Source organism: Marinomonas primoryensis (assembly GCF_013372285.1).
Classification (GTDB): domain Bacteria; phylum Pseudomonadota; class Gammaproteobacteria; order Pseudomonadales; family Marinomonadaceae; genus Marinomonas; species Marinomonas primoryensis.
This window is the reverse complement of the sequence record NZ_CP054301.1, coordinates 3,247,672-3,478,357: the sequence shown is the minus strand read 5'-3', so window position 1 is coordinate 3,478,357 and position 230,686 is coordinate 3,247,672. Positions and strand designations below refer to the sequence as shown.

At 41.9% G+C, this 230,686-nt stretch carries 208 protein-coding genes, 10 tRNA genes and 6 pseudogenes (2 of these 224 running past the window's edge); 143 read left to right on the top strand and 81 right to left on the bottom strand.

Annotation, left to right across the window (positions count from 1 at the left end):
* Both chrA and MP3633_RS16180 read left to right on the top strand, forming a co-directional pair.
* Positions 1-1,179, top strand: the 3' portion of a protein-coding gene (chrA, locus tag MP3633_RS16185) for a chromate efflux transporter (protein ID WP_176336308.1). It extends 3 nt beyond the left edge of the window; only the last 1,179 of its 1,182 coding nucleotides appear in the window; its start codon lies off the left edge, out of view; it ends in the stop codon at positions 1,177-1,179.
* 260 nt (positions 1,180-1,439) lie between these two features.
* A complete protein-coding gene (locus MP3633_RS16180) occupies positions 1,440-1,724 on the top strand; it encodes an oxidative damage protection protein (RefSeq protein WP_176336307.1) in 285 nt (94 codons plus the stop codon).
* Positions 1,725-1,834: 110 nt separating this feature from the next.
* Here the strand turns inward: MP3633_RS16180 and MP3633_RS16175 are convergent, their stop codons facing one another.
* Entirely contained in the window at positions 1,835-2,191 is a 357-nt protein-coding gene (locus MP3633_RS16175) for a flagellar basal body-associated FliL family protein (RefSeq protein WP_244959704.1), read from the bottom strand.
* Positions 2,192-2,410: 219 nt separating this feature from the next.
* Here MP3633_RS16175 and MP3633_RS16170 point away from each other — a divergent pair, with 219 nt between their 5' ends.
* The 5 genes from MP3633_RS16170 (at position 2,411) to trmB (ending at position 5,785) form a co-directional block, all read left to right on the top strand.
* Positions 2,411-2,917, top strand: coding sequence for a disulfide bond formation protein B (locus MP3633_RS16170; RefSeq protein ID WP_176336305.1), 507 nt, complete (start codon positions 2,411-2,413; stop codon positions 2,915-2,917).
* 103 nt (positions 2,918-3,020) lie between these two features.
* Positions 3,021-3,491 (top strand): sigma D regulator, encoded by a 471-nt coding sequence (rsd, locus tag MP3633_RS16165; protein ID WP_112141225.1) that lies wholly within the window; start codon positions 3,021-3,023, stop codon positions 3,489-3,491.
* Positions 3,463-4,446 carry a WD40 repeat domain-containing protein gene (locus tag MP3633_RS16160; RefSeq protein WP_176336304.1) on the top strand — a complete coding sequence of 328 codons (984 nt, stop codon included), beginning with the start codon at positions 3,463-3,465 and terminating at the stop codon, positions 4,444-4,446. The genes rsd and MP3633_RS16160 overlap by 29 nt, the downstream gene beginning before the upstream one ends.
* On the top strand, positions 4,447-4,911 hold the full coding sequence (locus MP3633_RS16155; RefSeq protein WP_176336303.1) for a DUF423 domain-containing protein: 465 nt from the start codon (positions 4,447-4,449) through the stop codon (positions 4,909-4,911).
* A 160-nt stretch (positions 4,912-5,071) separates the two neighbouring features.
* Positions 5,072-5,785 (top strand): tRNA (guanosine(46)-N7)-methyltransferase TrmB, encoded by a 714-nt coding sequence (gene trmB, locus MP3633_RS16150; protein ID WP_176336849.1) that lies wholly within the window; start codon positions 5,072-5,074, stop codon positions 5,783-5,785.
* Positions 5,786-5,874: 89 nt separating this feature from the next.
* Here trmB and MP3633_RS16145 read toward each other — a convergent pair whose 3' ends face one another.
* The gene (locus MP3633_RS16145) at positions 5,875-6,273 is read right to left on the bottom strand and encodes an H-NS histone family protein (protein WP_112141214.1); all 399 of its coding nucleotides are present in this window, start codon (positions 6,271-6,273) and stop codon (positions 5,875-5,877) included.
* A 370-nt stretch (positions 6,274-6,643) separates the two neighbouring features.
* Between MP3633_RS16145 and MP3633_RS16140 the strand changes: the two genes are divergently transcribed.
* Both MP3633_RS16140 and MP3633_RS16135 read left to right on the top strand, forming a co-directional pair.
* Positions 6,644-8,806: a Tex family protein gene (locus MP3633_RS16140; protein WP_176336302.1), complete on the top strand. Its 2,163-nt coding sequence runs from the start codon at positions 6,644-6,646 to the stop codon at positions 8,804-8,806.
* 424 nt (positions 8,807-9,230) lie between these two features.
* On the top strand, positions 9,231-9,719 hold the full coding sequence (locus tag MP3633_RS16135) for an REP-associated tyrosine transposase (protein WP_176336301.1): 489 nt from the start codon (positions 9,231-9,233) through the stop codon (positions 9,717-9,719).
* A 353-nt stretch (positions 9,720-10,072) separates the two neighbouring features.
* Here the strand turns inward: MP3633_RS16135 and MP3633_RS16130 are convergent, their stop codons facing one another.
* Positions 10,073-10,666, bottom strand: coding sequence for an FMN-dependent NADH-azoreductase (locus MP3633_RS16130; protein WP_176336300.1), 594 nt, complete (start codon positions 10,664-10,666; stop codon positions 10,073-10,075).
* A 169-nt stretch (positions 10,667-10,835) separates the two neighbouring features.
* On the opposite strand from MP3633_RS16130, the gene MP3633_RS16125 reads away from it, so the two are divergent.
* Positions 10,836-11,765 carry a LysR family transcriptional regulator gene (locus MP3633_RS16125; RefSeq protein WP_176336299.1) on the top strand — a complete coding sequence of 310 codons (930 nt, stop codon included), beginning with the start codon at positions 10,836-10,838 and terminating at the stop codon, positions 11,763-11,765.
* A gap of 109 nt (positions 11,766-11,874) precedes the next feature.
* Here MP3633_RS16125 and MP3633_RS16120 read toward each other — a convergent pair whose 3' ends face one another.
* A complete protein-coding gene (locus tag MP3633_RS16120; RefSeq protein ID WP_176336298.1) occupies positions 11,875-12,429 on the bottom strand; it encodes an MSMEG_1061 family FMN-dependent PPOX-type flavoprotein in 555 nt (184 codons plus the stop codon).
* 320 nt (positions 12,430-12,749) lie between these two features.
* On the opposite strand from MP3633_RS16120, the gene glmU reads away from it, so the two are divergent.
* Positions 12,750-14,117 (top strand): bifunctional UDP-N-acetylglucosamine diphosphorylase/glucosamine-1-phosphate N-acetyltransferase GlmU, encoded by a 1,368-nt coding sequence (gene glmU, locus MP3633_RS16115; protein ID WP_176336297.1) that lies wholly within the window; start codon positions 12,750-12,752, stop codon positions 14,115-14,117.
* Positions 14,118-14,240: 123 nt separating this feature from the next.
* On the top strand, positions 14,241-16,067 hold the full coding sequence (gene glmS / locus MP3633_RS16110) for a glutamine--fructose-6-phosphate transaminase (isomerizing) (protein WP_176336296.1): 1,827 nt from the start codon (positions 14,241-14,243) through the stop codon (positions 16,065-16,067).
* A 490-nt stretch (positions 16,068-16,557) separates the two neighbouring features.
* Here the strand turns inward: glmS and MP3633_RS16105 are convergent, their stop codons facing one another.
* Together MP3633_RS16105 and MP3633_RS16100 are read right to left on the bottom strand one after the other, a co-directional pair.
* On the bottom strand, positions 16,558-17,037 hold the full coding sequence (locus MP3633_RS16105; protein WP_176336295.1) for an REP-associated tyrosine transposase: 480 nt from the start codon (positions 17,035-17,037) through the stop codon (positions 16,558-16,560).
* A gap of 224 nt (positions 17,038-17,261) precedes the next feature.
* Positions 17,262-18,641 (bottom strand): MBL fold metallo-hydrolase RNA specificity domain-containing protein, encoded by a 1,380-nt coding sequence (locus tag MP3633_RS16100; protein WP_425324757.1) that lies wholly within the window; start codon positions 18,639-18,641, stop codon positions 17,262-17,264.
* Between the two features lie 345 nt (positions 18,642-18,986).
* Between MP3633_RS16100 and MP3633_RS16095 the strand changes: the two genes are divergently transcribed.
* The 26 genes from MP3633_RS16095 to MP3633_RS15970 all read left to right on the top strand — a co-directional run bounded on the left by MP3633_RS16095 (position 18,987) and on the right by MP3633_RS15970 (position 47,817).
* Positions 18,987-19,334 (top strand): MarR family EPS-associated transcriptional regulator, encoded by a 348-nt coding sequence (locus tag MP3633_RS16095; RefSeq protein ID WP_176336293.1) that lies wholly within the window; start codon positions 18,987-18,989, stop codon positions 19,332-19,334.
* 14 nt (positions 19,335-19,348) lie between these two features.
* Complete coding sequence (gene tviB, locus MP3633_RS16090) at positions 19,349-20,611, top strand: Vi polysaccharide biosynthesis UDP-N-acetylglucosamine C-6 dehydrogenase TviB (protein ID WP_176336292.1); 1,263 nt, start codon at positions 19,349-19,351, stop codon at positions 20,609-20,611.
* Positions 20,612-20,663: 52 nt separating this feature from the next.
* Positions 20,664-21,611, top strand: a complete 948-nt coding sequence (locus MP3633_RS16085) for a Gfo/Idh/MocA family protein (protein ID WP_176336291.1) — start codon at positions 20,664-20,666, stop codon at positions 21,609-21,611.
* A gap of 1 nt (position 21,612) precedes the next feature.
* Positions 21,613-22,191 carry a UDP-2-acetamido-3-amino-2,3-dideoxy-D-glucuronate N-acetyltransferase gene (wbpD, locus tag MP3633_RS16080; protein ID WP_176336290.1) on the top strand — a complete coding sequence of 193 codons (579 nt, stop codon included), beginning with the start codon at positions 21,613-21,615 and terminating at the stop codon, positions 22,189-22,191.
* On the top strand, positions 22,188-23,267 hold the full coding sequence (locus MP3633_RS16075; RefSeq protein ID WP_244959703.1) for a DegT/DnrJ/EryC1/StrS family aminotransferase: 1,080 nt from the start codon (positions 22,188-22,190) through the stop codon (positions 23,265-23,267). The genes wbpD and MP3633_RS16075 overlap by 4 nt, the downstream gene beginning before the upstream one ends.
* Positions 23,264-24,673 carry a glycosyltransferase gene (locus MP3633_RS16070; RefSeq protein ID WP_244959701.1) on the top strand — a complete coding sequence of 470 codons (1,410 nt, stop codon included), beginning with the start codon at positions 23,264-23,266 and terminating at the stop codon, positions 24,671-24,673. The genes MP3633_RS16075 and MP3633_RS16070 overlap by 4 nt, the downstream gene beginning before the upstream one ends.
* Positions 24,663-25,769, top strand: coding sequence for a glycosyltransferase (locus MP3633_RS16065; protein ID WP_176336847.1), 1,107 nt, complete (start codon positions 24,663-24,665; stop codon positions 25,767-25,769). Before MP3633_RS16070 ends, MP3633_RS16065 begins: the two co-directional genes overlap by 11 nt.
* Positions 25,762-26,901: a glycosyltransferase gene (locus tag MP3633_RS16060; RefSeq protein ID WP_176336289.1), complete on the top strand. Its 1,140-nt coding sequence runs from the start codon at positions 25,762-25,764 to the stop codon at positions 26,899-26,901. The genes MP3633_RS16065 and MP3633_RS16060 overlap by 8 nt, the downstream gene beginning before the upstream one ends.
* 1 nt (position 26,902) lies before the next feature.
* The gene (locus MP3633_RS16055; protein ID WP_176336288.1) at positions 26,903-27,739 is read left to right on the top strand and encodes an LbetaH domain-containing protein; all 837 of its coding nucleotides are present in this window, start codon (positions 26,903-26,905) and stop codon (positions 27,737-27,739) included.
* Positions 27,739-28,386 carry a PIG-L deacetylase family protein gene (locus MP3633_RS16050; RefSeq protein ID WP_176336287.1) on the top strand — a complete coding sequence of 216 codons (648 nt, stop codon included), beginning with the start codon at positions 27,739-27,741 and terminating at the stop codon, positions 28,384-28,386. The genes MP3633_RS16055 and MP3633_RS16050 overlap by 1 nt, the downstream gene beginning before the upstream one ends.
* Positions 28,376-29,449, top strand: a complete 1,074-nt coding sequence (locus tag MP3633_RS16045) for a UDP-N-acetyl glucosamine 2-epimerase (RefSeq protein WP_176336286.1) — start codon at positions 28,376-28,378, stop codon at positions 29,447-29,449. The genes MP3633_RS16050 and MP3633_RS16045 overlap by 11 nt, the downstream gene beginning before the upstream one ends.
* A 10-nt stretch (positions 29,450-29,459) precedes the next feature.
* A complete protein-coding gene (locus MP3633_RS16040; protein WP_176336285.1) occupies positions 29,460-30,149 on the top strand; it encodes a hypothetical protein in 690 nt (229 codons plus the stop codon).
* A 5-nt stretch (positions 30,150-30,154) separates the two neighbouring features.
* Positions 30,155-31,384: a hypothetical protein gene (locus tag MP3633_RS16035; protein WP_176336284.1), complete on the top strand. Its 1,230-nt coding sequence runs from the start codon at positions 30,155-30,157 to the stop codon at positions 31,382-31,384.
* A 4-nt stretch (positions 31,385-31,388) separates the two neighbouring features.
* Complete coding sequence (locus MP3633_RS16030) at positions 31,389-32,501, top strand: glycosyltransferase (protein WP_176336283.1); 1,113 nt, start codon at positions 31,389-31,391, stop codon at positions 32,499-32,501.
* Positions 32,498-33,589: a glycosyltransferase gene (locus MP3633_RS16025; RefSeq protein ID WP_217909019.1), complete on the top strand. Its 1,092-nt coding sequence runs from the start codon at positions 32,498-32,500 to the stop codon at positions 33,587-33,589. Before MP3633_RS16030 ends, MP3633_RS16025 begins: the two co-directional genes overlap by 4 nt.
* A complete protein-coding gene (locus tag MP3633_RS16020) occupies positions 33,576-34,802 on the top strand; it encodes a glycosyltransferase family 4 protein (protein ID WP_176336282.1) in 1,227 nt (408 codons plus the stop codon). Before MP3633_RS16025 ends, MP3633_RS16020 begins: the two co-directional genes overlap by 14 nt.
* A gap of 366 nt (positions 34,803-35,168) precedes the next feature.
* On the top strand, positions 35,169-37,295 hold the full coding sequence (locus tag MP3633_RS16015) for a hypothetical protein (protein ID WP_176336281.1): 2,127 nt from the start codon (positions 35,169-35,171) through the stop codon (positions 37,293-37,295).
* Between the two features lie 16 nt (positions 37,296-37,311).
* Positions 37,312-38,190, top strand: coding sequence for a class I SAM-dependent methyltransferase (locus MP3633_RS16010; protein ID WP_176336280.1), 879 nt, complete (start codon positions 37,312-37,314; stop codon positions 38,188-38,190).
* Entirely contained in the window at positions 38,183-39,124 is a 942-nt protein-coding gene (locus MP3633_RS16005) for a glycosyltransferase (RefSeq protein ID WP_176336279.1), read from the top strand. Before MP3633_RS16010 ends, MP3633_RS16005 begins: the two co-directional genes overlap by 8 nt.
* 3 nt (positions 39,125-39,127) lie before the next feature.
* Positions 39,128-39,484, top strand: a complete 357-nt coding sequence (locus MP3633_RS16000) for a GtrA family protein (RefSeq protein WP_176336278.1) — start codon at positions 39,128-39,130, stop codon at positions 39,482-39,484.
* A gap of 44 nt (positions 39,485-39,528) precedes the next feature.
* Complete coding sequence (locus tag MP3633_RS15995) at positions 39,529-40,128, top strand: sugar transferase (RefSeq protein WP_176336277.1); 600 nt, start codon at positions 39,529-39,531, stop codon at positions 40,126-40,128.
* Positions 40,121-40,768 carry an acetyltransferase gene (locus tag MP3633_RS15990; protein WP_176336276.1) on the top strand — a complete coding sequence of 216 codons (648 nt, stop codon included), beginning with the start codon at positions 40,121-40,123 and terminating at the stop codon, positions 40,766-40,768. The genes MP3633_RS15995 and MP3633_RS15990 overlap by 8 nt, the downstream gene beginning before the upstream one ends.
* 26 nt (positions 40,769-40,794) lie before the next feature.
* Positions 40,795-41,970: a DegT/DnrJ/EryC1/StrS family aminotransferase gene (locus MP3633_RS15985; protein ID WP_176336275.1), complete on the top strand. Its 1,176-nt coding sequence runs from the start codon at positions 40,795-40,797 to the stop codon at positions 41,968-41,970.
* Between the two features lie 1,136 nt (positions 41,971-43,106).
* Positions 43,107-45,056 carry a polysaccharide biosynthesis protein gene (locus MP3633_RS15980; RefSeq protein WP_244959698.1) on the top strand — a complete coding sequence of 650 codons (1,950 nt, stop codon included), beginning with the start codon at positions 43,107-43,109 and terminating at the stop codon, positions 45,054-45,056.
* A 142-nt stretch (positions 45,057-45,198) separates the two neighbouring features.
* Positions 45,199-46,209, top strand: coding sequence for a UDP-glucose 4-epimerase GalE (galE, locus tag MP3633_RS15975; RefSeq protein WP_176336274.1), 1,011 nt, complete (start codon positions 45,199-45,201; stop codon positions 46,207-46,209).
* A 204-nt stretch (positions 46,210-46,413) separates the two neighbouring features.
* Entirely contained in the window at positions 46,414-47,817 is a 1,404-nt protein-coding gene (locus MP3633_RS15970) for a mannose-1-phosphate guanylyltransferase/mannose-6-phosphate isomerase (RefSeq protein ID WP_176336273.1), read from the top strand.
* A gap of 30 nt (positions 47,818-47,847) precedes the next feature.
* Here MP3633_RS15970 and MP3633_RS15965 read toward each other — a convergent pair whose 3' ends face one another.
* The 4 genes from MP3633_RS15965 to MP3633_RS15950 form a co-directional block, all read right to left on the bottom strand.
* Complete coding sequence (locus MP3633_RS15965; RefSeq protein WP_176336272.1) at positions 47,848-49,170, bottom strand: O-antigen ligase family protein; 1,323 nt, start codon at positions 49,168-49,170, stop codon at positions 47,848-47,850.
* A 192-nt stretch (positions 49,171-49,362) separates the two neighbouring features.
* Positions 49,363-50,094, bottom strand: a complete 732-nt coding sequence (gene bamJ / locus MP3633_RS15960) for a BamJ family beta-barrel-assembly machinery protein (protein WP_244959697.1) — start codon at positions 50,092-50,094, stop codon at positions 49,363-49,365.
* Between the two features lie 504 nt (positions 50,095-50,598).
* Positions 50,599-51,741, bottom strand: coding sequence for a glycosyltransferase (locus tag MP3633_RS15955; protein WP_176336271.1), 1,143 nt, complete (start codon positions 51,739-51,741; stop codon positions 50,599-50,601).
* A 74-nt stretch (positions 51,742-51,815) separates the two neighbouring features.
* Entirely contained in the window at positions 51,816-52,730 is a 915-nt protein-coding gene (locus tag MP3633_RS15950; protein ID WP_176336270.1) for a LysO family transporter, read from the bottom strand.
* Positions 52,731-53,031: 301 nt separating this feature from the next.
* On the opposite strand from MP3633_RS15950, the gene MP3633_RS15945 reads away from it, so the two are divergent.
* The 3 genes from MP3633_RS15945 to galE (MP3633_RS15935) are packed head-to-tail and all read left to right on the top strand — an operon-like array spanning position 53,032 to position 56,536.
* Positions 53,032-54,402 (top strand): MATE family efflux transporter, encoded by a 1,371-nt coding sequence (locus MP3633_RS15945; protein WP_244959695.1) that lies wholly within the window; start codon positions 53,032-53,034, stop codon positions 54,400-54,402.
* 58 nt (positions 54,403-54,460) lie between these two features.
* The gene (locus MP3633_RS15940) at positions 54,461-55,462 is read left to right on the top strand and encodes a capsular polysaccharide synthesis protein (RefSeq protein WP_176336269.1); all 1,002 of its coding nucleotides are present in this window, start codon (positions 54,461-54,463) and stop codon (positions 55,460-55,462) included.
* A 51-nt stretch (positions 55,463-55,513) separates the two neighbouring features.
* Positions 55,514-56,536 carry a UDP-glucose 4-epimerase GalE gene (galE, locus tag MP3633_RS15935; protein ID WP_176336268.1) on the top strand — a complete coding sequence of 341 codons (1,023 nt, stop codon included), beginning with the start codon at positions 55,514-55,516 and terminating at the stop codon, positions 56,534-56,536.
* A gap of 266 nt (positions 56,537-56,802) precedes the next feature.
* On the opposite strand, the gene MP3633_RS15930 is transcribed toward galE (MP3633_RS15935), so the two are convergent.
* Positions 56,803-58,290, bottom strand: coding sequence for a cobyric acid synthase (locus MP3633_RS15930; protein ID WP_176336267.1), 1,488 nt, complete (start codon positions 58,288-58,290; stop codon positions 56,803-56,805).
* Positions 58,291-58,376: 86 nt separating this feature from the next.
* On the opposite strand from MP3633_RS15930, the gene cbiB reads away from it, so the two are divergent.
* From cbiB to MP3633_RS15895, 7 genes are all read left to right on the top strand, one after another.
* Positions 58,377-59,387, top strand: a complete 1,011-nt coding sequence (gene cbiB, locus MP3633_RS15925) for an adenosylcobinamide-phosphate synthase CbiB (protein ID WP_176336266.1) — start codon at positions 58,377-58,379, stop codon at positions 59,385-59,387.
* Positions 59,372-60,472, top strand: coding sequence for an aminotransferase class I/II-fold pyridoxal phosphate-dependent enzyme (locus tag MP3633_RS15920; RefSeq protein ID WP_244959693.1), 1,101 nt, complete (start codon positions 59,372-59,374; stop codon positions 60,470-60,472). The genes cbiB and MP3633_RS15920 overlap by 16 nt, the downstream gene beginning before the upstream one ends.
* Entirely contained in the window at positions 60,469-60,990 is a 522-nt protein-coding gene (gene cobU, locus MP3633_RS15915) for a bifunctional adenosylcobinamide kinase/adenosylcobinamide-phosphate guanylyltransferase (RefSeq protein ID WP_176336265.1), read from the top strand. Before MP3633_RS15920 ends, cobU begins: the two co-directional genes overlap by 4 nt.
* Positions 60,991-61,084: 94 nt before the next feature.
* Positions 61,085-61,582: a xanthine phosphoribosyltransferase gene (gene gpt, locus MP3633_RS15910; RefSeq protein WP_176336264.1), complete on the top strand. Its 498-nt coding sequence runs from the start codon at positions 61,085-61,087 to the stop codon at positions 61,580-61,582.
* Positions 61,583-61,775: 193 nt separating this feature from the next.
* Positions 61,776-62,183, top strand: a complete 408-nt coding sequence (locus MP3633_RS15905; RefSeq protein ID WP_176336263.1) for a DUF2914 domain-containing protein — start codon at positions 61,776-61,778, stop codon at positions 62,181-62,183.
* A 53-nt stretch (positions 62,184-62,236) separates the two neighbouring features.
* Positions 62,237-62,569 carry a DUF1904 family protein gene (locus MP3633_RS15900; RefSeq protein ID WP_176336262.1) on the top strand — a complete coding sequence of 111 codons (333 nt, stop codon included), beginning with the start codon at positions 62,237-62,239 and terminating at the stop codon, positions 62,567-62,569.
* A 267-nt stretch (positions 62,570-62,836) separates the two neighbouring features.
* Complete coding sequence (locus MP3633_RS15895; RefSeq protein WP_176336261.1) at positions 62,837-63,193, top strand: endonuclease domain-containing protein; 357 nt, start codon at positions 62,837-62,839, stop codon at positions 63,191-63,193.
* Positions 63,194-63,528: 335 nt separating this feature from the next.
* On the opposite strand, the gene astB is transcribed toward MP3633_RS15895, so the two are convergent.
* The 4 genes from astB to MP3633_RS15875 form a co-directional block, all read right to left on the bottom strand.
* The gene (astB, locus tag MP3633_RS15890; RefSeq protein ID WP_176336260.1) at positions 63,529-64,875 is read right to left on the bottom strand and encodes an N-succinylarginine dihydrolase; all 1,347 of its coding nucleotides are present in this window, start codon (positions 64,873-64,875) and stop codon (positions 63,529-63,531) included.
* Positions 64,876-64,925: 50 nt separating this feature from the next.
* A complete protein-coding gene (gene astD, locus MP3633_RS15885) occupies positions 64,926-66,398 on the bottom strand; it encodes a succinylglutamate-semialdehyde dehydrogenase (RefSeq protein ID WP_176336840.1) in 1,473 nt (490 codons plus the stop codon).
* A 92-nt stretch (positions 66,399-66,490) separates the two neighbouring features.
* Positions 66,491-67,534, bottom strand: a complete 1,044-nt coding sequence (gene astA, locus MP3633_RS15880; RefSeq protein WP_176336259.1) for an arginine N-succinyltransferase — start codon at positions 67,532-67,534, stop codon at positions 66,491-66,493.
* A 108-nt stretch (positions 67,535-67,642) separates the two neighbouring features.
* Positions 67,643-68,656 (bottom strand): arginine N-succinyltransferase, encoded by a 1,014-nt coding sequence (locus MP3633_RS15875; RefSeq protein WP_176336258.1) that lies wholly within the window; start codon positions 68,654-68,656, stop codon positions 67,643-67,645.
* A gap of 157 nt (positions 68,657-68,813) precedes the next feature.
* Here MP3633_RS15875 and MP3633_RS15870 point away from each other — a divergent pair, with 157 nt between their 5' ends.
* Positions 68,814-69,035 carry a DUF1653 domain-containing protein gene (locus tag MP3633_RS15870; RefSeq protein ID WP_176336257.1) on the top strand — a complete coding sequence of 74 codons (222 nt, stop codon included), beginning with the start codon at positions 68,814-68,816 and terminating at the stop codon, positions 69,033-69,035.
* Between the two features lie 79 nt (positions 69,036-69,114).
* On the opposite strand, the gene MP3633_RS15865 is transcribed toward MP3633_RS15870, so the two are convergent.
* The 4 genes from MP3633_RS15865 to MP3633_RS15850 form a co-directional block, all read right to left on the bottom strand.
* Entirely contained in the window at positions 69,115-70,095 is a 981-nt protein-coding gene (locus MP3633_RS15865) for a LysR family transcriptional regulator (RefSeq protein WP_176336256.1), read from the bottom strand.
* A gap of 84 nt (positions 70,096-70,179) precedes the next feature.
* Positions 70,180-73,269 carry an efflux RND transporter permease subunit gene (locus MP3633_RS15860; RefSeq protein ID WP_176336255.1) on the bottom strand — a complete coding sequence of 1,030 codons (3,090 nt, stop codon included), beginning with the start codon at positions 73,267-73,269 and terminating at the stop codon, positions 70,180-70,182.
* Positions 73,269-74,381: an efflux RND transporter periplasmic adaptor subunit gene (locus tag MP3633_RS15855; RefSeq protein WP_112141153.1), complete on the bottom strand. Its 1,113-nt coding sequence runs from the start codon at positions 74,379-74,381 to the stop codon at positions 73,269-73,271. The genes MP3633_RS15860 and MP3633_RS15855 overlap by 1 nt, the downstream gene beginning before the upstream one ends.
* A gap of 170 nt (positions 74,382-74,551) precedes the next feature.
* The gene (locus MP3633_RS15850; protein ID WP_176336254.1) at positions 74,552-75,460 is read right to left on the bottom strand and encodes a LysR family transcriptional regulator; all 909 of its coding nucleotides are present in this window, start codon (positions 75,458-75,460) and stop codon (positions 74,552-74,554) included.
* Positions 75,461-75,671: 211 nt separating this feature from the next.
* Between MP3633_RS15850 and MP3633_RS15845 the strand changes: the two genes are divergently transcribed.
* The 3 genes from MP3633_RS15845 (at position 75,672) to MP3633_RS15835 (ending at position 78,301) form a co-directional block, all read left to right on the top strand.
* Positions 75,672-77,162, top strand: a complete 1,491-nt coding sequence (locus MP3633_RS15845; RefSeq protein WP_176336253.1) for a CoA-acylating methylmalonate-semialdehyde dehydrogenase — start codon at positions 75,672-75,674, stop codon at positions 77,160-77,162.
* A 208-nt stretch (positions 77,163-77,370) separates the two neighbouring features.
* The gene (locus tag MP3633_RS15840) at positions 77,371-77,979 is read left to right on the top strand and encodes a COG3904 family protein (protein WP_176336252.1); all 609 of its coding nucleotides are present in this window, start codon (positions 77,371-77,373) and stop codon (positions 77,977-77,979) included.
* A gap of 49 nt (positions 77,980-78,028) precedes the next feature.
* Complete coding sequence (locus MP3633_RS15835; RefSeq protein WP_112141139.1) at positions 78,029-78,301, top strand: DUF1289 domain-containing protein; 273 nt, start codon at positions 78,029-78,031, stop codon at positions 78,299-78,301.
* A gap of 129 nt (positions 78,302-78,430) precedes the next feature.
* Here the strand turns inward: MP3633_RS15835 and radA are convergent, their stop codons facing one another.
* The 4 genes from radA to glnK form a co-directional block, all read right to left on the bottom strand.
* Positions 78,431-79,819 (bottom strand): DNA repair protein RadA, encoded by a 1,389-nt coding sequence (radA, locus tag MP3633_RS15830; RefSeq protein ID WP_112141137.1) that lies wholly within the window; start codon positions 79,817-79,819, stop codon positions 78,431-78,433.
* An 88-nt stretch (positions 79,820-79,907) separates the two neighbouring features.
* Positions 79,908-81,434 (bottom strand): bifunctional GNAT family N-acetyltransferase/carbon-nitrogen hydrolase family protein, encoded by a 1,527-nt coding sequence (locus tag MP3633_RS15825; protein ID WP_176336251.1) that lies wholly within the window; start codon positions 81,432-81,434, stop codon positions 79,908-79,910.
* A gap of 214 nt (positions 81,435-81,648) precedes the next feature.
* On the bottom strand, positions 81,649-82,914 hold the full coding sequence (locus MP3633_RS15820) for an ammonium transporter (protein WP_176336250.1): 1,266 nt from the start codon (positions 82,912-82,914) through the stop codon (positions 81,649-81,651).
* Positions 82,915-82,953: 39 nt separating this feature from the next.
* Positions 82,954-83,292, bottom strand: coding sequence for a P-II family nitrogen regulator (glnK, locus tag MP3633_RS15815; protein WP_024023270.1), 339 nt, complete (start codon positions 83,290-83,292; stop codon positions 82,954-82,956).
* 505 nt (positions 83,293-83,797) lie between these two features.
* On the opposite strand from glnK, the gene MP3633_RS15810 reads away from it, so the two are divergent.
* Positions 83,798-84,031 (top strand): accessory factor UbiK family protein, encoded by a 234-nt coding sequence (locus tag MP3633_RS15810; protein WP_112141131.1) that lies wholly within the window; start codon positions 83,798-83,800, stop codon positions 84,029-84,031.
* Between the two features lie 65 nt (positions 84,032-84,096).
* Here the strand turns inward: MP3633_RS15810 and MP3633_RS15805 are convergent, their stop codons facing one another.
* The gene (locus MP3633_RS15805) at positions 84,097-84,384 is read right to left on the bottom strand and encodes a TIGR02450 family Trp-rich protein (protein ID WP_342356103.1); all 288 of its coding nucleotides are present in this window, start codon (positions 84,382-84,384) and stop codon (positions 84,097-84,099) included.
* A gap of 39 nt (positions 84,385-84,423) precedes the next feature.
* Here MP3633_RS15805 and MP3633_RS15800 point away from each other — a divergent pair, with 39 nt between their 5' ends.
* The 3 genes from MP3633_RS15800 to rep all read left to right on the top strand — a co-directional run bounded on the left by MP3633_RS15800 (position 84,424) and on the right by rep (position 89,319).
* Positions 84,424-85,935 carry a YifB family Mg chelatase-like AAA ATPase gene (locus tag MP3633_RS15800; RefSeq protein ID WP_176336249.1) on the top strand — a complete coding sequence of 504 codons (1,512 nt, stop codon included), beginning with the start codon at positions 84,424-84,426 and terminating at the stop codon, positions 85,933-85,935.
* A 260-nt stretch (positions 85,936-86,195) separates the two neighbouring features.
* Entirely contained in the window at positions 86,196-87,125 is a 930-nt protein-coding gene (locus MP3633_RS15795; protein WP_176336248.1) for a bile acid:sodium symporter family protein, read from the top strand.
* A gap of 145 nt (positions 87,126-87,270) precedes the next feature.
* Positions 87,271-89,319, top strand: coding sequence for a DNA helicase Rep (gene rep / locus MP3633_RS15790; RefSeq protein ID WP_176336247.1), 2,049 nt, complete (start codon positions 87,271-87,273; stop codon positions 89,317-89,319).
* Between the two features lie 19 nt (positions 89,320-89,338).
* Here the strand turns inward: rep and MP3633_RS15785 are convergent, their stop codons facing one another.
* Positions 89,339-89,674, bottom strand: a complete 336-nt coding sequence (locus MP3633_RS15785; protein WP_239495607.1) for a c-type cytochrome — start codon at positions 89,672-89,674, stop codon at positions 89,339-89,341.
* 144 nt (positions 89,675-89,818) lie between these two features.
* On the opposite strand from MP3633_RS15785, the gene MP3633_RS15780 reads away from it, so the two are divergent.
* Both MP3633_RS15780 and MP3633_RS15775 read left to right on the top strand, forming a co-directional pair.
* Positions 89,819-90,112 carry a putative quinol monooxygenase gene (locus MP3633_RS15780; protein WP_176336246.1) on the top strand — a complete coding sequence of 98 codons (294 nt, stop codon included), beginning with the start codon at positions 89,819-89,821 and terminating at the stop codon, positions 90,110-90,112.
* Between the two features lie 305 nt (positions 90,113-90,417).
* Positions 90,418-90,494: transfer RNA gene (locus tag MP3633_RS15775), tRNA-Arg, on the top strand.
* Positions 90,495-90,730: 236 nt separating this feature from the next.
* Here MP3633_RS15775 and MP3633_RS15770 read toward each other — a convergent pair.
* Positions 90,731-90,940 carry a helix-turn-helix domain-containing protein gene (locus MP3633_RS15770; protein ID WP_176336245.1) on the bottom strand — a complete coding sequence of 70 codons (210 nt, stop codon included), beginning with the start codon at positions 90,938-90,940 and terminating at the stop codon, positions 90,731-90,733.
* Positions 90,941-91,069: 129 nt separating this feature from the next.
* On the opposite strand from MP3633_RS15770, the gene MP3633_RS15765 reads away from it, so the two are divergent.
* From MP3633_RS15765 to MP3633_RS15750, 4 genes are all read left to right on the top strand, one after another.
* Complete coding sequence (locus tag MP3633_RS15765; RefSeq protein ID WP_176336244.1) at positions 91,070-91,285, top strand: hypothetical protein; 216 nt, start codon at positions 91,070-91,072, stop codon at positions 91,283-91,285.
* 8 nt (positions 91,286-91,293) lie between these two features.
* A complete protein-coding gene (locus tag MP3633_RS15760) occupies positions 91,294-92,496 on the top strand; it encodes an Arm DNA-binding domain-containing protein (protein ID WP_176336243.1) in 1,203 nt (400 codons plus the stop codon).
* A 3-nt stretch (positions 92,497-92,499) separates the two neighbouring features.
* Positions 92,500-92,757, top strand: coding sequence for a hypothetical protein (locus MP3633_RS15755; RefSeq protein ID WP_176336242.1), 258 nt, complete (start codon positions 92,500-92,502; stop codon positions 92,755-92,757).
* Positions 92,758-92,826: 69 nt separating this feature from the next.
* Complete coding sequence (locus MP3633_RS15750) at positions 92,827-93,231, top strand: hypothetical protein (RefSeq protein ID WP_176336241.1); 405 nt, start codon at positions 92,827-92,829, stop codon at positions 93,229-93,231.
* Positions 93,232-93,283: 52 nt separating this feature from the next.
* Here MP3633_RS15750 and MP3633_RS19000 read toward each other — a convergent pair.
* From MP3633_RS19000 to MP3633_RS15700, 10 genes and pseudogenes are all read right to left on the bottom strand, one after another.
* A pseudogene (locus MP3633_RS19000) lies at positions 93,284-94,006 on the bottom strand (M48 family metallopeptidase).
* Between the two features lie 125 nt (positions 94,007-94,131).
* A complete protein-coding gene (locus MP3633_RS15740) occupies positions 94,132-97,452 on the bottom strand; it encodes a type I restriction endonuclease subunit R (protein ID WP_176336240.1) in 3,321 nt (1,106 codons plus the stop codon).
* 1 nt (position 97,453) lies between these two features.
* Entirely contained in the window at positions 97,454-97,624 is a 171-nt protein-coding gene (locus MP3633_RS15735) for a hypothetical protein (RefSeq protein WP_176336239.1), read from the bottom strand.
* Between the two features lies 1 nt (position 97,625).
* Entirely contained in the window at positions 97,626-98,624 is a 999-nt protein-coding gene (rhuM, locus tag MP3633_RS15730) for a RhuM family protein (protein ID WP_176336238.1), read from the bottom strand.
* Between the two features lie 24 nt (positions 98,625-98,648).
* The gene (locus MP3633_RS15725) at positions 98,649-99,536 is read right to left on the bottom strand and encodes a GIY-YIG nuclease family protein (protein ID WP_176336237.1); all 888 of its coding nucleotides are present in this window, start codon (positions 99,534-99,536) and stop codon (positions 98,649-98,651) included.
* Positions 99,536-101,515: an ATP-binding protein gene (locus tag MP3633_RS15720; RefSeq protein WP_176336236.1), complete on the bottom strand. Its 1,980-nt coding sequence runs from the start codon at positions 101,513-101,515 to the stop codon at positions 99,536-99,538. The genes MP3633_RS15725 and MP3633_RS15720 overlap by 1 nt, the downstream gene beginning before the upstream one ends.
* A complete protein-coding gene (locus MP3633_RS15715; RefSeq protein ID WP_176336235.1) occupies positions 101,512-102,786 on the bottom strand; it encodes an SIR2 family protein in 1,275 nt (424 codons plus the stop codon). Before MP3633_RS15715 ends, MP3633_RS15720 begins: the two co-directional genes overlap by 4 nt.
* A gap of 58 nt (positions 102,787-102,844) precedes the next feature.
* Positions 102,845-103,291 (bottom strand): restriction endonuclease subunit S domain-containing protein, encoded by a 447-nt coding sequence (locus tag MP3633_RS15710; RefSeq protein WP_176336234.1) that lies wholly within the window; start codon positions 103,289-103,291, stop codon positions 102,845-102,847.
* Positions 103,281-104,798, bottom strand: coding sequence for a type I restriction-modification system subunit M (locus MP3633_RS15705; protein WP_176336233.1), 1,518 nt, complete (start codon positions 104,796-104,798; stop codon positions 103,281-103,283). The genes MP3633_RS15710 and MP3633_RS15705 overlap by 11 nt, the downstream gene beginning before the upstream one ends.
* Positions 104,799-104,811: 13 nt before the next feature.
* Positions 104,812-105,408 (bottom strand): restriction endonuclease subunit S, encoded by a 597-nt coding sequence (locus MP3633_RS15700; RefSeq protein WP_176336232.1) that lies wholly within the window; start codon positions 105,406-105,408, stop codon positions 104,812-104,814.
* Between the two features lie 469 nt (positions 105,409-105,877).
* Here MP3633_RS15700 and MP3633_RS15695 point away from each other — a divergent pair, with 469 nt between their 5' ends.
* The 3 genes from MP3633_RS15695 (at position 105,878) to MP3633_RS15685 (ending at position 112,648) form a co-directional block, all read left to right on the top strand.
* A complete protein-coding gene (locus tag MP3633_RS15695) occupies positions 105,878-106,873 on the top strand; it encodes a hypothetical protein (protein WP_176336231.1) in 996 nt (331 codons plus the stop codon).
* A 62-nt stretch (positions 106,874-106,935) separates the two neighbouring features.
* Complete coding sequence (locus MP3633_RS15690; protein WP_176336230.1) at positions 106,936-109,449, top strand: site-specific integrase; 2,514 nt, start codon at positions 106,936-106,938, stop codon at positions 109,447-109,449.
* Positions 109,442-112,648, top strand: a complete 3,207-nt coding sequence (locus MP3633_RS15685; protein ID WP_176336229.1) for a tyrosine-type recombinase/integrase — start codon at positions 109,442-109,444, stop codon at positions 112,646-112,648. The genes MP3633_RS15690 and MP3633_RS15685 overlap by 8 nt, the downstream gene beginning before the upstream one ends.
* A gap of 66 nt (positions 112,649-112,714) precedes the next feature.
* Here MP3633_RS15685 and MP3633_RS15680 read toward each other — a convergent pair whose 3' ends face one another.
* The gene (locus MP3633_RS15680) at positions 112,715-113,662 is read right to left on the bottom strand and encodes a helix-turn-helix transcriptional regulator (RefSeq protein WP_176336228.1); all 948 of its coding nucleotides are present in this window, start codon (positions 113,660-113,662) and stop codon (positions 112,715-112,717) included.
* Positions 113,663-114,001: 339 nt separating this feature from the next.
* Between MP3633_RS15680 and MP3633_RS15675 the strand changes: the two genes are divergently transcribed.
* From MP3633_RS15675 to MP3633_RS15600, 16 genes are all read left to right on the top strand, one after another.
* Entirely contained in the window at positions 114,002-114,817 is an 816-nt protein-coding gene (locus MP3633_RS15675; RefSeq protein WP_176336227.1) for an alpha/beta fold hydrolase, read from the top strand.
* A gap of 28 nt (positions 114,818-114,845) precedes the next feature.
* Positions 114,846-115,130, top strand: coding sequence for an extradiol ring-cleavage dioxygenase (locus tag MP3633_RS15670; protein WP_176336226.1), 285 nt, complete (start codon positions 114,846-114,848; stop codon positions 115,128-115,130).
* Positions 115,131-115,134: 4 nt separating this feature from the next.
* Complete coding sequence (locus MP3633_RS15665; RefSeq protein WP_176336225.1) at positions 115,135-115,989, top strand: DODA-type extradiol aromatic ring-opening family dioxygenase; 855 nt, start codon at positions 115,135-115,137, stop codon at positions 115,987-115,989.
* A 4-nt stretch (positions 115,990-115,993) separates the two neighbouring features.
* Positions 115,994-116,341, top strand: a complete 348-nt coding sequence (locus MP3633_RS15660) for a non-heme iron oxygenase ferredoxin subunit (RefSeq protein ID WP_176336224.1) — start codon at positions 115,994-115,996, stop codon at positions 116,339-116,341.
* Positions 116,342-116,351: 10 nt separating this feature from the next.
* Complete coding sequence (locus MP3633_RS15655; RefSeq protein WP_176336223.1) at positions 116,352-117,731, top strand: aromatic ring-hydroxylating oxygenase subunit alpha; 1,380 nt, start codon at positions 116,352-116,354, stop codon at positions 117,729-117,731.
* A 2-nt stretch (positions 117,732-117,733) separates the two neighbouring features.
* Complete coding sequence (locus MP3633_RS15650; RefSeq protein WP_176336222.1) at positions 117,734-118,273, top strand: 3-phenylpropionate/cinnamic acid dioxygenase subunit beta; 540 nt, start codon at positions 117,734-117,736, stop codon at positions 118,271-118,273.
* Positions 118,274-118,283: 10 nt separating this feature from the next.
* A complete protein-coding gene (locus MP3633_RS15645) occupies positions 118,284-119,066 on the top strand; it encodes an SDR family NAD(P)-dependent oxidoreductase (RefSeq protein WP_176336221.1) in 783 nt (260 codons plus the stop codon).
* 19 nt (positions 119,067-119,085) lie between these two features.
* A complete protein-coding gene (locus MP3633_RS15640) occupies positions 119,086-120,042 on the top strand; it encodes an NAD(P)H-dependent flavin oxidoreductase (RefSeq protein ID WP_176336220.1) in 957 nt (318 codons plus the stop codon).
* 11 nt (positions 120,043-120,053) lie between these two features.
* Positions 120,054-120,830: a 2-keto-4-pentenoate hydratase gene (locus MP3633_RS15635; protein WP_176336219.1), complete on the top strand. Its 777-nt coding sequence runs from the start codon at positions 120,054-120,056 to the stop codon at positions 120,828-120,830.
* A 96-nt stretch (positions 120,831-120,926) separates the two neighbouring features.
* Entirely contained in the window at positions 120,927-122,771 is a 1,845-nt protein-coding gene (locus MP3633_RS15630) for an AMP-binding protein (RefSeq protein ID WP_176336218.1), read from the top strand.
* A gap of 21 nt (positions 122,772-122,792) precedes the next feature.
* Entirely contained in the window at positions 122,793-123,719 is a 927-nt protein-coding gene (locus MP3633_RS15625) for an acetaldehyde dehydrogenase (acetylating) (protein ID WP_176336217.1), read from the top strand.
* A 15-nt stretch (positions 123,720-123,734) separates the two neighbouring features.
* Complete coding sequence (dmpG, locus tag MP3633_RS15620; protein WP_176336216.1) at positions 123,735-124,757, top strand: 4-hydroxy-2-oxovalerate aldolase; 1,023 nt, start codon at positions 123,735-123,737, stop codon at positions 124,755-124,757.
* A gap of 63 nt (positions 124,758-124,820) precedes the next feature.
* The gene (locus MP3633_RS15615) at positions 124,821-125,834 is read left to right on the top strand and encodes an FAD-binding oxidoreductase (RefSeq protein ID WP_176336215.1); all 1,014 of its coding nucleotides are present in this window, start codon (positions 124,821-124,823) and stop codon (positions 125,832-125,834) included.
* Between the two features lie 93 nt (positions 125,835-125,927).
* Positions 125,928-126,965, top strand: coding sequence for a TRAP transporter substrate-binding protein (locus MP3633_RS15610; RefSeq protein ID WP_176336214.1), 1,038 nt, complete (start codon positions 125,928-125,930; stop codon positions 126,963-126,965).
* Between the two features lie 69 nt (positions 126,966-127,034).
* The gene (locus tag MP3633_RS15605) at positions 127,035-127,511 is read left to right on the top strand and encodes a TRAP transporter small permease (protein ID WP_176336213.1); all 477 of its coding nucleotides are present in this window, start codon (positions 127,035-127,037) and stop codon (positions 127,509-127,511) included.
* Positions 127,512-127,515: 4 nt separating this feature from the next.
* The gene (locus MP3633_RS15600; RefSeq protein WP_244959690.1) at positions 127,516-128,802 is read left to right on the top strand and encodes a TRAP transporter large permease; all 1,287 of its coding nucleotides are present in this window, start codon (positions 127,516-127,518) and stop codon (positions 128,800-128,802) included.
* 40 nt (positions 128,803-128,842) lie between these two features.
* On the opposite strand, the gene MP3633_RS15595 is transcribed toward MP3633_RS15600, so the two are convergent.
* A complete protein-coding gene (locus MP3633_RS15595; protein WP_176336212.1) occupies positions 128,843-129,436 on the bottom strand; it encodes a TetR/AcrR family transcriptional regulator in 594 nt (197 codons plus the stop codon).
* 205 nt (positions 129,437-129,641) lie between these two features.
* Here MP3633_RS15595 and MP3633_RS15590 point away from each other — a divergent pair.
* A pseudogene (locus MP3633_RS15590) lies at positions 129,642-130,632 on the top strand (IS5 family transposase).
* Positions 130,633-130,800: 168 nt separating this feature from the next.
* Here MP3633_RS15590 and pcaF read toward each other — a convergent pair.
* From pcaF to MP3633_RS15575, 3 genes are read right to left on the bottom strand one after another with little or no spacing between them, the layout of a single operon-like run.
* Positions 130,801-132,015 carry a 3-oxoadipyl-CoA thiolase gene (pcaF, locus tag MP3633_RS15585; RefSeq protein WP_176336211.1) on the bottom strand — a complete coding sequence of 405 codons (1,215 nt, stop codon included), beginning with the start codon at positions 132,013-132,015 and terminating at the stop codon, positions 130,801-130,803.
* Positions 132,012-132,845 (bottom strand): CoA-transferase subunit beta, encoded by an 834-nt coding sequence (locus MP3633_RS15580; protein ID WP_176336210.1) that lies wholly within the window; start codon positions 132,843-132,845, stop codon positions 132,012-132,014. The genes pcaF and MP3633_RS15580 overlap by 4 nt, the downstream gene beginning before the upstream one ends.
* 1 nt (position 132,846) lies before the next feature.
* Positions 132,847-133,662: a CoA transferase subunit A gene (locus MP3633_RS15575; RefSeq protein WP_176336209.1), complete on the bottom strand. Its 816-nt coding sequence runs from the start codon at positions 133,660-133,662 to the stop codon at positions 132,847-132,849.
* Between the two features lie 167 nt (positions 133,663-133,829).
* On the opposite strand from MP3633_RS15575, the gene MP3633_RS15570 reads away from it, so the two are divergent.
* The 9 genes and pseudogenes from MP3633_RS15570 to can all read left to right on the top strand — a co-directional run bounded on the left by MP3633_RS15570 (position 133,830) and on the right by can (position 142,432).
* Positions 133,830-134,609: an IclR family transcriptional regulator domain-containing protein gene (locus MP3633_RS15570; protein ID WP_176336208.1), complete on the top strand. Its 780-nt coding sequence runs from the start codon at positions 133,830-133,832 to the stop codon at positions 134,607-134,609.
* Positions 134,610-134,738: 129 nt separating this feature from the next.
* Positions 134,739-135,080, top strand: a pseudogene (locus MP3633_RS15565) (transposase); the annotation flags it as partial.
* A gap of 310 nt (positions 135,081-135,390) precedes the next feature.
* Entirely contained in the window at positions 135,391-136,908 is a 1,518-nt protein-coding gene (locus tag MP3633_RS15560) for a pyruvate carboxylase subunit B (protein WP_176336207.1), read from the top strand.
* Positions 136,909-136,931: 23 nt separating this feature from the next.
* Positions 136,932-137,450 (top strand): acetyl-CoA carboxylase biotin carboxyl carrier protein, encoded by a 519-nt coding sequence (gene accB / locus MP3633_RS15555; RefSeq protein ID WP_176336206.1) that lies wholly within the window; start codon positions 136,932-136,934, stop codon positions 137,448-137,450.
* Positions 137,451-137,503: 53 nt separating this feature from the next.
* Positions 137,504-138,856 (top strand): acetyl-CoA carboxylase biotin carboxylase subunit, encoded by a 1,353-nt coding sequence (accC, locus tag MP3633_RS15550; RefSeq protein ID WP_176336205.1) that lies wholly within the window; start codon positions 137,504-137,506, stop codon positions 138,854-138,856.
* Positions 138,795-139,877, top strand: a complete 1,083-nt coding sequence (gene dctP / locus MP3633_RS15545) for a TRAP transporter substrate-binding protein DctP (RefSeq protein WP_244959688.1) — start codon at positions 138,795-138,797, stop codon at positions 139,875-139,877. Before accC ends, dctP begins: the two co-directional genes overlap by 62 nt.
* Positions 139,878-139,934: 57 nt before the next feature.
* The gene (locus MP3633_RS15540) at positions 139,935-140,441 is read left to right on the top strand and encodes a TRAP transporter small permease (RefSeq protein WP_176336203.1); all 507 of its coding nucleotides are present in this window, start codon (positions 139,935-139,937) and stop codon (positions 140,439-140,441) included.
* Between the two features lies 1 nt (position 140,442).
* Complete coding sequence (locus tag MP3633_RS15535; RefSeq protein WP_176336202.1) at positions 140,443-141,753, top strand: TRAP transporter large permease; 1,311 nt, start codon at positions 140,443-140,445, stop codon at positions 141,751-141,753.
* 52 nt (positions 141,754-141,805) lie between these two features.
* Complete coding sequence (gene can, locus MP3633_RS15530; RefSeq protein ID WP_176336201.1) at positions 141,806-142,432, top strand: carbonate dehydratase; 627 nt, start codon at positions 141,806-141,808, stop codon at positions 142,430-142,432.
* 161 nt (positions 142,433-142,593) lie between these two features.
* On the opposite strand, the pseudogene MP3633_RS15525 reads toward can, so the two are convergent.
* Together MP3633_RS15525 and MP3633_RS15520 are read right to left on the bottom strand one after the other, a co-directional pair.
* Positions 142,594-143,757, bottom strand: a pseudogene (locus tag MP3633_RS15525) (IS3 family transposase).
* Between the two features lie 151 nt (positions 143,758-143,908).
* Complete coding sequence (locus MP3633_RS15520) at positions 143,909-144,874, bottom strand: alpha/beta hydrolase (protein ID WP_176336200.1); 966 nt, start codon at positions 144,872-144,874, stop codon at positions 143,909-143,911.
* Positions 144,875-145,418: 544 nt separating this feature from the next.
* On the opposite strand from MP3633_RS15520, the gene MP3633_RS15515 reads away from it, so the two are divergent.
* From MP3633_RS15515 to MP3633_RS15485, 7 genes are all read left to right on the top strand, one after another.
* Positions 145,419-146,366 (top strand): IS30 family transposase, encoded by a 948-nt coding sequence (locus tag MP3633_RS15515; protein WP_176336199.1) that lies wholly within the window; start codon positions 145,419-145,421, stop codon positions 146,364-146,366.
* Between the two features lie 428 nt (positions 146,367-146,794).
* Entirely contained in the window at positions 146,795-147,967 is a 1,173-nt protein-coding gene (locus tag MP3633_RS15510; RefSeq protein WP_176336198.1) for a hypothetical protein, read from the top strand.
* Positions 147,968-148,263: 296 nt separating this feature from the next.
* Complete coding sequence (locus MP3633_RS15505; protein ID WP_244959686.1) at positions 148,264-149,202, top strand: ABC transporter substrate-binding protein; 939 nt, start codon at positions 148,264-148,266, stop codon at positions 149,200-149,202.
* Positions 149,203-149,272: 70 nt separating this feature from the next.
* Positions 149,273-150,220 (top strand): FecCD family ABC transporter permease, encoded by a 948-nt coding sequence (locus tag MP3633_RS15500; protein ID WP_342356102.1) that lies wholly within the window; start codon positions 149,273-149,275, stop codon positions 150,218-150,220.
* Positions 150,213-151,244 (top strand): FecCD family ABC transporter permease, encoded by a 1,032-nt coding sequence (locus tag MP3633_RS15495; RefSeq protein ID WP_176336196.1) that lies wholly within the window; start codon positions 150,213-150,215, stop codon positions 151,242-151,244. Before MP3633_RS15500 ends, MP3633_RS15495 begins: the two co-directional genes overlap by 8 nt.
* A 30-nt stretch (positions 151,245-151,274) precedes the next feature.
* Positions 151,275-152,105, top strand: coding sequence for an ABC transporter ATP-binding protein (locus MP3633_RS15490; protein WP_176336195.1), 831 nt, complete (start codon positions 151,275-151,277; stop codon positions 152,103-152,105).
* Entirely contained in the window at positions 152,098-152,892 is a 795-nt protein-coding gene (locus MP3633_RS15485) for an IucA/IucC family C-terminal-domain containing protein (protein ID WP_176336194.1), read from the top strand. The genes MP3633_RS15490 and MP3633_RS15485 overlap by 8 nt, the downstream gene beginning before the upstream one ends.
* Positions 152,893-152,918: 26 nt before the next feature.
* On the opposite strand, the gene MP3633_RS15480 is transcribed toward MP3633_RS15485, so the two are convergent.
* From MP3633_RS15480 to MP3633_RS15470, 3 genes are all read right to left on the bottom strand, one after another.
* Positions 152,919-155,039, bottom strand: a complete 2,121-nt coding sequence (locus tag MP3633_RS15480; RefSeq protein ID WP_176336193.1) for a TonB-dependent receptor — start codon at positions 155,037-155,039, stop codon at positions 152,919-152,921.
* 97 nt (positions 155,040-155,136) lie between these two features.
* Positions 155,137-155,733: an RraA family protein gene (locus MP3633_RS15475; protein WP_176336192.1), complete on the bottom strand. Its 597-nt coding sequence runs from the start codon at positions 155,731-155,733 to the stop codon at positions 155,137-155,139.
* A gap of 73 nt (positions 155,734-155,806) precedes the next feature.
* Positions 155,807-156,574, bottom strand: a complete 768-nt coding sequence (locus MP3633_RS15470; RefSeq protein ID WP_342356101.1) for an IucA/IucC family C-terminal-domain containing protein — start codon at positions 156,572-156,574, stop codon at positions 155,807-155,809.
* Between the two features lie 338 nt (positions 156,575-156,912).
* Between MP3633_RS15470 and MP3633_RS15465 the strand changes: the two genes are divergently transcribed.
* The 5 genes and pseudogenes from MP3633_RS15465 to MP3633_RS15450 all read left to right on the top strand — a co-directional run bounded on the left by MP3633_RS15465 (position 156,913) and on the right by MP3633_RS15450 (position 162,571).
* Positions 156,913-157,170: a helix-turn-helix domain-containing protein gene (locus MP3633_RS15465; RefSeq protein ID WP_176336191.1), complete on the top strand. Its 258-nt coding sequence runs from the start codon at positions 156,913-156,915 to the stop codon at positions 157,168-157,170.
* Positions 157,170-158,405 (top strand): type II toxin-antitoxin system HipA family toxin, encoded by a 1,236-nt coding sequence (locus tag MP3633_RS15460; protein ID WP_176336190.1) that lies wholly within the window; start codon positions 157,170-157,172, stop codon positions 158,403-158,405. The genes MP3633_RS15465 and MP3633_RS15460 overlap by 1 nt, the downstream gene beginning before the upstream one ends.
* Positions 158,406-158,415: 10 nt before the next feature.
* Positions 158,416-158,712, top strand: a pseudogene (locus MP3633_RS19080) (hypothetical protein); the annotation flags it as partial.
* 67 nt (positions 158,713-158,779) lie between these two features.
* Positions 158,780-161,743: a type I restriction endonuclease subunit R gene (locus tag MP3633_RS15455; protein WP_217909017.1), complete on the top strand. Its 2,964-nt coding sequence runs from the start codon at positions 158,780-158,782 to the stop codon at positions 161,741-161,743.
* A gap of 27 nt (positions 161,744-161,770) precedes the next feature.
* Entirely contained in the window at positions 161,771-162,571 is an 801-nt protein-coding gene (locus MP3633_RS15450; protein ID WP_176336189.1) for a M48 family metallopeptidase, read from the top strand.
* A 36-nt stretch (positions 162,572-162,607) separates the two neighbouring features.
* Here MP3633_RS15450 and MP3633_RS15445 read toward each other — a convergent pair.
* The 7 genes and pseudogenes from MP3633_RS15445 to MP3633_RS15415 form a co-directional block, all read right to left on the bottom strand.
* Positions 162,608-163,514, bottom strand: a pseudogene (locus MP3633_RS15445) (transposase); the annotation flags it as partial.
* Between the two features lie 43 nt (positions 163,515-163,557).
* Positions 163,558-165,609: a TonB-dependent siderophore receptor gene (locus tag MP3633_RS15440; protein ID WP_176336188.1), complete on the bottom strand. Its 2,052-nt coding sequence runs from the start codon at positions 165,607-165,609 to the stop codon at positions 163,558-163,560.
* 126 nt (positions 165,610-165,735) lie between these two features.
* Positions 165,736-166,545, bottom strand: coding sequence for an ABC transporter ATP-binding protein (locus MP3633_RS15435; RefSeq protein ID WP_176336187.1), 810 nt, complete (start codon positions 166,543-166,545; stop codon positions 165,736-165,738).
* Positions 166,542-167,582, bottom strand: coding sequence for a FecCD family ABC transporter permease (locus tag MP3633_RS15430; protein ID WP_176336836.1), 1,041 nt, complete (start codon positions 167,580-167,582; stop codon positions 166,542-166,544). Before MP3633_RS15430 ends, MP3633_RS15435 begins: the two co-directional genes overlap by 4 nt.
* The gene (locus MP3633_RS15425; RefSeq protein WP_176336186.1) at positions 167,582-168,601 is read right to left on the bottom strand and encodes a FecCD family ABC transporter permease; all 1,020 of its coding nucleotides are present in this window, start codon (positions 168,599-168,601) and stop codon (positions 167,582-167,584) included. Before MP3633_RS15425 ends, MP3633_RS15430 begins: the two co-directional genes overlap by 1 nt.
* Positions 168,598-169,584, bottom strand: a complete 987-nt coding sequence (locus MP3633_RS15420; protein WP_176336185.1) for an iron-siderophore ABC transporter substrate-binding protein — start codon at positions 169,582-169,584, stop codon at positions 168,598-168,600. The genes MP3633_RS15425 and MP3633_RS15420 overlap by 4 nt, the downstream gene beginning before the upstream one ends.
* A 123-nt stretch (positions 169,585-169,707) precedes the next feature.
* Positions 169,708-170,457: a DUF6597 domain-containing transcriptional factor gene (locus MP3633_RS15415; protein WP_176336184.1), complete on the bottom strand. Its 750-nt coding sequence runs from the start codon at positions 170,455-170,457 to the stop codon at positions 169,708-169,710.
* 347 nt (positions 170,458-170,804) lie between these two features.
* Between MP3633_RS15415 and MP3633_RS15410 the strand changes: the two genes are divergently transcribed.
* The 8 genes from MP3633_RS15410 to ppnN all read left to right on the top strand — a co-directional run bounded on the left by MP3633_RS15410 (position 170,805) and on the right by ppnN (position 183,041).
* Positions 170,805-171,470, top strand: a complete 666-nt coding sequence (locus MP3633_RS15410; protein ID WP_176336183.1) for a glutathione S-transferase family protein — start codon at positions 170,805-170,807, stop codon at positions 171,468-171,470.
* A gap of 101 nt (positions 171,471-171,571) precedes the next feature.
* Entirely contained in the window at positions 171,572-172,102 is a 531-nt protein-coding gene (locus MP3633_RS15405) for a sigma-70 family RNA polymerase sigma factor (protein ID WP_244959684.1), read from the top strand.
* Between the two features lie 12 nt (positions 172,103-172,114).
* The gene (locus MP3633_RS15400) at positions 172,115-173,107 is read left to right on the top strand and encodes a FecR domain-containing protein (RefSeq protein WP_176336182.1); all 993 of its coding nucleotides are present in this window, start codon (positions 172,115-172,117) and stop codon (positions 173,105-173,107) included.
* Positions 173,108-173,207: 100 nt separating this feature from the next.
* Positions 173,208-175,952 carry a TonB-dependent receptor gene (locus tag MP3633_RS15395; protein WP_176336181.1) on the top strand — a complete coding sequence of 915 codons (2,745 nt, stop codon included), beginning with the start codon at positions 173,208-173,210 and terminating at the stop codon, positions 175,950-175,952.
* A gap of 94 nt (positions 175,953-176,046) precedes the next feature.
* Positions 176,047-178,893: a M16 family metallopeptidase gene (locus MP3633_RS15390; protein ID WP_176336180.1), complete on the top strand. Its 2,847-nt coding sequence runs from the start codon at positions 176,047-176,049 to the stop codon at positions 178,891-178,893.
* Positions 178,894-179,113: 220 nt separating this feature from the next.
* On the top strand, positions 179,114-180,328 hold the full coding sequence (locus MP3633_RS15385) for an MFS transporter (protein ID WP_176336179.1): 1,215 nt from the start codon (positions 179,114-179,116) through the stop codon (positions 180,326-180,328).
* Positions 180,329-180,404: 76 nt separating this feature from the next.
* Complete coding sequence (gene zapE, locus MP3633_RS15380) at positions 180,405-181,553, top strand: cell division protein ZapE (RefSeq protein WP_176336178.1); 1,149 nt, start codon at positions 180,405-180,407, stop codon at positions 181,551-181,553.
* 114 nt (positions 181,554-181,667) lie between these two features.
* A complete protein-coding gene (gene ppnN, locus MP3633_RS15375) occupies positions 181,668-183,041 on the top strand; it encodes a nucleotide 5'-monophosphate nucleosidase PpnN (RefSeq protein ID WP_280526382.1) in 1,374 nt (457 codons plus the stop codon).
* Between the two features lie 72 nt (positions 183,042-183,113).
* Here the strand turns inward: ppnN and glsB are convergent, their stop codons facing one another.
* From glsB to MP3633_RS15350, 5 genes are all read right to left on the bottom strand, one after another.
* Entirely contained in the window at positions 183,114-184,025 is a 912-nt protein-coding gene (glsB, locus tag MP3633_RS15370; protein ID WP_176336177.1) for a glutaminase B, read from the bottom strand.
* A 162-nt stretch (positions 184,026-184,187) separates the two neighbouring features.
* Positions 184,188-185,870, bottom strand: coding sequence for a choice-of-anchor I family protein (locus MP3633_RS15365; protein WP_176336176.1), 1,683 nt, complete (start codon positions 185,868-185,870; stop codon positions 184,188-184,190).
* 108 nt (positions 185,871-185,978) lie between these two features.
* A complete protein-coding gene (nudC, locus tag MP3633_RS15360) occupies positions 185,979-186,782 on the bottom strand; it encodes an NAD(+) diphosphatase (RefSeq protein WP_176336175.1) in 804 nt (267 codons plus the stop codon).
* A 72-nt stretch (positions 186,783-186,854) separates the two neighbouring features.
* Positions 186,855-187,880 (bottom strand): L-threonine 3-dehydrogenase, encoded by a 1,026-nt coding sequence (gene tdh / locus MP3633_RS15355; RefSeq protein WP_176336174.1) that lies wholly within the window; start codon positions 187,878-187,880, stop codon positions 186,855-186,857.
* Complete coding sequence (locus tag MP3633_RS15350; protein ID WP_176336173.1) at positions 187,880-189,088, bottom strand: glycine C-acetyltransferase; 1,209 nt, start codon at positions 189,086-189,088, stop codon at positions 187,880-187,882. The genes tdh and MP3633_RS15350 overlap by 1 nt, the downstream gene beginning before the upstream one ends.
* Before the next feature lie 206 nt (positions 189,089-189,294).
* Here MP3633_RS15350 and MP3633_RS15345 point away from each other — a divergent pair, with 206 nt between their 5' ends.
* The 9 genes from MP3633_RS15345 to MP3633_RS15305 all read left to right on the top strand — a co-directional run bounded on the left by MP3633_RS15345 (position 189,295) and on the right by MP3633_RS15305 (position 191,197).
* A complete protein-coding gene (locus MP3633_RS15345; RefSeq protein WP_176336172.1) occupies positions 189,295-190,359 on the top strand; it encodes a polysaccharide deacetylase family protein in 1,065 nt (354 codons plus the stop codon).
* 62 nt (positions 190,360-190,421) lie between these two features.
* A tRNA-Ser gene (locus tag MP3633_RS15340) sits at positions 190,422-190,512 on the top strand.
* Positions 190,513-190,553: 41 nt separating this feature from the next.
* Positions 190,554-190,629, top strand: a tRNA-Asn gene (locus tag MP3633_RS15335).
* Between the two features lies 1 nt (position 190,630).
* A tRNA-Pro gene (locus MP3633_RS15330) sits at positions 190,631-190,707 on the top strand.
* Positions 190,708-190,732: 25 nt separating this feature from the next.
* A tRNA-His gene (locus MP3633_RS15325) sits at positions 190,733-190,808 on the top strand.
* A 14-nt stretch (positions 190,809-190,822) separates the two neighbouring features.
* A tRNA-Lys gene (locus MP3633_RS15320) sits at positions 190,823-190,898 on the top strand.
* Between the two features lie 36 nt (positions 190,899-190,934).
* Positions 190,935-191,010, top strand: a tRNA-Asn gene (locus MP3633_RS15315).
* A 3-nt stretch (positions 191,011-191,013) separates the two neighbouring features.
* Positions 191,014-191,090 (top strand) — tRNA-Pro (locus MP3633_RS15310).
* Positions 191,091-191,121: 31 nt separating this feature from the next.
* A tRNA-Lys gene (locus MP3633_RS15305) sits at positions 191,122-191,197 on the top strand.
* A 686-nt stretch (positions 191,198-191,883) separates the two neighbouring features.
* Here MP3633_RS15305 and MP3633_RS15300 read toward each other — a convergent pair.
* The 7 genes from MP3633_RS15300 to MP3633_RS15270 form a co-directional block, all read right to left on the bottom strand.
* Positions 191,884-191,967: transfer RNA gene (locus tag MP3633_RS15300), tRNA-Tyr, on the bottom strand.
* Between the two features lie 51 nt (positions 191,968-192,018).
* Entirely contained in the window at positions 192,019-192,996 is a 978-nt protein-coding gene (locus MP3633_RS15295; RefSeq protein ID WP_112141021.1) for a ProQ/FINO family protein, read from the bottom strand.
* A 12-nt stretch (positions 192,997-193,008) separates the two neighbouring features.
* Entirely contained in the window at positions 193,009-193,176 is a 168-nt protein-coding gene (locus tag MP3633_RS15290; RefSeq protein ID WP_162690197.1) for a hypothetical protein, read from the bottom strand.
* Positions 193,177-193,181: 5 nt separating this feature from the next.
* The gene (locus tag MP3633_RS15285; RefSeq protein WP_112141019.1) at positions 193,182-193,655 is read right to left on the bottom strand and encodes a hypothetical protein; all 474 of its coding nucleotides are present in this window, start codon (positions 193,653-193,655) and stop codon (positions 193,182-193,184) included.
* Positions 193,652-193,882 (bottom strand): cell division protein ZapB, encoded by a 231-nt coding sequence (locus tag MP3633_RS15280; RefSeq protein WP_112141017.1) that lies wholly within the window; start codon positions 193,880-193,882, stop codon positions 193,652-193,654. The genes MP3633_RS15285 and MP3633_RS15280 overlap by 4 nt, the downstream gene beginning before the upstream one ends.
* A 61-nt stretch (positions 193,883-193,943) precedes the next feature.
* Positions 193,944-195,128 carry a flagellar assembly protein FlgT gene (locus MP3633_RS15275; RefSeq protein WP_244959681.1) on the bottom strand — a complete coding sequence of 395 codons (1,185 nt, stop codon included), beginning with the start codon at positions 195,126-195,128 and terminating at the stop codon, positions 193,944-193,946.
* An 11-nt stretch (positions 195,129-195,139) separates the two neighbouring features.
* Complete coding sequence (locus MP3633_RS15270; protein ID WP_112141013.1) at positions 195,140-195,778, bottom strand: LPP20 family lipoprotein; 639 nt, start codon at positions 195,776-195,778, stop codon at positions 195,140-195,142.
* A 391-nt stretch (positions 195,779-196,169) separates the two neighbouring features.
* Here MP3633_RS15270 and dinB point away from each other — a divergent pair, with 391 nt between their 5' ends.
* From dinB to greB, 8 genes are all read left to right on the top strand, one after another.
* Complete coding sequence (dinB, locus tag MP3633_RS15265; protein WP_217909016.1) at positions 196,170-197,231, top strand: DNA polymerase IV; 1,062 nt, start codon at positions 196,170-196,172, stop codon at positions 197,229-197,231.
* Between the two features lie 73 nt (positions 197,232-197,304).
* Entirely contained in the window at positions 197,305-198,285 is a 981-nt protein-coding gene (locus MP3633_RS15260) for a hypothetical protein (RefSeq protein WP_176336170.1), read from the top strand.
* Positions 198,286-198,376: 91 nt separating this feature from the next.
* Complete coding sequence (locus MP3633_RS15255; protein ID WP_176336169.1) at positions 198,377-199,045, top strand: alpha/beta hydrolase; 669 nt, start codon at positions 198,377-198,379, stop codon at positions 199,043-199,045.
* Between the two features lie 31 nt (positions 199,046-199,076).
* Complete coding sequence (locus tag MP3633_RS15250) at positions 199,077-199,895, top strand: inositol monophosphatase family protein (protein ID WP_176336168.1); 819 nt, start codon at positions 199,077-199,079, stop codon at positions 199,893-199,895.
* 111 nt (positions 199,896-200,006) lie between these two features.
* Positions 200,007-200,462, top strand: a complete 456-nt coding sequence (locus tag MP3633_RS15245; protein WP_176336167.1) for a DUF2489 domain-containing protein — start codon at positions 200,007-200,009, stop codon at positions 200,460-200,462.
* Positions 200,463-200,521: 59 nt separating this feature from the next.
* Positions 200,522-200,836 (top strand): hypothetical protein, encoded by a 315-nt coding sequence (locus MP3633_RS15240; protein WP_244959679.1) that lies wholly within the window; start codon positions 200,522-200,524, stop codon positions 200,834-200,836.
* 36 nt (positions 200,837-200,872) lie between these two features.
* Positions 200,873-201,703, top strand: coding sequence for a mechanosensitive ion channel family protein (locus tag MP3633_RS15235; RefSeq protein WP_176336832.1), 831 nt, complete (start codon positions 200,873-200,875; stop codon positions 201,701-201,703).
* A gap of 83 nt (positions 201,704-201,786) precedes the next feature.
* Positions 201,787-202,296 carry a transcription elongation factor GreB gene (greB, locus tag MP3633_RS15230; RefSeq protein WP_176336165.1) on the top strand — a complete coding sequence of 170 codons (510 nt, stop codon included), beginning with the start codon at positions 201,787-201,789 and terminating at the stop codon, positions 202,294-202,296.
* 215 nt (positions 202,297-202,511) lie between these two features.
* On the opposite strand, the gene MP3633_RS15225 is transcribed toward greB, so the two are convergent.
* The 5 genes from MP3633_RS15225 to MP3633_RS15205 all read right to left on the bottom strand — a co-directional run bounded on the left by MP3633_RS15225 (position 202,512) and on the right by MP3633_RS15205 (position 206,120).
* Positions 202,512-203,291: an amino acid ABC transporter ATP-binding protein gene (locus MP3633_RS15225; protein ID WP_425324749.1), complete on the bottom strand. Its 780-nt coding sequence runs from the start codon at positions 203,289-203,291 to the stop codon at positions 202,512-202,514.
* Positions 203,292-203,327: 36 nt separating this feature from the next.
* The gene (locus tag MP3633_RS15220) at positions 203,328-203,981 is read right to left on the bottom strand and encodes an amino acid ABC transporter permease (RefSeq protein WP_112140997.1); all 654 of its coding nucleotides are present in this window, start codon (positions 203,979-203,981) and stop codon (positions 203,328-203,330) included.
* 12 nt (positions 203,982-203,993) lie between these two features.
* Positions 203,994-204,650, bottom strand: coding sequence for an amino acid ABC transporter permease (locus tag MP3633_RS15215; RefSeq protein ID WP_176336164.1), 657 nt, complete (start codon positions 204,648-204,650; stop codon positions 203,994-203,996).
* Between the two features lie 176 nt (positions 204,651-204,826).
* Positions 204,827-205,630, bottom strand: a complete 804-nt coding sequence (locus MP3633_RS15210) for a transporter substrate-binding domain-containing protein (protein ID WP_176336163.1) — start codon at positions 205,628-205,630, stop codon at positions 204,827-204,829.
* 322 nt (positions 205,631-205,952) lie between these two features.
* Entirely contained in the window at positions 205,953-206,120 is a 168-nt protein-coding gene (locus MP3633_RS15205) for a hypothetical protein (RefSeq protein ID WP_176336162.1), read from the bottom strand.
* A 345-nt stretch (positions 206,121-206,465) separates the two neighbouring features.
* Here MP3633_RS15205 and MP3633_RS15200 point away from each other — a divergent pair, with 345 nt between their 5' ends.
* The 5 genes from MP3633_RS15200 to MP3633_RS15180 all read left to right on the top strand — a co-directional run bounded on the left by MP3633_RS15200 (position 206,466) and on the right by MP3633_RS15180 (position 211,468).
* Positions 206,466-207,506: a histone deacetylase family protein gene (locus MP3633_RS15200; protein WP_176336161.1), complete on the top strand. Its 1,041-nt coding sequence runs from the start codon at positions 206,466-206,468 to the stop codon at positions 207,504-207,506.
* A gap of 262 nt (positions 207,507-207,768) precedes the next feature.
* Positions 207,769-209,019: an NAD(P)/FAD-dependent oxidoreductase gene (locus MP3633_RS15195; protein ID WP_176336160.1), complete on the top strand. Its 1,251-nt coding sequence runs from the start codon at positions 207,769-207,771 to the stop codon at positions 209,017-209,019.
* A 31-nt stretch (positions 209,020-209,050) separates the two neighbouring features.
* Entirely contained in the window at positions 209,051-209,389 is a 339-nt protein-coding gene (locus MP3633_RS15190) for a RidA family protein (protein ID WP_176336159.1), read from the top strand.
* Positions 209,390-209,666: 277 nt separating this feature from the next.
* On the top strand, positions 209,667-210,611 hold the full coding sequence (locus MP3633_RS15185; RefSeq protein ID WP_176336158.1) for a LysR family transcriptional regulator: 945 nt from the start codon (positions 209,667-209,669) through the stop codon (positions 210,609-210,611).
* An 11-nt stretch (positions 210,612-210,622) separates the two neighbouring features.
* Positions 210,623-211,468, top strand: coding sequence for a DUF72 domain-containing protein (locus MP3633_RS15180; RefSeq protein WP_244959677.1), 846 nt, complete (start codon positions 210,623-210,625; stop codon positions 211,466-211,468).
* Between the two features lie 25 nt (positions 211,469-211,493).
* On the opposite strand, the gene hpaR is transcribed toward MP3633_RS15180, so the two are convergent.
* The 3 genes from hpaR to MP3633_RS15165 all read right to left on the bottom strand — a co-directional run bounded on the left by hpaR (position 211,494) and on the right by MP3633_RS15165 (position 214,514).
* The gene (gene hpaR / locus MP3633_RS15175; protein ID WP_244959675.1) at positions 211,494-211,979 is read right to left on the bottom strand and encodes a homoprotocatechuate degradation operon regulator HpaR; all 486 of its coding nucleotides are present in this window, start codon (positions 211,977-211,979) and stop codon (positions 211,494-211,496) included.
* Between the two features lie 383 nt (positions 211,980-212,362).
* The gene (locus MP3633_RS15170; RefSeq protein ID WP_176336156.1) at positions 212,363-213,277 is read right to left on the bottom strand and encodes a p-hydroxyphenylacetate 3-hydroxylase reductase component; all 915 of its coding nucleotides are present in this window, start codon (positions 213,275-213,277) and stop codon (positions 212,363-212,365) included.
* 67 nt (positions 213,278-213,344) lie between these two features.
* A complete protein-coding gene (locus MP3633_RS15165; protein WP_176336155.1) occupies positions 213,345-214,514 on the bottom strand; it encodes a p-hydroxyphenylacetate 3-hydroxylase oxygenase component in 1,170 nt (389 codons plus the stop codon).
* Between the two features lie 398 nt (positions 214,515-214,912).
* Here MP3633_RS15165 and MP3633_RS15160 point away from each other — a divergent pair, with 398 nt between their 5' ends.
* From MP3633_RS15160 to MP3633_RS15150, 3 genes are all read left to right on the top strand, one after another.
* Complete coding sequence (locus MP3633_RS15160; RefSeq protein ID WP_342356115.1) at positions 214,913-215,437, top strand: GNAT family N-acetyltransferase; 525 nt, start codon at positions 214,913-214,915, stop codon at positions 215,435-215,437.
* A 348-nt stretch (positions 215,438-215,785) separates the two neighbouring features.
* Positions 215,786-216,163: a MerR family transcriptional regulator gene (locus MP3633_RS15155; RefSeq protein ID WP_176336154.1), complete on the top strand. Its 378-nt coding sequence runs from the start codon at positions 215,786-215,788 to the stop codon at positions 216,161-216,163.
* 37 nt (positions 216,164-216,200) lie between these two features.
* Positions 216,201-216,776: an NAD(P)H-dependent oxidoreductase gene (locus MP3633_RS15150; RefSeq protein WP_176336153.1), complete on the top strand. Its 576-nt coding sequence runs from the start codon at positions 216,201-216,203 to the stop codon at positions 216,774-216,776.
* A gap of 167 nt (positions 216,777-216,943) precedes the next feature.
* On the opposite strand, the gene MP3633_RS15145 is transcribed toward MP3633_RS15150, so the two are convergent.
* The 8 genes from MP3633_RS15145 to MP3633_RS15110 form a co-directional block, all read right to left on the bottom strand.
* Positions 216,944-218,131, bottom strand: coding sequence for a multidrug effflux MFS transporter (locus MP3633_RS15145; RefSeq protein ID WP_176336152.1), 1,188 nt, complete (start codon positions 218,129-218,131; stop codon positions 216,944-216,946).
* Between the two features lie 82 nt (positions 218,132-218,213).
* On the bottom strand, positions 218,214-219,644 hold the full coding sequence (locus MP3633_RS15140; RefSeq protein WP_176336151.1) for an aldehyde dehydrogenase family protein: 1,431 nt from the start codon (positions 219,642-219,644) through the stop codon (positions 218,214-218,216).
* A gap of 16 nt (positions 219,645-219,660) precedes the next feature.
* Complete coding sequence (locus MP3633_RS15135; protein WP_176336150.1) at positions 219,661-220,104, bottom strand: GlcG/HbpS family heme-binding protein; 444 nt, start codon at positions 220,102-220,104, stop codon at positions 219,661-219,663.
* Between the two features lie 4 nt (positions 220,105-220,108).
* Positions 220,109-221,011, bottom strand: a complete 903-nt coding sequence (gene hpaA / locus MP3633_RS15130; protein WP_176336149.1) for a 4-hydroxyphenylacetate catabolism regulatory protein HpaA — start codon at positions 221,009-221,011, stop codon at positions 220,109-220,111.
* Positions 221,012-221,037: 26 nt separating this feature from the next.
* Complete coding sequence (hpaI, locus tag MP3633_RS15125; protein ID WP_176336148.1) at positions 221,038-221,847, bottom strand: 4-hydroxy-2-oxoheptanedioate aldolase; 810 nt, start codon at positions 221,845-221,847, stop codon at positions 221,038-221,040.
* A 77-nt stretch (positions 221,848-221,924) separates the two neighbouring features.
* A complete protein-coding gene (gene hpaH / locus MP3633_RS15120; RefSeq protein WP_176336147.1) occupies positions 221,925-222,728 on the bottom strand; it encodes a 2-oxo-hept-4-ene-1,7-dioate hydratase in 804 nt (267 codons plus the stop codon).
* Positions 222,729-222,751: 23 nt separating this feature from the next.
* A complete protein-coding gene (locus tag MP3633_RS15115) occupies positions 222,752-223,513 on the bottom strand; it encodes a fumarylacetoacetate hydrolase family protein (RefSeq protein ID WP_176336146.1) in 762 nt (253 codons plus the stop codon).
* 11 nt (positions 223,514-223,524) lie between these two features.
* Positions 223,525-224,262: a fumarylacetoacetate hydrolase family protein gene (locus MP3633_RS15110; RefSeq protein WP_176336145.1), complete on the bottom strand. Its 738-nt coding sequence runs from the start codon at positions 224,260-224,262 to the stop codon at positions 223,525-223,527.
* 293 nt (positions 224,263-224,555) lie between these two features.
* Here MP3633_RS15110 and hpaE point away from each other — a divergent pair, with 293 nt between their 5' ends.
* The 7 genes from hpaE to MP3633_RS15075 all read left to right on the top strand — a co-directional run.
* Positions 224,556-226,019 (top strand): 5-carboxymethyl-2-hydroxymuconate semialdehyde dehydrogenase, encoded by a 1,464-nt coding sequence (hpaE, locus tag MP3633_RS15105; protein ID WP_176336144.1) that lies wholly within the window; start codon positions 224,556-224,558, stop codon positions 226,017-226,019.
* Between the two features lie 91 nt (positions 226,020-226,110).
* Positions 226,111-226,491 (top strand): 5-carboxymethyl-2-hydroxymuconate Delta-isomerase, encoded by a 381-nt coding sequence (locus MP3633_RS15100; protein WP_176336143.1) that lies wholly within the window; start codon positions 226,111-226,113, stop codon positions 226,489-226,491.
* Positions 226,492-226,518: 27 nt separating this feature from the next.
* Entirely contained in the window at positions 226,519-227,448 is a 930-nt protein-coding gene (hpaD, locus tag MP3633_RS15095; RefSeq protein WP_176336142.1) for a 3,4-dihydroxyphenylacetate 2,3-dioxygenase, read from the top strand.
* A 69-nt stretch (positions 227,449-227,517) separates the two neighbouring features.
* Positions 227,518-227,991, top strand: a complete 474-nt coding sequence (locus tag MP3633_RS15090) for a DUF3237 domain-containing protein (protein ID WP_176336141.1) — start codon at positions 227,518-227,520, stop codon at positions 227,989-227,991.
* 114 nt (positions 227,992-228,105) lie between these two features.
* The gene (locus tag MP3633_RS15085; RefSeq protein ID WP_176336140.1) at positions 228,106-228,642 is read left to right on the top strand and encodes a TRAP transporter small permease; all 537 of its coding nucleotides are present in this window, start codon (positions 228,106-228,108) and stop codon (positions 228,640-228,642) included.
* 1 nt (position 228,643) lies between these two features.
* Entirely contained in the window at positions 228,644-229,972 is a 1,329-nt protein-coding gene (locus tag MP3633_RS15080) for a TRAP transporter large permease (protein ID WP_176336139.1), read from the top strand.
* Positions 229,973-230,052: 80 nt separating this feature from the next.
* Positions 230,053-230,686, top strand: the 5' portion of a protein-coding gene (locus MP3633_RS15075) for a TRAP transporter substrate-binding protein (protein WP_176336138.1). It continues 395 nt past the right edge of the window; 634 of the gene's 1,029 nt are visible here — the first part of the coding sequence; it begins with the start codon at positions 230,053-230,055; its stop codon lies beyond the right edge, outside the window.

Here is a 230,686-nt window from a genome sequence, read left to right as displayed (position 1 = left end):
CCCCATCAAAATCCCCGCTATTTTCAACGTGTATCAGAGGTCTTCCTTTCGTTTTTACTGCTTGGCTTCACCAGTTTTGGTGGGCCGGCGGCGCATTTAGGGTATTTTAATCAAACGTTTATCCAGCGAAAAAAGTGGGCGAGCGATGTCCAATATGCGCAATGGGTAGCATTAAGCCAGATTGTTCCAGGCCCTGGTTCTAGTCAAGTTGGCTTTGCTCTAGGTTATCATCGAGCAGGTTATCTGGGTGGCTTGGCTGCGTTCATCGGTTTCACTTTGCCTTCTTTTATTGTCATGGTGTTATTGGCTCAGTTTGGTAGTCATTGGCAAGGCAATACCGTGTTTGATGGCGTCGTTCATGCCTTAAAGCTGTTGGCGGTTGTCGTGGTAGCGGATGCTTGTGTCAGCATGTGGCGTTCATTTTGTCAGTCTAAAACAATGGCGACTATCGCTTTGTTTAGTGCGGCGTTTATTGTGTTTTATCCATTTGGCTTTGCGAGTCTGATTGTTTTATTCATGACGGCTTGCGTTGGACTGCTTACGCCTTCTGTTATTTCAGCCACCGATGAACCTTTGCCTAAAATTAGAGGGGCAGGGTTAGTGTTTGTCTTGGCGATATCGCTGTTTCTTGTCAGTTTTGTGTTGGATACGGGGCTGAGTGGTTTGTTTGCTGACTTTTATCAGGCGGGTGCGCTGGTTTTTGGCGGTGGCCACGTTGTTCTCCCAATGCTGTCAGCCTTTGTCGCAGATACCGTGTCTGATGCTAACTTATTATTAGGCTATGCGGCGGCTCAAGCGGTTCCGGGACCTATGTTTACCATGGCCAGCTTTCTGGGGGCCTCGGCTGTGCCTGGAGGTGCTAATCCTTGGGTATGGGCGATGGTTGCGACAGTAGCGGTATTTTTATCGGGCTTGTTACTTATGTTGAGTGCTCAAAGTGTATGGCAGGGGTTGTCTCGCCATGCGCGCTTTCGTTCTGCAGTGGGCAGCCTGAACGCAGCGGTAGTAGGCATATTAATAGCGGCATTGTATCACCCCATCGGCACATCAAGCCTGGTGAGTTGGTGGGATGTTGTTGTGGTGGGCCTAGGGTTTATTTGGTTGAAGTACAAACGCCCACCCATCCTGCTTTTGATTAGTGTATTTATCCTGCTTGGACTCGCTCGAAGTTATTTGTAGTGGTTTTTTAAAAACTGACCCCCTCCCAACCTCCCCCTTAACAGGGGGAGGAGCTTAAAGTTCCCTCCCCATATCTGCAAGGGGAGGAGCTTAAAGTTCTATTCCTCTTAGTAGAGGGAGGTGTGTAATATTCCCTCCCCTTTCTTCAAGGGGAGGGTTAGGGAGGGGTTACTATCTTGGCTTATTCACATGAAGCCTTGAATTTTGCTGTGTTATCGCCATTATTCATTTCATACCCTATATGATGGCGAGTGATCCTTATGGCGAATACTGTTTTTTGTAAAAAGTTTCAGAAAGAAATGGAAGCGCTAGATCGCGCACCATTACCAGGTGCTAAAGGTCAGGAAATTCTACAAAACATTTCTAAGCAAGCGTGGCAAGAATGGCAGTTGCTGCAAACCATGATGATCAATGAAAAGCAGTTAAATTTGATGCAGCCTGAGTCACGTAAATACGTAATGGAGCAGATGGAGAAGTTTTTTAATAACGAAGCGACCGAGAAGCTGTCTGGTTACGTTAGTCCGGATGACATTAAAGAGTTGTAATCTGCTTTAGTACGAATTTGCTTTTGCTAGTTGAAATAAAGCGTCGCTTGTTGGTGTTATTTTACACAACAACAAGCGGCGCTTTTTTATTGCTTAATCTATTGTTTATTTTATTGAGTGACGAAGCTCGCAAATAAAATATCTTGGACCGGCGTTGTTCCTGTTTCTTCTTCCAGCGCTGTGTTAACTGCAATAGCAGCATCTGCGCGCGTTTTCTCACGTGCGATGGCACCGGTGACTTGTTCTGTGGTCCGAGAGCTAAGAAACATGACTATGGCATCTCTGACCAGTGGCATGTTTGCTTCAATTAACTCTTTCTTGGTTTCATCTGTGCGAATGCTTATGCTGGTTTTAATGTATTTAAGTTGAGATTCATTGCCTATGTGATTGACGACAAAATTAGGTTTTAACTCTACATAAGCCGGTATCGGTTTTTCGTCTTCTTCTGCATAGCTTATGCTGCTCATAACGCTGCAAAGTAGTAGTAGCGCGAATGTGCGTGGCTTGTTAGATAGGGACATCATCAATGACATGTTAGGCTCTCGTATTCATTCCAATTGACAGTATACTAACTGGCATTAAAGCGTTGTGTCAGTAGGTATTTTGCACTTTTCTATTTTGCTGCTGTCTTAAGTTTTGTTATTTAATTAAAAATGTCCATTTAGTCAGTTTAGGGATCTTCGTATATGTTTGCGTTTTTATCTGCTCGTCGTTTTCATGGTTTGGTTGCATTGACGGCTTTTGCCCTTTTGGCGGTGGCTTTTTACATGGAATATCAAATGGCGCTTGAGCCTTGTCCTCTTTGTATGTTGCAGCGCATTTTCTTTTTCTCTATAGGGATTGTGTCTTTGGCATCTGCCTTAACGTCCAGTCAAAAAGCGCGACAAGTATGTTCTTGGGTTGTGGTGGTATTGTCTTTGTTTGGCGCGGCCTTGGCTGTGCGTCATTTGTATTTGCAAAGCCTTCCAGCGGATGAGTTACCAGCGTGTTTACCAGGGCTGAGTTATATGTTCGACGTGTTTCCGTGGCAAGAAATTATGCAAGCCATGGTGATGGGAACGGGTGAGTGTGGTGACGTCGTTTGGACCTTTCTGGGTATTAGTATTCCCGGTTGGACCTTGGTGGCTTTTGTCGGCATGGCCTTCATAAATATTCTTATTGCGTTACGTGTTAACAAAAAAACATTTATCTAATAAAAGGTTACAAAACCCCTCAGGCGATTGTCTTGCAGGAGATTACGTATCGGAATATGCTTGAGATAAGCTAAGAATAATGAACACCTGATGGAGTTATCATATGTTAGAAAGTTGTAAAACAGCCCAAGAGCGATGGGGCGGAGTTCATGTGATTATCGATCGTTGGTTAGAGCAGCGTCGTCAGTTAATAGAAATGTGGGTGTATTTACGTGATCGTGGTGAATTTACGCCGACGGACACGCCTAAGATTCTAAGCGTGTGTGAAATGCTGGTGGATTATGTTTCAGCGGGTCATTTTACTGTTTATGAGCAGCTCGCATTGGAGGCGAAGGAATTTGACGATGATGGGGCTTCTGAGCTGTTGCGCAATTTATTGCCTCTTATAGACAGCTCAACAGAAGTGGCTATTGAGTTTAACGACAAATATGACACGAAAGAGCATTGTAATGCTCAACTTGAGGCTTTGCCTTTTTCATTACAAGCGTTGACGCTGGTAATGGTTGATCGGTTTCAATATGAGGATCAGTTAATTAAGGAATTACATGAAGCGCACAGTGAAAAAAGCGCTTAAGCTTAGTTTAATTGTTTTTTGTTCTGCGGTGCTATTGTCTTGTTCCGCAGAGGCCCCAGTTCGAACGGCAAAATACGCTGTGCAGGGTTTATATTCTGCAGTGCTGAGTGATGATGGCTCGTCTGCCTTAGTTGGTTCTATTCAGCATGGTGGTAGTTATTGGGTAAACGCCGTCAATGAACGTCGCTTTAATTGGAATCATGCTCAAGGTGAATACTCCTCGATCATTGGTGTCGATATCGACCCGAGTGGCCAATATGCCGCTACTGGCGGCTCTCGTACGTTAGTGTTATGGAATACGACGACGGGTAAGTCAGAAGGGTTTTGGACTACACCAGGTGATGTTCAATCGGTCAAACTGACTCAAAACGGCGATTACGCCTTAATTGGGTTAAACGATCAAACTGCGCGTTTCTTTGATGTTAAACGAGGTGGTATTAAACAAACATTGCGCACGGGGTCTACGGTGCGTGCGGTTGATATTACACCGGATGGAGCGCTGGGTATCACAGGTGACGATTCCTCGAATGTGATTCTCTGGGATATGCAATCCGGTGAAAAAAAATACGAATGGCCCCTCAGTAATCGTATTGGCAGTGTGGCATTGTCGGCCGATGGTAAATACGCGTTCGGTGCGGCCAAGTTAGGTAATGCAAAAATTTGGTCGACTAGAACGGGGCAAGAATTAACCGTTCTCGATACCGGTGCATTGAAATACCGTAATATCACGATTAGCCAAGCTGTTTTCTCTCAAGACGATAGATCCATTCTTATTGGTGAAGTGAACAGTAATGTGTCTCTCGTTCAAGTAAGTACCGGTATTATTCAAAAAGAGTGGACTCTTTATACTCCAAAAGGGCGCCCTTCCGGTGCCAGTGTGATTGCATTGGCGTTTGGTGCGGACAGTCGCTATTACGCCATTGGTAGTAATGGTTATCTAAACGTGCTGGAATAAATGATGTCTAATGAAAAACCTGAGGCAGTTGTTTCTTCTTCAGTCAAAGAACCTATAAATAATAAACCTTCAACGAAAGCGCTTTCTAAGTGGGCGGCTTTTTTCGCCATTCAAGCGGCTATATCAGTTGCCGCTGGTGCGTTTGGCGCTCATGCCCTAAATGACATGCTTAATGTTAAAGCACTTGGCTGGTGGCATACCGGTAGCCAATATCTTATGTACCATTCGCTCGCGGGCCTTATTGTCGTTGCCTTGTCCTCTTATGTACCTTCTTGTAAAAGCATATTAGTTCTATTTTTTATAGGTAATACGGTATTTTCAGGCAGCTTGTATATCATGGCATTAACGGGTTACACGTTTTTAGGTGCGGTGACACCCATAGGTGGTCTGTGCTATTTGGTTGCCTGGGTTTGCTTGGCTTGGCGTTTGTGGCGATCAACTGCACCTAAAGTGGCATTAGACTAGACCGCATAGAAAACAAAGCACAGGACAGAATGTTGTTTTTCGGGTAATATACCTGCCCGCCAGATCACCATAAAATCATGGTCGATAAATAACCGAATTGAGTCTAATGAGCATAACCGTTAGGTTCTTTACTATAGAACACATTAAGCGATTCGAAACCATGCAAGAGCAAAATACAGACATTCAAGAACCCATTAAAAAACGCACCATTCGTAGCTTTGTTGTACGTGGTGGGCGAATGACGGAAGGTCAACAGAAACACTACGATGCGAACTGGGCGATATATGGATTGAATCTTGCTGATGGTCGAATTGACTATGCTACTGTGTTTGGTCGCGAATCGGATGTGGTGCTTGAAGTAGGCTTTGGTATGGGCGCGTCGCTGGTTGAAATGGCGAAAAATGCGCCAGAGAAAGATTTTATCGGTATCGAAGTGCATCCGCCAGGTGTCGCCAAACTGATGATGCTGGCAAAAGAAGAGGGTATTACTAACCTACGGGTGTATTGCGATGACGCCATAGAAATCATGGCAAATTGTTTACCTCAGAACACCGCGAGCGCTTTCCAATTATTTTTCCCTGATCCTTGGCATAAAAAGAAACACAACAAGCGCCGTATCGTTCAGCCTTTATTTGCTCAACAAGTAGCGAATGTATTAAAAAATGGCGGCCACTTTCATATGGCAACGGATTGGCAACCTTATGCAGAATACATGATGGAAGTGATGGAGGTTCAAGAGGGTTATCAAAATGCGGCAGGAAAAGGTTTGTATCATCCTCGTCCGGAATGGCGGCCACTAACTAAATTTGAACAACGTGGTGAGCGTTTAGGCCACGGTGTTTGGGATTTGATTTATACTAAAATCAGAGATTAAAGCTTATAAGTAAGCACTTAAGTTACAGAAAATAAAAAAGCGACTTAATTAGTCGCTTTTTTATTTTTCATGATGCTAGAAATAAAAAGTTATTTAATTTCTACGCTATCACGGCTATTACCCGCATCAAAATACGCTTGGAATACTTTCGGTGTACGGCCACGGCCAGTCCACTCATGTGTTTCGCCTTCAACGGTTAGGCGATATTTTGGCTCAACCGTTTTGCCTTTTGCTGCGCCAGCTTTAGGAGTGGTTAGCAAGGCTACTTCTTCCATGGTTAGGCCGCTTTTAGCGATTAGGTTTGCAATTTCTTCTGCACGAGCAGATTTAAGTGCAAGCTCTGCATCGTACGCTGCTGCTTCTTCTTTGGCTTTTTCAAGCGCGTTGTTGAAGCCAGCAATTAGGTTTTCAAGTTGTGCTACGCTCAACTCTTTTGCGGCTGCGCGTGCTTTTGCTTTATTGCCTGCTAATTCTAGTAATAAACTCATTGGTGTCCCCTTTATCTGTTAAGAACTGGTTGTCTCTTAAAAACTGGTTGGTCCTGCACTGAAAAAGAGATCCATCCTTTACACTCAGTGGTGTGTTAAAATTAATACATTCGAATTTCCAGAAGTGTAAAAATAAAACGCTTTCATGACTGACTGTGAATCTTAACCAGAGAAAAAAGTAGTGTTTTATCGTGTATTACACATTGAGTATTAATTCATATCTTTAAAAACATTGAATTACTATCAATACATTGTGGCTTGATTTTATACTATTTCAAGTTTGTGTGGGGATTCTAATAAAAAACAACCTAATATGCTAATCAAATAACGTGTCTAAATGGTTAGAAAAGTGTAAATAATAGGGTAATGAATGAATTCTATATCTGATAACTTAAGCCTAGAGTTTTCTATATTAAAAAAGTACGGCGATAATATTATCCAATTATTTGAAGAAGGGGCGACAGTGCCCTTCATCGCTCGATACAGAAAAGAAAACACAGGGGGGATGAGTGATATTGATTTACGCTCTTTTTATGATAGATGGCAGTATTTAACTGAATTAAAAAAACGTAAAGAAAGTATTCTTTCTTTGCTGGCAGAAGATTCTAGTGTCTCGGATGTAATAAGAAAAAAAATACAAAACGCCATTTCTAAAAATGAACTAGAAGATTTGTATTCACCCTTTAAAAAAGCGCGTAAGACAAAAGCGGATGAAGCAAAAGAGCAAGGGCTTCAGCCCTTGGCAGCGCAGATATGGGCAGGGCAGTGGTCTGATAGCGTGTCTGCTATTGAGGCATGGTGTAGGCAGAATAAGGTCATAGTTTCTGCTGAGTTAGCGTTAGCCGGGGCAACTGAAATACTAAACGAAGCCATTTCGAACGACAGCGATGTTTTAAAGCAAGGGCGTATTGAGTTACTCAAAAATGGCGTGTTAACCAGCCGTGTTTTACGGGGTAAAAAAGAACAAGGTGAAAAGTTTAGAGATTACTTTGATTATCAAGAGGGTATAAGTAAGGTGCCTCCTCATCGTTTACTCGCTCTATTTAGAGGAAAAAAAGAATCAATATTAAAACTAAGCGTTTCCTTGAAAGGCGAAAAAAATTACCCTGACGCATTAGTATTCCCTCATCTCAATCAAATGTTTGATACGACGGAACTAGGCTCTCAGCGAATATCTTCTTTACAGCGTCGATATTTAAACATTGCTTGGGAAAATAAGCTGCTTCCTAAATTAGAAACGGATGTTCTTTCTCAACTTAAAGAGCGGGCGGAAGGTGGCGCTATTCAAGTATTTTCCGATAACCTTCAAGACTTATTAATGGCGGCGCCTGCAGGTGCCTATCGTGTATTGGGTGTCGACCCTGGCTTTCGTAATGGGGTTAAATTGGCGGTGATCGATGAGCAGGGTGGTTTGCTAGATCATGATGTTATATATCCTCATGGGCCTCAGAACCGTGTTCAAGAAGCGAATGGGGTACTTTCCCAGTTGATTCATAAACACAATATTGGCTGGGTCGCGATTGGCAATGGTACGGCCTCACGGGAGACTGAAGCGCTAATCAGAACGCTCATTACTGAGTCAAACCTAGATTGTCGTACCGTGGTGGTCAGCGAAGCAGGCGCTTCTGTGTATTCGGCGTCTCCTATTGCGATTCAGGAGTTTCCGGACTTAGACGTCACCATTCGCGGCGCCGTTTCTATTGCTCGACGTTTTCAAGACCCGCTTGCAGAGTTGGTGAAGATCGATCCTCAGGCTATTGGGGTGGGCCAGTATCAGCACGATGTCAAAGTCTCTCAGTTGTCCAAATCCTTAGCCAATGTCGTAGAAGATTGCGTAAATAAGGTGGGTGTGGACATTAATCTCGCGTCAGTGTCTTTATTATCCTACGTGTCTGGTTTAACCCATCGCTTGGCGCAAAATATCGTGGATTATCGTCAGCAAAAAGGGCGTATAGAGTCTCGTACTGAGCTGTTAAAAATCAAAGGTATTGGCGATAAGTGTTTTGAGCAATGCGCTGGCTTTTTAAGAATACTGAACGGTAAAGAGGCATTGGATCAATCTGGTGTTCATCCTGAGTCTTATGAGCTTGTTAAACATATGGCCGCGCATTTATCTTTAAAAGCGCATGATTTACTAAACAATAATGGCGCGTTACAGCAACTAAGGCAATTGGCGCCAAGCTTTGCTCAAGCCGGTGATTTTACCTATTCCGATATTTTGACCGAGTTAGCAAAGCCGGGACGAGATCCTCGACCAGAATTCCAATATGCTTCTTTCGACCAAAGCGTGCAGAAGCTTGAGGATGTACAAGAAGGGATGACGCTAGAAGGTGTTGTGACGAATGTGGCGGCGTTTGGCGCTTTTGTTGACCTCGGTGTGCATCAAGATGGATTGATTCATATTTCACAGTTAGCAAACCGATTTGTGAAAGATCCACGAGATTTTGTGCGTGTTGGTCAAGTGGTAAACGTGACGGTTTTAGAGGTAGATGTACAGCGTAAGCGTATTGCACTGAAAGCCAACGGGCTTTAATAGATATACTTTTGTTCGTTCTTCGCCTTATAAGATCTAAGGGTTGGGTAATGTTGTTGGTGATTTCGTGGTGGGTGGTTTTCGTAGGGCATCATGAACGAAGTGGCTCTTGTTCGAAGGTAATGCTGTTGACGGCTTAGCCGTCAGATCACGCCTCGTTCCTCGGCTAATCTGACCTACGAGGTGGGTTGGTGTTGGATGAGGTGGGTGGGTGGTTTTTGTAGGGCATGATGAACGAAGGGCTCTTGTTCGAAGGTAATGCCGTTGACGACTTAGCCGTCAGATCACGCCCGTTCCTCGGCTAATCTGACCTACGAGGTGGGTTGGTGCTGGATGAGGTGGTGAGTTTTTGTAGGGCATCATTAGCGCAGCGTGATGTGCCGTTTTAGGTTTGTTGGTTTGTGATTTTTTGAAGGAGGCATGGATGCCTAGGTACATTAGAAGTAAGCGTTTTGGTGGTACGTTTTTCTTTACGGTGACGTTGAGGGATCGCCACTCTTCTGTGCTGGTTGATCATGTTGATCTTTTGCGTGAGTGTGTCCGTCATGTTAAATCGAAGCGGCCATTTGATATTATTGCGTGGGTGGTTTTGCCAGATCATATTCATGCAATTTGGCGGTTGCCGGAGGGAGATAATGCTTTTTCCCTACGGTGGCAGTTGATTAAGATGTTGTTCACCAAAAAATTAAAAGAAAGAATGCATGACAAGGAAAGTGTTTGGCAAGGTCGTTTTTGGGAGCATGAGATCAAGTCAGGTGACGATTTGAGAGCCCATATCCATTATTGTTATTTAAATCCCGTCAAACATGGTTACGTTTTATCAACACGTGATTGGCCGTATTCAAGTTTTCATCGCGATGTTAAGTTAGGATTGTTTGATATTCATTGGAATGGTTTGTTAGAGCTACCATGAGCGCATAAACATCGTCAGATCACGTCTCGTGCCTCGGCTAATCTGACCTACAAGACCTACGGGGCGGTGGTTTGATTCTAGGGTTTCATAGGGCATCATTAGCGCAGCGTGATGTGGCGTTCTTGCAGGTCATCGTTAACCGTCAGATCACGCCTCGTGCCTCGTCTTATCTGACCTACGGAGTGTCGAATTTATGATGTTCTTGTAGGTTGGATGAGAGAGGTACGACCGTGATCCAACAAGGACTTATAAGTATCTACGGGTGTTGGCGTCATGATGTAAATCTATGCAAAAAAACCGATTAGAAGGTTCTAATCGGTTTCGGTCAACCTGTAAAGGTAATCAGGTCGGAATTAAACAGCAACCGCGATTTGCGCTTTTGCATTGTTGAAAGATTCTTCACCTGGTTCGCCCAATGCTTGGCCGCCAGCAATAAAGGTTTCTTTTACGGTGATGCCAATAAAACCTAAGAATGTATTTAGGTAGGGCACTTGGTGATCCATTGGTGTTTCGGCCAAAAAACTACCGCTTGCTACAAACACGTAGGCGTCTTTATTCAATAAGCCAACAGGTCCGGTTTCTGTGTATTTAAAGGTACGTCCAGCGCGAGCAATATAGTCAAAATAAGACTTCAGCGTAGAAGGGATACCAAAGTTGTACATAGGCGCTGAAACGGTGACAACATCCGCGGCTTCGAGTTCATTAATCAGCTCATCTCCAATCGCAACAATTGCTTTTTGTTCTGCGGAACGGTTTTCTTCCGGTGTAAATAAGGCGCCCAATGTTTCGCTAGTGAAATGTGGTAGTGGGTTGGCATCAACATCACGCACAACCACGTTTCCGTCAGGATTTTTTGCTAACCATTTTTCAATGAATTCGTTCGCTAGTTGGCGTGATTTTGAGTTTTCGCCGGAAGCGCTAGAGTCAATACGTAATAAAGTCGTCATTGTAATAAATTCCCAATAATAATGTATTAAGCCTATGTGGCTTGGTTACTTGATAGTGAAATCATCATATATCCAATTTTTTAGATAAAAAAGTGACTTTTCTTGAGGATATTGATCGAAAAATACGATACTTTGTTCTTCCTGTATTCCCAATTTAAAGAGAGCGGCCATGAAAGCCCCAAGAGTCACCCTAGAGCAATGGCGTGTATTGCAATGTGTTGTCGATAAAGGGGGGTTCGCTCAAGCGGCAGAAGCGCTCCATAAAAGTCAGTCTTCGGTCAGTTATACCGTGGCAAAACTGCAAGAGCAGCTAGGTTATCCTTTATTAATCATTGAAGGGCGAAAAGCGAAGCTGACAGAGCGCGGTGAAGTGTTATTGCGCCGTTCACGCCATTTAATAAAGGAAGCGGTAGATTTAGAAGCGCTTGCTCATACGTTGGGACAGGGTTGGGAGCCAGAGTTGGAGCTAGTGGTTGATCAGGCATTTCCGACTCCCGCTCTATTGCGTGCTTTAAAAGCCTTTGAGCCACAAAGCCAAGGGACACAGGTGCAGTTGAAAGAAGCCGTGCTTAGTGGCGGTGAAGAAGCACTCCGAAAAGGAAGTCCAGATTTGGTACTCAGTTCAATCGTACCTAAAGGTTACCTTGCCGATCCGATTGTGGAAGTTGAAATGATCGCTGTGGCGGCCACGAGTCATCTATTGCATAAAGAAGCTGACCCGATTAACAACGAACGCTTAAGTCGAGAGTTACAAATTGTCATACGAGACTCGGCATCCGAGAGTTCAATTGACGCTGGGTGGCTGGGTACTGATCGTCGTTGGACCGTATCTAGCGTGCAGTCTGCTTTAGAAATAGTCACCAGTGGCATTGGCTTTGCGTGGCTACCAAAGGCCGATTTGGAATACGCACTGCAAAGTGGAAAACTCAAAAAATTGAGATTAATCTCTGGTAGCGAGCGTAGCTTTCACATGTATGCCATCTTCGGTAAAGGGGAGCGAACCGGTCCAGCGACGCGTCTTTTGGTAGAACTTCTTCAGGCGGAATGCAATGCTTGCCCTAGACGTTCTGCTCTTTCTCCATCGCCGCTTACGCCTTAATCAAAAGCAAAAGAACCCCAAAAAAGAGAAAGCCGCATATCGCGGCTTTTTTATTTTAAAGAAAAATGGTTTTGACAAAATAGAGGGGTTTGAGCAGAAAATGGAAATGCTACTTCTGAACTTGGTCTTCAATAATACGCAATAGTGACGGAAGGAATGAACGATCCACTTTATTGTCTTCACTCCAAAGCTTGGCAATAGCGATGGCTTTTGGGCAATGAAACAGGAGTTTATGTATGCTTATTTTAACGACCAGTTTAGGTGGCTTCTTATTGTTAGCAAACAAATTCAGTAGTTCGTCATCTGTATGTAAACTGGCTGTTCCTTTAATGCGTACGACTTCTCCAATGCCAGGAATCATGAAAAGCATACCGATGTCTGGTCTTTCTACTATGTTACGCAAACTGTCCAAACGGTTGTTGCCTGCAGAATCTGCAAAGGCGATGGTTTTTGCATCCAAAACCTTTATAAACCCAGCGTCTCCGCCACGAGGCGAGACATCAGCGAATCCATTTTTGTCCGCTGTCGAAAGAATAACAAACGGACAGTTCTGAATAAATGTCGCCGCGTGCTGTTCGACCACATCAATTTCTTTGATTAATGCTAAAGGATGCACTTCGCTATAGCGTTCAGTGAGTTGCGTTAGGTTGGTGATTTTACTCATGCCAATAAAGCTCTTTTTAATAATGTAATTAATTCTCATTATAGTTTGTTTGTGCATGTGAATGGCAAGTTATTTAGGTGTTCAATGTCTAGCGGCAAGATACGATTAGATCGATTCGTTAATCGATATAGCAGACTATTTCCTGACAATCCTTATTACTCAGCCTCTTTGAAATATTATGAATCAGAGTTCTATTGCTCCTTTTTAAAAATTGTCATTTTATTTTTGACAATTTGGGTTGTGGCGATTTTGGCAAAAAGGTCTAATAAGCGCCATTCTCTATTTATTCATAATTTCAAAACACCATACAAGGACGCTTCATGACTCAGGATATCGTAATTCTTGCTGCTGGCAAGGGTAGCCGAATGAAATCGGCCTTCTCTAAGGTGCTACACAATATTGGCGGGATCGCCATGGTTAGGCGAGTTCTTACAACAGCAAGTGCTTTACCTGAATCCAAATTACATCTAGTCGTAGGTCATCAAGGCGAGCAAGTTGAAGCCAATTGTCAGGATTTTTCAGCCAATATCGTTTGGCAAAATAATCCTCAAGGAACCGGCGATGCTTTACGCCGTGTCGCCCCCTTTCTTCGAGCTGGTGGTGCAACACTGACACTTTATGGCGATGTACCGCTCATTCGCGCCAGCACATTAGAAAAAATGACCATGTTGTCGACTTCTAATACTTTGGTCTTGTTAACCATTTCTCTAGATAACCCAACGGGTTACGGACGTATTGTACGTGATGAACAAGGCCGAGTGACGGCCATTGTTGAGCAGAAAGATGCGTCTAAAAGCCAGCTTGCTATTAAAGAAGTGAACACTGGTATTTTACTGGCGCCAAATAATCATCTTCAAACTTGGCTTGCTGCCCTAACAAACAATAACGCACAGGGTGAATACTATTTGACCGATGTGATTGCCATGGCCGCGCGTGATGGCGTTAATATTGTTACTGTCAATCCAGAAAACGAAGCCGAAGTAGCGGGTGTAAACGACCGTGTTCAGCTGGCGGCACTAGAGCGAGAATTACAACACCAACAAGCCATTGCCTTGATGCAAAACGGTGCGACTTTATTAGACCCATCGCGTATCGATGTCCGCGGTGAATTGATTACGGGTAACGACGTGATCATTGATGTGAATTGTGTGTTTGAAGGTAATGTCGTTTTAGGTGATGGTGTTGAAATCGGCCCAAACTGCCACCTTAAAAATTGCAGTGTTGGCAACAATACGATCATTAAAAGCAATACGTTAATTGAAGAAAGTCAGATCGGTGAAGCCTGTGATATAGGGCCGTTTGCACGTTTACGTCCAGGTACACAACTGGCTAATAAAGCGAAGATTGGTAATTTTGTTGAAACTAAGAAAGCCATCATTGGTGAAGGCAGCAAGGTGAATCATTTAAGCTACATTGGTGACACTGAAATGGGTGCCAATGTAAACGTCGGCGCAGGTACCATTACCTGTAACTACGATGGTGTGAATAAATATCTTACTCAAGTCGCCGATAACGTATTTATCGGTTCCAACACGTCATTGGTTGCACCAGTGCAAGTGGCGGAAGGCGCGACGATTGCGGCAGGTTCAACCATTACCAAGCACGTTGGCGAGAAGCAGCTAGCGTTTGCCCGGGCGCGACAAACCAACAAAGATAACTGGCCTAGGCCGGTACTTGTAAAAAAATAGTTTTTTATCTCTAACGTATGTTTTAAACAGGGTTAAAGGTGAGAGCGGAAGCCGCCTTTAACTTCATCATATTTATAATGGTACTGAACGAAGATTTAGTACCAACGCAAGAAGGATTCTCCCATGTGCGGAATAGTTGGCGCCATTGCGCGTCGTAACGTATCAAAAATTTTAATTGAAGGGCTTAGCCGCCTTGAATACCGTGGCTATGACTCTTCTGGTATTGCAATTAATAACGAAGATGGTGTGTTTTCGCATCGAGCAGTAGGCAAGGTACAAGCGCTAAAAGACAAGTTTGACGCTCAGCCGTTGGACGGGAAAATGGGAATTGCTCACACACGTTGGGCCACACATGGTAAGCCGACCGAAGCCAATGCCCATCCGCATTTTTCGGGTGAGGATCTCGCCTTGGTGCATAACGGTATTATTGAAAATCATGAGCCGTTACGCCGTGAATTGAAAGCCAAAGGTTATGAGTTTAAATCCGAAACCGACACCGAAGTGATTGTTCACCTGATTCACGATGCATTAAAAACGCAGCCCGACTTGCTTAAAGCAGTACAAGCGACTTTAACGAAATTGCATGGTGCGTTTGCTATTGGCGTCGTACAAAAAGACGATAATGATCGTTTTATTGCGGCGCGTAAAGGCAGCCCACTGGTTGTGGGTGTGGGGATTGAAGAGAACTTCGTGGCGTCAGATCAGCTTGCGCTATTACACGTGACCGACCAATTTATCTTCTTAGAAGAAGGGGATGTGGTTGAACTAACCCGTGATCAAGTGACTATCTATGACGCGAAAGGCGAGCCGCAAGATCGTCCAATCAGTGTGTTCAATCACAATGTCGATGCCACGGATAAAGGTGAATTTCGCCACTATATGATGAAAGAGATCTATGAACAGCCTAAAGTGATTAGCGCTTGTTTGGAAGGTCGCATTAGCGAAACGAAAGTATTAACCAGTTGTTTCGGTGCGGATTCAGGCTTCTTAAAAGAAGTAGAAAACGTCCACATCGTTGCTTGTGGTACCAGCTACCATGCTGGCATGGTGGCAAAATATTGGATTGAAGATTTAGCGGGCCTACCGTGCAGTGTGGAAGTGGCCAGCGAATACCGTTATCGAAAAGTGGCCGTACCGAAGAAAACCTTGTTTTTAACCTTATCGCAATCAGGTGAAACCGCCGATACGTTAGCCGCGTTGCGTATGGCAAAAGAATTGGGCTATCTGACAACCTTGGCCATTTGTAACGTACCATCCAGTACGCTGGTCCGTGAATCAGCACTCACTTTACTGACGAATGCAGGAACAGAAATTGGCGTAGCATCAACCAAAGCCTTTACTACTCAACTTACTGCGCTACTGATCACCAGTGTCGCCATTGCGGTGGAAAATGGCTTGTCAGCAGAGAAGGAAAAAGAGCTAGTTCAAGCCATGCGTTCTTTACCAGCTCATGTGAACGATGCGTTGTTACAAGATGCGCATATTAAGAAAGTGGCTGACCGCTTTGCTAATAAGACCAATGCTCTATTTTTGGGGCGCGGCACTATGTTCCCAATCGCCCTAGAAGGCTCTTTGAAACTGAAAGAAATTTCGTATATTCACGCAGAAGCGTACCCAGCCGGTGAGTTGAAACATGGGCCGCTAGCCTTGGTGGATGAAGATATGCCGATCATCGCACTAGTGCCGCACAACGACATGTTAGACAAACTCAAATCTAACTTACAGGAAGTGGCGGCTCGTGGTGGCGAGCTCTATGTTTTTGCCGACAAAGATACTGATTTGCACAACGAAGAAAACATCATTTTTACAGAAGTGCCAAAAGTGGACAGTATTCTAGAACCTATCGTTCATACTATTCCTTTGCAGCTTTTGTCATACCATGTTGCGGTAGTGAAAGGTACAGACGTAGACCAACCACGCAATTTGGCAAAAAGTGTTACGGTCGAATAAAGAGCCCATATCCAGTAGGCCGGATTGTGGTTATTCAATAGTTAAGTATCCTAAAAAAACCATAAAACAGAACTATAAAAGATAATTGTGACTCAATAAGACCAGGTTCACACCAGCTCTTGCAATGACACCACAACATTGTTTTTGCGGCACTTTGTATTCGGATACTTAACTTTGTTTTAATATACTTAACTATTGAACACCCACAGAACCCACATCCCGTAGGCCGGATAAGACGAGGAACGAGGCGTAATCCGGCACGGAAATGATGCTACTGATACCGCTCAAAACACATCCAAAACCTAACGCCGGATCATGGTCGTGCCTCCCTCATCCGGCCTACAAAAACCGTCATACCAACTTAAAACCACGAACACCAATCACTCGTAGGCCGGATGAGACGAGGAACGAGGCGTAATCCGGCAATGGAAGTTGAGGCAAAAAATGAAACGTAATTCGACTCTGACCATTGGTGGTGTTTTTTCATTAACTACAACAAACCATTCCAATGAATATCAAACAACCCCAATGCCGCGTCACGATGAAAACTTGAATATGGCCAATCAGCAGTTGATAACACATAACCATGTTTAACGGGGTTTAAATAACAATAATTAATATGGGCTCTCAAATCTTCATAGTTTCGGATCTCATGTTCCCAAAAGCGGTCCTGCCAAACACTCGTTTTACGATGTGTTCTCTCTTTTAACTTTTTGGTAAACAGCATCTTGATCAATTGCCATCGTCGGGAAAAATCATTATCGCCTTCCGGCAGCCGCCAAACAGCATGGATATGATCTGGTAGGATAACCCAAGCCACAATAACAAACGGTCGACGAGACTTTACATAACGGACACTCTCACGCAAAAGGTCAACATGATCAACCAGCAAAGAGGATTGTCGATCCTTCAGTGTTACGGTAAAGAAAAATGTACCGCCAAAACGCTTACTTCTAATATAATCGGACATCCATATCCTCCTATAATCAATAAATTGATATAATTCTACGTCAACGCCGGATCACAGTCGTGCCTCCTTCATTCGGCCTACAAAAACTGTCATATATATCAATTCAACACAACGAACACAAATCACTCGTAGGCCGGATGAGACGAGGAACGAGGCGTAATCCGGCAATGAGGTTGAGGCAAAAGATGAAACGTAATCCGGCAATGGCCGTCAATTTATTCAAACTACGGAATCACCACCTCACATTCCGGGTGCGCCAATTCAATCAACCTTTTCAATGTTTGCTTTGCGCCATCATCACCATGTACCAAATGTATTTTCCCTGGTTTCACGCGCATACGTTTAATAAAATTCAACAAATCCCGCTGTCCTGCATGAGCAGAATAGCCGCTTATTTGCTTTACCTTGGCTTTAATAGGATAACGCTCGCCATCGAACATAACATAGCCATTGGGCTTATCATGAAACCGCAAAATATCCCGCCCTGGTGTTCCGGAAGCTTGGTAGCCAACAAACAATACGTCGTTACGTTCATCACCCAACAAAGCCTTTAAGTAATTTACAATACGTCCGCCTGCACACATACCAGAAGCCGCAATGACAATGGCGGGTCGTGTTTGTCGTTGTAAATACGACACTGTCTGAAGGTGAGTGGCATGATCGTCGATGGTAGTAACTTGCTCGAAATCCAATGGATGTCGTCCCGCACTCACGCGCCGTTTTGCCTCGGCATCCCAATAGTCCGCTAAGGACTGATACACCTTAGTGAAGCGACTTGCCAATGGTGAATCAATAATGATGTCTATGTCTTCCCAGTTTAACGAAGTACCAGAGCGTGTCTTGCTGACGGGCTTTTGCTTATTCTGATGAATAATGTGTTCCAGTTCATACAATAATTCCTGGGTACGGCCAATACTAAAGGCAGGAATTAATACTGTGCCGGAATTACTCAACGCATGTTCTAGGCTGTGCTGGAGGTTTTTGCGTCGAGTAGATCGGTTTTCATGATTCCTATCGCCATAAGTGCTTTCGATGACTAATTGATCCGCCCGATAAGGCGATTTCGGTGCGGGTAATAAAGGCGAATGAGGTGCGCCTAAATCGCCAGAAAACACTACATCATGATATTTTTTGTGGGTCGCGCCTTTAGGCCGACAAATATCAGCATTTACCACCCGTAGCGTCACATAGGCCGAGCCTAAAATATGCCCTGCACGTGATAAGCGTACTTGAACTTTGGATTCGCTGTTCTTTACGTCATCAGAAAGTGGAATATCTATCCATTGCAAATACTCCAGAGGTACTAATTGTCCTGCCAATCTATGCAAGCAAGCGTTAATAATACTGGCATTGCGAGTAACACCTACCTTTAGTGCATCTTCGATAACCAGAGGAAGCAATTCCGCGCTTGGCTTGGAGCAATAAATCGGCCCTTTAAATCCTGCGGCTAATAAATAAGGTAAACGCCCAACGTGATCGATATGAACATGGGTAATAACCAAAGCTTGAACAGCAGACAAGTCAAATTCGATTTCTAATCGATTGGAAACCGCTCCAGAGCCTGATGTCTCAGCACCTTGGAATAAACCGCAATCTATCAGCACAGACTGATGAGCATCGATGAAAAGTTCATGGCAAGAACCGGTAACGCCTTGGACAGCGCCGTGATGTTTTATTGGTAACATACAAATCCTTATGTATTTTTTAAAGAAGAATCAAGATTAAACCACAAAACTCTTTAGGCCAAGCTAAAGACTTAATGCATCCCACATGATTAAAAAACACTCACTTTAAGGGTATATTTAAACCACATTAATTGCATAGTTGTATGCTTTAAATTATGATTGTTCACCAGATGAACTGTACTCACTAACGACTGAAATCGGAGTATGGAAACACATATGTATTTCTTTTTTCTCATTACTACGCATCAAGTGTAGGGTGCTTTAATGCTAACTGATGAATATCGTTACAAAATTTTAAAAGAATTACAGCAAGACCCAGACATTAGTCAGCGAGAGTTGGCGAAGCGTCTAGATATTAGTCTAGGAAAAGCCAATTTCTGTCTAAAGGCGCTAATAGAAAAAGGTTTGGTGAAAGCTGAAAACTTTAAAAGCAGCACCAATAAAGTTGGCTACTTATATTTGCTTACTCCAAGAGGGATTGAAGAAAAAGTGTCTATTACTCAGAGCTTTCTTCAAAGAAAATTGAACGAGCACGAAGCGCTTGAAAAAGAGATTAAGTCTCTTAGAGTGGAAATAAAAAATAACAAGCAGCAAAAACAGAATTTAGTTTAATTATTGGGTGGACAATGAAAAAAATTGCAGTGATTGGTTTGGGTTATGTGGGGTTGCCTCTCGCAGTAGAGTTTGGTCGGAAACAACAGGTGGTTGGCTTTGATATTAATCAGTCGCGTGTGAGTGAGCTTTTATTAGGTAAAGATTCGACCTTAGAGGTCACTTCTGAAGAGCTTGAAAAGTCATCGTTACTAAAGTTTTCGTCGAACATTGAAGATATAAAAGATTGTAATATTTATATCGTAACGGTTCCGACACCTATCGATGAAAGTAATGCTCCTGATTTAACACCGCTTCGTAAAGCTTCCTCTATGTTGGCGGCTATTATCAAACCAAATGATATTGTGATCTATGAGTCAACGGTTTACCCAGGGGCAACTGAAGAAGTCTGCATTCCTATTATTGAAAAAGCATCAGGTCTAAAGTTTAACGTTGATTTTTTTGCTGGCTACAGCCCAGAGCGTATTAATCCAGGGGATAAAATTAATACTTTAACAAAAATAAAAAAAATCACTTCTGGCTCTACGCCTGAGATTGCCAAATTTGTTGATGACCTATATAAATCAATTATTATTGCCGGAACTCACTCTGCAAGTTCTATCAAGGTTGCAGAAGCGGCGAAGGTTATAGAAAATACGCAGCGTGATTTGAATATCGCAATTATTAATGAGTTCGCTAAGATCTTTAATATTCTGAAAATAGATACACAAGAAGTGCTTGATGCCGCTGGAACTAAATGGAACTTTCTTCCTTTCAAACCCGGTCTAGTTGGCGGCCATTGTATTAGCGTTGATCCTTATTATTTGACTCATAAAGCTAAAGAAGTCGGTTATCAACCAGAGGTGATTTTAGCCGGTCGACGCATTAACGATGGCATGGGGCAATACACGGCAACTCAGCTCGTGAAGGCTGTATCTAAGCAAAAAATACACGTAGATGAAGCAAAAGTATTAGTACTGGGTTTTACCTTTAAAGGGGATTGTCCAGATGTACGTAATACAAAAATTGTCGATATGGTTAAAGAGTTACAAAGTTTCAATATGAATGTTGATGTTTATGATCATTGGGCGAACCCTGAAGAAGTTAAGCATGAGTATGGTATTGAGCTGATAGATGAACTTAAGAACGGCTACTACGATGCTATTGTTCTAGCTGTTGATCATTCAGATTATAAGAACTGGGGTGAAGAAAAAATTCGTGGTTTTGGCAAAGAAAAACATGTTCTTTATGATGTGAAATATGTTTTGCCTTATGGTCAGTCTGACTTACGTTTGTAGCTCATATTTGTAACTTTTAGTGATTTATAATGATTTGTTTGGTGGAATGAAAATGAAACGATTTGCTCTTATTGGTGCGGCTGGTTATATCGCACCACGACACCTTAAAGCGATTAAAGAAACAGGTAATGACCTCATAGTTGCTATGGATGTTAATGACTCTGTCGGTATCATGGATAGCCATTTTCCTGATGCAGAATTTTTTACTGAATTTGAAGCATTTTCTGCTTTTGTTGATGACCTGAAATTAAGTGGTGAAAAATTAGATTACATAGCAGTAGCATCACCTAATTACTTGCATCTACCGCATATGAAGTTTGCTTTGCAGAATGGTATTGATGTGATTTGTGAAAAGCCGTTAGTGTTGAATACTGCGGACCTGGATACGTTAAATCGCTATCAAGAAGAATATGGCGCAAAAGTGAACTCTATTCTTCAGTTGCGCTTGCACCCATCGATTATTGCATTGCGTGAAAAAGTGCAAGCGGCATCAGCGGATAAAGTGTTTGAGGTAGATTTAACTTACTTAACCTCACGTGGTAAATGGTACTTGAAGTCATGGAAAGGGTTTGATGAAAAGTCGGGTGGGGTTGCCACGAATATTGGTGTGCATTTTTACGATATGCTGCACTTTATTTTTGGTGATATTAAGCATAATGAAGTGCATTACCGTGATGAAAAAACGTCGTCTGGCTTTTTGCAGTATGAACGCGCTAATGTTCGTTGGTTTCTATCGATTGATGCGAATCATTTGCCTGATAATGCCGTTCATGGTGAAAAGTCCACTTATCGTAGTATCGATATTGAAGGTGAAGAGCTTGAGTTTTCAGGCGGTTTCACTGATCTGCATACGCAAAGTTATCAGCGTATTTTAGCAGGCCAAGGTTATGGCGTAGAAGACAACCGCGCGGCGATAGAGACGGTAGATGTGATGCGGAAATCTGCAATAATCGAAAACCCAATCAATCCTCACCCGTTGTTATCAAAGGTTAAGAAATAGTATGGCTTTTTATCAGCATGAAAGTGCCATTGTGGATGATGGTGCTCAAATAGGTGATGGTTCACGTGTTTGGCACTTTGTCCATATTTGTGGTGGTGCGAAAATCGGAACTGATGTCTCTTTAGGGCAGAACGTATTTGTTGGTAACAAAGTTACAATAGGCGATAACTGTAAAATCCAAAACAATGTCTCAGTCTACGACAATGTCCATTTGGAAGAGGGCGTATTTTGTGGGCCGAGTATGGTATTTACTAACGTATATAATCCACGTTCGCTTATTGAACGAAAAGATCAATACTTAGAAACACTCGTAAAGAAAGGCGTTACTTTTGGTGCAAATTGCACTGTAGTGTGTGGTATCACGGTTGGTGAGTTTGCTTTTATTGGTGCAGGGGCGGTTATTAATAAAGATGTCCCGTCATACGCGCTAATGGTAGGTGTGCCTGCGAGAAAAATTGGCTGGATGAGTGAGTATGGTGAGCAGCTGAATTTACCCTTAGAAGGTAATGCTGAAGTAATTTGCTCTCATACTGGTGATAGTTATGTTTTAAATGGAAAGTTCTTGAGTAAAAAATCATGATGCAATTTATTGATCTAGCCGCACAATACAAGCACTTAAAAGCGAAAATAGATAAACGTATTCAGGATGTTTTAGATCATGGTCACTACATTATGGGGTCAGAAGTACAAGAGTTAGAGGGAAAACTCGCAGATTATGTAGGTGTTAAACATGTGATTACCTGTGCAAATGGTACCGATGCTTTAACACTTGCCATGATGGTTCTAGACATAAAAGAAGGTGATGCTGTTTTTTGTCCTACATTTACTTTTTTTGCGACTGCAGAAGTAATTGCTTATGAAAATGCGACTCCTGTGTTTGTAGACTCAGATGAAGTAACGTTTAACATCTGCCCAATAGACTTAGAAAGACGCATTCAAGCGACTATTGCAGAAGGTAAACTAACACCGAAAGCAATCATTGCTGTTGATTTATTTGGATTGCCTGCTAATTACCCTGAAATCCAAAAAATAGCTGATAAATACAATTTAAAATTAGTTGAAGATGCCGCACAGGGGTTTGGTGGTGAAATAAATGGAAAGCGCGCATGTGGTTTTGGCGATATAGCTACAACAAGTTTCTTCCCTGCAAAGCCTCTTGGTTGTTATGGTGATGGCGGTGCAATATTTACTAATAATGATGAATATGCAGATTTACTACGTTCTTATCGTGTGCATGGTAAGGGCGCTGATAAATACGATAATATTAGAATTGGTATGAATTCTCGTTTGGATACTATTCAAGCTGCCGTGTTACTGGAAAAGCTGCTTGAATTTCCAATAGAATTGATTAATAGAAATAAAGCTGCAAAAAAGTATACTGTAGAACTTAGCTCACAGTATAAAACACCAACTATTCCAAATGGATACACAAGCTCCTGGGCGCAATATACTTTAGTTTCAAATGATCGTAATTCTGTAATGCAAGCCTACAAAAATAAAGGCATTCCAACTGTAGTTTATTATTCAACGTGTATGCATGAGCAAACAGTTTTTGAATATTTAGGTTACAGAAAAGGAGATTTTCCTGTTGCAGAGAAATTATCAAAAGAAGTATTTAGTTTACCAATGCATGGATACTTAGAATTTATAAAATGAAGGAATTTAAAAATAATGCCAAGTCTTTTATTGTTAAAAAAATATTATTTATAGTTCGCATGACTCCTTTTTATATTAACTTGGGTTATGCGGCTAAAATAGAAATACTTTCTATTATTTATAATGAAAAAACTGGTTTTAACGATAAGCTTCATAATCTTGAAACTTATCAAGATTTAAAATCTAATTATAGAAAAGCAATTAATGGCTTTGAAAAATCAAAATTAGGGAAGTTACTTTGTAAACGAGCTAGGAGAACTAAGAGAGAGCGAAGGAAATATGCTGCTAAGAATAATAAAGTAATTTTTTTGACTAGAAGTTGGCATTTTTTTGACCCTCTGGTTCAATTTTTTGAAGAAAATAATATGGAATTTTTTAAATATGATATTAATGAGTTTGACAAAGTCATTTTTGAAAAAAATAGAATAACCAATAAGTCAAAATACCATAGAGAGAAAGCATTCAAGAACTTGGCTATTACTTTTCGTAAGAAACAAAAATATAATGAAGGAAATCGATGTTTTACATCTGATGATTTTAATATTGAGTATGAAAATTCTGATATTTTTTTTGTTGATTGGTTAAACCATAATACTAATTGGGTTCTCGAAAATGTTAGTGATGATAAAAAGATTATTGTCCGGATCCATTCCTATGAAGTGTTATCTTTTTTCCCTGTAACCATTAACTTTGGTAGGATTGATGGTCTTATATTTATTTCTGAGGGAATAAAGGATATGTTTTTGGAGCTTTGGGGGTGGTTGCTTCCAAATGATATTCTAATAGATGTGTTGGATAATATTCGGAGTAAAAAAAGAATTTCATTAGAAAATGAGGTTTCTACAAAAAAAAGAAACAAAACGATAGGAATGATGCAGTACGCAGATTCAGTGAAAGGATTTCGATTTGCTTTTGATGTGTTTAAGGGCGTATATAAAGTCGATCCTGAGTTTAAACTTTTGCTATGTGGTAAAACATTGGCAGAGATAGATTCTGAAGAAAACATTAATATTCAGAATGAAATTAAGCAGTTACCCGAAGGCGTTGTACAAGAATTAGGTTATATTAAAGATATAGACTCATTTTTTCGTAAAGTCGGTTATATGTTATCTACTAGTGAAAGAGAGGGATCTCATGAATCAATAATAGAGGGGATGGCATATGGTTGTGTTCCAATTATAAGAAATTGGCCTATATTGGCACCATTTAACGGAGCTAAAAGAGCATTTCCAATGTGTGATATCATAGACCGTGTTGAAGAGGCTGTTGTGCAAATACTTTCTACGAAAAGTGATTATGAAAATATTAGTAGAGAATATAAAAAAGAGTCAAGGGTTTTCTTTAGTGATGACATTCCAAATAAGTATGTAGAATTTATTGAAAGAGTCAGACGTGATGAATATTAATAGAAAAAAAGTTTATTTTTTATTAAGTGCCGAAGCTTATCTCGAGCCAATTTCTGGTGACAGAATTAATGAGATGAATGTTATTCGGGCTATGCTGGAATACTATGATGTTTATTATAATGGGGTTCTTGTTAGTAAAGATGATAAGGTATTTGGTGACAAAGAAAGAATTATACATATTCCTAAAGAAGGTGAATATGACCTTATATATATAAGAGCAAATCGAGATGTTTTTCTTAAATCGCCTTCTCCTAAGTTATGGTTTGCTAGCCCATATTATGAAGACTGTTTTGAGCAAGCAGACGGGATTGTCTGTATGACAATGCCTTGGAAGCTTGCTTTAGAAACTTACAATAAAGAGAAGGTTGATTATTTTTGTAACACTTACCCAGAAGAGATGCCGCCGCCGAAAAAATGTATTTTATTTCCACAAGTTATTGACGATTCACACTTTGTTGAAAATAAGGCAAGTGAAAGGGTTGTAAAAAAAACGAAGCCATTAATTGAAAATATAACCAATTTTTTTAAGAAGAATAAGCTAAATCAGAAGGTGATTCGTCACTTTGGACCGATACGACCTTCAAATTACCCCTATCAAGTTATAGAAGCCTTAAATGATAAGAAAATTGCATCTAAAGTACGAGCAGAATCTATAGGCGCAGGAAAAAAATTGGCGTTGCCAAAACAAATAATTAATGTTTCAAGAGTACCTCAGGAACAGGTCTCCGAAATGCTCCGCTCAGCATCTGCCATTTGGTATAACCAAGACGCATCAGGACATATTGCCGGTTCTTTAAAAGTATTGGAAGCTATGGCTGTAGGTGTCCCCATCATATTACCTAGATATGATGCACGAGTTGACGAATTAGGTGAGGAATATCCTTTTTTCTGGGATTTAGATGATGAATCTACAATTAAGGATGAGGTGCAAGATGATTTTAAAAAAAAATTGATGGAAATTATAAATTTAACTCCAGAAAAACGTTCTAAGTTAGAAAAATATTTGAAGAAAAGAGCAAAGAGGCATTCAAAAGAAAGTGTAGCCTTGATTCTAAAGTCAGAACTAGAAAGTTTTTGGGAGTATTATAATGACTAACTCTCCAAAGGTATCGGTAATAACGTTTGCTTACGTCAATGAAACTAATGGCAGGTACGAGCTGTTAAGAGAGTGTATAGAGTCTATTCGAAATCAAAATTATCCAAACTATGAACATATCATCATTGATGATGGTAGTGATATTGATTTATCACATTTAGAAAATGATTATGATAATCTCATTTATATTAAAAAGCTAGGTACAGGTATAATTTCTTCAACTTATACTTTTAATCTTGGACATGAATTAGCGACCGGAGATTATTGTATATATTTGCCCTCAGACGATTTACATGTAGAAGGTGCCATAGCATGTTTAGTTGATGCATTAGAAATAGAGCCAACTGCTTCAATGGCGATAGGTAAAGCTATTTATGAATATATCGATGGTAGCATTGTTACTTGGGCTCCTGATAAAGATAAAATTGAGAATAAGCTGCACGAAGGTAATTATATAAATGGTTGTGCTGTTATGTGGCGGCGTTCAAATTATTTGTATGCTTGTCTTCCTCCTAATTATACTGGGTTTTGTTGTGATTATGACTTATGGGCAACAATTTCTAAGTTAGGACGTATCGTTTATCCAGACGCGGATGTAGTAAAATATCGCCACGTATCAGATTCTACTAGGAATAAAACACGCAGCAGCTTCATTGTTAGTCCAAGAAAAGAAGATAAAGTATTTTATCAGTATTCAAAAGAAAGTCGCATTGAGTTTGTAAGGCTGAGGTGTAGACAAAGTATTGAGCATATTAAAAAAATTGATGTTTCAGATTTTTCACTTGGAAATGCTAAACAAGTAACACTTTCTATAGTTTTTCCTAATTCAATTATAAGGCATCTTGTTAAAAGGAAATGGGATCTAGTTAATGATTTTTTTGAAAAAAATAGTAAAGAATACAGAGACTTGAAAAAAGAGCTTCTTGACTTTGAGGGAGAAATCATTTTTCAAAATTTAAGCCTATCAGCATTATGCTTAATAAGGCAGTTGTCAGAGAAGAAAGTTTATATTTTAGATGATTTTAATAAAAATAATTGGTTAATAGACTATTTCCCTTTACCTTATATACAATCTGTAATAAATCGAGAGGGTAAGGTAAATAGTGAGTTTTCAAGTTTTATAGGGCTTTAGTATGTCAAATGTTCGTATTATTGTTGACAAATATGTTAAGAGAGAATTAGAAAAACTAACTATTCTGAAAGGCTGCATTCTTGAGGCACCTTATGTTTTTGAAACGTATTCTAATATTTGTGATTTTTCAATTGTATTTAATACAGAAAATGAGAACTGGGTATTAGATGAAACAAACTTTGTATCTATTATACTGGCTAAGTCTGAACCTGAAAATCTTGATCAATGTAAGAATAAAGTCATTTGTATTTGTGATAATCCTAGAGATATTTATGCGTATCTGATGAATATAAGTCTTACTGGTGAAAGATTGACTTGGTCTAGAGGAGATAATATAAATTATATACATCCTACTGCTAAAGTTCACCCTTCTACAGAAATTTCTTCCAATGTTTATATATCTGAGGATGTGGAAATTGGACCAAATTGCTCAATTGGATTTCAAGGGTTTGGTTTTGGTCGATTAGAAGGAAAAGCTTTTCGTTTAATACATACTGGTGGTGTATTCATCGGTAAAGGTACAAAAATTAGTAGTAATGTTACTGTCGTTTCTGGGACTTTTAATCCTACCACGATAGGGGAGAATGTACTTGTTGATGATCATGTTCACATAGCTCATAATTGTATTATAGAGAATTATGTAACGTTAACTGCTGGAACTGTTCTCTCCGGCTCTGTGGCATTAGGTGAGAATACTTGGTTAGGGCCAAATAGCTCAGTTATTAACGGTGCCAAATTGGGCAAAGATGTATTTGCAGGGATAGGCGCCTGTGTTACTAAGTCGTTTGAAGGTGGAGTGATTGCAGGAAATCCAGCAAAAAAACTAAGAGCAAATTAATGATAATTAGCAATACTAAAAAAGCATTATTTATTTCTGCTCATCCAGATGATACCGAATTCGGTGCGGGTGGCTTGATACAAATATTAATTGAAAAAGGTATCGACGTTCATTTGGCCGTGTTCTGTAATCCAGTTGAGTCTCTGCCAGAAGGTAGTTGTAAAGATGTGCTTGTGAATGAGCAGAAAAAATCAGCAGAAGCGCTTGGCCTTAAAAATAAAATTACATTTTACGACTATCCAGTAAGAAAATTTTCTTATTGTAGGCAAGAAATACTTGAAGATTTGATTAAACTCAGAAAAAAAATAAAACCAGATTTGATAATCACAAGTTCTGAAAATGATTACCATCAAGATCATACTGTTTTAGCATGTGAATCTAAACGAGCTTTTAAACTAGCAATATTACTAGGTTATACTCATCCATGGAATACCCGAAAGATGGTCGGAAATGTTTTTTTTGAAATTAGTGAAATACAACTGGATAATAAAATAAATGCAATATCAGCTTTTGGTAGCCAAGCTCTTCGAAGTTATAGTGAGCCAAGAGTAATTGAGAGTCTAGCAATTGAAGCTGGAGTAGCCTCAGGCTTCGTATATGCAGAGCGTTTTGAGCTAATAACCATGAGTATAAAAAATGAAGAATAAAATTCTACATATTGTCGGTACTAGACCTCAGTATATTAAATTATTTCCATTGTGGAGTGCTATCCATAAAGATAGGCTGCTATTCCAAGAGATATATGATACAGGTCAGCATTATGACAAAAATATGTCGGAAGAATTGGTTAATGAATTCGATTTTAAAGGTATTACAACAGGGAATATTGCAGGTTTTGGACCTGAAAAACAAATCCCCATGATGATAGAAAATATCTGGACTAAACTTACTACCTTTAAGCCCGATTATGTTTTTTTATATGGAGACACTAATTCGACGCTTGCGGGTGCTATTGCTTGCGCAAAGTTAGAAATTCCATACGGTCATTTAGAAGCGGGGGTTAGGACTAAAGAACACGTAGGGGTTCAGGAAGGAGTGAATCGAAAGGTTGTTGATCATCTTGCCAAACATCATTTTTGTGTGACAAAAGCAGACTGTTTTAATATTGACAAAGAAGGGCTTTCAAAAGAAGGAAATCATCATGTTGGTGATTTGATGTATGATGCGTTTCAAGTAATGAGCGAGCGCTTAAAGAGTGATGTGAAACTTGAGCATCGCATACTTGTTACTATTCATCGTGCAGAAAATGTAGATAAAGATAAACGTCGTAAGATGATCTTAGGTGCACTTATTGAAATGTCAGAAAATGTTGAAGTCATTCTGCCTTTACATCCACGACTTCGCTCTAAACTATCTCAAGAAGAGCTTTCCTTACTTAACGATAGTAAAGTTCAGCTAATTGATCCGTTAAAATATTCTGAAGTAATTTCTTTGTTAAAAGGTGCTAGTGGTGTAATAACTGACTCGGGTGGCTTGCCCAAAGATGCTGCTTTTTCAGGAGTTAAAGCTGTTGTATTGCGTGATGACCCAATATGGAGGGAGTTGTATGAGTTTGGGTATATTTACACTGTAGACACAATGGATAGTATATCTAGTGAAGATTTACAAAAATATTGTATGCGTATGCTTGATAGAAGAGTAGAGCCTTATAAAAGTGAAATGGCTTCTATTAAAATCATTGAGATAGTCAAACAATATTTGAATATTTAATTGAGGTGATATGTTTTATTTATATAAAAGCTACATTGGAAGTCAACCAATTCTACGTAATATTATAGTTGATGATGATTTACTTAAAGGTGAATATGGATTTCTGTTTAAAGAGATTATTAGTGATTTTTCGCTTAAGCAGGTGAATGATGTATTCAATGAATATCAGACTAGTGTTTTTGCATCTGGATATGAATTTTTAAAAAAAAACCATGAAATTATATTTAATTTAACAGAGAAAAAAATATTTGTTTTTGGGGATTTGCCAGACAACATGCCAATTCTAAGAAATGGAGTTCAACTATTTTCAGATGATGAAATACCTTTAAGTTTTAATGAGTGGCGTGAAAAAATCATTAATAATTCAAGAGTGATTGTTGTCAAAAAAACAATTATAGTTGATTTGATCACAAGTTTTTTTGAGAAGTTATTATTACCAAAAAAAATCAAGAAAAAAATACTATCTAAAATTCCAATGACAATTAAAAAACTAGAACACGAAATAGCAAAGGATATCCCTATTCTCGACTTTAATAAAATTCGAGTTATTGGTGCTAATAATATTTCTATGAAACTTTTATATAAATGCCTACTTTCAGGAGTTGAAATTGAAGGTTATACGTTGTCTAAAGAGCAGTTGGAAATGGAGTTGGCTGATGCCTATTCACAGTTCAAGAACAAAATATTACGATATGTATAAATACTATGCATTTTAGTAAGGGTGAGTACGCCGCTTTTAATTCACTAATTTACTTATCCATTTTGTTGATTAAAGGTGCTTCTAATAAAGATAGGTCTACATTCTTATTGCTTGTTTCTATATATATCGGAGCTATATTTCTTCAGGGGTTTGCAATTGGTCTTTTTTATTTTGGTGTAAAGCATTATATCGGTGAAGGTGGTTTAGGATATATTAAAAAAATATTTTCATATATTTCGATAGATCTTACTAGTGTTGAACAACTCGTTATTTCACTTGCCCCTGCGATTTTACTGTTAATATTAAGTTCAAAGGTCTTGTCAATAAGTCGAGTTGGTTTGTCGAGATTAGTTTTAAGGCTCAGGGAGTCATTGATAATAAAGTATAAATCTAGTCCAAATATCATTTTAAGTGAGGGTGATGATACTTTCTATAGAAATATGGATGGTACATTTGGTGCTATCCGTGCCTTATTTTTAAATGCGTTTGTTTTTGCTCAAGCATTAGTTTCTATTCTTGTTTTATTTTATTTTGAACCATATTTGGCGATTTTTAATATTTTTTGTCTGCTTTCTTTTATGTTTATTCTAACTAAGGTGAAAGTGAAGAAAAGTAATGGAGATGCAAATGAGAAAATGATTTCACAGAAAGATGCTTTAGATGCTGCTGCAGAGGCCGTTGCAGAAATTGAAGGGGTTGGGATCTCATCGAAATCATTTGAAAGGTTAGAAAGAATGAGGATTTATGGTAGAAATGCTACAAATGTTGTTCTCTTTTGTTCTATTATTGTTGGGGTTTCTGCATCATTAGATTTTTTAACATCGTTAGATAAGCTTACACTTATTCTATTTTTACTCAGGTATATTTCTAATGTGTATACGCCAATTGCTGTAATTTCGGCTAGTTGCGTACCATTCAAATCTAATTTAGTAACATTGATTAATATTGAAAACTATTTAAATTTTTATAAATATAAAACTAATTTTTCTAATGTTGGTTTAGTATCTACTAGAGGGCTATTCTTTATTTCTAAATCCTTTGGTGATCGTCAGCTTTTTATAGATGAAGCTTTACGTCCTTCTATTGTTGAAAAATATAAATTATCTCTCGAGCTTAGTGAGATAAGAGTAGAGACAGCGAATTTCTCAAAAGATTATCCTAGAGAAAGAAAAAAAATATCTAATTTCATTAGATATCACTTAAAATCTACTGATAATATATATTTCTTGGTATAATTTAATGGAAAATAAAAAAAGATCTATCATCTATCATTACTCATTACCATTTAACTTTGATTCACCATCTGGTAGTGGTATTCGACCTGTTGCAATGTACAATACATTTATTAACTTAGGATATGATGTAGAACTTGTTTCTGGCTATACTCATGAACGCGAAAAAAAAATAAAAAAAATAAAAAGTGATATTAAAAAAGGAAAGAAATTTGAATTTTGTTATTCAGAATCGACTACTATGCCATTGGCGTTAACTGATTTAGACCACCTTCCTCGTCGACCATTAATGGATTTTAGATTTTTTTATTTTTTAAAAAAAAATGGAGTGAGTACTGGCGTTTTTTATCGAGATATTTATTGGAGATTCGATAATACGTCAAAAAGATCGCTATTGCATTTTTTCAAAAAAAAAGCAGCAAAATTCTTTTACCTAGTTGAGCTGTTATGTTATAGACTTAGTGTAAAAGTGATTTTTTTACCTTCACTTAAAATGTCAAAATATGTACCTTTTATACCTGAAGTTATGATTCATGAACTTAATCCTGGCACAACAGCAATAAAAACTAAAGTAAAGAAACTTGACTCAAAAATTGAGTTTTTATATGTAGGCGGAACAACAGATTTTTATAACATTGATTTACTAATTGAGGTGGTTGGTAAGTACTTTGTTAACTCGATTAATTTGACTATTTGTACAAGACCGTCAGATGCTATCTATTTAGCTAATAGGTATAATGAATTTAATACCAATCTAACTATAGTAAGCAAAAAAGGAGAACAACTTAAGTCACTTTATGAGGCTTCAGATTGTGCTTGTTTATATATGCTTCCAACAGAATATCGGAATTTTTCTGTACCTATAAAACTATTTGAATATATGAGTTACGGTAAGCCTATTATAGCTAGTTCAAACACATGGGTTGGTGATTTTGTTCAGAATAATAAACTTGGCTGGACTGTTAATTATTCAGAATCTGAACTAATAAAAATCATTAAAAAAATTGTTCTAAACAAAGAAATTATAAAAAACTTATCCATTTCTATTTTAGATATAGCAAAAGAACATACATGGGAAAAACGATGTAAACAGGTTAGTATTATATTGAGTGATATGTGAAAAAAATTAAAGTTGTCATATTAGGAAATGCAAATAGTATTCATATTCAACGCTGGGCAGAAGGTCTTTATAGTAAAGGTGTAGAAGTTCATCTTGTTACATGTCATAGGTTTAATTTCGAATATTCTTCTGGTATTTTTCTGTATCAACTAACTTATGATGCACCATATGGTTACATACTTTCTGTATTTCAAGCTAAATTATTGCTTCGGACTATCAAGCCTGATTTATTACATGCACATTACGTCACTGGCTACGGGACACTTGCTAACTTGATTGGTTATAAGGATACGCTTGTGTCTGCATGGGGGGCTGATGTATATGATTTTCCGAGAAAATCTTTACTTCATCGTTGGTTGGTTAAGTTTAATTTGACTCGATCAAAGGGGGTAGCGTCTACTAGTCATGCCATGTTAGATGCTATTAAAACTCTTTGTCCAGATCTAAAACAGACTTATGTAACACCATTTGGTGTCGATATTGATATTTTTTTACCTTCAAAAAAAAACATTGATTCCTTTCCTATTATTACCATTGGTACTGTTAAGTTGCTGCATAACAAGTATGGTATTGATACATTAATTCGTGCATTTTCTGATTTTAGAGCCTTGGCTCCAGAACTGGAATCTAAGCTTGTAATAGTAGGAAGTGGACCAGATAAAAAAAATCTAGAAGAATTGGCTATGAATTTAAATATTGCTTCTTTTGTAGAGTTTAAAGGTTATGTAGACAATGCTCTAGTACCTTGTATGTTAAATAAATTTGATATCTTTGTTGCATTGAGTCGATTGGATAGTGAAAGTTTTGGTGTTGCTGCTGTTGAAGCGAATGCATGTGGTTTACCTGTTATTGTCTCAGATGTTTCTGGCTTTAAGGAGGTGGTGTTAAATGGTAAAACTGGCTTAATAGTGAAAAGAGATGACCAGATAGCTGCGTCTAAAGCGATGTTGTTATTAGCTTTAGACTCTAACTTAAGACAATTAATGGGTGAAGCTGGAAGGCGTCATGTAGTTGATCAATATTCTTGGGAGTCATCAATAAATCAAATGCTTTTTGTATATAGTGAATTATGCAATGATAAAAAATAATAAAACTATTTGGTATATTTCAAAGTATGCAAATTTACGTAAGTATGGTGCTGACACACGACAAATATATTTTTGTAAAGAGTTTTACAAAAAAGGTTGTAATGTTACTTTATTTATTTCTAATTCGTCTCATCTTTATAACGGATTGCCAATGTTTTCTGGATATTTTAAAGAAGAAATCCATGAAGGAGTAAATGTAGTATGGTTAAATACAATTAAGTATAAAGAACCAAGTTCTTTACTAAGGGTATTGTCTTGGTTTCATTTTGAATTACTCGTTCTTGTTTATGGCGTTTTTAAAAAAAAGAAAAAACCAGATGTTGTAATATGTTCTTCATTATCTATTTTAAGTATTATTTCAGGACTTTTTTTCAAAGTCATATATCATAATAAGGTGATATTTGAGATTAGAGATATATGGCCTCAATCTCTTATCGAATTAAGGGGGATGAAAAAAAACCATCCTCTTGTGATTTTTTTAAGTTTCATTGAAAAAATAGGATATAAATATAGTGACGTAATTGTTGGGACAATGCCAAAGTTACATATTCATGTGCAAGAGAAAATTAAAAAAAATAAAAAAGTCATTTATATTCCTCATGGTGTTAGTTTAAACTTTTATGAAGAACAACAAGAAAAAATTCAGTCAGAGTATATAGATAAATATTTTTCTAAAAATATGTCAAATCTTGTGTATGCAGGTTCGTTCAATAAAGCGTATGACTTAATGCAGTTTATTCAACTTGCTAGAGAGTCAGAAGGAAAAAACAATTTAAATTTTATTTTCATTGGAGATGGCGTTTTAAAAAAAGAACTTATTACATTAAGTAAATCATTAAGTAATGTAACTATAGCGCCAAAAGTCAGTCGAGAAAAATTATATAGTGTATTGGAAAATGCCGATATACTTTTACACTCTTTTAGTAAAAAAAATGTTTTTCGTTTTGGCGTTTCACCAAATAAATTTATTGACTATATGTATGCTGGGAAACCTATTATATGTATAGGAGATGTATATTGTCCTATGTTATTAGAATCTGGTTCTGGAATAGTTATACATCCAGATCATTTAAATGTTTTCTATGATAAAGTCAATTTCTATCTATCTATGTCTGAAAATATGAAAAAAGCATTGGCAAGTCAGGCCAAAAAATATATTTCTGAAGAATTGTGTTATAAAAAATTAGCATGTAGATATTTTAAATTATTTTAATTTTTTGGTTTATAATTTTATATATTTTAACGTATTTATACAGGTTGTTGTTATTTATCTGATTTTATAACTTTATAGTCCGTAAATAAGTTTAGGATGAAAATCATTGATATATTTGAAAAATAAATTTTATTGAGTAAGGCTTTAATGTTAATTACTGATGATCTTATTTTATATAATAAATTAAAGTTGTGTTGGTTTTTTATGTAAATATATTGTATTTAAGAAGGAGTGTTACATGTCAACATATATTGGATTGGATTGGCTTTGTTTTAATTATGAAGGGTTTTTCTCGAAAGAAAATAAGATCCTTTGTAGTGTGCATGCTTTACTTTATTGTCTTAAGTTTTTTTAGGAATTAATGGTATGAAAAAATTGAACTATAAAAGTAATTTTTTTTCAAATGAATTTTATTTTTTTAAATCTAACAGATTTAATGACCATCTAATTTCTGCTTTAGTTGGTGTATTTGTTTTTATCCCTTTTCTTCTTTTGGGAGCGAGTCATGATGGATTCGAAGATATCGAATATAGTTTTGTTCCTTTATTTGAATGGTTCTTACGCCAATATAATGGAGATTTTTCTCCTGTCAACTTCCTTTGGGAGTTGGGGTGGAGTGCCCCATTAGCTCATGGGGCATGGTCTTTCCCTGGGAATTTATTAATTGGAAATATTACAGCGAAGACATATTTTTTTATTTTCTATAGCTTTCATTTGTATTTATGTTGCGTTGGTTTTTTAGGTATCGCTAGATTATACAATTCTAGCCGCTGGTATGCTGTTATATCAGCGTTGTTGTTGTCTTTTTTACCTCCTCAGGGCTGGTATATTTTTGTTCATGATGCTCCGTCTGTATTAGCAACTCTTCAATTGGTTCCTGTTATTGTCTATTTATTTCTTCGTTTAGCTGAAAATACAGCTTCTTCTTGTTATATGGGGCGGTGTTACTGGTATTATTCTATTCTTTTAGGTTTGGCGATATCGTATTTATTCACTTCAGGACATCCTGGGATGTTCTATGCGTTCTTTTTCGTGCCAGCGCTTGCTTCGATGGTTATCGTAATTCGGGTCAGATATCCATTATTAAGACTTTTAAAAAATTTGATTCCTGTTGCGTTTATATTAATAGTTCTTAGTTATCCTAAGATAGCATCTTATTGGAGTGTTTATAGCATTCAATCAGCTGACTCCATAGATCGAATTGTTTATGGTATTAATCCGGCACATCATGATTTTTTCTGGACTCAATCTATTATATTTCCTTTCTTAGCAATATCAAAACTCAATTTTGAAAGTCTATATGAATTGTATTTTTATTTTGCACGCACTACACGATATCTTCCTTTTCTTTGGCTCATTTTTTTGTTTTCAATATTAATTTCACGTCGTGTATTCTTTTATGTTGTAGGTTTTGTTCTTTTAACTTACTTTCTACAAAACTTATTTTTATACGGAGTGACCGGAGGTTCATCTGGAGCTAATCATTTTTTTGAAGGTGTAATGGCTGCTTCACTTATTTTTATTGTTTCTCAATCTCCAAATAAATATAAATCATCTTTTTTAAATGATTTTTTTTCTATTATATGTATTTTTACAATTTTTTTTATGATCGGCCAGCAGTACGGTTTTAAAAAATATACTTCAAGCTTTTTGAATTCTACTTCATCAAGTCATCATAATGGCTCTTCTTTGGTATCTGGCCTTGAAGAATATGGTATTTTTTCTGGAGATAGAATAATAGTAACATCTGATTTTGAACGCTCTCTTAGAAAACAAAAATTCAAACATCGTTATATTCACTCGACAGCTTTTGCACTTGATGGTATTGCCAATGTTTCAATGTTCGGTAAAGGTGTTGCTGGCGAGGAAATATATAAATCGTGGCGACAAGGGTATTCATTGCTTACGTTGGAAGCTTTAATTGCATCGTTAGATTTGAATAAAGAGAATCTTGACTTTTATTTAAAAAGTTTTGGTATTAAAGGCGTACTTGACATGAATAAAGTGGAAGATACTCATTGGATATTAGTGGATCGTAAACGTGGTGCCTTTTTACGACTCGTTGACGAACAAACTAGCTTTAAAGAAATCGAAATTGTCCACAGTTACGAAAATTGTAAAAAAAATCTTTCTTGTACACTTCAAGCATCTATTATGAATCTACCTAACGTAACCACTGAGTTTTTCGAAGAAAAGGTGCTTTTTTACGTTCCAAGTTTAAATGAGGTACGTTATGTTGCGCTTCCAATCCGCTATCATGATAATTTAGTAATATCATCAAATTTATCTAGTGACATCAAAACTACAAATTGTGCTGGCATTGTTTGTGTTGTGTTAATGAAAGATACTAGAAAGATTAGTGTTACTTCATACTTAAATTATATAAATGTGTATACATTATTATCTACCTATATAATAATTTTCATGGGATGTCTATTTTGGATTATTTCAATATTGAGAGCAGTTTTTCCTTTTTTTTTAGACGATTATTAAGCTGGAGCAAATTTATATGAATTCAAGGTTTACAAATTGTCCTTGTTGCGAGTCTTTAAATTTAACAGAGAAAAAGAATGAAAATTTTAAAGTTCCTCAAAAATCTTATGATTTTTTCTATGGTGGTTGGCAATATATTGAAAATATAGTTCGTTGCAGGAATTGTGGTTTTCAGTTTGTTGGTAAACTTATTCAGTCTTATTCTTCATTCTACCAAGATTTTGGTAGGGATAATCCTTCATATACTGAAGCTAATGTAAAGAGGAAAAGATATTTTAAAGAACTACGTTCTATTATTGAAAAATCTTGCAATATTTCTTTAAATGATTTAAATAATGTGTTGGATGTTGGTTCGGGTGATGGTGTTTTTTTGTCTAGTTTAAGTGATTTGGTCACAAAAACAGCAGTTGAGCCATCACCGGATCTAAGACATCAACTACAAAAGCAAGGTGTTAATGTTTATGAGGATTTAAGTGATATACCGAGCAGCATGTTTTTTCAGTTAATTACACTTAACGACGTGTTAGAGCATATTGAAAACCCCGCTAGTTTTTTAAGTTGTTTGGCGCGGCATCTCACACCTGATGGCATTATTGTTATCAGTGTTCCTGATTACTCTAGGCTAATAGCTCGAGTGTTGAAAGAAAAATATTATCTAACAACTCCTATGCATTTAAGTTATTTTACATGGTCTTCTCTTAAATATTTAGCTGATAATCAAAAAGAATTAGAATTTGTTAAGTCATTTAATGCACCTGTTGTTTATGCTCAGATAAGTGATGCTTTTAAATGGTTAAAAATTAATGATACTAGTAAATTTATTAATGTCTTAAATAAGGTACCTATTAGTTATCGTTCTAATTTTGTATCTATTATGAGAAGGGCCGATGGATAATATTTTTGATGTTTGTGTTTTAATTCCAGCTTACAATGAAGGTAGTAGACCAATTCTTTTCGCTGAAGAAATTGCCAAAGAGTTTAAGTCTGTCTATCATAATATAAGACTAGTTATTGTTATTGTTGATGATGGGTCTATAAGTTCAACTACTCCTGTTGTTAATGAAAAAGAACATACCTCTTTTGAACTCAAAGTCATAAAGCTATCTCAGAACTTAGGAAAAGATCATGCTCTTTTTTATGGATTATCAGAGTCTCCGGAGTCATCTTATTATTGTTCTATAGATGCTGATGGTGAGCAGCCTGCAAGTCTTCTTGTTGATCAGTGGGGGGTGATTACTACAACTGATGCTCAGATAGTTCTTGCTAGAAGAGTTGATCCAGTAGCATCGGATGGGATAGTTAAAAGATTAATTAGGAGGGTAGTTCATTCTTTTTCTCAAAGGGTTCTCTCCGTTCAACTAAATGGTCTTACTGATTGTGTTATGTTTGATTCAGTTGTTGCTCGAAAAGTTAAGATTAACTGGAAAAATAATAAAACATTTAAATATATTCCTTGGAGGGTATTGTATTCAACATTCTTTAGGGTTGATGACTATGTGAATTTTTCCGCTACGTATAAAGATAAAGATGGAGGATCCCGATTTTCTAACTGGAGGCTATTAAGGCTCGGTATTAGATGTTTTTTTCTTAATCCGAAAGCATTGACATATTTGGTTTACCTTGGTCTTTTATTTTCTTTATTTGGTTCATTCGTACCTTTTCTTTTTGTATTATTTGATTGGTTTTCTGGTTCTTTATATCCAGGTTACATGACTCTCGTAGTCTTACTTACATTGATCTTATGGAGTTCATTAGCAATATTATCTTTCATATTATCTAGGCTTATTATAGAAATTCGTTCGATACAATATGATTTAGAGGGAAGTTGATTTTTGCTTGAGTTTATTCGTTTTTTATTTGGAGGTTTTTTTAACACTCTCGTTTCTGCTACTTCATATTATGCATTTAGTCTATTTTTTGATGAATATTTAGCATTAGGTTTTTCATTTTGGCTTACTTTTATTGTTAGCTATGCTGTTAATTCTAAATTTGTTTTTCGAGTAGCTGATGTGAAGTTATTGTTTTTCTTGGCTGTTATTTTGGCTTTTTTTATGCAGCAGTTTATTGGAGCTATTACAGTTTGGTTTGGAGGCAGTGGGATGTTTGTGTTTTTTGTTGTAAGCTTGGTGCATGTTCCTTTCTTTTACATTTTGTGTCGATTTTGGGTGTTTCGTGAACGAAAATACTAATTGGTTAATATTTTTTTAGCAACTACTTCTTTTTAAATGGGTGTATGATGAAAAGATTCTTTGATATTATTGTTTCTTTTTTACTTTTATTTATTTTATTTCCTATTTTAATTTTTCTAATTTTTCTAATTTTTTTCAAAATGGGTTCCCCTGTTTTTTTTATTCAAATTCGACCAGGTATGAACGGGAAAAAAATAAAAATGCTGAAATTCAGGACGTTGATTAATAAATATGGTGCTTGCAATAGCTTAGAATCTGATTTCGAGCGCATGACAATTTTTGGCTCTTTTTTGCGCTCTACTAGTCTAGACGAGCTGCCTGGACTAATAAATGTTATCAAAGGTGACATGAGCTTGGTAGGTCCGCGTCCTTTATTAGTTCAATATTTACCATTATATTCTATTGAGCAGGCTCGTCGTCATAATGTTCGCCCTGGAATTACTGGTTGGGCGCAGGTTAATGGACGAAATGCTATTAGCTGGGAGGAAAAATTTAAGTTAGATGTTTGGTATGTTGATAACCAATGCTTTTGGTTAGATATAAAAATACTTTTTTTAACCGTTAAAAAAGTTTTTTTCCGTGAGGGTATTAGTTCGGACGGTCATGTTACTGCTGAATTATTTAAGGGTTCCGACCATGATTGAGGGTGCTAATCAACAGTTGGCTATTTTAGGTGCAAGTGGTCATGGAAAAGTTGTTGCTGATTTGGCTGAGCAACTAGGTTATATCGTTCATTTTTACGATGACGCTTATCCGGCAAAGCAAAATGTTGAGCACTGGTCAATCCTTGGAACTTTTGAGGATTTACTTGAACGTGGTGTCAATAACAACAAAGCAATAGTCGCGATTGGAAATAACAATATCCGCGAAGAAAAATTAACTATACTCAAGAGATATGGTTTTAATTTGCCTATTTTGCTCCATCCTAGCGCTATAGTGAGTTCTTATGCTGAATTATTAGGAGGAGGTACTGTAGTTTTTGCTAATTCAGTAGTTAATGCGTTTGCGCGTATTGGTCAAGGTTGTATTATTAATTCTTCCTGTGTGGTTGAGCATGATTGTGTGATTGGTAGCTTTGTTCATATATGTCCGAAATCGGTTTTGGCTGGCGGTGTACATATTGGTCATCGGAGTGTTTTAGGTATAGGCAGTCAAGTTAAGCAATTGATTTTCATTGGTCAAGATACTTTTGTTGGGGCGGGTAGTACAGTATCAAAAAATTTATCTGCAAATGTGGTAGCATATGGTTCACCTGCGGTTGTAGTTGGTGATAATTATTTTTGATCAATATGATTGATAGGTGCGCTGACATGTTAAACACTCCTTTTTCTCCTTGGCCTTCTTTTTCGCAAGAGGAGGCTGATGCTGTTAGTCGCGTTGTTTTATCAAACAAAGTTAATTATTGGACCGGCAATGAGTGTCGTGAATTTGAAAAGGAATTTGCTGATTGGGTTGGAACTGACTACGCTGTTGCTCTTACCAACGGCACCATGGCTTTGGATGTTGCTCTAAAAGCTTTAAGTATTAGCCATGGAGACGATGTTATAACAACGCCTCGTACCTTTTTGGCATCTGCTTCCAGTATTGTTACTGCAGGTGCTAATCCTGTTTTCGCCGACGTAGATCTGAATAGTCAAGTTATTACGGCCGAAAGTATTAAATCAGTCCTTACTCCAAATACAAAAGCAGTTATTGTAGTGCATTTGGCAGGAATGAGCGCTGAAATGGATGACATAATGGCACTGAGTGCAGAGTGTGATTTTTTTGTGATAGAAGATTGTGCACAGGCTCACGGCGCAAAATATAAGGGACGCTCTGTTGGTTCTATTGGACATATTGGAGCATGGAGCTTTTGTCAAGACAAGATTATTACAACGGGGGGGGAGGGTGGCATGGTTACCACCAATGATAAAAGTCTTTGGTCGTTTATGTGGTCTTACAAAGATCATGGTAAGAGTTACGATGCTATTTATCATAATGATCACCCGCCGGGATTTAGGTGGTTGCATGAAAGTTTTGGATCTAATTGTCGTATGATGGAATATCAGGCTGTATTGGGGCGCATTCAGCTTAAATGTATGGCGGAGTGGACAGCAAAACGCCAAGCCAATGGAAATATAATAGACCAAATAGCTAGTGAATTTCGTTGTATTCGTTTAGTTAAGGTACCTGATTATATTGTGCATGCTGAGTATAAACATTATGTATTTGTTGAACCTGATTATTTGGCCACAGGTTGGAGTCGTGACCGAATAATAGATGAGATTGTTAAATTTGATGTTCCATGCTTTGAAGGTAGTTGCTCAGAGGTGTACCTTGAAAAAGCATTTAATGGAACTTCTTGGCGCCCTGAAGTACGCCTTCCAAATGCAGTTTTGCTTGGTAAAACCAGCTTGATGTTCTTAGTTCATCCTACTTTGACTAAAGTTGAAATGGATAAAACTGCTCAAGTTATTTACTCTGTTTTATCCATGGCTTCTTGCTAGTTTTATTTTCAATTACACTCTCAATTTAAGATACTAAGTGCGACACCAACGACTGGTAGTGGTTAGTTTTGTTATCAAATAGTACATACATATTTACCATGATTTACTAAATATTGAGCACATGCACAATATTTAAGATACTCATCTTCTGAATTGACTAAAAATGAGGCATCACTGTTCAATCATTTATTTAGAGTTAAACGTAATGCCCTAAAAAAGTTTATGGAGTTAGCATTTCTTATTAAAAAGCTTTAGTACGGAAAATAAACTTGTTTAAAATAGGGTTAGTAATGTTGGGCTTGTTTGTTGTTTATGAGATTTAACATGATTGGAATCCTTACCATCGGTCTTAGGGTAGGTTTTCATGTTGGTCGTGATTGGATTTATCAATTTTCTGCAAAAAATTTGACAATCGGTTTTACTGGTTTTTATACCAAAGGTATAAGTAATAGTGGCAAGTTAAGTGCAAAAACTTGCTCTTATTAAATAGTCAGTGTTCATTGACAAATGTTTTAAGACGATAAAAATTTAGTCATTGGAAAGACTATACGATATTATGGCTAAAAGCGGGTATTCTTGTCATTTTAGCTGAATGGAAATCAAAATCGTCCTCTAATGCAGTGTGAAGTGAAAAATAGTGAAATAAGAAATTTTTATTGTTATATAAGAGATATATGAAAAAACGTATATGTTATTGTATTGTATTTGATCGTGGCAATGAGGTAATGAAGGTTTTTAAGAATACGAATGACTTATTAGGTTAGTGCATCCCAAGGATTAGGTTTAAGGCAGGTGTCAGATGATTATACCGATCTAGTACAAATAATTGAATATTAGGTCTAGATTTAATTCTTGATTAATTGCACACGGTATGACCATAAGGTCACGTATTTCTGAATTGAATTTTCAAAACAATAATTACATTTCTTTTATAAATATTTAATTTTTCTGTAAAAATTTTATAACTACGTATGGATGATTTTTCATTTTAAGGTTTTCTATACTTTCTAAATATTAACACTATGTGGTTATTTTTTATATGATAGAGATTTATTTTTATATTATGGGTTTGAGTATAGCTTATGAAGTGTTTGTCGCTTTAAAAGGTGTTTTAATAATATAAGGTGGTAATAAAGTTGAATTTCATTTGGTCTCTTCCACGTTTTTATAAGCGGTTGATCAGCTTAGTTGTTGACTCTTTATTTGTTTGCCTTGCATTTATCTTTGCCTATTGGACTCGTTTAGGTGAGTTTAGTGTATTTAAAAATGATTCTGTTTGGTATGTTTTAATTTTTACCATAGCCGTTACTTTGTTTGTCAATATAAAACTAGGTTTGTATCGAGCAATTCTGCGTTACTTGACTTTCCATGCTTTTAGCGCGATTTTGTTAGGTGCGTTGATATCAGCTTTAAGTATCACTATTTTTGCGTATTTTTTTAATGCTTTTGTGCCTCGAACTGTACCCATTATTTATTTTCCTTTCTTGGTCATGTTGTGTGGCGGGGCTCGTTTATTAGTGAGAGCTATGCTGATTCAGACGTCAAAAAAAACATCTGAATCGGTGTTGGTATTGGGAGCGGGGGCTACTGGACGTCAACTTAGCCTAGCGTTACGTCAGGCAAGTTACTATCGAGTGAAAGGCTTTATTGATCATGATGACTCATTGGTTAATACCATTATTCAAGGTGTGCCTGTGTATCATTCGGATAAAATTGGTTTACTGATAAAAAAACATCATATAAAAAAAGTATTATTAGCAATTCCTCGAGCTAGCCGGTCTGAGCGTAAAAAAGTTATTGATCAATTATTACCTTATGCAGTAGAGGTTCTGACAGTGCCTGATTTCAATGACATTGTTACAGGAAAAGCTAAAGTTAGTGAGCTGCAAGACGTGGCTTTGGATGACTTGTTAGGCCGTGATATAGTTGAACCAAATAATATGCTGATGCGTGCAAATATCACTGGCAAAGTGGTTATGGTTACTGGGGCAGGAGGGTCTATTGGCTCTGAATTATGTCGTCAGATTATCAAACTGCAACCTTTTACTCTCGTTTTGTTTGATGTCTCTGAATTCTCTGTTTATCAAGTAGACAAAGAGCTAAATGAACTGCTTGGAGAATTGTCTTTTAGTGTGAATATTGTGCCTTTAATCGGCTCGGTACAGCTCATTAATCGTTTGAAGTCGACCATGAAAGCGTTTGCAGTGAATACTGTTTATCATGCAGCAGCGTATAAACATGTTCATTTGGTGGAATACAATGTGGTGGAGGGCGTGCGTAATAATGCTTTTGGTACTTTTTACTGTGCTAAAGCCGCAATTGAGTGTGGTGTCGAGTCTTTTGTACTTATTTCCACGGATAAAGCTGTCCGGCCAACGAATGTGATGGGCGCCACTAAGCGTATTGCTGAGCTTGGGTTGCAGGCTTTATCCGAGGCTGAAGCTAAAAAAGCCGCTAAGCAAGAAAAAAATACTCGTTTTTGTATGGTGCGCTTTGGCAATGTGCTTGGGTCATCAGGTTCGGTTGTTCCCGTCTTTAAAAAGCAAATTTCTCAGAATCAGCCTGTTACTGTGACGCATCCTGATATTATTCGTTTCTTTATGACAATCCCAGAAGCTGCTCAGTTAGTGATTCAAGCAGGTGCTATGGGCAAGGGTGGTGACGTATTTGTATTGGACATGGGATACCCAGTTAAGATTGTGGATCTTGCGAAAAATCTGATTCGTTTATCTGGTTTAGAAGTTAAATCCGATGCAAATCCGAATGGTGATATTGAGATTCAATTCACAGGGCTTCGTCCTGGCGAGAAACTTTTTGAAGAGCTTTTGATTGGAGATAACGTACAAAAAACCTTACATGAACGTATTATGACTGCCAACGAGCGTTTTTTATCCTTGCCTGAGTTTATCAGCACCATGGAGCAATTGGATAAAGCGTGTCATGATTTTGATCATGAGGAAATTCGCAATATTTTGATCGCAGCACCAACGGATTTCCAACCAACCGACGGTATTGGAGATTTGGTATGGAACGCGAATAAAGCGTTAGAACAAAAGAATGAAAATTTAAATGAAGGCGTTTTGTAGATTGGATGAGGGGATGCTAATATTATCTAATATTAGGCATAATTATATTATGCTGAATAATGCCTGATTTCACACTTTATTATCGTACTATGCTTCGTTTGACCTGTTCATATTTTTTCTAATAAAGTTATTGGAGTGTTGAATGTTTGTCTTGGTCACTGGTGGTGTGGGTTATATTGGTTCTCATACTTGTGTTGAGTTGATTCAGGCTGGTTTTGAGCCTGTTATTATTGATAATTTGTCGAACAGTAAAGAAGTTGTTTTAAATCGTATTGAGATGATTACTGGTAAGCGCCCTGAGTTTATGCAAGGCGATGTTCTCGACTCTACTTTTCTGAATACTGTGTTTGAGAAATATCCCTTTGCGGCTGTTATGCATTTTGCTGGTTTGAAAGCGGTTGGCGAGTCCGTTCAAAAGCCATTCATGTATTATGAAAATAATGTTTCGGGATCCTTGAATCTTATTAAGGCAATGGAGTTGGCAGGGCTGCAAAATTTGATTTTTAGTTCGTCTGCAACTGTCTATGGTATGCCTGGGTCTGTGCCTATTCGTGAAGACTTCCCTACTTCAACGCAAAATCCTTATGGGGCGAGTAAGTTGATTGTGGAAGGTATGCTGATCGATTTAGCTAAGGCCAATAATGAATGGAATATTGCTACTTTGCGATATTTTAATCCGATAGGTGCTCATGAATCTGGCTTGATTGGGGAAGATCCAAAAGGTATTCCAAATAATTTATTGCCCTTTATTAGCCAAGTGGCTGTGGGTAAATTGGCTTGTTTGAATGTGTTTGGTAGGGATTACGACACACCAGATGGAACGGGTGTTCGTGATTATATTCATGTGGTGGATTTAGCTCGTGGTCATGTTTGTGCCTTGGAAAAGGTACTTGCTCAGTCTGGTCATTTTGTTGTGAATCTAGGAACGGGTAACGGCTATTCTGTGCTAGAGATGATACGGGCGTTTGAAACGGCTTCTAATCAATCTATTGGTTATAAGATTGTAGATCGACGTCCTGGCGATATTGCAACGTGTTATGCGGATCCTGAACTTGCTAAGACTTTCCTTGGTTGGCAGGCAGAGTTTGACTTGGCGCGTATGTGTGTAGATTCTTGGCGTTGGCAATCAAATAACCCAAACGGGTTTGATTGAGATATGATTTACTCGGCGTTGGGTTTGTTTAATGTCTTTGTTTATTTTTCATTGCCCTTATGTTTGTCTGTGTACGCCTTCGTGTCTCGGCTCATTCGGTCTACGGGTGTTCTGCTTGTTCTCCTTCATTATTCCATTTTTATATTTCTCACCTCTGTCTTTTGCTAAACTAACGGGGTCGTTTTCTGAGTGCGAAGGTTTGGTGTGAAGATTGTTCCTGTTGTTTTATCGGGTGGTGTCGGTAGTCGTCTTTGGCCGTTATCACGCGAGTTTCTTGCTAAGCCGTTTTTACCTTTGGTGGATAAGGAATACAGTCTTCTTCAACAAACCGTACTTCGTACTTTGTCGCTTGAAGTTGGTGATCCTATTGTTGTTTGTAACGAAGTTCATCGCTTTTTGATCGCGGAACAGTTGCAATCTATTGACGTTAAAAAATCTAGTATTGTTCTAGAATCTGAGGGACGTAACACAGCTCCTGCAATCGCCTTGGCGGCGTTGGAAGCATTGCATCACCAGCCTAACGATGCGCTAATGTTGGTGTTGCCTGCTGATCATGTGATTCGTGATATCGCAGCCTTTAAAAAAACCATTCAGCAAGCGGTTGAATTGGCTAATCAAGGTGCTTTGGTTACTTTCGGTGTACAGCCTACTAGGCCAGAAACGGGGTATGGTTATATACGTTCTGGCGAAAATTTTGCCGTAGTGGAATTTGTTGAAAAGCCTAATCTGGAAACAGCTGAAGCCTATTTAGATTCTGGTGAATATTTGTGGAATAGCGGAATGTTTTTATTCAAAGCGTCGGTTTATTTGGATGAATTAGCCATACATCGTGATGATATTTTTCATATAGTTAGCTCTGCTTATCAGCAGCGAACAGAGGATTTAGATTTTGTTCGAATTGACGCTGAGCTGTTTTCACAATGTCCTGAAGAGTCAATTGATTTCGCTGTGATGGAGCGAACTAATAAGGCCAAAGTTGTCCCTTATTTGGGAGATTGGAGCGATATCGGTTCTTGGGATTCATTGTATGATTACGCCGATAAAGACGCTGATAATAATGTGTTGTTGGGTGACGTCATGTTAGAAGGCTCGACAAATTGCCTTATTCGTTCTGAGTCTCGATTAGTGGCCGCAGTCGGTGTGAGTGGTCTTGTTATAGTGGAAACAGCAGATGCCGTTTTGATCATGGATAAAAGCAATTCACAAGGAGTTAAGAAGATTGTTAAACGCATTCAGAATGAAGGACGACAAGAGCATTTGTATCATACTGTCGTGCATCGTCCTTGGGGAACCTATCAAATAGTAGACATTGGTGACCGTCACCAGGTGAAGCGCATCATAGTGAAACCAGAAGGAAAGCTCAGTGTTCAGATGCATCATCATCGAGCAGAGCATTGGATTGTGGTGTCCGGTACAGCAAAAGTACAAAACGGTGACAAAGAGATATTGTTAACTGAGAATGAGTCTACCTATATTCCAGCTGGAGTGATTCACGCGTTAGAAAATCCAGAAAACACTCCATTGGAGCTGGTTGAAGTACAGTCTGGTCGTTATTTAGGTGAAGACGACATTGTTCGCTTTAGCGATATATACGGGCGTGAAAATTAAAGCCACATATATTAATTATTATGATTCTTCTTATAAAGTAGTTGGTCGTAGTTTTGCCCTCCAGATTTTTGCCATGATCCCTGCCATAAATACGTTAAAGTAAAATACGCCGGTCCAAAAATTCTGATAGGACTCGAAGCAATTCATCACTCCCCAAAAAAATAAAATAGCGACAAATAGATAGCCTATTTCTTTTTCGACTTTTCCAGATTTTATTTCTTTGAATAGCATTCTGCCTACCACAAACCATATCGAGAGGTAGAATATTAAACCGACAATTCCATAATTCACCAACATTTCTATGTAAAAATTGTGTAAGTGCCCGAAGCCTTTTAACCATTTAGGAAATGTTTTGGTATGTTCCATAACCATAGATTTGCCATTATGACCCCAACCAAAAATAGGTTTCGCCTTTATAAAATAAGTGGCGGCTACCCAGCTGTGTAGTCGGACTCCAAAACTTGAGTATGGTGCTTTATCAAATTCCAACGAAAGAACTGCATTCATGGTCTTTTGTTCTAACATTACCCTATTTACGATCTTATCATTTGTGATCAAAATAGTGCTTAATGTTGTCAGTCCTATAAAAAATAGTACGATCGTAATGATCTGTTTAGGACGTGGTGATTTTTTTATGTACTTTAAGGTTGTGTAGCTGGAAATGACGAGAAAAGTGATAATGAGCGCTAGCCAAGCTTGGCGAGACTCATTGATATAAATGACTAATAGACAGTAACTAATCATAAGAGCAACAGGTATAAGTGATAATTTGTTCTTTCTGTATAAGGGTTTTACAAGGCAACATATCCCAATTAGGATAGTGCCAAAATATAATGCCGTGTGCTGAGCATTACGAATACCAAAGTCGATTCTTTTACCGTTGATCCCTTGTATGATCTCATGGAGCCCACCTCCTGTTACCCATGGAGATATAAGGGTTCCCGCTGTGGCAGCTCCCCATAGAAGCCAAATGGCATTTTTGCGTTGCGCAATCCACCAAGCAAATGGGATAAAAATAAACCAGCGGGTCACTTTGTCTAATTTAGGGATATCTTCAGCCCACTCAGGCGTAACGTACTGGGACAGCCCCCATGATATGAACTGAAAAAAGGCGGCTATCCAAACAAAGCGCAGCAATATATGGCTGTTTACTTCGCTGCCGTATTTATAAAGTCCCCAGAAGCCAGTAAAGAAGGCAATGGTAGCTGACACTCTTGCTACTTCTGGAAAGCCCGTGCGAGAAAAGGCATAAATAGTGACGGTCAATATTCCTAATACAATGAGCCAAGTTGGTTGTTCTAGTTGTGTACGACGTTTGAATGCGTTGGTTAGGCTGGTAGAAACTGATGTCATTTAAAACTCGTGTTTTGTATACATGGATAGGTCATTGATCAATCCAAAAGTGTAATTTACGTGCAAGTATATAAGGTATTCATCTAAATAGTCGACTTGCTGAATAATAAGTAAATTTTTGTTTTAGTTCGAAATTTTTAGATAAAAAAATGGCCATCAATGATGAAGGCCATTTTTGTTTAGAGCATCGTCTTATTTTTCGGCATCAGCAGGCGCATCCGCTTGTTGAATTTCGTGCAACTCAACAACAAATTTCAATGCGGCATATGCTGGAATAGGTCCTGTTCCACCTGGACCATATCCTAGGTCGGATGGGATATATAGCTCGTATTTAGAGCCAACTGGCATAAGTTGTAGACCTTCAGTCCAACCAGGGATAACACCGTTAAGTGGGAAAGTGATTGCTTCGCCACGCTTGTATGAACTGTCGAATACGGTTCCGTCACTTAGGCTGCCTTCGTAATCCACTTTAACCGTGTCTGTTGCGCTTGGCTTTTCGCCTTTACCCACAGTGATGACTTTATAAAGCAAACCGGATTCGGTTTTTTTCACACCATCTTCGGCTTCTTTCTCTTTTAGCCAAGCCGCAGAAGCTGCTTGCGCTTCTTCAGTTGCTTTGTCTTCTTCAAGCTGAGCTTTTGCCATTTGTTCTTGCTGGTAAGCTTGAATGGTTTGAGACACTTCATCCATGGTCATTTTGCCTTCTTTTCCAGCAAATGAGTCTTGGAAACCTGCCATAAAAGTTTTCATGTCTAGGTCAGAGAAGTCTTGTGACATACGCGTTCCAAACATGGTGCCAATGCTGTAGCCAAGACGCTGTTCTTTAGAGTCCAGTTTAATTGCGCTGTCATCTGCGTACGCAAAAGAAACGGAAGACATAACCAGCGCCGCAATCAGAGTTTTTTTCATAACTATTTTTTTCATAAGGAAAGGTGTTCCATTATTTGTGGATTTATCACTTCGTGATGTAAACATTAAGACGGAATGTGATTTACACAGTATTTTGATTAGCTTTTCATGGGGCGAAAACAAAGCAGGAACAATGATATACGCCTTGTGCTTTGCAAAAATCAGATCCGTTGTACCTTTGTAACATAAGTGTTCTAACATAAGGTAGGCTGTTTATGCCAATTTTTATGTTCTCACTTAACCAAAGTGACCCCTTCACCTGCACACTTTGTTTGAGTTTCAAAAGATCTTTTTTGATTTTCTAGAACGGTTCCACAAAGCACAAGACGTAGAACGAGATTAATCTGTGCTTCTCTTATGAAACAACCGCTTTTACAAAAGCATGACAGTGTTTGCTAAAGCAGCTTTGATTGTTGTCTGTCTTGACGGTTTACTGACTATTTTGTAAGTCTTAAGATTTACAAGGCCTTTCTGTCGGGATAAATCCCGACAACACTTTGTGATGGATTATTTAAATGGTTACTTTTGCAAAAAAGCATTCACGACGTTTTCTGGTTTGAAGTCTTCTATCCATTCTTCTTTGATTACATAGCCGCCTTGCTCGATCACAAGGTCCATTTTTTCCGCCAGTGCATCGGCATTATGCTCGCAGAGGTAGGGTTCTAATTCACCTTTGAATACATCTCTAACACCGCCAGGACAGTCGACGGATAATATAGGTGTTCCGCATGCGAGCGCTTCAAACAGAACGATGCCTAAACCTTCAAATTTGGAACTAAGAACAAACAGCTCAGCATGCTTCATCCAGACGTACGGATTTTCCTGATTACCAACGAAGTGAACATTTTCGTCTATTCCTAAGGCTTTGGCTTTGGCTTTTAGTTCAGCGTTGAGCTTTCCTTCTCCGACAATAACCAGTGGCAAAGATTGTTTGCTCTTAGCGTATGCCTCTAACAGCATGTCTTGCCCTTTTTGTGGAACAAGTCTAGCGACATTGAGCATGTAAGGGCCAGATGGTAATGTTTGTGGTTTTTCTGCGTTTGCTTTAGAGCGAATTTGTTCAATAGGGCATGGGTTTGTGATGACGTGAACATATGTAGGGTGGATGTTTTCTTTCGCAAAAAGATCATCTGCTGCTATTTTTACACCAGTCGATACCGCCGCAAGCTGGCGGTTATGAAAGAGAGCATGAAACCGTTTTTTTGATAATTTTTGGCTGGGTGAATTTGGCTTCACAATATTTTCTAAAACATAGATGGCTTTATCGTGTTGAAAAGACCAAATGTTTTCGTAAGTCCCTTCACCTCTAAATATGATGCGATCAAATGTTCCGTATTGCTTTTCCAGTTGGTTCATTTTTTTTTGCAGTCTTTGACCACCATACCAACCAGCAATCAAAAAATACGATTTTCGCCAAAATAGATTGCTTATTTTTGCTGCGATTTCTGAAAGGATACTTAGAGGGCGCTTCAATGACAATTTATTCACGTTAAATTCATGAACTAGAACCCCTTTATTATCGGGGTAAAGAGGGTCTTTGCGTTTTTTATAATAAAGCAGGTGACTCTCGTGCCCTTGATCGGCAAAGGCATCCGCGAGGTTGACGGCAACACGCTCCATGCCACCTGTTTTTAATGTTCTAACAATGACTAATGTGCGCATAAATGAAGTCTCTTGAGTCGATGATAGAGAAATAAAAGCAATGATTTAAATTCTTATTTAGCTGTACATGGAGCTTATTTAATTCCCATAAACAAAGGAATGAGGATAGGCACTAGGATGCTCATAATAAAGCCGCTGGCGATGCAGACTGGAATAATTTGCGCCCCATGAAATTTGCCCAGCATCGGTAAAGTAAAATCCATGGCGGTAGCACCGGAGTAGCCTATCGACATGTGGCTGTTTAGTCTTGCGAGGAAAGGGATCAACATAAGCGCGAGTATCTCTCTTGCAAGATCGAGTAAAAAAGCCGTGGTGCCCAATACAGGATCGCCTAAGCCGGTGATAAGAATGCCGGATAAACTGTACCAACCGAATCCAGAAACAACCGCAAGACCGTGATTCCAGCTGAGCCCTAATAGTAAACTGCCAATCCATCCGGCTAATAGAGTTGTTGAAATAGTCACAAGAGCAATAATGACGCCTTGTGCGTTCAAAAAGAGCTTACGCAGACGATGGTTGCCTTGGCGCAGTTGGCAGCCAATCAAAAAGAGCAAAACGTAAAGCAAGCCTGTGACTATATCATCCACGCCAGTGAGCCAATCTTTAGCAAAAACACCGACGATGACGCCACCAATCACCCAAGCGATGGTTTTCGCTGCGTCCATTAGCGCGTGTTGTTTACTACTAGCGGGTGCTTGGGCTAATTGATCTGAATGGGTACCGCCAAATCGTAAGCCACTAAAATACAATCCGGCTAAACTAAATACGCTGACCAGAATAAAAAGCACGATGGCTTGATAGCCTGCAATCAAGAGTTTTTCGGCAAGATTATCTAAAGCACCAAGGCTGAAGCCTATTAACCCTAAGATGACATAAACCAGTTGTTCGAGCCCTTTTGCTACACGAGACGGAGTGAACACCTTGATATTGACCCAGTAGCCAAACAATAAGGCGATTAATAACGGGCCGAGCGTCGAGAGAATAGTCATATATGAATGGTCGTCCTAGACAGTGAATCGATTGTGGTGCGGCATTTTCTCGATATTTCCTTGTAAATACAAGTTGTGCGTTTTGTTTTAGGTAAACGCCGGATTACGCCTCGTTCCTCGTCTCATTCGGCCTACAAGGTAGGGGCAATGTGAGCTAATCGGTGTTTTGTTTTAGGTAAATGCCGGATTACGCCTCGTTCCTCGTCTCATCCAGCCTACAGGGCGAGTGCAATGTTTGATGATCGGTGTTAAATTGCTCGGTTGTTTTTGGATGTTTTCTATGGATAGTCGGCGGTGATGTGTGGTTAAGCGTTTTACTGTGTTAAAAGAAATTCTTCATTTATTATTTCCTATGGTACTGACCATGACGCTGGAGTTATCTATTAGCGTAGTGGATACCATTATGCTGGGTCATTACAGTGCTTTGCATTTGGCTGCGGTGGGTTTGGCATCTAGTTTATGGCTACCGGTTGGCTGTTTTCTTATCGGTGTGACGTTTGGCATTACGCCTTTGGTCACACGTCATCTACACGGTCGACAACCAAAACTGGTGAATTTATACATGTCACAAGCCATCGGTTTGTCCGTGGTGCTTGGACTGCTTGCGAGTTTGATCGTGGCGTTTGTGTTGCCTCACTTCGCACGTTTCATGGCGACAGAAGAAGAAACCCGTCTCGTATCCGTTAGCTATTTATATATTTTTGCGCCTGCTTTGCCTATGTTGGCGTTAATGACCGCGTATAAAAACCTATTCGAAGCCGCTGGACGCCCTGGGTTCCCATTATTTGTGGCGAGCACCGGATTAGCATTAAATGTTCTATTCAACTATGTGCTTATATTTGGCAAGTTTGGTTTTCCAGAAATGGGTGCGGAAGGCGCGGCGCTGGCCTCGTCTTTATCCTTGTATTTGGCCGTATCGATGTTTTTTGTTTATGATCGTTACATTAATAAAGCCCCGCTATTTACCCGCTTAGTCTGGCGTTATACTCGTAAATTTTCGATTTTACTGGGTGTTGGTGCGCCAGCGGGCTTTGCATTTGCGTTTGAAGTGGGCTTGTTCTCATCTATGACGTGGCTGATCTCTTCTTTTGGGGACTTGGCGCTTGGCGGCGGTCAGATTGTGATGTCTTATACTTCTTTCTTGTTTACCCCAATGATGGCGATGAGCGCCGTGACTGCGATTGTGGTGGCGAAAGCCATGTCGAAAGAGGGTGTTGAAGGTGTGAGGAAGCGTATTCGGGTGATTATCTTAATAGGACTTTCTTACGTGAGTATGTGTTTTATTATTACACAGCTGTTTCATAATCAGATCCCGTATATTTACAGCAGCAATGAGCAAGTCGTCGCTTTGGCGGCGAGTATCTTACTTATCTCATCCTGTTATCAATTGCCTGATATGCTGCAGACTGTCTTTACGGGTGCATTGCGAGGGTTCCGCGACACTCGATCTTCCATGATCGCATTTGGCGTGTCTTTGTTTGGATTGAGTATTCCGTTTGGCTTTTGGTTATCTCATTACAGCCCATGGTCTGAAACCTTGTCATTGCGTGGTTTCTACATCGGCTTGGGTGCCGGATTGAGTTTATTGGCGGTGATTCTTGTTGTACGCTTTCAAGTGGTTTTACGCCGATACGAAGGCAAACGAATAGCCTCACCACGAGAAGTGGCGTAGACCGCTTAATTTGCATATATTCTTTTCAGATGGCTAAAAATTCATAAGGGATTTAAGGGTGTTTAATAAAATTGTAAAAAGTCGTTTTTTTGAGCGTGATCTATATTTTTTGCGTAAGATTTTTCCTATTTTGAATAATAGATACGACTATCTTAATGGTATTAACTACCAAGGACTATCGACAAGTCAGTATCCAGATGTCTCAGAAAAAGTGTCAGAAGCAACGCTTGTTCTTGAGCATTTAGAGCAGGCTACTCAGTTCGTTGTCGATATGCCTAATGGCGTTCCGAACTTGATATGGCTTTATTGGAATACTCCACTAGAGCAAGCACCAGATGTTGTTAAGTTGAGTGTGAAAACCTGGAGACAAAAAAATCCGGATTACGATGTTGTGTTAATAAATGATGACAACATTAAAGACGTACTTGGATTTGACTTTCATGCTGTCTTCAATATCGCCACAGTGAACCTGGGGTTTGCGATGAAAGCCGATATTCTGAGGCTGTACTTACTAAGTACTCACGGAGGTGTATGGGCTGACACCACAACATTTTGCGTGCGTCCGCTTTCAGAATGGTTGCCTCAAGCGACAGAAAAAACAAGTTTTTTTACCTTCAGGCATAAAACAAACAAAACACGCCCGATAGAAGCTTGGTTCATTGCAACAGACAAAGGAAATGTCATTGTTCGCCATACATTGTCTTTATTTTTAGATCACTTATTTAAGAATAGAAGCAACAGTTTATTCATTTCAAATCAAATAAAGAAGATTAGTCAAAGGGGTAGTGAACGATTTTTTTTAGATATCGTGCTAAAAGCGGAAGCGTTTCACTTTATGCCTTATTTTAGTGTGGGTTATTTTTTCAACGAAGCTTTGAATCAACGAGATACCTTACCTATTTGGGAAGAGCTACGTTTTATGACTAATGATCATGCAGTAAATTTAGATAATTTAGATCTAGTGAAGGGTTGTGTTGTCTCAAAGCAAACGTATAAGAAAGATTATCAAGAAAGTGATATTTATTTGGAAAGGAAAAAATGGATCTTAAATGGCCTATAAAAAACCTTACCATTGCATTCACCGATTTTACATTTTTTGTTGAGATAGAATATGAAAACGATTTTAGTGACTGGCGGTACGGGCTTTATTGGCAGCCACACTTGTGTTGAGTTGTTAACGCAAGGTTATGATGTGGTTGTTGTGGATAATTTATGTAATTCCAATGCCGAAGTGCTAAACCGAATTCATGGTATTACAGGGAAAAACGTGACTTTTTATCAAGTGGATTTACTTGATAAAACAGCGCTGAATTCTATCTTTACTGATCATGATATTGATGCGGTCATTCATTTTGCAGGCTTAAAAGCCGTTGGTGAATCCACTAAGATTCCTTTGTCGTATTATCACAATAATTTAACCGGCACCTTGAATTTGCTGGATGTAATGACGAGTTATGGTGTGTTTGATTTGGTTTTTAGTTCGTCTGCGACTGTTTATGGTGAGAATAATTCGACACCTTATCAAGAGGATCTACCATTAAGTTCTACTAGCCCTTATGGCCGAACCAAGGTAATGATTGAGCAATTCTTACAGGATGCTTTTGTTGCTGATCCACGTTGGAATGTGTCCTTGTTGCGTTATTTTAATCCTGTTGGTGCTCACCCAAGCGGTTTAATTGGTGAGGATCCCAATGGTATTCCTAATAATTTGATGCCGTTTATTGCTCAAGTGGCCGTTGGTAAACGTGAAAAATTGAGTGTTTTTGGTGGCGATTATCCAACGTCTGATGGCACAGGTGTAAGAGATTACATTCATGTGGTGGACTTGGCATTAGGTCATATTAAAGCGCTTGAGAAACTTGCTAGCCAAACCGTGAAAAGCATTGATGCTTACAACTTAGGTGCAGGAAAAGGTTTTAGTGTATTGAATGTGATTCATGCATTTGAAAAAGCTTGCAACAAGGTGATTCCTTACGAAATTATGCCAAGACGTGCTGGTGATATCGCTGAGTTTTACGCAGATCCGAATAAGGCCGCTAACGAATTGGGTTGGAAAGTTGAGTTGTCGCTAGAAACCATGTGTCGTGATGCGTGGCATTGGCAGAGTAATAATCCACAAGGTTACAGTAAGTAACTTATTCTTTCCATTTTTCAAGGGAAACCCCCTCCCAGCCTCCCCCTTAGCAGGGGGAGGAGCTAAGACATTTTTGTTCCCAACCCTTAGCAGGGGAAGAGCAATGCGCTTTTGTTCCCTCCCCTTATCTTCAAGGGGAGGGTTAGGGTGGGGTTGTTGGTTACCCCCCTCTCTCAGCAAGGTGAGGGGCTAAGACATTTTTATTGCCTCCCCTTAGCAGGGGAAGAGCAATGCGCTTTTGTTCCCTACCATTGGTAGTAGAGGAGCTAGTTAATTTTTTGAAAGTCTCTGCACTGTTCAATTAACGCATCGATGTTCATGTGTTGCTCGGTGCTGTCGGCGAGTCGGTTGATTTCACTGTTTCGGTGCTGGTCGTAATCGAAGTCTTGTCCTTGTTTGACGCCTGCCCAGTTTAATAATGTTTTCAGTGCTTCCGGGTGGTCAAAAATTCCGTGCAGATACGTGCCGATAATATTGTTGTCTTCGGAGATGAAACCTTCTTTTTCACCCTTTTCGAGTGTGGCGAAGTGGCTTACGGAAGATGAAAACCTCGAAACCCCCGAGTGAATTTCATAGCCTGTTAGTTCGGCCTTTTGTTCACAAAAAGCTAGTTTACCTTGTCGTTGTTTTAGTTGTTTCTCTTTCTCCAATACCGTTTCCATCGGAATAAAACCGAAACCTTTTGATTGGGTGTTAGCGTGTTGGTTTTCCAACCCTAACGGATCAGACAGTTGCTCGCCGAGCATTTGAAAGCCGCCGCAAATCCCGATGACCTTGCCGCCGTATCGTAAGTGTTTACTTAAATAGGCTTCCCAACCTTCTTGGCGTAAAAAAGCGAGATCACTTTGCACGCTTTTGCTACCAGGTAAAATCACTAAGTCGGCTGGTGGAATAGGCTCGTTTGCGCCAACCAGTGTGACCTGTACGTTTGGATGCAAGCGAAGCGCGTCCCAATCCGTGTGATTGCTGGTGCGAGGCATAATAGGAATGACCACATTGAGCTGGGTATCTGCACTGTTTTTTTGCGGGCTTTTTGCGACGGCGTCTTCAGATTCAAGATGAAAGCCTTTTAAATAGGGTAAAACACCAAGCACTGGCTTCCCCGTTCGCTTTTCTAGCCAGTCTAGGCCAGATTGCAGCAAACTGATATCGCCTCGAAAGCGATTAATGACAAAGCCGATGACGCGGTCTTGTTCGCTTTGACTGAGTAAATCCAAGGTGCCGACGAGGTGTGCAAAAACGCCACCTTTGTCGATGTCGGCGATGATAATAACGGGGCAATCGATGCTTTCAGCAAAACCCATATTGGCGATGTCGCGAGCGCGTAAATTTATTTCGGCTGGGCTGCCAGCGCCTTCTATTAGAACGGCTTGATATTGATTAGCGAGTTTATAATAGGAATCTAACGCGGCGACTTTAGCGATGCTTTTGTATTCGTGATAACCCACTGCGTCCATATTGCCGATGGCTTTGCCTTGAATGATGACTTGCGCGCCAGTGTCTGTGTTGGGTTTGAGTAAAATTGGGTTCATGTCCACATGCGGTTCAAGCCCTGCCGCGTAGGCTTGGACGGCTTGAGCTCGGCCAATCTCGTTGCCATCTTGCGTGACGGCACTGTTTAGTGCCATGTTTTGTGGCTTAAACGGAGCGACATGAATGCCGCGACGGACGAATAAACGGCATAAGGCGGTGACGAGAGTACTTTTTCCGGCGTCCGAGGTGGTGCCTTGGATCATTAAACTAAAGGCTGGCATTCAGGTTCATCACGCTTTAAATCAATTAGGTGATAGAATTCTACCCTACCTTCTTGTCTTGTTAAGTGAAAAAACGACCTATATTTATGATCCTTTTTAATTTAGATAGTATTTTCGATGGTTTCTTTTACAATTTTTTTGGGGTGTTCTCCACCACCAGTGTGATTCTGCTCGCTGCGTTGGTGCTGGATCGTCTACTAGGCGAGCCTAAAAGTTGGCATCCGCTTATTTGGTTTGGCCGCTGGGTAGACCTTTGTCGTCAATATACGCAATTACCTTTAGACGCGAGCCCGTTGCGACAACGAATGGCGGGAGTGTTAGCTTGGCTGATTGCGGTGTTGCCTTGGTTATTGATTCTGATTGCACTGCTTTACTTGTCGCCAGATTGGCTGAATAACTTATTGTCGGTGTTGGTGCTGTATTTCGCCATCGGTTGGCAAAGTCTACGTGAACATGCTTTGGCGATTTATTCGCCTTTATCCGCGTCGCCGTTTAACTCTGAAAATAGCACTGAAAAACTCGATGAAGCGCGCCTCGCGGTCAGTTATATCGTCAGCCGTGATACACAACATTTAGACGAATCTGCCGTGGCGAAAGCCGGCATTGAGTCGGTGTTGGAAAATGGCAGCGATGCGATTTTTGCGCCGATTTTTTGGTTCTTAATATTGGGTGCGCCAGGCGTGCTCTTGTATCGTTTGGCCAATACCTTAGATGCCATGTGGGGATATAAAACCGAATCTTTATTGTTCTTTGGTTGGTTTGCTGCGCGTTTCGACGATGTGTTGAATTACATTCCTGCGCGATTGGTGGTTTACACGTATGCAATTTGTGGAAATTGGCATGCGGCCATTCGCAGTTCTCGTCGTCCTTCTGCCCGTTGGAAGAGCCCAAATGCTGGCCCTGTGATGGCTGCCGGTGCGGGTGCATTAGGGATTAAATTAGGTGGTGAAGCGCCATATTTTGGAAAAATGGAAACCAGACCCATTCTTGGCGAGAGTGAAGGCGATATGCCAACGCCCACACATTTAAAAGAGGCTATTTTACTGGTGGATAAAAGCGTGGTTTTATGGGGATTGGTTATATGTCTGTTGATTTAATACCTTCTGAGCGAATGTCGTCTACATTAGGTTTAGAACCACCAAAGCATGGTGGAGATTTGGCTTATTGGCAACGAAAAGTGGGTGATAAAGCGCTGAATTGGTTGGATTTGTCTTCGGCGTGTAATCGTGAACCTTGGCCTATTCCTCAAATGGAGTCGTCTTTATGGATGGATTTACCGGATCAAGTGACCTTGCTTGACGTTGCCGAAGGTTATTACGGATGTCGGCCTATTACGATTGGTGCAGGCTCTCAGCATATTATTGAATCTTTGCCTATTCTTCTTCGTGAGTCCAAACCGTTAAGCGATCTGCGCGTTGTTGTGCCTCGCATTGGTTATCAAGAGCACGCGTTTGCTTGGAAGAAATGGGGTTATGAGCTTGCTTATTATGACATGCTGGAAGAGTTGCTTGAGCAGAATTTTGCGGTCGCCGTGGTCATTCAGCCGAACAATCCAACGGGAGAATGGGCGTCAGCGTCTACGTTATCGGCGCTGATTGATCACGCTGAAAAGCAGGGCGCGAGTTTGGTGGTTGACGAGGCGTTTATTGATCCTTGCCCTGAGTTAAGTCTGTTGACTGATGTAACGCAATCTCATTGGCCTGAGTCTCTATTTGTCCTTCGGTCGGTTGGTAAATTTTTTGGTCTGGCTGGCGCACGAGTGGGTTTTGTGTTTTGTGCGAAGAAATGGCAAAGCGCTTTAAAAAACCTTTTAGGTCCTTGGCCTGTCGCGACACCGAGCTTGCACCTAGTGAGTTTGGCGTTTGCCGATGTGGCTTGGCAAGAGCAAGCATTGCAATCTTTAAACGTGCGACAAACCGTGTTTATCGAACGTGTGATGCCCAAATTCAATACTATTTTTGACTCCCAAGAGCGTGTGGTCAATCCATTGTTTATTACTTGGACTCTCGAAAGCCATGAATACGCGGTGCAAGTTTTTGAAATGCTGCATCAGGTTGGCATTCATACTCGCTTGGGCGATGGCTGGATTCGTGTGGCGTTGCCAGCGATGAACGAAATAGACGGTTTGGATAAAGCATTGATTCGGTTATTAAAAAGCGCAGGAGGGCGGGAATTGGCATGAAACATTTAGTGCTTGGCGGTGTGCGCAGTGGAAAAAGTGCCTTTGCTCAAGAGCAAGTGGCCGCTTCTGGTAAGCCTGTTTGTTATGTCGCGACCTCTCAAGTGTGGGATGACGATATGGCCGATCGAGTGCGTTTGCATAAAGAGAATCGCCCTCAAGAATGGCAATTAATAGAAGAGCCATTGGCGCTGGCGGACGTATTAAATAGAATAAATTCAGCGGATCAAGCGGTGATTGTAGAGTGCTTTACCCTGTGGTTGACGAACTTATTGTGCTTAGAAGATGAGACTCGATTACAGCAAGAGAAAGCCGCATTATTGGACGCCGTCGAGCAGTTTCAAGGGGACTTGGTTTTGGTCTCTAGCGAAGTGGGTTTGGGTATTATGCCGATGAATGCTTTAGCTAGGCGCTTTGGCGATGAGGCTGGTGCGATGAACCAAGCATTGGCTAAATTGTCCGATCGGGTAACTTTTGTTGCGGCGGGGCTGCCTATGCCGTTAAAATCCCCACCCTTCTAATGTAATTCAATATTTTTGGTAATAATGAGTGGTTTCTATCATTATAGATATTGAAACACGATAACCGATAGCTTAATAAAGCGTAGGAGCCTTGATGATCCCTTATTCAAAAGATTTTCCAGTATCATGGGAAGAGTTGCATAGAAATGCGCGTGCTTTGTCTTGGCGATTGCTTGAGCAAGGTCCTTGGAAAGGCATTATCGCGATTACTCGCGGTGGTTTGGTGCCAGCGGCTATTTTGTGTCGTGAAATGGACATTCGTTTGATTGATACCATTTGTATTGTCAGCTATGGCGCTGACGAACAAGGCGACGCGGCGATGAAACAGGGCGAATTGAGCATTCTGAAAGGTGTGGAAGGGGACGGCGAAGGTTTTATCCTAGTTGATGACTTGGTAGACACGGGACGCACTGCAGCAAAAGTACGTGAAATGTTGCCAAAAGCGCACTTTGCAACGATTTATGCCAAGCCAGCCGGTAAACCATTGGTGGATACTTTCATCACTGAAGTGAGCCAAGATACTTGGATTCGTTTCCCTTGGGATATGGAGTATACGTTTTCGACGCCGTTAGCGGATCGTCAGGAAAAATAAGCATTACTTCTTCTGCCTATCCCATCTTATTGTTTTACAGTAGAAAACGAGAGATATTGCAAAATTACACAAAACTCTCGTTTTTTTTACATCATTTTAAGCTAACTTTACTCTTAGACTTATTCATAAAAAAACACCGTCTAAAAAACCGTGTTCTTATGATCCTCAATGAAAAACATAATAGGATTTTACTATGTGGCAGACGCTAACACGAGTTGTGCTTGCAGGGCTTTTATCGTTTGCAACGATATTGCCTGCGTGGGCTGAAGGCACCGTTGCCCGAGCTCAGTTTTCAACCGATGTTATTGATCGAGAGCCGATTGATGATATCGGCCCCATTGTAAAAGTAGAGTATGGTGAAATTCAACGTGTCTATTTTTTCACAGATTTACGAGCAATGTCTGGAGGCCAAGTGATTCACCGTTGGAAATTGGACGGAGAAGAACAAGCGGATGTTGCTTTTGATATTGGTGGTGATCGCTGGCGTGTTTGGTCAAGCAAGCGTTTGATGCCTGGGTTTGATGGTAAGTGGAGCGTGGACATTGTGCTTGATGGAAACATCGTTGAGACACATTCATTTGATTATGTGGACGAATATTAACCACTCAATCACGATTCAGCGTGCTTAATTGAATACTATAGATAAGGACAGTTATGCCTCATATACGTGTACGCGGCTTGGCATTTGACGAACTAGAGTCTGTTGCTGATATATTGATTGAGAATTTGGCAGAAATGACAGACACGCCTAATTCGCATTTTACGCTTGAGTATCAGCCAACGACCTACCTAGCTGTGGGCGGCGCTTCTCCTGCTTATCCCTTTTTTGATGTGCTGTGGTTTGATCGAGGCGATGAAGTAAAACAAAAAGTTACTTTGATTATCGAAGAATTGATAAGACCCTTGGTCGACAGTGGACAAGACATCACCGTGTTATTTCACGATCTACAAGGCAAAGATTATTACGAAAACGGTGAGCATTTTTAGTTATTAGTACGACCCCCTCCCAACCTCCCCCTTAACTGGGGGAGGAGTTAAGTACTACTTTTTTCCCTCTCCTTAACAGAGAAGGAGGAGCTAGGTACTATTTTTGTCCTCTCCCCTTATCTTCAGGGGGAGAGGCTAGGTACTATTTTTGTTCTCTCCCCATATCTTCAGGGGGAGAGGCTAGGTACTATTTTTGTTCCCTCCCCTTATCTTCAAGGGGAGGGCTAGGGTGGGGTTAATTGTTCAAGGTTTAGCAGGGCTTATGGAATGAGCGAACGAGTATTTAATCTAAAAAACTATCAATATTTGAGAGTCAAATTAAGAAGTAATATGCCAGAACCTGAGCGTCGCTTATGGCGTCACATCAGAGGACGACAGCTTGGTGTGAAGTTTCGAAGGCAGCATGGAATAGGGATATTTATTGTGGACTTTTACTGCTCCGAAAAACATCTTCCAATCGAATTGGATGGTGCTAGTCACTTTACAGAAGAAGCTCAGTTATATGATAGGGAGAGGTCTGAATATCTTCAGGATGTAGGACTAGAGGTTGTGCGTTTTACGAATGCGCAAATTATGAATGAGCTGGATTCTGTACTGCAGGTACTTTTGCATAAAGTTCAGTGACCCCCTCCCAACCTCCCCCTTAACAGGGGGAGGAGCTGAAGAACAACACTCTCCTGACAGGTGAGGTGCTAGGTACTGTTTTTTGTTCTCTCTCCTTAGCAGAGAAGGAGGAGCTGAAGAACAACACCCTCCTGACAGGTGAGGGGCTAGGTACTGTTTTTTGTTCTCTCTCCTTAGCAGAGAAGGAGGAGCTGAAGAACAACCCCCTCCCAACCTCCCCCTTGACAGGGGGAGGAGCTGAAGAACAACACCCTCCTGACAGGTGAGGGGCTAGGTACTGTTTTTTGTTCCCTCCCCTTATCTTCAAGGGGAGGGCTAGGGTGGGGTTGGTAAGGTTACTTCTGAAATTCGTACACGCTTCCTAAGTCCATTATCTGAGTAAGTTCATCTAATGCATTTCGGCTTTCAATCAGCAATTTAGGGTCAGCAAGATCTGCTTCATGCAGTTCATCACGGTAATGCTTGTCTACCCAATTATTTAATTGTCCAAATAACGCGTTATTCATCAGTGTGGAGGGGTTAATCGCTTTTTGTTCAGCGTGGGTTAAGGCCACTCTAAGTCGAAGGCAAGCTGGTCCACCACCATTGCTCATGCTTTGTTTTAGGTCGAACACTTTCACTTCATTGATCGGTGAGTTACCTGTTACTAAGCTGTTTAAATACGCCCAAACCGCAGGGTTGTTTTCACACTCTCCCGGTACGATCAATACCATGTCATTGTCGCCACGGCTCAACAGTTGGCTGTTAAATAAGTAAGACTGAATGCAATCTTGTACCGATACCGCAGCGCTTGGCACTTCAATCAGGTGAAACTGAGAGGCTCTGTCTCCCCACGCTGTTAGTAAATCCTGCTTCATCTGTGCTGTATTTAAAAATGCTTCTTGATGGTAGAAGTGTGCATTACGATTGCCGACGGCGATTACGTCGTTGTGGAATACACCGGCGTCAATAACGGCTGGATTCTGTTGGGCGTAAACTACTTGATCCGCTGATAATCCATGACGACGAGCCACGGCTTGCGATGCTTCTAAGGTGTGACGAGCAGGGAATTTTGCTGGGCGAGGACCGCTGTTGTTGAAGGCTTCCATCCCATAGACAAAAAATTCAATGCCTTGTTCGCCATAGTTGTGGCAAAAACGCGTATGGTTTGCGGCGCCTTCATCACCAAAGTGATCAACACTTGGTAATGCGGCGTGATGGGCGAAGTGTTTATCATCTTTAAACGTGGCTTGTAAAATGGCCCCTGTGGTTTCATGTTCGATCGAACGGTGAAATTTATTGACCAAGTTAGCCGGAGTGAAGTGAACTCGGCCGTCAACTGTATCGCCGCTTGGTGACACGGTGGCTGCGTTGGCTGTCCACATGCATGAGGCGGAGCTCACCGCAGCCAAAAGCTTAGGTGCTTGTTTCGCGGCTTGTTCTAATACGTTGGCATCGCTGCCAGAAAAACCAAGACGGCGCAAAGTAGGAATATGTGGGCGTTCATGAGGCGCGAGTACGCCTTGAACAAAGCCCATGTCCGCCAAGGCTTTCATCTTGGTTAAGCCTTGCTTGGCCGCGGCCTTTGGGTTTGATGATCGTGCCGAGTTGTTTAAAGAAGCGACATTACCAAAAGAAAGGCCGCTGTAATTGTGGGTTGGGCCCACTAAGCCATCAAAATTGGCTTCTGTCGCTGTGTTCATAATTACCTCAATCGTGTTTATTATCTAGGTGCTAAGGTCTTAGTTTTACACTATAACGTTAGACCGTGACCCAGTTTTTCTGGCATGGTTAAGCTGTCTGCTTCGATGCTAGAAACTGGGTAAGCACAGTAATCAGCCGCGTAGTAAGCACTCGCTCTATGGTTGCCGCTTGCGCCAGTCCCACCAAATGGTGCGTTGCTTGACGCGCCAGTGGTTTGACGGTTCCAGTTGATAATGCCAGCACGACTGTGCTGCAAGAACCACTCGTATTCGTTTTTGTCATCAGACAGTAAGCCAGCAGAGAGGCCAAATTGTGTGTTGTTCGCAATACTCATGGCTTGATCTAATGAGTCGTAGCGAATCACGGTAAGCAAGGGGCCAAAGTATTCTTGATCGGGTAAGTTCTCTAGCATGTCGGTTGCGTCGATAATACCTGGTGTAACGTAGCCGGTTTTGCTGTCACCGCGCGTCATTTCTAAGACAGGTGTTGCGCCTAATGCAACCAGTTTTTGATAAGCTTGCATCAAACCATCTGCGGCTTGAGCAGAAACCACTGGCCCCATGAAAGGTTGTTCGCTGGCATCGAAACGATCAATTTTCAAGGCTTTAGTGGCGGTCACTAGAGATTGCAAGATAGCATCGCCAAGCTGACCTTTAGGCAATAATAAACGGCGCGCACAGGTACAGCGTTGACCTGCTGAAATAAAGGCTGATTGAATGATTTCATGCACGGCGGCGCGTTGGTCAGCGATTTTTTCAGACACTAAAAGAGGGTTGTTGCCGCCCATTTCTAAGGCTAAGATTTTGCCCGGATGCCCTGAAAAGTCTTTATGTAGTATGTGTCCGACTTGTGGGCTACCGGTGAAAAACAAACCATCAATACCATGATGATTGGCTAAGGCAACGCCAGTGTCTCGTTCGCCCTGTATCATGTTTAACACGCCAGCCGGCAAGCCTGCTTGTTCCCATAGTTGAAGGATTAAATCGGAGGTGGCTGGGGCTTGTTCGCTGGGCTTAAACACAACCGTATTACCGGCAATCAGCGCAGGTACTATGTGACCGTTTGGTAAATGCCCTGGGAAATTATATGGGCCGAAAACGGCCACAACGCCATGTGGACGGTGGCGTAAGCGTGCAGTAGCGCCCGGCATTGGTGTGGTTTTTTCACCGGTTCTTTCGTGATACGCCTGTTTTGAGATAGCCACTTTACCGACCATAGCGGCCGCTTCCGTACGAGTTTCCCAAATTGGCTTGCCTGTTTCTCGGCTGATGGCCGTCGCGATGGCTTCGCTGTGTTCTTTTATTAGGGCTGCAAAGGCGTCGATGATGATCAAACGGGCTTCCAATGGACGATTGGCCCAAGTTGGGAATGCGCTGCGAGCGGCTTTGATGGCAAGATCAACTTGGGTCGTTGTCGCCGCGTTGGCTTGCCATACTACACTGGCGTCCGCTGGATCAATAGAGCGGAATAGTTGGCCTTCGCCTGATAGCCATTGGCCGTTTATGTAATGTGCTTGTTTCATGGTGTTCATAATGACTCCTTTAAATTTTGCGTAAGTGGTTGTTCATTGATGTCCCTAAAGCAGGGAACCCATTCACGCAAAGGGCGATATAATCAGCCCCTTGAATAAGGTGATAATTCGACGACTCGTACCGGTTCTTTAGTGATGATACACAGACTGTCTGCTTCTTCTTGCGTCAAGGTCATGGCGCTGCCTGGTGGTATTGATCGTTGAATCAAGATGCAACGAAAGTCCGCTACTTTTGCGTTGGAAACGAGGTAGTAGCTTCCTTCTCCGATTCCTTTGGGTTGGCCAATATTAGCAAGGCATAGACGGCTATCACGAACAGCGCGAATATCTTGAACTCTGGCTTCGAGACTTGGTCCACCATCAAAAATGTCGACGTAATTTTCGTAGCGAAAGCCTTCTTGCTCTAGTAGACGACGCGCTGGAACTGTATTTTGATGAACGTGCCCCAGTACATCTCTGGCTTCTTTGGGCAGTAAGTTCACGTAGACAGGGTTGTTCGGCATCAATTCAGCGATGAATTGTTTGTTGCCTTGACCCGTCAATTCATCCGCTTCTTTAAAGTCGATGGAGAAAAAATGACGTCCAAGACTTTCCCATAAAGGCGACACGCCATTTTCATCGCTCACACCGCGCATTTCAGCAAAGACTTTTTCGGTAAAGCGTTCTGGAAATTGTGCCATGAACATAAAGCGTGCTTTAGACAATAGCTGACCATTTTTAGAATGGCGAAAGTCCTCTTCTAAAAATAACGTGCAAATTTCACTGCACCCCGTGAAATCATTATTCAAAATGAGCGTTGGCACGGCGTTATGGACACCAAGCTCTCTTGAGGCATGAGTAATGGTACCTAAATGGTAGCTGTAAAATGGTTCATCTAAACCAACGGTGGCTAGCACGCCGCATGTACCCACAATGTCGCCTGTTGTGCTGTCTTCTAGCACCATCAAGTAGTCTTCATTGCTCGGTTTGGTGACATTATCTTTAGCAAAGGAACGAACCGCACCGTCGATTTTCTTTTGTAGAATGGCTTCATCTGGGACGAGAGAGGTGAAACCAATCCCCGTTTTTTCGGCAAGTCGATAAAGTGACTTTAGGTCATTTTGACAAATTGGGCGTATGACCATCATGATGGTATTCCTCTCGTGTTTTATTAAACCGTTTTTACGGTGCTAAGACCTTTGCTTTGCCTTTGATGCGCATATGGCAAAGTGCAAAAGTCTCTAGTAAGTTGTTGTTTACAGAGCGACCCATTGAATGCGGTGGCCTGCTGAAATAGCGAGTTTTTCTTGTGTTACTTTTTCTAAGGCTAAGCCGGCAACTTGTGGCTCTGCCGGTGCCGCTGTGACGCGAAAACTGTCTAAGTGACCCGCCGATATAAGGTGCATTGCGCCTTTTGATTTTTCGGTCAGAGACAAAGCCTTACCTGATTTTTGCTGAGTAATGGTGTGAAGACTTTCTGTTCTGGCTTCAATGGTTGGCCCTGCATCGAAAATGTCCACATAGCCTCTAAACTCGAAGCCTTCTTCCAATAAAATGTCTGCGCTTTGGCTGGAGTCTTCATGAATCACACCAATAACGTCTTGCGCGGCTTCTGGCAAAGTAGGTACATAAATAGGATAACGAGGCATTAAATCTGCGATAAAATGTTTATTACTCACTGCTGAAAGGTAGTCGGCTTTTTGGAAGTCCATGGAAAAAAAATGTTTTCCAAGCGCATCCCAAAAAGCAGAGTAGCCTTGTTTGTCACTTTCACCGCGAAGCTCAGCAAAGAGGCGTTTAGTAAAACGTTCAGGGTAACGAGCGATAAACAGCAACCGAGCTTTTGACAACAACGACATGGCTAGCGGATTTTGATGTGCTTTGTCGACGACCAAAGCAATAAGACGGCTTGTGCCGCTGTAGTCATGGCATAAATACAAGGCTGGAATACGATTGTGAATTTGCAGTTGAGGGGAAGCGTGAACCACTTCATCAATGCGGTAGCTGTAAAAAGGGGCATCAGCACCGACCATTGCATCGATGCCACAACAACCGACTATTTTCTCGTTGCTGGTGTCGACCAGCACAAACAAGTAGGATTCATCCCCTGGCTGTACAACATCGGTTTGAAAAGAGCGACGCGATGAGGCAATTTTGTCGTTTAAGCGCTCTCTGTTCGCGGGGAAGTTTGTAATACCAATACCGACCTGTTGAGCAAGGCGTTCCAGCGCGGGAAGATCTGCAAAATCTACTGGACGTACTAGATACATATTAAATCCCTGAAAAATTCGTTATAAGCGATAATGTGTTAAGTATTATCACTGAGATCGACAAAGTTGGTAAGAGAGTAACTTTCTTATTGGCGACAGGTTTTTCTGGATATTGGCTGTTTTTGGTCGATTTTTTAAAAGTATAGAAGGATGAAAGATGAAATCTGGCGTATATCAGCATTATAAAGGCGCTGAATATTGGGTTGAGCGTGTGGTAAAACACAGTGAAACAGAAGAGAGTTTGGTTATTTATCAGGCTTTATATGGCGATTTTGGTTGGTGGGCTAGACCGCTAACCATGTTTAAAGAGTCGGTTGAAATCGACGGGGAAAGCATTTCGCGCTTTGACTGGGTGAGAGCCGAGCGCGACGCGGGATGATTTATACATTGCTTGTTGGTTTGGCTGCTATTGGACCTGATGTTTATTTAGTCAGGCGTTTATTTAATCAGGCGTTTATTTAGTCAGGTAAGTGCATCCAAGGCGATTCGCGCATAAAGAAAATGATTTGCTCTCTAAGCCAGCGATGGGCAAGATCATTGTTGAAGCGTTCGTGCCAAAAAATATGAATAGGGTGTCGGCCATTATATTCGTCAAGCTCCAATACTTCTTTGGGGATTGGTAATAATTTGACCGGATAGAAATTGGCCTTTTCACACATTACGTTTAGAAATAAATCGCCAATTGAACGTGACGTGACCAGTGCCATGCCGCGTTTTACCGCTTGCATCGCTACCATTAAGCTATCGGTTTCGAGGTTTGGTCGTATGATATGACCTCGTTGCTTGAGTTTTTGTTCAGTCTTTGAAAAAGAGCTATTACGATGACTGCGTAAATGGTGAGTGACCACTTTATGGGACAGTAAGTCCGACACAGACACCTTCTCTTGATGAAACAACGGATGGGCTTCGCTCAATACAATACAGGCTTCCATATAGCCTATTAACTTGCTGCGAATATTCCCCGGCGTATCGTTAATACGCATGATCCCCAAATCTATGTTGCCAGACGTTAGCTCATCAAGTTGAGCACCGCCCCATGAACTGATGGATAAACACAGGTTCGGTGCTTGGTATTGTAACGAGGCGAGCAAGGGCTCGATAAAGTTTTCCAAATCACCTTCATCAACACGCAACTTAAAGCGTCTGTCTAGCGTCTTTAAATCCAACGAATTTGGGCTCATTAGTTCGGACAACGAGCTTAGAATTGGTCGTATCTGATCTTGTAACTCAGACGCCCTGGCAGTGGGCGTTAATCCATACGCTTGGCGAGTGAATAATGAATCTTTAAACAAATCCCTCAGTCGTTGTAAGCTTTTGCTTAAGGCTGGCTGAGTGACGCCCAACCTTTCTGCCGCACGTGACACGCTGCCTTCTTCCATAATGGTGGTAAAGGCAACGAGTAGCTTAATGTCGAGCTTTAGGATGTCGTCTAGACGCATAATCTTCTCAATGAAATAAAGGGTAAAACAGAGAGTCTTGACGCTTTATGGCGACAAGACTCTTTGATATACAGTAATCAGTGTTTAATTGAAATCGCGGTATGGACGATATTTAACACGGAACAGCAGTGTATAAAACACCGGTACAGCGATGAGCGTTAGTATCGTAGCAAAACCAAGACCGAAAGAAATAACAACGGCCATGCCTTCAAAGAACGCATCGTAAAGCAGTGGAATCATACCGAGTATGGTGGTAATAGCAGCCATACAAACGGGACGAACACGACTTACTGCGGAATTGAAAATTGCCTCGTACTTTTCGGTTCCTTGATCGAATTCATAGTTAATTTGATCTGCCAGTACAATGCCGTTTTTCACCGTCATCCCCGACAGACTCAAAAATCCGAGCAGTGCCATAAAGCTGAATGCGGAGTTCATTACGAGCAATCCAGTGGACACACCAATTAAGGCCAGTGGGACACAAAACCAAATTGTGAGTGGTACACGAATCGAGTTGAACAGCAAAATAGTAATGATGAACATAAACAAATAACCCAAAGGTAATGCCTTGAATATGTTTGCTTGTGCATCGGTGCTGCTTTCGTATTCACCACCCCATTCTAGGGTGTAACCCGGTGGTAATTTGATGGCTTCAATATCCGCTTTAGTACGACCATATATCGCCATGGCGGTTTCATCACCCAAAATGTTGGGGTCAGCCATGACAGTGATCGTGCGTTTACGATCTCGGCGTTCGATAATCGGATTTTCCCATACGGTTTCAAATCCAGAAACCAATGTGGAGAGCGTGACGTAAGAACCCGACGCTGGACTATAAATCTGCAAATCACGGATTTGGTCAATGGAGACTCGTTCATTTTCTGGCGCGATACGAACAATAGGAAGAAGGTCTGTGCCTTCACGGTACAAGCCAATTTGTGAACCAGTGAAGTTAGTGAGTAGAACGTCATCCAGTTCGGTTTTACTGATGCCTAAGCGTCGGGCCTGAGCATCATTAAAGATTGGGCGAAGCACCTTAACTGGCTGACGCCAATCGTCTTTAATATTTTCCAGGCCACCATCATTACGGTAAATATCTTGGATTTTTGCGCTAAATTGACGCAAAAGTTTAGGATCAGGACCGCTTATGCGCGTTTCAAGTTTTGCGCCACTATCGGGCCCTAATTGTAGGCGTTGCAGTTTCACTTCTAACTCAGGGTAATCTTCCTGCATTTTGTAATACAGGTCTTTTAATAGCCCCGGAATTGCTTCTTTTTCTTTGGTACGAACAATAAATTGAGCGTAGCTAGAGTTCGCCTGCTGAGCATTGTAAGTCAACATGAAGCGCAAGGCGCCTTGACCCGTTGTCGAAGTGACGTATTCAATGCGCTCGTCTTTTAACAGCTCTTTTTCAATCACACGGACTTTTTCGTAAGTGTCGTCAATGTGCGTACCTTCTGGCATCTGAATGTCCATATAGAACATTGGTGTGGTAGAAGGTGGAAAGAAGGCTTGTTTCACGAATTGGAACGCCCAACCGGATACCAATAAGCAACCAACCAGCAAAATAACGGTGACCCATCTAAAGCGCATGGCTTTATCTAGTAGCCATTTATACCCTGTAAAAATGAAACCTTTATATGGATCAGTCGGCTCTTCTGATTCCCCTTCTTCACTATTGGCCTTTGCTATGCTCTCTTTGAATAATAAATCACAAAAGAAAGGGGTAAGAGTAATCGCGGTGAACCAGCTTAATAACAGCGAAATCAGCAATACATAAAAGAGTGAGCCAACAAATTCGCCAACGGCATCTGGAGATAAGCCAATTGGCGCAAAAGCAGTTACCGCAATGACGGTAGCGCCTAATAAAGGCCATTTAGTTTGCTTGACCACTGCGCTCGCGGCTTGGATTTTTGTCATGCCCCTTTGTAAGCCAATGAGAACCCCTTCGGTCACCACGATGGCGTTATCAACCAGCATCCCTAAGGAAATAATCAAACCACCTAATGAGATACGTTGTAGGTTGATCTTAAAATAGTCCATGACGATGAAAGTACCCAGAATGGTCAATAAAAGAACGATACCAATCAAGATGCCTGAGCGAATGCCCATGAAAACCAATAACACAAGGATAACGATGCCAACAGCCGCGGCTAGGTTTAGCAAGAAATCAGACACGGAACGATCGACTTCTTTTGATTGGAAGTAGATTGGCTCCATGCTCAGCCCAACCGGTTGCTGGTATTCTAGTTCTGCAATTTTTTGCTCTAATGTCTCGCCAATTTTTACGACGTTAACGCCTGATAAGAAAGAAACACCAAGCAAAAGAGATTTAGCACCGTTGAAGTCGACCAAATGCGTTTTAGGCTCAACGTATTCTCGTTTAATGGTCGCAACATCTTTTAAGCGGATGAGGTTACCGTCGATAGGGGTTCCGACAATTAAGTTTTCAAGTTCTGAAATATCCTTGAATTCTCCTGTCGGACTAATACGTATGTATTCGCTTCCGACTTTAACGCGTCCCGCGTTTGACACGCTGTTTTGATTTTTCAATAGCGTTTCTAATTGGCTTGGTGCAATGCCCATGTTGGCCAATTTTGCCCGTGAAATCTCGATGGTTACTTGTTCATCTTGCTCGCCAGCCACTGTGACTTTCGCCACACCTTCTACTAGAACCAATTCACGCTTTACGTAGTCGACATAGTTTTCTAAGTCTTTGTAAGGATAGCCTTCACCGTGGATAGCCAGCATGACGCCGTATACATCACCGAAATCATCCAGCACGATCGGTGAGCCGACGCCAGAAGGGAAGGCACCAGAAATATCGCGAATTTTCTTACGAACTTCATCCCAGATCTGTTTTAGTTCTTTGGCACGATAGGTGTCTTTAATGGTTAGTTGAACTTTTGAATAACCCGCTTTTGACGTTGACGTAATTTTATCAACGTAAGGTAAGTTTTGTAGTTCACGCTCAATAGGGTAGGTTACTTCTTCCTCTACTTGCTCTGGCGAAGCGCCAGGATAGTAGGTGATAATAAGAGAATCTTTGATGGTAAATTCAGGGTCTTCTAACTGACCAAGATTGGTAAATGCAATCGTACCACCGATCAATAAGATCAGCGTGAGCATCCAACTGGTGACTTTACGATTTATAAAGTAAGCAGCAATATCCATTATAAGCCTCGCTCACGTGTCCAAGGGCGAACTTGCATGTCGTCTGTTAAGCTGTTCACACCGGCCGCAACGATCTGATCACCGGTATTTAGACCCGATTTTATTTCAATTAGATTCCCTTGCAAGGTGCCCAGTACTACTGAACGAGCTTCTACTTTTTTGGTGTTACTATTGAATACCCAAACCGTACTGCTTGATTTTCCTGTGCTGGTATCTTCATGGCGAAGTACGGCTTCGACAGGAATAACAACGTGCTTTTGCACACCCAAAAGTGAATTTAGGTTGATGTCGATATTGGCTGTCATACCTGGTAATAGCGTATGAGTTTTGTCTTCTTTTCGAATCAAATGCAGTGTGACTTCATAAGCCATTGTCGTTTCATTTGGCGTTGTATTGTGTTCTTTGTAAGCCGCATACAGCTCTTCATCTGGTGCAACGTCTACAATCACTTGAGGCATGTAGTCTGTTTGAGTGTTTTTTATGCTGACGACAAGACTTTCAGGCACTTGGAATTCAATATCAAGATTGTCGATATCCTGGATATGCATTAGAGCCTGAGTGGCGCTGACATATTGAAAATTCTCTGTTACAACAGACGAAATGACGCCACTAAACGGAGCGTAAACCTTAGTGTACTTAAGTTGGTTTTTTGCAGATTGCAGAGCATTATTTGCCTGATCCAATGTCGCTTTTGTTGAATCGTATTGGGATTTTGTTGTCGCGTTTTGCTTTAACATTGTTTGAATACGGTTGAATTGCACTTCAGCAAGGCGTTGGTTGGCTTCAGCAAGTTCTACTTGTAGGGTGAAGTCAGTAGGATCAAGAGCGGCGAGTAACTCTCCTTTTGTCACTCGCTGTCCTGCAACCACGTGAATGTTCTTTAACTGACCGCCAACACGAAACGCTAAATCGGCTTCTTTGCTAGCTTTTAGTTCTGCAGGAAATCGGCGAATGTTAATGGCATCTGTTGAGCTGATTGTAATGAGTTTGACTGGTCGGATGATTTCTTTCTCTACAGAGACTTCATTTTCATCTGATGAGCAGCCCGTTAGGAATAATGTAGCGGCGAGGGTGGCCCCGGCTATCATATTTATACGCTTTACGCGGTTCATTTATTACTCCGTAAGTATTTTGAAAATAATTAGATGAAAGTATTTTATATCTCTTGCTGCTGGATATGAATTTTTAAATATATATTAAAGATATTCCCTTTGTGACTATCTAATCTTTTTATGATCTTATTTCAAGCATAGTTGTTTTTTTATATACGGCGTTTTATCAGTTACTGTGTTTTCTCTAGTTCCGCTAAGAACGTTTCTAGAATAAGGTTGGCACGAGCGCCTTTTCTGGTAATGGCAGAAAATTGAGTGATGTAATGGCATTCACTCGGTAGAAGCGCGCGCATTCGGCCATCACGAATCCAGTGCTCGGCCACATGGTCGGGTAAAAAACCAATGTAACGCCCCGTCAAGATGAGAAAAGCGATCCCCTCTCGGTCTGTCGCCGTCGCACTTGCGCTTAAAGGTTGGTGCTGGCTTTTAATTTCTGGTGTTTGTGCGTAGGCAGGTAAAACGGCATCAAACTCTTTTAGTTTGGCTTTGGTTATTTTTTTGTCGCCTAAGGCAAATAAAGGATGAGTGTCACTGCAATAGAGCTTGGATTCTTCTTGATAAAGGTGGTGGTAATCTAATCCGCTTAAAATTTTCAGGTCTGGAACAATGCCAATTTGCAGTCCGCCATCTAACACCCCCCTTTCCACATCGTTAGGTGGAATCATACGAATGTTAATCGTGACTTGTGGCCCTTTGTCTTTTAGGCCGGCAAGCGCTCTTGTTATTCGAGTATGAGGCAAAGTGACTAAATTATCTGTGATGCCAATGTTGAGTTCGCCTTTCAAATTCTGGTGGAGGGCATTGATATTAGTGCGAAAATCTTCGATAGAAGACAGTAGTTGTAGCGTAAAGTCATAAACTTGGCTGCCTTCGTTTGTCAGAGAAAATCCAGATCGGCCTCGCTGACAAAGTCTAAATCCGAGACGCGTTTCCAAGTCAGATATCGCGATGCTAATAGCGGCTCGGCTAATGTTGAGCTCGACTTCTGCAGCGGAAAAACCACCACATTCCACGACGGTTCTAAAAATTCGCAAAATTCGAAGATCTGCGTCGCTTACCTGACTTTTAAACTTATTCATTGTTGACCCTAATAATAGACACAACGCAGGTTATGCCATTGTTCATGGTAGATTCGTTTAGTTAAGTAAAGAGTTAACTAAGCGTTAATAGATTCGACTTTTTATAATCTATTCCTCTTGGCATAGTAGTGTCAATGCACAGTATTCATAGCAACGAATGTTGATGAAAAGATTTGGCCTAACGACTTAACTTAATAAATAGGGAGCGCTCATGGAAATTATCGGACATTTGATCGACGGTAAACGGTCACAGCAAGCCGCACGCACTCAAGATGTGTTTAACCCAGCAACGGGAGAAGTATCGAAAAAAGTCGCTATTGCTTCAAAAGAAACCGTAGAAGAGGCGATTACGGTGGCGCAAGCGGCTTACCCTGAGTGGCGAAATACGCCGCCATTAAAGCGCGCTCGAATCATGTTTAACTATAAAGCGTTGTTGGAAAAGCATTCAGATAAAATTTGTGAATTGATTGGCGCTGAACATGGCAAAATTTGCCACGATGCGGCGGGCGAATTACAACGAGGTATTGAAAACGTTGAATACGCGTGTGGTGCGCCAGAGCTATTAAAAGGTGAGTACAGCAAAAACGTTGGTCCGAATATTGATTCTTGGAGTGAGTTCCAGCCGCTTGGTGTGGTTGCCGGGATTACGCCATTTAATTTCCCTGCCATGGTGCCATTATGGATGTTTCCGATGGCAATCGTGTGCGGGAACACCTTCATCTTGAAACCGTCTGAACGCGACCCAAGCACCGCTTTGTTTATTGCTGAATTGTTGCATGAAGCAGGCTTACCAGCGGGTGTTTTTAATGTGGTAAATGGCGATAAAGTCGCTGTTGATACCTTATTGGAAGATAAGCGCGTAAAAGCGGTGAGCTTTGTTGGTTCCACACCGATTGCGGAATATATTTACAGCAAAGCCAGCGCTAACGGTAAACGTTGTCAGGCACTAGGTGGGGCGAAAAATCACGCGATTGTGATGCCAGATGCCGATATGGACAACGTAGTGAGTCAGTTGCTTGGCGCGGCCTTTGGTTCATCAGGCGAACGTTGTATGGCGTTGTCTGTTGCCGTTGCCGTTGGTAAGGCCGCTGGTGATGCCTTGATTAGTAAAATGGCTGAAGCTATGAAGCCGCTAAAAGTAGGTGAATGCTCAGATAAAACCAATGATTTTGGCCCTGTCATTACCAAAGAACATAAAGAAAAAGTGGTTGGCTTTATTGATAGCGCGGAATCACAAGGCGCAACCATTGTCGTTGATGGTCGTCATCCACAAGTCGTAGGTTATGAAAAAGGTTTCTTTGTTGGTGCGACCCTAATCGATGGCGTAACCAAAGAGATGGAGAGTTATCAGCAAGAAATTTTCGGTCCAGTTTTGCAAGTGGTTCGTGTTGATACCATGGAAGAAGCGATGACGCTGATTAACGATCATGAATACGGTAACGGAACCTGTATTTTTACCCGTGATGGCGAAGCTGCGCGTTACTTCTCTGACCATATTGAAGTGGGTATGGTTGGGATCAATGTGCCTTTACCTGTGCCTGTGGCGTATCACAGTTTTGGCGGTTGGAAGCGTTCTTTGTTTGGCGATCTACATGCCTACGGACCAGATGCCGTGCGCTTTTACACAAAACGAAAAACCATTACACAGCGCTGGCCTTCGGCAGGTGTTCGTGAAGGTAAGAGCTTTTCTTTTCCGTCTTAGTGTCGGACTGATCTATATGAATCCCAGGCAGCTCTATCAAAACTGATAGTGCTGTTTTTATTGGTCGCTTATCGCATGATGAGCGGCCATTTTTTTATGATGACCTGAAGTAAGATTCAGCTCGCTTTATATAAGCAGGAAGTTATGGTTTCTTTTGAACTAATTTAGCTGAATGCTATGATGTTTTTTTAAACCGTCTGGGTGTTGTATGAACTCCAAGCAATGTGGCCTAAATACGATGAAATGGTTCTTGCTTTTAGCGACTGTTTTTTTAGCAGGTTGTATGGCGTCACCCGCTATATTGACTGGCGCAGAGAATGACAAACTGAACATTGAAGTTGATAAAAATACGGCGTATCTATCGGGCATATTAAACAGTAATTTGGTTAGTCAGTTAAGTGATTTCATCAAGCAAAACCCCAATGTAACGGACTTGGTTTTAGTCGATGTTCCTGGGTCTGTGGATCAACACGCTACGATGGAGGGCGCGCGTTTGATTCGTCGTTTAGGCTTGAATACTCACATAGCACAGACCGGTTATGTGCTTTCCGGTGGTGTTGATCTATTCTTAGGTGGCGTGGAAAGAACCATTGGAGCCGGAGCTGGTGTGGGCGTTCATGCTTGGTCTGATGGCTCAAGAATGAAAGCGGCGAACGTCAATGTTGCCGATTCGATACACGCAGTGTATGTTAATTTTTATCTAGAAATGGGGGTGCCAGAGCGCTTTTATTGGTTCTCACTGGATGCGGCACCCGCCGATAGAGTGTATTTTTTATCACCCGAAGAAACGTATGATTATCAGCTTGCCACACAATAAAATTGAAAACCTAGTCGTTTAAAAACGAACATGTCCACAGGGAGGGATTATGGAACAAATAGAACTGTTTACCATAGAAAGTCCTTGTCGAGGTGTGTGTGAGAACAGTACAAAAGGCTTTTGCAAAGGATGTTTGCGCAGTCGAGATGAGCGTTTTCATTGGTTTTCGTTATCCAATGAAGCGCGCCATCAAGTATTAGATTTGTGCAAACATCGTCGAGTACGCTTACTTAAGGCCCGTCAAGAAAGATTGGACGCCGCTTCTGCCAAGGCATTACCTTACGGAATGGAGGATGAGCTTGCGGCCGACCTGTTTGAATAGAACGACGACTGCGCTCCCCAATACTTTGTTAAAAACAGACTCAAAAATATTCATTTATAACCCATAAACTCCGTTTTTTCGTCTGTTTTTGCCTCGTCTTGGATTCGCTCGTGACGTTGTAAAGAAAGACTAATCTTCAAAAATGGCGTCTAAGGCTTCTGACAAACGCTCAACACCAATGACCTTCATGCCTTCAATCGGTTTTTTCGGACAGTTAGCTTTTGGAACGACGGCTCTGGTGAATCCATGTTTGGCCGCTTCACTAATACGTTCTTGCCCTGATGGAACAGGGCGAATTTCACCAGATAAGCCGACTTCGCCCATCACGACTAAGTCATGGGGTAAAACTCGATCGCGGAAGCTAGAAACAACAGCCGCAATGGCCGCGAGATCAGCGCTGGTTTCCAACACTTTAACCCCACCCACTACGTTCAAATACACATCTTGATCAGACGTTAATAAACCGCCGTGTTTGTGTAATACCGCTAACAGCATAGCGAGTCTATTATGATCAAACCCGACCGTGACGCGTCTTGGATTGCCAAGTGGCGAATCGTCGACCAAGGCTTGTAGCTCTACTAATAAAGGTCGGGTGCCTTCCCATACCACCACAACTAGGCTGCCAGCCGCAGGATGATTGCTGCGGTTTAGGAAAATAGAGCTGGGATTCTTAACTTCTTTCAAGCCATTTTCAAGCATGGCAAAAACACCAAGTTCATTGACGGCGCCAAAGCGGTTCTTCATGCCGCGCAATGTACGAAAGCGAGAATCTTCAGAACCTTCTAATAACACCGAACAGTCGACCATGTGTTCAAGGACTTTTGGCCCAGCAAGGGTACCGTCTTTGGTAACGTGACCAACGAGTAACACCGCCGTTTGCGTTTGTTTTGCAAAACGCGTTAAGACCGCGGCACTTTCTCTTACTTGCGACACGCTGCCAGGAGCGGATTCAACGCCATCCAAATGCATGACCTGAATAGAGTCAATGACCATAACTTTAGGTTTGACCTGTTGAGCGATGGTTAAAATGGCGTCCACATTGGTTTCGGACAGCATCTTGAGATTTTGTGTTGGCAAGCCAAGCCGTTGGGCGCGCATGGCGACTTGCTGCAAGGATTCTTCACCTGTTACATACAAGGCGCTTTGTTGTTGTGCGAGCCAGCACATGGTTTGCAATAATAGAGTGCTTTTACCGGCGCCGGGCGATCCACCAATTAACACAACACCGCCAGGCACTAAACCGCCGCCCAATACTCGGTCAAATTCGTTAGCACCAGAGCTGAATCGGGGTACATCGCCTAAATCGATATCGGATAAATTTTGGATACCAGTGACGGCGCCAGCATAGCCTTGGTAGCGTGGATCTTGGCTCGCGGAGACGCGCGCAGAGGTTTTTCCAGAGGTAAGTCGAATTTCAGATAGGGAGTTCCACGCATTGCAGGCTTGGCATTGTCCTTGCCATTTTGCGTAGTCAACTCCGCATTCGTTGCATACAAAAGCGGTTTTTGCTTTGGCCATGAGAGTCTCTTTGTATCATCGGAAGGAGCGGAGCAGCAGCTCCCCGTCATTAAGTTGCGATAACGTCCATGTTATCACAAGGTTGTGATTACTTTTTGTGCCAATTAACAGAGTAAAGGTCGGTACGACGGTCTTTCAAATTGTTAACGGAACCTTCGCTACGCGTTAATTTCAACTTATCTAGATCAAGATCTGCGAACATGATCATTTCAGTATTGGGTGTCGTTTCCGCCATGACCGCATCGTGCGGATAAGAGAAATCGGACGGTGAAAAGACAGAACTTTGTGAGTATTGAATGTCCAAGTTTTCAACTTGTGGAAGGTTGCCACAGCTGCCACAAATCACCACATAACATTCGTTTTCAATGGCGCGTGCTTGGGCGCAATGGCGCACACGTAAGTAACCATTTTTTGTGTCAGTCCAGAAAGGAACGAAGAGAATGTCCATGTCTTGTTGGGCAAGTAAACGCCCAAGCTCAGGGAATTCAACGTCATAGCAGATCAAGATACCAACGCGTCCAGCGTCGGTGTCAAAGACGCGCAGTTCATTGCCACCTTGGATGATCCAATCACGGCGCTCATGCGGTGTGATGTGGATTTTTTTCTGTTCTTCTACTGTGCCGTCGCGTCGACATAAATAGCTGACGTTATAAAGAATGTCGTCTTCCATCAGAGGCATCGAGCCGGTGATGACGTTGATGTTGTAGCTCACGGCGAGTTGGGACATTTCATTTTTGAAGCGTTCAGTAAAGCTGGCCAAAAAGCGAATGGCTTCGGTTTGGTTGCTTTGGTCTGGGCTCAAGCCGATAAGCGGTGCGTTAAAAAATTCGGGGAATAATACAAAGTCGCTTTTGTAATCGGATACCGCATCGATAAAGTATTCAACTTGTGTCAACAACTCGTCCACACTGGAGACTTCTCGCATTTGCCATTGAATAGCACCAATACGAACTTGTGTTTTACGTGTACGAATAACGCTGGTTTCTGGTGCGTAAAAAATATTCTTCCACTCTAAAAGTGTCGCATAGCCTTGTGATTTTTCATCTTCTGGCAAGTAACGTTTTAGCAATCGAGTAACTTGGAAATCGTTCGAAAGTTGGAATGATAAAATAGGGTCGTAGATCTTTTTTTCACGCACCGATTCTAGATATTCTGCTGGTGATAAATTGTGTGCATGCTGGTGATAATTGGGAATTCGCCCGCCAGCTAAAATGGCACGAAGGTTGTGTTGACGGCACAACTCTTTGCGCGCTTCATAAAGGCGTCGGCCCAAACGATAACCGCGATATTCTGGCGAAATAAGCACATCCAGACCATACATAGCATCGCCTTCAGGATCATTCAGAATGTTTTCTTTCTGATCCACTAGGTCGTCATAGGTATGCGGGTTACTGAAACGTTGATAATTCGCCTGAACGGACAGGGCGATACCGACAATGTTACCGTGATCTTCTAGGCAAATTTGCCCTTCAGGAAAATCTTTTATCAGCTGGTGTATGGTGTGTTTAGGCCAAGAACCACCGATGTCATGGTAGACCTTGTCCATCAGTGCTTTTACTGGCTCGTAATCATTATTGGTTAAATTCCGAATTTTTAAATGTAAGTCTTCTAGCATGATGTCCTCTGCTGTGTTGTCTGCCTGCCATTGTATTGAGTACTCTTATTTCCAGTATCGATTTCGCAGTGCAGTGGTGTCTTTATATGACAGGATAATACCGCTTCTTTACGTGATGAGGGCGTTAATTTTTATTTAAATAGAGGAAAAAAGAAAACCCCCGCCGAAGCGAGGGTTTTTGGATTATAAAAGAGTCTTTACGATAATGTTGGGATTATGACTTACTGAATTCTGGGTACGCTTCCATACCACATTCAGAAAGGTCAACGCCTTCGTATTCTTCTTCTTCCGTCACTCGAACACCCATGATGGCTTTGATGATCAGCCAAACCACTAGGCTAGAGACGAATACCCAAACGAAGATAGTCAATGCACCGGCGATTTGTCCGCCGAATGTTGTACCGTCATTTGTAAGAGGCACTGCTAGTAAGCCCCAAAGACCAACGACACCGTGAACAGAGATCGCGCCCACTGGATCATCAATTTTAAGTTTGTCTAGCGTCAGGATAGACACAACAACAATCACACCGCCGACTAGACCTATTAGCGTTGCTCCAAGAGCAGAAGGTGTATCAGGACCTGCTGTGATAGCAACCAGACCAGCCAATGCGCCGTTTAGAAGCATGGTTAGATCGGCTTTACCGAATAAGATACGAGCTAGAATAAGTGCGCCAATTGCGCCGCCTGCTGCCGCTGCGTTGGTATTCAAGAACACCATAGCCACAGAGTTAGCACTTGCGATATCACCAAGCTTCAGAACAGAACCACCGTTGAAACCGAACCAGCCCATCCAAAGGATGAAAGTACCCAGTGTCGCAAGCGGTAAGTTAGCACCAGGAATGGCACGAACTTCACCGTTAGGACCGTATTTGCCTTTACGAGCACCAAGCACCAATACACCAGCCAATGCGGCAGAGGCACCCGCCATGTGAACAATACCGGAACCTGCAAAGTCAGTGAAACCTAGGTCTCCAAGGCTATACATGCCGAATACAGAACCGCCGCCCCACGTCCAGTTACCTTCCATTGGGTAGATGAACGCCGTCATTACCACTGCAAAGATAAGGAAAGACCAAAGCTTCATACGCTCAGCAACGGCACCAGAGACAATAGACATTGCCGTTGCAACGAATACCACTTGGAAGAAGAAATCAGAAGCGCCAGAATAAATCGAACCGCCTTCGAAGCCACCTTCACGGCCAGAAAAATCCGTTAGAGTAGAAGCAACGTCTACATCTTGAATGCCCGTTAGAAACAGCTCACCACCGTACATGACGGAGTAACCGCAAACGAGATACATGATGCAAGAGATGGCAAATAATGCCACGTTCTTAGTTAAAATCTCAGTGGTGTTTTTAGCACGTACTAGACCTGCTTCCAACATGGCAAATCCCGCTGCCATCCACATAACCAGTGCGCCACACACCAAGAAGTAAAAGGTGTCCATGGCATATTGTAAGTGAAAAATTTGATCTTGCATGTTTCGCCCCCCTAAAGGCTTGTAAGATTTGAGCAGTGATTAAACCGCTTCAACCCCAGTCTCTCCGGTACGAATACGAACCGCTTGTTCAAGGTTAACGATAAAGATCTTACCGTCGCCGATTTTGCCAGTGTTTGCTGCGCCAGTGATGGCCTCAACGACTTGGTCTGTCATGTCGTCTGCAATCGCTAGCTCGATTTTTACCTTAGGTAAAAAGTCCACTACATATTCAGCGCCGCGGTATAGTTCTGTGTGGCCTTTTTGACGTCCGAAACCTTTTACTTCTGTTACGGTGATACCTTGAACACCGATCTCAGAAAGTGCTTCTCGAACATCATCGAGTTTAAATGGCTTGATGATGGCAGTTATAAGCTTCATACCCACTGTCTCCTTTAAAAGTCAGTTTTATTGTCGTATCGCAGGTAGTTAGCTTTATTCAATATGCGTGCCACATCCTTAAAAGCCTTTGCTATACGGGGTTTGTAAGGATTTTGTCTGTTTTTTGAAATTAAAAAGAGTCGCGGTTGGCTTTATTTAGTGCGGCATATTGGGGTGTCTTTATAGTGCGTTGCGTTAACTTGGTGCGGTTGATCTATTAAAGAAGGGGGTGATCTACCAGTAAGCGCCTTACCTTGTTGCTTTTGATCAGAAAAAAAACACACAGTGGCGCGTTTTATGTGTGCCTTATTTAGGGGGAGTGCTTTAATAAAGGCCGCTGAGTGGTGATTTCACGCACAGAAAAGAGGCGTCTTGCTTGTGCGATAGACTAATTTTTTATGCTCAGGAGAACGTCCTTATTAAAGATGCACGATAGATGACTTGTTTGCACCTTCCTTAGGCTTCTATACTAATAGGCATTGTAAATGTTAAAAACGGGAATGACATGATAGATCAATTTATAAAGCAATTGGGTACCGGATTAGAGCAAGCCGCAGAGACGATTGGTAAGCTACCTAAAGCAGAAATTCAGGCGCAACTACACGAAGTTGCCCGAAATACATTAAGTAAAATGGATTTGGTTACACGAGAAGAGTTTGAAGTACAGGCGGCTATGTTGGCAAAATACCGTGAAAAATTGGCCATATTAGAAGCGCGTTTAAATGAACTGGAAAAGTAGCGTATAAAAAAGGCGCTCATAAGGGTAGATGAGCGCCTATCAAAAGACAGAAAGCGAGTAGCTATTCACTTCCAGCCTTGTTGCCAGTTGTCTGACGACTTCAGTACTTGCCAAGGTGTGGTATGTTGGTTCTTGTTTATCACGGCTTCAAGAACGCACTCTATAACCGTTTCTTCTTCGTCCCGAATGAGTTTGGTGACGATAAAATGCTTTTCTTTGTATTGTGGTGACGTTGATGTCCATTTAGACAAAAGTAATTTATTTGGGTTTATTTGATGCATGTGGATTTTGTAATCTCGTAAACGTAGACAAACAAAGATACGAAAGAAGTGAAGAGCCGGATTGCTTTTCACGATAAAAAGAACATTTTAAAATAGGATCAAGGAGTGATCATGAGTTTAGCAACCATTTACAGTCGTGCCCGAGTGGGTGTGGCGTCCCCTTTAGTCACAGTCGAAACCCATATATCGAACGGTTTACCTTCTTTAAATATTGTCGGATTGCCAGAAGCGGCGGTTCGAGAAGCAAAAGATCGTGTGCGTAGCGCGATTATTAATAGCCATTTCGAATTTCCCACCAGAAGAGTCACCATTAACCTTGCCCCTGCGGACTTACCCAAAGAAGGCGGTCGTTATGATTTAGCGATTGCGATCAGTGTGCTGGTCGCTTCAGGTCAATTAGGTGAAGTGAATCTTCAAGATATTGAATTTATTGGTGAGTTGGCATTATCGGGTGATATTCGTGGCGTGCCTGGTTTATTGCCGTCGGCGATTGCTTGTCATCAGGCTAATCGACAACTGATTCTTCCAGAAGACAATCAACAAGAAGCGGCTTTGGTTGAAAGTGATGCGGTGTTTGCAAAACACCTTACTCAAGTCACCGCGCACCTTCTAAAGCTGAGTAAGCTGCCGACCTGTGTTTCTAAACCGACGGCGCCGTTACCCTTGGACCACAAAGACATGCGTGATGTGAAAGGCCAATACCAAGCGCGACGAGCCTTGGAAGTCGCAGCGGCCGGTGGTCATAACCTCCTTTTTATTGGTCCGGCTGGCACTGGAAAAACCATGTTGGCATCGCGCTTGCCCAGTATCATGCCGGCCATGACTGAAGCTGAAGCGCTTGCCGTGGCGTCGGTTCAATCGGTCGCAGGGCGAAAGATGGGACTGGATTGGCATTGGTCAGAACGTCCATTTCGATCTCCGCACCATACTTGTTCCGCAGCGGCTCTTGTTGGAGGCGGTTCCATTCCTAAACCGGGAGAAGCCTCTTTGGCGCATTGTGGTGTTTTGTTCCTTGATGAGCTGCCAGAATTTGATCGTAAGGTTTTAGAGGTTTTGCGAGAACCGCTAGAAAGTGGTGAAGTGCATATTTCAAGGGCGCGTGGGCAGATGTCCTTTCCAGCGCGCTTCCAACTGGTTGCCGCGATGAACGCCAGCAACGAAGCATACAACGGCGGACAAGATTATTACCAATCCAGTGCCAGTCAAAAGTACCTCAAAAAACTCTCAGCGCCTTTTTTAGATCGTATCGACTTGCATGTGGAAGTGCCACCATTGCCGTCTAATGTTTTGGTGAACGCTCAAGAAGAGGGTGAATGCAGCGCCAGTATTCGTTTGCGCGTTGAAAAAGCCGTAGCAAGGCAACGAGCACGCCAAGGTGTACAAAATGCCTTGTTAAGCGGACGGCAGTTAGAATCTATTTGCGCCCTAAGCGACGACGATAAACACTTTATGCAGCAAGCGTTAGAAACCTTAAAGCTGTCAGCTCGCGCTTATCATCGGGTTTTAAAAGTGGCACTCACCTTAGCGGATCTAAATGATTCACCGGTAACCAGAGCGTATTTAATGGAATCGTTAAGTTATCGGAAAATGGAAAAAACCTTGTCGATGGCGGTTTCTTCTTGAGCGAAGCTCGTCATAGTGTATTAACGCCTTTTAAGCGGGTGATAAAAGCTGTTTTAACCGGTTTCATTTCGTTACACTCTTTGCCCTTATTTTATTTGTCTACTTGTGTGGATGGCTTTTAAGTGACGGTTTTGCCGCATAAAATAAAGTCATGAGTAGGTGATATATGATGGGATTAATAATAATTAATTGTGGTCACGTATTCGCTGTTGCTGACTTATCTTTGGCAAAGCAGAGTGGCGTAAATGGAGTTATACATTATGGTTATTCAGCTGTTCCCTCTTTGGGCATTGTTACTTTCTGTGCTTGCCTTTTTTCAACCGGACTTATTCGTCGGCTTGAAAACTCAAATTGTTCCATTACTGACAGTCATCATGTTAGCAATGGGGTTAACCCTAAGCCCAACAGACTTCAAACAAGTCCTTAAAAACCGTAAGGCCGTTGGTGTGGGTGTTATTCTGCAATTTTTAGTGATGCCGATAGCGGCGTTTGGTGTGGCGTTTGCGTTTGGTTTTGATACCGAGTTAACAGTTGGTATGTTGCTGGTTGGAAGCGTTGCGGGCGGTACGTCCTCGAATGTGATGTGTTATTTGGCGAAAGGCGATACCGCGTTGTCTATTTCCATGACCGCGATTTCGACCTTGATTGGTGTGATACTAACGCCTTTCTTAGTGTCTTTGATGATAGGTCAAAGTGTTGATGTGCCTGTGGCTGGTATGTTGTTGAGCCTACTCAAAATTGTATTGTTACCTGTTGCGGCGGGTGTGTTAATTAATACGTTTTTCTCGAAGTTTGTGCGCAAAGCAGAGCCGATTTTTCCTTACATTTCTATGTTCGCGATTGTCCTTATCATTGCGATTGTCGTGGCCTTGAGCGCGTCAAAAATTGTTCAAGTTGGCCTCATCGTAGCGGCTGCTGTAATTATCCATAATGCGATTGGTTTGACCTTAGGCTATTGGGTAACTTACTTACTTGGCTTTGATGCACGCGTATGTCGTACGATTGCATTTGAAGTGGGTTTGCAGAACTCAGGTTTGGCGGCGGCGTTGGCGGTAAAATTCTTCACGCCAATGGCGGCGTTGCCAGGTACTATTTTCAGTGTGTGGCACAATATTTCGGGTTCTTTGTTGGCGAGCTATTGGAGCCGTCGACCTGTTTTGGAAAATAACAGCGGAGACACTTCTAAATAAGCGTTTACGCGAGCGATAATAAAAGGGACGCCATTCTGGTGTCCCTTTTTTGTGCCTGATCGAACGGTTATGTCAGTGCGAGTCGATGTAATGTCGGGTACACTTAGTGCTGATTTTTAACCGCCGCACAAGCCAGAGTTTTTCCATGAGTGAGTCCCTTCCTTCCATATCCCAACGTTTGAGAAATCTAAACGAACGCCAACTCGATGCCGTTAAAAAAATCGATGGGCCTCTGCTGGTATTGGCCGGAGCGGGATCAGGAAAAACCAGTGTAATCACGACGAAAATCGCGTATTTGATTCAAACCTGTGGGTATAAAGCGAACAGCATTATCGCGGTAACATTTACGAACAAAGCCGCTCGAGAGATGAAAGAACGTGTTGTTGGTATGCTTTCTAAACAAGAAAGCCGAGGCTTGAGCATTTCTACCTTTCACAATTTAGGTTTACGCATTCTACGCAAAGAGTTTCGTCGGGCAGGTTTAAAAGAAGGCTTCACTTTATTTGATTCCCAAGACTCCCTTAGCTTGATCAAAGAAATTCTAGACAAAGAGTTTAACGGTCAAACGGACTCCGCAGGCTATTGTCAGAACACAGTGTCCAATTGGAAAAACGATCTAACGACACCACAAGAAGCCATGACCAACGCTGATACCGAAGAGTTTTTGTTGGCGGCGCAAGTTTACGCACAATATCAGCGTTATTTGCGTGCCTACAACGCGGTGGATTTTGATGACCTTATTTTGCTTCCTGTCAGCTTGTTAATGGCAGATGAAGCGTTGCGTGATCGCTGGCAGAAAAAAGTCCGCTATTTGCTGGTGGATGAGTGCCAAGACACCAACGGCAGTCAATATGAATTGATTCGTTTATTAGCAGGTTATAGACGCTGTTTTACCTTAGTGGGCGACGATGACCAATCCATCTACGCATGGCGTGGTGCGCGTCCTGAAAACCTAGAGCGCTTGTCGGTCGATTATCCAAACTTAAAACTGGTCAAGCTAGAGCAAAACTACCGTTCGACTAAAACCATTTTGAAAGCCGCCAATACGTTAATAGCGAACAATCCTCATATTCATGACAAAGCGTTGTGGAGTGACCATGAAATAGGCGATCCGATCCGTGTGATGGTCACCCGAAACGAAGACTCAGAATCGGAACGCGTGGCGGCTGAAATACAATCTCGTCATTTGCGCCATGACATTCCGTATCGAGATTTTGCTATTTTGTATCGAGGCAATCACCAGGCGCGTTTATTGGAAATTAAACTGCAAGCCTACCGGATTCCTTACAAAATGAATGGCGGCACGTCTTTTTTCTCCCGCGCGGAAATCAAAGATTTGATGGGGTATTTGCGTCTGTTAGTGAACCCATCAGATGACAATGCTTTTTTGCGAGTGGTGAATTTACCGAGACGAGAAATCGGCCCCGCAACACTAGAAAAAGTCGGTAACCTTGCCACTGAACGCGGCGTGAGTTTGTTTGAAGCGTCTGGTTACAAAGAGCTAGAAGAAAACATCACTGGCCGCTCGCTGAAAAGCCTGCAAGACTTCGAGAGTTGGATGTCTACCTTACGTAAACGTCTAGAAGGGGCGTCTCCCGTGCCAGTGATAGAGCAAATGATTCATGACATGGATTATTACGGTTGGATTCAAGAGCAAACGTCTTCGTCTAAAGCGGGCGATCGTCGCATCGAAAACGTGCGCTTCTTACTGGATTCTATTCAACGCATGATGGAGTCCGCTTGGGAAGAAGACGAAACTGCCGGTTTGGATCAGGCGATTAGCAAGCTGCTATTGATTGACATGCTAGAGCGCCAAGAAGAAGAGGAAGACGAAGATAAAGTACAACTTCTGACACTTCATGCGTCTAAAGGCTTAGAGTATCCGCATGTTTTTTTGATCGGCTGTGAAGAAGAACTTTTGCCCCACAGGAACAGTATAGAAAACGACGACATCGAAGAAGAGCGTCGTCTGGCTTACGTTGGCATAACACGGGCGAAAAAAACCTTATGCATTACAATGGCCGCGAAACGCCGACAATACGGTGAAGAAATCGACTGTTTACCAAGTCGGTTCCTTGATGAACTTCCAGAAGAAGACTTGGTTTGGGAGGGTCGAGGTGACGAAGGAGAGAGCGCGAAAAAAGAACGTGGTCAGGCGTCATTGTCGGCATTAAAAGCCATGTTAAACGGCTAGCACACGACGCTGAAAAAAACTAATCTTTGCTGTTGTCTATCATGTATTCAATAGCGAGTTTCAGCTCATCATCACTGCAATCAAAGCATAAACCTTTTGGCGGCATGGCTTTAATGCCGCTGATCGCGTCTTTTAGCAATGTATCTAAGCCTTTATCGATTCGCGGTTGCCAGTCTTCATGGTTACCAAATCGCGGCGCCCCTGCAACACCGCTCATATGACAAGCAACGCAATAAGTATTAAAAACTTGTTCACCTGAACGTGCCGCACCGGCCAGCGAAGAAAGCCCTATGGCAAAACAAACGGCACCAAGAATACTTAAACGTTTAATGGAAGGCGGGATAGAAACAGTCACAATGAATCCTTAGTGATTAAGAGTAAAAAACGATACAGTTATTTAAACACAAAGGCGTGAATCTACTCGCGTATTTTTTTGTTTAGCGTTGTTCCTCACCTTTACTTTATTTTTGTAACACGTCCATTAGACAAGGAAACAAACATGACCATTGAACTCGTACTCGTCGCCAACATTCGCGCGCACTCTGGCAAAAGCGCGGCCTTAAAAGCCGCTTTAGAAGCTTTATTGGTGCCAACCCGCGCGGAAGTGGGTTGTTTGCAATATGACCTTCATCAAAATAACAAGACTCCGGGAGCGTTCGTCTACTTCGAACGTTGGACCGACTACGATGTGTGGCAGGACCATATGAAAACGGATCATATCAAGACGTTTTTAGAAGTAACCAAAGACGTTATTGCAGAATTTGATGTGACTGAATTGCATAAGATAGGCTAAGTTTTTTTCCATGAGTTAGTTGTTTGCGGTGTAAACAGCTAACTAGAAAAGCTTTTGATACCAAAGCAATAAAAAACAGCTTATATCTGTTCTTTATTGCTTTAAGCACTGGAATCCTGAGTGATTTCCTTTAGAATACGCACACCAATTTGTGATGGCCTTGTTAGCACCTTGCAACAGAATTAGCGCCACGCAATCATAATGCGCCCGTAGCTCAGCTGGATAGAGCGTCGCCCTCCGGAGGCGAAGGATCGGCCGAAATGGTCACCGTAGGGCACAGGACAGAAAAGTAAGTGAAAAGATATGCACCCGTAGCTCAGCTGGATAGAGCGCGCCCCTCCGGAGGGTGAGGTCGGAGGTTCAAATCCTCTCGGGTGCACCATTTATTCAATTAATTCAGTGGCTTACACGGGGTTTAGCGTTTAACTCTTCCCAGAATACCCCATTTCCTTTTTCTTAGTACTAATACTGTATTTCAAATAACACTCTTCAAGCAGTCTCAAATGTCCTTCGCTTTTTGTGACCAAAATGGCCTCTTTTTTGTCTTGTGACCAAAATGTGACCATATGGTGACCAAAATGATTTTCGGGTCATTTTAAGCATCGAAATTTTCGCTAGTTACTCTTCATCTTTTTGTATTTCTAGTAAGTCTTCGATTCCACATCCTAAGTAATTACATAGCTGTTCCAGTACTTCGAACTCTACGCGCACTGCTGTCTCATGATATAGGCGCGTAATAGTTCCTCTATTAATTCCTGTCTCATTAGAAACGTCTGAAATTTTGAGTTTCTTTTCACCCATAATTTTAGATAAGTGACATTTTATCATCTTAAACCTCAAAAAATGATCTACAGAAGATCAAAAAGACTTGCAATAGATCTAAAATAGACTATTATGATCTATAGAAGATCATTAAAGTCTTTTGAAGATCCTAATAACTTATAGGAGTTTAATATTATGTCACAAACATATCTAACAACCGAAGAACTTTCTGGACGCATCAAGTACGACAGTAAGACTATTCGTCGAAAATTAAAAGACTCGGTTCTTATTGAGGGTATCCATTACTTCCGACCATTCGGAGGTCGCAAAATTTTGTACATCTGGGAGCAGATAGAGGAAGACATGTTTAAAGTTCCTGCCATTAACACATTGATGGCTGGTGTCCACTAGGAGGGTATATGGGAAGCATTAACGTTAGAAGCGGTAAGTTACTATTGGATTTTCGTTTTAAGGGTGAGCGCTGTCGTGAGCAGACTAAACTGACGGATTCTCCTGCGAACAAGAAGCGAGCTAAGCAAATTCTTGATCGTATAGAGGCTGAAATCACATTGGGTACATTTAAGTATTGGGATTATTTTCCAAACAGCAAAAAAGCGGATTTGTTTCTAGAACAGAAGGATATGTTGACTGAACATACTGCAAAAAAGGCAAGAAAAACGCTTTTATTCAAAGAGTTTGCAGAGCTTTGGTTTGATGAGAAAAAGATCGAGTGGAGAAACTCGCATACACTTTCAGTGAGAAGTAGCATTGATGTGTATTCAATACCTTATTTCGGTGATAAAGAAGTCGGCAGCATCACAAAAGCAGACATACTAAATTTTCGTTCAACTCTCGCCAAAGAACCCAAACGGAAAAATAGTGCTCTTAAGCCTGCATCAATCAACAAGATAATGACGCCTCTCCGAATGATTATTAATGAAGCCGCCGACCGATACGAGTTTACCTCTCCTTGGAAGGGAATTAAATCGTTAAAGATCATGAAAACAGACATAGATCCATTTTCTTTGGATCAAGTGAATTTGATTATTCAGTCGGTGAGAAGGGACTTTAAAAACTATTTCACAGTGCGTTTCTTTACGGGAATGCGTACAGGCGAAATTGATGGTCTTAAGTGGAAGTACGTCGATTTTGAAAGGGGACAGATTTTGATTCGTGAAACCTGGGTAAAAGGAGAGTTCACTTACACTAAAACAGACGGCTCGCAGCGTGAGATTTATATGTCTCAGCCAGTTTATGACGCATTAAAAGCGCAATACAAAATGACACATGATCAGAGTCTAGTGTTTTGCAATATTGATGGTAGCCCTCTTAAGAGTGACACAGTTACGAAACGTATTTGGTATCCATTGTTAAGGCTATTAGATCTCAAGAAACGTCGTCCTTATCAGACGCGTCATACAGCGGCTACGCTTTGGTTAGCGTCGGGTGAAAACCCAGAATGGATTGCTCGTCAGATGGGTCATACCACGACGGAAATGTTATTTCGTGTGTACTCACGGTATGTTCCGAATTTAACCCGACAAGATGGTTCAGCCTTTGATCGTCTATTGTTGCAAGAACACATAAAGTTAACCGAGCAAAAATCTGAGACTGGAGAATAAAGTATGGCTAAATCGAATGTTTGGGTGACACCTAAGGCTGGAAAGTTTTCAAAGATGCTAATTGATGACCTTCATATTATTGATGGCGTAGGTTTAGCCTCTATACTTAATTTGGCTCCAGTTTATACAAATAGTGAAGCTGTGGCACTCTGGGTGCAAGAAAAGCTAACCAATGAATATGAGCGCTATTCTGATTATGGGCTTTTGAGGTGTTCTTTAGTTGGGAGTGTTCCGGCTTTTTTGCAAGGAGAATGTTGGTAATCAGTAATGGTAAGGTAGGGAATGCTACTCCCTACCTTCGAGTGTTGTACTTTCAATTATGGAGTGAAAATGGATATATCAACATTAGATAAATTGGACCTTAGTAAAAATTGTGCCAATGTCATTCTTTGGTTGAAGCAGCAAAGTTCCCAGCAATGCTGGGACTTGTCTGATGATGAAATGGCGACATTACTTGGGGGGATTCAAACAGAGAAATGGAAGTATTGGCAGGAAACCAGTGAAGAGATTGGAATGCTAGATTTAGAGCTCAAAATAATAGAACGATTATCTTTATTGGCTGGTATTTATAAGGCGATACACCAAAGTGTACCAATTGGCTTACATTACAGCTCTTTTAAAAGACCTATTAATCATCCTCTTTTTGAGGGGCTTTCGGTTAAAGAATATTTGTTAAAAAATAGTTCGATTAATGATTTTTATGAGGTTAGAGATTTCTTTTTAAGTAGGATGTGAACGAATTGGATCCTCTAGTTCATTCTGTCCATGTCATACTAACTTTTAAAAGTTAGTCGTTTAAATACATTTCAGCCATATCATCCAATCTTGCTTTTACGCCTTTCCAGTTAGGCATTACTTGGGTTAATAAACGCCAGAAACGCTCACTGTGGTTGTGTTCTGCGATATGGCAAAGTTCGTGCAAAATCACGTAATCAATGCATTCTTTAGGTGCTTTAATAAGGTGAGGGTTGAGTATCAGGTTGCCTTTGGTAGAACAGCTTCCCCATTATTTTTTCATTGCCATTACACGAAAGGAGGGTATGTCTTTTACCCAGGTCGTTTTTGGCAATAATGCTGCCAATCGCTCGTGGAAAATCGCTTTCGCTTTGTACTGATACCATTTGTCGATGAGTGGCTTAATTATCACCAGCCGGTTGTTTTGATTCTCTGGTATATCGTCTTTACTGATTTCATCTTTGAGTGTGACGTTTAATTTACCACGGCTTAGCTTTATGTTTGGGGCTTGCTCGGCATCAACGATGACTTTTAGCACATAGCGCTTACCTAAATAAAATTGGGTTTCGCCACTGACATAGCGTTTAGGTAAAACTGCGTCTTTTTGCTTTGCAAATTCATCAATGCTTTGCCAAATCCACCTTGCACGTTTTTGGATGGCTTCTTTAATTACATCTTCGTTAGCATCAATGGGAGCAGTCGCAACGACACGCTGATCAGGGTGAACTTTTATCACCACCTTACGAACTTGCTTTTTAGCGGGATTAGCAAACATAGGTTTACGGATCACATCATAGTGAATTGTGTCATTACCATAAGTGAAAACGCCTCGATCATTGGTTGTCGCTTCGTTTTCTTTTGGGCAAATAGCGTTTGAAACTGTTTTTTGAGTCACTTGAATTAATCTCTTGCTATGCCCAAACGGGTTATCTTTAACACTTCCTCAATCAACTTTTGAGCGTTATTAAGGCCAAGATCACCAAACAACATAGGCAACAGTTTCATGTGAATAGCATTATCAATTTCTGCTGGGTTAATGGAATACTCAGCAACCGCATCTTTCACTACAGTATCAATATTGAAGGCAAGTATGACTAGCTTTTTATTATCCAGTGCCTTCTCAGTTAAGAATTCAGCATCAAATAGATGTTTGTACAAACCAAAATAAGCTTGTGCATGTTTATTTAACTTGCCAGCATCATCAACAAAATCCTTGGGAATATCAGCCACTTTGCGATCTTTCACTTCCTGTTCAAAGTCAGCAAAGAGAATGTATTGTTTAACTGGTGCATCAAACATGGCTCTAGCATCTTCAATCGTCTTTTTAAGCATTTTAGAAAAATACTCTTGGGCATAAGGATCATCTTTTAAGTCTTGCGTAATCATTTTTGTAATTCGCCCAGTAATCTTATCCGTTTGGTTACGAGCCTCGTCATCGCTAATATCCTGCGGCTTTACGTCTTTTCCTAAGTTGCCAATCAAATACGCACCATCCGGCTCTTTTACTTCAATGCCAGCGATGTGCTTATCAAGCAAGCTTCTAATGTCTTCGGCGTACTCGTCATAATTGATGGTATCGTCTGCATCTTCACGTACTTGTTTACGTAAATCGACAAAAGCTTTTAAGTCACGTTTATATAAGTCACGTGGGTTACCAGATGTTGAGGAGCCATCGTATGACTTATCTTTGAAGTACGTCGCCGATTGCAGGGCTACTTTCATGCAGTTTGAGAATGTAGTAAGAGTAGAATAAAAATCATCACGCTTTCTAAGATTGGTATCCGTTAGTCTACCGTTAACCTCTTGCACTTTTGGCGCTAATGTTTGGCGCAACGCTGGGCCATCTTGCTTGTTTATAACGCCGTCAAATATCGCCCACAAATCACTGTGTAATCCCGGAAGTTTTTTGTATTCCGTATCCATGCGGTTGTACAAACCTTTCAGGTCATCTATATCAAAGCCGCCTTGGGTACGCTCGGCAAGGTCTTGGTACTTCTCAATGGTGGTATCAAGCTCTTTGAGTATGCCTCGGTAGTCAATTAAGTAACCAAAAAGTTTTTTACTATGCAAGCGGTTTACACGAGCAATAGCTTGAATAAGATTATGTTCTCGGAGAGGCTTGTCGATATACAACACGGTGTTCTTCGGTTCATCAAACCCCATTAGAAGCTTATCAACCACGATCATGATGTCAGGACCATCGTCTCTGCTAAAGTCTTCAATAATGGCTTTGGTGTAGGCTTTCTCGTCTATTTCGTTAACGTTTGCTTCCCACCAGTTTTGAACAATGTCTTTGCTTTCTTGATCTACCGCCTCATGCCCCTCGCGGGTATCAGGCGCCGACATAGCAACAACCGATGTAACCGTACCAATTTTATCGAGTGCTTTTTTGTAGCGAATGGCAGAGGCTTTTGAGTCGCATGCCAATTGGCCTTTTAAGCCTTGTTGTTTAAAGTTTTGGAAGTGATCGGCGATATCATATGCAATTAGATCAATACGACCTTCGGTTTGATAAATTTGACCTTTTTGTGAAAACTTTCGCTTCAGATCTGTTTTTTGTTTGTCGCTCAGTTTGCTGGTGCTGCGCTCAAACCATGCATCAATGGCTTTTTCGTTAACGTTTAATTCAGGAATACGCTCTTCATACAACAGTGGCGTAACGGTTTTATCTTCAACCGCTTGCTGCATAGTGTAAGAGTGAATGATCTTGCCGAACTTGTTTTCGGTTTTGTCATCTTTTAACAAAGGCGTGCCCGTAAAGGCAATATAGGCCGCTTTAGGCAGCGTCTGCTGCATACGGATATTATTCTCACCGTTTTGGCTACGATGGCCTTCATCCACTAACACAATTATATTGGGGCTGTCGTTGTAACAGTCTTTGTGTTTTATAGCCGAGCCAAACTTATTAATAATCGAGAAAATAACTCGCTCATTTCCTTTACCTATTTGCTCGGCTAAACGCTTACCCGTAGTCGCCATGGAATCTTTTTTATCACGGTCGGTTAATACACCGCCAGATGCAAAGGTACTGCTTAGTTGGTTTTCTAAGTCCACTCGGTCAGTGACAATGATCACGCGGCATTGTGCTAGCTCTTCAAGCCAAATTAGCGCTTTGGATAAAAACACCATAGTAAACGACTTACCACTCACCGTTGTGTGCCAAATAACACCGCCTTCTCGTGCGCCTGAATCATCAAAAGTATTAATACGCTCTATTAGTGCCTTGATGCCAAACACTTGCTGATATCGACCCACTATCTTGCCCACTTTTTTATCAAACAAAGTAAACAAGCGAGTCATATCTAACAGGCGCTCAGGGCTCAGTAAGCTTAAAATGAGCCTATCTTGGTCAGTAACCGTTAAGTCACCCGCAGCAACAAGGGAAAGGTAATCATCTTTTACCTTTACAGGGCGATGACTAAATAGTGAGGTTAGCTGTTCATCGCTTAATTTATGGTTTTTAAGCCTGACGAACTCGGCTTCTGGAATTAGTTCTTCCTTCCACTTCGCCCAGAATTTTTCTGGGGTGCCACATGTGGCGTATAAGCCGTCATGACCATTTACCGTTAATAGCAATTGGCTGTAGGCATACAAATGAGGAATTTCAGCTTGACCTTGATTACGAATGTGTTGAGAAATTGCTTCTGTATTGGTCGATTTGCCTTCTTTATTCGAGTCTGGGCGTTTCGCCTCAATCACGACTAATGGCAAGCCATTAACAAAACACACAATATCAGGGATGCGATTCCCCGTGCCTTCGGCATTTTGAACAACAAGCTCTTCGGTAAAATGAAACTGATTGTTTTCAATATTATGCCAATCAATCAGCTTAATAGTGGGGGAGGTTTTTTTACCGTCTATGAATTCAGTAACGCTCACGCCATACATCAATGCATTATAAATTTTCTCGTTAGCCGCCTTTAACCCTAAGTTCATGGCAGGATTAAGCTCATGCATCACCTTATCAATCGTTGCAAGCGATAAAGTATGCTCTTTACCTGCAAACGAAAAGGTCTGCTTAGCTAAAAAAGCCCGCATTACAGGTAACAGCACAACCTGATGGGTGCTTTTCTTATCGCTTACTAGAGTGTTGCCACGCAGTGCTTCGCATTCACTCGGTGGGATAAAGGTGTAGCCCAAATTTGTGAGTAAAGACAGCGCAGGAATTTTCGCACTGAATTCTTCCGTGTAATTGATGGATTTTTGAGAAGTTACTTCCATATTAAGTGCTTTTTTTATTATCTAATTGGTGAACGGCAGGCATAAAAAAACCGCCAAGGTTGCGCGTTACTCTTTTGATCTGAGATAAAAGAGTACTAAGCGTGACGGTCATGTTGCTGTCATTTTCGTAGGAATTGATGATGCCGTCAATAAAAAATAAAAATCGACTCATCTTATTTCGTTTCTTTTTTCTGAAGTCGTTTTTGTAGTACTTCTAATGCTTCAATTTCTGATTCATCTTCCGCTTTTACTTCGGCTATTTTGCGATTTTGATCAAATTTTTCATAATGTCTAGCGGTGATTTCTTCCATTCTAGAACGGCTAATACCACCTGCATTTTTTAATAAAGGTTGCTCGTTGAAAACCATAAAATTGTCTACATATTTCCGCCAATCTTCAAAGGTCAACTGCTGTTTATTTTTGGCTCTAAACTCGGCGAATTCTAGGAACATATTTACAAGGCGATTTAGTTGTTCAAGTTCATTTTCTTGAAGGTAGTTTTTTGCAATAATGATATCCGCTTTGCGTACTCGATTACCGGCAAAACTGGTGAGATTCATATTCGGTAAATCAGGGTTGGCGCGCGCCACAATTAATTCAGCCGCGGTGTATCCTGTAGTGGCATAAAAGAGTTTGTTTTGTACTTCTGCGAACAACAAACCTGTGTCCTCTTCATTGATACGATAATCTTCGGACAGGGTTAGCAAATCTCGAATTTTTTGATAAAAGCGCTTTTCTGACGAACGTATGTCGCGGATACGTTCAAGCAACTCATCAAAATAATCCCATTTGGGATCTTTGAGTCGTTCGTCGTCCATGGCGAACCCTTTGGTCAGGTACTCACCTAGGGTTCGGGTTGCCCATTGTCGGAATTGCGTGCCGCGAGTAGAGCGCACACGATAGCCGATGGCGATGATCATCGGCAGCGCATATAACTGAGTAAGGTACTCTTTACCATCAGCAGCAGTTGTCAACTTAGAGTTGACAACTGCTGCCTCAGCCAGCTCATTCTCTGCTAATACACTTTTTACATGCTTGCTAATATTCTGCTTGCTGGTTTGATATAGCTGCGCTATTTCAAGTTGTGTGAGCCACACATTACCGTCAAGCGTACGTAGCACAAACTGTGACTGTCCATCATCAGTCGTGTAAAGAATGAGTTCGTTTGTCATGGGTTTTCATACTCCTTTTTCTGGCTAGCTTACGCTACTTACCTGCGCACTGGCTGACTCAATTGTGCGACCTTGATATTCATGTAATGTCACGCCTTGCTCTGTTTTCCAGTCAACCCAACCATTAGAACTGGCTAATAATAAAAACATTGAGGCACCACTGGGGGTGGGGAACAAATAGTCACGCTGAAATACAAAGCGATCGCCTTGTTGTGCAATTACTCCTTTGGCTAATAGTTGGTCGCGTTTATCATAAAATCGTTGTTCAGTTTTGCGCTTGGTGATCATAGGGGCGAATGAATCTTTTAATACCACCATGCCTTCGTTGGTGTATATGCCTTTGGCATCAACCCCTGTGCGGCTGCAAGAGAACACTTGTTCGGTTTTGGTAGTAGACAGCTCGGTGAGTGGTTCAAAAATGGGGTAGCCAAGGGTTGCTAACAATAAGCTGCCAATTTCATGAATTTCATCACAATCGGCTTTAAGCGGAATTGGCGTGTAAGGCTTTTGCCCACCATTACCATTGAGCAGTTCATAACGTTGGCACTGTCTGGCTTTTTCTATCGATAGAGATTCCAAATACAGCACATGGGTTTGCGTTAAATTATTGGTAAGCGACACCAACACCAGCGCTCGCTCCCAATCTTTTTTCTCATCTTTATAGTGCTGCATCAATCGGCTGCCGACATCACCAGACTGGCCAATATACAGCTCGTCTTTATTATCGCCTGAGACTAAAAAGTACAACCCAACTTGCTTAGATTCCGGCATTTTTACAAACTCAGCTATATCACTACGTGGCACTTCAATTAAGCGAATAATCGAGGTGGTCTGCTCTGCAGTGCGAATACCCGCTGGGTCGCCAGTGGGGAGAAAAATTTGAATGGTGCGAGGTCGCTTATTGTTGTGCATTACTCTTCTCTTCTTAATACAGGTGCTTCAGGTGGTAAAGGAGGGAATGGTTTAAACCACTCCTTATGAACTTTACAGTTTTCACTGTTAGGTTCAGGGTGTGCTTGCTTTACACGAATATGTAAAGGCATCGAAACACAGTTCCCAAATATAAGAGCTTCTCCCGGCACCGATTGCTTGATCTTATTCGCAAAGTCATCTGAAAAATAAGGAAGAATGGCATAGACGTACTTCATATCTACTTCATTTTGTATTCGGTGGACTATGAAGTTAGAGCATTGGGATAAAACAGTTTCAGATAATTCTGAAGGACGTTGAGATGATATTAATAAATACAGGGCATACTTCCTGCCTTCACGAGCTATCTGTTCAAAGATATTTTCTCGAAGAAGGTATTTTGAGTCCTTTTTGATGTATCGGTGCGCCTCATCAAGCACTAGATGTATAGGTTTTTCTCGTCTTGCCGAGCCATTTAGCTTTTTTCGTGATGAAAAATTGAGCCTTGAGGTTACTGACGTTAACGTTTCCAATGCGTCTTTAGATAATTCACTAGTATCAATGATCACCATATTGGTTTGCGCAGGTACATCTAAGTTAGTCTGCCATAACCATTCCAAATATTGATCAATATTGGTTGTGCCAGCAGGACGATTTCTCATGAAATCACAGTCTTGATTATCTAAGAAAAAATCTAACCTCGTCATCATAGTAGAGGTATACTCTCTAACTCTTCTATTACCTCTAGCATCTTCTTCCAGCAGCGTTAAATTGGCAGCCTGTTTCAAGAATCGATAATCAAAATATTGCTCTGAGTTAGCACGTAGAGAAATTACTTCCTGAACATTACCATAATCAATTTTTTCCCGAACGGCATCAACAGCTTGTTTTAACTTATCATTGTTGTTTCCATAAGCTACCGCACAGTTGTTATACAGTTTGTGTAAATCATCATGCATCCCTTCATCTACACAAGCTTGTTTTAGATGCTCATCAAGCTCAATGAGTTCTGAAATCCCATAAATAACATTTTTGGCAGCGGTAACGATTGCGGTGTCAGTATCACCTTGGCCTAACAGCATATTAACTAAATTACATACTTTAAATCGCAGGTAATTAATAAATCTCTGTCTTTCTTCCCCTCCACGGGTAGAAATCATGTAAAACTTGTAGCTCTCTTGTAGCACCTTGTCCCAGAAAGGGCGTTGGGTAGCATCTGTTGCCATTAAGAATGCACTCCACTCATCAATGTTCATGAGGAAGTGAGGAAGGTAAAACGGTTCAAAACCGTCCTCTGCACCTGTGATATTGGGTTTAAGTAATCTAACTTTCAAATTGGGGCACTTATCATGGCCTGTAAAAGCGTTCTTGTACTCACCATTAACATCGAAAATTAAAATACGAGAGCCAATAGCTGAGTTATTCTTTTTTTTATGTATTTCTTGAATAATGTGGGCAATAGTATTTGACTTGCCACTACCAGAATTTCCCAGTACAGCAGAGTGAATGTTAAAGAATGAATTTATTGAGATATCTATGGGGTAGTTGATTAAGTTTTTACTTTCGCCAAGGTGAAAACTCTGATGGATGTTTTCGCTTAATCCTTTATCTTTGCTGGTTTGAAGGATCAGTTCCATATCTTCAAAAGTCACAATGGCAACTTCACTGTAGATACCCGGGAATATACCCACACCCAGATTAAACTTCCCCGTTCTCGTAATTGTTCCAACAGGCTTTAACAGTAATTCTCTGTTGCTATCAATATCGTAAGCCGCAGAATCTAATCTCATGTCACTGTCGAAAATAGACACAACCTCACAGATGAGTTGTTCTCCTACGGAGTTGGTTGTTTTTAAATAACTACCAATGTTACCGAAGTAGTAAAGTACTCCAGCTACATTCACCGAGTTGCCTCTGATTTCTGAAGAGATCTTTACCCGAAACTGATTAAAATTTACGGATGTAATTTTCCCTATTTTCATTTTTTATCCTTAAGCGACTTGATTGATTTTATAAATTCTTCAAGTACTTCACTTTCCTTATTGCGGTCTAAATCAGGGATAAAGTTATTCACGATGTAGTTAAAGTAATGAATTTTTTCTTTTTTAGTGCTTGTACCGTCGTCAGGAGAAAGTTCAACTTCACCAGATATTTGATATATTCGTCTATCAGTTAACCTTGTAAGGTTTTCAGATGGATGATAGTTACCGAAAATGATCACGCTCAGTGTTGAATTAGATGCCAAAGCAGCATAAATAGCATTGTTGATATGCTCGTCACTAAAGCTATAACCAATGACTATTAGCACTCCGTGCTGAAGTAACAGTTTATTTTGAAATTCCCTGATAAGATCGGCATAGGGCGACCCCAAGCTCTTATTTTGCTTCAGCGGAGTTGGATAGATAAGCACGTTCTTATCTTGTGCGTGCATGTTTGGGATGACATCGACTTCTTTAATATTGAAAAAAGAATTGTCATCGGATTCAACCCAACTGATTGAGCCGTGCAGTTTGTATAGATAAACCATGTTTTCTAGTGGTTCATATTTTTCAACACTAGGATCAACTTTTCTGGAGAATGTGTACGAGAAACGTGCGGGGTTAAACGTGCGAGCAAGGCCACTGCTAAAACCATTGTTGTAGTTGATATTGAGGAAGCCCAAAGCGGTCTCACTAAGTAGATCATTGTTAGTAGTGAATATATTTACCCTTGCGAGATCCTTATTCCTCAGGGCTAACTTTTGATAAAGCTTTTTATACAAGCTAAGAGAGAGTTTAGCCTGAGTAGAGTTACAGTCGATGTTGATGGCTGAATAAATCTGAGACTCAATCAATTCGATAAGGAAATCATTGAGACTGTCTGTTTGACCAATGCCTTTTAAGTACTCACGTTTTGAATATAATGTACCAAGAATATTTTCAAGGTTGTTAGGGGAAACATCTTTGACTAAGTCAAATTGTCTCTTTAACTCACTGTGTTGTAGCTTGTCCGGGTGAGCAGCTAATTGATTGGACGTTTCTGCGTCTTCGACTCGTGCTGTTACTTTTTCTATTAGTGGCCCCATTGCTGGTATGGCATCTGAGCTCGCGCCTGCTCCCAGCAAAAAGTGAAGATTTTTAATGTTGGTAAGATCTGAAAGCTTAGTCCTTATTTTTTCAATGCCTTCATCAAGGCTCTCTTGTTCGCCAAATAAGCTTTCCAGACCTTGTTTAAATATCAGGTGATCTTTCGCTAATTTCTTATCTTCACTCATGATACTAACTCCTTTTAGTTTAATTTGACTCTGCGCTTACCTGTTAACAACTACTGCATTAGCGTTTTTTTTCTTGTTTTAAGTCTGAGAGTTGTTGCTCTAATAGCTCTAATAGCTCGATTTCTTGATCTGGTATTAGACCAGCTGCCGCTCCTTCATATCTCTTGATGCTTGCAACTAAATTATAGAAACAAAACTTAGGGTCGAAAGATGTTGCTCTTACGGCCATAAGTTGACGACTGATAGCGTATGAATCATCAGCTTCAATTACTTTACCTGTTCCTGAGCCTTTGACTGTAATCAGTAAGTCACCTGCAAGGCATTCCTTTTTAGCTTGTTCAGTAAATTTAGTAACATTTATATTATCGTGCGAAAAATCTGCAGGACTTGTTAAGTATGGCTTACCATTTCCAAGTGAGTTTACAAACTTTACTTCAACATGCTGTCCAGAAATCAACTCAATTCCATCAGAAAAAAAACCTAAACTCCACCCGTTAGGCACCATACCCCAACTCCTTCAAGTAGCCTTCCATTTCAGTTTCAAGGGTTTGCAGTTCATTTTTCAGTTGCACACGCTCAGTGCGGACTGCCACTAAATCAATCTTCGCTTCTTCTTCAAAGGTATCGACATAGCGAGGAATGTTGAGGTTAAAGTCGTTTTCTTTGATTTCATCAAAGCTCGTAAGGTAGGAATACTTATCCGTTGTTTTACGCGCTTTGTAGGTGTCTATAATTTTTTGGATATTATCAGGAGTTAATTGGTTTTGATTCTTGCCCGACTTGAACTCTCGGCTAGCATCAATAAATAAGACGTTGTTATCGGTTTTGTGCTTTTTGAATATTAAGATAGCCGCCGGAATACCTGTGCCGAAAAACAGTTTTTCAGGCAAACCAATCACAGTATCTAGCAGGTTTTCTTCAATCAGTTTTTGACGAATTTTTCCTTCCGTTGATGCACGAAATAACACGCCATGTGGCACAACTACGCCCATACGACCTGTCTCTGGCTTTAATGTCTCAATCATGTGGCTGATAAAGGCGTAATCGCCTTTGGTTTTTGGAGGTACGCCACGACGAAAGCGGCCATAAGGGTCGTTTTCCGCATCGTCATGGCCCCACTTATCTAACGAAAATGGCGGGTTGGCTGTTACCACATCAAAATGTAATAAGCCTGTACTGTCCTTATCTAATAACTGTGGGTGACGAATGGTGTCACCCCATTCAATGCGGTGGTTGTCTTCACCATGAAGGAACATGTTCATTTTCGCCAGTGCCCATGTTGAGCCAATGGCTTCTTGTCCAAATAAAGCGTACTTTTTTGAACCTGAATTTTTACGCACCATGGCGCCACACTTTAAAAGTAATGAACCACTGCCAGTACATGGGTCGCAGATCTGATCGCCTTCAACGGGCTCTAAAACGGTAGCTAGTAAGGTTGAAACCTCTGGAGGGGTATAGTATTCGCCTGCGGTTGCGCCACTGCCTGCGGCAAAGCGCTTGATAAGGTACTCATAGGCATTACCTATGATGTCTAGGTCACCCACGCGTTTTGGGCTTAAATCTAACATTTGTTTACCAAAGTCCTCTAATAAATGCCGAAGCAAATCGTTCTTTTGTTTTTCTTGGCCTAAACGGTCAGTATTAAAGCTGATGTCTTGGAATACGTTTTTAAGTTTACTGCCGTTGGCTTCTTCTAACGCATGTAGGGCTTTATCAATACGTTCACCATTGCCGGCCTCAAAACGTTTTTCGTATAAATCCCAAAAACTGGCTCCTTCTGGTAACACAAAGCGCTGTTTTGACATCATGGCATTAATTAATTCTGGGTTATCACCATACTGCTCTGTCAGCTTGTTGTAATCGTCTTTGTATACATCAGAGATGTACTTCAAAAAAAGCATGGTGAGGATGAAGTCTTTGTAAGTATCGGCACTAATAACACCACGAAAAGTGTCGCATGCATTCCAGACAGCCTTGTTGATATCGTCCTGATTGATTTGGTTGGTTGTCATGATATGTGATTCCTTATGCATTTTTAGTCAAACGGTTTAGTAGTTCTGATGCGATCGCTGTCATTTCCAGTTGTCTGTTCTTTATAAGCTGATTATAGGTTTTGATTTCTTTCATCGCGCATCGATGTAAATTGACGATTTTTATCTGTGTTTCGAAGTCAGGTAAAGTAAATGGCGTTTCTTCCAATACCTTTTTTCTAATACTGACTTGTAGGCTACCCTCAGCTGATACCTTGAAATAGCGCTGCGCTGGTTCTTGGTTTAACTGCCAACAAATGAATTCTGCTAGAGCGTCAGCATTGTGCTGAGGCTTAACTCTTAAGCGAAAAAAGTGAGGGGAGCAAATTGTATTTTCAGGCAGATTCTTCACTAAAGTCGCCGTGTTTTTTGTCCCTTTCGCTATGAATAAAATGTCATTGGCTAAAAGCCAATCAGGTGATTTCTTCCCTGGTAATTTTGTCAGAGTAAGTTCGTTTGCCAGAATCTCACCATCCGCATCAATATTTCTAATTTGTACTACCAGCGCATCTCCTTCGCGACTTGGCTCTATCCGCCCTCTAAACGGGTAACCAGAACCTATGCTTACATATTTTCCAAGAGTCGTTGTCATTGCTTTGGCCTGTTTAAATGTTGAGCATAGTTTGCAGAATTCATTTTAGGTCGTCAATTTAAAATTGCATTATTTCTATGATGCAAAAATTATTTTTCTTTAAGATATATTTAATATTATTTTTTTACAGTATTGAAATGGAGTGTTTTTTTTTAAATGCAGTATTGTGATGGAGTATATGATCTAGCTTTGCTATATTGAATTTCGATTTCAATAAGTGAGGTGCTAAATGGGAAGTAAATGAGAAGAGAAAGCCGATGGCATCAGAGATGCCATCGGTTCATAGAGCCTAATCGTCTAGTAAACGATTCCGCATCTAAACAACGAAAGCCAGCTTAAAAGTGCTACTGGTCTAAAGTCGGAGGTGAGAGTCTGTACTTTACCAATATAGCCGTACTTTTCAAGCGGTGCTTTGTTGACGGCGTTTGCTTATTTGCGAGCGCGTAACATTCTTTATTGGGAAAAAGGTATGGATATAAGGTCAACGGAAGTCTCGAAAGGGTTCGTGTATCTTCATTTTAAAGAAAAAGGCTACGGGCTTTTCATTAACCAAATGGAAGCTTTTGGCTCGTTGTTACTCAAGTCGGGATCTCGTGTTGAGTATGATAAAGCAACGACTTCTATCCAGTATGAGCGTGATAGCAGAGAGCAGCGGGTTCATCTCATTCAATTGACTTTTATGCAGTCGAATACAGAAAAGTGTCCAGATGGTAGTTGCCTTGAAAGCGTTATTGCAAGCAACAGCATGCCTTTTTGCACACAAACGTTACCTCTAAACGTTGGTGAGCAGTGGCCAAATTTGCTCAAGTTGCCACTGTGGGATGTGAGTGGCGTGTCTGATTTTGCATTTCATGCTTCTCAGTCCTGTAATGATAATGGAAGTGTAATTAATGTGCCTTTCACTGTGCCGAGGGCCAGCGAGTATAAGCAGTCAAAGGTGCAAGTTGATGATTTTGCCGACACTCGTTCAGATAATCCCACACCTGATCAACTGTGCGATATCGCTTTATCCAACATTGATGGCATTCACCCTAAAGTAAAGCAGTTTTTGCTGCGCAATTCAGCTATGGGGCGAGAGTCGTTGCCATTAACGCGGAATGAGGTGTTAGATTACTTAACACTGTTTCCCATTATATTGGTACAGGACGATGGTAAGCTCTACTGTGTGGCGGGGATTCAGTCTTATTTATATGCTGTTAGTATTTTAGATAAAAAGCAAACAGTACCTGTTCGCTGGTACAAAGGAAAAATGGGCAAAGCACTTCATCGATTAAATATGATGGAATCGTTGGGCCTTCCGATTATATTCAGCACAAAAAAGTACTTGCTTCAACAAACTTTTGACACGCTGCGGCCTTCGTTCGACCCTTTGTACAAGCAGTCTTTTCTTGCTTCTTGTAGTAGCAAACAGTTTGCCACGCTTTTCGGGTTAGATACCAGAACAATACAGGAGGGCGGCCGTTGAGTACTCATCGTTCACCCACTGTCGAGTTTCAAGGCTCTTGCTTACATCACTTTCTTAAAGAGATGAAAAAGCAAAAATTGACCATTGCTAATTTGTCTGCAAAGAAATCCCGCCTATTTGTACTTCATTATTGTAATAAATGTCATATCCCGCATCATTTACGCGCCATTGATCTTTGTGTTGAAAATATTAGTGATGCAATCGAAAGTTTGCTGGATGAATGCGACGACCTTTCGTTGCTTGAGAAGGAATTTGGTAGAGGGCTGTCAGAGTTAAGTAATTTCGCTGGTTTTATGGCAAGTCATATAGCTTTGTTGGAACAAGTAGGTGCTTTTATGTGGCATGAAAGACCGAACGTAGTCGATGAAGAACAGCATCCTATGATGAGCCAATGGGGACGATATCCTATTTATTCTATGTTGATGAATTCTCTCGAAGATGATGGGTATACAAGTCATTTTCATGGGCTACAGATCATTTTGCTCGCTGCTTATTCGTCATTAAGTCATTCGCCCGATACTTTTTCGGTGTATATGAAAGATCAAGAAAAGCGGTTGAAAAAAAATCAAAGTTCGGCATCGGCCGCAGGTTTTTTTATTCGGAACTGGTCAGATAATAATGTAGACGATGATACGTTAGAATTTTTTAGTGATGATATTAATGTGTACGAATGGTGCGAAGATATTATATCAGCACGTGATGATTCGGCCACTGAAGAACGCCCATTGTATCGCCAAACGATGAGCCCATTAATTTCAAAATGGAGAAGTTTTCAGTTTCAGCGTAAAAGTGCCCATGGAGAAAAAAAACGCGGTAAGGCCAAGCCCTATAACAGAAAAGCCTCTAGCTGGCATGGCGGCTACTGCCGATACAATTCTGGCATTGTTAGTGAGTCTATTCTTATTGATGATAACGGTGTTGTTGAAAAAGTGGCGTATGGGCACGGTTTAAATACCATCCCTGTTACCAGCATCAAGATAAAAAACGCTCCAACCTTGATGCCTGAAGAAGAGGCTAAATATGCAGATTTAGAAGATGATGAGCAGGGCGATTATGACGAGATTATTAGTGTTGATGACCCTACTCCCAGCTGTAACAACATTTTTTCGAAGCGACAAATTCCCAAAATCATCCAATCAAATCAGAATTTGATTGGTCAGTTTTCTAACGCCACCAGCGTGGAGATTGCTCAACTTGTTAAGCTTTGTCTAGATGTTATGAATGCCCCTGTATCTCATAGTGACTTGGTTTCTTATGCAGCGCCAATGGCTTTATTAATGCTGTACACCGGCTGTTCTCTGAGAGATGTTGCACATGGTACAAGGTGGTCTATTGATCATTCATCATCAAAGGCGAAGATAACCTCTGTCTTGTCTAGCGGAAAACGAATTTGGTTTATTAAAGTCGCAAGCGTTCAGCGAAAAAAGCGGCTTACTCACGACCTTTTGGCTCAGTGCAGGGTTGTTGAGTCGTATATCAAAATTCCTGATGAGTTTGGTCTAGCAGATTTTTTAAAAGCACAGTACCAAGAACATCTAGATAGCAAAGAAACTGGGAGGATTTTTCAAAAAAAGCTACGTGAGTACCGACTTATACTGAACGAATTACTGCACTTGTTGCCTAATGGTAATCGATTAAATGAGCATAAAATTGCAAATTTTTTACCCGCACACATAACTCATCAAACAGGTGATGTTGCGGCCACGATCTTATCGACTGGTCAGTATCTTCCGCTCGGAAAAACGCTTTTGCACTACAGTGCGCCTTCACCTCATTATCTTGAATCTGTTAGATGTAAGGTCTGGGATAAGCTCTGCCGTGATATCCCTTTGCCCAGCTCTATTAAGCCAGAAGCAGACAAATTGCCTGCAATAAGCACATCGTCTGTTTCACAGCTATGCCCGACGTTTGATAGCATTATCGATATGGTGCAGTACACTAAAAACGCTATCAGATCCGCAAACAAATCTGGTGATATCTTGGATACTCATAACATGATGACGTATTACACCGTTCAGATGTTTGCTTATGGAACGGGTGTGCGTGCTATTTGTTCACCGTTGTCCTGTGTAACAGCCTTTGATCCTAATACGAAAACTGTTGTCATTTCTGATAAAGACGGAGATGATTTTTATAACTCTCGACTGTGTATATTGCCCCAGCTCGTTTGTCGACAGTTAGAAGCTTATCAAGAGCACGTCGAGCAACTTAAAAAAACAACATACTTTTCTGCTATTAACGACAATTTATTAATAGACATACCAGACTATTTCTATCTCGATAAACATGTTAATCCCACTGAAATCAAACCAAGCATAAGCTTTTCCCTTCAGGCGCTTTTTTTAAATCTGCCAATGAACACTAACCGCCGGTTCATTCGTACCTATTTGATGGAGAAAGGGGTGAGTGGTGAGTTAATTAATGCATTTATGGGACACTGGGGGATAGGGCAGGAACCTTGGGGGAAGTTTTCAACATGCTCACCTTTTGAGCTTATTGAAATGGTAGCACCGCATATTGATGAGCTGCTCACAGCATTGAATTTTACGATTGAGCGAGGGCTTGCTGATGTCTGAAGAACAAGTTGTTAAGTCTGATCTTTCGTGGAGAGCTGAAATAACTGAAGAGCGATGGTCGATATTTAAAAAGTTTGAATTAGAAATAGATGACGCCGAAAAACATTATTTTGAGTACTTTATGACTTGGCTTGCTGAAGATGAAAGTACGGATTCAAGAGCCATTATTAATGGATACAGTCGCTTTAAAAAACGTAAAAAACTTAACTCTAACAAACTTTTCAATCGATTTATTAACACCTGTAATCTTGATGTTGAAGGGATTATTAGGTCCTCAAAGGTGCTAAGAGCACTTGTTGTATACTTGAAAAAAAGTGGCGAGTTAGATAGCGACGTTTCTCTCCCTGCCTTAACGCAAAAAATGCATCGAGAAGCTGGGCGTCTGACACCTATTCGATTTAATCGATATGTCGCTTTGTACAAAGATGTTGTTAGCGCTTTATCTGAGTCTTTAAAGCAGCCAAACTGCACAAATGACGTGAAGAGAGGGCAAATACTACTGTCGTCAGTTTTATACGGCGGCCTTCTGTCAGTGGAAGGCTTGTATGGCTTGTTGATTAATTCATCTAAGCGACCTTTTACCATTAGTGGTCAGAAAATCTGGCCCTTAGACCTGACATCGTGTAAGTATTTTTATTCTGAAAGTCGCTTATGGTATCCAGATATACTGACAGAAACGCTCTTGCTCAAAAATCAATTAACGGAAATTGAAATAAAAACAGGTCAAAAGCGAGAGATGAGAAAAAAAATCACTTCTCTTATCCAAGCGGTTTTCTCCAACCTGCCTACGAATGTCAAAAAATCCCTTACTATTAATAAAGTGAATCTTTCGACACTTCTTAATGTTGTGTCTGTTCATTATGAGCAATTCGTACCTGCTTTTGTCGTGCGATATTGTCAGCGAGAGTTTATTAGTCATTCATTAAAACCGAGCGCTCTTAATCGCTTGGCGGGCTATTGCGTTTTAGACGATAGCTCTGGGAATGATGATTTAGCTGTTAAGTCGACTTGGGCTCCTAGTGATCAATATTTATCATTCAGTAACGAAACGCTGCTGATGAACAATACATCTGAGCAAGAGGAAGATGATCAGGCTGCAAGCTGGACATGGGTTGAAAAAAACCTCAAACAGTCTGATAGCAAGGAAAGCTTGGAGCATGATATTTCTGCTTTACTCAAAGGTAATACTAAATTGGAGCCGGTTCAAAAACTGGTACTGATGTGGGGGATACACTTAGCGACAGTGGGCAGTATCGATTTTACAAACCTGAAACCAAAGCGTATCAGCTTCATGATGCGCTCTATCGGTTCTCGACTCTCCGGTTTAGTGCAGAAAGATGATATGACTTTGTATTCAGCAGAAGACTTGGAAGGATTATATGAAGAGTTGCTGAGTACAATTTCATCGATGGGTTTAAAAAGAAAATTGGCCAGTATGTTGGATCGGTTCCAAAAATATTTAGAAAACCACCACTATGTTGATGCTATTGATTCGCGAGAAGTGTTTGGTATCCAGAACTCACCGCTGCCTGTTGATGCAAATATACTACTTGTTGACGAATACCTAAATGTTTTAGAGACATTGAAGGGCATTGACGAGCTTGACTTGTCTCCAGACATGAATGTCATCATCAGATTGATGTTCATTCTTGGTTATCGCTGTGGATTAAGGCAAAGTGAAGGTCTAAAACTGAGAGTGGAGGACATCCAAGGCGATGAAAATTGCTACCTTATTGTCAGGCCTCATCAATACCGCAGGCTTAAAACAAATAATGCTAAGCGCTATTTTGAGCTGAGACATTTTCTAAGCCACGACGAATTGTTACTATTTAAAAATTGGCTTAGCAAGAGGCGTAGGGAGCTTGCTAGTGAGGAAAGTGGCTCGCCCTTCCTTTTTTCATGCTTATCAAAAGGGGATAACTGTATAAATCCCGATTTGGTGTTTCCCGTTATTCATAGTGTGATGCGAACTGTGTGTGAGGATGAGTCTCTTAGATATCATAATTTACGACATTCTTTTGCGACACTGACATTATTGAAGCTGTTGAAAGATGAATCTTGTCAGCTGCCCATCTTTGAACATCATCCAGAAACTCATAGTTGGTTGGCTGATAATATTGCTTTTAAACAATATTTATATGCCAGCCAAGCCCCAACTAGAAAACACCTTTATACGTTGTCGATGCTGATGGGGCATGCGTCGCCAGAGACGACATTGGAGCATTACATTCATTGCATGGATTACGTTGCTCGCTCTGCGATTGAAAAACGAATAATGCCAACGAAAGAAATGCTGTCGGACGCGTCAGGGCACTCTTTAACTACTGTTTATCGTTGGTTACATGATGGTGCAGGTGCGTATCGCTATAGCCTTTATAAACAATATAAGAGTTTGTTGAATCAACCACTCTCAATGGTTTTTTCAACGGCTATTCCACGCTTCAAGCTCAATATTGTCACTAATGATACCGTAAAGAAAATAGATGACTGTCGAAAGGTACTGTTCAAACTGATTCAAAACTCAACGGCAAAAGCTGATGAGCAAAAGCAGTATTATGCACTATCAGAGCAATCTGGAGTAAACGTACTAGATATTCAAAAGTGGGAAAGAAACCTTCTATCTCTACTCGGCCTAGATGAGCCTAAGATTACTTCTGGCATTGTGAAAAACTCTTCAAGAAGAATCAATTTAGAAAATCATCAAAACGAAACCTTACCATTGCCTGCAAAGCCAAGAAACATCAACATCGATCAAGATGCTTACATTAAGGTTGTAGTTGACCTTGAAACGATAGCGGAAAAAGACCCTGATAAGCTTCAGCTTCTTCTTAAGGCATTTGCAAAACATACTCAAAAACGAAACTACCTATTCAGGTTTACTGATATTGTTTCTGCCGAACCAGTCATTGATGCATTGAACTCGCTGACAAGTGATGATGTTTCAATATCGTTTACTTTACTACATGGTAAAAAGCAATCTGACAGCAATGTGAAAAGAGTCTGTATTCCTCATTGGCGAATGGGCCTAAAGCTGTCGAAGAAGTTGGTTTTCAATACAGCTTTAGCTAACAGTGATGCCAAAGCAGGGGAGTTTGGTTGGCTGGGTATTAACCTGGTTAATTCTAAGACTGGCAAGTCGATTGAAGGGCTTAGATATACCTTTGCAATGATGTATGTGTTGGAAGTGACTGTTGTTTAGTAAAAGTAAAGCCTGGGAAGTCCACTGAGTGTTTTTTTAACTCTATTCTTTGTCTCCCCAGCTACATTAACGGCAACTTGCCCGAAGAGTTTGTGATGGTAACTCACCAATTTGTTCCCGATAATGTGCTGAAAAACGCCCTAAATTAGTAAATCCATATTTCAAAGCGACTTGGGTTACATTTCGCACATGAATATTACTTTTCAGATCTGAATGCGCTTTTTCTAATTTTAAACGACGAATGTATAAAGTTGGTGTTAAGCCCATCTCGCGTTCTAACAAATTATAAAGTGATTTTCGGCTAATTTGACACAAAGAAGCCAGTTCATCGATTGGAATATCGCTTGTAATGTGACTCAGTATATAGTCGTGTATACATTGAATATACCTGTGCATCGGATGATTAGAAAGCGAGTTTGGTTTTTTGAACATCGTCAAAATAGCGCTGTTTAATAGTTTGCCGTAATAAACCATTGCACGTTCACCAAGTTGAGTGGGGTTTTGCTGCAACATATCATTAATCAGGTTGAATAATGGTCCAGTCATGGGAAATGGTTTGACTCCCGCATCCAATAGTGTCGTATCAGGTGATAAAAAAAAGCCAAACTCACGCGCGGTTCGGAGTAAAAAATCAGCTGGAATATGAACTATTAGCTTTCTACAATTTACTGAATCTTTTGATATAAAACGACTGCTTGGCATTATAAAAATACTGTCTCCTGTAGTTAAAATCCGCCCTTTAGAGCCCTCTTCGATACTCTTTCCATTAAGGACGATTTGCAAGCAATAGGCATTTGTTGTTGTGAATGTGTTTATTTTTTCAGAAGTATCGCTTTGATATTCAACAAAAGAAAGCTCTCCAAATGTTTTGAAGTGCAAAAGTGTGAACATGTTGCTGGAAGTGCTTTCTACAAATTGATAGTCAACAAGTTGATTTTCAGAGAAAAATTTTGTCATTATTTTCGTTTGAGCTCCCATGATTTGCGAGTCATAGGTTAAGAAATTAAACGTCATATTATGGTGCACCGATATTAATTATTTTTATAAATTAGCTACTTAATCGTTTTATATTCATAGAGCTCTAAATATTATTAGATCAATTAAAAACAATAGAAGTATCACAATAGTTTATAGCTTGATTTATCATAGAAAAAAGTATTATTTACATTCATATGTGAATTGTCAAACTAAAGAAAATATATAACCTTCCCCGCCGCACAAGATTTATTTTAAAAAAACCTTACAATTCAATAATTTAAATATAGTTTAATTGGCTTTGAAAATTTAATTTGACAAACACAACTGTATCCTACAATATTTATTACATACACTTATGTATGTTTAGGGGGTGTTATGAAAGAATTAGATCGTAAGTTTGTTTTGGCTTCCAATCACAAAACTGCTTATTTTGAATGTGGTGATGGTGAACCTTTATTGTTGTTACACGGCTCTGGTCCGGGTGTGTCGGGTTGGACGAACTGGAATGGTGTATTGGACGAGCTTGGCGAAAGCTACCATGTGTTTGTGCCTGATATTGCTGGTTTTGGTTTTACCGAGTTCAGAGAGGGTACGGAATACGACATCAAGTTTTGGGTTAACCATTTAGTTGAATTTATGGATGCCGTCGGCATCAAGCAAGCTTCGTTGATCGGTAATTCTTTTGGCGGTGCTGTGGGTATCGGTCTGGCTTTATTTGCGCCAGACAGATTGAAAAAATTGATCTTACTAGGCACTCCAGCCGGAACATTTATGCAAACGGCCGGTTTGGCAGGAGCATGGCGTTATGAACCGTCAGAAAGCAATATGCGTGCGCTGATGGAATTGTTCCCCTACAACAAAGCGTTAATTACCGATGAGTTAGTCACATCACGTTACGAGGCCAGTGCGCGCGCCGGTTCGCAAGAAGCCCTTCGCAAATTGCTGCCCAAGCCAAATGATGAGGGAGAGACTTTGGTCAAAGGCTTCCCAGTGGGCGCCTTGCAGAAAATTACAGCTCCGACCTTGGTTTTACATGGTCGTGAAGACCGTGTGGTGCCGCTTGAGTGTGGGCTGCGTCTTGTTGAGTATATTCCCAATGCTGATCTGTTTATTTTTGGCCAATGTGGTCACTGGGTTCAGACTGAGCAACGGCAAAAATTCCTTAACACAGTCAATGCATTTATAGACTGATTAAGTAGAACGTACAAGGAGCATAGTGATGAAACGGGACGTAATAGAACGAGTACTTTGGAGTTTGTCTGTCGATCGTTTTTCTAAAGTAAAATACAAAGAAGATCCAAATAAATTTCTGTCTCGATTTGCATTAGACAAATCAGACATCGAAAAAATACTCACATTTGATGTGAAAGCACTGCAAGAAATGGGTGTTAATCCAATGTTGACGATGGGGTATTGGGTCGAAATGTCACCGGACAATTCCATGCAGACTTATAACCAAAAGCTGGGATCTAACGGCGTTCACTCTGCATCAATAAAAGGATAAGACAATGGCGACAATAGTAAGTGGATTTTTAGTCCCTCATGACCCAATCATGTTTGTTGCACCAGATGCACCCGCTAAAGACATCGCGGATAAAGCATGGGGGGCTTATGAAACCTGTGCTGTTCATTTGGCCGATTTGGATGTTGATACCGTCATTATTATAGGCAATGACCACTACATGCTATTTGGTACAACATGCTTACCACAATACTGTATCGCGACGGGCGATCTAGATGGCCCTCTTGATCAAATGCCTGGACTTAAGCGACAGCTCATACCAAATGACGAGGCTCTTGCAACCCACATTGCCACCCATGGGCATGCAGATGGATTCGATTGGGCTGTGGCACGTTCCTTCACTACAGATCATTCATTTTCTATTCCATTTCAAAAAATAGTGCAACGCGCATCAGAAATTAAAGGCAAGGAGATCAAAGCGATTCCTGTTTACCTTGCCAGCGCAGTTGATCCGTTTTTGAGCATGCAACGCAGCCAACAACTAGGACAAGCAATTGCCAAAGCAGTAAAGGCATTTAAAGGTGATGAACGTATTGCGGTGATTGGTAGCGGTGGAATTAGCCATTGGGTTGGCACTAAAGAATCCGGCACAGTAAATGAAGACTTCGATCGCGAAATTTTAGCGTACTGCCTGTCACTGGATGAAGCATCCATCATGGCGCTAAGTGACGAAAGAATTCTATCAGAAGGCGGTAATGGGGCCATGGAATTACGCAATTTTGTCTGCGCAATGGCGGCGGTTGAAGCAGATTCTAGCGAATTAATCGAATATCAACCTGTCCCAGAATGGGTAACTGGATTGGGCTTCGTAGAACTGAAAAAGAACCCAACAAAGAGTTGAAATTATGACACGACTATTTCTTTGTAACGTCTCTGATGTACCGGATAACACGGTTCGTAAAATTGATAATGCCGAGCATGGTGATATCGCTGTGTACAACTTAGGTGGTCAATTTTATGCCACTGCAGATTTGTGCAGTCATGCCACCGCGTCGCTGGCTGAAGGTGATATTGAAGATGATCTAATCGTTTGTCCTGTGCATTGGGGCACATTTCATATTCCGACAGGCGAAGCCCGTGGTTTCCCCTGCGAAATCAACATACACACTTACCCTATTGAGCAGGAAGGGGATGACGTGTTCGCCTTGATTGTTGATAAGGTTATAGATCCGAATTTGATAGCGAAAGGCTAAGAGGTTGCATATGGCTAACAAAATAAAAACAATCGACATTACTGACTCATTGCCCGATATCGACGATTTTTGCGATATTCCTAATGCGCGTATATCTGGAGAAATTTTCCATCGTCAGGATATTTACGATCAGGAGCTCGAAAAAATATTTGCGCGATGCTGGTTGTTTGTCGGGCATGAATCGCAATTTAAAAAAGCTGGTGACTATATTACCACCACAATGGGCGAAGACGATGTCATTGTGGTACGCCAAAAAGATGATTCCCATAAGGCGTTTATTAATGCCTGCCCACACCGCGGAAATAAAGTATGTTTTTCTGAATCGGGGAATGCTCGGGGCTTTATCTGTAACTACCACGGTTGGTCTTTCAATATTGAAGGAAATCTAATTGGTCAACATGAATCAGGTATTTACGAGAGTAGCAACTTCGATGCGTCAAAATGGGGATTAAGAGAGGTCGCTCAAATCGATTCTTATAAAGGTTTAATCTTCGCGACCTTCGATGCTGGCGCACCGTCTTTAGCCGAATATTTAGGGCCAATGACTTGGTACTTAGACGCTTTATTCGACAATCAAGAGGGCGGCACTGAATTTGTTGGTGGTTGCATTCGTTCGACCATGGATTGTAATTGGAAAATTGCAGCCGAGAACTTTGTTGGCGATATATTGCACGCAGGCTGGACTCATGACTCAGCCGCTCGCGCTATGCTGGGTGGCGCTGTATCTAAGGTCAGTGACTTCGAAGAATCTTATTCCGTTAACTGGAGTGGGCATGGCTATGAATTTGCTTTGGACACAGTCGGCAATGTCGCTGTCCTTGGCGAAAGCGCACTGAATAAATATTTGCACACCATAAAACCGTCTGTCGCAGAGCGTTTAGGCGATTTCCGGTCGAACATGATTGGCTCCGTTTCCTCTTGTACTATTTTTCCTAATTTTTCATTTTTGCCTGGCCAAAATACGGTGCGAATTTGGCAACCCAGAGGCCCCAACAAAATAGAGTTATTCACTTGGGTTGTTGTTAATAAGAGCGCACCAGATGACGTCAAAGAAAAATGGCGTAAAGGTGCCATGATGACCTTTTCGCCAACTGGCGTTTTTGAAATGGACGACGGGGAAAATTGGGAGTATTGCACTAAAACCGCACGTGGCCGAGTCACGTCTCAACAAGATCTATTTGTCGGCTTAGGTCAAAACTCCTGTCTGGAAGAAACCGATTTGCCCGCAAATGTCTATTTTGGACAACTAAACGAAGCTAATTCACGTGCTTTTTACCAATATTGGGGAGATCTACTGAAATCACCAAATTGGGCTGTCATGCCTAATCGAAATCATGGCCGGACTGAAGCTGGCGTAAATGCAGATAAAACAGGAACGAAGGGAGCTTAACAATGTTTTATAAAAGTGAAGATCTTACCCCTGTGTCTGCGGAAGAATTTCATCATGTAAGTATGGTTTTGTCGAAAGAGTATCGACTTCTTGATGAAGAAAGGTTCGAGGATTGGTTGAGCCTTCTTCACCCTGAAATCCATTATTGGATGCCAGGGATGGAAAATCGTCGCCGTGAAAATCCTTTAGAACATGGTTTTTTTGACAGCCAACACATGGCGTTTTTTGATGACACCATGCGCGACCTTAAGCGCCGTGTCGCCCGCTTTAATCAACCATCTGCTTGGGCAGAAAACCCTGGGACGCGAAATGTTCATATTGTTGCTGGTGTAGAAGTATTTCTTGGTGAAAACGAAGGTGAATACATTGTGTATTCCACTTTTCAAAGCATTCGCTCACGCGGACTCGATGAAGAGTATATTTTTAGCGGTCGTCGCTACGACACTTGGCTAAAAGTAGAGGGCTCATTAAAGCTTAAGAAACGACTGATTCTAATGCCGAACGCAACGCTCACTTGCAAAAACATTAATACATTTATTTAGAGTGCTAGACATGAAGCTAATGCAATCCAAAGTAGTGTTGATAACAGGTGGAGCCGATGGCATCGGTCGTGGTGTCGTCGAATACATGTTCGAACAAGGTGCAAACGTTGCGGTGATGGACATAAATGCAGACAAACTTGCAGCATTACGCTCAGAGATATCTGAAGACATTCTCACCTTACAAGGTGATGTCGCGTCGTTTGCCGATAATCAACGTATGGTCACGGCCACTGTAGAGCATTTCGGAAAAATAGATTCTTTTATTGGAAATGCGGCGTTGTTTGATTATTTTACGCCTTTGCACAAACTCGATGGAGACAGCCTATCCGAAACCTTTGATAAGCTTTTTCATGTCAATGTTTTGGGTTATATCAACGGCGTAAAAGCAACCGCTCCAGAATTAAAAAAGACCAGCGGCTCAGTTGTACTAACCGTATCAAATTCTGGCTTCTACGCGGGTGGTGGTGGTGTTTTATATGTGGCAAGTAAACATGCTGTAGTCGGTATTATTAAGCAACTCGGGCACGAATTAGCGCCGGAAATACGAGTTAATGGTGTATCTCCTGGCGCAACAGATACAGCGATGGCGTCAGTATCTGGTGTGTCAGATCGTGCCCAACCGCTCAATAGCATCAAGGGATTTCGAGAAAACGCGGCAAATGCAGTACCGCTTAATCGTATCGCGTCACCAAAAGATCACGCCCACCTTTACCTCGTTCTAGCTAGCAACGAGTTATCGCCTCTTACCACTGGCAACATCATCCATAGTGATGGTGGTTGGGCCGTAAAATAAAAATAAAACGGAAACGACTATGAACTTATTTGACACCTCATCTAACTGTTTAAAGCTGCCATTAATTGTGGCACCTATGTTTTTGGTATCTTCACCAGAATTGGCCATTGCCTCCTCTAAAAGTGGCGTAGTCGGCAGTTTACCCGCGGCCAATGCTAGAACCATTGAAGATCTTGACCAATGGATGGCTCAGATTCATCAAGCGCTCAATAGCGACAATCTACCTTGGCTGTTCAATATGATCGTGCATAAAACCTATGATCGCTTTGATGCCGAAATTGAATTGGTCAAACGCTATCAGCCCGCCATTGTTTCGACCGCTCTTGGGTCTCCTACGCGAGTTATGGGAGCAGTCAAATCATATGGCGGCAAAGTGATTGCTGATGTCATTACCCCAGCCATGGCTAAAAAAGCCGTTGATGCCGGAGTCGATGCGCTCATTTTAGTAACCAATGGTGCAGGTGGGCATACTGGGACTTATAACCCGTTGGCGTTTATTGCCGAAGTTCGTCAGTTTTGGGATGGTCCGTTGGGTATCGCTGGCTGTATTTCAACGGGAAATGATTTGCTTGCTATGTTAATAGCCGGAGCCGATTTTGCTCTATCCGGTACTCGCTTTATTGGTGCTCAAGAAAGCTTGGTATCCGATGCCTATAGAGACATGTTGGTAGAAGCTCAAATGGGCGATGTCATTGAAACAAAAGCCGTTAGTGGTGTTAAAGCTAACTGGATGCGCCAAAGTTTGGAAAAAGCTGACATTGATCCAAGTGTCGACAACCCAGCAGCTATTGATTTCTCTGGCAACATTTCTACTGCAAACAAAGCTTGGAAAGATGTCTGGTCTGCAGGCCATGGCGTTGGTCGAATCCGCAGTAAAGAAACCACGGCAGAGATAGTCGATAGTATGGTTGAAGAGTTCAACTCTGCGATAAGCAATGCAAACACCCTGCTAACTCAACTTGCTAAGGCTGTCTGAGGAGAAAAGCTATGTCTAATGACCTAAGTACTATTGCAGAAGAACTCATTCAAGCCCGCAGGACTTGTCAGCCTATTGCACCGATCAGTCAACGATATGAAGGTTTAACGGTGGAAGATGCTTATGCAATTCAAACCCTCGTTGGTGATAAACGTGTTGAGGATGGAGGGCGAATCATTGGTTATAAAGTAGGACTGACATCCGAAGCAGTCCAACAACAACTCAACGTCAATGAACCAGACTTTGGCTTACTATTTTCCGATATGGAAATTCGTAAAGACCAAACTCTAGATCGACACTCAATGATCGCGCCAAAAGCAGAAGGTGAAATCGGTTTTGTTTTCAATCGTGACATTGAAGAAGCTGATATCACACTATCAGAACTCAAGTCGGCCATTGATTACTTTTTCCCAGTTGTAGAGATTGTCGATTCAGCTATAGCCGATTGGAAAATCACCTTGGTGGATACTGTAGCCGACAATGCTTCTTCCGCTTTATATGTACCCGGTGACACTTTCTATTCACCACATGGCATCGATTTCACACAACTCGAAGTAGAAGTAAGTGCAGAAAACATAGCGTTTTCTGGAACAGGAGCAGCCTGTTTGGGAAACCCACTTTATGCAACTTTATGGCTAGTCCGCAAGATGGTGTCGCTAGGACGTCCAATACGACGCGGCCAAGTCGTATTGTCTGGAGCTCTCGCGCCTATGGTAACGCTCAATGCAGGGCAGACCGTAGAGTTTCATTTCAAGGGGTTAGAAACCATACAGGTTATCACTAAATAGTTTTTAAAATAATTGAGAACAGTTCTATCAGTTTGACAGGTACACACCGCTACAAGAGGTGTGCTCATCAAATATAACAATAAAAAGAGGTTTGTTATGGAAATGCTATCGGTGTTTGAGCAGTTGCCTACACCTTCTGTGAATGCAGAGCGTAATGAAAAGGGTGAGATCGTTCTTGAATCAAATATGGCTTTATTGCCTTATGATAAAAGAGTAGGGGATTGGCTAAAGAAATGGGCGAAAGAAAAACCTGATACAGTTTTTATTGCCGAGCGGAAAAACATTCATCGGACTCAAGACGGTTGGCGTAAATTTACCTACGCCCAATTTCTTAAAAAAGTAGAGAAAATTGCTCAAGGTATTTATGCCTCAGGAGTGAATCCTGATCGCCCTATTTTAATCATCTCGGCAAACTCCATAGATCATGCTTTGGTGAAAATGGCGGCGATGCACATTGGTATTCCTGTCACATCGTTGTCTGTAGCGTACTCAATGTTTGAAGGTAAATATGATCGCTTAGCGGCTGCTGTAGAAAATTTAAACCCAAGCATCATTTATGCCGAAGATGGGCAAGCTTCTGCTTCAGCCTTAGCTTCTTTAAGTGGAGATCACCTAGTTCTTGTTTCGTCAGGTCTTGACGCTTTAGACAAGGTACAGCAAGCGACAACCACTGTGCACGATTTATCAAATGTTAAAGTCACTGCCATTATTGACGAGTTATATAACAGAGTTGATGCGGATACAGCTGCTAAATACATGCTGACATCAGGTTCAACAGGGAACGCCAAAGTCGTCGTTGTTACACATAGAATGATGTGTTCTAACCAGCAAATGATTGTCCAATGTTTGCCATTTTTGGAAACCACGCCACCGGTTGTTTTAGACTGGCTGCCTTGGAGTCACACTTTTGGCACCAATCATAATTTCAACTTGGTGCTAAGAAATGGTGGTAGTTTATATGTGGATGAAGGTCGTCCCCTGCCGGGTATGGTTGAAAAAACAGCTGCAAATATTCTTGAAGTAAAGCCAACGCTTTATTTCAACGTCCCTAAAGGTTATGAGGCCCTCCTTCCATTACTTAAGCAGGATAAGACCCTCTCTACTGCCTTTTTTGAAAACTTACAAATGGTATTTTACGCAGCTGCATCCTTATCAGAGCCAGTGTGGCGAGAGCTTAAAACACTGGCGGCTAAACACAATTGCAACCCTCTATTTTCTACCGAATGGGGATCAACAGAAACGGCGCCAGCTAACACCAGTGTTCACTGGGTATTAGAAAAAATTGGAAACATCGGCATTCCCATGCCCGGTGTACAAATAAAACTGGTACCCAATGACAATAAACTGGAAATGTGCATTAAGGGACCGAATGTCTTCCGAGCTTACTTGAATGACGCTAAAAACACACACGAAAGTTTTGACTTGGATGGCTTCTATAAAATCGGTGATGCAGGCTATTTAGCTGATCCTGAAAACCCATCTGCGGGAATTATGTTTGATGGGCGTGTTTCTGAAGACTTCAAAATGTCGACAGGTACTTGGGTGTGCGTCGCCACAATGAAAAAACGCGGTGTTGAAGCACTTAAAGGGTTAGTCACCGACGTACTCATAGCGGGTCATGACAAAAATCACCTTAGTTTAATCGTGTTCCCAACGCCTAGTATTTATAAGTTAGTGGGTGGTGAACTAAACCACACCCAGCTTCTTGAAAGTGCTTTGCTTAACGGAATCTTCAAAGAAGCCCTTGACGAAATAAATGCTCAAGCAAGAGGCTCTTCGCAAAAAATTAAGAAAATTGTGTTAGCACAAACTCCTCCTTCTATTGAATTAGGAGAAGTGACAGACAAGGGCAATTTCAATCAGCGGAAATTATTAACGACGCGACAAGAATTTATAGCCGAAATTTATAGCTGTGAAGGTCAAACCGTAGTCTGTGGTTAAAGTTAATTTAGAGGCAATCCCATGAGTAAAAAATTAAAAGCGGTCATTATTGGACCTGGCAACATTGGTACAGATTTATTGATGAAAATGCAGCGATCTGAGTGGGTCGAACCAGTTTGGATGGTAGGTATTGACCCTGAATCTGCCGGGCTACAACGTGCCGCAGAAATGGGTATTAAAACTTGCTCAGAGGGCGTTGACGGGATCTTAGAGCACATAATAAAGGATGATATTCGTATCGCCTTTGACGCAACGTCTGCATATGTGCATGCAGAAAATTCCCGCAAATTAAATGAGCTTGGTGTCATTATGATAGATCTCACTCCGGCAGCAATTGGTCCGTATTGCGTACCGCCCGTTAATCTAAACGATCACGCAAGCAATCTAGAAATGAATGTCAATATGGTGACCTGTGGTGGCCAAGCTACTATCCCTATGGTAGCTGCAGTGTCTCAAGTTCAGCCTGTTGATTATGGTGAAATTATTGCCACAGTATCGTCTAAATCTGTTGGGCCGGGTACACGTCAAAATATTGATGAGTTTACTCGTACAACCGCTGGAGCTGTTGAAAAGATAGGCGGTGCAAAACACGGTAAAGCCATTATTGTTATCAATCCGGCTGAACCACCATTAATCATGCGTGATACCGTTCACTGCTTAACAGAAAGTGAACCAGATCAAGCTGCGATTACAGAATCCGTCCATAAGATGGTGGCTGAAGTCCAAAAATATGTCCCAGGTTACCGCTTAGTAAATGGACCAGTATTCGATGGCCATCGTGTTTCTATGTTTATGGAAGTGGAAGGACTTGGAGACTTTCTACCAAAATACGCAGGCAATTTAGACATCATGACCGCTGCGGGTTTACGCACGGCAGAAATGTTCGCAGAAAAAGCAGCGAACGGCAGCATTAATTTACCTTCTCGCAGCCAAGCGGCTCAACACTAATTAAGGAGTGACACAATGAACTTAAACGGCAAAAAAGTCACTCTACATGACATGAGCTTACGTGATGGCATGCATGCAAAGCGACACCAGATTTCAGTAGATGAAATGGTTAACATCGCCAGTGCAATGGATCTTGCTGGTATGCCTATGATTGAAGTCACCCACGGTGATGGTCTAGGTGGCGCTTCTGTCAACTACGGATTTCCGGCCCACAGTGATGAAGAATACCTCAAGGCTGTTGTGCCTAAAATGAAACAAGCCAAGGTCTCTGCTTTGTTATTACCAGGTATAGGCACTGTGGATCACCTGAAAATGGCAAAAGACTGTGGTGTGTCCACTATCCGCGTGGCGACCCACTGTACTGAAGCAGATGTATCGCAACAGCACATCACCATGGCTCGAAAAATGAACATGGATACTGTCGGTTTTTTAATGATGGCCCACATGGTTTCGGCAGAAAAAATCCTAGAACAGGCCAAGTTAATGGTGAGTTATGGTGCTAATTGTATCTATTGTACTGACTCCGCAGGTTACATGCTGCCAGATGAAGTAACAGAAAAAATCAGCTTGCTTAAGGCTGAACTAGGTAGCGACATAGAGCTGGGATTCCATGGCCATCATAATATGGCAATGGGTGTGGCGAATTCCCTTGCCGCTATTGAAGCTGGCTGTTCTCGCATAGATGGCTCTGTCGCCGGATTAGGTGCAGGAGCAGGAAATACGCCATTAGAAGTCTTGGTCGCTGTGCTCAATCGAATGGGCTGTGAATCGGGTATTGATCTCTACAAAATCATGGATGTCGCTGAAGACTTAATCACCCCAATGATGGATCAGCCTATTCGCGTTGATCGTGATTCGCTTACCTTAGGTTATGCCGGTGTATATAGTTCTTTTCTATTATTCGCAAAACGTGCAGAAGCAAAGTATGGCATTCAAGCACGCGACATTTTAGTAGAGCTAGGACGACGAGGAACAGTCGGCGGACAAGAAGACATGATCGAAGATCTTGCATTAACAATGGCAAAAGCTCGTTCTTAACCCATCAAGTCTTACTGTGCTGGCCTCTTTTGAAGTGGCCAGCTAATCACTTAGAGGTCTACTATGAGTATGATTACAGTTAACCCAAGCGGTAAGTTTTTTGAAAGTATTGCAGGTGAGAGTATTCTCGACGCGGCATTGCGATCTGGCATCATGTTAAAGCATGGATGCCGCGACGGTCGTTGTGGAGATTGCCGCACTTCGTTAGAAACACCCATTTCCCCTACTGCTATTTCTTACCCTACTGGATTACAGTTACAAGCATCGGATCTCGCCGGTGAAACAATATTATGCTGCCAAGCTCAAACAAACCAAGATCTTGTCTTAACCGCTCCGGAAGTGACAGAGCTAGATGGTATTTCGATTCAAAAATTAGTTTCTCGGGTGCTCAATAAATATCTCGTCTCATCTGACGTCGTTTTACTAAAACTCATGTTAGCCCCAGGAAGTGAATTTCCTTACAGAGCTGGTCAATATGTCGATATCACTCTACCAAATAGTGTAACTCGAAGTTACTCAATGGCAACTCGACATGTCGAAGATAATGCAATTGAATTGCACATCAGATTGAAGCCTGACGGAGTCGGTACACCTTATATTTTCAATGAATTAGCACAACGCAAAATGGTGACCATTGAAGGACCATATGGCAGCTTTTATCTACGTAAAACGCAAGCTTCTATTATTTTATTAGCTAGTGGAACTGGGTTTGCACCAATAAAAGCTATTATTGAGCAACTTATCGAAGAGCAAAAGATCGTTAATTCGACTACTCGTCCTGTCCGTTTATATTGGGGTGGTCGTTCTGCAGAAGATCTTTATATGTCTACATTATGTGAGCAATGGAGTAATGACCTTTCTTGGTTTGATTATGTTCCTGTTGTTTCTGAAAAAACTGAAAATTGGCCTGGCAGAACCGGTTTTGTACATCATGTCATTATGGAAGACTTCGCTGATTTATCACTGTATGAAGTTTATGCATGTGGAGCGCCAATTGTTATCGAGTCTGCTCGTCATGACTTAGTGAAAGAGCGTCAATTACTTTTAGATAGCTTCTATTCAGATACTTTTTTATAAATCCAAATAAATAAAAGAATATAAAATACTTGTTAATATAACATTCACGCGTGTATGTTTCATATGCTGATAACAATAATAACGGAGAAAAAAATGGACATGAAAAAAATAATACTAATTGGCCTTATCTCAATTTTAACATTGAGTTTTGCTGTAAGCGCTTCTGCAGATACATTGGTGCTGCGCTATAACCAATGGTTTCCATCTCAACATTGGTCTCAAAAAGATGGTTTGCATAAATATTTTGATGAAATTGAAACTGTAACTGAAGGTCGTGTAAGGGTTCAGCCTTCTGCAAAACCTATAGTTCCACCAACTAAAAATTACCAAGCTGTTGCTAATGGTATAGTGGATCTCGCTTGGGGGCCTCATGGCTATACGCCTGGTGCTTTCCCCTTGAGTGAGATGGTTGAATTCCCCTTTAGCGTACATGATGCTGGAGCGAGTTCGGTTGCTTATCAGAGAACCTTTGATAAATTTTTCAAACCTAAAGGTATGCATGACGATGTTGTTACTTTAGCAGTACATGTGACTTCAGGTGGAAATTTGCATATGAAAAATAAACCTATTCGTAAAATAGAAGACTTTCAAAATGCAAAGATTCGAGTGCAAACATCTGTTGTATCTGAAGCTATTAAAAGTATAGGTGCTATTCCAATTAGCGGTTCACTTAATGAACTTAGAGAATTTCTATCTCGAGGTATTGTGGATGGTACGAGCTTATCTGATGAATTATTAACCGGCTTCAAGGTAGACAGCTACATTAATTATGTTACACAAATTCCTGGAGGCTTATACTCAAATAGTGCTTTTGTTGTGCTAAACAAAAAAAAATGGAATCAAATTAGTCCGACAGATCAAGAAGCCATTATGAAAATTTCCGGAGAGAAATTGGCTTATAGAATGGGAAGTCTATGGCATAAAAATGATCTTATAGCGCGAAAGTTATTACAAGATAAGCTAGGTGAGAATTATAAGGTTGCTGACGAGTCTCTGATTACGGGGTTGGAGAGTGCGTTCTTCAAAGGGCGCTTAGATTGGTTAGAAAAAGCTGAAGCTATGGGAGTAGATATTACATCGGCTAATGTTTATTACGAAGAGCAAACAAATTTACTAATGCAGGCACAATAAATTAACAAAAATAGGTAAGTTTGCTTACCTAATTTTGCTTTCCAACTTGTAGTTATTAAGGAGAGCTCAGTGAAGTATTCTTTACTCTCACTTTTATCTTTTTTTTGTTCAAAACTCACTATGCTAGTTTTAGCATTGATGGCACTAATAACATTCATTGATGTATGTGGGCGTGTGTTTTTCGAAACCTCATTAGGCTTCACGTATGAATTAATAGGTATCTTTTTAGCTGTAGTGTTTTATGCGGGACTATTTAATGTGCATAGGCAAAATAAACAAATTCGTATTGATTTACTAGATAGCCTGTTCAAAGGGAGTATCGGGTCAATCGTTTCTTGGTTTGGCTATATATTGGAGGTCTTATTTTTTAGTGCTGTTGTTTATATGTTGTTTCAGCAAATGGAAGAAACGCGTATTTTTCAAGAACGCTTTATGTTCTTGGGTTTTTCTAAATGGTACATATTGCTTGTTATGGGTGGGTTAGCCTCGATTGCTTTGATTGGGCTTATTTGTACGCCTCCTCGAGCTGAAATAGGAAAGGAGTAAAGCTATGGAAATGGTGATTGCGTTTGTTGCATTGCTTGCACTGTTGTTCTTACGAGTCCCGATTGCTGTAGCTACAGGCGTTGTTGGGTTAGCTGGATTAGCTTGGTTCCAAGGTTGGTCCCCAGCACTTGGACAGCTCGGTATTATTGCTAGCGAAACAGTTTTATCTTACGAGTTTGCTGTGATTCCCTTATTTATATTGATGGGTAACATCATAAGTCGTTCAGGCCTTGCGGAAGAGTTATATGTGGCAACCAATGCTCTTATTGGACACTATCGTGGAGGTTTAGCTATTACAACTATAGCAGCGTCTGGAGGGTTTAGTACTTTTTGTGGTTCTAGTTTCGCTACAGCGGCTACTATGGCTCGTATTGCATACCCTTCTATGAAACAGTTTGGGTATAGTGAAGGGCTTGCAACTGGCTCTATTGCTGCTGGTGGTACTTTAGGTATCTTAATACCGCCATCTATTGCTTTAGTTTTTTATGGCATTATGACTGAAACAGATATTGGCCAACTGTTCGTAGCAGGAGTTATACCAGGAATTTTAGGAGTATGCCTTTACATCGCAGCGGTGCTATATGTAGTGCATATTCGAGGTGAAAAAGCTGGGTTAGGTAACAAAGCTTCTGTTAAAGAGCGGTTTGCTGCAATCAGTCAATTATGGGCATTTTCTCTATTAGTGCTTTTGGTTTTGGGTGGGATTTATATGGGCTTTTTTACTCCAACTGAATCAGCAGGTGTTGGAGCAGTTGGAGCTATTTTAGTTACCCTAATCCGTGGCAAATTCAAATGGTCGTCTTTTATTGGAGCATTAGAAGAGACAGCGTCAACAACGGTATCTTTAGTAGCTATTTTGATTGGTTCGCTAGTTTTTGCAAACTTAGTGAATATTTCTAACCTACCGTACCACATAGTAAATTGGATAAATTCAATGGATTTATCGCTTCTTGGAGTAATTTTAGTTATTTTGTTGATCTACTTTTTACTTGGTGCGGTTTTAGAATCTATGTCTATGATGTTACTAACTGTACCTGTATTTTACCCAATTGTTGCTGAAATGGGGATGGATCTTGTGTGGTTCGGCATTATCGTTGTAGTAGCAACTGAGATTAGCTTAATTACACCGCCTGTTGGGCTAAATGTGTTCGTGTTAAAATCTGTTTTACCTAGTGTTGACATACGCACAATATTTCGAGGAGTAATGCCATTTTTAATGGCAGACTTGTTACGATTAGCTTTAATTGTGCTATTTCCAATGATTTCATTAGCTTTAGTCGAGTATATGTAACTGTCACGCCCTTCTTCGAATAGGAGGGCGCTTTATTATCCTAAGATACGTTATGCATGCACTCAGAAATAGGGCAAACGTCTGATAAGAAGTGAGTTAATCGTTTTGCTCTGTCTGATTGATCTGTTAAGGTATTTCCTGTTGTTAGGATAGAAGTTGCCATCATGTAAGAATATACAAGATATGCTAGATCACTTGACTGGCCAATAGAATGATTCATATCTAAGAACACGCCTTCTAGATATTTTATTCGGTAAGAGTCAACTTCTTCGATTGCTAAGCGTGCCATATCATCTCTTCGCGCCCAAGCTCGTAATGACAATTCTACCGATGCTGCATCAAAAGATTTGTTACCTCTTAGCGGAAGCATCATAAGCTCAAGTAATTTCTTATCTGCAGAAAAATCTTTTCGATTAAGTCCTTCAATTACTGCTTCTGTGGCACTTAGCCGCCATTTATCTAATATTGCTTTTAACAATTCTTGTCTATCTTTGAAGTGGTGGTAGAAGCTACCACGTGTAATACCTAACAGTTTTGAAAGAGTGTCTACTCTTACTGAATCAATACTTCCTTTTGCAAGTTGTCTTGTTGCGGCGCTTATCCAGTCATCGCGGGTTAATTTTGTATTATTCATAAAGGATCTTCTAAAACTCATTTAGATCATAGTAAAGCCAAGATTATAACACTAAAAAATTGGAAAAAAATTACTTAGTGTAATGCCAAATATTAAAGTGGACTTCCCAGACTTTACTAGACACCCATTAACGTTAAAATCTAGGGAACATGCGAATAAGTCCCTACCATGAGATAATCGCGTTTTAAGTCTTCGAGCCTCAACCATGTCACATCAACTCACCTTTGCCGACAGCGAATTCAACAACAAGCGCCGTAAAACCCGTAAAGAACTGTTTCTCACTCGCATGAATGAGTTGATGCCTTGGGATCAACTTGAAGCGGTTGTTGAGCCGTTTCATCCCAAAGCAGGCAATGGCAGAAGACCTTATCCACTCTCAACCATGTTCCGTATTCATTGCATGCAACATTGGTACAACATGAGTGATCCTGCCATGACGCTCTGTATGAAATTACGTCAATGCGCTTGTTTGCTGGGTTGTCGTTAGATAGTCCGATTCCTGACCACACAACTATCATGAACTTTAGGCACTTATTAGAAAAGCACAAACTCTCGCGCCCGCTTTTTAAAGAAGTGAATAGGTGGTTGTCTGATGCTGGTATTTACCTCAAAGAAGGTACGATTGTGGACGCGACTATTATTGAAGCGGCCAGATCAACGAAGAATTAAGCCAAAGAAAGAGACCCTGAGATGCATCAAACTCAGAAAGGAAAGCAGTGGTTCTTCGGTCTAAAAGCGCACATTGGTGTGGATGCAAGAACGGGGCTGACACATAGTCTAAGTACGACTGCAGCAAACGTGCACGACATCACGGAAACAGCGAACCTTCTTCATGGAGAGGAGTGTTTTGTCTCGGCGGATTCTGGCTATCGTGGCGCTCAAAAGAGAGAAGAGTTAAAAGGTGTCAAAGCAGACTGGTTGATTGCAGCTATTTTTCGAAAAGAAGGGCAAGCAAAATAAGAATCTTATAAAAGCACCCTATAAAAAATAAACAACCGATCCAAACGGAATATATCAAAGCCAGTATTCGAGCAAAAGTCGAACATCCCTTTAGAATCATCAAGTGTCAGTTTGGTTTTAGAAACGCTATTTATCGTGGGTTGGATAAAAATGACAGTAAGCTCGCAATGCTGTTTGCTCTTGCAAACGTGTTTCGAGTTGACCAGCAAGGGGTTAATCCGTTTAAAAACCACTAAACAAGGTTCAATTATCTTGTTTAGTGGTAGAAAAGTGATAAACCAGCCACATTACTGACTGCCATTGGGCTTTTCAGAATATTAAGGCGCGCAACTCGACTTGATCGCATATTCCCTAGAGGATGAGAGAAGACTATCGCAGACTTTTTATTGTCACCCTCTACATTTTTATTTGATGTCACTTCTTTCAATCAACATGGCTACGCCTTGTCCGACGCCAATGCACATGGTGCAAAGTGCATAACGTCCACCTGTGCGTTTTAACTGCATGGCGGCAGATTGTAATAGACGAGCGCCAGACATTCCTAATGGATGTCCTAGGGCAATCGCGCCGCCATTTGGATTAATGCGTTCATCTTCTGGTGAAAGCCCCAGTTCTTGCATACAAGCCAAGCCTTGTACCGCAAAGGCTTCATTTAATTCGATCACATCCATGTCTGCGAGAGTAAGGCCTGTGCGCTTTAGCAATTTTTGCACCGCGGGAACAGGTCCCATGCCCATCACTGTAGGTTCAACGCCTGCGGTTGCCATACCTATGATTTTTGCTAAAGGTTCTAATTTGTGGCTCTCGACCGCTGCTTTACTGGCAATCAACATAGCTGCTGCACCGTCGTTTATACCGGATGCATTGCCTGCCGTCACTGAACCGTTGTCTCGGAACGGTGCTCTTAGTTTTGCTAAATCTTCTAGTGTTGTGTCAGGACGTAAATGTTCATCTTGATCGACGATAATTGGATTGCCACGTTTTGGCTTAATAGTAATAGGGGTTATTTCTTCGGCAAAGCGACCTTTATTTTGTGCCGCTTTGGCTTTTTGTTGAGAGTGCCAAGCGAATAAATCTTGTTGTTGGCGCGTTATTTTGTAGCGCTCAGCAATATTTTCTGCCGTTTCTGGCATGGACTCAGTGCCATACAAGGATTTCAAGACTGGATTGATAAAACGCCAGCCCATGGTGGTGTCTTCTAATGTTTGTTGTCTATCGAATGCGGAACTTGGTTTACCGATAACAAATGGCGCTCGAGACATGGACTCTACACCACCGGCCAATATTAATTCGGCTTCACCAGCTTGAATGGCCCGAAATGCCGTACCGACCGCATCCATACCCGATCCGCACAAACGGTTCATTGTTGTAGCAGACACACTATAAGGCATACCAGACAATAACGTTGCCATACGGGCCACATTTCGGTTGTCTTCGCCCGCCTGATTTGCACAGCCAAAAATAGCATCGTCAATGGCTGCTGGATCAAGGTCTGGGGCTGCACTTAGTACCGCTTTAATGACTTGAGCTAACAGGTCATCGGGGCGAACTCCTGCAAGGGCCCCGGCGTAACGGCCAACGGCTGAGCGTTTAGGGTGACAGATGTAAACAGAGCTCATATTGCCTCCTGCGCACTGTGTGCTTTTTCAGTTCGTGCTTTTAATTCGCGTAACACAGACAATTCTTTTTCGTTCGGCATGGGAGTGGCCTCAAGAGTGTTGGCGAATTTCACTTCCCAGCCTGTTGCTTCAATCACTTCTTCTCTTGTTGTGCCTGGGTGTAAGCTAGTGACAATCAGTTCTTTGGTCTGAGGGTCTGGTTTTAAAATACACAGATCCGTAATAACGATGCTCGGACCACGACCGATATTTGGTAAATTATCTCTGCCTTTGCCATCACGACCAAAGCCAATGGTGGTGATAAAATCCACGTCTTTTACAAAAGTGCGCTTTGAGTGTTTAACCGTAATAAACACTTCTTTGGCGTTGGTAGAAATTTCAGGGGCACCACCGCCGCCAGGTAGACGCACCCTTGGATTTGCATAGCTGTGAGCGCCATTTTTGCCACCTTCAGGATGATTGGCAGCAATAACCGTAGTATTTAAATTAGCAAAGCGGTCGATTTGCGCTGTTCCTAAAAAACCTGCATCAATGTGGCCACCTTGTAGCCAATAACGGAACATTTCTGGTACAGATACGGTTGTTAGAGCTGACTCACATAGTTCACCGTCGCCAATAGATAAAGGCAATACATCTGGTTTTGTTTGCAAGGTGCCTGATTCGTAGATCAATGTGACATCAGGAGCGTGAGTCAAACGTGCAACGTTAGCGGCTTCGCTGGGTAAGCCAATGCCAACAAAGCAGGTCATGTTATTGGTTAAGGCGCGTGCTGCTGTGATTGTCATCATTTCAGCAGAGGTATATTGCGTTGAATTGTTAGGTGTTGTCATATTAAACATCTCCTTGGGCAAACACATGGGATTCCAACCATTGGTTGAAGCTGTCTCTATCTCGACTGATGTTGTCCCATTGTTTGTAATAGTTGTTGTCTCTGTCGTAATAACCAAGCGTATAAGATGGTTTCGCGCCTTCCGGTGCGACCGCAATAGCGTCAATTGTCCATGCCGGTAAGACGCAAGCGTTTGACGTGACGTCCAAGTTATCGACAATTTCTTCTACCGTGACAATACTGCGTTTGGCTGACAGTACGACTTCTTTTTGAACACCAATAATCCCTTCGATAAGCACATTGCCAGCGCGATCTGCTTTTTGAGCGTGAATAATACCGACATCAGGTTTAATGGCTGGAATGGCCGCTAACTGCTCGCCAGTAAAAGGGCAAATTATGGAAGAAATTTCTGTATTGACGAGTGGTAATTCACTGCCCACGTAACCGCGAAAAACCGCTAATGGTAGACCCGCAGCGCCAGCTTCATAAGCATTCGCCATCGCCGCATGGCTATGTTCAACCGTTTCTAGTGCGCAAGGGTAGTCATTTTCTATGGCATCACGAACACGATGAAGCGAGCCAACACCAGGGTTTCCGCCCCAAGAGAAAGTCAATTTTCGAACGCAACCTGCTCCCACTAATTGATCATAGATAAGATCTGGCGTCATGCGAATTAGGGAGAGATTTCGTCGCTTCTGACGGATGATTTCATGTCCGGCTGCGAAGGGAATTAGGTGTGTAAAACCTTCAAGCGCAATTGTATCGCCATCTTTTACATAGGTGGCGATGGCCTCTTTCAGTGTCATAAACGTCGTCATAATACATCCTGTTCGTTATACGAATTTAAGTTTGCAATACGAACAAGATAGTTTAATTTAGGATTAATGGTCAAGCTCAAAATGAATATTTATTCTATTTTTCTCTGGCGAGTAAGTGGTGAATCAGAAATAATAGCAATGTTAATGACCTAAATGAGACATTTGGTATGAATGAAGAGAAACTGTCACCGGATCATCGTGACTATGTGGGGGCACTGGCATCTGGATTAGAGATTATTGTGGCCTTTGACCCCCAACATAAAAAAATGACATTGTCTGAGGTGGCTGATAGAACAGGTATGGATAGAGCTAAAGCCCGACGTTTTTTACTGACCTTGCATGCGTTAGGTTACATCAAGCGTGAAGAGCGGCTGTTTAGCCTAACACCACAGGTGTTGGGGCTTGGTTACGCCTATAATATGAGTAATGATCACATTAGTGTGGTTGAACATTACTTACATGATATTACTGCTCGGTTGGGTGAGTCTTCTTCCTTAGCTGTATTGGATCAGCAAGAAATCATGTATGTAGTACGCTCTCCTGCAGCTCATCGTTTGATGTCGATAACCTTAAGTGCAGGAACACGGTTGCCTGCTGCTTATACTTCTATGGGGCGAGTACTGGTTGCTAAGTTACCTCCAGAAGAGCAAAAAGACTGGCTCAGAAATCTCTCACTGGAAGCTTTTACTGAGCATAGTATTGTCGATAAGTCTGCTTTTGAGCAGATGCTTTTACAAGTTGCCGAACAGAATTTCTGTGTAGTGGATCAGGAACTGGATCTTGGTCTACGTTCGTTAGCGGTGCCTGCGTTCACTTTTGATGGAACTTTACTTGGCGCGATTAATCTTAGTACTAATGCATCGAGAGTGAGCCATCAAACCTTGCTAAAAGAATATCTTCCTGTGTTGCAAGACGCTGCGGAACAAATACGGTTACATACACAGTAAGAAGATAAATAGATGTTCATTTCAGCTTTTGAATGATACACATTTGAAAAATGTGTTACCTACATTAGGGAGCATGCGAATAAGTCCCTGCCATGAGACAATCGCGTTTTAAGTCTTCGAGTCTCAACCATGTCACTCCAACTCACCTTTGCCGACAGCGAGTTCAACAACAAACGCCGTAAAACACGGAAGGAAATTTTCCTTTCTCGCATGAATGAGTTGATGCCTTGGGATCAACTAGAAGCGATTATTGAGCCGTTTTATCCTAAACCAGGGAATGGCAGAAGACTTTATCAGCTATCAACAATGTTCCGCATTCACTGCATGCAACATTGGTACAACATGAGTGATCCAGCGATGGAAGATGCCTTGTATGAGATTACTTCTATGCGCTTATTTGCTGACTTGTCGTTAGATAAACCTATTCCCGATCACACTACCATCATGAATTTCACGCACCTATTAGAAAAACTGGACTTCCCAGACTTTACTAGACATCTATTAAGACAATCAAGTCATCAGAAAAGCACTTCTCTACTGAATCAAAACCGATAAAAAAGCTACTTTTAAAACCAAGCTACATAAATGCATTGGTTGCAATTTCAATTAGATCAAAGCTGTAAGTTCGCATGACGAACTTATGATCGCTTGACGAACTACTTTTTCTTATGCATTATGAATAAAGTGTTTTTTTTTGCTTTAAGGCTTTATTTGAGAAAGTAATAAGATTGTTTCACTAAGTAGACAGTAGTTTCGATATAAATATAAAAAGGAGAATTTGATGATACCTGAAAATCATAAAGGTGTTGCTGCAATATTTGGTGAAGGTGGCCGTCCTGCTAATAGCCTTCGAGAAATTAAAATTGTGGACACTACGTTTCGTGATGCACATCAAAGCCTTTGGGCTACTCGAATGCGAACAGAGCATATGTTGGGCATCGCAGAAGTTGTAAATAAGGCTGGATTTGAGCAAGTTGATTTAATGGCCCCGATTCAATTTGATGTTTCAGTGCGTTATCTCAAAGAGGACCCCTGGGAAAGAGTTAGAAAAATGCATGAAGCGGCTCCCGATACTAAATTTCGAGCTTTGATTCGTTCAAGGAATATAGCCTCATTCGACTTTCTCCCCGATGATGTTATTGACGGATGGGTTGACCGACTGTACGAAAATGGATTTAGAGTGATAGGTGCATTTGATGGGCTTAATGATGTCTCAAATATTGTTCGTTCATTAAAAAGAGCCAAAAAATTAGGAGCTCATACATTTGGCGCTTTATCATTTTGTCAAAGCCCTGTTCATACAGATGAATTGTTTGTTAAAACAGCTGTTGAATTAATTAAAAAAGCCGATGTCGATTCGATCATGCTGAAGGATGCGGCAGGCCTACTTACACCGGAAAGAATTCGAACCCTTGTACCGGCTATAAAAGAGGTTATTGGTGATAGACCATTGGAGCTTCACAGCCATTGTTTAACTGGACTAGCTCCACTCGTTTACCTTGAGGCGGTAGAACTTGGTGTTGACGTTTTACATACATCGATTGCCCCGTTAGCAAATGGAGCAGGACAGCCATCTACTCAAAATATTGTTAAGTCTCTAAAAGGGCTTGGTTATAAGGTTAATGTAGATGATGACGAAATTGACAAAATAAGTGAACACCTAGCTAACATAGCTAAGTTAGAAAATAAGCCTGTTGGCATACCAGTCGAATACAACGCGCTACATTATAAACATCAGTTACCGGGCGGAATGCTTTCTAATTTTCAGTCCCAATTAGAAACGGCGGGACTTGGCCATCGATACGATGAGCTTCTTGATGAAGTTGCTCGTGTTAGAGCTGAATTAGCATGGCCAAATATGATTACTCCATTTGCACAGTTTGTCGGTACTCAGGCAGTTATGAATGTCATTTCGGGGGATAGATATAGCGTTGTTCCTAACGAGATAAAAAAATATGTGCTGGGGTATTACGGTCGGTTACTTGGTCCTGTTGATGATTCTGCATATGAAAAAATCATTAAAAATGGAGCTTCTGATATTGCTTTAAAACCATCTGAACCGAAGCCAATGTTGGTAGGACTTAAAAAGCAATACCCATTAGCGAATATGGACGAGCTACTTTTAAGAGCGATGTTTGCGGGTAATCAGGTTACTGAAATGAAAAAATCCATAGAAAGCGGACAAAGTGGTGACTATTATGAAGGTCAGATCGTCAGCCTAATAAAAAATATAGCTAAAGGTGATGGGAAAAAAATCAGTGTTTCATATTCTGGCTTGAATATTACAATTTTAAGATAAAATATAATAAAAAGGAAATTAAAATGAAAAACATAGAAATTACATTAAATGATATTAAAATCTTGACTGAATGGGTTAATGAAAATAATGATATCAAAGAGTTCTCATTAAACTATCAAGGGCTTGAGCTTTTTATTAGTAGAAATGAAGAGGTTAAAGGTAGATTGAATTTAGAAAGCTCTCACGTTGTTCCAGAAAAAAAACCCTCTAATGAAATTTTTATTGACGACGCAGTTTCAATTTCTAAAAAAGAACCCTCAAGTAAAGAAGTAATAAATAAAAAAGAAGAAATAAAAGAAAATGAAGTAATAATTAAAGCTCCAATGGTAGGTACTTTTTATAAGTCCTCCAGTCCTGACACTCCTGCTTTTGTTGAAGTCGGTCAGGCCGTGAAACCTGATAGTGTACTTTGTATTATTGAAGTTATGAAATTGATGAATAATTTAGAAGCAAAGGTAAATGGAACTGTAAAAGAAATTTATGTAGAAGACAATCAAGCTGTCGAATTTGGTCAACCACTAATGCTTATAATTAAAGATTAGAAGTTTAATTATTGGTATGAATTTTTCATTAATATGTGCTTTAGGAGGTTGTGATGCTCAACAATATAAAAAGTATTTTGATTGCTAATCGTGGGGAAATTGCTTTGAGAATTGTCCGAGCTTGTAAAGAACTCGGTGTGAAAAGTGTTGTTGTATATTCAGAAGCTGATAAAGATTCATTACCAGTGAAACTAGCTGATGAAGTGTTGTGCATTGGGCCTTCACCAGCTCAGCAGAGCTATCAAAACGAAAATTCAATTATTAGTGCCGCTTTATCATTTAAAGTAGATGCTATACATCCAGGCTATGGTTTTTTGTCTGAAAAAGCCAGTTTTGCTAAAAAATGTGAAGATAATAATATTATTTTTATCGGACCATCTTCCAATATTATCGCTCAAATGGGTGATAAAATTGAGGCTCGTAAAATAGCGACTAAAGCTGGAGTTCCAACTATTCCAGGATCAGATGGAGCTGTAAAAGATAAAACAAAAGCATTTGAAATTGCTGGATCTGTAGGTTTCCCATTACTTATTAAAGCTTCTGCTGGTGGCGGTGGAAGAGGTATGAGGGTCGTAAAATCAAGTGATACTTTAGAAAAAGATCTTAACGAAATTATGTCAGAAGCGAAAGTTGCTTTTGGTGACTCATCAGTATATATCGAAAAATATCTAACAGATATTCGGCATATAGAGGTTCAGATTATATCTGATGGAAATAATAGTATCCATTTAGGTGAAAGAGACTGTACTGCTCAGAGACGTAATCAAAAATTAGTTGAAGAAGCTCCTTCTCCAGCACTTAATGAGATCCAACGTAAAGAGATTTGTGATTCAGCAATTAGACTTTGCAAAGAAGTTGGATATAAAAATGTAGGAACAGTTGAATATGTCTTTGATAATAATGAGAAGAAATTCTATTTTATAGAGATGAATACTCGAGTTCAAGTAGAGCACCCAGTAACGGAGATGATAACTGGCATAGATATTATAAAAGAGCAGATTAAAATTGCAGATGATCAAACTTTAAAAATAAAACAATGTGATGTTGTAATTAATGGACATGCTATTGAGTGCCGTTTGAATGCAGAGGATCCAGATAATAATTTCATGCCTTGTCCCTCTAAAGTTGTTAACTTCAGACCTGCTAACGGCTTTGGTGTTCGAATGGATAGTCATTTAGAAAATGGATATGTAATATCTCCTTTTTATGACTCTATGATTGGAAAGATAATATGTTGGGGTAGAGATCGTGAAGAAGCGATAACTCGAATGAAGCGGGCGCTTGAGGAAACTGAAATTTCAGGAGTGATTACAACAGCTCAGTTCCAATTTAAATTAATTTCACATGAAAAATTTAAATCAGGAGATTTTAATACTGGATTTGTTTCAAACTTTCTACAAAAATAATAATACAGAGGTAAATATAATGAATATATTAAAAAAAACATCTAATAAAATTTTATTTTTAAGTGTTGCTTCATTAATTCAATTTGGAACTATTTCAACACTGCATGCAAAAGAATTTAGTATGCTATCAAGTTACGCACCAAATTTCGCTTGGCATAGTGAAATTGTCCCTGATTTTATAGATTTAGTTAAAGAAAAATCTGATGGAAAAATAACCTTCAATATTAAAGGTCCTGATGTTGTCCCAGCTTTTGAACAGCTACAACCTGTTCAAATAGGAGTGTTTGATTTCCTATTTACTCATCCTGCATATCATTCAGGTACTACAGCTGTCGGTTTAACTCTTGATGCTATTGATGTTGATCCTATTAAGCGACGCGAAAAAGGAATTATTGATTATATTGATAACCAGTATCAGAAATTAGGGTTGAAATTAATCGCTGCACCTTCTACAGGAACCAAAGGTTTTCGCTTTTATTTAAGAGATAAAATAACAGGTGAGCCTGGTTTAGAAGGACGCCGTATCCGAGGAACTGTTTCATATCACTCTATGATTAAAAATCTTGGCGGTTCACCGGTAAATATGCCCGTTAGTGAAATTTATACTGCTCTACAACGTGGTGTGATTGATGGTGCTGCATGGGGTTTGACTGGAGCTAGCGATTTACAATGGCATGAGGTTATAGATTACATGACTGCTCCTGTATTTGGGCAGGTGGGTCTAATGATTTTTATGAACTTAGATCGTTGGAATGAACTAAGTAAAGATACCCAAAATATTCTCATCGAAGCGGGAAAACAACTTGAAATTGATTCGGTACAACATTTCGATGAATTGCAAGTAAAGGAAGAGGCTTTTTTATTGAAAAATGGCATGTCTATAGAGTCATTTAGTGATAAAGAAGCGTCTGAACTAGATAGACTTTGGGCTCAAGGTGTATGGGAGGTTGGTGAAGAATTAAGTGGTGATTCTGTTAGAGAGCTTAGAAAAAAAGCACTTTCAGAAAGTATGACATATTAAATTAATTAGTAGACTGTATTTTGAAAATACAGTCTACTTTCTTTTTATAGGTTTTTTATGTATATAAAAATAAAAAAAACGATAGATTTAATTTCGGATCTTTCTTTTAATATTGGTTCATTGATGTTAGGGGGTATAGTAATAGTTTTTTGTACAGAAATCGTGATGAGGTATTTTTTTGTTTCTCCTACTTCTTGGGGGCCAGATACAATAACTTATTTATTTTGTGCATCTTTAATGTTAACTATGCCTGAAGTTACTAAAAATAATGAACATATTTCAATTTCAGTTATTTTGGATTTTTCTTCTGAAAAAGTTGGAAATTATATACAATTAATATTGTACGCGATTTCATTTTTTATAATAATTTATACTTTTCATATTACTTTTTTAGAGCTTGTTAGGCTTTTTGATACAGAAATAAGAACGCTAGGAGCATTTTCAATTCCAAAATGGTGGGTTTTTATATTTATACCTTTTTCTTTATTATTGACGTCCTGTCATTTTTTATTACTTTTTATTAAAAGAGCTTATAATATTAAATCTAATCTAAGGAGTGTATGAAATGGAATGGTATTCAATATTGCTGATTTCTTTTTTATTTATATTTGTTCTGATGGCAACTGGGATTCCTATTTTTATTGCTTTTCTTATCGCAAATATTTCAGGTGTATTAATTACGTTAGGAACACGCGGTTTTGGAATGTTCAGTAATAGTATATATGAAACGCTTACATCAGAAACATTTGTAACAATACCACTTTTTGTTTTGATGGGAGAGATATTATTTAGGTCAGGATCGGTCGATGTATTATCAAAGGCTCTAGATAAGTGGATTGGAAATATTAAAGGAAGAATGTATTATTTAGTAGTTGGCTTATCCACTATTTTTGGTGCGTTATCTGGGTCTGCAGCTGCAGTAGCTGCTATGCTTGGCCGATCAATTTTGCCGCAAATGGAAAAGCTAGGCTATAATATAAAATTGACGAATTTTACTATTCTTGGTGGTGCATCTCTTGCTCCTATAATACCACCAAGTCTTTTTGTGATAGTTATTGGTTCTCTTGTTCGCGATACTTCAATTTCTGCTTTACTAATAGCAGGGATAATTCCAGGAGTTATTTTGGCATTGGTACTTTGTTTATATATTTTTTATAAGATAAGAAATAATAAGGATCTAGTTCCAAAGAGTGAAAACGTAGAAATCAAATATACATTTAAAGAGAAATTATACGAAATTATTAAAGTGTCACCATTTCTTATAGTTATATTATCTGTAATGGGCCTTATACTTCTTGGGGTAGCAACGCCTTCAGAAGCAGCTGCAAGTGGGGTTGTCGGTGCTATCATAACTTCAGCTATTTATCGATCATGTTCGGTTTCAATGATTTGGCAATCGCTAAAATCGTCTTCTAAAATTAGCATTATGATTATCATAATCGTTGCAAGCTCTAAATTATTCAGTCAGTTATTATCCTTCTCTGGAGCAACGTCAGGCCTCATCAATTTTGTATCTGACTTGTCCATCAATGATTGGATCATGTTTTTAGTTTTAATGGCTATACCATTCTTTTTATGCATGTTTATAGATCAGTTTGCTTTCTTATTATTAGCTATTCCTCTTTACGAACCAATAGTTAAACAATTCGATTTTGATCCTATTTGGTTCTGGACTATTTTTTTAATAAACTTGACTGTTGGAAGCTTAACACCTCCGTTTGGTTATACTTTGTTTTCACTCAAAGGTGCTGCGCCAAATATTCTTATTTCTGATATATACAAGAGTGCGTGGCCTGTTGTGGGCATTTTTATATTAGCTATGTGCATCTTTTCTATTTTCCCTGAAATAATAACTTGGTTGCCTAGTTATTTATAAATTATAAATTATGAAGGATGGTGGTTTTTAATTAAATTACTTAATATTTATTATGTCACCTTGTATTAATGATATATTCAATAATAATTTTCTTTGGTCTGAAAATAAAATTAAAGAAGATCCTACTTTTTTCACTAGCTTATCAAAGCAACAAAGTCCTGAATATCTTTGGATTGGTTGTTCTGATAGTCGTGTTCCAGCAAATGAAATTATGTCCTTAGCTCCTGGAGAAGTTTTTGTACATAGAAATGTTGCTAATATTTTGTACCATACAGATATGAATTTACTTTCAGTGCTTCAATATGGAGTAGATGTATTAAAAGTAAAACATATAATGGTAGTTGGTCATTATGGATGTGGTGGCATTGAAGCTGCGATTAATCAAACGGAAAATGGTATTGTTGACTATTGGTTGCAATCTGTACGTGATTTATATATGCGTTATGAAAATACGATTCAACATTTTAATAATAAGGAAAAAATTGATTATATTTGTGAGCTTAATGTAAAAATGCAAGTTCATAATTTATGTAAAACGAAAATTATTCGTACTGCTTGGGAACGTAATCAGAACCTATCTGTTCATGGGTGGATCTATGGTTTAAATGATGGGAAAATTAAAGATCTTAATTTTACTGTTTCAAATATAAATCAAATTAATAACCTACAAACTATTTGAGTGTTTATTAGAGTCTTGACTGTGACAAAAATTTTAGGATATTTAAGGAGAATGTAGGGTATTAATTTTGACTTGGTCTGACAATTCAACTTGAAAGGTAGAGAGTTATTCGTTTTGATAAAGGTGTCTGATTGTAATGGTCAAGTAATCCTGTAGGGTCTCTAAGCCACTTTTAGTAATTCTTGTCGTTTCTGAGCCGGTGTTAAATAATCAATCGCAGAGTTCAATCGCTTGTAGTTATAGAACCCAATATACCGTTCGACGGCAGCGACCACCGATTGGTGATTAATAAAAGTCTGATCATTCAGATATTCCGTTTTTAGGTTGCGGAAAAAACGTTCTTGAACGGCATTATCCCAACAATTACCTCGTCGACTCATACTTTGAATCATTTTATGACCGTGGAGCGTTTCTTTAAATAACTTGGCGTTATATTGCACACCTTGATCTGAATGAAACATTAACCCCTTAGTGTTCGGCTGATGCTTTGCAATCGCATTCGTTAGTGCTTTTTTAGCCAGTTTGGCATCCGGTGTTTTCGACATTGCGTAACCGACTATTTCACGATTAGCGAGATCCATCACCGTCGCTAAATAACTCCAACCTTGGTGCGATCGTATATAGGTAATGTCACCTACCCAACGAGTATTGAGGTCCGTCGGGTTGAACGCTCTTTTTAATAAATGTGGTGTCGTGGGTTGTTCTTTACCCATTACCCATTACATAGTAATGTGGTTTCTTCGGCCTTTTCGCGACTAATCCCCATGTTTTCATTAATCTAGCCGTTTTAAACACACCAATTTTAAACGATGCTTTTTTCAAGTCGATGACCAAGCGTCGCTTTTCATAAGAATAAAAAGACGCTTCAAATATCTCCACCATTCTCTGCTTGATTTCCTCATCTTCTGAGCGAACCACAGGCTCATAGTAATAACTAGACACGGGGAGCTCAAATAATCGACATAACCTCTGAATGGCTATCAGGGGCTCTGCCTTGATCAATTGTCGAATCACTTTAAATTTGGATTGTCGCGTATGAACAAGGCGGTTGCTTTTTTTAATAGCCGTACATCCTCCCTTGATTCTGCCAACTCTTTTTTAAGTTCTTCTATTAGCCGTTTATCTGCGTCTAAAGGGATCTTGTTTTGAGTAAACTCGCCGAGTTGTTCATCTAAATACTGCTTTTTCCAACGAGCGACGGCTGTTGCTCCCGCTCCGGATATGTCCATAATCTGCTGGTTAGAATAGTGCTCTTCCACCATCAATCTAGCGTGTTCACATTTTTGTTTGGACGTGTAATTTAGTCGTGTTTTTCGGGTTGTCATGGTCATGATCTACTTCCTATATTTTAGTGAATTATAGGCTATAGGACTTTCTAGAATCATTAGACCATTAAACAAGGTTCAATTATCTTGTTTAGTGGTAGAAAGTGATAAACTAGCCATATTACGGACTGCCATTGGGCTTTTCAGAATGTTAAGGCGCGCAGCTCGACTTGATCGCATGTTCCCTACCAATGGTTGATACAGTTTCGCATATTTTTTTAAAATTGAATGCTGCTTTATCGCTAATATGACGAGCTCTCAAATAACCATGTACCAGACCAATACCTATTTCAGAGTAATTCTCAACTTTGACACCTGCATTTTTTAATGCCTGAGCATATAACTTACAATCATCATATAAAGGATCTATTTGTGCTGGAAATAAATAACTTTCTGGTAATGCATTAAATGATGACGCTTGTAATGGGCAGTATAAAGGGTCTTTTTCAGGAATGTTTAAGGTATCACCACCTACTCTGCTGGCATGATAAAATGTCATATGTTCTTTGGTTAATAAAGGTGCATTGGCATGTTCATTCATTGATTGTGTTAATTCGTTATGAGCTAAAACTGGATAAATTAGAATCTGCCCTAGTAGCTGTGTCTCTGTATAATTTGAACGAGCGTTTGCTACACATGCCGCTAAATTAGCACCAGCACTATCACCAACTAAAATAATGAATTTACCTTGGGCTAATAAACCGTCTACTAAAGATAAACAATCTTTAATATCACAAGGGTACTGGTGTTCTGGCGCCAGACGGTAATCTACTGATACTAAGTTGATTCCACAAGTATCAGCTATTCCTGCGCACACATCATCATGGGTATCTAAGTCACCAACTATAAAACCACCACCATGAAAGTAAACTACTTGCAGATTTTCATGGATAGATAGGTGTTTAGGTAGATAGTGCCGTATAGGGATAGAATTATCATCTTGACCTATTATTCTATCATTTTTAATCACTATGGAATCAGGTACAGGTGTCGATAAGGCTAAGCTCATATCACGATAGCATTGCCGCGTCAGGTGAATATTAGCCATTGAGCGAGTTGTATAATAACTCATTGTCAACTCAATAAAATTGCTCACTTGAGCGTCTAATTGTTCCATATCAAATACCTATAACATATATTTTCAGATTTATTTAATCAGTTTTTAGACTGTACCGTTTTTAAAAAATAATCAAGTCGAGACTGGTATGTTTGAAGAGATTAAAAGTCCCGATCGATTTGATCATATTTTTCCTTATATAAATCTTGTCATAATACCTTAATCTGACAAACTTATTTTACACTTTAAAGCCAAAACTTAACCTATCAATACCAGAGATACTTTTTTAGTATTCTAGTGGAACATACGAGTAAGCCCCTGCCATGAGATAATCACGTTTTAAGTCTGGGAAGACCGCTTGAGAAAACTGCCTTCATAGGCGATTCAACCAACGATGAGGCTATGTTTTAAGCTATTCCTTTATCGATTGGTTTTGCAAATATAGCCAAATTCCTTCCGACATTAACCTATAAACCCCTAAATTCAGATAATAAGTGCGACACTGCAATTAGAGGTGTAGAGGTGTAGAGGTGTAGAGGTGTAGAGGAGGCCAACTGCTGAAGTTGGTATGATTTTTCTTACCACAGAATGAAGCAGTACCAACATGAATTATCAGCAGTTGACCGAAGGCAAAAGATACCAGATTTCCGCTCTTTTAGGACAAGAAATATCAGTGGCAAATATTGCACGAACACTGAATTGTCATAGAGCGACGATTTATCGTGAGCTAAAGCGGAATAAAAAAGTAACAGAATATTGCCCTGACAAAGCTCAAAGAGCTTGTTTAATACGGCGAAAAACATCAGCTAAATATCGCATATCATCAAAGACGATTGATTTCATTCGTATTTTAATTGAAATCGACTGGAGTCCTGAGCAAATCTCTAACGCACTCAAAAACTGTGGCGTTCCTGTTAGTCATGAATGGATTTATCAATATATCCATGATGACAAAAGAAACAAAGGGATGCTTTATCGCCATTTGAGACAACGAAAAAAACGCTACAGGAAAGGCCAGCGAACGAAAGCAGAAGTGATTAAAAACAAAGCCTCTATTGATGAGCTCCCAGCCATTGTAGAGACAAAAAAGCGTTTTGGTGATTGGGAAATAGACACTGTTTTAGGCAAACATGGAACAGGTTCTATCGTCACCTTGTTAGAAAGAAAGACGCGCTTTTACCTCATAAAGAAAGTGGATTCGAAATCAGCTAAAGATGTGACTCAAGCGACTATAGAGTTATTGATGCCTTTTAAAGATCATGTACACACGATCACAGCCGATAATGGCCGAGAGTTTGCCTATCATACTGAGATAGCTGAAGCATTATATACGCAAGTATATTTTGCTCATCCATATAGCTCTTGGGAGCGTGGCGCTAATGAAAATAGCAACGGCCTTCTAAGGCAGTATGTACCCAAAGGCACTGATTTAAGAGATGTTACAGAAGAGAGAATACACTTCGCGATGAGACGAATAAACTATCGTCCAAAAAAGTGTCTAGGGTTCAAGCAACCAGCGATGGTTTTTAAAGAAATGTGCTTAGTTGCTTGAAATAAAAAGTGTCGCACTTCGGACTTGAATTCGGGCCAAACTACATAACCACTCAAAATTTGGCGGGAAATAGGCCTACTAAAACTTTAATTTAAAGGAGCATTTTTGTATTTAAGCTGTTTTCATATTGTGACCAAGATAGACACATAAAAGAACTTTAATCCACATTTTTTAAATACCTAAACTTCTATTATTTTATTGATTTATAAGGTTTTATGTGGATTAATGGTGCATTAAGAATACTTGTGCAGTTCCCTCCGGAGGCGAAGGCCGGAGGTTCGAATCCTCTCGGGCGCACCATTTATCTTCAAAACTGCCTCATATACCCTTAATGTCTGCTCTTTTTCTTCTCAGCCTGTTTTAGTCTTTATTCGCTATCCAATCTTGTTAGCTGGTATAAATGAGTGTGCGAAAGATGAGGACGAAAAGTGATTAAGCGACTAAGCAAAATTAACGGTTATTACGTTGCCATTGTGTTGGCGATTGTCTTTTCTTGGTGGGGCTTATTGGATGCCAAAGCGTCTGACTATGTTTCTTCGTCTTTGGTGCAGGCGTTAAGCGCATTTGGCTTGGCCAAACTGTTCAATGCGACGGTGTCTGTATTACAAAGTATTCAAATCAGTGTTTTTGTCAGTTCGGTTACTATCGGTGAGTTACTAGACCCTTTTAACGACATGATTGAAGATTTTTCTGATGTAATGAAGATCGCGGTGTCGTCGCTTATTTTCCAAAGTATTCTGCTTAAAATTATTTCTACTGTGTATTTCAAAGCCTTTGTGACTCTGTCTGGTTTGTTATTTGGTTACTTGTATTGGGTGAGAAGTCGCTTTACCGAAGTGGCTTATAAAATCTTTGTCACCGCAGTAGGTGCAAAGTTTTTATTGGTGCTGGTGGTTTTGTTGTCTGCGTTGGTTGATGCGTCGTTTTTGAATGATGAAAAGACGCAAACCATGGATAAGATCCAAGTGCACTCTGACGAGATGAACGAGGTGACAACGGGATTAGGCGTTGCCGCCGATCTCAAACAATCCCTTGATATAGACAAACAGACGTTACAAATCAAACAGAATGAACAGCAGCAAACATTGTCGGGCTATGATGCGCGCTTGGTGGATTTGACCATTCAAAGTGATTCTCTCAATCGTGAAATGTCAGCGCGTAAAGAAACCTTGTCTACCTTGGATATTCTGTTTAATAACGATGAAACGCTAGCGAACTTGCGAACGCAGCAAAGTCTTTTAATGAGTGAACGCCAACGTACTGAACAACAGATCAAGGCCTCGCAAAACAAGATCGGTGCCTTACAACAATCCATCGATGACCTAGATAATCTTACAGTAGAAGACCAAAGCTTTTTCTCATCTATTAAACAAAGTGCTTTTGGTCTTGGTCATTTTAAAGACAAGATAAGCCATTACGTGGAAACGCTGAATGGCTTGGTAAACGACTTTCTCACCTTGCTGGCGTTGTTTGCCTTTAATACCGTGTTGATCCCCGTATTGTTTCTTTATCTGGGTGCAAAAGGCTTCAAATTAGTCTGGCAAATAAAACCGTCTGACCTGATAACGCGAGCCAAACAGGGTGTAAAAGAGAGTCTATAGCGCAGTGTCATTAGTGTGGTGGAATCGGCTCATCAGCGCTAATAAGGTCTAATTTTCACGACGCAAATTCATTTCATAAGCGTTCCAAGCTATCTTCTTTGTAGATCAACTGTATTCATTGCGTTCTCTTTGTCGAGGCGATTCGTATCGATTGGCTTTAGGATGCATCTTATCTCTTCCTGAAGTAACTTTCAGAAATGAGATCGATTTTAAATATAAAATGAGAATCATTATTGTGTATAATTCCAATACTATTATTTAATGTACAAAGATACGTTGTAGATTTAAGGGTGTTGATGAGTATGTCGATCGGTCGATTAAAATGGTTACCTATCGTTTTGTTAGCTTTGATGCTGCTTTTTTTGTTGATTCAAGCCGCCGTTGCTAGCGAACCAACGGTAGATCAGGGTCGGGATAAGAGTAGGTATCCAATACGTGTTGTGACTTTATTTCAAAGTGCGACAGATTCGGTGGTGGCGTTAGGGATTACACCTGTTGGTGTGGTGGATTCTTGGGCACAGCAGCCAACTTATGAATATTTACGAGATGCTCTAAAGGGGGTTGCTCATGTTGGGTTGGAAACGCAGCCTAATCTAGAAGCTATTGTGGCGTTAAAGCCGGATTTGATTATTGCAACCAAATCACGGCATAAAAAAATCTATCGCCAATTATCACAGATTGCGCCTACTGTGATGGCAGAGAATGTGTATGACTTTAAAAGCATTTTGGATCTAACGGCAGAAGCATTAAACAAGAAAGAGAAAGGGAAACAGATTTGGGATGACTTTCAGCAGCGCATTACAAATTTTCGTAACGGAATCAAAAAGCGAGAAGCGAACTGGCCCTTGACGGCGGCAATTTTAAATATTCGTACGGATCATTTACGTCTGTATTTGAATCAAAGTTTTCCTGGTGTGGTGTTGAAAGAAATAGGCTTTAAGTTTCCGCTGCCCAATGAAGGAGGTTGGGGGATCAAACTTAAAACAAAAGAAGCGTTGCCTAGTGTGAATGCAGATGTCTTCTTTATTATTTTGCATTCCAATGATCCTGCTGTCAGACAAAATTATCGTGCTTGGCGATCTCATCCATTGTGGAAAATGCTTGATGCACCGAAGCACAAGCAAGTGTATGAAGTGGATAATGTGGCTTGGTTATTGTCTGGCGGAATTCTAGGGGCTGAGAATATTCTGGATCAGTTGTACCAAATTTATCAACTATCTCCAGTAGATCACTAGAGCATTTATGGGGTTACACAGCAGTAGCACGTTTAAATGGATCCTTCTTGTCCTGTCTATTATATGCCTTATGCTCTCTTTATTAGGGAGTATTGCTTACGGGCAATATGTCATTTCAAATAAATCGGTCTGGACTGCATTTTGGGCGTTTGATCCTCAATCAATTGACCACATTATTATTCGCACTACGCGTTTATCTCGTGCTCTTGTTGCTTGCTTAGTGGGGGCGGCTTTAGCTGTTTCAGGTGTTTTGATGCAAGCATTAACGCGTAATCCGCTAGCCTCTCCGTCTATTTTTGGCGTCAACGCGGGGGCGGTATTTTCCATTGTTTTGTTTTCGACTCTCTTTTCAGTTACTTCCCTGAATACTTTTTTGTGGCTGGCTTTTTTGGGGGCGAGTGTGGCTGGTGCCTTGGTTTATGGACTGGGTAGTTCAGGGAAAGACGGCTTATCCCCTGTTCGCATTGTGTTGTCCGGAGCGGCGATCTCGGCACTGTTTATGGCTTTTACCCAAGGCATACTGGTCATGGGGCAAGAAGGGTTAGACGGTGTTTTGTTTTGGGTTGCCGGCTCTGTCTCTGGGCGTGATTTGGCATTGGTGGTTCCACTTGTTCCGTATTTTGTGGTGGGTATTACATTTGCAATGCTGGCCGCACCACACATAAATATTCTGTTATCGGGAGATGATATTGCCAAAGGTTTAGGCCAAAACACGTTATTGATTAAAGTGGTGCTGAGTATTCTGGTTATTGGCTTGGCTGGGGGAGCGGTAGCGTTGGGCGGGAATATTGGCTTTATCGGTTTGATGGTGCCTCACATGGTGAGGTCTTTGATTGGTTATGATCATAAGTGGCTTATTCCGTTGAGTGCGTTGTGGGGAGCGACTCTATTGCTGTGTGCTGACTTGATTAGTCGTTTTATTATTATGCCAGAAGAGGTGCCTATTGGTGTGACGACGGCAATTTTGGGCGCGCCTTTCTTTATTTATTTGGCTCGAAAAGGGGGTAAGCGTGAATAAGTTGCTTAGTGTTCGTCATCGTTTTTTTTCGTTTTCGACCCCTGTTCGTTCTTTGTGGTCGATGCTCATTATCTTTGTCTTTTTTCTGTCGATTATTTTGCTTTCCCTGTGTTTAGGTGAGGAGTTTATTGCGTTGCCGCAGGTGATACTGGCGCTGTTTGGACGAGGTGATCAGAGTTCATTGTTTGTCGTCGAGATTTTGCGTTTGCCAAGAGTGTTGATGGCCGCCATGGTGGGCGCTGCTCTGGCATCGTCTGGATTGGTGCTGCAGTCTATGATACGAAACCCACTGGCATCACCAGATATCATAGGTATTACGGGCGGCGCTTCAGCCGCAGCGGTGTGTTTTTTATCTTTTTTCGCGACAGCAATGGGGATTGTCTGGTTGCCTATTTTCGCCATCTCTGGGGCTTTGTTGGCAGCGTTGTTAATTTATGTACTTGCTTGGAATAGTGGTGTAACACCAATGCGATTGGTGTTAGTTGGTATTGGTGTTTCCTCAGCGATGGGGGCGGTGACGACTTTTGTGATTGCAGCGAGTCCACTCTCTACCAGCATTACTGCTTATATCTGGCTAACAGGCAGTGTGTATGGTGCTAGTTGGGTTGAGGTAAAAGCCTTATTGCCGTGGTTGCTAGTCTCTTGGCCTTTGGCGTTGTATTTAGCGCGTCGGGTGAACACGCAAGAATTGGGGGATCAAGTTGCAACAGGGCTTGGTATATCGGTGCAAAAATTGCGTTTGTCGTTACTTTTTTTAAGTGTCGTGATGGCGGCACCAGCCATTGCTTATGCTGGCGCGGTGGGCTTTGTCGGCTTGATTGCCCCCCATATTGCTCGACGTTTTGTCACGCGGAGCTTTGCTCTTTTATTACCAATATCTGCATTGGTTGGTGCTTGCTTGGTTATGCTGGCAGATCTTTGTGGTCGCTTGTTATTCCAACCTTTGGATATTCCCGCTGGTGTGTTTGTGTCTGCGATCGGTGCGCCATTTTTTATTTATTTACTCTATCGACAGCGCTTTTAAGTCGGTGAGCAATATTGGGATTTTTTAACGATGAGTCTGTCTGAAAATAAGCCATTAGAGTGTGTTGCTCTGTCGCTCGGGTATGAACAAAAAATCATTGTAGAAGCGTTAGACTTAGTCATTGAGCCAAATAGAATATCGGTGCTGGTGGGCGGTAATGGTTGTGGTAAGTCTACTTTGCTGAAATCGTTTGCTCGTTTGTTGAAACCGTTGACTGGACAGGTTCTGCTGAATGGCGCAGATATTCATTCCTTGTCTGGAAAGGATGTCGCTCGCAAGCTTGCTATTTTACCTCAAGGACCTTTAGCACCAGAAGGGTTAACAGTTGAACAATTGGTTCGACAAGGCCGTTACCCACATCAGAACTGGTTACAGAGCTGGACAAAGGACGACGAACGATTAGTGCATAAAGCCTTGCAAGACACCAATATGACTGAGTTTGCTGATCGTTCCGTAGATGCTTTATCGGGTGGTCAGAGGCAACGAGCTTGGATTGCCATGGCCTTAGCACAAGACACCGATATTTTATTATTAGACGAGCCAACGACCTATTTAGATTTGACCCATCAAATCGAAATCTTAGATTTGTTATTTGAGCTGAATGCGACTCAGAAAACGACCATTTTGATGGTGTTGCATGATTTGAATCTTGCTGCTCGGTATGCTCATAAAATGATTGTTATTAAAGACGGCACTGTATTTTGCCAAGGCGCACCAGAAACAATATTAGATCATGATATGGTAAAAGCCGTGTTTGATATGGAGTGTTATATTAGCACTGATCCCCTATTTGGCACGCCAATGTGTATCCCTTATGGAAAAGGGCGCAAGCTTGATTTTCAGGCCGTTAAACATGGTTGAGCGAGATAGTGAGCTAGTACTTCTGCCTGAAGAATGGAAGGTGTTAGCGGCATTTGGACTTAAGTCTTACCAACAGAATGAGCCACTTTCCATCGATTCGAGCAAGCTGTTGGATACAGCATTGTGCTTAGAAACACTTCAAAAAATCATGCCAGAACTTGGCGCAGAAAACCTTAAAGTCACGGCATCGTTAGTGATGAAACGCATGGCTTTTCTGACGCTAGCGCCAGTACTTTATGCCATGTCTGGTTTTGATAAAGGATTGAACGGTTCATTAGCTAACTGTGTTTTTGAATACCCGTTAGAAAATAGATTGTGGTTATCAAAAATGCCGTTAAAGAATGCGTCTGTTACAAGCTGGTCTGATAATCGAAATCGTTGGCGAGAAGCAGTGCTAAACCAAGTGTTTGCAGGAAATTTAACGTTATTGGTGGAGCAATTCTACGCTTTAACAAAAGTGTCGAAACGCATTCTTTGGGAAAACATTGCTGTGCGTGTGTTTAGTATTTATGAGCAACGTATATTAGTGAGTGTTTCTGAGGAAATGGAGTCAAAAGCTCAAGCGGATTATGCATACCTGCTTGATAAGAGTACGACGGAATTGTTCGGTTTAAACGAAAATCCACTGACGGTTTTTTATCGAGATAAGCAGTTAACTACCTTATCAGAAAATCCTATTCGAGTTCGACGTACCTGTTGTTTTTACTATCAAGCCACTGAGCCGCCAGTGTATTGCGGATCCTGTCCTTTGCCTCTAAAGAAACCTAACTCTTCTCGAAAAAAATAAGAGAAGAGTTAGATTCGGTCGGTTTGTTAGAAATCTAAACCATAAGCAAGTGTCACAGTACGACCTCGGCCTTTGAAGTAGAAACTGTCGTTAGCGTAGGCTGCCTGAGAATAATAGGTGAAGTAGTCTTCGTTAAATAGGTTAGCTACTGCGACACTCATTTTACCAACTGGAAGTTTATAACCAACGGATGCGTCGACTAGAGTGTAACTATCAAACTTTAGTTCGTCATCATCAAAACTGCGACTGAAGGCATGGCTGACTTGTAATAAAGAAGACAGCTTCTCATTCCAATGTGCGTTCCACGATGCCACTAAGCGGTTAGGCGGAATATCCGCTCCAGTCAGTTTGGTATCGACTTTTCCGTCATCATCGGTATCTGACTTACCTTGAATGTATGAATAGCTGGCTTGTAATTTGTGCTCTTTGTTTAGCTGAAACCCTAAAGAGGCTTCTGCACCTTGAATCTCTTTCTTCTCGCGTTTAACAACGTAGAGGTCATTAACCTCAACAATACGGCTACCGAGGTCCGAATCAGATTCGTAATAACTTAATTCAAAATCGTATGGATGGCGGTTTACACGTAAGCCCACTTCATAGTTATCGGTCATGATAGGAGATAGATCTATCAGTGTATCAACATCTTGATCGGTGGTTTTAACGCCGCGAAGTACGCGGCCAACATCAGGCATACCAAAGCCCTGTGAATAGTTGGCAAACACACTAACAATAGGCGTAATTTTGAAAACGGCACCCGCATTGTAAACTGTCTCGTCAAAGCTCGGAGTGCCGCCATCTACTGTTACACTGTTATTAGCGGCCACTGTCTGATAAGTATCGACATTTAATTTTGCATGTTCATAACGAGCACCTGCTTGCAGAACTAAGCGTTCAATTGGCTTATATTCAAACTGAATAAATGGGGCGTAGTTGGTGTATTCCGTTTCTGGCACGTAAACACGATTCGTTAATACCAATGTTTGGCTAGTGGTATCTTGAAGTAAGTCTAACCCTGTCGTAATGCTCAAATCATGATCGAGAAGGTCATCTTTTGTGAGGCTGAATTTAGCGCCAATTTTTTCAGATTGGTTTTGGCTTTGATCGTAAAGCGTGCCACTTGGTGCAATGCTAGTATCTTGAAAGCTTCCGGAATTTGTTGCGCCATAACGACCTTCAAAATCTTGATGAAAAACCTGCGCCTTAAATTCCATACCATCAAGGTCGCTGTCGGTGTAGAAAAGGCTAGTGGTTTGTACATCGTTATAAGGGGCTACACCGTTTGGTGGCGTGCCTTTTATGGAGCTGGTTGCGACACCATTTTCCCTGTCACCATCGACTCCAGTAAAGTTCATGCGTCCTTTCATTTCGTACTTGTTTACTTCAAGTTCCAGTCTTTTTTCATCGGTAAGCCAATAGCCAAGCTTGACGAAAATATCATGGCTTTTTGAATCCATTATGTCGCCACGAACCGTTGCTGAACCAACATAGTTGCCGTCAGCATCGAGATACATGCCTTGCACTTCGTTGGTTAAACCAACAAGGTAATCGAAATTGCCTTGTGAACCTTCTGCTTGATAACCAATTTTATAAGCAAGAGTGTCACTGCTTACTTTATCCGTTGGCGTCGTCATTTGAACATCGACGTGTTGTTTCAATGAGTTTGAACGTGTTGATTTGGTGATGAAGTTAATAATACCGCCAGTTGCCCCTAAGCCATGAACCGCAGTGGCTCCATGGATGACTTCGATGCGTTCCACCATAGAAAGGTCAATGGTATGAGCAGATCGACTGCCTTCTCGAATGGGGTTGGACTGTGGCACGCCATCAATCATGTATAAAACAGAACGTCCACGAAACGTCTGACTACTATTATTAAGCTTTTGAGTATTCGGAGCATACGCTGGTAAAAGATTGGACAACACCTGAGAACTGTCGCTGGTAATAGACAGTTGCTCTTCTATTTGTTTGCGAGAGATGACGGTCACGACCTGAGGGCTGTCTTCTTGTTTGGTATTGGTTCGACTTGTTTGAATAATCAGCGGGTCTAAGTCCACTGAATTAGTATTAACATCTGCAAAGGCTATTTGGGAGGTGCCCAAAGTGAAAGGTAGTAAAAATGTGGCTGTATAGTTGATTCGCGGTGACATGCAATTAACCCCTTTTCGAATTAGTGAAAAGATATAGTAACAATAGCGCAATCGATAATCATTATTATTTATAGTTTTTGATTTCCTTCTACAATATTTACACTGCTTTAGAGGAGGGAGGTATAAGCTTTGATAATAATTCTTTTCGCTTTACTCGATCTTGTCTTTCCTTTATTTGCGCTAATTTGAGAACCTCATTTGCATAATTTTCAGAAAATACGAAGAGCCCATCGTCATCACCAATGGCAATATCACCTGGTTTAACAATCACGCCTGAGAGAGTAACGGGTATATTAATTTCTCCGCTTTGAGCATTTGTTCTGGTGCGGGTGGTGAGTGCGCTCACTCCTCGGGCAAAGATGGGAAAGGGTTGGGATCGTAGCGCCGAAATATCAGTAATGTTTCCGGCAATGATAACACCAGCAAGCTTTTTAATTTGTGCTGCCAAATTTCTCAACTCTCCCCAGCAGGCATAGTGATCATTGACTGCGCACTCAATAGCAAGAGCATCTCCAGCTTGGGCTTTAATTAGCGCTTCTCTGAGTATTCCTGCATCAGGTGGGTATATTCTAGCGGTAACAATGCGGCCTACCATTTTTTGATTAGGTACTTGTGATTTAATGTCGCTCAAATAGCCAGTGTCCGTTAAATGGCCCAATGTCGAAGTAGAAATGTTGTGAAATACGTCTTTCATCTGATAGTCCAAAAGAAAATTGTGCGCCTCTTGATAACAGTCAGGACGCACATTAGTCGTGAATAGAAGGGATTTAGGAAGATTGTCTAAATGGATTAACGACGGTTCCTTTACCAAAAGGCATACTGCCAGGTCCACCTGCGCGATCTATCATGGGAGATAAAAGGTGTTTTTGTGGCCAACTTTCACATTCAAATAGCTCATGAATTAGCATCTTTCGAGTGTCATCAGAAAATTCGATGTGTTTGATAAGCTGTTGAATTTCAGAGCCCATCACCTGCCAAAGTTCGTTATTTTTAATATTATATGTGAGGCTCAAGGTGTCGATAATCGAGCGCATATTGACTTGAATAGCGAGTGTTTGTAGCCAAAATAATAGGTCTTCTGGTCGGTCATGATAGAGAGTATTGGCATGCCCAGGCTTGATACAATAATTGGGGGCCGTCATCCCATGAGCTTCTAACCATGGCACATAGATTCTTAAAGAATCATGATCGCGAAGTAGTAGACCGTGTGCTTGCCCTTTGTTCCATACGAAAACAGCATTTTGTCCGTGTGCTTCTCCAAGCATTCCTATTCGGAACATACGTAGGTTCACATCAAAGAAACAAGAGGCCAGTTCTTTGAAAAGCATGAGAACTGATTCTTTTGTTTGGCTAAGGTTTCGATAGGATAACCATTCATCAAAGAAATGATCTTTGGAGTCGTGAAGTGGTGTTCCCAATGCCGCCATTGGCATAATGCGAATGTCTGGATTTTTTAATAGCGAGTTAGGGTAGGTGCGGATCATCGCCGATAAATGCCGTGGTGCGTCATCAAACAAGGTTGCCTCTGGTGGCATAAATGCCCACCATTTATCTTCTTCACAAAGGAACAGTTTTTCCTCAAGCGTGCGATCCAGTGTTTTGCTTTGCTGTAACAGTTTTTCACTTTAGCCACTGTTTATCATTTTAACGGCGGGGAGGTAACGAGATGCCCCAAGCGAGTAAATCGCCATTGGCAGTTTTAAATGTTCGTTACTATCAAAGCAAGGTGTCATGGATGGACCTTAGTGATGATTCAGAAGAAGCGCTAAACTGTCTAATTTGTTTGTTATATAGCAACCTTTTTCTATTTAAACTATATTGTTCGCTATATAACAAAATTTTCTATGTGTTAGTCATGGTTTTGGATGGCAGAATGGCAAATCGAGAGCAGATCGGCGAGCAAATTTGCGCAGCCCGCAAAGCGCTGAAAAAAACGCAAAAGCAAATAGCAGAACAAACAGGCGTGAATAAATCGACTTTGTCCTTGATTGAAAACGGCCGTTTCACTGGCTCGTTAGATATTCTCGAACGCTACCTAGACGCGGTCGGCTTAACCTTAGAAGTCACCCCCAAAAAACACCAATTACCCCAATGGGACGAGATAGAATCCTTGTTTGCGGAGGATGACTGATGTCCGCTGACACTGAGTCTATTGTTTTCCCCCATAGCATCGACAAACTCACGGTTTGCGCGGAAGGTCACGAGCTTGGTTTGCTGACCAATGCGTCTAGGCATCATTATCAACCTAGTCAAACAGAGCGTTTTGTTTCTCTGACTATGACCAAGCCAAGTTTGGACGGCTATTCTTCTGGTACCTTGCATCCTATTTTTTCTCAAAATCTTCCCGAAGGATTTAATCGCCGTTTCATTGCGGAAAAGCTGGCGCGTTATGCTCGGGTTGACGATATGTATTTGTTAGCGCTGCAAGGCGAGAATGGCATTGGTCGCTTGTCTTATCGTAGCGAGTTGGCGTTGCCCGAGCTGGAACCAGTAGGTTTGGATGATATTTTGCAGTATCAGGGAAAGCAGCCTTTGTTTCCGCAGTTATTGGAAAAATATTATCTACGCAATAGTTTGGCCGGTGTGCAGCCTAAGGTGAGTATTCCGAACGCCAGCTTATCGACGGGGCGAACCTTACAGCAGAAAGATCTGATCGTTAAATCGTTTGATGCTGAGTTTACGCTGTTAACAGTGAATGAATTTGTTTGTATGGAAGCGGCAAGATTTTGTGGTTTGGCGCCGCCTAACACCTATTTGTCAGAAAACTTAGATACGTTTGTGGTTGAGCGTTTTGATAAACCCAATGGCGAGAGTTTGGGCTACGAAGATTTTACCACCTTGCTGAGAAAGCCCAACTCGCCAGACGCAAAATACAATGGCAGCTACGAAGCGCTGTTGAAAGCGACGTTTATGTACACTAATAGCCTTGATGAAGTACGTAAAATGTATCGCTATATTGTTTTTAATTGTCTTATTGGCAATGGTGACGCGCATCTGAAAAATTTTGCCCTGCAATACACACCAGACATGACGCGTATTTTTGTCGCGCCACCGTTTGATATCACTCATACGGTTATGTATCAGACCATTGACGATAAAATGGCGTTAAAGCTGGCAAAGAGTCATGTTTTTCCTGATTATAAAACCTTGCTGGGGTTGGCTGATTCGGCTTTGTTTCGAATTCGCGATGCCAAAGACATTATTGATAGCACGGCCCAAGGCATTTTAGAGTATCTGGCTATTTCTAACGAAGTGGCTTTGTTGGCCGGTTTGAAAGACTCTATTGAAAAATCGGTGGCGATAGGCATGAATCGACAAGCGATAAGTGTAGATTTCCGACACGATAAAAAACGTAAGTTTGAATAAGGCAGGACGCATGGCTGGTGAAAGCCTCAATACCAATGAAGAACACAGCTCGAAGATTCCCGCGCTGACGCTGTTGAGCAATTTGGGTTACGAGTTTATTCCCCCAAGTGCTTGTTTGGCGCAGCGGGGGAAATCCTCTGTGGTGATTTTGCCACACGTTCTTCGTGAGGTATTAGCCAAGCAGCGTTTTTCCTATTTGGGCAAGCTTCGGAGTTTGTCAGAGGAATCGATTGATAAGATCGTTCATCAGCTTGCCAACCCTGCCATGAACGAAGGCTTAAGCGCCGCCAATGAAAAACTCTACGATGCGTTAACCTATGGCATCACGGTGACGGAGTTTATCGACGGTAAAAAAACACAGCCCAACCATTCAAATGATCGATTGGCAAACGCCCGCCAACAACGAATACCATTTTACCGAAGAGCTGACAGTGGAAAACACCCATGGCACGGGCAAATGTATCCCCGATATTGTGTGTTTTGTGAATGGCTTGCCTTGGGTGGTGATCGAGGCGAAGCGTCCAGTGTCCAGCCAAAAAGGGAAAGCTAAGGCTGGGAAATCCTCGGTGCTGGAAGGCGTCTCGCAAAGCATTCGTAACCAAGCTCAAGATCAAATTCCGCATTTGTTTGCCTACAGCCAGTTGTTGTTATCGATTAATGGCGATGATGGTTTGTACGGCACCTGTGGCACGAAAGACAAGTTCTGGGCGAAGTGGAAAGAAGAAGAGATCACTGAGGTGACATTTTCACGCCTGAAGAACACGCCGCTTTCGCCAGCCAAGCTAGATGCCTTGTTCGATCATCGACCGAGCAAAACGCGAGAAACCTATCTTGCTTTGATCGCGGGTGGGGATTTGTTGGTAACGGATCAGGATCGTCTTTTGGTGTCTTTGTTGCGCCATGACAGATTGCTGGAAATGACGCGTTTGTTTAGCTTGTTCGACAAAAAGAACGGGCGCATTGTGGCGCGTTATCAGCAAGTGTTTGGTATTAAAGCCTTGGTAGAACGCATCACCACCTTTGATGATGGCGTGGAAGAGGGTGGCGTTGTTAATGCGAAACGCCAAGGCGCTCGTAACGGCGGCGTGATCTGGCATACCACGGGCTCTGGCAAATCCTTTACCATGGTGTTTCTCTCCAAGGCGTTGATCTGGTTGCCTGAGCTGGCGAAGTGTCGGGTGATTGTGGTGACTGACCGGGTGGATTTGGAAAATCAGTTATCGCAAACCTTTATGTCAGGCGGGGCTTTGTCGACGAAAGATCAGTCCAAGGCGATGGCGACCAATGGCGCGCGCCTTGCTCAGCAAATTGGCAGGGGCAACGAGCGGATTATCTTTTCTATTATTAATAAATTTGGCACCGCGGTGGCGTTGCCGGAATGCTATAACGACAGCCCAGATATCATCGTGCTGGTGGACGAAGGACACCGCAGCCAGAATGGCGAAAACAATATTCGCATGCGCCAAACCTTGCCCAAAGCGGCGTTTGTGGCCTTTACCGGTACGCCTTTGTTGCAAGACGATAAAACTGAAAACAAGTTCGGCAAGATTATTCATTCCTACACCATGCAACAAGCGGTGGAAGACAAAACGGTTACGCCGTTGTTGTACGAAGAACGCAAAGCAGAACTCAGCCCCAATGACAAAGCCATTGACGCTTGGTTTGATCGCATTACCGATACGCTGACCGACAAACAACGCGCGGACTTAAAACGTAAGTTTGCTCAGCAAGGGCAGATTTATCAAACTCACGGTCGCTTAGAATTGATCGCTCATGATATTTCGGACCATTTTCAAAACTTCAAACATCGTGGTTTAAAAGGGCAATTGGCATGTGATTCCAAAGCCTCGGCAATTCGCTATAAAGTGTTGTTGGATGAGATTGGTAAAGTGACTTCTGTGGTGGCGATGTCGGCGCCAGACACGCGAGAAGGCCATTGTGAAGTCGATAAAGAAAGTACGGACATCGTACAAAACTGGTGGAAAAACAACGTCGTTAATCAGGACGAGAAAACCTACACCAAGCAGATTATTAAAGCGTTTTCTGAGGACGACGGCCCAGACATTATGATCGTGGTGGATAAGCTGCTGACGGGCTTTGATGAGCCGAAAAATACGGTTTTGTACATTGATAAACCGTTGAAACAACATAGCTTGATTCAAGCGATTGCGCGAGTGAATCGCTTATACAAAGACAAAGATTTTGGCTATTTGATCGATTATCGTGGAGTGTTGACAGAATTAGACACCACAATTGAGAAGTATCAGGATCTTGCTAAGCGCACGCAAGCGGGCTTTGATATTGACGATCTCAAGGGCTTGTACAGCGCCATGGAGACCGAGTACAAAAAACTGCCGAGCTTGTACGCGACCTTGTGGTCATTTTTTGATTCGGTTCAGAATAAGAGTGACCTCACTGCATTAGGCCTGGCGTTGGCGGTTAAAATCGAAAATATTGATGGTCAGCTAACCGATGTGAATTTAAAAAAACGTGATGATTTTTATGCGGCCTTGTCGGCGTTTGCTCGTTGCATGAAGGTGGCGTTGCAATCGGCGGGGTATTTTGAGGATGAACGCTTTGATGACAAACGGGCGCTGTATAAGCAAACCCTGAAAAACATGACGGACTTACGTCAGAAAGTACGTGCAGCGGCAGAAGAAACCATCGATTACGATCAATACGAAGAGGACATTCGAGCCTTGCTGGATAAGCATATTGGCGGAGTAGAAATTCGTGAATCAAAAGGCGCGTATTGGGTCGGGGATTTGGGTAACAATAGCCAACCTGTACCGATGACAGGCGCCGAAGCACGTAATAAAAAAGACGCCATTACTGGGCGCATGACCCGACAAATAGAGCAAGAGCTGGCGGATGATCCTTACGCTCAGGAATATTTCTCCAAGCTGTTAAAAGAGGCCATCGAAAAGGCCAGCGCCATGTTTGATGCGCCGATTAAGCAATATATGCTGTTTGCGGATTTAGAAGAGCAGCTAAAAGAACGTAATGTGGCGGGGATTCCGCTAGAGAAAATCCGCCAGCTCGATTCGTATGTGCGTGGCAATGTGCAAATTTACTATGGTTTGATGCTGGGTTTGTTTGCTGATGCCGATCCAAATGCGTTGCCGTTTAACGAAGATAAAGGCATTGAATATGCGTTAAAGATAGATCAAGTAGTGCATAAAGCCGTAGCGGAATATTCGATTAACCCTCATGAGATGGAAAACCAAATTCGACTTGGTCTGCTGCCTGTTTTGTATCAGGAATTAGGTATGCAAAAAACCGAAAGTTTGATCACGGATGTGACACAAAACAATCGCCTTAGACGTTCGTCTCATTAAGGTTAATTATTTTATGAAAGCCTTTTTATGACTGCCATTCATTCTAATGAACGCGATAGTGAAGAATACAGCTTTGTCTATGGCGACGACGCTATTGCCTACGAGGTGATTCGTAAAAAACGGCCTTTGGTTGAAAAACAAGAAAGTGCGACGACAAACAAACGTAAAATTACCCTTCGCGTTTCTCCCTCTGGCGAGGTGCAAGTGATCGCGCCGGATGATGCCACCAACGAGGCGATTCATGAAGCCGTGATTAAGCGTGCAAAATGGATTTGGGATGCCTTGGTCGCGTGTCGCAGCCAACAGGAATTTGTTCAGCCCAAAGACTATGTCAGCGGCGAGATGCAATTTTATCTTGGCAAGCGCTATGTATTAAAAGTGGTGGAAGACTACGCCACAGGGCCAAAGATCAAGATGACGCGAGGCAAGTTGTTAGTGACGTTAAGTCAGTTTGATGAACACAAAACCGCTCGTGTGAAAGCACTGGTCACGCACTGGTATCAAGCGAATGCAGAAAGGGTGTTTCAAGAGCGTTTGATGCAATTATTGCCCGAAACACAATGGGTCAAAGGCGTACCGTTTTTTCGAGTGTTGCCCATGCAAAAACAATGGGGCAGTTGCTCGGCACGTGGCTCGCTTTTGCTTAATCCTCACCTCATCAAAGCGCCAAAAGACTGTATCGATTACGTAATTTTGCACGAACTTTGTCACATTGCTGAACACAACCACAGCGAGCGCTTTTGGCGTTTGTTAACCCAAGTTATGCCGAACTGGAAAGAAGTGAAAAATCGTTTGGATAGCATGGCGGAACTGTACTTGAATGAATAGTAATATGGTATGGACCCAGTTTCCTAGACAGTTTCTACGTCTGTAAAATAAGCTTTCATATTGCAGTGGCGATAATCCATCATTGGATCCATGGTGTCGCTTTTTGATTGGCGGGGCAGCACCGATATAATCAAAATTCCCAACGAACCATATCGCTTCTGCTTGATAGGTTCGATGGTGTACTCTTTCTTTTTTTAAAATGAGAAAAAGCTTTCCGCAACGGCATTATCATGGCAATTACCACGACGGCTCATACTGGGCTTCCGTGATTATTATCTTTGCTATGCCTTGCCAATCTTTCGAGGTATATTGAGCGCCTTGTGGAGTGCACCAGTTCTTTGTGGGACGTCGCCGCCAAATAGCATGAGTAAAGCATCAATAACCGACCTCGCTGTTGCTCTTGGATCTCATTGACCACCCTACGATCAATTCTTTCCACAAATCCTACCTTCTCCTTTTCTTTAGGTCTTTGGTGACAGGTAGCCGTAAACACAACCACTCTCAAGCCAATGTATTTACCCCAACGGCAATTGGTCATTTCTGCGTTCTCGTCGACTTTTAGCGGTCCAGCCGCTAAAAACCGCTCCCATGGACTTGCAGTGTTCGGTCATAAGACAACACAGGGAATTAGTTCGTTGAGTCAGGATTTTGGCGAACGTGTACTTTTCTTTGACTCCCCGGCAAAGTACACGGCGGCCTCCTTTAGAATGTCCCTCTCTTCGGTCACCCGCTGAAGCTCCGCTTTGAGCCGTTGGATCTCTGACTGAGCGGAATCTTCCGCTTTTCGACTTGCTTCAGGTTTGCGGTATCGAGCAATCCAATCATGCATACTTTTGTAACTAACGCCAAGTCGCTCAGCCACTTCAGCAATCTTATAACCACGCTCTGTTACTTGTTTAACGGCTTCAATTTTGAACTCTTCGGTATAGCGTTTCCCACTCATAATTCACCTCATCTTTACCTATTATTATATAGCTATGAGATGTCTACAAAAAGCGGTCCATACCCGCAACGTATTCTTTGCCAAACAAATTGCTGATGTTCATAGAAAGTTGAGTGGCTTTTGTCATGTCATAACCAAAAGAGGCGTCAACGATCACAGCGGCTTCACTTTTGGCATCATTGCTATTGCTAAAGTAGTAGGAGCCGATGTAACGAGCGCCTAACCCTACAGACATGTCTTGACGTGGAAGTGTGTAATGGCCCCATACAGAAGCAGAATGTTTTGGCGTGTATGAGATGGTATTACCCTCGTAGTTATCATCTTCAGTGATTTTTGGCTCCATATATGAGTAACCACCTGAGATGCTTAAGCTCTCTGTTAATTCCGCTCTTGCTTCTAGATCAATACCTTTGACTTGGTTTTTACCAATCACTTCACGAACAATACCGCTACTTTGGAAAGACGCGGTTTCTACATTGCTTTTTTCAAGATCGTAAATAGCAACAGAAAATAGCGCATTCATATTGTTTGGAGAATACTTTGCTCCGATTTCAAGTTGCTCACCGCGGACAATTTTTGTACTCGTCGCCGATGGTGGCGCTACGGATTCGACTTGGCTAATGTAAGCAGAGACTTCATCGCTTAATTTGTATGTGAATGCCGAGCGGAACGTGTCTTCTGAAAAATCATTGGACGATTTTGTCTCTGTTAAATAGTTTAATTGATCAACATCAATGTCGTCGTGTCGTGCGCCAAGGGTAAGGATGTATTTGTCATCTAGTGCGAAGTTTTGCTGAATCAACAGAGCTTTCGTCTGGTAATCGCTTTGTGTGTTGCCGTAAACCGGTATGTTTGTAGGGGCACCAGAATAAACTGGGTTATCAATATCAATGCTCGAAGCACTTCCATAGTAGGAAGTGGAATCGGTTGTCGAATCTTGATACTCGATGCCAAATACTGTGCTGCTGTCGAGACGATCAAAGCTTATGTCGTATTGTCCTAGTAAATTGCCATTAAACTGTTCCAGCTTGGAATTTTGGCCATAGTAGTCACGACCCATAGTCGTTCCAGATGTGTCTGAAGAATATTTACTTAAGTACAAATAACCAAAACTGTCTTCGGCATCACTGTATCTTAAATTCGAAATGACTTTGAAGTTGTTATCAAGGTTGTGGGTAATGTGTGCACTGATATTGGTGCGCTCCACATCATGGGAATTATAATCCGGTTCGCCATAGAGTATGCTGCTGTCGTATTCTTTGCCCGCAGGGTAACCGCCGCTGTTCGGTGAGGAATCGGTTTTTAGATAGTCAACGATCAAGTTAGCTCTGGTATCGTCATTAGGTTCCCAAGAAAGGCCGCCCATAATAAATTGCGAATCGTCTTTCGAATAATCGTATTCTCGGTCGCTGTCTTTCACTTTGCCTGTTAATCGATACGCCAGTGTTTCGTTTTCATTTAGTGTATTGCCAACATCGATGCCAACTTCTTTGTGATCGTTGGAGCCATAGGTGACGTAGGCATTTCCGAATTCATCAAATTTTGGCTGTTTACTGACAAAGTTGATGGATCCACCTGGGTCTGCAGGACCAAACAAAGTGGAGTTCGCACCGCGAATTACCTCAACGCGTTCGAAAGCATAAGCGTCTTCTCTAATGCCCCTCATAGAGCCAAGCGTTAGTCCATCACGATAGGTTGTGGCACTAAAACCGCGAATTTGGAAGTAGTCATTTCGGTCATCTGTACTGTAGTAACCCGTCACGGTGCCCGGTGTGTATTCAAGGACTTCTTCTGTTGTGCTGGCGTTGCGCTGTTGGATTTCTTTTTCTGTGATCACTGACACAGAAGCGGGCGTGTCCAAAATACTGGTGGCGACTTTGCCGCCGCCCCAGAGCTCTTTGGCAACGACGGAGTTGGAATCGTCGTCCGCTAATATTTGATCGTTAACGATAATTGGAGACAGTCGAAACGCTTCGGTTTCTCCTTCTGTGTCTGCGTAGCCAATGATAGGCGTTATGATTGAGCAGCAGAAAAGCGCGGTCTTGGCATAGTGGTTTTGCTTTAGTGTTAAAGGCAGGGTGCTTTTTTTCTTCATTTTAGGTTCCTCATAGTGAATTATTCCACAAATCGATATAGAAATGCTGTTGTTAATGGTTATTGATAATGTTAATGAATTGAATTTCCCCAAGTGCTTTTTGTCTGGTTAAAGCCTTCTGTTTTCTTAAGTGGTTTTGGTGATTTTGTGACGCCCGATTGGCAGTACCATCGGGCGGCCGGAAAGAGGGTCGAGCATTATTTGATTGTGCAGACCGAAAACTGACTGAATGACGTCTTCTGTGATGACATTTTTCGGCGTTCCATAAGCGTGTATGCGGCCTTGTCGCATGGCGATGAGTTGGTCTGAATAACGTGACGCTAGGTTTAAATCATGCAAGACCAATACGATGGTGGTGCCTTGGCTTTGATTTAAATCAATCAGCAGATCTAATACTTCCATTTGGTGGGTGACATCGAGAAAGGTTGTCGGTTCATCCAGCAGTAAAATCTCAGTTTCTTGTGCGAGCGCCATGGCGATCCACACACGCTGACGTTGTCCGCCCGACAGTTCGTCTATTTCTCGATCTATTAGTTCTGTGGTTTTGGTGGTGTCTAGCGCTTTGGCGATGGCTTCATCGTCCGTTTTATTCCAGCGGGACATGAAACCGTGATGAGGGTGTCGTCCTCGGCTAACCAGATCGCCAACCGTGATGCCTTCTGGTGCAATCGGTGACTGAGGCAGCAGACCAAGCGTTTGAGCTAACTGCCGTGTTGGCATCTTATGTATGGATTTTCCATCGAGTAAAACCTGACCTTGAGAGGGCGAGATTAAGCGAGACATAGTACGTAATAACGTGGATTTTCCACAGGCGTTTGCGCCGATAATGGACGTGATCTGACCCGCCAGTATTTCTATGTTGATATTATCAAGGATGGTTTTATCGCCATATCCGGCATCAAGATGATCCACGATGAACTGATGGTTAAGTGTCATAGTGAGCCTCCTTTGCGATTCACCCGAATGATGAGATAAATAAGATAAGGCGCGCCTAATGCACCGGTAATAACACCAACCGGGTAGCGGCTAGGCAGCAAAAATTGTCCAATATAATCGCCAGACAAAACCAAGCAAGCGCCAATAAGACCAGCAGGAAGGATGATAGAACCATTGTTTTTGATGAGTCTCATGGCGATGGGACCAGACAAAAAAGCCACAAAAGCGATGGGGCCAGTGATGGCAACACCGACTGCAATGAGTCCCACAGAAGCGATAATGACGGTAATTCGCGTCATACCGACTCGCACACCGAGCGATTGCGCCGTATCGTCGCCCATTCGTAAGGTGTCCAGATCACGGCTTCGGCTCAGTAAAAAACCACCAAATATTAATAATGAGATGAGCAATGGCAGCGCTTGATCTAATTGCGCGGAATTGACACTGCCACTTAACCAGCGAATGGCTTCTTGTCGATCCCATGATTGAGCTTGCGACAGCAAATAGACAATAAAGCTTTCGATCATAGCGGAGACACCGATACCGATTAAAATGAGTCGTGTTCCCGTGGCGCCATTACGATAAGACAAAGCGTAGATGGTCATGGCAACTAGCAAACCGATCGTAATGGAAAAAAACGCCACGCTCGCACCATCCATATTCAGCACAATAATGGCGAACACCGCTGCGGCGGTCGCGCCAGAGCTCACACCGATGATGTCGGGACTGGCGAGTGGATTTCTCAACATGATTTGAAACGCCACACCAGCCATGCCAAAACTCATACCGACCAGAAGGGAAATAACCGCTCGTGGCAGACGCAGGTGACCGACGACAAAAGAGGCGCCTGGTACATCGTCACCAAGTAGCACATTCAATACATCGTTTGGCGGCGTGAAGGATTGGCCCAGAACCAAGGTAATGGAAAAAGCGACCGAGACAAGAATGCACAGAATGACAACAAGGCGAATCCATCGAATTGAGCGATGTTTACGGCCATATTGCACGCGAGATAAGGTGTTATCTAGGTTGCTCATCATAGCTCCTTCACGCGCTGGCGACGTACAATCCAGATAAAAAAGGGCGCGCCAACAAACGCTGTCACCACACCGACGGACAACTCACTTGGCCTTGATGCAATGCGTCCAACCACATCGGCGATGAGTAATAAACACGCGCCGCCTAAGGCGGAAAAAATCAACAACCAGCGATTATCGACGCCGACGAGCAAACGGCATAAATGAGGCACAACCAAACCGACAAAACCAATGGGGCCGCAAATGGCGGTCGTTGCGCCACACAATAACACCGCCGATAACCATGCCATGCCGCGTATCCAAGCGACGTTTTCCCCCAATCCCGCGGCAATGTCGTCTCCCAGCGCCAGCGAGTTGAGCTTTCTTGCAACAAACGCACTCAGTAAAACGCCAACGATAAGAAAGGGCAGAACAAGCTGTATGCTGTCAAATGTGGCGCCGCCGACACCGCCTATCTGCCAAGAATTCACGCCGCCCGCAATGTCGTTTCTGGGTAATACCACCGCGACAGTAAAAGAAGACAGCGCTGCCGACGTGGCGGCACCTGCGAGAGCGAATTTGAGCGGTGTTGATTTTCCATAGCCCATTGAACTGATGAAATACACAAATATGGCGGTTATGCCTGCGCCCAAAATGGCGATCCAGACATAGCTTTGTAGTTGATTTATGCCGAACCAAGCCAATCCGATGACAACAAAGAAAGCGGCGCCAACATTGACACCCAAAATGCCGGGATCCGCCAACGGATTGCGAGTCACGCTTTGCATTATGGCGCCAGATAACCCCAGTGCACTGCCTGCAATGACGGCTAGAACTGTACGAGGGATACGCATAGCGACTGATGCTTCGCCCATGGTGTTCATTTGCCCTTGAAGCGCGCCGAAGATTTCTTGCCAAGACACGTTTCGGGTACCGATGGCAATCGATGAAAAGCACAAAGCGATCAAGACTACGATCAGGCAAAACAGTGCGGCAGGTCGCGTTATCGAGCTTTCTTTGAATCGAGTGACTTTGTTCATTGTGTCGATTCCGCTTTACGTGCCGCGGCGGCAAGGGCGTCAAGATAATCATCCAGTACCCAAGATATCGACAATGGCGTAGGATTCGCCGCAGTGGCTATTTGACTGTTGCCGAGCATGACAATAGCGCCACTTCTAATGGCGCGCATTTTCGACATGAGTGGATTAGTGGTTAAAGGCGTCAATAATTGCTTATTGCCATAAGTGACAAAAATATCGACATCGTTAAATTCATCTATTTGTTCAATGCTGCTTTCGCCAGAATATTGACCATCACGACTGATATTTTTTACGCTCGGGGGAGATTGAAGGCCTAAGTCATCAAAGAAACTCACGCGGGCATCGTTGGCACTGTAAAAGCGTATAACACTCAAATCCGTTGGATCGAGGTGCGTGATGAACATGGCGGATTTACCTTTCAACTCAGGGTAGTGAGCGACCCGTTCGGCGATTTGAGTCTCAATGTGGGCAATGAGCGTTTCTCCCTCTTTTGCCATACCCAACCCCGCACTATTAATGCGAATCATACTGCGCCAGTTTGTCGACCAAGGCTTGTTTGGGAACGCCACAACCGGAGCGATCATGCTTAGTGTGTCGTAATCGGATTGGCTTAAACCTGAATAAGCGGCCAAAATCACATCGGGTTGTGTGGCGGCGACGGCTTCAAAATCGACCCCGTCCCCTTCATCAAACAACACCGGCGTTTTGGCGTTCAAGGTGTTGAGTTGGTCGGCCACCCAAGGCAATACACCATCACCATTATCGTCGCCAAAGGTGGCGGCAGCAAAACCAACAGGTACGATGCCTAACGCTAATGGCACTTCGTGATTGGCCCAAGCCACTGTAGCGACGCGTTTAGGTTTTTGCATAATAACGGACGAACCGAAGGCGTGTTCAATCGTAATCGGAAATTGCGTGTCTTCCGCTGCCCAAGAATTGCAAAAAGAGATAAAAATAAAAGCGCTAATGATAATCATCTTCATTATGGTTTTATGCCACACAAATTAAACTTAATAGGAGCGGTCGTGCCAATAAGCACAAAGCGACGCTAGCTTTTTATGAAAAGGTATCTGGTAATCGAATATAAAGCGGAATAGATGATAGAGCTAATCTTGAGAATATAATTGTACAAATCGGTCGTTTTCATCTTGAGCTAATTGCTTAGGAGTAAGGTGGGAATATTTTTTGATCAACTTAATGTAGTGGGATTGATCGTTGAAACCCTCTTTTGGAAACAGCTCACCCATTTTCAGAGAGTCGAAGCTATTGCGAAAACGTAAAATGTCGCAGTAACTTTTTAAGGCTAAACCGAGCCATTTATTAAAGTAACGATTGATTTGGCGACTGCTCCAATTGGCCGATTTTGCTATTTTGGTCACTGTAACCGCGCCTTTAGAGCGATAAATCAGCTCGGACATTATTTTCTTGCGAGGGTCGATCGGTGCGGTTAATTGTGAAGAAAAATAAAGGCTTAACTTTTCACAAAATGTATTAAAGCACTGCAGGTCATCTGGGTTAATACCGGCAAAACCGTTGTCGAGTGTGATGCGATCGTTGAGGATATCTGCGACGGGCATGTCTAATAAATATTCAGCGGCTAATATTTTTAAGCGAGCGCCAAGCAGTATTGAGTGGCTGGGCATCGTACCGACTTTCGCGCTTGTTTCTAGTCCAACAAGTGAAATGTGAAGAGGATACTCAGCGCTATGGAAAAAATATAAATCAATGCCGCCATCTGGGAAAGTCGACAACTCTTCATCTTCATCGCTCGGGTTTTCAATCATCCAAAAACTTTCAATGAATGGAGACAAGTTTTTACTTGGCTCTAACGAAGTAAGTTGAATAGTATCTTTCATCGTTTAACCATAATAGTCTGAGTAAATGTTAGTTGTACGCTAGATATTCTTCTATGGCGCTTAAATTAAGTATCAAAAAAGGGGCGGCATACTGTCATTTTAGCGATGCGATAGTAAATTGCGGCTTGCAATTGAAGTGGACATTATAAGGATTAAAAAAAGATGTTCTACCTTCAATCAATCTGGGTTCGTATAGTGGGCTGGTTCTATCGACTATGATTGTTTGGTTGTTTTAGGTGTAAATTAGATGATTGCTATGTCATCTTTTATTCACTTTGCAGCGTATAAGTGTCGCTACATTAAATCATCGTGTTCGTTCATTTCAGATAAAGTAACAAGGAGGCAATATGATTACCGTACATCATTTAGACAACTCTCGGTCTCAGCGTATTTTATGGTTATTAGAAGAGCTTGGCTTGGACTATGGCATTGTTGAATACAAGCGAGATCCAGATTCCGCTGCCGCGCCAGAGTCCCTTAAAAAGATACACCCGCTAGGCAAATCTCCGGTGATTACCGATGGTGAATTAACCGTGGCTGAGTCAGGTGCGATTATCGAGTATTTGTTAGATCGCTATGATACGGAAAAGCGTTTGAGACCGATCGATGGTCAGGCGTTGTTGGATTACCGTTATTGGCTGCACTTCGCCGAAGGTTCTTTGATGCCGTTATTGGTGATGAAGTTAGTGATGATGAAGGTTCCTAAAAGTCCAATGCCCTTTTTTATTAAACCGATTGCCAAAGCCATTACGGGTAAAGTTCAAGAAAAATTCATTTTGCCGCGCATTAAGCCACAAATGCAGTTTATTGAAAAAACACTGGGTGAGCATACGTGGTTCGTTGGTGAGGAATTAACCGCTGCCGATATTCAAATGAGTTTCCCGCTACAAGCATCCAGTACACGGATGGATTTGTCCGAGTTTCCGAATATTGCACGCTTTATCAAGCAAGTCGAAGCGCAGCCTGCGTATCAAAAAGCGGTCGCCAAAGGCGGTGTTTTTATGACCTTGTGATTATGATGGTTTACGTAAAGGCATAGACGCTAGGTGTTTTTTATTTGATATTGATTCTCATTTACTGTATTTTTGTACGCACTTTAAACACTTGAGAAGAAATGATGTATTTTCGATCGATGAATCCTGAACAGCGAGCGACGCAGGAAGTTGGCGATTTGTATGAAGAGCATCATCAATGGTTAACAGGATGGATTCGTAGAAAATTAGGGTGTGATGAGTCAGCGGCAGATTTGACTCAAGACACGTTTGTTCGATTATTGAAAAAACCAAGCTCTTTTATGCGTATGGGGGAAGCGAGAGCATTCCTAAGTACCATCGCGAAAGGCTTGTATATTGATCATTGGCGAAGACGACAAGTAGAGCAAGCTTGGTTGGAATCTTTGGCGCATAGAGAAGAAGACTATGCGCCTTCTGCTGAGCATTCTGCGTCCATGATTGAGCTACTTTGCGAGCTCGATGCTATGATCGCAAAGCTCCCCAAAAAAGTGGCGAATACACTAATTTTTTCCCAAGTCCATGGTTTAACATACCGAGAAATCGCTGAACGTTTGTCTGTTTCTGAGCGTATGGTTAAGCGCTATATGGCTCAAGCCATGTTGCAATGTGTTTTACTTCAATCTGATCAATAGACTGCCAATTTTATGACATCCCCTAAACCTTCAAATTTTCACCATTTAGAAGAAGCGTCTGAATGGTTTGCTGTTTTGTCTGATGAGTCCGTTTCGAATATTGATCGTGAAGGTTGGCGAAATTGGCTTGAAAGCGACGCAGAACACCTTAAGGCATGGCAGCAGGTTGAATCTGTCGGCGTGATGTTCACCTCTTTCCAAGGTAATAATCTACAGCAATCTGCAGGACGTGTTTTAGACACCAGTCGCTCTAGAGATATTAGTCGTCGACAAATGATGAAAGGGGTAATGAGCATCGCTGGTGTGGCGTCTATAGGTTGGTTTGGATGGGAACAGACACCTTTACCTTCGATGGTGGCGTCTTGGACGGCTGATTTTCACACCTCTGTCGGTGAAGTGAGTCATTTTGCATTGGCTGATGGTACGAAAGTTTGGCTCAATACGAAGAGTGCGATGAATCGTGCTAACTCGTCTACTCTTCGACCGATTGCTTTGGTGGAAGGTGAGGCGTTATTTGAGACTGACGGTCAAGTGAATGGTCGACCGTTCAGTGTTACTTGTCAGCAAGCTGTTATGAAAGCCGCAACCAGCAAGACACGTTTTTGCTTACGTCACCTTTCAAATCAACGTGCTATTTTGGCGGTTTATGAAGGGACAGTGTCATTGGCTCCACTGATGTCTCGTCAGACGAAAGAAGTGAAAGCGGGCGAAGAAGTGGTTTTTGACAATCAATCGATTGGCAGGATACAGCCTGTTTTAGCGATTCATGAGTCTTGGACTCGGGGACTGTTGATCGTTGATGATATGGCATTATCCGATTTTATAGCTGAGATTGGGCGCTATCGTCATGGTTACATTAATCTTGACCCGAGTATTGCTGCGCTTCGGGTGATTGGTACGTATCCAACTCAAGACGCCAACTTGGTGTTTGATATGCTCGAAAATGCGTTTCCTATTCAGGTTAAGCGTGTCTTGCCTTGGTGGACAAGTATTTCTGCCGTCTAGATCTTATAAGAAAATGAAAATAGTTTTTCTTTTTATGTCCCCTTTTCAAACCCTCACTCGGTAATAGTAGTAATAAACATTATTATTACGGAATATTTTTATGTCATTTACCCCCTCAGTGCGATTTGTTAAACGTCGCGGTGCTTTGACGCTTCTGGCGGCCAGCATTGCTTTTGCAAGCGGATTAACTGCGTCGGCAGCCTACGCGGAATCCAGTTCGGTAAATGTTCGCTACTACGACGTGCCTGATGGTGCTTTGGCGCAAGCGTTAAATACCTTCGCGGCTATGTCCGGTGTGTTCTTAGGTGGCAGTGGCGAATTGCTTTCGGGCAAACGTACACTGGGTTTTGAAGGTGAGTACTCGACGGTACAGGCATTGGATCTACTGCTTTTCGGTACAGGTTTGTCTTATAAAATAGGTAAAGCAAATAGCATTGTTCTGATTGATCCCAATACAGTCACCGAAGGGGAAGATGGTATTACGTTGTCGCCCTTGATGGTTGAGGGAGGGAGGAGTTCAGCTGCATTGGGTAAAAGCGTTATTAGTTCGAGCGAAATTGAAAGTATGGCGGGAGATACCACCAACCTAACGGATCTATTAAAAGGGAATGGCGCTGTTCGATTCAGCCGTTCTTCCAGTACCTCTGCTAATAGTGCAAGTATGCGGCCAGATGAAGTGTCTATTCACGGTCAATCTCATTATCAAAACTCATACGTAATCGACGGAATATCCGCCAATAATGACTTGAATCCAGGGGACTCTGAAGACACTTACTCTAATCCAATTTCTCCGACAAATTTGAGTATGCTGTCTGGTAGTTCCTCTCAAAGTTACTATGTTGATCCTGATGCGCTTGAATCCGTAACCGTATATGACTCCAACGTACCTGTTGAGTTTGGCGGCTTTCTTGGTGGTGTGATTTCTTCGAAACTTAAGCGTTACGATGGCGAAGATTATTTGTCTGTTAAGTATGCGATCTCTAAGGATGAGTGGGATGAAATTCACGCAGGTGAAGATTTGGCTGAGGACTTAGCAGATGGTGACTCTATCGAAGGCGAGTATACGCCAGAATATTTAAAGCAACGCTATACGTTTACTGGCGCTCAGGGGATCACCGATAAACTGGGTATGACATTTACCGCATCAAGGGCAACGTCGGCTTTTGACCAGAGTTATGTGAAAAATATCGGCAATACGGTATATGGCAAGCAAGGCGTTGAATACGATGATACGGTTGATAACGTCATGGCTCGATTTGATTATAAGGCGACTCAAGATTTGGACGTTGGCGTGTCTATGTTATATGCCAATCGATACCACGATGGGGTTACTAATGCATCTTATGATTCGAAATTTGTAAAGTCTCACCAAGCGACAGGTATCGGTTTTGATACTGTGTTTCGTACTAACTCAGGTGTTTTGAAAACATTGCTTTCTTATGATGAAGCAAAAGATACTCTAGATTCAGACGATTCAACCTATGCCTACCATTACGTCGATTATTACAATGGAAATTGGCCCTATTCCGGTGGTTATGGCAACGTCAATCAGCAGCAAGATAGTGCAAAATTCATGGTTGAATGGCTACAAAATGCGTTTGATGTAGGATCGTACGAGCATTCCTTACAAACAGGTTTAGAGCTAGGTTATAAGAAAATGTTCTACGAAGTTGAGGGTGATATTGTTAGTCAGAATTATCGTTGTATCAACAGTGGTTGCGCAGATAGTAATGGCGATGGTGTGATTGATTATGATGATGAATACCTACGAATTACCAACATCATTGCCGCAAATAAATTAGAGAAAACGTATCATTCAGCGGCTGTTTATTTATCAGACACCATAAAAAAAGGAGACTGGACTCATTATTTTGGGGTTCGTGCTGATTATAGTTCCAGCCTAGACAATGTTGATTTATCGCCTCGTGTTACAACAGAGTGGGACGTTTTCAGTAATCAAAAAACGAAACTATTGGCGGGAGTGAATCGTTATTATGGTCGTGATTTCTTTCAATACGAAGTCAACAGCACGTTACGTTCATGGCGCACCATGTATCGTTATAATTCAGACGGAAGCTTAAATCGCCAAACAAATTATTCTGATCAGTCTTTTCGTGATTACGACCTAGATACACCCTATTCTAATGAGTGGAACATTGGGGTGGTTCAGCGTTTTGGCGTTGTTGATGCGACGTTGCAATTCGTAAACCGAGAAAGTCGTGACCTTGTCACCCGCACAGAAACAGAGGATGGCCTTGATTATTATACTAATGACGGCCGTAGTTCTACTGACACAGTGACATTAACGTTTGAAACACGTGATCCATTTGAAATTGGCGCAACAGACACCCATGGTAAGATTTCTATTAGTTACCAAGAAAGTGAAAGCAACACACTCAGTGATGTGTCTTATGAAGAAACGATTTCTTCTGATGAAATTTATTATAAAGATAGTGTGATATACGAGTCTCAGTTGCCATCATTTGACTTTAATATTCCTGTCAGTATCAGTTTCTCAACACGGACAGAAATCCCAGATTGGCGCTTAATTGTTGCCAATAGTATTAATGTGCAGTCGGGGGGGAAAGTGGCACAAGATACAGGTGAAAATTTCACGGATTCCACAGGCACTTACGATATTTATGACGATTTAAAATTCGACCACCTTATTACATTGGACACGTCTATCGAGTGGAAGCCTGCGTTGATTGCAGAGGTTGAGGGTTACATTAAATTGTCGGTTAATAATGTGTTTGATGATTATATCGATAAATCAACCAATTCAAATAGTTACTCATACACCCTTGGGCGTTCTGGGAGTCTAGAAGTTGGTATGCGCTTCTAATTTCATGTCTTTTTTTTCTTTTTACTCTCTCAAAACAGGGGCTCTTTCGAGCGCCTGCTTTGCTGTGTTTTGACTCTTTTAAGTGATGGTTTATATGGTGTTTCGTCGAAATTGCTTTAATGCGACGCATGTTGCGCTTCTGTTTTTATTGTCTGTTTTATCGTCGATAGCGAACGCACAAGATGGTGTATTAGGTTGGGATAAGCGAGTAGTGCATGGCACGTTGAACAATGGCTTTCGTTATTATTTGTTTGATTCTCGACAAGAAAAAGACGCGCCTGAAGGCCTAACCTTGGCGAATTTGGTGGTGCTATCTGGCGCCATCGACGAAGAAAAAGACCAGTTAGGTGTGGCGCACATGGTGGAGCACATGGTGTTTCATGAAAGTGATGGCCTGCCAAATGGGGTTCGACAAGCCTTTACCGATATGGGGTTCAAACAAGGTCGCGATTTCAATGCCATGACCAATAGCGAAAACACCCGTTATATGGTGAACCTGAGAGACAGCACGTCAGAGCGCTTGAATAGCGTGTTGGACGTTTATCAGCAGATTGCGTTCCACGCTCAAATCAAAGCGTCTTCTTTGGATAAGGAGCGCTTGATCATTCAAGAAGAGTGGCGCGGCAAGCTAAGCCATCGCTCACGCATTAACGAAGACAAAAAAGCCTTGTTACGTGTTGGCTCCTTGTACCCAGAGCGCCCTGTTATTGGCACACAAGCGTCGATTAAAAATACACCGGCTGACAAGCTACAAGCTTTCTATAAAGATTGGTACGCACCGAATAATATGGCGTTGGTGCTGTTTGCACCGGTGGATATGAAAGCGTTAGAAACCCAAATTAAGCGTACTTTTGGCGACGAGCCTGCGCGTGCGTTACCGATCCGACATCCGAAAGACCCTGTGCTAGACGATCAGCTGAAGATAGGTCAGCTGAATGATACTGGCAGTAAGGTGAATCGTGTTGCGTTCTTGTATCGCTTTAAGAGCGAATCGGATGGCTCCGACGACAGTCGCCGAAGTGGTCTGATCGATTACATGACGCGCAATTTGTTGACACAGCAAATTCGCCGACAGCGCGATGTATTACCAGAACACGTTCGTGTGTTGTCGAGCACAAAAGGTACGGTGTCTCCCAATGTTGCAATCCTAGGCTTTTCGGTGAATGTGGATGAAGGCTTTCATGCTGTAGGCTTGCAATCACTTATTCAAGAATTGGTGCGCATAAACACACACGGGTTTTCTCAGGCAGATTTCGATCGAGTGTATGACAAAGTGGTCGACACGGCGGAGCGAAATAAAACCGCTGCGAAAAGTCGTGGCACGATCTGGTCTGTGAAGATGGTGGAAGCGGTTACGTCAGACAAATCAGTGCATGATCCTGAAGAAAGCAACGATCGTATTTTACGTTTGGTGCAAAGCATTTCATTGGCGGATGTGAACGCTCGTTTAGATCAGTGGTTATCTTCTTCGGATCGTATTCTATACACGCAGGCCGTTGGCGGAAAAGGCGTTAATTTGGGGTCAATGAAAGACGTTGAAGCCATTTTTGATACGATGAAAAAGCGCCACCTAGCGCCGCTAGAAATAGAGCAAGAAGTCACAGAAAAGCGCTTGCCGAAAGTTACTCAAACTGGCTCGATTACCTTGATTAATAGGGAAAAAGAGCTGGGATTATCGAATTGGTCTTTGTCCAATGGTGATAAATTGACCTTATTAGACCCTCGCGTATTCGCGGAAAAATACCATTCTGTGTCGCCAGAAGAAACCGAACTCAGCAGTTATTTTTCTGCGGTGTCTGGTGCGGGTTACCATGTTGCCAAAGGCTCTCCTTGGGCGGAGCAAATTGCCGTGCAAATGTCTGAAGCAACGGGTATTTATGGCTGGACGGATGAGGAATTTCAAAAATGGCGTCGAAAGCATACTTTATCTTTGTCGTCTAAGCAGAAAGCGCAAAGCCTTGCTTACCGTGGTTCGATTGACGACGACAAGTTGGCTCAGCTGCTTGCGGTATATCGAGTCAATCAAGTGACGCCTAAGATCAATTCGGATGTGTACGATAATGTGATGGCGAGCCTGAAAAGGAATGCCGGCATTAACGTAGAGCGGCCAGTTGAAGTGTTTTCAAAACGTCTGGCGACCGCGCGTTTTGGCGACACCGATTTGGCGCCGACTTTGCCGATTCTAGAGTCCTTGACCCATGAGAAGTTAGAAGCAACTCGCCAAAAGCAAGTGGCGTTACCGGTGCATTACTTTATGGTGTCTCGTTTACCAGAAGGCGAGATTACGCGCTTAGCGTCACGCTATCTTGCGGGCATTCCTCGTAACACCGCAGCATACAGTGAGTCTGATTATGAAACGACATCAGTTTTGCAGCGTGCAGGGGAATCAACCGTCGACGTATCTTTGAACACAGAACCTAAAGCAGAGTATCGACTTTACGCGTATCAATCTCTGCCTTGGACGCCAATAGCGGCCGTTCAGTTGACGTATTTGGGTGAACGACTAGAGACGCAATTAAAGCAACGTTTACGCAGTGAAGTTCAGGGCGTTTATAGCGTTCGTGTGGGTCTTGAATTGAATAAAGACACCAATCGTGCCGAATTGAAAATCCAATACTCGAGCTCGCCAGCTCGGTTGGATGACCTCGCAAAAATGACCGAAACGGTGTTGGCTGAATTGCCAGACATCGTTACCCAGGATTGGGTGACGGATATCCATGCGGCATTTACCGATATTGAACAAAATCGTTTGAAAAATGCGTTAGATTCAACGCTATTGCATCGTTTAGAGTTGAGTGAAACCTTGTATGGTGATGCTCGGTATTTGCATGAAATGGATGCGCTGACGTCCGGTCTGACTCAGAGCAAGCTAAAAGACGTTGCAATGACATTGACCTTTAAAGACCGTGTGACAGGGTTGTACCGTCCTTTAGCTGAGTGACTTCTTATGATTTAGTCAGTGTGACTGAATGGATCTGATGTGACCGCTATAAAATGGTTTTTATGCTGTATATGGATCCGTTCTGATTGTCGTTTAAAAAGCGCCTTAGTGTTCATGCTAAGGCGCTTTTTTGTTTCTGCTGGTTGCTCGACTTATGAACAAGGCATGAATATGATGTCAGGATGTTATTTCACGATTTTGTTTTGTTAGGGAAACATTCATGTCGCGTCCTGTTAAATTGCTCAGCATTTCGATTGCTCTTGTTTGCCTTCTTCTGGCGCTAAACTTTGGTTTGCGCTCGTCGATGGGTTTTTTTATGGCGCCCATTTCAAACCAATTTGGTTATGGTCGTGAGGTATTTGCTTTCGCGTTAGCACTGCAGAATTTATGGTGGGGGTTGTCTCAACCGATTGCTGGTGCGTTTGCGGATCGTTTTGGTACGTTGAAAACCATTTGGATTGGCGCTGTCTTATACGCCTTAGGTTTGTATGTGACCGCCACGGCAGACGGTGTGTTCGGCTTAAATATGGGCGCCGGTTTCCTAATGGGCATGGGGATCTCGGCGACGGGGTTCGGTGTTGTTTTGCCTGCTATGGCGCGAATGGTGTCTCCAGAGAAGCGCTCTTTTGCTTTGGGCTTAGGCAGTGCGGCAGGGTCTGCTGGGCAGTTATTGGTGATTCCGGTTGCTCAAGGCTTTATTTCCGCTTACGGGTGGAGCACAGCGCTGATGCTGATGGCGTTATGTGCCTTGATGATGGTGTTGCTGTCTAGTCCATTCCGCCAGTCTAATGACGTGTCGGGCAACGCTGTTCAAAGCGTGTCACAAACTATGAAAGAGGCTTTGCAAGAAGCCAGCGCTTACTCTCATTATTGGTTGTTAGTGGTCGGTTTCTTTGTGTGTGGCTTTCAGCTGGCCTTTATCACGGTTCACATGCCGCCCTTTTTGTCTGATCAAGGTTTTTCGTCGGAAGTTGCCGTGGCGAGTTTGTCTCTGATTGGACTGTTTAATATTTTCGGTTGTCTTTTGTCGGGATCTTGGTCTGGAAAGTATTCGAAGAAAAAATTGCTAGCCATTATTTACGCATTAAGAGCGCTGTCTATTGCGGCTTTTATGTATTTCCCCATGACCACTTATTCTGTGTACGCGTTTTCAATTGTGACCGGATTGCTTTGGTTAGCGACCGTGCCGCCAACCTCTGGCATCGTGGCGCAAATGTTTGGCCTGCGTTACATGGGGTTGTTGTATGGCATTGTGTTTTTAGGCCATCAATTAGGTTCGTTTAGCGGTGTTTGGTTAGGTGGCTATCTTTACGACAAAACAGGCTCGTACGATGTTGTCTGGTGGGCGGCTTGTGTCATCGCGCTGATTACCGCGTTACTTCATGTCTTTATTGATGATCGTCCTATTGCGCGGCTTCGTACCGCAATGGCGTAACATTTTCCTTTGCCCTGTTTGAGGATGGTTATTTCAAGCGGGGCAAGCTGCCTCTTTTATAAGTTACGATTATTTTATGTCTTCTCCTTTGCAAGTATATCAAGCTCGGTTAGATCGTCACGAGGTGACGTATGATGAACGCCAGCAACCCGCATTGCTTGAGTTAGAGCGTGTTTTTCAGCAGTTGATTCAAAATACGAATAGATCCAGCGAAAAGCCACTGATGCAGATTAAAGGCGTTTATATGTGGGGCGATGTGGGTCGCGGCAAGACGTTTTTGATGGATTTATTTTATGAGTGTTTACCGCAGGGTGTGGGCCTACGGCTGCATTTCCATCACTTTATGGCGCGTTTGCATCGTGAATTGAATCTGGCTTTTGGACAAAAAAATCCCTTAAAAGGCATTGCAACGCGTTTGGCGTCAGAATGCAGCGTGCTGTGTTTTGATGAGTTTTTTGTCTCGGACATCGGCGATGCCATGCTGTTGGGTGGTTTGACCGACGCTTTGTTTGAAGAAGGTGTGGTGCTGGTGGCGACGTCTAATATTGCCATTGAGAATCTTTTTCAGAGTCAATTGCAAAAAGCGCGCTTTGCCCCTGCGATTGCACGACTACAGGCCAATTTAAGCGAATTTCACCTTGGTGGAGAGAAAGACCATCGGCTGCGTCATACAGGGTTTAATGCCATATATTTTGTTCAAGATGAACAGGATATGGCGGTGTTGTTTGATCAACTCTCAAAAGGTGAGGTTTCTTTACTGCCCTTATCCGTTTGTCGTCGTGCTATTGATGTGATTCAGGTCTCAGACAACATGGCATGGTTTGATTTTTATGCTCTGTGTGGTGGTCCTCGTTCGGCGTTGGACTACATAGAGCTCGCCCAACGTTATCCTTATATTGTGCTGACGGGGATTCCTGAGTTAAGCAGCGAACCGTTTGAACATATTAAAGCACGAGGCACAGAAGACGGTGCGATTGGTTCTGGGCAAACCGGTGAGCGAGCGGTGTCGTTAGGTGTAAACGATGACGCTGTTCGTCGATTCATTAGCTTGGTGGACGAGTGTTATGACCATCAAGTTGTATTGTTATTAAACGCCGCTTTGCCTTTGGAAAGTTTGTATTTGAATGGGTCTTTATTGTTTGAGTTTCGCCGTACGTACAGTCGTCTAATTGAAATGAAATCGTTTTATTATCAGCGGTTACGTTCTAAGGAAAGTTCTAAATAATTGATTTCATTGTTACTATTTTTGCTAAGTTTTTCGTTAAAACTTGATAAAAGGGTCATACGTAACCAATATATTTGGATGACACTAATAAAATGAAAATAGAGGAGGGCGGTCATGCAGTACGAAGATCGCATTGACGCGTTAGTCGCACCAAAAGGTGCGTTAGAGATGTTATCGCAAGATGAAATGGCTCGTTTGTCGGAAGAGTCTGGGCCGTTTCATGAATTGTTTCATCGTTGTGCTTTGGCCATTTTGAACTGTGGCAGTGATTCTGATGATCCACAGGCGGCCATGGAAGAGTTTAACGATTTTGAAATCCGCATCGTGCAAGAAGAGCGCGGTGTGAAATTACAGTTAAAAAATGCGCCAAGCTTTGCCTTTGTTGATGGCAGGATGATTAACAGCGTCCGCGAGATGTTGTTCAGCGTGCTACGAGACATTATTTTTACCCAGCATGAATACAGCTTTGCTAGCGGTTTAGAGGGTGCTAGCTCCAGTAAGTTGACCAATGTGGTGTTTGAACTATTGCGTAATGCGGATGTGTTTCGTCGCATTCAAAACCCGGACATGATTGTGTGTTGGGGTGGGCATTCTATTGCTCGCCATGAGTACGATTATACCAAACGTGTGGGCCATGAGCTGGGTTTGCGTGAGCTGAATATTTGCACTGGGTGTGGGCCTGGTGCCATGAAGGGGCCGATGAAGGGCGCTGCGATTGCTCACGCCAAACAGCGGATTAAGGATGGTGTTTATCTTGGGTTAACTGAACCTGGCATTATTGCCGCCGAGTCGCCAAATCCCATTGTGAATCAGTTAGTGATCATGCCAGACATTGAAAAACGCCTTGAAGCCTTTGTGCGTGCGGGGCATGGCATTGTAGTTTTCCCTGGTGGCGCCGGAACTGCTGAGGAAATCCTCTATATTTTGGGCATTCTTTTGCACCCTAAAAATGCGGATGTGCCTTTTCCTTTGGTGTTTACAGGGCCAAAAGAAAGCGCTGATTACTTTGAGCAAATTCATGCGTTTATCGGTGATGTATTGGGTGCTGAGGCGCAGAATAAATATCGTATTATTATTGAAGACGAAGTTGAAGTGGCTCGAGTGATGAAGCTGGGAATGGAGGAGGTGCGTCAGTATCGTAAAGCGCATAAAGATGCATTTTATTACAACTGGAAACTGCATATTCCAGAAGAATTCCAGCATCCATTTGAACCAACACATGAAAAAGTTCGTGAGCTAAATCTAACCTTTAATCAAGAAACGCATTTGCTGGCGGCGGATTTACGTCGTGCGTTTTCGTCTATCGTGGCTGGTAACGTGAAAGCGCAAGGCGTGGCGTATATTAAAGAGTTTGGCCCGTTCGAGATTCATGGCGATAAAGCTCTGTTGGCAAAACTAGATGCCTTGTTGCAAGCTTTTGTACTTCAACAACGAATGAAGCTTCCTGGTAGCGCGTATGTGCCTTGCTATAAAGTGATCACCGACTAAAACTATTTTAGTTAATAAATGAAAAAGGCCTCTAATGAGGCCTTTTTAGTGTCTGGATATGAGATCTGCTTACTAGCCAAATACGGACCAACCGTTACTTTCGGACAGCGCTTCCAGTGCGGCTATTCCCGCTAAGGAATTGCCTGATTCATTCAGTTCTGGCGACCAAACACAGATAGAAAAGCGATTTGGTACTATGGCTATAATGCCACCACCAACGCCACTCTTCCCCGGCAAACCCACACGATAGGCAAAATTCCCGGCTTCGTCATAGAGCCCGCTGGTGGCGAGTAAGCCATTGACTTGAGTGGTTTCACGGCGAGTGAGCACTTGTTCGCCAGAATGATGTGAGTAGCCCTTGTTGGCTAAAAAGCTAAATGCCTTAGCAAGGTCAATGCAGTTCATGCGCATGGCGCAGTTATCAAAATAGTTACGCAATACCGCTTCTACATCGTTTTCGAAATTACCGAATGCTTGCATCAAATACGCCATAGACGCGTTGCGTGCGCGAAACTCGTACTCTGAGTTGGAAACGACTTTATCGGAACGTAATTTAGAGTTTCCTGCTAGGCGGCGAATAAATTCTCGCATAGCGTAATGTGGGGATGCAAAGCGTGAATGGTTCATATCGCTGACGACAAGTGCGCCCGCATTAATGAAGGGGTTACGTGGAATGCCCATCTCATACTCTAACTGCACCAGTGAGTTGAAGGGATTGCCAGATGGCTCTCTACCGACTCTTTCCCACATGTCTTCACCATAATGTTTCATGGCAAGGGTTAAGCTAAAGATTTTTGAGATACTTTGAATGGAGAAGTTCTTCTTGGCTTGACCTGTGTGGTAAAGCTTTCCGTCATTACTGTAGATGGCAATGCCGAATTGATTAGGGTCAATGTTTGCAAGCGCTGGTATGTAGTCTGCGACTTTCCCTAAGCCAATTAATGGCCTCACTTTTTTTTCGATTGAGCGAAGTAATTCTTCCACGTTGTTCCCAGTGTTATTTTAAGGTGTGAATAAGCGATGAAAGCGAATTCAATTTGCTGGCTAGTATAGAGACAGTGAGATGAATTCCCTAGTGGAATTTCGGCTTATATTAAACGTAAAAAGCCCCCAAAAAGGGGGCTGAAATCCTGTGTTCAAGGTTTTTTATTTACTGGGCGAAATGCCATAAACGGAGGTGGTTCCGCTTACTTCGTTGCCAACAATCAATAATGCTTGCCCGCTTGGGCTGTCTTCTTTTGAAACAAAAGCCATGCCTTCAGGCCCAAGGTCGCCTGCTGCAGAGGTATCTACTTTGGCGTCGAAATCTCGGCTGGTTAAATATTGAATGAACTGACTTTTCTTGGGTACGGTAATGTCATACACCATGATACCGCCCACGCGTTCAAGTCCAATAAAAGCATAAGTGCGACCGTCAATTTGACCTACGGTTAAGGCTTCAGGCTCAGGTCCTTTGTCATCACTGCGTGCATCTGTTTTGTTTGAGTCGTTTGAAGCATTGAAGCCTTTTTCGCCCAATGCTTTTGCGGTAATGCGTTCGAAATCACTGCCACTATCAAATACTTGCTCGCCGGTGTCGCCGCTCAAGATGGAAAAAGAACGGGCGCCGTAGCCATACAGTTGCGTGTAGGTGCAGTTATTCGGTGCGCCTTTTGTGAGTTTGCAATCTTGCGCGCCTAGCGTGCTGGTAAATTTCATGCGACCAAGATTTCTTGAATCGTCCAGCTTACCTTCAATCTCGTGTTTTAGTGGACTGGTTAGGGCAAGACGACTGTTTAGCTCGTCGGCTAACTCTTTCACGCGATATTCTTCGCTGAAGCCTTTGTAGTCTCTTGAGTCACCTTCGTTTGCTGTTACTAAGTAGGTTTTACCTGATACGGTGTAAGATGCGATGGTGTCTGGTTGATATAAGCCCAATACTGGCCAGTTTTTCAGCTGAATGGTTTTATCCTTGTCGCTGACGTCTAGTTCGTTGCCCGTTTGGTTATAATCTTTTGTGCCTAATGCCCAAATGGTGGACACCGACTTTTTCATAAGATCGATTTTTGCAATGCCGTTGTTTTCTTGCAGTGATACAAAGGCATAGCGGTTGTCTTTAGAAACTGTGACGTATTCTGGCTCTAAGTCTTGAGCAACACTGGCATTAGGGCCGAAAATACGCAGTCCGTCAGGTCGTTCTGACGCGCGCGAGCCGCCGTTGTTAAAATCACGAAACGTCACTTGAGTAACATCGCTTTGCGTTAATGTCGTGATGTCATTGGGTAAGGTAATGATGCTTACGCTGCCTTCTGGGTCTACGGTGTATTCATCATTAGGCTCGCCTTCGTTGGCAACAATCACCTGTTTGCCATCGTGCGAGAAGGTCACCATGTCTGGTAGTGCGCCGACTTTTACCGCAGTGATAAAGGTATGGTCATTGATGTTATAAAAAGCGATGTACCCCATGTCTTGTTTTGGCTTGGCTTCAATAGCAGCGGCCATGATGCCGCTATGGACACTAACGCTATTGGCAGCGCCAAGGGATAAACCGGTTAACGCGGCCACGTCTGCACTGACATCAAGTGTTTTGATTTTGTATGGCGCAGCGGGATTGCTCATGGACAGCACATCGACTTTGCCCGAATTGGCGTTTATTACAAAGGTTTCTTGCGTTTTAGCATCGTATGCCACTATTTCTGCCGCGCTGCCATCAAAAATGCCTGACTCATAACGACCGAGGAAACTTAATTCGATGGAAGTCGTGGCACCAGCTTGTTCATTATTAGACGTGGCGCAGCCACCAAGTAATGCCACGGTGGCACATAAAGGTAATGCAATGGGTAAACGCATGATTCTTCTCCGGAGGGATAAAATGAGTGCGGCTACAGTAACGGCTAATTATGACAATAATATGGCAAGCAGCGGTAAGTGTTTACTTACTGCTGCTTTATTTATGAACTATTTTTTATTGTTAATATGCGCAATATGATGGGTGATTAGTTGTCCTGAAATGGTCGCGCTGTTGGGTATGTGAGGTAAATTGTCGATGTGGTACCAATTCGCCTCATCAATTTCTCCTGGTGCGGGAGTGATTTCACCAGCAACGTAATCCGCAAAAAAGCCGACCATAAGTTGATGAGGAAAAGACCAAGGTTGACTGTCTACATAGCGAATGTTGGTGATTTCAAGCCCTACTTCTTCACGCACTTCACGTGCCACAGCTTGCTCTAATGTTTCACCCGCTTCGACAAACCCCGCAATATTACTGAATTTACCTTTGGGTGCGTGAAGTCCACGGGCCAGTAAAATATGGTCGTCTTTGCAGATTGATACAATGATGCAAGGCGAAATTCGTGGGTAATGACGCAAATTACACGTCGGGCAAATCTTAGTGTGTTCCGCTATATGTTTTTCTTGCATGGGTGTTCCACATCGTCCACAAAATTGATGGTCTCTGTCCCACGTTGATAATTGATGAGCGCGACTTAATAGAAGGTAATGATCCTGATCTTGTAAGAAGAGCAGTTCTCTTAAGCCTACTTCCGTAAAGCCTTTTGGTACGGATTCAAAACGGCAAACAAAGACATCTTGGCCCTGCCACTGTCCACAGTAAATGGCACTCATTTTTGAGTTTGGTTGAAAGTGTGTGAAAGGTATTAAAAAAAGATTGTCTTGTTCAACCAGCACTTGATTACGATGTAGCAAAACATAGAGTGCGTCTTGATGGGGGAGCGGGTGTGTTTGAGTGCCAATTTCTAACATGTTCTTGCTCTGTTTGCGTCTAAAAGAATTACGCTAACGCGATCATCTTCTAGACGCAATAACCTAGCGGATTTAATTCCAATCCAGGATCACTTTGCCAGATTGGCCTGACGCCATAGTATCAAAGCCTTTTTGGAATTCGTCTACATTAAAGCGGTGCGTAATAATGGGGCTGATGTCTAAACCAGATTGCAACATAGCGGCCATTTTGTACCAAGTTTCGTACATTTCACGTCCATAGATACCTTTAATAATCAGGCCTTTAAAAATGACTTGGTTCCAATCTATTAGCGTGTCTTTTGCTGGAATGCCGAGCATGGCAATTTTTCCGCCATGATTCATATTTTCTAACATAGAGCGAAATGCTTGATCATTGCCGGACATTTCCAATCCAACATCAAAGCCTTCGTGCATGCCTATTTCATTCATGACGTCTTTCAAAGACTCTTTGCTAACGTTCACCGTTCGAGTCGCGCCCATTTTTTTCGCAAGCCCTAGACGAAAATCATTTACATCGGTAATCACCACATTGCGAGCACCAACATGCTTTGCAATGGCGGCGGCCATGGCGCCAATGGGGCCTGCGCCGGTGATTAAGACATCCTCACCGATCAAATCAAAGGACAGAGCGGTATGAGTCGCATTTCCAAACGGGTCGAAGATTGCCGCCATTTCATCACTGATGTTGTCAGGGATTTTGTAGGCATTGCTGGCAGGAATGACTAAATATTCGGCAAACGCGCCAGTACGGTTCACGCCAACGCCTAGTGTTTTACGGCAAAGGTGACGACGTCCTGCACGACAGTTTCGACAGTGACCGCAGGTAATATGGCCTTCGCCTGAGACGCGATCGCCGATTTTGAACCCTGATACTTCTGGGCCAATCTCGGTGATTTCACCAACAAACTCATGACCGACGGTCATTGGTACAGGAATGGTATTTTGTGCCCAGTCGTCCCAATGATAAATATGCATGTCTGTTCCGCAAATAGCGGTTTTTCGTATTTTGATAACAACATCATTGTGGCCGCATTCTGGTTGGGCTACTTCTGTCATCCAAATGCCTTTTTTGGCATGAAGCTTAGCAAGCGTTTTCATTATTTTATTCCTTCAATAATACCCATTTCGCGACCGACTTTCGCAAAAGCAGTAATGGCTTGATCGAGTTGTTCCGTTGTTAGTGAGGCTGACATTTGTGTTCGAATTCTAGCTTTTCCCATCGGCACAACGGGATAAGCAAATCCGGTGACAAAAATCCCTTCTATATATAGCGCACTTGCCATCTCTTGAGCGAGTGTTGCGTCTCCTAATATAACGGGAATGATTGGGTGGTCGCCAGGTACTAGGTTAAACCCTAAGTCGCTCATCTTGGTACGAAAGTAAAGGCTGTTGTTTTTTAGCTGCTGACGAGCGGCACCCCCTTTTTGAAGTGATTCAAGGATTTTTATGCTGGTGGCGGTAATAACAGGCGCCAATGAATTAGAAAACAAATATGGACGAGAGCGTTGACGTAACCAATCCACAATGTTTTTAGAGGCACTGGTATAACCACCCGATGCGCCACCAAGGGCTTTTCCTAATGTGCCAGTAATAATGTCGATTCGGCCTAGTACGCCACAATATTCATGGCTACCACGACCATTCTCACCTAAGAAACCAACCGCGTGGGAGTCATCTACCATGACGAGCGCATCGTATTTGTCCGCAAGGTCGCAGATGGACTTTAGGTCCGCAATAATACCGTCCATGGAAAAAACACCATCAGTGACGATGAGCTTGGTTCTAGCGCCCTCTTTGTCGGCCTGTTGAAGGTTCGCTTCGAGCTCTTTCATGTCATTGTTAGCATAGCGATAGCGCTTTGCTTTACATAAGCGAATTCCGTCAATAATGCTGGCATGATTTAACGCATCACTGATGATCGCGTCTTCTTTACCAAGTAATGTCTCAAACAGTCCTGCGTTGGCATCAAAGCAAGATGAGTACAGGATGGTGTCTTCCATCTGAAGGAAGTTACTGAGACTTTTTTCCAGCTCAGTGTGAATGTTTTGAGTGCCGCAAATAAAACGGACAGAGGCCATACCATAGCCATAATCGTCTAGTGCTTTATGCGCCGCTGTTGTTACGTCACTGTCATTCGCTAGCCCAAGATAATTGTTTGCACATAAGTTGATTAACGGACGATTGTCTGCTGTCGTAATTTGACTGGCTTGAGGTGTAATAAGAGGGCGCTCTTGTTTGTAGAGGCCTTGTTGTTTAAGCGTTTGTAGTTGTGTGTCGAGTTGCGTGTGAAATTCAGCTCTGCTCATGTGATTACCCCTGACTTACCTATACTTAATGTTGATAACGAGTGATATGTGTTCAATGAGTGTAGGGCTGAGGCCTGAATAAAAGTAGATGCAGTGGTGTAGCAATATGGCCATAACAGTTTGTGTCTATCGTTGGTTGCTGCACTGGTCATTCTGTCTATTCGTCGCGTAGAATGAGGACAAATATTAACCAAAAAGGAAAAGGTATGTTGTCAAAGTTTCACTACGGCATCTTGTTTGGTGCAATGAGCGTCAGTATGGCGGTTCAAGCTCAGGATTATTTACCTGTTCTTCAATATCACCATGTAAGTGTCAGTTCACCTAAATCGACTTCTGTTACGCCAGAGCAATTTACTGAGCACATGGACTATTTGAAAAACGCTGGTTTTCAGGTGGTTGATCTGCGTTCTGCATTGGACGATTTACAAGCCCATAAGGCATTACCTGAAAAAGCCGTCGCGATTTCTTTTGATGATGCCTATCGTAGTATTTATCAAGCGGGCTTTCCTATCTTAAAAGAAAGGAACTTTCCTTTTACTGTGTTTATTAATACTGAACCCGTTGAACGCAAAAGCCGTAGCTTTTTGACGTGGGAGCAAATGAAGGAGATGGAAGCGTCTGGCGGTGTGTTTGCGAACCATACTATCCGCCATCCTTATATGCTGCGCAAAGAAGAAGGTGAGTCTGACGACGCTTGGTTATCACGAATGACAAAAGAAGTGGACACGGTTGAAGCGCTGCTCATTAAGAATCTAGGGCATTCACCTAAAATGCTGGCTTATCCCTATGGTGAATCTAATCGTACGATTCGAACCATGATGGAAGAAAGAGGGGTGATGGCATTTGGTCAGCAATCAGGTGTGGTGAGCGCGGACTCTGATTTCGAAAATTTACCTCGTTTTCCTGCTTCTGGCGCGTATGCAAAATTATCCACATTAAAAACAAAGCTAGATGCTAAGCCAATGCCTTTGCTTGCGGAACAAGCCGGTGGTGACTTTGCGACAGATAAACCCGTGTCTATTCGCTTAACGTTTAAAGACGGTAAATATCGCCTAAAAGACTTGGTGTGTTACGTGGCAGGACAAGGTAAGGCGTCATTAGATTGGGTTTCCGAAAATGAAGTGATCGCCACAGCGAGTAAGCCTTTCGGCGTTGGTCGTGGTCGAATTAACTGCACTATGCCGGATAATTCGGCTAAGCATTATTACTGGTATTCCAATGTTTGGATTCGTTCTGCTCCTGACCAAGGCTATGTAAGTGAAAAAAGTTAAGTTTTTTTCAAAAAAACATTGCACTGAAATCTCAAATCAGTATTATACACCTCGCTCGCAACGGAGGGGTGGCAGAGCGGTTTAATGCACCAGTCTTGAAAACTGGCGTAGGTTAGTAGCCTACCGAGAGTTCGAATCTCTCCTCCTCCGCCATCTTCCTAATAGGAAGTTGTTGCGAACAAGATAAAATTAGTTCCTCGATAGCTCAGTTGGTAGAGCAAATGACTGTTAATCATTGGGTCACTGGTTCGAGTCCAGTTCGAGGAGCCATCGGAGTATAGCGCAGTCTGGTAGCGCGCCTGCTTTGGGAGCAGGATGTCGGGGGTTCGAATCCCTCTACTCCGACCATTAATTTTATCATCACCTAGTAATGGTGGGCGTAGCTCAGTCGGTAGAGCTCCGGATTGTGATTCCGGCGGTCGTGGGTTCAAGCCCCATCGTCCACCCCATTACTCTGATAGTCGGGCCGTTAGCTCAGTTGGTAGAGCAGTTGACTTTTAATCAATTGGTCACTGGTTCGAATCCAGTACGGCCCACCACTATCCCAATGCTTAACTCTGCATTATCTGATTAATTCCTCGATAGCTCAGTTGGTAGAGCAAATGACTGTTAATCATTGGGTCACTGGTTCGAGTCCAGTTCGAGGAGCCATTTCGGAGTATAGCGCAGTCTGGTAGCGCGCCTGCTTTGGGAGCAGGATGTCGGGAGTTCGAATCTCTCTACTCCGACCATTAGATTGTTGTAAAAATAAAGTTTATGAGCGGGCCGTTAGCTCAGTTGGTAGAGCAGTTGACTTTTAATCAATTGGTCACTGGTTCGAATCCAGTACGGCCCACCATTCTTTTCATAAATCACCTCTTCTTTTCTTCGTGTTATTTCTTGTTTCTTTCTAGATAGCAATTCAAAATCGTCTATCGTCTATCGTCTATCGTCTATCGTCTATCGTCTATCGTCTATCGTCTATCGTCTATCGTCTATCGTCTATCGTCTATCGTCTATCGTCTATCGTCTATCGTCTATCGTCTATCGTCTATCGTCTATCGTCTATCGTCTATCGTCTATCGTCTATCGTCTATCGTCTATCGTCTATCGTCTATCGTCTATCGTCTATCGTCTATCGTCTATCGTCTATCGTCTATCGTCTATCGTCTATCGTCTATCGTCTATCGTCTATCGTCTATCGTCTATCGTCTATCGTCTATCGTCTATCTATTTTCTTTGTGCGTTAGCTCTCTACGGCGTTAAATGTGTAAGGGTTGTGTGTAGGGTTTTGAGTGTGTGGCAGGTGTGGGTCTTGAGTATGTGATGGGTGTGTCGGGGCTTTTGGTTTGAGTATTGTTTTGTGTGATTGGCTAGAAATTAGTGAGTGATTTTTTGGGTGGTGGATTTGGTGTGAAGATTGTTGTGGGTTGTAGGGTGAGTGTTACTTTTAAGTGGAGTAATTGAGCGAAGGTTTTTTAATTATGTCTAGAAATAGACCGTATTTTTATAGATAAGATATTGATCTATAAAGAAAAGCGCTAATGGTGGAGGGAGGTGGATTCGAACCACCGAAACTTTCGTGGCAGATTTACAATCTGCTCCCTTTGGCCACTCGGGAACCCCTCCACAGCAGCGCGGCACATAGTATATGCCGCGCCTAACTATGTAAATAGTTTTTTAGGATTTATTTAATAATTTTTCCAGTTTTGCTTTCATGCGCTCTTCTGGAGACAAATTATCATAAATATCTTCTGTCTTCGGTGTGCTTTTGATATTTTTGGCTTTTGGTTTGATATCGTTTTTAGCTTGAGGCTTTTGTCTGCTTCTTGCTGGTTGGGCTGAGGCTGTTTTCTCTTTTGCCGGTCTGCCAGTGGTTGCAGGTCTGCTTGTAGGTGTGGTCCTTGCTTTTTTAGGAATCATCGATTCGGGTAAAGCAGGTTCGTTGTTAACAGCGACACCCTCTAAGTCTACACGCGGCTGGCCAGATAGAAGGCACTTCTTATATCTGTCTGAGCGCGTGTAGGCCGCGAGAGAGCGTTTTTGCTTGCTGGTATTAAAGTCATCGTCCAGCACCATATCTTTGTCTATACCGACCTTCAGTGGCTTAGGTTGATTCCAGTCGAACGCTTTGGGATAACGGTCTTCAAGCATTTTGATAAGACGGCGATTGTTTTTTTGATTTTTTTGACGTTTCTTTTGCTCTGGCGTCAAGGTCGCGGTCTTAGTCGTGCTGTCACTTGCTTCTGGTACGCTAGTGTCGTTATCGACTAGTTTGTCATCTTCTTGCAAGCCGTTAAGCTCAGGTTGTTGTGTGGTCATGTAATCAATCTGTTCTGTTGTCGTGGTTGTGGTGCTGCTGCTATCAGCATGCTCGTGCAATAAGTCAAAGTTGAGTTGGTGTTCAACCGCATCTACTTTAATTGCTTGCTTAGGGGCGGGCGCTGGGCTTAAAAGGTCAAGAGAGTCTTCAATATAAAGCTGCAATTGATCTTCTGTTGAGCGACCTGCCATATGTTGCAATAAATCCATCGATGCGCTGTACTCAATGGAAGAGGTGTTCTTTCCGTTTAATTTTTGTATTTCTTCGTTAGCATTGTCTAGCTGCTTTGTTAGCCAGTTAATTCTTGCTTCGAGTTTGGCAATAAGTTGTTCCATAAAAAACAAAGCTCAATTTTTTATTGGAGTCAGCGAAATACTTGGTGTATTGCTTGTGCCAATCATTTCTTTTTGCTGATCTTCGCTTGGTAGGGTGACAGAAATAGTGTCTCCGTTTTGCTGCCAAACGTAAACCGTCGTAATTAAGAAGCCAGCGATAAAAATAGGTAATAATTTCATTTTGCTTAGAAGGTAAGTCCTGCCCCAATCATGACGTGTTTGTCATAGGTTTCATTGCTACTGTTTAATATCTTTACATAGACATCTAGTCGCGATGTATCGGAGGCTGCAATACGAAATCCAGCTTCTGGGTAGTATACGGTGTCTTCTAAAAATGAAATGCCGCCGCCAATAAATGACCACATTGGAATGCCTGGGAATATCTGAAAGGCTGGCGTAGCACTGTAAAAGCGTGATCCTACCGTCGCGCCGCTTTCAAAATTCTCCCCAATTACAAATGAAAAACCACCATAAAAAGAGATGTTTTCAGGCAAGGTGTATTCCATTGCGGCGTAGCCTATGGAGGTAACATTGCTCTGTTCGTTGCGACTGTCTGGTCGAGTTGCTGTGGATTCAAAATTTACTAAACTCGCAATTTGACCTTCAGCTGATGCGTTCGCACTAACTAGAACTAAAGCTGCAAGTAGAAGTGATTTCATTTTTTGTCATCCATTTGGTTTAAGCGGTTCAGCATTTGGGAAAGAGAAGACTCCCAATTAGATTGCTGTTCTTTTGTTTGAGTTAGGGCGTTTTGAATGTCACTTTTTTCTTCGCTAAGTTCGTAGTTTTGCATTTCTAATTCAGCAATGCGTTTGCGTAGTGAACCAATCTCTTCTACAGCTTCATTGATGCGTTGTTCTAAGTGGTGTAGTAGTTCGTTATTCATTGTATCTGTCCTAAAAATCAAAAAAATCGCCCTTGGTTGTGTGGGCGTAGTTGTATAAAAATTACCAGGCTATTACGACATCTTGTTGTTGAACGTTTAAAATGTGAGAGTCAACAATAAGCTCTCCAACTGAGAAGTTGGGTTGTACTTGTTTTATTGTAACACTGATATTGGCATTATTCAGCTGAGTTTGAGCGGATTGAAGTTGATTAAACACCTCATAACGACGATAAACGTTGAACTTATCACCTTGTTTGATTCCTGCCAATGACCCTGCTGATATATGTATTCTGTTACCTTCTGTGCGAAAAATATTAGCAATAAAAGGCTGGCAGCGAAGCTGCTCACTTGTATCTAAAGCGCTTTCTTTTAATGCTTGCTGTACTACTTTGCCATAATGCACTGTCCAGAATTTTGCGCTTCCAAAACCAATTCTTGCGTGATCGGATATATCCCAGTTCCCTATCTCGCTGTATCTGTGCTCGAACAATAGCGCGCCACTGAAACCATCATATATATATATATCGACCACAAAGTTTCTTTCTTTATCAATTCCTTCGTCTAAAGCGTCTTTTTCGTCTTTATCATTAGGGCGTCTTAAATAAACCTCACCAATATCTCTAATAACGCCGCTGACAATATATTGAACGCCAAGTTGTTCGCTGATTCGTGTGACGTTCGTTAAGGAGCCATCGTAGTTTGTAGAAGAAGGCGCATTTAACAGATCGGGGTAGATAGCAATGTTTGTGGCTGTCAGCGCTCGTAGATAGCCCTGCTTATTTATTTCATCCGCTAGGCCTTTGGGAAGTTCCCTAGATATATTGCTCAGCTCCCCCAGTCTTGCTTGCTGGGGGGTTTGTAGCTCAAACCCAGTAATACCAACGGTTTTTTTATAATAACTTGTTGGGCCTGTGCTGCACTGAGAGTCTGGTGTGACATCAACACGAGCAACGACCCTAAGGAAATCGCCGTTTTGCTCTTCAGAAATGATACGGGCCTTTTGGACGTGTCCTGAACTTCGTATTTCTAGACTAGACTCGAGTTCACCATTATAAAGTTCATCTTTAACATTGACTCTAGAGCCTGATTCAAGAACGGCTTGTTTTATCGCTTGCTGAGTGGCTCGATAGCGCGCATCGGTCACATCGTCGTTATAAATAACCGCTTCACCGACCGCATCAACCGTTTTTGAAAAAACGGTGAGAGGTAAAGATAAGGCGATAGCAATGATTAATAAGTACTTCAAGGACAGTATCATTATTCAATGCTATAGAAGTTAGTCGTCGGTGTGGAATTCTCAACGTTGATTGCACGGTAGCCAGGCTGAACACTACAGTTTGGATTAGATTGTATGCCGTTAGGAGAGCTTATACATTGACGGAAATTTTCTTGTAGCGCCATTTCAACGACTGTTTCGAACGTACCATCTTCATGTTCACGTTGTGACACGACTTTGGCACCCACTAAATAAGCATCAACATACGTTCTTAGCTCATCGTTTTGCATCACCATATTGCTCAACGAGCTGGAGCCGTCGATTTTCAAGCCATAAACGCGTTCAGATAAGTTTCGGTAAGCATCTAGCATTGAACTACGTAGCGTCATGATGCGAGCTTGAGATTTGGATAGGCGCTTACTTGTCATCATGGCGGCATAGCCAGTTGCAGTGACAACAATAGGCTCTTGTTTAATAACGGCAATGGTGTTGTTTGCATTTAGCGCACCGTTTTGAGCGTAACCGTAAGGTGAGCTATTTCCAACAGTGTTGCCGTTACACGGAGCGACAGTAGTACAAGGAGAGCCTGTTCCCGCCGTCCCTGGTTGGTTAAGATTTTGACAACCGGCGAGAATTATTGCACCTATGGCTATTAAAAAAATTCGAAGTGTTCGTGTCATGGTGGTGCCCTTTGTATGGATGTCTTTACCTTAATATCCTGCGTTGAAAAATAGTATGTGTTGCATAGTGCTGTTTCAATTAAGCGAGATACTGCTGCAGGAATTAACTGAATAATTTGTTCGAAAATCCCTTTGTTTTTCAACATGGCTAATCTAATGAACAAAATGTAAACCATTTTACGCTCTAGCGTCCATGTTTGGGCATCGAAAAAAACGCTTTTTCTTTGTTTTTGATAGTAAAACGGCTCTTTAGGTGCATTTTTTTAGATTGTTTAGGGGATTTTGTAATAAGGGGGTTTTTTCTAGAGGCAAATTTACATTTTTTTGTGCTGTGGAGTGTCTGTTATTAATTAATGTATACTGTTTTTTTATACAGTATTTTTTGAAAGATATGTTGCAAAATCGAAAAATTATTCATGTTGATGCGGATTGTTTTTACGCTGCGATAGAAATGCGTGATGACCCAAGTTTGCGAGATATTCCTATCGCCATTGGAGGGCCGGAAAATACTCGCAGCGTTCTTTCTACAGCGAATTATGCTGCTCGAGTTTATGGCGTTCGTTCCGCTATGCCAACATCGGTTGCCAAACGCCTATGCCCAGCATTGCGAGTGCTACCTGGTAATATGCATAAGTACCGAACGGCCTCTGAGCAAATGCACGTTATTTTGCGAGAGTTTACCGATATTATTGAGCCTTTATCCTTGGATGAAGCGTATCTTGATGTGACGGATTCGCCACACTTTCAAGGCAGCGCCACACGGATTGCTGAGGAAATACGCTCAAGAATATGGTTGGAAGTTGGTATTACGGTTTCTGCAGGAGTGGCGGCTAATAAGTTTATTGCGAAGGTGGCAAGTGATTGGGATAAGCCGGACGGCTTAACTGTAGTAACACCTGAGAAGCAGTTTGAATTTGTCTCAACGATACCTGTTAAGTCAATTTCTGGTATTGGCCGTGTAGCCCAGGAGAAGCTGGCCGTATTGGGCGTATTCAACTGTGCTGATTTACAAACGTTAGACTTTGTTGTGTTACAAAAAAACTTCGGCAGCATGGCTTTTCGTTTGTCTCAGTTCGCACTTGGCATTGATGATCGCCCTGTTTCCATCTCGCGAGAAAGAAAAAGCATCTCAGTCGAGCATACTTTTTCAAAAGACTTACCGGACCTCAAAGAATGCCAAACAGTGTTACCTATTTTGCTAAGCGATTTAAAAAAACGTATGACAGGACGAAACTTTGAATCACAACTGAGTAAGTATTATCTCAAGATGAAGTTTGATGATTTTAAGCAAACAACGATAGAGCAGCCCATCAAAAATAAATTATCCGATGATGTGTTTTTGGCGCTATTGCAACAGGCATATGAGCGCTATCGACGTCCAGTGCGCCTTATTGGTGTTGGTTATCGATTGTCACCACCAAAACCGCTTCAGTTAACCTTACCTTTTTCTTAGTTGTGTAAAATTTGATCAACTTTCTCAGGGTTTACTATACTCAGCAGAGCAAACCGTGCAGGAGGTGTTTATTATGTTAAAACGGCAGGAAAAATTTAACAGTACGAATCTAAGTATGCCCGATCCTTTGTCCCATCGGTTACGCTTTGAAGTGGAACAAACCTTGAGTTGTTTGTATGCGGATGCGTCATTGATAGATCAGATAGATCCTTTGTATCTGCCTTTTGCCACTTGGTTGAGCCAAAAATCGGGGAGTGGAAGAGGGCCCTTAATTGTTGGCGTTGGCGGTGCGCAAGGGTGTGGTAAAACAACTTTTTGTAGTGTTGTTAGCCGCATATTGAATAAAGGTTTTGATCTGAATTGTATTGTGTTGAGCTTAGATGATTTATACAGCACGTATCATGATCGGCTTAAATTTTCGAATGATACGACTTCTATGTTTTCTGTTCGAGGTGTGCCTGGAACGCATGATGTTGCTTTTGCGTTGACGCTTTTTGAAAGACTGAAAAACCTGAAGGATGGGGAGGTAATGAAGTTTCCTTGTTTTGATAAATCGGTTGATGATCGAAAAGCGGTGCATTTATGGCAAGAAGTTCAAGGCCCCGTTGATGTGGTTTTATTCGAAGGGTGGTGTGTTGGTGCGCCGCCTATAAATGACACTCTCTATCGTCCGATAAATCAACTTGAGAAAGAAATGGATGCCGATGGGGTGTGGCGAAACACGGTTAATCAACTGTTGAAAGACGATTATCAGAAGCTGTTTGCAAAAATAGACCTCATGGCATGGATGCAAGCGCCTAGTTATGACGTTGTATATCATTGGCGTAATAAACAGGAGCGAATGTTGGAAGACCATCTTCATGACATTCATGGGATCTTGCTTGATACGATTGATTTAAAAATAATGTCTTGTGATGAATTAAAACGTTTTATGCAATATTACGAGCGTTTGACACGTCATATGTTGGCTGTGATGCCGGAACGTGCGGATGTTCTTTTTAAATTAAATAAAAAGCAGGAAGTAATTGAAATGCGCTTTCCTGTTGAACATTAGATCGGTAGTTACTCGTCAACAGTCGAGTGGAAAACGTCAATATGATAGGCTATGGCAAATTGCGATAGCCTATTTTTTTGGAGTGTTAAGAATGAGCGAATTACTGCCATCTGTCTTAGTAGAAACAAACAGTCAGCCGGATGCGGCTATTATTTGGTTGCACGGTCTTGGCTCGGACGGACACGATTTTGAATCCTTGGTTCCGGCTATGTCGTTGTCACCAGACCTCAAAGTGCGTTTTGTTTTTCCCCATGCTCCCAAGCGACCCGTGACGGTAAACGGTGGCATGGTTATGCGTGCGTGGTACGACATTTATGAAATGACGCTAGATAGAAAAGTAGACATGGCAAATATTGATGAGTCTTGTTGCCAAGTGGCAGATTTGATACAGGATCAAATTGATAAAGGGATTGCCCCTAGCCGTATTATATTGGCTGGGTTTTCACAGGGTGGGGTGATTGCTTACCAAACCGCGCTACGAACTCAGCACACATTAGCGGGTGTCATGGCGCTATCAACTTATCTAGTGAATGGCGATGACGTACCAGATGCGTCGGAGTGCCCTAATGGTCTGACTCCAATTTTGATTCACCATGGTTTACAAGATGCTGTAGTGGCTCCAGTGTTGGCAATACAAGCTCGTGATCGTCTGCTGTCAAAAAACTTTGCGGTTTCGTATCAGAGTTATGACATGCCTCATGCTGTTTGTCCTGAGCAAGTAAAGGATATTTCAAGCTGGGTAAATGCTAGATTGGCTTAACCCCCACTATTTTTTATACAAGGTGTTTTTCATGTCTAAAGAGCATGTAGAGTGGTTGGGGTTTGCGAAAAATCTTGCGATAACGGCAGGGAGGTTAGTCATAGAAGCGAGGCAAAACTCAGTGTTTGTCCGTGACTATAAAGCAGATCATGAATTGGTGACATCTACGGATTTAGCGGTCGATCAGTACCTATGTTCGAGTATTGCTGAGCGTTATCCTTCTCATCGTATCTTGTCAGAAGAATCGTCCCCTAATATGAATCTTGGGGGAATTGCTGATGAAACGCCAGTTTGGGTGATTGATCCTATTGACGGTACGGTAAACTTTGCCCATGGTCATCTTCATGTTGCTGTGTCGATTGGTCTTTTTATTGGTCAGCAACGTATTTTAGGTGTGGTGAATGCGCCTTTCTTAGGTGAATGCTTCTGGGCGGTTAAAGGGGCAGGTGCTTATTGTAATGATAAAAAACTGTCGGTTTCTGGTGCCAAAGAGCTTAGGAATGCATTGGTTGCGACTGGTTTTCCTTATCAAAAAACAGCGTTGTCTCCCATAGTGGAGCGTGTCTCTCGTGTGTTGCATCATTGCCAAGATATCCGCCGTAATGGCTCTGCTGCACTGGACTTATGTTGGGTAGCAGCTGGGCGTCTGGACGCCTATTTTGAAAGTGTACAACCTTGGGATATGGCGGCTGGGGCTCTAATTGCAGAAGAAGCGGGTGCAACGGTTGGCGGTTACTTGCCTAAAATTGGCGCTTGGCCTGAGGTGGTGAATGGTGAAGGACTTTTGGTCTCGACGCCTGCGCTTTATGATGATTTGTTGAACGTGTTAGATATTTCAGTACCGTTCTGAGTATTTATTGAGCGTTCTCTGAGTACTGGTAATCGGTATGATGGTATAACTGCAATACAGGCTGATCATTATGGTGACCAGACGGTATATTTTTATTTATTTGGATGAATTATGTCTTTTACTGCATTTTTAATGGCCTTACTTTTATCTGTTGGGATTATGGCGATCTCTATTTGGTTTATTCGTCACCAACTTAAGTTAAACCGACGTCGAGAAGACAGTCTTCTGGCGGGCGAAAATCGCTTTATTGAAGAGCGCCAAAAGCGTATTGACAGCGTTCGTGTGCTGCTAAAAGTGGCGGGTACGGATGAAATAAACTGGATTGAAGCGAGCATTAGAATCAAGAATTTACTTGATCAATTGAGTGAAGATTTATCGGAGCATGAGGATATTTCTGCTTTTTATATCGTTACGGAAAAGACGCTGCATATTCCAACGCATGAGCAATGGAAAGACTTGCCTAAAGAGGCAAAGGTGAAATTTAGTAAGGAAATGGACGCGTATGAAAAAGAACATGCTGAGCATCTGGCACGCGCCAAAGTGGCATTAATGGCTTACTCTTTTTAGCGATGCTGATTGAGTTGCTTGTATCTATTGTTTTTCTCTTTCTACTTTTAGCTTCTTTGATGGTTTTTTTTATTCGTCATAAGTCAAAAGTCCCTTACTATAGATTAACGAAAGAACAATGTGTCGATCTATTAGTAAGGGCTGTTCAAGGGTGTTTGCCCGAGCATGAGTGGCATGCTTTCATTGGCATGAACATTAGAGATAATGAAGCGTTAGATGTTCTGCGAGAGCAATGCTTGTTGCTTGATGAGTCTGGAGTTAGAGGGACGTGCTTAGTTGATGGGCACTCTTGTGTGTCTTTTAATAAAAGTGGGATTGAACGATTAGAAGTACTGCTGGATGAATGGCGGTTTAAAACGGATTATTTGGTCTAATTGAGTTAATAATTGAAGTGGATGGGTTTAGATATGATGAATGATATGCAGGCGTTTTTTGAGCAAGGCTCTGAGTTAATGCCTTGGCTGGTTGATAGTGTTATGAACTTAATTGTTGGTATTGTTATTTTCTTTGTGGGTAAATATATTGCCTCTAAAGTAGCTAAATGGTGTGAAAATCGACTGCTTAAGTCTTCTGTCGATAAAGCGGTTGCGGGATTTGCATCAAGTATTTTATTCGCCTTAATGTTTGCTGGTATTGCCTTAATGGCACTTGGGCAAATTGGTGTTGAAACGACATCCTTTATTGCGATTTTGGGTGCTGCTGGTTTAGCGGTTGGCCTTGCATTGCAAGGTTCGTTGTCAAACTTTGCTTCTGGTGTTCTTATCATTTTGTTACGCCCATTCCGTTCAGGCGATTTTATTGATGCGGGTGGCCAAATGGGAACCGTGAATCGTATAGAGTTGTTCCATACTTACCTCAAGACACCTGATAATCGTGTGATTATCGTGCCAAACTCTTCAGTAATGAACGGTTCCATCGTGAACTTCTCAAGAGAGTCTACTCGTCGTTTAGACCTTGTCGTTGGTATTAGTTATGACGCCGATATTCGTCTAGCAAAACAAATTATGGAAGACATTGTTAATGCGGATGAGCGTATTTTAAAAGACCCTGCCTGTGTGATTGCGGTGTCTGAATTAGCGGATAGTTCAGTGAACTTCTTCTTACGCCCTTGGGTTGCGTCTGGCGATTACTGGACAGTGCGTGCGGATTTGTTGGAGAAAATCAAATACACATTTGACGAACGTGGTGTTGGCATCCCATACCCACAAATGGATGTGCATGTTCATAAACAAGAATCTTAATATTCTTGCCTAAGTAAAATGCCGTTGGGTGTTTAACCCGACGGCATTTTTATTTTTAATTACGCCACCGTTGAGTTTTTTTCATGAGTCGTTATCGCCCGCCCTCTCCGCCAAAGTCTGCCTATATCACCAAAGAAGGTGCTCAAGCCTTGTTGTCTGAATTAAAGTTTTTGTGGAAAGAGAAGCGCCCTGCTGTGACAGAAACGGTTCGAGAAGCCGCAGCGCAAGGCGATCGTTCAGAAAACGCGGAATATATATATGGCAAGAAGCAGTTACGCGAAATTGATGGTCGCGTTCGATATTTAGAAAAACGTTTGGATGTTTGTACGGTGGTTGATCGTTTGCCAACAGATCAGACTCGAATTTTTTTTGGTGCTTGGGTAACGCTAGAGAATGAAGAAGGGGAATTACGCACACACCGAATCGTTGGGCCAGATGAGTTAGATCATGATTTTTCTTATATCAGTATAGATTCTCCAGTGGCCAAGGCTTTGCTGAAAAAACAACAAGGCGATGAGGTTGTTATTCGTTTATCCGCAGGGGAGAAAACCTACTTCATAGACACCATCGAATATCGCCAAGTGTCTGTATGACGATGATCCACAACGGTATTGCTAATTGGCAACACTTAGCATTTTATCTGAGTTTATTATCTTCCTCCTATCCATTGTTTTCCCTCTAGATCATAAAGCGTGTTTTCAAATATTTAGACTGGAGTATTACTCTAAGAAAGGTCATATTTTGCAGACATTATGATGCTTTGTACGCAGCATCATAATGGTGCTTTTGACGATTTATATAGACTTCGTCATCTCTTCAAATGTGTCTTCAAGAAGTTTTGAGTGCGTTCTTGATCTGGATTGCTAAACAGTTTTTGTGGTGGGCATTCTTCAACCACTACGCCGCCATCCATAAACATGGCCCAGTCCGAAACATCGCGCGCAAATCCCATTTCATGTGTCACAATCAGCATGGTCATATGTTCTTCTGCTAGTCCACGCATTACCAAGTTAACCTCTTCAACCAGCTCTGGGTCCAAGGCTGACGTCGCTTCATCAAATAGCATTACTTTGGGCTTCATAGCCAGCGCCCGAGCAATGGCCACTCGTTGCTTTTGACCACCTGATAACCAGTTAGGAAATACGTCAGCTTTTTGAGCAAGGCCAACTCGGTCAAGCAATTCCATGCCCCATTCACGGGCCATTTTTGGCTCCATGCCCTTTAGCTTACGTGGCGCCAAGGTGACATTGTCAATGGTGGAGAGATGGGGGAAGAGATTGAAGTGTTGAAATACCATGCCCATATTTTGACGGATGTGGTTAATGTGTCGTTCAAATGCTAAGCCCTTCATATCAGGCCTATTTACTTGCACTCCGTCAAGAAATATTGAACCTTGATCAATCACCTCAAGGTGGTTGACTGAGCGTAGTAAGGTGCTTTTTCCGGATCCAGAAGGGCCAATAATGGATATGATTTTTCCGCGATTTACCGTCAAGTCTATGCCTTTTAACACTTCTAGATCGCCAAAACGTTTGTATACATTACGGATTTCTATCATCGGAGTATCGGTTTGATGTTCAGTACTCATTTTGTCTCCTACCCTTTTTCTGTAATCGGTTAAGTTTTAGCGACGATAAGCCGTTTTCCGCTCTAGCCAAGCTTGGCCGAGTTCCATAAAAATATTGACCATGTAATACATCACCGCGATAACGATGAAAAACTCAAATGGTCGGAATGTAACGCTGATTGCATACTGGGAGGCATACACTAATTCAGCGACACCAATGGCAGATAAGACAGACGTATCTTTCACCATCAAAATCATATTATTGCCAAGTTGCGGGATTGAACGAATGAAAGCCTGCGGCACAATGATGTAGAAAATAGTTCGAGCATGCCCAAAGCCAAGTGATCGTGACGCCTCATACTGACCGTTTGACACTGACTTTATAGTGGCAATGAAAATATCGGCATTATAAGCCATGTAGTGAAAACCGAGTCCAAGAATACCAACGAGGATAGCCGGAATGAGAATCCACTCGCCGAGTCCAAAATACAAAAAATAGAGTTGAAGCAACAGCGGTGTGGTCATGAATAGCCAGATAAAAAAGCGCAAAGGCCAGCTCACCACTTTATTGACATAAATTGAGATTACCGCTACCAGCAGACCTCCTACAATTGACATAAATGCAACGACGGTAGCCACGAGAAGGCCCACACCAAGGCCTTGTAATAAAGTTGGGAAGTAGGTTATTACCGGGGTGAAATCAAATTCCATCTGTATGGCCTCCTATAGAGTTGTGTAGCGCATTGCGCGACGATAGGCTAATTCGATAATACCCATGACCGCGTAAACGATGATGATGTACATCAATCCACTGAGAGTGAAAATCTCTAGGGGCTTATAGGTTGAACCAACCAAACGTTGTGCTTCATAAGTCAACTCAACCACGGATATGATGGAAACCAGTGAGGAATTTTTTACGACAACAATGGCCAATATCCCGACAGAACGAATCATCAGTGCCGCGGCTTGAGGCAATACAATAGACACCAATGTTTGTGCTCTGCCAAACCCCAGTGATCGTGCCGCTTCGGTTTGGCCGCTATTCACAGATTCGATGGAGCCGCGAATGGCTTCGCTCATATAGGCACCAATGTTGAAAGCGCCGACGAAGACGCCACAGGTGATAGGGTCAAGTCGTAAGCCAATGCTAGGCCCACCATAGAATACTAATAACAATTGGACAAAGTAGGGCGTTCCGCGAATTACGCTGATATAACCACGTGCAAACCAGCGGATGGGAGCAAAGCGGAAAGACTGCAAAAATACCAATCCACACGCGACAAAGAATCCAAAGAAGAGTGAACGGGCAGAAATATCGATCGTGATCCAGGCCGCCTTGATCAATAGGGGCGTGATCTCGACCATTAAATTGAAATCCATGGTCTTACCTTTTCATTTTTTCAGTGATAAAACGTACAAATGTTAATCACCAGTGACGCATAGTGTCTTAGTTACCGCGATCCAGCGTCGCGCTATGCGCGCCAACGTTCAAAGTGTTGACCAAAAAGGTGAGGCCTAAAGCATTCGTTGCAATAGGTTCACCTTCTATTTGCCTTTTACTCTATGTTGGCACCAACACCAATCCACTTATCGACCACAGACTGGTAAGTACCGTCAGCTTTAATTTCTGCTAGGGCCGTATTAAGTGCAGCAAGCAGTTCAGGCTTGTTTTTTTGAATGGAGATAGCCGCAGGAAAACGCGGTAATTTACCGACATCTACCATTTTAATATCGGCGTCGTTTTCTCTAATGGCAACCATTACTGGTACATCATCAGCGATCATAATATCGATGCGCCCAGTGGTTAGGCCATTCATCATGTCAGGTAATCCTTGAAAGGTCTGGTTACGCCAATTGCCGTTAGCATTTTCCACGGCCCATTGGTTACCAGTTTCACCCAAAGTCGAGCCGACTCGCTTGCCAGAGAAATCACCCAGGCCGTTAACATCGTCAGTATCGCCCGTTACCCAAACCGCTAGACCTGCGCTGTAGTAAGGGTCGGTAAAAGTAACCGCTTTTCGGCGCTCTTCAGTGTCGCTCATGCTACAAATACAGGCATCAAAACGGCCACCGACCATGGCGGCGATAATACCGTTCCAAGGGGATGACTGTACGTTAACTTCTACGCCCATCTTTTCAGCCAGAGCCTTGGCAATATCAACATCGAAACCGACTAGGTTGCCTTTGATGTCAACAAAACTAAATGGAGGGTAAGCACCGGAGTTAACCACTTGAAATACGTCGTTACGAATGTCATTGAGATCACGGGCCTGCACTGGCATAGCCATCATTGACACTGCACTTGCAACCACTGCGGCAGCAGCTAGAGATTGAGAAATTTTTTTAGTAAATGCCTTCATATTGCTATTCCCATTCAGTTTATTTTATAAAACGATGCATATTATTATGCATCGCAACTTTTTATACTGGTTAATAACTGGTCTTATTACGTGAGGATTACTTGTGATTGATATATTTTAAGTATCGATCGTTTTAATGATTTCTTTACTTGTCGATATATTAAATTTTTGTCTATCACCTTCTAAATTTTTGATATCAAACACAGACTCTTATTACTTTTTAACGACTGTCCATAAAGAAAAACGTTATCCAGTTCACTGAGAGTCAGATCGACCAGATGACCTACTTGGTCCAGCGCAACCTGGCTTTCGAGTTGCTTGATCATGCCGCGTTTACGGTGGGATGATCGCGTTCAATATTGCAGGTGATGGCTCCAGAGTTCGTATCAATGCGTCGACGCCCTTTAGTATCCCGGATATAAATGCCAGTGGTATGACTCACAACTAGCATGTCATCACTGATCAAGTAAAAAACAGCATGGTTAGACATTGTATTTTTCATTATCAAAAACAAGGTAGCGTTTTTTTGATTTAATTCATTATATGAACAACTAAAAAATAATTTCAACGAAAGATGTTCTTTATTTAGTCATAAAGTGTTTTATATTATTTTTTATATCAATGTTATTAGCTTAGCTAATACCTTATATTATTTTATATAATTTGACCTTAAATATATGGAACAATATATTGACTGGAAAGTGAAAAATTAATATTTAATAAGAAAGTTTATCATTTAGCTTTCATATGGTTTTAACTGACTTTTTATAATGAAATCTTGGCGCTTAATATTGACGTCATGATGGTTCTTCTAAGAATTAATAGAGCGAGCAATATGAAAATATACAGTCACGAAAATCAAAAGCTCCATAAGCCTAAAGGTTATTATTCTCGAGGGAAGATGCACCTGCCGCAAGAGATGCCTGAGAGGTTGGTTGAGTTATTAAAGGCACCTAAAGTAATGGGGTTAAAAGTCACAGATGCTATAGAAATAGGGATTGACCCTATTTTAGCAATACATGATTTAGGCTATGTTGATTTTCTAAAACACGGTTACGATGAATGGACGGCGTTGGGTGAGGAAATGGGAGAAGAGGTCCAAACCTCAATTTATGCGTCAACTAATAATGCTGGACTTGGTATCTTGGCAAAAGCAGCTCAATACCAAGCGGATGGTAGTGCCCCAATAGGCAAGTATTCATGGACATCTATCTACTGGTCTGCTCAAACCGCATTAAATGCGGCTGACTCATTATTAAAGGAAAGAATACCGCAGAATGAGATTCAAATATGTTTAACGAGACCGGCAGGCCACCATGCTCGAAAAAGCTCAGCGGGCGGTTTTTGCTATCTAAACAATGCGGCGATTATTGCTCAGCATTTGCGTCAGAAATATCAAAAGATTGCCATTATTGATACAGATATGCATCACGGTCAGGGCATACAAGAAATTTTTTATGATCGTAAAGATGTACTGTATACCTCTGTACACGGTAGTCCGATTAATTTTTATCCAGTGGTTGCAGGTCACGAGCACGAAAAAGGTCAGGGCGAAGGTTATGGCTATAATATTAATTATCCGATGCCTCATGGCACAGATGAAAAGGGGTTCTTTAGTTATGTGGATAAAGCGATCGATAATGTAACATTATTTAATCCAGATGTGATCGTTCATGTCTTGGGTTTTGATGTCTATAAAGACGATCCGCAAGCTAAATGTCATGTTAGTACACAGGGTTTTATGGAATTAGCAAAAAAAATGAAAGCACTAAATAAGCCCATTATCGTCTTAGTAGAAGGTGGTTACTGTATAGAAAAGCTGAGTGAAAACTTACAGGCTTTTTTGTCTGGATTTATATCAGAAGAAAAACAATAATTCTTTATATATGTTTACTTCACTATGTTTTTTATTTTGTGATTAAACTATCAAATAATATTGAATCATTCATTATAATGGCTGTTTTTTTGTATTACTGACCTCGATTTTTTCATTCATTACGTTGATAGGTTATTATGTCTCGTTTTAGATATATTAGGTCTGTTCGTTATGTCTTTATTTATTATAAAGCTATTGTCGTCCGGATATATATGTCGAAGAATGTGTGATTTTTATATACCCATCGTAAAGGAAATACGTTATGCGCTATGAAGTCATTGTTATTGGTGCTGGTATGGTTGGGACATCGATTGCGTGGCATCTTCAGAAAAATAATTCTAAGGTTCTACTAATCGATAAAAAATCGCCCGGATCTGAAACATCTTACGGTAATGCTGGGCTGATCCAACGAGAGGCGATTCATGTTCACCCTTTTCCAAGACAGCCGATTGAGTTGTTGAAAGTATTGCCTAATAAAAATACCGATATCCGTTATCGTTGGCCTGCGCTCCTTCGGTATCGCCAAGCGTTACTACAGTACTGGCGTTTTTCAGCGCAGTCTTCTGTCCAAAAAATTGAGAAAGAGTGGCAAACTCTCATTGAGCATTGTACGCGCGAACATCAGGAAATGATCACGGCAGCCAACGCCGAAAATTTGATCAGACGTGATGGCTGGATTGAAATGCATCGAACGGAAGCGAAATTTCAGGCGGCCGTTGAGGCCGCTAAGAATGGACGTGCACAGGGGGTTGAACATCACGTTCTTTCTCTGCCTGAATTAAAGAAATTAGAACCTAATGGTAACTTTGAAGGGTTTATTGGTGCCATTCACTGGTTAAATTCGTGGCAAGTTTCGAACCCCGGAGCCTTGGTGAAAGCCTATGCCAAAAGCTTCCAAGATATGCAGGGTTCAATATGTGAGTGTAGTGTCAAAGAAATTTTGCCCAGCGGTGATGGTTGGCAAATAATCACCGATGACGATATTTTTTATAGTGATCATCTAGTGATTGCAGCAGGGCCATGGTCTAACCAGCTGATAAAACCTTTAGGTTATGATTTACCTTTATTTCCGATGCGAGGTTATCACCAACACTTTGAAACAACACATCAAAATACTATTAATCATAGCTTGGTCGACATAGACAAAGGGTTTGTCATGGGGCCAATGCAGCAAGGTGTTCGTATTACCACAGGCGCAGAGATGACGCTAATGGAAGCGGAAAAAGACTTAGGACAACTGTCTGCTGTGTTGGCTTTTGCTAAAAAAATCTTACCGTTGAACGATCAAGTAGAGAGTGAACCATGGTGTGGATCTAGACCCTGTATGCCTGATATGAAGCCTGTGATAGGTGCTTCCGGTAAACACGCTAATTTGTGGTTCGCTTTCGGTCATGGCCATCAAGGCTTCACGCTGGGGCCAATTACAGGACGTATCATTGAAGAGTTAATTCACAATAAACCCGTGACGGTAGACGTTAGCGCATTTGGCGCTCAACGCTTCGCTAGCATGTAATAAAAAAATTATGGAATAGGAATAAATACCGATGCAAAAAATTAAGTATAACCAACGTATGAGCCAAATTGTTACTCACAATAAGACGGTATATTTATCAGGCCAAGTAGGGGCCATTGATGAAGATGTGGCGGCTCAGACGTTAACCTGCTTGAGTAAAATACAAGCATTGTTAGAAGAAGTAGGTAGTGATAAAACAAAAATACTATCAGCCACGGTATGGCTGAAAAGCATGACTGACTTTGAAGCGATGAATGCAGTATGGGATAAGTGGTTTGACGATACAATACCTCCAGCTAGAGCGTGCGGAGAATCACTTTTAGCGCACCCTAATTTGTTGGTGGAGATCACCGTCATCGCCGCTGAATAAAGGCTTAAGCACAAAAATCTTATATCATTGAAGGTGTTGAAAAAGCGATGTTGATCGTGATCTTGGACCTTTTAACATGAACTGTTTTTTTCATTTCAAACGACATCATAAATAAGAGAAAAGCTGCGCTATATCTAACTATGTTGTATTATCAATTGGAAATATGATGAAAAATCCACCAAAATTATGTGATTTTAAGTGTTAGAAAACCTAACGTATTTTGGTGTTTTTCGTTTTCAGATATAAACATATCTAAAATATAAGTGCTGTGATTTTTATGATAGAACAAAAATTAGCAGATAGTTTGAATTGGACGTTGCTTCATGTGCTAATTGTTATATATGAAGAGGGTAGTGTTAGTGCTGCAGCTAACCGTTTAAATATTACCCAATCGGCAGTCAGTCAAAGCCTCAAAAAGTTAGAAGAAAAGATTGAAAGCCAACTTGTTATACGTAATACCAAGCCTTTAAAACTTACACCAATTGGGCATTACTGTTTGCAAGTTGCTCAAACAATTTTCACAGAAATCACCTCCATTGAGGCGATGAAAGGAAGTAACTCACACCTTTTAGAAGGTGAGATTAAGCTTTTAGTGGCCAGCCGAATTCACAACCCAAAATACAATGACTTCCTCGTATATTTTAAAAAGAAGTATCCAAACATCACGTTGGATTTGATTGTGAAATCAAGCAAGGAAATTTTAAATGATATTAAACAAAAAAATCCTGCCATTGGTATTTGTTTAGGTAGACACACCCCTGAAATACTTAACCAAAAACTATTATTTGAACAACGATTTTATCTATATTGTGGGTATCATCACCCTTTGTTTTCAGCATCCAATTTGAGTTTAAATGACCTATTACAAGAAGATTTCATTGCGTTGGTTAGTGAAGAAATTGGTGATGTCCTCTCTCCAATTACGTTATTTAAAGAAGCTAATGGCTTAACTGGTCGCGTTAGTGCCTATACCAATAATTTAGATGAAGCGGTTCGTCTGATTTATACTGGATACGGTATTGGTGCTTTACCTGATCAATTTATTGCAGCGACTTACCTAGAATCCAAGCTTAGGCGTTTACCACCCAAAGAAGGGGTTGCTGACATACCTGTTCATATTTTTTGGCATAAGCACAGAATGTTGTCACTCATAGAAGCTAAGTTTATCGAAGAAATTGTAGAATTCGATATTGCAGTAAACGACCCGTCTAAAAACGAATGATCCGCTATGGTATGGCCCAATGGCAACATCCCGCATGGGTGAATTGGCTTTATCCCAGCGCACTCTCTTCCTCCGAAAGAATCGGGCGTTATTCAACGTTTTTTTCCACCGTCGAAGTCGGTAGTACGTTTTATACGAAAGTCGAACAGGCTCAGTTATTACGTTGGTTTGATGCGGTTGTTGATGATTTTCAATTTTGTTTTAAAGCCCCTCAAACCGTAACACATCGTTTGTCAGATAGACCTTGGAACGAAATTCAGCGGGATTGGTTGGCGTTTATCGAATCCCTGCGGCCATTGCAAAGCAAGCTTGGCCCGACAATGTTGCAGTTCCCCGCCACATGTGACGAGCGCTCTCTTGATAAAGTGTTGGCATTGTGTGATATGTGGACATTAGAAACGCCTTTGTCGGTTGAAGTGCGCCATTTAGCGTATTTTGATAAAACGCACACCGAACAATATTTATTAACCGGTTTGTCTGAGCGTGGTGTGAATAGAGTCGTGATGGATTCGAGGCCAGTATTTTCGACAGAAGCGTACTGCGAGAGTTTAGTCGATGCGCAAAGTAAAAAACCAAGAGTACCTTGTCATCCTATTGCGACGGCTCAGCATCCAGTGATTCGTTTTATTGGCCATCCGGATTTACCGCGCAATGATGTTTGGTTAGAGCAATGGGCGGCCAAGTTGTCTCAGTGGTTACTAGAAGGCCTGTCTCCGTTCGTTTTCGTACATTCATCCGATAACATCGCCGCGCCCACTCTCGCTGCTCAGCTGGATCAAAAAATTCAGCTTTTGAGCCCAAATTATCAGCCAGTATTGCAGCTTCCACAAAGTCAGGAACAGTCGAGTCTTTGGTAGTGCGTGACGTTGAATACTGTCTCGTCTATGGGGCTAATCGAGTCACTTCCGTTAGTAATCGGCTCAGTTGCTGCATCTTTTCTTCTCCCAATTTACCAATCAAACTGGCGTAAGCTTGGTCTATTTTAGGGCTGATTTCTTTAAAAATCTCCGTGGCTTTATCACTAAGCGACAACAAGGTGATACGTTGGTCGTGCTCTGAGCGATTTCGAATAATGAGACCATCGGACTCGAAGCGACTGATGATTCTGGTCAAACTGGGGCTTAAAATACAGCAGCGTTCAGCAAGCTGTTTAGCATCCAACTGACCATTATCATTTAGCACTCGGATAACTCGCCATTGCTGCTCTGTAAAGCCTGTTTCCTGAAGAATGGGGCGGAAGAATTGCATCGCCGATTCGCGTGATCTCAATAGTTGTAGCGTCAGAGAGTCTTCTAGTTTTTTCATAGGATTTTTAATAACAACTTGGTTATGGCGTTGGGTGTTCGGATTGATGTTAAGGACAAACATAAAACTACTTAATATGTTAACTACCCAATATAGCAAAATGCTTGCCAGCTTGCATAGATTAAACATCAAGTTATTTGGTGCTTACAATCTACTTAGTTCTTTTCAGTTGGCTGAGTTGTTTTCGAGCAATGTCTTAGGTGTGTCCAAACGGCAAGGCTCATGCAAGGGGGAAATTAGCAAAAATACGAGTTCTGGCGCCGAGTTAACAATAAGGGGAATGCATTGTGCGAAAATCGCACCATAGAAAAGTTGCTAACCATCTATTAAGCCAGTGGCCATGCTGGAGAAGAGTGTCATTCGTAGATTAAAAAAGCAAAAAATCCCGATTAAGGGATCTTTGCTTTTTGGCGCTATTAAAGAAAGCCAATAACCTAATGTACAGATTAGTTAAGTTGTTTTAACACGCTTTGCATTAGCTGCTTGAATTGGCTGTAGTCTTCTTCGCTAAACGCACCAAAAATATCGTCTTGTTGTTTGTTAGCGATGTCCCACAACCGCGCCGCCATGTCCTGGCCTTTTGCCGTTAATGCTAATGATTGAGTGATTAGACCTGTTTGCGTTAAGCGCTCTATCCCCGACTCCACATCAGTAGCGGGTATAGTGACTAATTCTTTTAATACATCAAGACTGACTTCTTGAGTGTCACTCAATACCAACAGTAAGCGAGCTTCGCTGGTATTTAAACCAATCGATGCTTGTTTTGGTAAGTAGTTTTCCTGAATTTTTTGCAAAACCTTATTCATTAAATAGAATGCATTGTTATTCAGTCTTTTTAACGTGTCGGCTGGTACGACAGTGTGATCGGATGACGCAGATCCAGTAAAGGGGATCGCACCAGCGTAGCTGCCTTGAACATACAGTAATGGATTACGGCCAACATGTTCAAAAACCACTACTTTACCAATCATGATCCAATGGTCACCACCATCGATCACCTGATGCTTTTCACATTGAAAGTTTGCTGTGGTGTCTTTAAGAATAGGGCTGTTGCCAGCGCCAAGATTATATTCTATACCAGCAAATTTATCGTCACTGGGCTTGGCGAAGTTATTGGATAAATCGATTTGGTCAGCCGCTAGAATATTGACGGCAAAATGTTCAGATTTTTCAAATATGTCATAGCTGCTAGAGGTTTTCACTAGGCTCCATAAAACCAATGGTGGGTCTAGCGAAACGGAATTAAAGCTGTTTGCCGTGACGCCGACTTTATTACCATCCGCATCCTGAGCAGTCACTACGGTCACGCCAGTGGCGAAGTTACCGAGTGCTCGTCTAAAATCTTTTGCATCGAAGTTCATAATCTTCTCTCTTATTCTTTTAAGTCTGATGGTCTCGCTCACAGTATATGGGCTTAGTAGTCGTACACTAAAGAAGGCTTGGGTCAGGCTCTAATCCCATTACTTCTCGACCAAATATTTGTGCGCACACATCGTAATCCGTGTAAGCGTGAGCGCCGGTGACATGGCTATCGCGGAACAACCGCTGAGCTTCTTTATCAAGATACCAATGACTTGCGCCCATGCTACTGAACAAACGATCAACGGCTTCAATGCACATTTTGACGACGTAAGCTTGATTAGTACGCCACTCGGCCAATTTTGCTTGATCAGGGTAACGGTGAGCTTCGGCGTATTCAGCGTGGTCTTCCCATGTTTTTTCTAGAAAAGCACGTGCCGCCATGACTTGATGAGACGATTCGGCAATACGTAACAAAGCGGGCGTAGCGGTACCCACCTTAGCGCCGGTATAAGCCCGAATTCGGCCCTGAGTTGCTTCTTTAAAGACGGCTAACATACGCTCTGAAATTCCTAAACTAATTGCCGAAAAGCCGGATGCAAAATAAGGGCGGTAGGGTGCGTAAAAGATCTTACTGTCAGGGTATAAGCCAAAGCCACCCGATTTACCTTCCATCATATCTTTGGCTTTTTGAATTCTGTGCTCTGGAACAAATTTGTCGCGAATCACGAGCGTTTTTGTACCACTGCCTTTCATCGCAGCGGCTTGCCAATCGTCATCAATGGTGTAATCCGTCGCAGGAATCAAGGCGAAACAATGGTCTTTTTTACCTTCCGCGTTATCTCGCAAGAAGCCACAAAGCGCCCATTGGGCATGATCACAACCGCTGCTCCAACGCATGTCGCCAGTAAACATAACACCGCCATCGGCTTCTAGATATTTGCCAAAAGGCGCAATACTGCTGCTGGCTAATGCGTCTGGGTCGTCTTTCCACATGTCATCTTGCGCTTGTTTAGGGAACAGACCAATTTGGTGATTGTGCGTACACAATAAGCTAAATGCCCATGCGGTACTGGCACAAGCCCCTGCCAGAGCAACAATACAGTCGCCAAATTCAGGCAAAGATATTTCGTAGCCACCGTAGGCTTTGGGTAAAAAAGCTTTATGAAGACCGACTTGCTTGAGCAAATCGATGCTTTCTTGTGGCGCTTGTCGAAGCTCTTCGGCCAAAGGCGCATTTTCTGCGATTTTAGGCAAGACAGTTTGTAATCGGGTAAGTAAAGGATTCGCTCTTTGCATGGTATTTACCTTAATTATTTTTGTATGGCACTTGAGTAAAAATCGATGTTTAAAGTATTCGCGTTATGACGACAGAAGAGAATGCAGATTTGAGATAATTGCTGGTACTTTTCTAGAATGTTAGAGGATTGGACGATACCTTACGATTAAATGGGCGACAGTATTGATGCGTGTTATGTCATTACTGTGTGTAGAGAGTACGAAAAATAAGCTCAATTTAAGGTTCATATTTTTTATAATACCAGTTGTATTTGTTTTAATTGATTATGATTAGGGTTATAAAATACTTATAATTCAGTTATTTATAGTTACATTAAGAGAATCTTCAATAGTATGAATTCACATGCATACTATTGGGCTGTTATGCGTTACAAATTCTAATAGTGGAGTAAACCAAAATTATTAAAAATTTAATATCAGATCGCATCGAACTAATATCATCCTCATCTGCCCATATTCGTATAGAGCTTGAAACACCACAGTTACTTTCTGAAAAACTAAATGCAGATGTTTCAAGTGATTGGCCTCCTGGTGAATATGACCGAGATGCCATGGCGTTTTTTCTTTCCTGTTTCGAAAATGGTGGTGAAGCCGCTAAGGGTTGGTATGGCTGGTATGCTATAAATATTGATCCCGTTTCAAGGAAAAGGGTTCTTGTTGGTTCAGGGGGTTATTTTGGTCCCCCAGATAGTAATGGCGTAGTAGAAATTGGCTATTCTGTGCTACCTGAGTGGCAGAGACAGGGCTATGCGACAGAAATAGTGAAGGCGCTTGTTTTACATGCATCGACCTTTGAAAAAACAAACAGTATTGTTGCTCATACCGCTCCGGAAAATGAAGCGTCAAAAAGAGTGTTGATTTTTAATGGTTTTAGGGAAGTTGGAGTTGATGACGGCAATCTACGCTTCGAGCATACTCGTTAGTCATGCCTCTTTGTTCTAAAGTGAAATTTTCATATATAACACGAAGCTCAAGCGAACAAAGTACAGTTGCCTGAGCTTCGATCCTGACATATTTTGTCTAGCTATTCTGTGCCGCTAAACTAGGCGCTATTTCTTGATTTGACTCTATAAAGTAGGCAAGTTCAGATTGAAACGAACATCGTTGATAAACAGATCTCACATTCCATTTTTAGCTCATTTAATCAATCCGTTATCGATAATAACATGACCCATTGAATCTCAAGTCGATGTCAAATAGTGTGATTTTTATTAAATAAACAGGCTGAGAATAGAAAATTCCAACAGTCTCCTCATAAGATTAGGGTGAAAATGTACATAGGTGAAGTGGCTAAAATAACAGGGCTTTCAATTAAAGCTATTCGTGTGTACGAGGAAAAGGGCTTGATCATGCCACCACCAAGAAAAGGAAAATATCGAGTCTATAGTGAGTCACATCTCGATATTCTAAACCTGATTAAAGAGGCAAAATTACTAGGCGTCACCTTATCTCAGCTAAAAAGTGGAATTGTCTATAAAAATGGTGATGTTGACTGGTCGGGTGTTGGAAAATTTCTATTAGAGTTTAAACAGCAATTATTACTCAAAATTGATGACTTAAATATGAAAGTGTCAAGAGTCGAAAAGTGTTTGTTAACGATAGATTTTTGTCCATTAAGTGTTGACTCTCCCCTTAAGGGCAGAGATTAGAATAGTTGTCAGACTCACAAAATAGGAGATGAGTAAGATGACAAAGAAAATAGTTGTTCTAAACGGAAACCCTAAATCCAGTAGCTATTGCCAACATTTAGGTGACCGATACGAAATTAACGCAAGTGAACATTTTGATATTAGACGTTTCAATTTATCAAATATGGAATTCAACCCAAGCCTTGATTGTGGATACGATGCGAGGCAAGAGTTAGAGCCTTGTTTAGCCGATTTTCAAAAAGCAATATTATGGGCTGACCATATCGTTATTATCACGCCCATTTGGTGGGGTGGTCTACCAGCAAAACTAAAAGGTTTATTTGATAGAACATTTTTACCTGTTTTTTCATTCAAATATGAGGGCAATAATCCTTTACCATTGCCGTTATTGAAAGGGAAAACGTCTAGAATTATAGTGACAATGGATGCACCATCGGACTATGCAGAGGAGCAAGCTGCGCCAGCTCTCGCACAGTTGGATCTTTATACGTTGCAGTTTTGTGGCGTTGAAAAAGCAGAAATTACTCTTTTTGGCTCAATTATAGCGTCGAATGCTGAAGACAAATTGCATTGGGAAAAGACCGTTCAGGAAATTGCTAATAAAGGCCAATAGCTTAATTAATGTAGACTTGAGGACTGTAGAGTCCCTTTAAAAAGAACATTTCCATGTTCTTTTTTTATTGTTTTTAGCTCGTGCATTTATTCTACCAATGTAAATCCATTCCAGCTGATTTTCGATAGCAAAGCGTCCCATGGGGACATCATTCCGTTGAGGCTTCACTAAGGCCTTTGGGATATAAGGTGAAATAAATAACTCAGCCCTCCACAGATTCCCATCGTCACGAGTAATGAGCTCGCGGAACCATCAAATATCAAGCTGGTTATGGCGCTGACAATGCCACCCACAATAAACTGAGTTGAAACAAGCAGTCCTGCCATGGTGCCTGCTCTTGATGGCTTTAAGTCAAACAAACACGCCAAGCTATTGGCACCTATAGCACCTGTTACACTAATGTACAACATGGTTACGGCTATAAAGAGTGACACGTTTTTTGGGAAAAAGAGGGCGACGATAAAAATCATTAAGGCTGCGGTTAACGAGGTAGTGGATGTCACACGTAATGCTTTATAGACAGTAAACTTGCTCACTAACCCTTTGTTGATAAAGGTCGCGGCAATCACCATGGCGATATTAGAGGAAAACACCACCGCGTAAGCGGTTTCAGAAAAGCCAAAAAAATTAATGTAGACGAAAGCCGAAGCAGCGATGAAGGCAAACATACCACCAAAAGAAAAACCGTTTGCGAGTAAGTAGAAGGTGATTTTTTTGTTGCTCAGACACTCGCCATAAACGGCCAAGTAACCACGAATACTTGTTTTAGTAGTGAAGTTTATTTTCGGTTCTTGGATAATAAAAAAGATACCGATCAAGGCCAGAAAAGAAAGCGCCGAGAGAAAATAGAAAATCCAACGCCAATCCAGCCAAGTGACAATATAGGCCCCTAAAATAGGCGACATCAGCATCACACCCATGGAGATGATATGCATATTGGAAAGAATTCCTGCGGCTTTATCGAGAGGAAATAAATCTCGGACTAAAGCACGTCCAAGTACCCCTGCGGCGGCGGCACCCAGTGCTTGCAGAAAGCGTAATAGAATTAAGGTGTCGCCATCATTAACTAAGGCACAACCAATGCTACTGATGGCGTAGGAGGCGGTGCCGATGAGCAGTAATTTTTTGCGCCCCATCAAGTCGGACATGGGACCAAAGAGCAACATGCCTATCGCCATGCCAAACAAGAATGTTGTAATAGTGTATTGAATCGTGACCTGTGAACTGCCCAGATCATTGGCAATAGTAGGCAGGCTGGGTAAGTACATGTCGATGGACAGTGGCCCAAAAGACACCAAATAGCCGAGCAGAGGGATCATCCATTTAGAAAGTGGCTGAGTATTGGAGTGCGTCATAGCGAATCTCTGATAATCTATTTGGCAAAGCTAAAAGCTGATAACATTTGCGGTTATCGACTTTTACAGTGGCGAAAACGGCTTATTTTGGTGTTCTAAGTACCATCAGCTTTAGTTCGGTCATATCTTCAATGGCAAAGCGCACACCTTCACGGCCTAAGCCACTGTCTTTCACACCGCCATAAGGCATGTGATCAACGCGCCAAGAAGGTACATCGCCAATCACAACACCGCCCACTTCCAGTACTTCCCATGCTTTGTAAGCCTTGTAAATATCCTTAGTGAAAATGCCCGCTTGTAAACCAAAGTCCGAGTTATTGACTTCTTCCAGTGCAGCGTCGAAGTCAGAGAATTTAGATAAAATGGCCACAGGGCCAAAGGCTTCTTGTGACGAAATAGACATCTCTGGTTTTACGTTTTCAATCAAAGTGGCTTCCAGCATCGCGCCTTTGCGGTGACCACCAGCCAAAACCGTTGCGCCACCATTACGTGCTTCTTCGATCCAACCGTGTAAACGAGCGGCTTCTTTTTCAGAAATCATTGGCCCGATGAAGGTTGTCTCATTTAATGGGTCACCCATAACGAGGTTATTCACGGCGTTAATAAGGCGTGCTTTGGCATCGTCGTACAGAGATTCGTGCACAATAATACGCTGTACACTGATACAACTTTGTCCTGACTGATAATAAGCGCCGAAGATAATGCGTTGTACGGCATCGTCTAGGTCAGTGTCGTGATCGACGATACAAGCGGCGTTGCCACCAAGTTCTAATACCACCGGTTTTTTGCCTGCCTTGGCTTTTAAGGCCCAACCAACGTCAGGGGAACCTGTGAAACTCAACAGCTTTAAGCGCTCATCTGTGGTGAACAAGTCCGCGCCATCACGATGGCAAGGCAAGATAGAAAACGCACCTTCGGGTAAATCGGTTTCGGCAAGAATCTCCGCCACAATTAAAGCGCTCACTGGTGTCAGGCTGGCAGGCTTTAAAATAAACGGACAGCCCGCTGCAATGGCGGGGGCGATTTTATGAGCGGCCAAATTCAGTGGGAAATTAAACGGTGAAATGAACGAACATGGCCCGATAGGAACGCGTTTCCACATGCCTTGATAGTCTTCAGAACGAGGCGAAATATCCATTGGCATGACTTCACCATAGATTCGAGTCGCTTCTTCGGCCGCAATTTGGAAAGTATCAATAAGGCGCGTTACTTCACCGCGTGAGTCTTTGATTGGTTTGCCCGCTTCGATGCAAAGGGCGTAAGCCAGTTCTTCAAAGCGTTCTTTAAAGCGCGTGATGCAATGTTGTAAAATCGCCTGACGCTTATACGCCGGCAAAGCTTGCATGGCGTGTTTTGCCTTGTCCGCGGCGCCGATGGCTTTGTCTATGTCGGCCACACTCGCCATTGCCACATGGGTCGCGACTTGGTTGTTGTATTTATTGGTGACCGCTAGATCCTGATTGGCATAAACGGGTTTGTTAGCGAGGTAAAAAGGGTAGCTTGATTGCAACATGTTGATATTTCTCTTGTTATTTTGATGGAGAGAGTGAGCTTAATAGCTTCTCTATAGCGTGTTCTGCGCACTCTATGTCTTGTTGTTCCGTCGCGCCTGATACGCCAATGGCGCCGAGAATTTCGTCGTCTACGATGATAGGAAGGCCGCCACCTAAATAGGTGAAGTTATCCTCTTTTAACAGCGCGTTCATGGTATTGGGCTTGTGTTTGAGCTTTTCCTGCCAAGACAAGCTAGAGACTTTAAAGCTGGCTGAGGTGTAAGCTTTTTTACGAGCAATACCCAAAGCATGAAGCGGAGCGTTGTTCATACGGACAGCCGCTAATTCAACTCCCGCAGGGGTTAAAATGACTACGCCAATATTCGCAGATAAGGTGTTGGCATGGGCAATGGCTGCAAGACACATTTGTATCGCGGATTCATGACTGAGCTCTTTTTTTTGGCGAATCGCATTCAGCATCGTATTACCCTTGGTTATTTTGTTTTTTATATTCGCTGGGTGTCAGTCCTGTTTTAATCTGGAAGAAACGAGAAAAATAAGAAGGGTCCAAATACCCAAGCTCGTACGATAATTCGTTCAAACTTCGGTTAGCGTGAATAATGTGTCGTTTTGCTTCTAGAATGACGCGGCTATTAATAATGGTTTTAGGGGGGGCGCCAGAGACTTTTTTGCAGACATAATTTAAGCGACTTTCATTGATATCGAGTTGCTGACAATAAAAACAAATGGTTTTCTCTGCTTTATAGTTTTCCTCCACAAGGCGATTAAAGTGCTTATAAATTTCGACCTCATGGCGTGTGCTGCTATTGGCCTTTTCACCGGACTCAGACAATCTGAAAATGTTCAGTAGCAAGACTTTAATTAGGCCCAAAATAGCGTCATTTTTGTAGGTGAGCTCGCTGGCCCATTCGGATTTAATGATGTCAATCAGTGCCAATGTCGTTTTAAAAACTTTTTCTTTCTCTGGGTTCATGTCGCCAGAGGTAAGGCAGACTGGCAAAATCAAGAAACGGTTTTGTGTGTGACCGCCTAACTCTTCTGCTAGCGTATTCACAATAGAATGGTGCAGGGTCAGCACGTAACCGGGAGCATTCGCTTCGGTAAGAAACGCATGCGGCGTCGCTGGTGGTGTATAAAAAATGGCGGCCTCAGATGTTTTGTACTGGTTTTGATCAATGTTAAATTGAGTCTTGCCTGACAATACAAAATGAATTTGGCAAAAATCGGCGTGCATGTGCACTGGCATATCTCGGCCAAAGAAGTCGGCCATCGTACCAAGCCGATCAAAATGAATGTCCGCATCACGATATTTATTATCGTAATCTTGGCCTATTTGTAGGTTAGGAATCCATTCTTTAGTCATCATCAGTTCTCACTACGCAATAACAGAACTTAGTAGACGGAGCTACCACTTGGAGCATCACTGCTGCTTGTGTTTGCTTTGTATTTTTCCACAAGCGTCTTTGTACTCGTCATGAGTAGACCTGTATCGCTACCGACCGCGACGAAAAGCGCGCCTTGGGCAATGTAGCGTTTGGCTTGATCTTCAGCGGCCATTAAAATTCCTGATGCTTTGTTTTTAGCAACGATTTTAGCAATACAAGCTTCGATGACCGCGACCACTTCAGGGTGATTGGGTTGACCAATAAAACCCATTGAAGCACTTAGATCCGCCGGACCTATGAAAATACCGTCAACACCGTCGATGTCCAAAATATCGTCAAGTGCGCTGACACCAGCAAGCGTTTCAATTTGCACCAGTACACAAATTTCATCGTTGGCTGTTGTTAAATAATGGGGTGTGCGATTGAACTGAGAAGCACGCGCTAAAGCACTGCCGACACCCCGAATCCCCTGTGGAGGATAACGTGTGGCTTTGACAACTTGCTCAGCTTGTTCGGCGCTGTCGATCATTGGCGCCAAAACAGTTTGCACACCCAGATCAAGAATTTGCTTTAAGCTGACATGGTCTGCCCAAGCGGGACGCACAATCGGATGACTAGGGTAAGGCGCGATGGCTTGTAATTGACCAAGCATGGTTTGTAAGGTATTGGGTGCGTGTTCACCATCTATCAATAACCAATCAAACCCTGCCGATGCTATCAGCTCGGCTGTGTAGGGATTGGCAAGACCAAGCCATAAACCGATCTGTGTTTCACGGTTTTTAAGAGCCATCTTAAATTCATTTTTTGGCGCGCTCATCCGATGTTCCTCAGTCTTTTTTTGAAATTATGTTCTATCGGTTACTTAAATAATCACTTTTATTTAAAGAAATCCTGTTACTTAAAGTAGCAGGATACTGTCCCTAGTGGGCCATAATCGACAGTAAAGGTATCGCCTTTACGTGCTGGCGTTGGGCGAGTGAAAGAGCCACCGAGAATAATTTGTCCTGCTTCCAGTTCTACATTAAACGGCGCCAGTTTGTTGGCCAACCAGGCTACGCCATTCGCAGGATGATTGAGTACGCCAGCGGCGACGCCAGTTTCTTCAATGACGCCGTTACGCATCATAATGGCAGATACCCAACGTAAGTCCATTTCATCGATTTTAATAGGACGACCACCCAGAATGATCGCTGCGTTTGCCGCGTTGTCTGAAATTGTGTCGTAAACCAAACGTGGACGTTTGGTTTCTGGGTCGATGGATTGGCTACGAGCGTCAATCAGTTCTAACGCGGGAACCACGTAGTCTGTCGCGTTGTATACGTCGAACATGGTGCAGTTTGGGCCCTTTAGTGGCTTCTTCAGGATAAAAGCCAATTCGACTTCGATACGCGGCACGATGAATTTGTCCGTGTCGATCTCGCAACCATCGTGATACAGCATGTCATCAAGTAACGTGCCGTAATCGGGCTCGTCAATTTGCGAACTTTGCTGCATGGCGCGAGAGGTTAAGCCAATTTTGTGACCGATGATGCTACGACCTTCCGCCAGTTTGATCTTTAACCATTCGCTTTGAATTGCGTAGGCGTCGTCAATCTCAATGTCGGGATAATCCAAGGATATTTGACGAATTTGAACGCGTTTTTTTTCGGCCTGATGTAAGCGTTGAGCACATTGCTTAATGATGTCAGTGGATAACATGGTCAATTCCTTTTTTGTTTTTATTAGAGGCTGTTTAGATAATCTGTTTCGGAAATAATGGTGTTTTTTAGTCTGCCAACACCTTCCACTTCTACAATGACTTCATCCCCTGGGTACACATGGGCAAGGCCTTCTGGTGTGCCCGTGAAAATCATGTCGCCCGGTGTTAGTGTCATGATGTTGCTCAAGTAAGACACCAAATAAGGCACGTTGAAGATCAAGTCTTTGGTAGAGCCTTCTTGTTTCAACTCACCGTTAATGTAAGTGCGGATCGCAAGGTTATGAGGATCGGGTATTTCTGCCGCATCAATAATATAAGGGCCGATTGGCGTGCAGGTATCTCGACTTTTTACACGAAGGTTAGGGCGGTAATAGTTTTCGAGATAATCACGAATGGCATAGTCGTTGCCGACCGTGTAACCGCCCACGTAATCCATGGCGTCTTCTAGGGCGACGTTTTTCGCTTCTTTACCGATGACCACCACCAGTTCACATTCGTAATGCATGAAGTCGATGTTGTCTGGCTGGTAGGTTTTTTGATTATGACCAATCAAGGTATTGCTAGATTTTAGGAACACTAAAGGCTCGTCTGGCGCTTTAAAAGACAATTCGGCGGCGTGGTCTGCGTAGTTAATTGCCAGTACAAAGGCTTTTCCCTCACAAGGTGGTAACCAAGTAAAAGAACCTTCTTCCAATACAGTGCCTTTCTCAGTGACCACTTTTCCTTCATTGTTGATGGTTACGTTTAACGTTTCTTCATTGAATAAAATTCGTGCGCGTTTCATTGTCATAACTCCTATTCTGCTACCACTGGGTTTACTAAACGGCCGATTTTTTCAATCTCGACCATGACCACGTCACCTGTGTTTATTTCAAGACTTTCGGTGCGCAGTGGTGTGCCCGCGATGATCATGTCGCCGACCTCTAGGGTGATAAAACTACTGATATAGGCAATCACTTGCTCGATGCTATGAATCATCTGATTGGAGCTGGTTTCATGACAAAGCGTGTCATTGATGTAGGTTTTGATAGCCAGATTTTGTGGTGAATCTAGATCCGTTGCGTCCATTACCCAAGGCCCGATTGGGCAAAACGTATCACGACATTTGGCTTTTACAGCAGGGCGATAGAAAGACGTTTCCGCTAGGCTGACTTCATTGACGATGGTGTAACCTTGCACGTAATCAAGGGCGGTTTCTTCCGTCACTCGACACGCTTTTTTGCCAATCACAATGCCTAATGATGGCCCAGCAAAAACAGCACCCATGTCACTAGGAATGCGAATCGCGTCGCCATAACCAATGTGTGTGTTGTCGGTCTTTATATGTAATACCGGTGTTTTTGGCGGGCTAATGTGAGGCTTTTCATTAAATTGTTTTTCTAACGATTGGTAGAGAATTTTGTCATTTAACGCAACACCAATGACTGCACCGTTTACGGCAGGAAGAAGGCCACCTTCTAGCGCTACTTCAAATGGGGCTTTTGCTTGTAAATTGATCACTTGATCATTTTTTCTTGTTTTGTAATGGAGCATGGGATAATCGTCCTAATATGCTTAACATGTTAATTATATTTACTTAATCATCTCCTTGTGTCAACTCAAAAAATGTCCTTTGGTTGAAAAATAAACGGACAGAATAAAATACAGATTGAATGCAATAAATTGGTTTTCTTCTATTTTTGTGTCTTGACAATTTCCTCTATGAGGAATAATTTACTTAACATGTTAATAAGTTTCGCACCGCTTTATTTTCTTTAAAGTTCCTTTTAGAGGTACTAAAAGAGAAGGCGCAGAAGAAGACAATCGGCTTTGAAGAGGCAATAAAAATGATAAAAAATTTAATCAATGGCAAATGGGTTGAAAGTAAAGAGACCTTCCAAACGTTTAATCCAGCCACGGGTGAAATGTTGGCAGAAGTAGCGCATGCATCCGATGCTCAAGTGGCTGAAGCGGTTGCGGCAGCGAAAGCCGCGTTTCCTGCTTGGGCGAATATGCCGGTGGCAAAACGTTCAAGAATCATCACCAAGCTGGGTGATTTAATTGCCGATAACGTGGAAGCGCTGGCGCAAATGGAAACCGCTGATACGGGCTTGCCTTTGTATCAAACGCAAAATGCACTGGTGCCTCGAGCAGCAAATAATTTTTATTTCTTTGCTGAAATGGCGAAGCAAATGAACGGCCATACTTACCCTATGGACGATCAAATGTTGAATTACTCCTTGTATCAACCTACCGGTGTTTGTGCGCTTATTTCACCGTGGAACGTGCCGTTTATGACGGGGACTTGGAAGACGGCGCCTTGTTTGGCATTGGGTAATACGGCGGTGATGAAACAATCTGAGCTCTCTCCTTTGACGACCGATTTTCTTGGCAAGTTAGCCATGGAAGCAGGTATTCCAGCAGGCGTATTTAATATCGTTCATGGTTTTGGTGCGACCACAGGCAATGCCTTGATTACCAATCCTGATGTGGCGGCAATTTCGTTCACCGGTGGTACTTCTACTGGTAAGCATATTATCTCGACGGCTGGGTTGAAGAAATTTTCAATGGAGCTGGGCGGCAAATCCCCCGTGATGATTTTTGATGATTGTGACTATGATCGTGCGCTTGATGCCGCCGTATTCGGTATTTTTTCTATCAATGGCGAGCGCTGTACTGCTGGGTCTCGAATCTTTGTACAAGAGACCATTTACGATAAATTCTGCGCAGACTTTGCCGCTCGAGCCGACAAAATTGAAGTTGGTGATCCCACAGACATGAACACTAAAGTAGGTGCGTTGATTAGCCAGCAGCATTGGGACAAGGTTACTGGCTATATCAAAACAGGCATTGCAGAAGGCGCAACGCTGATTGCGGGTGGCCCAGAGAAACCAACGGCAGCGTTGCCAGATCACCTTAAAGGAGGGCACTTTATTCGTCCAACAGCATTCCGTGATGTGACCAACGACATGCGTATTGCTCGGGAAGAAATTTTCGGCCCTGTGGCGGTATTGATCCCATTTAAAGATGAGGAAGATGTTATCCGCATGGCCAATGACAACGACTATGGCTTGGCGTCTTACCTATGGACTCAAGATAACGGTAAGGTACATCGCATCGCTCGCCGTATTGAAGCCGGTATGATTTTTGTTAACAGTCAAAACGTTCGAGACCTACGTACGCCGTTTGGCGGCATGAAAGCCTCAGGCACCGGTCGCGAAGGCGGAACCTACAGTTACGAAATTTTCTGTGAGCCAAAAAACGTTTGCATCAGTATGGGAAGTCATCATATTCCTAAGTGGGGCGTTTGATTCCTAAACACGACGATTGCGCTCGTCAATACAGCGCTAAAAGTGTTCTCTTTAGAAATGATTTTTTGTTTTTTCTGTTTTGGAGAAATAAATGCCACATTTTATTATTGAATATTCAGCGAACCTGGATGATCGATTGGACTTTCAATCATTGTTTAAAGCGTTTCATGAATACGTGGTGTCAACGGGTGCGTTTCCATTAGGTGGTGTGCGTAGCCGTGCGATTCGCTGTGATGATTACCGTGTTGCCGATGGACGAGAAGATTTTTCGCTGCTTAATTTGACGTTAAAAATTGGTCATGGCCGCAGTATGGAATTGCGCCAAGAGGTGGCAGAAAAGGTGTTTGAAATACTCTGCGACTGGATGAAACCCATTACTGATACGAGTTATTGCCAAATATCATTTGAATTAACCGAACTGCACCCTGTTCTTAAATTTAATAAAAATAATATACATGCTCTATTTAAATAGAGCATGTCACGTTAAGAGGTTTTACCAATGGGTAAATTAGCATTAGCCGCAAAAATTACGCATGTACCTTCCATGTATCTTTCTGAATTGGATGGCCCACGCAAGGGGACTCGTCAGTCCGCCATTGATGGACATTATGAAATTGCTCGACGTTGTAAAGCGTTAAACGTTGATACCATCATTGTCTTTGACACGCATTGGTTAGTTAATGCGAATTATCATATTAACTGTGCGCCGCATTTTAAAGGCACTTACACCAGTAATGAGTTACCGCATTTTATTAAGAACATGCCCTATGAAGTTCACGGTAATCCTGAGTTGGGTAAAATTATAGCCAAAGTGTGTAATGAGCAGGGCGTAGAAACCTTAGCCCATGACGATACGACTCTGGCTCCTGAGTATGGCACGCTTGTGCCCATGCGCTACATGAATCCCGATCTGCATTTTAAGGTGATTTCGGTATCTGCTTTATTAACAGTGCATTATTTAAATGATTCAGCCAGATTTGGTTGGGCATTACGAGAAGCGATAGAGAACGAATACGAGGGTAATGTGGCTATTTTGGCCAGTGGGTCTTTATCGCATCGTTTTGCTCAAAATGGCAGTGCGCCAGATTTTGCTCATAAAATCTGGAGCCCTTTTTTAGAGTCTCTCGATCATTCTGTTGTAAAGATGTGGGAAAACGCAGAGTGGAAAACCTTCTGTGAAATGTTGCCTGAATACGCAGCAAAAGGTCACGGAGAAGGTTTTATGCACGATACGGCTATGCTGTTAGGCGCACTCGGCTGGTCGGACTATGACCAGAAAGTTGAAGTATTAACGCCTTATTTTGGCGCTTCAGGCACAGGTCAGATTAATGCTATTTTTCCAGTCTCTCCACAAACGGGTGAGGCGGTTCCTGGCCCGCAGGCGTCAGTCGAAAACGGTTCACTTGTCTACGGAAAAAGTCGTTTGTAATCATATTGTGAGTGCTTATAAGAGTGATCAATGATATCGCTTTTATCGTGATTTTTAAGGGAGAACTACATGCAAAAAACACCGAAACTAAAGCACTTTGCTACCTTAAACGTGGCGGTAGGCTTACCACAAGAAATCGGTGTTTCTTTGCATGGCGAGCGTCGCGTTATTCCTATTCTAGGTGGTACTGCGCAGGGTGAGGGATGGAAAGGTAACATTCTCAGTGGCGGTGCAGACTATCAATTGATATTGACACCACGAATGACGCACCTTGATGCTCACTATGTCATTGAATTGGAAAGTGAGCTGGATAATGGTGAACGTATTTATATCCATAATAAGGCGATTCGCGTGGCCTCTGCAGAAGTGACAAAGAAGCTTAAGATTGGCGAGGCTGTTGACCCAGAGCTTATTTACTTTCGTTGTCATCCTACCTTTGAAACCAGTTCGTCTGCTATGCAATGGATAACAGAACGTGTCTTTGTAGGCACAGGTGTGCGTCGTCCAGATTCGGTCGAATTGCAATTTTTTGAAATTTTATAACGGATTTAATTGTTGCCTATTTGATTGTTTTTTATTCAAAGACGGTGTTATTTTAATTTAGTTAACATGATAACTAAATTAAAATAATAATTAGAGTATTAACTAGGAGTTTCCATGCAATTAAGTGGATGGATAGACAAGCATTACCCTGAACCCAATATCTACCGATGGATTGGTTTGGTACTAGAAGGGATTTCTGCAGCGGTGTTGTTATTACTTGTACTACTGACTTGTTTTGATGTGATTGGACGGTATTTTTTCAATAATTCTATTGATGGTGCTGTTGAAATAACGCAACTGGGCTTGGCAGTGATGGTATTTGCACAAATGCCAGTAATGACCTGGCGTGGCGGTCATGTTGTGGTGGACTTGCTTGACTCTGTGTTAGGAAAGCGAGTGATTAAAGTGCTTGGTATTTTTTCTGTTTTCATTATATCTACCTCGTTTTATTTCTTAGCGATTCGTATTTATCAGTTAGCCGAACGTTCCCTTCGTCGCGGAGAAGTGACTGAGTATCTTGGGTTGCCTGCAGGGTATATTGCTGAATATATTGCCTTTATGAGCTGGCTGACGGCTGCATGTATGCTCACTTACGGCGCTTATCGAGTCCTCACAAATAAAAATGATCTTTCATCGCAGGTTGGAGAATAGTGTGTCCGTAGTATTTCTCGCTTTTATTGTCCTTTTATTCTTGATTTTAGTTCTGCGTATGCCAATTGCTTTTGCAATGGGTGTGGTGGGTTTTTTTGGTTTTGCTATTTTGCAGGGATTGGGATTCGATAATCTATTTTCTTTCCGTTGGACGGCGTCACTTACGCTGGCGTCAAATCGCGTCATTGAAACCGTGCAAGAGTACAGTTTGTCCGTTGTTCCTTTGTTTATTCTAATGGGGAATGTTGTTACTCGTTCTGGCTTATCTCAAGAATTGTATAACGCATCTTATGCTTTTTTAGGTCACCGTAAAGGTGGCTTGGCTATGTCTACGGTATTGGCTTGCGGTGGGTTTTCAGCCATTTGTGGTTCTAGTTTGGCGACCTCTGCGACCATGGCCAAAGTGGCCATGCCTCCTATGCGAAAGTTCGGTTACTCAGATGGACTGGCGACAGCGTCAATAGCGGCAGGCGGCACCTTAGGCATCTTGATTCCGCCGAGTGTGATTTTAGTTATTTATGGACTGTTAACAGAGTCCAGTATTCGTGAATTGTTTGCTGCAGGTTTTATTCCAGGGATTTTGGGGATAATACTCTATATGGGAGCGGTACGTTACGTTGTTTGGCGAGACCCTTCGGCAGGTCCTGCTGGAGAGCGTATGACATTCAAAGAACGTATGATTGCGCTAAGAGGAATCTGGGGTGTTTTATTACTCTTTACGATAGTAATGGGTGGGATTTATCTAGGTGTGTTCACACCAACAGAGGCGGCAGGCATTGGTGCTGGTGGCGCGTTGGTTATCGGCTTTGCTCGCCGTAGTCTAAGCTTTCTTGCAGTCTATGAAACATTAATTGATACCGTTAGAACGTCTGCGATGTTGTTCAGTGTCGTCATCGGCGCGCTCGTCTTTTCAGATTTTATCAATCGCGCCGGTTTGCCCGATGCTTTGTTGAATTTTGTTACGGCATTAGAGCTTAGCCCAATGGTGGTGATTCTTGTCATTCTTGGCATTTACATTGTGCTCGGAATGGTTTTTGAAAGTCTTTCTATGTTGCTTTTAACCGTACCTGTTTTCTATCCATTGGTATCCAGCCTAGGGTTTGACCTTGTCTGGTTTGGCATTGTGGTGGTCGTGGTCACAGAGATTAGTTTGATAACGCCACCGGTGGGAATGAATGTATTTGTGCTTAGTGCGGTGCTTAAAGACGTCAAAGCCGCCACTATTTTTAAAGGCGTCACACCGTTCTGGTGTGTCGATATTATTCGACTTTTGATCATCGTTTTCGTTTTCCAAGTGTCGATGTTTTTGCCTGAGTTACTGTATCGATAATGTCTGTTTTTAGAAAAAATCGCCATTACGTCTTGAGTGGTGACGAAAAATATAATTCATAACCAATAGGAATAATAAAAATGATGAATTTTAAAAAGAGCCTACTTTGTGTTACCGCAGGCGCTGTGCTTTCTCTTTCCGCCACGGCCGCTGAAACGACGTTACGTGTGGCGACTTGGTTACCACCGACTAACCCACAAAATGAGACGGTTTGGCCGATATGGGCAAAATGGGTAGAAGAAGCAACCGAGGGTCGAGTTGAGATTATTGTTGAGAACTACACAGGACACCCGAAGACGATTTTTGATGCAGTAGAAGATGGCGTGTATGACGTCGGCTTTAGTGTGAATGCTTACCTTCCTGGTCGCTTCTCTCTCACCAGTGTGGCTGAAATTCCTGGTGAAATTACAGACGCCGAAACCGGTTCAGTGGCATTATGGAGAACATACAAAAATTATTTTGAATCCGCTGATGAGTACAATGGTTTGCAGTTATTGGCTTTGTTCGTTCATGGCCCGGGGCAACTTCATACCAAATTCCCCGTTAATTCTCTGGATGATTTAAAAGGCAAAAAAATGCGTGTTGGCGGTGGTTTGATCAATGATATTGCCGAACGTTTAGAAGTAACGCCTGTTTCTGCACCCGCTCCTAAGTCTTATGAAATGATGCAACAGGGCGTTGTTGACGGTACTTTCTTACCAGTACAGGAACAAA

Excerpts from the sequence above, each read along its gene's own strand:
- MP3633_RS16180 (WP_176336307.1), top strand. The coding sequence starts at position 1,440 with ATGGCGAATACTGTTTTTTGTAAAAAGTTTCAGAAAGAAATGGAAGCG.
- MP3633_RS16175 (WP_244959704.1), bottom strand. The coding sequence starts at position 2,191 with ATGAGCAGCATAAGCTATGCAGAAGAAGACGAAAAACCGATACCGGCT.
- MP3633_RS16170 (WP_176336305.1), top strand. The coding sequence starts at position 2,411 with ATGTTTGCGTTTTTATCTGCTCGTCGTTTTCATGGTTTGGTTGCATTG.
- rsd (WP_112141225.1), top strand. The coding sequence starts at position 3,021 with ATGTTAGAAAGTTGTAAAACAGCCCAAGAGCGATGGGGCGGAGTTCAT.
- MP3633_RS16160 (WP_176336304.1), top strand. The coding sequence starts at position 3,463 with ATGAAGCGCACAGTGAAAAAAGCGCTTAAGCTTAGTTTAATTGTTTTT.
- MP3633_RS16155 (WP_176336303.1), top strand. The coding sequence starts at position 4,447 with ATGATGTCTAATGAAAAACCTGAGGCAGTTGTTTCTTCTTCAGTCAAA.
- trmB (WP_176336849.1), top strand. The coding sequence starts at position 5,072 with ATGCAAGAGCAAAATACAGACATTCAAGAACCCATTAAAAAACGCACC.
- MP3633_RS16145 (WP_112141214.1), bottom strand. The coding sequence starts at position 6,273 with ATGAGTTTATTACTAGAATTAGCAGGCAATAAAGCAAAAGCACGCGCA.
- MP3633_RS16140 (WP_176336302.1), top strand. The coding sequence starts at position 6,644 with ATGAATTCTATATCTGATAACTTAAGCCTAGAGTTTTCTATATTAAAA.
- MP3633_RS16135 (WP_176336301.1), top strand. The coding sequence starts at position 9,231 with ATGCCTAGGTACATTAGAAGTAAGCGTTTTGGTGGTACGTTTTTCTTT.
- MP3633_RS16130 (WP_176336300.1), bottom strand. The coding sequence starts at position 10,666 with ATGACGACTTTATTACGTATTGACTCTAGCGCTTCCGGCGAAAACTCA.
- MP3633_RS16125 (WP_176336299.1), top strand. The coding sequence starts at position 10,836 with ATGAAAGCCCCAAGAGTCACCCTAGAGCAATGGCGTGTATTGCAATGT.
- MP3633_RS16120 (WP_176336298.1), bottom strand. The coding sequence starts at position 12,429 with ATGAGTAAAATCACCAACCTAACGCAACTCACTGAACGCTATAGCGAA.
- glmU (WP_176336297.1), top strand. The coding sequence starts at position 12,750 with ATGACTCAGGATATCGTAATTCTTGCTGCTGGCAAGGGTAGCCGAATG.
- glmS (WP_176336296.1), top strand. The coding sequence starts at position 14,241 with ATGTGCGGAATAGTTGGCGCCATTGCGCGTCGTAACGTATCAAAAATT.
- MP3633_RS16105 (WP_176336295.1), bottom strand. The coding sequence starts at position 17,037 with ATGTCCGATTATATTAGAAGTAAGCGTTTTGGCGGTACATTTTTCTTT.
- MP3633_RS16095 (WP_176336293.1), top strand. The coding sequence starts at position 18,987 with ATGCTAACTGATGAATATCGTTACAAAATTTTAAAAGAATTACAGCAA.
- tviB (WP_176336292.1), top strand. The coding sequence starts at position 19,349 with ATGAAAAAAATTGCAGTGATTGGTTTGGGTTATGTGGGGTTGCCTCTC.
- MP3633_RS16085 (WP_176336291.1), top strand. The coding sequence starts at position 20,664 with ATGAAACGATTTGCTCTTATTGGTGCGGCTGGTTATATCGCACCACGA.
- wbpD (WP_176336290.1), top strand. The coding sequence starts at position 21,613 with ATGGCTTTTTATCAGCATGAAAGTGCCATTGTGGATGATGGTGCTCAA.
- MP3633_RS16075 (WP_244959703.1), top strand. The coding sequence starts at position 22,188 with ATGATGCAATTTATTGATCTAGCCGCACAATACAAGCACTTAAAAGCG.
- MP3633_RS16070 (WP_244959701.1), top strand. The coding sequence starts at position 23,264 with ATGAAGGAATTTAAAAATAATGCCAAGTCTTTTATTGTTAAAAAAATA.
- MP3633_RS16065 (WP_176336847.1), top strand. The coding sequence starts at position 24,663 with ATGAATATTAATAGAAAAAAAGTTTATTTTTTATTAAGTGCCGAAGCT.
- MP3633_RS16060 (WP_176336289.1), top strand. The coding sequence starts at position 25,762 with ATGACTAACTCTCCAAAGGTATCGGTAATAACGTTTGCTTACGTCAAT.
- MP3633_RS16055 (WP_176336288.1), top strand. The coding sequence starts at position 26,903 with ATGTCAAATGTTCGTATTATTGTTGACAAATATGTTAAGAGAGAATTA.
- MP3633_RS16050 (WP_176336287.1), top strand. The coding sequence starts at position 27,739 with ATGATAATTAGCAATACTAAAAAAGCATTATTTATTTCTGCTCATCCA.
- MP3633_RS16045 (WP_176336286.1), top strand. The coding sequence starts at position 28,376 with ATGAAGAATAAAATTCTACATATTGTCGGTACTAGACCTCAGTATATT.
- MP3633_RS16040 (WP_176336285.1), top strand. The coding sequence starts at position 29,460 with ATGTTTTATTTATATAAAAGCTACATTGGAAGTCAACCAATTCTACGT.
- MP3633_RS16035 (WP_176336284.1), top strand. The coding sequence starts at position 30,155 with ATGCATTTTAGTAAGGGTGAGTACGCCGCTTTTAATTCACTAATTTAC.
- MP3633_RS16030 (WP_176336283.1), top strand. The coding sequence starts at position 31,389 with ATGGAAAATAAAAAAAGATCTATCATCTATCATTACTCATTACCATTT.
- MP3633_RS16020 (WP_176336282.1), top strand. The coding sequence starts at position 33,576 with ATGATAAAAAATAATAAAACTATTTGGTATATTTCAAAGTATGCAAAT.
- MP3633_RS16015 (WP_176336281.1), top strand. The coding sequence starts at position 35,169 with ATGAAAAAATTGAACTATAAAAGTAATTTTTTTTCAAATGAATTTTAT.
- MP3633_RS16010 (WP_176336280.1), top strand. The coding sequence starts at position 37,312 with ATGAATTCAAGGTTTACAAATTGTCCTTGTTGCGAGTCTTTAAATTTA.
- MP3633_RS16005 (WP_176336279.1), top strand. The coding sequence starts at position 38,183 with ATGGATAATATTTTTGATGTTTGTGTTTTAATTCCAGCTTACAATGAA.
- MP3633_RS15995 (WP_176336277.1), top strand. The coding sequence starts at position 39,529 with ATGATGAAAAGATTCTTTGATATTATTGTTTCTTTTTTACTTTTATTT.
- MP3633_RS15990 (WP_176336276.1), top strand. The coding sequence starts at position 40,121 with ATGATTGAGGGTGCTAATCAACAGTTGGCTATTTTAGGTGCAAGTGGT.
- MP3633_RS15985 (WP_176336275.1), top strand. The coding sequence starts at position 40,795 with ATGTTAAACACTCCTTTTTCTCCTTGGCCTTCTTTTTCGCAAGAGGAG.
- galE (WP_176336274.1), top strand. The coding sequence starts at position 45,199 with ATGTTTGTCTTGGTCACTGGTGGTGTGGGTTATATTGGTTCTCATACT.
- MP3633_RS15965 (WP_176336272.1), bottom strand. The coding sequence starts at position 49,170 with ATGACATCAGTTTCTACCAGCCTAACCAACGCATTCAAACGTCGTACA.
- bamJ (WP_244959697.1), bottom strand. The coding sequence starts at position 50,094 with ATGAAAAAAATAGTTATGAAAAAAACTCTGATTGCGGCGCTGGTTATG.
- MP3633_RS15955 (WP_176336271.1), bottom strand. The coding sequence starts at position 51,741 with ATGCGCACATTAGTCATTGTTAGAACATTAAAAACAGGTGGCATGGAG.
- MP3633_RS15950 (WP_176336270.1), bottom strand. The coding sequence starts at position 52,730 with ATGACTATTCTCTCGACGCTCGGCCCGTTATTAATCGCCTTATTGTTT.
- galE (WP_176336268.1), top strand. The coding sequence starts at position 55,514 with ATGAAAACGATTTTAGTGACTGGCGGTACGGGCTTTATTGGCAGCCAC.
- MP3633_RS15930 (WP_176336267.1), bottom strand. The coding sequence starts at position 58,290 with ATGCCAGCCTTTAGTTTAATGATCCAAGGCACCACCTCGGACGCCGGA.
- cbiB (WP_176336266.1), top strand. The coding sequence starts at position 58,377 with ATGATCCTTTTTAATTTAGATAGTATTTTCGATGGTTTCTTTTACAAT.
- MP3633_RS15920 (WP_244959693.1), top strand. The coding sequence starts at position 59,372 with ATGTCTGTTGATTTAATACCTTCTGAGCGAATGTCGTCTACATTAGGT.
- cobU (WP_176336265.1), top strand. The coding sequence starts at position 60,469 with ATGAAACATTTAGTGCTTGGCGGTGTGCGCAGTGGAAAAAGTGCCTTT.
- gpt (WP_176336264.1), top strand. The coding sequence starts at position 61,085 with ATGATCCCTTATTCAAAAGATTTTCCAGTATCATGGGAAGAGTTGCAT.
- MP3633_RS15905 (WP_176336263.1), top strand. The coding sequence starts at position 61,776 with ATGTGGCAGACGCTAACACGAGTTGTGCTTGCAGGGCTTTTATCGTTT.
- MP3633_RS15900 (WP_176336262.1), top strand. The coding sequence starts at position 62,237 with ATGCCTCATATACGTGTACGCGGCTTGGCATTTGACGAACTAGAGTCT.
- MP3633_RS15895 (WP_176336261.1), top strand. The coding sequence starts at position 62,837 with ATGAGCGAACGAGTATTTAATCTAAAAAACTATCAATATTTGAGAGTC.
- astB (WP_176336260.1), bottom strand. The coding sequence starts at position 64,875 with ATGAACACAGCGACAGAAGCCAATTTTGATGGCTTAGTGGGCCCAACC.
- astD (WP_176336840.1), bottom strand. The coding sequence starts at position 66,398 with ATGAAACAAGCACATTACATAAACGGCCAATGGCTATCAGGCGAAGGC.
- astA (WP_176336259.1), bottom strand. The coding sequence starts at position 67,534 with ATGATGGTCATACGCCCAATTTGTCAAAATGACCTAAAGTCACTTTAT.
- MP3633_RS15875 (WP_176336258.1), bottom strand. The coding sequence starts at position 68,656 with ATGTATCTAGTACGTCCAGTAGATTTTGCAGATCTTCCCGCGCTGGAA.
- MP3633_RS15870 (WP_176336257.1), top strand. The coding sequence starts at position 68,814 with ATGAAATCTGGCGTATATCAGCATTATAAAGGCGCTGAATATTGGGTT.
- MP3633_RS15865 (WP_176336256.1), bottom strand. The coding sequence starts at position 70,095 with ATGCGTCTAGACGACATCCTAAAGCTCGACATTAAGCTACTCGTTGCC.
- MP3633_RS15860 (WP_176336255.1), bottom strand. The coding sequence starts at position 73,269 with ATGGATATTGCTGCTTACTTTATAAATCGTAAAGTCACCAGTTGGATG.
- MP3633_RS15855 (WP_112141153.1), bottom strand. The coding sequence starts at position 74,381 with ATGAACCGCGTAAAGCGTATAAATATGATAGCCGGGGCCACCCTCGCC.
- MP3633_RS15850 (WP_176336254.1), bottom strand. The coding sequence starts at position 75,460 with ATGAATAAGTTTAAAAGTCAGGTAAGCGACGCAGATCTTCGAATTTTG.
- MP3633_RS15845 (WP_176336253.1), top strand. The coding sequence starts at position 75,672 with ATGGAAATTATCGGACATTTGATCGACGGTAAACGGTCACAGCAAGCC.
- MP3633_RS15840 (WP_176336252.1), top strand. The coding sequence starts at position 77,371 with ATGAACTCCAAGCAATGTGGCCTAAATACGATGAAATGGTTCTTGCTT.
- MP3633_RS15835 (WP_112141139.1), top strand. The coding sequence starts at position 78,029 with ATGGAACAAATAGAACTGTTTACCATAGAAAGTCCTTGTCGAGGTGTG.
- radA (WP_112141137.1), bottom strand. The coding sequence starts at position 79,819 with ATGGCCAAAGCAAAAACCGCTTTTGTATGCAACGAATGCGGAGTTGAC.
- MP3633_RS15825 (WP_176336251.1), bottom strand. The coding sequence starts at position 81,434 with ATGCTAGAAGACTTACATTTAAAAATTCGGAATTTAACCAATAATGAT.
- MP3633_RS15820 (WP_176336250.1), bottom strand. The coding sequence starts at position 82,914 with ATGCAAGATCAAATTTTTCACTTACAATATGCCATGGACACCTTTTAC.
- glnK (WP_024023270.1), bottom strand. The coding sequence starts at position 83,292 with ATGAAGCTTATAACTGCCATCATCAAGCCATTTAAACTCGATGATGTT.
- MP3633_RS15810 (WP_112141131.1), top strand. The coding sequence starts at position 83,798 with ATGATAGATCAATTTATAAAGCAATTGGGTACCGGATTAGAGCAAGCC.
- MP3633_RS15800 (WP_176336249.1), top strand. The coding sequence starts at position 84,424 with ATGAGTTTAGCAACCATTTACAGTCGTGCCCGAGTGGGTGTGGCGTCC.
- MP3633_RS15795 (WP_176336248.1), top strand. The coding sequence starts at position 86,196 with ATGGTTATTCAGCTGTTCCCTCTTTGGGCATTGTTACTTTCTGTGCTT.
- rep (WP_176336247.1), top strand. The coding sequence starts at position 87,271 with ATGAGTGAGTCCCTTCCTTCCATATCCCAACGTTTGAGAAATCTAAAC.
- MP3633_RS15780 (WP_176336246.1), top strand. The coding sequence starts at position 89,819 with ATGACCATTGAACTCGTACTCGTCGCCAACATTCGCGCGCACTCTGGC.
- MP3633_RS15770 (WP_176336245.1), bottom strand. The coding sequence starts at position 90,940 with ATGATAAAATGTCACTTATCTAAAATTATGGGTGAAAAGAAACTCAAA.
- MP3633_RS15765 (WP_176336244.1), top strand. The coding sequence starts at position 91,070 with ATGTCACAAACATATCTAACAACCGAAGAACTTTCTGGACGCATCAAG.
- MP3633_RS15760 (WP_176336243.1), top strand. The coding sequence starts at position 91,294 with ATGGGAAGCATTAACGTTAGAAGCGGTAAGTTACTATTGGATTTTCGT.
- MP3633_RS15755 (WP_176336242.1), top strand. The coding sequence starts at position 92,500 with ATGGCTAAATCGAATGTTTGGGTGACACCTAAGGCTGGAAAGTTTTCA.
- MP3633_RS15750 (WP_176336241.1), top strand. The coding sequence starts at position 92,827 with ATGGATATATCAACATTAGATAAATTGGACCTTAGTAAAAATTGTGCC.
- MP3633_RS15740 (WP_176336240.1), bottom strand. The coding sequence starts at position 97,452 with ATGGAAGTAACTTCTCAAAAATCCATCAATTACACGGAAGAATTCAGT.
- MP3633_RS15735 (WP_176336239.1), bottom strand. The coding sequence starts at position 97,624 with ATGAGTCGATTTTTATTTTTTATTGACGGCATCATCAATTCCTACGAA.
- rhuM (WP_176336238.1), bottom strand. The coding sequence starts at position 98,624 with ATGACAAACGAACTCATTCTTTACACGACTGATGATGGACAGTCACAG.
- MP3633_RS15725 (WP_176336237.1), bottom strand. The coding sequence starts at position 99,536 with ATGCACAACAATAAGCGACCTCGCACCATTCAAATTTTTCTCCCCACT.
- MP3633_RS15720 (WP_176336236.1), bottom strand. The coding sequence starts at position 101,515 with ATGAAAATAGGGAAAATTACATCCGTAAATTTTAATCAGTTTCGGGTA.
- MP3633_RS15715 (WP_176336235.1), bottom strand. The coding sequence starts at position 102,786 with ATGAGTGAAGATAAGAAATTAGCGAAAGATCACCTGATATTTAAACAA.
- MP3633_RS15710 (WP_176336234.1), bottom strand. The coding sequence starts at position 103,291 with ATGGTGCCTAACGGGTGGAGTTTAGGTTTTTTTTCTGATGGAATTGAG.
- MP3633_RS15705 (WP_176336233.1), bottom strand. The coding sequence starts at position 104,798 with ATGACAACCAACCAAATCAATCAGGACGATATCAACAAGGCTGTCTGG.
- MP3633_RS15700 (WP_176336232.1), bottom strand. The coding sequence starts at position 105,408 with ATGACAACGACTCTTGGAAAATATGTAAGCATAGGTTCTGGTTACCCG.
- MP3633_RS15695 (WP_176336231.1), top strand. The coding sequence starts at position 105,878 with ATGGATATAAGGTCAACGGAAGTCTCGAAAGGGTTCGTGTATCTTCAT.
- MP3633_RS15690 (WP_176336230.1), top strand. The coding sequence starts at position 106,936 with ATGAAAAAGCAAAAATTGACCATTGCTAATTTGTCTGCAAAGAAATCC.
- MP3633_RS15685 (WP_176336229.1), top strand. The coding sequence starts at position 109,442 with ATGTCTGAAGAACAAGTTGTTAAGTCTGATCTTTCGTGGAGAGCTGAA.
- MP3633_RS15680 (WP_176336228.1), bottom strand. The coding sequence starts at position 113,662 with ATGACGTTTAATTTCTTAACCTATGACTCGCAAATCATGGGAGCTCAA.
- MP3633_RS15675 (WP_176336227.1), top strand. The coding sequence starts at position 114,002 with ATGAAAGAATTAGATCGTAAGTTTGTTTTGGCTTCCAATCACAAAACT.
- MP3633_RS15670 (WP_176336226.1), top strand. The coding sequence starts at position 114,846 with ATGAAACGGGACGTAATAGAACGAGTACTTTGGAGTTTGTCTGTCGAT.
- MP3633_RS15665 (WP_176336225.1), top strand. The coding sequence starts at position 115,135 with ATGGCGACAATAGTAAGTGGATTTTTAGTCCCTCATGACCCAATCATG.
- MP3633_RS15660 (WP_176336224.1), top strand. The coding sequence starts at position 115,994 with ATGACACGACTATTTCTTTGTAACGTCTCTGATGTACCGGATAACACG.
- MP3633_RS15655 (WP_176336223.1), top strand. The coding sequence starts at position 116,352 with ATGGCTAACAAAATAAAAACAATCGACATTACTGACTCATTGCCCGAT.
- MP3633_RS15650 (WP_176336222.1), top strand. The coding sequence starts at position 117,734 with ATGTTTTATAAAAGTGAAGATCTTACCCCTGTGTCTGCGGAAGAATTT.
- MP3633_RS15645 (WP_176336221.1), top strand. The coding sequence starts at position 118,284 with ATGAAGCTAATGCAATCCAAAGTAGTGTTGATAACAGGTGGAGCCGAT.
- MP3633_RS15640 (WP_176336220.1), top strand. The coding sequence starts at position 119,086 with ATGAACTTATTTGACACCTCATCTAACTGTTTAAAGCTGCCATTAATT.
- MP3633_RS15635 (WP_176336219.1), top strand. The coding sequence starts at position 120,054 with ATGTCTAATGACCTAAGTACTATTGCAGAAGAACTCATTCAAGCCCGC.
- MP3633_RS15630 (WP_176336218.1), top strand. The coding sequence starts at position 120,927 with ATGGAAATGCTATCGGTGTTTGAGCAGTTGCCTACACCTTCTGTGAAT.
- MP3633_RS15625 (WP_176336217.1), top strand. The coding sequence starts at position 122,793 with ATGAGTAAAAAATTAAAAGCGGTCATTATTGGACCTGGCAACATTGGT.
- dmpG (WP_176336216.1), top strand. The coding sequence starts at position 123,735 with ATGAACTTAAACGGCAAAAAAGTCACTCTACATGACATGAGCTTACGT.
- MP3633_RS15615 (WP_176336215.1), top strand. The coding sequence starts at position 124,821 with ATGAGTATGATTACAGTTAACCCAAGCGGTAAGTTTTTTGAAAGTATT.
- MP3633_RS15610 (WP_176336214.1), top strand. The coding sequence starts at position 125,928 with ATGGACATGAAAAAAATAATACTAATTGGCCTTATCTCAATTTTAACA.
- MP3633_RS15600 (WP_244959690.1), top strand. The coding sequence starts at position 127,516 with ATGGAAATGGTGATTGCGTTTGTTGCATTGCTTGCACTGTTGTTCTTA.
- MP3633_RS15595 (WP_176336212.1), bottom strand. The coding sequence starts at position 129,436 with ATGAATAATACAAAATTAACCCGCGATGACTGGATAAGCGCCGCAACA.
- pcaF (WP_176336211.1), bottom strand. The coding sequence starts at position 132,015 with ATGAGCTCTGTTTACATCTGTCACCCTAAACGCTCAGCCGTTGGCCGT.
- MP3633_RS15580 (WP_176336210.1), bottom strand. The coding sequence starts at position 132,845 with ATGACAACACCTAACAATTCAACGCAATATACCTCTGCTGAAATGATG.
- MP3633_RS15575 (WP_176336209.1), bottom strand. The coding sequence starts at position 133,662 with ATGACGACGTTTATGACACTGAAAGAGGCCATCGCCACCTATGTAAAA.
- MP3633_RS15570 (WP_176336208.1), top strand. The coding sequence starts at position 133,830 with ATGAATGAAGAGAAACTGTCACCGGATCATCGTGACTATGTGGGGGCA.
- MP3633_RS15560 (WP_176336207.1), top strand. The coding sequence starts at position 135,391 with ATGATACCTGAAAATCATAAAGGTGTTGCTGCAATATTTGGTGAAGGT.
- accB (WP_176336206.1), top strand. The coding sequence starts at position 136,932 with ATGAAAAACATAGAAATTACATTAAATGATATTAAAATCTTGACTGAA.
- accC (WP_176336205.1), top strand. The coding sequence starts at position 137,504 with ATGCTCAACAATATAAAAAGTATTTTGATTGCTAATCGTGGGGAAATT.
- dctP (WP_244959688.1), top strand. The coding sequence starts at position 138,795 with ATGAAAAATTTAAATCAGGAGATTTTAATACTGGATTTGTTTCAAACT.
- MP3633_RS15540 (WP_176336203.1), top strand. The coding sequence starts at position 139,935 with ATGTATATAAAAATAAAAAAAACGATAGATTTAATTTCGGATCTTTCT.
- MP3633_RS15535 (WP_176336202.1), top strand. The coding sequence starts at position 140,443 with ATGGAATGGTATTCAATATTGCTGATTTCTTTTTTATTTATATTTGTT.
- can (WP_176336201.1), top strand. The coding sequence starts at position 141,806 with ATGTCACCTTGTATTAATGATATATTCAATAATAATTTTCTTTGGTCT.
- MP3633_RS15520 (WP_176336200.1), bottom strand. The coding sequence starts at position 144,874 with ATGGAACAATTAGACGCTCAAGTGAGCAATTTTATTGAGTTGACAATG.
- MP3633_RS15515 (WP_176336199.1), top strand. The coding sequence starts at position 145,419 with ATGAATTATCAGCAGTTGACCGAAGGCAAAAGATACCAGATTTCCGCT.
- MP3633_RS15505 (WP_244959686.1), top strand. The coding sequence starts at position 148,264 with ATGAGTATGTCGATCGGTCGATTAAAATGGTTACCTATCGTTTTGTTA.
- MP3633_RS15500 (WP_342356102.1), top strand. The coding sequence starts at position 149,273 with ATGCTCTCTTTATTAGGGAGTATTGCTTACGGGCAATATGTCATTTCA.
- MP3633_RS15490 (WP_176336195.1), top strand. The coding sequence starts at position 151,275 with ATGAGTCTGTCTGAAAATAAGCCATTAGAGTGTGTTGCTCTGTCGCTC.
- MP3633_RS15485 (WP_176336194.1), top strand. The coding sequence starts at position 152,098 with ATGGTTGAGCGAGATAGTGAGCTAGTACTTCTGCCTGAAGAATGGAAG.
- MP3633_RS15480 (WP_176336193.1), bottom strand. The coding sequence starts at position 155,039 with ATGTCACCGCGAATCAACTATACAGCCACATTTTTACTACCTTTCACT.
- MP3633_RS15475 (WP_176336192.1), bottom strand. The coding sequence starts at position 155,733 with ATGAAAGACGTATTTCACAACATTTCTACTTCGACATTGGGCCATTTA.
- MP3633_RS15470 (WP_342356101.1), bottom strand. The coding sequence starts at position 156,574 with ATGCCACCAGAGGCAACCTTGTTTGATGACGCACCACGGCATTTATCG.
- MP3633_RS15465 (WP_176336191.1), top strand. The coding sequence starts at position 156,913 with ATGGCAAATCGAGAGCAGATCGGCGAGCAAATTTGCGCAGCCCGCAAA.
- MP3633_RS15460 (WP_176336190.1), top strand. The coding sequence starts at position 157,170 with ATGTCCGCTGACACTGAGTCTATTGTTTTCCCCCATAGCATCGACAAA.
- MP3633_RS15455 (WP_217909017.1), top strand. The coding sequence starts at position 158,780 with ATGATCGATTGGCAAACGCCCGCCAACAACGAATACCATTTTACCGAA.
- MP3633_RS15450 (WP_176336189.1), top strand. The coding sequence starts at position 161,771 with ATGACTGCCATTCATTCTAATGAACGCGATAGTGAAGAATACAGCTTT.
- MP3633_RS15440 (WP_176336188.1), bottom strand. The coding sequence starts at position 165,609 with ATGAAGAAAAAAAGCACCCTGCCTTTAACACTAAAGCAAAACCACTAT.
- MP3633_RS15435 (WP_176336187.1), bottom strand. The coding sequence starts at position 166,545 with ATGACACTTAACCATCAGTTCATCGTGGATCATCTTGATGCCGGATAT.
- MP3633_RS15430 (WP_176336836.1), bottom strand. The coding sequence starts at position 167,582 with ATGAGCAACCTAGATAACACCTTATCTCGCGTGCAATATGGCCGTAAA.
- MP3633_RS15425 (WP_176336186.1), bottom strand. The coding sequence starts at position 168,601 with ATGAACAAAGTCACTCGATTCAAAGAAAGCTCGATAACGCGACCTGCC.
- MP3633_RS15420 (WP_176336185.1), bottom strand. The coding sequence starts at position 169,584 with ATGAAGATGATTATCATTAGCGCTTTTATTTTTATCTCTTTTTGCAAT.
- MP3633_RS15415 (WP_176336184.1), bottom strand. The coding sequence starts at position 170,457 with ATGAAAGATACTATTCAACTTACTTCGTTAGAGCCAAGTAAAAACTTG.
- MP3633_RS15410 (WP_176336183.1), top strand. The coding sequence starts at position 170,805 with ATGATTACCGTACATCATTTAGACAACTCTCGGTCTCAGCGTATTTTA.
- MP3633_RS15405 (WP_244959684.1), top strand. The coding sequence starts at position 171,572 with ATGATGTATTTTCGATCGATGAATCCTGAACAGCGAGCGACGCAGGAA.
- MP3633_RS15400 (WP_176336182.1), top strand. The coding sequence starts at position 172,115 with ATGACATCCCCTAAACCTTCAAATTTTCACCATTTAGAAGAAGCGTCT.
- MP3633_RS15395 (WP_176336181.1), top strand. The coding sequence starts at position 173,208 with ATGTCATTTACCCCCTCAGTGCGATTTGTTAAACGTCGCGGTGCTTTG.
- MP3633_RS15390 (WP_176336180.1), top strand. The coding sequence starts at position 176,047 with ATGGTGTTTCGTCGAAATTGCTTTAATGCGACGCATGTTGCGCTTCTG.
- MP3633_RS15385 (WP_176336179.1), top strand. The coding sequence starts at position 179,114 with ATGTCGCGTCCTGTTAAATTGCTCAGCATTTCGATTGCTCTTGTTTGC.
- zapE (WP_176336178.1), top strand. The coding sequence starts at position 180,405 with ATGTCTTCTCCTTTGCAAGTATATCAAGCTCGGTTAGATCGTCACGAG.
- ppnN (WP_280526382.1), top strand. The coding sequence starts at position 181,668 with ATGCAGTACGAAGATCGCATTGACGCGTTAGTCGCACCAAAAGGTGCG.
- MP3633_RS15365 (WP_176336176.1), bottom strand. The coding sequence starts at position 185,870 with ATGCGTTTACCCATTGCATTACCTTTATGTGCCACCGTGGCATTACTT.
- nudC (WP_176336175.1), bottom strand. The coding sequence starts at position 186,782 with ATGTTAGAAATTGGCACTCAAACACACCCGCTCCCCCATCAAGACGCA.
- tdh (WP_176336174.1), bottom strand. The coding sequence starts at position 187,880 with ATGAAAACGCTTGCTAAGCTTCATGCCAAAAAAGGCATTTGGATGACA.
- MP3633_RS15350 (WP_176336173.1), bottom strand. The coding sequence starts at position 189,088 with ATGAGCAGAGCTGAATTTCACACGCAACTCGACACACAACTACAAACG.
- MP3633_RS15345 (WP_176336172.1), top strand. The coding sequence starts at position 189,295 with ATGTTGTCAAAGTTTCACTACGGCATCTTGTTTGGTGCAATGAGCGTC.
- MP3633_RS15295 (WP_112141021.1), bottom strand. The coding sequence starts at position 192,996 with ATGGAACAACTTATTGCCAAACTCGAAGCAAGAATTAACTGGCTAACA.
- MP3633_RS15290 (WP_162690197.1), bottom strand. The coding sequence starts at position 193,176 with ATGAAATTATTACCTATTTTTATCGCTGGCTTCTTAATTACGACGGTT.
- MP3633_RS15285 (WP_112141019.1), bottom strand. The coding sequence starts at position 193,655 with ATGAAATCACTTCTACTTGCAGCTTTAGTTCTAGTTAGTGCGAACGCA.
- MP3633_RS15280 (WP_112141017.1), bottom strand. The coding sequence starts at position 193,882 with ATGAATAACGAACTACTACACCACTTAGAACAACGCATCAATGAAGCT.
- MP3633_RS15270 (WP_112141013.1), bottom strand. The coding sequence starts at position 195,778 with ATGACACGAACACTTCGAATTTTTTTAATAGCCATAGGTGCAATAATT.
- dinB (WP_217909016.1), top strand. The coding sequence starts at position 196,170 with ATGTTGCAAAATCGAAAAATTATTCATGTTGATGCGGATTGTTTTTAC.
- MP3633_RS15260 (WP_176336170.1), top strand. The coding sequence starts at position 197,305 with ATGTTAAAACGGCAGGAAAAATTTAACAGTACGAATCTAAGTATGCCC.
- MP3633_RS15255 (WP_176336169.1), top strand. The coding sequence starts at position 198,377 with ATGAGCGAATTACTGCCATCTGTCTTAGTAGAAACAAACAGTCAGCCG.
- MP3633_RS15250 (WP_176336168.1), top strand. The coding sequence starts at position 199,077 with ATGTCTAAAGAGCATGTAGAGTGGTTGGGGTTTGCGAAAAATCTTGCG.
- MP3633_RS15245 (WP_176336167.1), top strand. The coding sequence starts at position 200,007 with ATGTCTTTTACTGCATTTTTAATGGCCTTACTTTTATCTGTTGGGATT.
- MP3633_RS15240 (WP_244959679.1), top strand. The coding sequence starts at position 200,522 with ATGGTTTTTTTTATTCGTCATAAGTCAAAAGTCCCTTACTATAGATTA.
- MP3633_RS15235 (WP_176336832.1), top strand. The coding sequence starts at position 200,873 with ATGAATGATATGCAGGCGTTTTTTGAGCAAGGCTCTGAGTTAATGCCT.
- greB (WP_176336165.1), top strand. The coding sequence starts at position 201,787 with ATGAGTCGTTATCGCCCGCCCTCTCCGCCAAAGTCTGCCTATATCACC.
- MP3633_RS15225 (WP_425324749.1), bottom strand. The coding sequence starts at position 203,291 with ATGAGTACTGAACATCAAACCGATACTCCGATGATAGAAATCCGTAAT.
- MP3633_RS15220 (WP_112140997.1), bottom strand. The coding sequence starts at position 203,981 with ATGGAATTTGATTTCACCCCGGTAATAACCTACTTCCCAACTTTATTA.
- MP3633_RS15215 (WP_176336164.1), bottom strand. The coding sequence starts at position 204,650 with ATGGATTTCAATTTAATGGTCGAGATCACGCCCCTATTGATCAAGGCG.
- MP3633_RS15210 (WP_176336163.1), bottom strand. The coding sequence starts at position 205,630 with ATGAAGGCATTTACTAAAAAAATTTCTCAATCTCTAGCTGCTGCCGCA.
- MP3633_RS15205 (WP_176336162.1), bottom strand. The coding sequence starts at position 206,120 with ATGTCTAACCATGCTGTTTTTTACTTGATCAGTGATGACATGCTAGTT.
- MP3633_RS15200 (WP_176336161.1), top strand. The coding sequence starts at position 206,466 with ATGAAAATATACAGTCACGAAAATCAAAAGCTCCATAAGCCTAAAGGT.
- MP3633_RS15195 (WP_176336160.1), top strand. The coding sequence starts at position 207,769 with ATGCGCTATGAAGTCATTGTTATTGGTGCTGGTATGGTTGGGACATCG.
- MP3633_RS15190 (WP_176336159.1), top strand. The coding sequence starts at position 209,051 with ATGCAAAAAATTAAGTATAACCAACGTATGAGCCAAATTGTTACTCAC.
- MP3633_RS15185 (WP_176336158.1), top strand. The coding sequence starts at position 209,667 with ATGATAGAACAAAAATTAGCAGATAGTTTGAATTGGACGTTGCTTCAT.
- MP3633_RS15180 (WP_244959677.1), top strand. The coding sequence starts at position 210,623 with ATGGCCCAATGGCAACATCCCGCATGGGTGAATTGGCTTTATCCCAGC.
- hpaR (WP_244959675.1), bottom strand. The coding sequence starts at position 211,979 with ATGTTTGTCCTTAACATCAATCCGAACACCCAACGCCATAACCAAGTT.
- MP3633_RS15170 (WP_176336156.1), bottom strand. The coding sequence starts at position 213,277 with ATGAACTTCGATGCAAAAGATTTTAGACGAGCACTCGGTAACTTCGCC.
- MP3633_RS15165 (WP_176336155.1), bottom strand. The coding sequence starts at position 214,514 with ATGCAAAGAGCGAATCCTTTACTTACCCGATTACAAACTGTCTTGCCT.
- MP3633_RS15155 (WP_176336154.1), top strand. The coding sequence starts at position 215,786 with ATGTACATAGGTGAAGTGGCTAAAATAACAGGGCTTTCAATTAAAGCT.
- MP3633_RS15150 (WP_176336153.1), top strand. The coding sequence starts at position 216,201 with ATGACAAAGAAAATAGTTGTTCTAAACGGAAACCCTAAATCCAGTAGC.
- MP3633_RS15145 (WP_176336152.1), bottom strand. The coding sequence starts at position 218,131 with ATGACGCACTCCAATACTCAGCCACTTTCTAAATGGATGATCCCTCTG.
- MP3633_RS15140 (WP_176336151.1), bottom strand. The coding sequence starts at position 219,644 with ATGTTGCAATCAAGCTACCCTTTTTACCTCGCTAACAAACCCGTTTAT.
- MP3633_RS15135 (WP_176336150.1), bottom strand. The coding sequence starts at position 220,104 with ATGCTGAATGCGATTCGCCAAAAAAAAGAGCTCAGTCATGAATCCGCG.
- hpaA (WP_176336149.1), bottom strand. The coding sequence starts at position 221,011 with ATGATGACTAAAGAATGGATTCCTAACCTACAAATAGGCCAAGATTAC.
- hpaI (WP_176336148.1), bottom strand. The coding sequence starts at position 221,847 with ATGAGCGCGCCAAAAAATGAATTTAAGATGGCTCTTAAAAACCGTGAA.
- hpaH (WP_176336147.1), bottom strand. The coding sequence starts at position 222,728 with ATGTTATCCACTGACATCATTAAGCAATGTGCTCAACGCTTACATCAG.
- MP3633_RS15115 (WP_176336146.1), bottom strand. The coding sequence starts at position 223,513 with ATGAAACGCGCACGAATTTTATTCAATGAAGAAACGTTAAACGTAACC.
- MP3633_RS15110 (WP_176336145.1), bottom strand. The coding sequence starts at position 224,262 with ATGCTCCATTACAAAACAAGAAAAAATGATCAAGTGATCAATTTACAA.
- hpaE (WP_176336144.1), top strand. The coding sequence starts at position 224,556 with ATGATAAAAAATTTAATCAATGGCAAATGGGTTGAAAGTAAAGAGACC.
- MP3633_RS15100 (WP_176336143.1), top strand. The coding sequence starts at position 226,111 with ATGCCACATTTTATTATTGAATATTCAGCGAACCTGGATGATCGATTG.
- hpaD (WP_176336142.1), top strand. The coding sequence starts at position 226,519 with ATGGGTAAATTAGCATTAGCCGCAAAAATTACGCATGTACCTTCCATG.
- MP3633_RS15090 (WP_176336141.1), top strand. The coding sequence starts at position 227,518 with ATGCAAAAAACACCGAAACTAAAGCACTTTGCTACCTTAAACGTGGCG.
- MP3633_RS15085 (WP_176336140.1), top strand. The coding sequence starts at position 228,106 with ATGCAATTAAGTGGATGGATAGACAAGCATTACCCTGAACCCAATATC.